Origin of the sequence: Jonesia quinghaiensis DSM 15701 (assembly GCF_000423205.1) — a bacterium.
Classification (GTDB): domain Bacteria; phylum Actinomycetota; class Actinomycetes; order Actinomycetales; family Cellulomonadaceae; genus Jonesia; species Jonesia quinghaiensis.
In genome coordinates this window covers 1230-231915 of record NZ_KE383990.1, presented here as the reverse complement: position 1 = coordinate 231915, position 230686 = coordinate 1230, and the positions used below count along the sequence as shown (strand labels likewise).

Below are 230686 nucleotides of genomic sequence, written 5' to 3'. Positions count from 1 at the left end.
CGGTAGTGTTGTTTGTACAACGCAGTCCTTTAAGTGCCGTCCAGAGAGGCGGAGAAGGAGGTGCTGGATGACTTCCAGTTCCAGCGCGCACGGTGTGCCAGATTCAACACCGCATGGTGTTGAGGTTCTTGGTGAAGCCGATATTGCGCGTGCCATGACCCGAATTTCTTATGAGATCGTCGAGCGGAACAAAGGCGTTTCCGATCTTGTGGTGTTAGGTATACCTACTCGAGGGGTCTTTTTAGCTCGACGGCTTGCCGCGAGGCTTGCTGCTATTGACCCGTCCTGTGACCCTGATGCCATTCTTGGTGTTCTTGATGTGACGATGTACCGCGATGATTTGCGGCATCAACCCCCTCGAACTATCGGCTACACTCAACCGCCAGCTGTCGGCATTGATGGTAAGACAGTTGTGTTGGTTGATGATGTGTTGTTCTCGGGCCGTACTATTCGTGCGGCTCTTGACGCGGTCAAGGATTTAGGCCGCCCCCAAGCAGTCCAATTAGCGACGCTTGTTGACCGGGGGCATCGGCAGTTACCGATTCGCCCTGATTATGTGGGGAAAAACCTGCCAACCTCGCTTGCTGAGCGAGTCAGTGTCCGGCTCGTAGAGCATGACAGCCTTGATGGTGTTTATATCAGTGGTGGTGCACAGTGAAACATCTTTTGAGCACCCGGGACCTCAGTCTTGAACAGGCTGTCACTATCCTCGACACCACTGCAAGGATGGCAGCCACCCAAGAGCGGGAGATGAAGAAGCTGCCCACGTTGCGTGGACGCACCGTTGTGAATCTTTTTTTTGAGGATTCAACACGGACGCGTATCTCCTTTGAAACCGCAGCTAAACGCCTGTCAGCGGATGTCATCAATTTCTCCGCTAAGGGCTCTTCAGTGTCTAAAGGTGAGTCGTTGAAAGACACCGCCTTGACGTTGAAAGCCATGGGCGCAGATGCGGTAGTTGTTCGACACCATGCCTCTGGTGCTGCGAACTTTCTTGCCCAACCAGGGTTGGTGGACGTTCCAGTGATTAATGCTGGTGACGGTACCCATCAACATCCCACTCAAGCGTTGCTTGATGCGTTCACGATCCGTAGGCACCTTGCTGATCCGCTGAATCCAGCGTGCGGTGGGCCTCTGCCTCCTTTTGATAGCGGATTGGGAACGGATTTGGCGGGGCGGCGCATCGCCATCGTTGGTGATGTCCTCCACTCGCGAGTTGCCCGGTCAAATGTTGCCCTTTTGGCGACTCTTGGTGCCCAGGTGACACTTGTAGCCCCTCCAACACTTGTGCCGGTTGGGGTTGAAACCTGGCCCTGCGAGGTGAGTTACGACTTCACTCGGACTCTGCGCACGTGGCAACCCGACGCTGTCATGATGCTGCGCGTTCAACGGGAACGCATGAGCGCATCGGGAGGCGGTTTTTTCCCCAGCCCTGCAGAGTATTCGCGACAGTATGGGCTTGATGCACAACGGTTGGGGTTGTTACCAGACCACGCGATTGTGCTGCACCCTGGTCCCATGAATCGTGGTTTGGAAATTTCTGCTCAAGCTGCTGATAGTGACCGGTCGGTCATTGTTGAGCAGGTGGGTAATGGTGTGGCTGTACGGATGGCTGTGCTGTATTTGTTGCTTGCTTCGGACCAGGTTGCTGGTTCCTCGTCGACGTTGTCTTGAGAAAGCTGGTGTGCTGTGACTCATTACGTCATTCGTAATGTTGCCCCGTATGGCGAGGAGCGTTGTGACCTGCTCCTGCGTGATGGACTGATTGCTGAAATAGGTAAGCCCTTTTCGCTCGATGGTGAGCAGGCGGTAGAGATTGATGCGAGCACATTGCTTGCGTTGCCTGGGTTGGTTGATTTGCATACGCATTTGCGTGAGCCGGGGCGTGAAGATGCTGAGACTATTCGTTCAGGGACGCGCGCTGCTGCACTAGGTGGGTTTACGTCGGTGTTTGCGATGGCGAATACCACTCCTGTTCAGGACACTGCTGGTGTGGTGGAGCAGGTGGCGCGTATTGGTCAGGAGGCGGGATGGGTTGATGTTCATCCCGTTGGTGCTGTGTCGGTGGGGCTTGAGGGGAAGCAACTCGCTGAGTTGGGTGCGATGGCGCAGTCAGCGGCTCAGGTGCGCGTGTTCTCTGATGATGGGAAATGCGTAGATGACCCGGTGTTGATGCGCCGGGCGTTGGAGTATGTGAAAGCGTTTGATGGTGTTGTTGCCCAGCACGCTCAAGAACCGCGGTTAACGCAGGAATCCCAGATGAATGAGGGGGTTGTTTCTGCGGAGATCGGTTTGGCTGGGTGGCCTGCTGTCGCTGAAGAGTCGATTATTGCTCGCGATGTGTTGCTTGCTGAGCATGTCGGTTCGCGGGTTCATGTGCTGCATGTTTCTACTGCTGGTTCGGTGGAAATTGTGCGGTGGGCGAAGTCCCGAGGTATCGCCGTGACAGCTGAGGTGACGCCGCATCATTTGTCTTTGACTGACGAAGAAGCACGTTCATATAACCCAATTTTTAAAGTGAACCCGCCGTTGCGGACACAAGCCGATGTTGATGCCGTACGCGCAGGGTTGGCGGACGGGACGATTGACGTAGTGGGTACTGATCACGCTCCTCATCCGGTGGAAGACAAGGAATGTGAGTGGGCTGCGGCTGCTTTCGGTATGACGGGGTTGGAAACGGCCCTACCGATTGTGCATTCCACGATGGTGTTGTCGGGTTTAATGTCTTGGCGTGATGTTGCTCGAGTGATGTCACAGGTTCCGGCACACATTGCGCGGATTGATTCTGGCCCTTATGCGCAGGGGCGCCCGTTGGCGGTTGGTGAACCAGCAAATGTTGTGTTGTATGACCCACACGGCACTGTGACAGTTGATGCGAAGACGCAAGCAACGATGTCTGCGAATAGTCCATTTGACGGTCACGTGTTGCCGGGGCGTGTTGTGGCAACGTTTTTGCGAGGGCGGGCCACAGTGCTTGATGGTGTTCCGCAAGATCGACAAGTGAGTGGAACGACGGCTGTTGCGGGGGGTGTGTCATGACTCAACCACAGGCTGCAGGTGTGATGGTTGTTGTTGGTCTTGGTGTGTTGGTGCTGATGTGGCTTGGGTGGCGTGGGCGTCAACGCCGCACGGCTCCGTTGGTGGCTGCGTTGCCCAACGTGCCTGATGAGGTTGGTCCAGCAATTTTTGGTCCCATTGAGGGTGTTTATGTGTCCTCAACAACCCATGGTGACTGGCTAGATCGGGTTAATGCTGCAGATTTAGGGACCAGATCCCGTGTCGCGGTAAGCGTCCACCAGTCGGGCATCTTCTTGGACCGGTCTGGTGCAGCAAGTATCTTCATCCCCAGGAGTAGCGTGCTGTCCGCGCAGCTGGCTCCTGGTATCGCCGGGAAATTCACAGGCAAAGACGGAATCGTTGTTATCTCGTGGGGTATTGAGGCGAAATACGGTGAGATGACTGCGCTGGACACTGGTCTTCGTACTGATCACAAAAACGATCGCACTGCCTTAGTTGAGGCGATCACCGCATTGCAGGGTCAAGCAAAGGAGTCCTTATGACCTCCAAGGTTATTGATGCACCAACGTTTGAGGGTGCAGCATTGCTCGTGCTGGAAGATGGGCGCACGTTTTCTGGGCGTGCCTACGGTGCCCGTGGGACGACGCTGGGCGAGGTCGTGTTTAACACCGGTATGACGGGATATCAGGAAACGTTGACTGACCCCTCGTATTACCAGCAGATCGTGGTGATGACTGCACCGCACATTGGTAATACTGGGGTTAACGATGAGGACCCAGAGTCGTTGCGCATGTGGGTGTCTGGTTTTGTGGTGCGAGACCCTGCACGTAAACCGTCCAACTGGCGTGCTGAACGCTCACTGGATGATGAACTTGTAGCGCAAGGAATTGTTGGAATTAGTGACATTGACACCCGTGCATTAACCCGACACCTGCGTGAGCGCGGCACCATGCGAGCGGGGATTTTCTCTGGCGATGCGCTGAGCGCTAATGGATATCCGCGTCGAGTGGGGGAGCTGGTAGAGCAGGTAAAAGCTGCCCCATCAATGAAGGGGGCGAACCTCGCTCACCTCGTGTCGACGCCGCACGCTTATGTCATTGAACCATGCGGTAAGTTCGCTGGCCATGAGCCACTCAAGACTGTCGTGGCAGTTGATTTAGGAATTAAATCAATGACACCACAACGCCTCGCTGAACGAGGCATCCGGGTGCATGTGGTGCCTGCGAGCGCAACGATTGATGATGTTGTTGCGTTGAATCCTGACGGGGTGTTTTTCTCGAATGGTCCTGGTGATCCGCAGGCGTCTACTCATGAGGTGGCGTTGTTGCGTGAGGTGTTGGACCGGGGGATTCCTTATTTTGGTATTTGTTTTGGGAATCAGATTTTGGGTCGTGCGTTGGGGTTTGGGACGTACAAGTTGCGGTATGGGCATCGGGGTATCAACCAGCCTGTGAAGGACATGATGACGGGCAAGGTGGAGATTACGTCGCAGAATCATGGGTTTGCTGTTGATGCTCCGATTGGTCAGGAGTCTGTTGCTCCTCATGATGGTGGTCGTTACGGCAAAGTTGTGGTTTCTCATGTGGGGTTGAACGATAACGTTGTTGAGGGGCTGGAGTGTCGTGATATTCCGGCTTTTTCTGTGCAGTACCACCCTGAGGCGGCTGCTGGACCGCATGATGCTGCGTATCTTTTTGATCGATTTTTGACGTTGATGGCCTCTGGTGCGCCGTCAGCTGCTGGCCTGTCCCGCGCGGAACGCGTCGCTACGAAGGAGAACTGACCTCTTATGCCACGCAGAACAGACATCTCTTCTGTCCTTGTGATCGGTTCTGGTCCGATTGTTATCGGCCAAGCTTGTGAGTTTGATTATTCGGGTACTCAGGCGTGCCGGGTCTTGCGCGATGAGGGGTTGCGCGTGATTTTGGTGAACTCTAATCCGGCAACGATTATGACTGATCCTGAGTTCGCTGATGCCACGTACATTGAGCCGATTACTACTGATGTTCTTACGTCGATTATTGCGAAGGAACGTCCTGATGCGTTGCTCCCCACGTTGGGTGGGCAAACTGCGTTGAATGCTGCGATTGCTTTGGATGAGGCTGGTGTCCTTGAGCAGTATGGTGTTGAACTGATTGGTGCCAATATTGAGGCCATTCAGCGTGGTGAGGACCGCGAGCAGTTTAAGAAAGTTGTTGAAGTGTGTGGGGGGGAGTCTGCACGGTCGGCGATTGTGCATTCCCTTGATGAGGCGAAACAAGCTGCGGTGGATCTTGGCTATCCCGTTGTTGTGCGCCCGTCGTTCACTATGGGTGGGCTTGGTTCTGGTATTGCTTATACTCCAGCTGACCTTGAGCGTATTGCTGGGGCGGGTTTGCACTATTCGCCCACTACTGAGGTGCTCCTTGAGGAGTCGATCTTGGGGTGGAAAGAGTACGAACTTGAGTTGATGCGTGACAAGAACGATAACGTCGCGGTGATTTGTTCGATTGAGAATGTGGACCCTGTTGGTGTGCATACTGGTGATTCGGTCACTGTTGCGCCAGCGTTGACGTTGACGGACCGCGAGTATCAGCGTTTGCGTGATATCAGCATTGCTGTGATCCGTGAGGTTGGTGTTGATACTGGTGGGTGCAACATCCAGTTTGCTGTTGATCCAGAAACTGGTCGTGTCATTGTTATTGAGATGAATCCGCGGGTTTCGCGGTCTTCGGCGTTGGCGTCGAAGGCGACGGGGTACCCCATTGCCAAGATCGCAGCGAAGGTTGCTATCGGGTACACCTTGGATGAGATTACGAACGACATTACCGGCACAACCTCGGCGGCTTTTGAGCCGACGATTGATTATGTTGTGGTGAAGGTTCCTCGGTTTGCGTTTGAGAAGTTTCCAGCTGCTGATGACACGTTGACAACGACGATGAAGTCTGTGGGTGAGGCTATGGCGTTGGGTCGTAACTTCACTGAAGCTCTTGGTAAGGCGCTTCGTTCTCTTGACAAGGCTGGGGCTTCGTTTCACTGGGATGGTGTTCCGGCCTCGGGGGATGAGCTTGATCAGCTGTTGACGGAGATTAAACGTCCAACTGATCGGCGTCTGGTTCAAGTGCAGCAGGCGCTTCGCGGTGGGGCGAGCATCGAGCAGGTTTTTGATGCTACGAAAATTGATCCGTGGTTCCTCGACCAAATTCAGTTGATGAATGAGGTTGCGCAGCGGGTGGCGCAGGCGCCTGCTCTTACGCGTGAGTTGTTGCTTGAGGCTAAGCGCAATGGTTTGTCTGACCAGCACATCGCAACGCTTCAAGACATTAAGGGGTCGCGGATCGCTGCGGAGACTGCGGTTCGTGAGGTGCGTCGTGCTTTGGGTGTGCGCCCTGTTTTCAAAACTGTTGATACTTGTGCGGCGGAGTTTGATGCTAAGACTCCTTACCATTACTCCACCTATGAACAGGAAACAGAAGTTGCACCCCGAGAACGCGAAGCGATTCTGATTCTTGGTTCAGGGCCTAACCGTATTGGGCAGGGCATTGAGTTCGATTACTCGTGTGTTCACGCAGCGTTGGCGTTGAAGGACACGTATGAGACGGTCATGGTGAACTGCAACCCTGAGACAGTGTCAACGGACTATGACACGGCGGATCGGTTGTATTTTGAGCCTCTGACCTTTGAAGATGTGTTGGAAGTGTATGAGGCGGAGCTTGCTGCTGGGCCGGTCAAGGGCGTGATTGTGCAGTTGGGTGGGCAAACGCCGTTGTCGTTGGCTGACCGTTTGGATGAGGCTGGTATCCCTATTTTGGGGACAACTCCTGCGGCTATTGATGCTGCTGAGGACCGTGCCCAGTTTGGTCGGGTCCTTACCGAGGCGGGTTTGCCTGCGCCTGCGTATGGCACGGCTACAACGTTGGGTGAAGCAAAGACGATTGCTGAGCGTATTGGTTACCCTGTGCTTGTGCGCCCATCGTATGTGTTGGGTGGGCGAGGCATGGAAATTGTGTACTCCCCAGAACAACTGAGCGATTACGTTCAGCGCGCATTGGGTGAGGCTGCTCTGTCCGGTGGGCCGTTGGCACCGATTCTCATTGACCGGTTCCTTGATGATGCGATGGAAATCGACGTTGATGTTTTGTTTGATGGAACAGACATGTATGTCGGCGGAATCATGGAACACATTGAAGAGGCTGGTATTCACTCAGGTGACTCCGCATGCGTGTTGCCTCCGGTGTCGTTGTCTGATGCTGAAATTGAGCGGATTGTTCGTTCCACTCGTGCCTTGGCGCAGGGGATCGGGGTGCACGGTCTGATGAACGTCCAGTACGCGTTGGCTTCTGATGTGTTGTATGTGTTGGAAGCGAACCCACGCGCCTCACGTACAGTCCCGTTTGTTGCTAAAGCAACCGGTGTTCCTTTGGCGAAGGCCGCAGCATTGGTGATGGCAGGGCAAACGATCGCGCAATTGCGCGAAAATGGTGTGCTTCCAGCTACGGGTGATGGCGCGATGCTGGGGATCGATGCACCGATTGCTGTGAAGGAAGCGGTTTTGCCCTTTAAACGGTTCCGCACGGAAGCTGGATTGGCTGTAGATACGGTTTTGGGCCCAGAAATGCGCTCCACCGGTGAGGTCATGGGGTTTGATGTGGACTTCCCGACAGCATTCGCTAAATCTCAAGCGGCAGCTTTTGGCGGTTTACCGACCACAGGGCGCATGTTTGTCTCTGTTGCTGACCGTGACAAGCGTCAGATCGTGTTTCCCATTAAACGCATGGCAGAACTAGGGTTTGAGATCCTTGCTACCTCCGGTACAGCCAAGGTTCTGCGGCGTGCAGGGATCACCGCGTCTGAGGTGCGTAAGCACTCACAAGGGCCGGGGGAGAACGGAGAACCAACCGTTGTCGATCTCATTACTCGCGGGGACATTGACATCGTGTTCAACAGTCCTTCCGGTCAAGGGGCCCGTGCTGATGGGTATGAGATCCGTGCGGCAGTGACCGCGGCGGACAAACCTATCATCACTACTGTTCAGCAACTTTCGGCTGCAGTTCAGGCAATTGAAGCGGTGATTGCTGGGCCATTCACGGTGACATCTATCCAGGAGCATGCAGCTTCAACCATTGGTGGGGTGCGATGAGCGGGACAACCGCACCCGTGACACGTTCGCAAGCCGCTCCTTTCGGGGAGCGGCTTCGCGCCGCAATGACCAGTTTCGGCCCGTTGTGTGTGGGACTGGACCCACACCCAGGGTTGTTACAGGCGTGGGGCCTTCCTGACACAGCCACAGGGGTACGACAGTTTTGCGACATCGTGTTGGACGCTGTAGGTGGGCGAGTAGCTGCGATTAAACCGCAGGCAGCGTTATTCGAACGTCATGGCAGTGCAGGGTTCGCTGCACTTGAACATGTCATCGAACGCGCTTACCGGGTTGACACGTTATGCATTGTTGACGCTAAGCGCGGTGACATAGGATCAACGATGGCCGGCTACGCTGACGCATTCCTGGCTGAGGGGTCTTCGCTTGCCGGTGACGCTGTGACACTCTCCCCATACTTAGGTTTTGGGTCGTTGCGTCCAGCACTTGAGAAGGCAGCTGAAAACCGGCGTGGCGTTTTCGTGTTGTGTCTCACGTCAAATCCTGAAGGCAGTGCAGTTCAACATGCTGTGTCTACCTCTGGTGTCAGTGTCGCAGCGCAGATTGCACGTGATGCCGCGGCAGTGAACGCCGAAGCGCTGGGTGGGGATTCCTCCCCGCAGTCTTTAGGGCCAGTGGGATTGGTCATTGGAGCCACTATCGGTGACGCTATAGCCTTGACGGGAACCGATCTTTCTGCAGTTCATGGAGCCTTTTTAGCTCCTGGTGTTGGCGCACAAGGCGCGGGCGGCCCGGAACTGCACACCGTTTTTGGTGACGTACGTAACAACGTTTTGGCGTCATCGTCGCGCGGCGTGTTGGCTGCTGGCCCCGACGTCATAGCGCTGCGCCATGCAGCTGAAACTGCCGCACAAGAGGTAACTCACGCGCTAGCGTGATGATGCTTTGGCGGGCCGACGTGGGAAAACGAGTGGCTGATTTTTTCGTGTTTCGGTTGCTTGATCCGACGAAACGTCGTGTTGTCGCGCTACGGTTGGCACTAAGGGGAGCACGCACGGCACCTGTTGCCGAGCGTTTCCTTCACCAGTAGGTTCGCTAATACACGCGCAATCGTTTGAGGAAGGTGACCGAAGTTGCCACTACCAGAACTCACGCCGGAGCAACGGCAAGCTGCATTGGAGAAGGCTGCTGAAGCGCGCCGTGTGCGCGCTGAAGTGAAGTCTCGTTTGAAGTCGTCGCAGTCACGACTTTCTGACGTCATCAAGCAAGGCGACAGTGATGATGCCATTGGCAAACTCAAGGTGGTCTCGTTGCTTGAGGCACTGCCAGGAGTAGGTAAAGTTAAGGCTCGTGCGATCATGGAAGAAGTAGGTATCGCTGAGTCTCGTCGTGTCCGGGGTCTAGGCCCGCACCAGACGACAGCGCTGGTTGAAAGGTTCGGATAACAATTTCCACTGTATCTTCCCCCCAACATTTGTCTGTTCCTCGTCGCCTGACCGTGATGGCCGGGCCCACTGCTGTGGGGAAGGGAACGGTGTCAGCCGACATCCGCCAACGGTACCCGGAGGTGTGGCTCTCAGTGTCAGTGACGACGCGAGATCCACGCCCCGGGGAAGTTGACGGAGTGAACTACCACTTCGTCGGCCCCGACCGTTTTGCTGAGATGATCACCAACGGTGAACTTCTTGAATGGGCCGTGGTCCACGGGCGTAACAGTTACGGCACGCCACGCGCCGAGGTAGAAAAAATGCTCGACCAAGGAATTCCTGCTCTGCTTGAAATTGACCTGCAGGGCGCCCGCCAGGTCAAAGCAACAATGCCCGACGCCCAGTTCATCTTTCTTGCCCCACCTAGTTGGGATGAACTCGTACGCCGCCTCACCGGGCGAGGGACAGAGTCAGCTGAAGAACAACAACGCCGCTTGGCAACAGCAACCGTGGAACTCGCATCACAAAGCGAATTTGACCATGTTGTTATCAATGACGACGTCCACCGAGCAACTGATGAGATCGCCCAACTGATGGGCATCGAACCGCGGCCCGTCAGCGGGGCATAACAACACCGCCCCACGCCACATATAAGACAACCACGGTCGTCAGTGTGACCCGCCTCGTTGCCGCTGTCTATGGGGAAACAACGGCTACCCGTATACAATACGTGTGAAGGTACCTCAGATCCCCAGTCCACGGAGATTATTTTGTCTGGAACAGTTGCACAGCCCATTGGTATCACCGATCCTCCGATCGATGACCTCCTGGGAAAAGTTGACTCGAAGTACGCATTGGTCATTTACTCATCCAAGCGTGCTCGTCAGATCAACGCCTACTACTCGCAGCTCAGCGAGGGCCTGCTGGAATTCGTTGGTCCACTAGTGGAGACCAAAAACCAGGAAAAGCCCCTGTCTATCGCGATGCGCGAGATCAACCAAGGGCTTTTGACGCACGAGGCACTCGAAGAACCTCAAGCCTGACCCATAGCGTGGTGTGAACTCCGCTCCACCTTGTGGAGCGGAGTTTTTGCCGTTCACCCAACAACCAGTTGCCCTGCCGAAATGAACTGGGCCACTGCCCCGGCGAGAGGAACTGACAATGCGTGTTGTTCTAGGCGTTGGCGGCGGAATAGCTGCCTACAAATCCGCCCACCTCCTTCGGCTCTTCACCGAAAGCGGCTCACACGTTCGAGTCATTCCCACCACATCAGCCCTGTCCTTTGTGGGTGCAGCCACATGGGAAGCGCTCTCCGGGCAACCTGTCACCACAGATATTTTCGACAACGTTCACCAAGTCGACCATGTGCGCCTCGGACAAGAGGCCGACCTCATCGTTATCGCCCCCGCCACTGCTGATTTAATCTCACGGATCGCCACAGGACGAGCAGACGACCTCCTCACAGCCTCCCTGCTTGTCGCAACCTGCCCCGTGGTAGTTGTCCCGGCAATGCACACCGAAATGTGGAACAACCCGGCAACCGTTGACAACATTGCGGTCCTCCGCAGCCGGGGCCTTCACGTCATGGAACCAGCCGTCGGGCGCCTCACCGGTTCAGATAGTGGCCCAGGGCGCATGCCCGAACCAGCAGACATCATGCAGTACATCGCAGAACAACACCTCACTGCACCTGACGTCACACGCGACCTCACAGATAAACACGTGATCATCACTGCAGGTGGCACCCGTGAACCCATTGATCCGGTCCGCTACATCGGAAATCGCAGTTCAGGCCGCCAAGGTATCGCCCTCGCCCAAGCAGCCCACAAACGCGGTGCGAAAGTGACTCTCATTGCTGCCCACACAGAAGTTCCCCTGCCACAAGAAGTCACCGTTCACCAGGTCAATACAGCCCTAGACATGCGTGCCGCCGTCAAGGAGCTCGCCGCAGACGCTGACATCGTGATCATGGCCGCAGCAGTCGCAGACTATCGCCCCACCACCGTGGCCGCACACAAAATGAAAAAAACATCAGATGGCCCCCCCACCATTGATTTGGTCGAAAACCCAGATATCCTCGCTGACATCGCCCACAACCGCACTCACAACGGGCAAATTATTGTTGGATTCGCTGCTGAAACAGGCGACACCACCGCATCAGTGCACGAACACGGAGTCGCTAAAGCCCAACGCAAAGGCGCAGACCTCCTCGTCATTAACGAAGTCAGCGACACAAAAGGCTTCGGAACCCCTGACAACACCATCGTCGTTGTTCGCCCAGATGGTGGTCAGGTTGAGCAATTCACTGGAACAAAACGTCAAGTTGCCGATGTCATCCTTGACCACATTGTGAAACTCACTGCCCCGTAGCTTCCCCCAACACTCGCGACCAGCCGTGATGTGATTCATGCAGCGAAATCGTGATCAGTGACCTGCTGTATGCCCACAAGAAAGTACCCTGAAAACATGACAACCTCTTTGCGCCTCTTCACCTCAGAGTCGGTGACTGAAGGTCACCCCGACAAAGTGTGTGACCAAATCTCAGACTCCATTCTTGATGCGATCCTCACCGACGATGTCGCAGCACGAGTAGCGGTTGAAACACTGGTCACAACTGGCCTCGTCCACGTCGCAGGAGAAGTGGAAACGGAAGCCTACGTCGAAATTCCACGCCTCGTGCGCGACGTCGTCAAAAAAATCGGATACACCTCCTCAGCCGTCGGATTCGACGGAGATTCCTGTGGTGTATCGATTTCCATCGGTCAACAGTCACCAGACATCGCACAAGGCGTCGACCAAGCGCTAGAAGTTCGCGCAGGACAAACCACAGAACACGACCGGTTCGACAGCCAAGGCGCCGGGGACCAAGGCATCATGTTTGGATACGCAACAGACGAAACTGACGTTCTGATGCCTCTACCAATTCACGCATCACACCGCCTAGCGGAACGCCTTGCCCAGGTGCGCCACGACAGCATCATCCCCGCACTGCGCCCAGACGGAAAAACACAAGTCACCGTTGCATACGACGGCGACCGCCCCGTCAAAATCGACACCGTTGTCCTATCCACCCAACACTCACCCGACATCAGCCAAGACGACCTGCGAGCGCAGGTCAGTGAACACGTCATTGAACCGGTGATGGCGACGTTAGGGGTGGACCTTGAGGGTTACCGCCTTATTGTGAACCCAACGGGTAAGTTTATTGTTGGTGGGCCGATGGGTGATGCTGGTCTTACGGGGCGCAAAATCATCGTCGATACCTATGGTGGGATGGCCCGGCATGGTGGTGGCGCTTTTTCGGGGAAGGATCCTTCAAAGGTGGACCGGTCCGCAGCGTACGCGACACGTTGGGTTGCGAAGAACGTTGTTGCTGCTGGGTTGGCTCGCCGGTGTGAGATTCAGGTTGCTTATGCCATTGGCAAGGCTCACCCGGTGGGGTTGTATGTGGAGACCTTTGGGACGAACACTGTTGCTGAGGACAAGATCTATCAGGCGATCACGAAGGTGTTCGATTTGAGGCCTGCAGCGATCATTGAAGAACTTGATTTGTTGCGTCCGATTTACGCTCAGACTGCTGCCTACGGTCACTTTGGTCGTGAGGTTCAGGCGTTTACGTGGGAGCGGACTAACCGTGTGGAGCAGTTGCTGGCTGCGTTGTAGTTTGGTGGTTGGGTTTTTGCCTGACAGGTGAGGTGACTGGTGGCGCAGGATGATGATGCTGGTCAAGGCCAGTTGGAGTTGCCTGGGGTGACCCAGAAAACTGGGCGTCGTCGCCGGTTGGGTCAGACTGCTGTTGCTCCGGAGAATCCGGTTGCCCGTGTGGTGGTTGAACGTGTTCCTTTGCATGTTGACCAATTGTTTGACTATTTGATTCCTGCGCGGATGCATGAGGCTGTTGGGCCTGGGGTGCGTGTGCGGGTTCCTTTTGGTGGGCAAGTTGTTGACGGGTTTGTTGTTGACCGGGTGCCAGACAGTAACCATGAGGGTGCGTTGGCGCATTTGAAGGGTGTGTATGGTGTGGCGGTTGTTCCGCCGCAGCTTTTTGAGCTCGCTGGGTTGGTCGCTGACTATTATGGTGGCGCGTTGGCCGATGTCTTGCGTCTTGCTGTTCCTTCTCGTCATGCGCGTTCTGAGTCGCCGGTTGTTGCCCCACGTCCGGTTGTAGCCGCGGGGTGGGGGCAGGACCGTTGGCAGCGCTATGTGGGTGGTTCAGCGTTTGTGCGTCGGGTTGCTGCTGGGGAGCCAGTACGTGGGGTGTGGACCGCGCTACCTGGGGTTCAGGGCAACGATGGGGTGGGTGATTCGGCTGTCCCTTGGTGGGTTTGTGATGTTGTTCAGGCCGTTGGCGGCGCTCTCGATGGTGGTCGCCGTGGCTTAGTGATTGTTCCTGATTCGCGGGACGTTGATGTGGTGGTGCAGGGGTTTCTTGCGGCTGGCGCTCAACTTTTTGACAGTAGTGAACCTGTTGCGTCTGATGACGATGCTGACACCGTTGATGGTGCTTCAGAGGGCGCTGGGGGTGTGGACGGTGGACCTGGGCTTCCTGATGCTCCGGTGTTGACGTTCCTTACGCATGATCTGAGTCAGGGTGAAAGGTATCGCCGGTATTTGGCTGCGTGTTCTGGTCGGGTAGATATTGTTGTTGGGACTCGTTCGGCGGCTTTTGTTCCGTTGCCTGATGTGGGTTTAACGGTGTTGTGGCACGATGCTGATGAGTCGTTTCAAGACAGGCATGCTCCTTACCCTCATGCACGTGAGGTGGTTGCGTTGCGTAGTGATGCTCAGGGTTGCGCATTGCTTGTCGGAGGGTTTGGCCGGTCGTTGCAGGGCCAATCACTTGTGTCTTCAGGGTGGGCTGCCCCCATAGTTGCTGCGCGTGAGGTGGTGCGGGCGACTGCGCCGCGGATGGTGCATTTTGGGGATCAAGATTATGCCGCGGATGGTCCAAGTGCAGGACGTTTGCCTCCTCGGGTGTGGCGAGCTATTCATCACGCATCGATGGTTGGGCCGGTTTTGGTGCATGTTCCACGGGCAGGGTATGTGCCGTCATTAGCGTGTGCTGCGTGTCGGGAGAGCGCTCACTGTCCGACGTGTCGTGGCCCTTTGTCGCTGGGTGGATCTGGGAGTGTGCCGCAGTGTGGGTGGTGTGGTCGTCTTGCTGGTGATTGGCGTTGTGGTCAGTGTGGGGCTGGGCGTGTGCGAGCGGTGCGTATTGGGAGTGACCGCACCGCTGAGGAGCTTGGGCGTGCTTTTCCTGGGGTGACTGTGCGTGTTTCTGGGGGGCGTGCAGTCGGTGGGGTGTTGGCGCGAGTGCCGGCGCGGCCTAGCATCGTTGTTGCGACCCCTGGGGCAGAACCGGTCGTCGCTGGTGGTTATGTGTTGACTGTTGTCCTTGATGCTCATGTGGCTCGTGGAAGTGGTGGTTTGTACGCTTCGGTGCAGGTTTTTGATCGATGGATGGCAGCAGCTGCTTTAACGCGTTCCCGTGATGACCAGGGCGTGGTGTATGTCGTGGGGGAAGGGCCTGCGTTACCGACAGCGGCGTTGGTTCGCTGGGATGGTGGGTGGTTAGCTGAACGTGAGTTTGATGAGCGTGTTGAGTTGTCCTTACCACCAGCGGTGCGGGTGGCTGCTTTGACGGGTGATCAGCGCATCGTGTCAGCGATGGTTGAGAAGTTGCGGCACCTTGATGAGCTGACTGTGTTGGGGCCTGTGGAGATTGACCCGGATCACCCCGATATCCCTGAGCGGTTGCGCGACACATTAGAACCTGTTGTGCGGGTGATTGTGCGGGTGCCTGTGCGGCGTGGGCGGGTTCTGGCAAGTGAGTTGCGTGCGTTGTTGCGTATTGCGAGCGCCCAACGTGAGTTGTCTTTGGTGCATGTGGTGTTGGACCCCAAAGAATTGTTGTGAGCCGTTGGTCACGGTAGGAGTACTGTGCCCGGTGGCGTGGGTGCCAGCACCGTAGAATGGTGTTTATGCGTCTTGTGTTTGCCGGAACCCCGGAAGTTGCCCTGCCCTCTTTGGAAGCGTTGGTTGCTAGCGACCACGAGGTGGTGGGGGTTATCACCCGGGCTGATGCTCGTGCTGGGCGCGGGCGCACACTTGTCCCTTCACCGGTGCGTGCGCGGGCAGATGAGCTTGGTGTGGATGTATTGACAGCTACCCCACGTGACCCTGAGTTTGCACAGTGGTTTGAACAGCGAGATGTTGATTGCGTTGCTGTTGTTGCCTATGGCCACATCTTGCCGGCCAGTGTTCTGCAGATTCCTCGTCATGGGTGGATCAACCTGCACTTTTCTTTGCTGCCTGCTTGGCGTGGGGCGGCCCCTGTGCAACGGTCGATCATTGCGGGGGACCAGATCACGGGTGCTTCGACCTTCCGGATTGAACAAGGTTTAGATAGCGGGCCGGTATATGGGATGACAACCGAAACCATTAAACCCAGGGACACCAGCGGTGATGTTTTGGTGAGGCTCGGGCAATCGGGGGCGAAGCTTCTTGTCGGGACGATGGACGCCATCGCTGACGGTTCCATACGACCCATTCCACAAGAGGCTGAAGGGGTGAGCGTTGCCCCAAAACTCACCCCACAGGATGCGCACATCCCATGGACTCTTCCCGCTCATATTATTGATCGCCTCATTCGTGGCTGTACCCCACAACCAGGTGCGTGGACCCAACTTGATGGCCAAGAGTCACGGCTAGGCATTGGCCCCAGCACGGTAGAGAAAGACAGCGAGCTGTCCTTGGCGCCTGGAGAAATTCACGCAACGAAGCGTGACGTTTTTGTGGGAACAGCAGCCGGGGTGCTTCGCCTGGGTGACGTCACCCCCAGTGGGAAAAAGTCAATGCCCGCCGCAGATTGGGCACGGGGCGCACGGTTGGAATCAGGGGCACGTTTTGTGTCACAACAGGAAGGCAAGTAAATGGCTGACGGCCAGCAGCGACGCGATGCACAGGGACGCCAGCGTTCGGGTGCGCGTTTTGAACGACAAGGTCACCGCAGCGACACTGCACCCAGTGAGCGCAGGCGGCAGGGCACAACAGCACGCCAAGTTGCCTTTGAAGTTCTCCAATCCGTGTCAGAATCTGATGCTTACGCCAACCTGGTGTTGCCCTCGGCGCTCCAGCGGGCACGTTTAACGCCGCGGGATGCAGCATTCGCCACTGAAATGACCTACGGGACACTGCGAATGTCTGGCTTATATGACGCGGTCATCGCCACGAAAACATCACGCCCCTTAGATCAGATTGACCCTGCGGTCCTTGACCTGCTGCGCTTAGGGACCCACCAGTTGCTATCAATGCGTGTCCCTTCGCACGCGGCAGTCTCGGAAACAGTGGGAGTTGCCCGGTCACACGTAGGAGTTGGCCCCGCACAGTTCATCAATGCCGTCTTGCGGTCCATCAGTGAAGACACACCTGAGGACCTCATCAACCAGGTCACAGCTGACCGAGACGACGTTGAAGCCCTTGCCATCCGTTACTCCCACCCCACATGGATCGTCCGGGCACTGCGTGACTCGCTGGTGGCACACGGACGGGACAAAACAGAAATCGCTGCTCTCCTCGAGGCAGACAATGCAAGCCCTCAGGTCACCCTGGTAGCGCGCCCCGGCCTCAGTGACGCTGACGAACTTCTCGCACTGATCGATGAATCAGTTCCCGGATCGTGGGCACCAACCGCCGTGATCATGCCCGGCTCAGACCCTGCCCACATCGAAGCGGTACGCAGAGGCGAAGCAGGCGTCCAGGACGAAGGTTCACAACTGGTGACCCTTGCACTGCTTGACACACCCATCGAAGGTGACGACTCCCGGTGGTTAGACATGTGCGCTGGACCAGGTGGGAAGGCCGCCCTCATGGGCGCTTTCGCTGCATTACGCGGAGCTACCCTTGTCGCCAATGAATCGCAACAACACCGCGCTGAACTCGTCGACAAATCCCTGCGTGCAGTCCCTGACGAAGCGATTGAACGCATCCAAGTATGGGATGGTCGAGAAATCGGTGATCTCGAACCACAGTCCTATGACCGTGTCCTTCTTGATGCGCCATGCACGGGGCTTGGCGCACTACGACGCCGCCCAGAGTCACGGTGGCGACGCACCACCTCTGACGTTGGGCAACTGAGTAAACTCCAAGAAGAACTCCTCATGTCAGCGCTCAAAGCTGTGCGCATCGGGGGAGTAGTCGGATATGTCACCTGCTCACCGCACATTGGAGAAACACGAGTAGTCGTCGACACTGTCCTGCGCAAACTTGGCGGTGACACGGTGGAAAAGATTAACGCAGCACACCGAGTACAAGCCATCGCAGGGGACACCATCGATGTAGGAGAAGGGCCAGATGTGCAACTATGGCCACACATCCATTCAACCGACGCCATGCACCTTACCCTCCTGCGTCGCATCTCCTAACACCACATAGACACTCCCGACCACGCCCGACATAACAATGAGTTGTGCAACCGGAAGGACCCCATGACCGTCCAGATTTCGCCGTCAATTCTCTCGGCCGACTTTACCAACCTCAGCCACGAACTGGGTCGGATTTCCGACGCCGATTGGGCGCATGTTGACGTCATGGACAACCATTTTGTGCCCAATCTGACCCTCGGGCTGCCAGTCGTGGAACGCATCGTGCAGGTCTCTCCGATCCCCATCGACGCGCACCTCATGATCGCTGACGCAGACCGTTGGGCACCCCAATACGCAGAAGTTGGCGCCCAATCAGTTACGTTCCATGCGGAGGCCGCCACCGCACCCATTCGACTTGCACGTGAAATTCGGCGCCTCGGCGCCCGAGCTGGTATGGCTCTGCGCCCAGCCACAAGCATCGACCCATACTTAGACCTCCTCCCAGAACTAGACATGCTCCTCATCATGACCGTGGAACCAGGTTTCGGTGGACAATCCTTCCTCGACTCGATGCTGACAAAAATCGCACGCACCCGCGCCGCGATCTCCGAACAAAACCTTGACGTGTGGCTCCAAGTCGACGGGGGGATCTCACGATCCACCATCGAACGGGCAGCTGATGCAGGGGCCAACGTTTTTGTTGCCGGGTCAGCTGTTTACGGTGCACAAGACATCCCCGCAGAGATCGCGACCCTGCGCGACCTTGCCGCACAACACACCCACTAACCAGGCCACAGCGGGGCAGCGTCCACTCGCTGGTCCGCCGCCTACACCCACCCTGCCACTACACGTAGACTGGACAACGTGAAATCGTTCGAAGAGCTGTATGAAGAGCTCCACAATAAAGCTGTCACGCGCCCCCAAGGGTCAGGAACCGTTGAGGAACTTGACCGAGGCGTCCATTTCATCGGCAAAAAAATCGTCGAAGAAGCAGCTGAAGTGTGGATGGCCAGCGAGTACCAGAGCACCGAAGAGGCAGCCGAGGAGATCTCACAGCTTCTGTACCATACGCAGGTCATGATGATCGCCAAAGGCATCAGCCTGAACGACGTGTACAAATACCTGTAGACCCCCACCCGAAAGACTTCACCATGTTCCGTATCGCCGTCCCCAACAAGGGATCCCTGTCCGAACCTGCCGTAGCTATGCTGCGTGAAGCCGGATACAAACAACGCCGTGACTCGCGCGAACTTGTTCTGTCTGACCCAGACAACGACGTCGAATTTTTCTTCCTCCGCCCACGAGATGTCGCCGTCTACGTAGGGGCTGGCACAGTTGACGCCGGAATCACCGGCCGCGACTTACTCCTCGATTCTGGGGCAGACGCTGAAGAACACCTACCCCTTGGGTTTGCGCGCTCAACATTCCGGTTCGCGTCACCAGCAGGTTCCATTAGCTCGATCGAACAGATCGACGGCTTGCGAGTCGCCACGTCATACAACGTGCTCGTTGCTCAACACCTTGCCGACAAAGGTATCTACCCACAAGAAGTTGTTCACCTCGATGGGGCAGTAGAAAGCTCCGTCAAACTTGGGGTCGCCGACCTCATCGCTGATGTCGTTGAAACAGGCACAACATTGCGCGCAGCAGGGCTCGAAGTTTTCGGCGAACCAATCTTGCGCTCAGAGGCCGTCCTCATTAAAGGCCGCGGCGCACAAGTAACCGATGGCCTCGCCACCCTCACCCGCCGACTGCAGGGCGTAATGACCGCCCACGAATATGTCCTCATGGACTACGACGTTTCCGTTGACCTCGTTGAACAAGCAGTCGCAGTGACCCCAGGGCTGGAATCACCAACAGTTTCGCCACTACACGACTCTCAATGGGTTGCCGTACGCGCAATGGTCCCCAAAGCGCAAACCAACAAAGTCATGGACGAACTCTACGGCCTAGGAGCGCGAGCAATACTCGTCACCGCGATTGTTGCTTGCCGCCTGTAAATAACCACAGGACTGCAAGGCTCAAATCCCTCACCGAGCGAACCCACCTGTTATCAGGTTGACTGGGTTGCTATGGGACAGAACCCAGCACACGGATCACCGCACACACAAGGAGCACACGTGGTACGCCCACGTGTGCTCCTTGCTGTCTGTGGTTCGCTGGCTGTGGTCTGCACCTTAGGTTTAGGTGTCTTGATGTGGCAAGCACCAGGCGTACCCAACGGCTACTCAACCCGTGACACCATCGCGTGGATCATTCTCGGCACGCTCATCATCGGGTTACTCCTTCGCGTCATGCGGATCGCATTGATCATCACAGACACCGGAATCATTATCCGAAACTACGGGCGCACCACCATATACGGGTGGTCAGCAATCATTCGTGTCAACTACACCACCGACTCCGATTGGGTCGCGGTAGAAACCACTGACGGGCGTCGAACACTCATTCAAGCTCTCGCCACCTCAGAGGGGAAACAAACCCGGCAGGTGCATGCAGAACTGGTACAACGTGTGAACAGCAAAGGAGGCGAACCCACTTAGTGTGGGTTCGCCTCCTTCACAGGCTATCTACGTTAATGCTCAGTAAGCACGTTCGCGGCGTGGAGCACCGCGGCCTTCGTGGCGAGGGCCACGATCGGATGACTGCCCGAAGCGACCTGCTGGTCGACCACGGCCGCCACCTGGGTGACCATCGTTGCGGTCTGAACGAGCACCACCACGTGGGCCACCGTCATCAAGGCGAATCCGCAGTGATTTGGTTCCCAAACGAGCTTTAGAGATGCGAGCCATGGTGGGCTCATCAAGTGGTTCAACGATGTCAACCAAAGAGAAGGTTGCAAACATGTTGATACGGCCGACGTCCTTGCCGCGCAAGCCACCTTCGTTGGTCAAAGCACCAACAATGCCGCGTGGTTCTGCACCATCGTTGTACCCCACAGCGATACGGTACGTGGTACCTGAACTGTCGCGTGATCGTGCAGGACGGCCACCACGTTCACGAGCGCCGCGGTCTGAAGAATCACGAGAATCGCGTCCACGCTGGGAAGTTTCTGCCCGACGGCGAGAGTTTTCCTCTTCGGCCATTTGGCGTTCGTATTCTTCTTGATCAGCGCGTGCACGTGGCCCAGCATCGCCTACAGCCAATGCTGCGAGTGCAGCAGCAACGGTTACAGGGTTGAGTTCGCTGTTTTCCTGCAACAGCGATTCGATCTGCGTCTCGTACATGCTGAGGCGGCCAGCTTCGATGCGGTTCGTCAGTGACTCCAACATTTTGCGTGTCTTGTGTTCAGAGACATCAGCAGGTGAAGGAATCGCGATCTCTTTGATCGGAGTGCGAGTCGTGCGTTCAATGAGACGCAACTTTCCGCGCTCAGCAGGAGTGATGAAGGACAAGGCGCGGCCTTGGCGTCCGGCGCGTCCCGTACGGCCGATGCGGTGTACGTATGCTTCTGGTTCGCCGGGGATGTCGAAGTTGACGACGAGGCCGAGGCGCTCCACGTCAAGGCCACGAGCTGCGACGTCTGTTGCGACAAGAACGTCAAGTTGGCCGGCACGCAAGCGCTCGACAATCTTTTCACGTTCTTTCTGGGGGACGTCACCAGAGATGGTGGCTGCTGACATGCCGCGTTCAATCAACGCTGCACCGACTTCTTCAGCTGCACCACGGGTACGGCAGAAGACGATTGCAGCTTCAACGTCTGATGTTGCAAGGACGCGGAACAGTGAACCTGTCTTGTGACGGTATGGAACGACCGCGTATTCCTGGTCGATCGCGGTCACGGTTGTGGATTGGCGTGCAACGGCGATCTCGACTGGGTTGTTGAGGTGGCGTTGCGCAACCTTACGAATTGCCGGAGGCATCGTGGCGGAGAAGAGCGCTACTTGACGCTTGGCAGGTGCTTCGCTGAATACGCGCTCGACATCGTCAGCGAATCCCATGCGGAGCATTTCGTCTGCTTCATCAAGGACGAGGAAACGGACGTTGGAGAGGTCAAGTGTGCCGCGGTCAAGGTGATCAATGACGCGCCCTGGGGTACCCACAACAACGTGCACACCAGTTTTTAGGGCGCGGATTTGTGGGGGGTATGGGGATCCGCCGTAGACGGCAAGAGTGTTGAGGCCAGGCATGAACTGTGCGAAGGACTCAATGGCTTCGGATACCTGCATGGCAAGTTCACGAGTTGGTGCAAGCACAATTGCTTGAACTGACTTGTCGCTGACGTCGATGCTAGCTAGCAGGGGGATACCGAAGGCTGCGGTTTTACCTGTACCTGTTTGCGCGATTCCCGTGATGTCGTTTCCGGCAAAGAGGACTGGAAGGGCCTCTTGCTGGATGGAAGACGGGGTAGTGAAGCCAAGTGCGTCCACTGCACGCTGCAGTTGTTCAGGAAGGTTGAGGTCTTGGAAGGTCGCAGTGTTTACCGGTGGAGTGTTGACTGTTTCAGTCACGATGGTGTGTGCCATTCTGTTGGAGAAAAAGGTCGTTGCACACGTTTCAGCGCGCTCACAGCGGTTGCTGAGCGGACTGATTTCTCTCTGCGCGGCCCGTGTCCTTCAAGCGTGGACGGGGCTAACCCAAAACGTGCGACATGCAGAACCGATTGCGCTGTACGGCAATCGTCACGTCGCGTCGTCCGAAAACACACTGGAGGCGCCATCTGGGCCAAGAACACACGCACTGGCGGAAGCAGCGACGTACTGCTTGTTGACCAGTCTACGGTGTGGGCGAAAGTGTGTGCAGTCCCTACGGTGGTGAAATCAAACACAGGGCCTTGCCCATAGTATGGAGACAAGTGGTAGGTCACCACGACAGCGGCGAGAGGGCAGGTGAGTGACATCAATCAGGCACGCGCAACGGTGTGGACGATTCCCAACGTCATTTCCTTTATCCGCCTTGGACTTATCCCTGTTTTTGCGGTCCTTATGCTCTCCGGGCAGCATGTGTGGGCGTTGGTCGTGGTCGTTGTCTCGTCCTTCTCTGACTGGGCGGACGGTTACATTGCCCGTCGTTTCCACCAAGTCAGCGAGTTGGGTAAGACGCTGGATCCCATCGCAGATCGCTGCTTCATCTTCGTGACATTGCTTGTGTTTGTCATCAGAGACATCATTCCGTGGGAACTCTTCGCCGTCATCGCGGTGCGCGACATCATGATGCTTGTGTTGGTATCAGCTATCGCCCGTCGAGGGCATGAACCCATGGCAGTGACCTTTATTGGTAAAGCTGCCACACTATTTCTCTTGTTAGCCTTCCCGATCTACATCGTCTCGGTTATTACTGCCTTTCCAGATGGCGTACGGGAAGTGGCTATCGCGATGGCATGGTTGTTCGCTATTCTCGGTGCAGTACTCTACTGGCTGTCAGCGCTGCAGTATCTTCAGCGTGGACAAAAACTGTTGAAACAAGGTCCAGCCGCACTATGACCCACCAGGACCCGCACTCGCCGCAGCGTGAAGTACCACCCGATGCGTCGATGTCCCTTCTCAACGAGATCATGCGAAACCCGCTGGATCTCGGTTACAGTGCTGCCGCAAGGCGTCGCGCTAGGGAAGATGTTGCAGGCGTCCCTAAAAGGTCCCACGTTGTAGAGAAGATCCTCATACTCCTCTTAGCAATAGCTATCGGTGTGGGTGGCGTGACAGCAGTACGAGAACTTCGTGAGCGTGCCGCAGTCACTTCCAGTGCTAGAACTCTCCTCATCGATCAAATCGATGACCGCCAAACGACTCTACGAGAGTTGGAATCAGAGGTAGGTGCCAAACAAAGCACCGTTGACACACTGCGAGCGCAACTGCTTGAAGAGCAGGATCCCGAGCTCATGGAGTTGTTGCATGAGGATCAACTTCATTCAGGAGTTACCGCGGTTCAAGGATCTGGTGTCACGGTGACGTTGCGTGATGGGACGGGAAGTGAGTTGGACCCGAACAAACGGGTTCACGATGTTGATGTTCGTGTCGTGGTAAATGGGCTGTGGGCTGCTGGTGCTGAGGCTATTGCGATCAATGGGCAACGGTTGACGCCAACTAGTGCGATACGTTCTGCTGGCCCGGCAATTCTTGTTGATTTGACTGGTTTGACGTCGCCATATCGGATTGATGCTGTGGGTGACGCGGAAGATATGACGAGGAAGTTTTCGGAGTCTCCAGCGGCTCAGCAGCTCACGGGTTTGTCAGATTCGTACGGGATTAGTTGGAGTATTGATGAGTCATCGTCTCTTGCGCTACCCGGCGGCACAGCACGTGGTCTTGTCCATGCGAGTGTTCGCGGAAATGAGTGACGTTTCCGATTGGTCGCCCTGATCAACCCTCCAGCACTAAGGTAGAGCAGTGATTCCTTTTATTGGTTTGGCCATCGGTGTTATCGCCGGACTCATCCTTGAGCCGACAGTCCCTAGTTACCTCCAACCTTACTTACCCATCGCGGTGGTGGCGGCGCTCGATGCGCTTTTTGGTGGTTTTCGGGCGTTGCTTGACGGCTTATTTGACGACCGCGTGTTCCTCATTTCGTTTTTGTCGAATGTTGTCGTCGCCGCTTTCATCGTCTTCTTGGGAGACCAAATTGGAGTCGGGTCGCAACTAGCCACGGGCGTGGTGGTGGTGTTGGGCATCCGCATCTTCTCGAACGTCGCGGCAATCCGCCGTCATATATTCAAGGCGTGATGGTCTGTCATGAGTAACGAACCTTCCCACGCTTCTTCCGCGACAAGCCCGGACCACGCGGTGGACGACGAAGCTATTGCAGAGCAAGAGTCGGCAGAACCTTCCGCGCCTTCTACTCGGTCCTCGCTGAGCTCTGATGAAACGGGCAATGAAACGCCTGAAGATAATATGCGGACCTCGGATGATCAACCGGTAACGCCACCAGTACGCTCTATGGTTGGGTTGTTGAAACCGCGTGTGACGCGAGCGCAAATCCTTTCAGCGGTGCTGCTGGGGCTTTTAGGGTTCGCGTTAGTTGTTCAATTGCAAATCTCCCAGCAAGACGAGTTTGCATCTTTGCGCCAAACAGACCTCGTGAATCTGCTCGATGATGTTACCCGGCGCAATAGCGACCTTGAAGATGAGATTGTTCGGTTGCGCGCTCTGGAGAATGAGTTGCAGTCAGGCTCTTCGTCTCAACGCGCAGCCCTTGACGCCGCGCGTCAAGACGTCGAAACGCAAGGCATTTTGTCTGGCCGTTTGCCGGCAGAAGGGTCAGGGGTAACAATTCTTCTCACTGAAGGATCAAATCCGTTGCCAGCGGCAAGTTTGTTCAATGTCCTTGAGGAACTGCGTAATGCTGGTGCAGAAACCGTTGAGGTCAATGGCATTCGGATCGTGACGTCAAGTTACTTCGTCGATAACAGCCAAGGGGTTGTGATCGATGGGCAAGTTACTACTGCGCCGTATGTGTGGAAGGCGATTGGGGACCCGAAGACTTTGGTTCCCGCGCTTGAAATCCCTGGCGGGGCGATGGCTACAGTGCGGTCTAGAGGGGGAGATGCGTCTATCACTGAATCTGAGATCGTCGCGATTGAATCGGTTGTAGAACTTGAAGGTCTAGAGTTCGCCACCCCACAAGAAACCCAAGACTGAGTCCTACTCCCCGTCAAAACTACTGATCAACGCGGCCAAGATGATGGCAGGTCCTTGAAAAACTCAGTATGCTTGACAGACGATACGTCCTTCGCATAGACCGCCTACGTGAAGGACGATGAGAACAGGCCGGCAGGGGACCTGAACAGCTGGTACAGCTCACCAAACCGTGGAGGACATCATGAACCGTCAGACGCCCGACAACCCACATGCCGACGCGCACCACGACATGTCTGACAGCACGATGACCTTTGCGTCGATTAACTCCCTCGAAGAGGCCTTTAATGTTGCTTCTGCGAGTCCTGAAGTTCGCGAATCAGTCAGTGGTTTACCACGTGGGTCAGCTCTGCTTGTTGTGCAAGCCGGACGTTCTCAAGGGGAGCGCTTCCTTCTTGATGCAGACCGGATTGTTGCTGGCCGCACTGAAGAGGCTGACATCTTCCTCAATGATGTCACCGTCTCCCGTGTGCATGCAGAGTTTTTGCGTCAAGGCGCTGAGTTCGAAGTACGCGATGCCGGGTCACTCAATGGCACGTACATCAACAGAGACAGGATCGACCGGTACACCTTGAAGAACGGTGATGAGATTCAAATCGGTAAATACCGGATGATCTTCTATATCAGCCCGCAATCTCAGGGTGCCCCCTCTCCTCAGCAAGGCCAGTGAGGCGCATGGTCGGAGCAGCAGACGAAACCCCAGTAACACAGTCTTCACCGCTTGAGCCCTTGCGGGTCATGGAAACATGGCCGCAGGGGCTCTCCCACCGAGCCTCATTGCGGATATCTGATGTGCTGTCATCGCTTCGAGTCGAATTCCCAACTGTTAGTCACTCGAAACTGCGCTTTCTTGAAGAGCAAGGATTAGTGACCCCGTCCCGTACCTCATCGGGCTACCGCCAATACAGTCCTGCAGATGTAGAACGTTTGCGGTTTGTTCTTACCCAGCAACGCGACCGGTATCTTCCGCTCAAGGTCATCAAGGAACGACTTGCTGACTTGGACGCTGGGGGAGAGTCCCCCGATCACGTTGTTGGGCCACGTTTAGCGACCGCAGATGGGCACACCACAGCACAGCACGCAGTGACCCACCTCGGGTCACTTGCAGATGTCACCGGTGCATCACACGCCTTCATTGAAGAGTTGGCGAGTGCAAATCTGTTAGAAACTGGCGCTCAAGGGTCCCCAAGCGCGACTGACCACAATCGTTTGATTGTTCAGCTAGCTGGTCAACTCCAGCAGTATGGGATTGATTGGCGACACCTGCGTTCGATCAAATCTGCCGCATCCCGGCACGTCGCACTCGTCGAACAAGTTGCAGCAGGGGTGCGAGCCCGGCCTGCTTCGTCAGCGCCCGCTGAAGCAGCTGTGCTAGCGGGGGAATTGGGTGAGGTCATTGCCTCGTTGCACACTGCTTGGCTGAGGGCAGAACTGCGCAAGAACCACTAGGCCCATTCATTACCGAAAGATTGTGTGATCCGCAAGACTCCGCCTGCGACACGCCGTGTAGTTCACCGCGTATGTCGTTGACCAAGGGCACTATGGGACCTAGCGTTGGTTATATCGACCACCCCCATCGTCCACACATCACGAGCTCACACCGAGCTAGTTCACTCCATGCGGAGGTCATTGTGAAAGATCGCACCGATCAGAGCGCACTACCCGTGCAGCCGGTAAGCCTGCGATCCCAAGGGACCCTCTTTGGTGACTCGCTCGAAGATCGTGACCCACAGTCCGGCTACCGCGGCCCAACCGCATGTCGCGTGGCAGGGATAACGTACCGGCAACTCGATTACTGGGCTCGCACGGGGCTGGTGTCACCCACCATCAAACCGGCAACTGGGTCAGGGACTCATCGTTTGTATAGTTTCCGCGACATTCTTGTTCTCAAAGTCGTTAAACGCTTACTGGACACAGGTGTGTCCCTCCAGCAGATCCGCGTCGCGGTGGAACAGCTACGCGAACGCGGAATCGGGGATCTGGCACAAATCACGTTGATGAGTGACGGAGCCTCAGTCTACGAGTGCACATCCTCGGATGAAGTTATCGACCTCGTGCAAGGCGGCCAAGGAGTCTTTGGTATTGCGGTCGGCCGAGTGTGGCGTGAAGTAGAAGGATCGCTCTCGATGCTTCCTGCCGAACGTTTTGATGATGACATGCCGCTCATTGATGACGAACTCGCGATGCGTCGTTCACGGAGAAACGCTGGCTGAGGCTGTCGTAGTATCACAACTTCAAAAACATTCGTGTGGTGCACCTTCAGGTGCACCACACGAATGTTTTACACCGTTTCTTGGTGCTCAGGAACTTCGGTCTGAGCAACAGCCTGAGGGTCAACAGTCAACGCGGTAGTGAAAGCCTCTGCCAAACTTTCTTGAGAGGAATCATCCGAGCCGCCAGCAGATTCCTGCAGCGAGGGTGGAATGGGCGCCTTCATCGAACGCAGAGCCCGATACAACACACGATCGAACCTGTTCGCGAGGTCACGTGCCGCACGGCTCGGCCAAGCGTGGACTGGGGAACCTGCCCCTTGTGCTTGCTGCAGAGCGGACCGCTCTGGGATGAAAGTTGTCAAAATGAGTGGGCCAAACATCGACAAAAGCTCTTCATGGCGGAAGGCCTGCTCAGAGGACCGAGCCCGGACTCTGTTTACTAACACACCCATAGGGGAGAGCTGAGGCGCCGATGTGGTCCGAATGTCATCGATCGCTTGGAAGGCACGAGCCGCAGCGGAAACCGAAAAGAGTCCAAGTTCAGTAACAACCAGGGCACTGTCACAAGCGGTGAGGCCCTGCCGAGTGAGCCCGCCTAAAGAGGGTGGGCAGTCGATGAGGATCAGATCGTAGTCATCTTTAACATGTGCGAGCGCTGTAGCGAGTCGCGAGAGCCGGTGAGTGTACGACGGTCCATCATGGCGAGCAGACTCTTGGGACCCGACAAGCACATGCAGCAACTGGGGGTTCCAGGGTGATTGGGCGATAGCTGAGCGCAGCACAAACTGCGAAGGGTTATCGAGAACCTGAGCCACCGAATTGGCAGCTCCGCCCATTACTCCTAACGATAAAGTGGTGTCGCCTTGCGGATCTAAGTCAACAACAAGCGTACGCAAGTGGGAGAAAATCGCCGCAGAGGCGAGCCCGAGCGTCACGGATGTCTTACCGACTCCGCCTTTCAGACTGCATATTCCAAGGACTGCCACAAGCCAACCTTAACGTGTTCTCTGTTATTTCTCGTGGTACTTATCGGCTGGGGTAGTACGTTTCATGACGTCTTTGAATGAATCTATGCGTGATGATTACTCTTTGTTGTACCGACAGGCGGATACCACGGAGAGATTGCGGGGCTACCGTGGGAAGATATGTTGGGGAAAGGCCTTTGCCTGCCCACATGACCGAATGACAGTTCGTGCCAGCCAAGTGTGTGCAGAGAGTTCTGCGCGCCTATCTGGTCTCGACGAATGATGAGGTGTTGAGTGTTCGAGAAAGTACTCGTCGCGAACCGAGCAGAGATCGCCGTCCGAGCCTTCCGTGCAGCCTACGAAATGGGCTCCCGCACTGTCGCGGTGTTCCCTCAAGAGGATCGAAATTCTGAGCACCGTCTCAAAGCTGATGAAGCGTACCCCATAGGTGACCCAGGACAACCTGTTCGGGCTTACCTCAACATTGAAGAAATCATCCGCGTTGCGGAACTTTCCGGGGCAGATGCGGTCTATCCGGGGTACGGATTCCTGTCCGAAAATCCTGATTTTGCTCGCGCATGTCGCGACCATGGGTTGACGTTCATTGGCCCGCCAGCTGAAGTTCTTGAGCTTGCCGGTAACAAAGTTGCAGCTTTGAACGCTGCACGAGAAGCGGGCATCCCTGTCCTGGCGTCAAGTAAACCGTCAGCTGATCTTGACTACCTCATCAATGCCGCGCACGAGATCGGTTTCCCCGTTTTCTGTAAGGCTGTTGCTGGTGGTGGTGGGCGTGGTATGCGACGCGTGGACCGTGCCGAAGATCTTCGGGAATCCCTGGAGTCTGCGATGCGTGAAGCAGAGGGCGCTTTCGGAGACCCCACGATGTTTGTGGAACAGGCAGTCCTGCGCCCACGTCACATCGAGGTGCAAATCCTTGCAGACGGCCAGGGCAATGTTGTCCATCTCTTCGAACGTGACTGCTCGCTGCAACGTCGCCACCAAAAGGTGATTGAAATTGCGCCAGCACCGAACCTTGACCCTGACATTCGTGATGCCCTGTGCCGCGATGCGGTGAAATTTGCTGAATCCATCGGGTACCAGAACGCTGGAACGGTTGAGTTCCTTGTGGACACCGTCGGCGAGCGCGCAGGCAAGCACGTTTTCATCGAAATGAACCCTCGTATCCAGGTTGAACACACGGTGACTGAAGAAGTCACTGACGTTGACTTGGTGTCAGCGCAAATGCGGATTGCTGGGGGAGAGAGCCTAGCGGATCTGGGTATTTCTCAAGACACCATCCGGGTTAATGGGTTTGCGCTGCAATCTCGTATTACCACCGAGGACCCGGCGAATGGGTTTAGGCCAGACACCGGGCGAATCGTGGCTTACCGGTCACCAGGTGGTGCAGGGGTGCGCCTAGATGGCGCGACAGCTACAGCTGGTTCCCAGATCACGGGGCACTTCGATTCGATGCTGGTGAAACTCACCTGCCGTGGTCGTGATTTCGATACTGCAGTGCGTCGTGCTCGACGGGCGTTAGCCGAGTTCCGAATTCGTGGCATTAGAACGAACATTCCATTCCTTCAGGCTGTTCTTGCTGATGAGCAGTTCGCTGCTGGACAGATCGCTACCTCATTCATTGATGAGCGACCTGAGTTGTTGTCGGCACGCGCATCAGCTGACCGTGGAACGAAGTTGCTTCAGTTCTTGGGCGATGTCACGGTAAACCGTCCTCACGGTGACCCTTTTGCTGTTGTCCTGCCAACGGCGAAGCTTCCTGAGGTGGATCTTGAGCAGGCACCACCGGCCGGTTCACGGGACCGACTCCTCGAACTTGGTCCAGAAGGATTTGCCAAGGCGCTGCGGGAACAGACGGCTCTTGCTGTTACTGATACGACTTTCCGTGACGCACACCAGTCGCTCTTGGCAACTCGAGTGCGGACAAAAGACTTGCTGAATGTTGCGCCTCATGTTGCCCGCCTCACTCCACAGCTTTTGTCTGTGGAAGCGTGGGGGGGAGCAACCTATGACGTGGCCTTGCGGTTCTTGGGTGAAGACCCATGGCGGCGGTTGGAGCAACTGCGTGAGGCAATGCCGAACATTCCCATCCAAATGCTGCTTCGTGGGCGCAACACAGTGGGGTACACCCCTTACCCAACCGAAGTGACCGATGCGTTTGTTCGGGAAGCCGCCGAAACAGGCGTCGATATTTTCCGGATTTTCGATGCGCTGAATGACGTCGAACAAATGCGACCTGCTATCGAGGCCGTGCGTCGGACAGGAACAGCGGTTGCCGAAGTTGCCCTGTGCTACACCGGCGACCTGCTTAACCCACAGGAAAAGCTCTACACCCTTGACTACTACCTTGAACTCGCGCAACGCATCGTGGATGCTGGCGCGCACATCATCGGTATCAAGGACATGGCTGGGCTTCTACGCCCTGCCGCAGCTGTGCAACTCGTTACTGCTTTGCGTGAACGTTTTGACCTACCTGTTCACTTGCACACGCATGACACCACTGGTGGTCAAATGGCGACTCTGCTTGCTGCGGCTCAAGCTGGTGTTGACGCTGTTGATGTTGCCAACGCAGCCATGGCTGGGACCACGTCACAGCCTCCGCTGTCTGCTCTTGTCGCTGCCTTTGAGCACACGGAACGTGACACTGGGTTGTCGCTGACCGCGGTGTGCGACCTAGAGCCATACTGGGAAGCTGTTCGTGTCTTGTACCGTCCCTTTGAGTCGGGACTCACTGGTCCAACCGGGCGTGTGTACACTCACGAAATTCCTGGTGGTCAACTATCGAACCTGCGCCAACAAGCATCTGCGTTGGGGCTAGCTGGTCACTTTGAAGAGATCGAAGCAATGTATGCAGCTGCGGACAGGATTCTTGGCCGTTTGGTGAAGGTCACGCCGTCGTCCAAAGTTGTGGGGGACTTGGCGTTGCAGTTGGTTGCACAAGGTGCTGAGCCGCAGGAATTCGCGGAGAACCCACAAAGTTTTGACATTCCGGATTCAGTTATTGGGTTCCTTGGTGGAGAGTTGGGCGATCCTCCGGGTGGGTGGCCTGAGCCATTCCGTTCGAAGGCTTTAGCGGGGCGGGCTGCGCGTCGAGGGGTCACGCCGTTGTCTGAAGAAGACCACCGTGAACTCAATGGCACGTCCGCTGAACGGCGAAACCGTTTGAATCACTTGCTCTTCCCTGCGCCGACGAAGGAATACGAGCAGGTGCAAGACAAGTATGGCGATGTGGCAGTCCTATCAACCAGCGAGTACCTCTATGGTTTGGAAACAGACCAAGAGATCGACATTCCTCTGGAGAAGGGCGTCCGTTTGCTGGTTGGGTTGGAAGCAGTTGGTGAGCCTGACCCGCAAGGAATGCGGACGGTGATGTTCTCCTTGAATGGGCAGCTGCGGCCAATCCAGATTCGTGACAACGCTGTGGAAGTTGTGTCAGCCACGGTGGAAAAGGCGGAGGCTCATGTTCCAGGGCAGATCGGTGCTCCATACGCAGGTTCGGTGACCCTTGCTGTGGAGGAAGGGCAGAAGGTAGAACCTGGTCAAACTGTTGCGACGATTGAAGCCATGAAAATGGAAGCATCAATCACTACACCAGTGGGTGGCACAGTCCGCAGGCTTGCTATTGGTCAGGTGCAACAGCTTGATGGTGGCGACTTGATTGTTGTGATCGATTAGAGAGCGATGATCTCCTGATCGCTGTTCCTTACACAGCGTACTGTGGCCCCTCACCGAAATTTGGTGAGGGGCCACAGTTGTTCTGCAGGTGCTGGGAACTACAACAGAGGACGCAAAGGTGCCAGCAGCGCCTCACCAATACGGTTGATGAGCGGGCGCGACTCCCACTCGTCTAGGTCGAGGCGGCGGCAATTACCGAGGTCCATAGAGAAAACCTTCTCCATAGTTTGTGCGAGATCACGGTCATAGATCGACATATTGATCTCGTAGTTACCTTGTAAACTGAGGCGGTCAATATTTGCCGTTCCAATGGTGGTCCATATCCCGTCTACCGTGGCAGTTTTCGCGTGAACCATTGCGTTTCTAAATAGCCAGATTGTCACGCCGCCACGCATAAGGGTGGAGTACAAGCCGCGAGATAGCCAATCAGCAATAACATGGTTAGATGCTTCGGGGACCACAATGCGAACGTCTACTCCGCGTGCCGCAGCATCGAGGAGATCTTGCACAAACACTTTATCTGGGATGAAATATGCTTGTGTCAAATAGATGTGGTGTGTAGCTCTCCGAATGGCAGAAAGATATATGTTTCGCACAGGATACACCTGGCGAATCGGAGCATTTTCGGCGGTTTGGATGCGGGGGAGCCAGTCGGGAGTTGCTTGAGGTTCAATGATGGGGAGCTGTTCGGGCCTATTGTGGTTCCAAAATGTGACAAAGGCGCTTGTTAATTCCCAAACACCAGGCCCCGTTAATTTGAGGTGTGTATCCCGCCATTGGGTGGCATAGGTTGTTCCGATATTAAATCCGCCAACGAAGCCGATTTCCTCATCGACAACGAGGATCTTTCGGTGGTCTCGCCCAGTATATTTTATGTCAAGAAACAGTACCTGAGGTCGAATCATTGGGTATGCAAAAACATGAATATTCTTTGGGAACGCAAAGAATGAGCGGGGGACTACTAGGTTCGCGAAAGAGTCGAATATGAGATAAACCTCGACGCCTCGCTGAGCTGCATCGATGACGGCGTCTTTGAACTCCACGCCCACAACATCATTTTTCCAGATATAGCTTTCGAGGTACACCGATGTTTTGGCTGAACGAATAGCGTCAAGCATGTCACGGTAAACATCCGCGCCGTAGGTGTAGACCGTCGCGCTGGTGCCGTGAACATCGACGTGCTGCGGGGGGAGATGCGGAAAGCGCGCAGTACGTTGGCGATGCCGCCGTGTCACTTGATCCGCAACAATCACGGTTGCTGCCGCAGATAATGTTGAGGCGGTGGCAAGCATCATTCCACGGGTGATGAGCTTGCGAGCCAGGGAACTGTATTTTCGGGAGGGGGACGCCACCCTTCAAGGGTAGTGAAGAAGTTGCTGGTCGGCCTGTTGATTTGCGGCGTGGTGTTGGTCGCATCCAGGGTGAAGAATTCATGTGGACGCTGCCCGGTCGAACAACAAGTCAAAAGATGGCAAAGAACTGCGGAAATGCTGGCTTCTCCTCTGCGTATGCGCCGTGCATAACTATGCGAAGTTGCTGAGCCTTGGAAAACTGCAGTTCCAGAGGTGAACTGGCGCAAATGCTGCGCCATGGCGTTTTGTGAGATCAGTACTGATTCAATATCGGGCATGTGAAGCAATGGGCTGAACTGACCGAACGAGGAGCAGATAATTCTTCGAAATGTCATAACGTACATTATCGGAGAACTAGGTGGATGGCGGAAGAAGCGCTGAGAGCTCTGTGACACCCGGCAACAATGCGTGAAATTCCGCGTGGAACAAACAAGCGGCGCATGCCGTTATGTACAATGGTGAGTTGGTTCGCCCTGGGTTTAGTCAGATCTTTGCACCAGGCCCACAACAGGAAGGTAGCAGCCAGTCATGGCAGATCGTTCATTGCGTGGCATGAGTATCGGCTCCAAAAGCATGGAGACCGATGAAAACGTCGAGTTCGCACCCAGACAGGAAGCTCGCTACGAGTGCCCCAACGGACACCTCATCATCCTTCCGTTCTCCACTGAAGCAGAAATCCCTGTTGTGTGGGAATGCCGATGCGGTGAGGAAGCTCTGCTGAACGACGCCGTGAAGCCAGAAGAAGCTCCTTCCAAGGCCGTACGTACCCACTGGGACATGCTCCTTGAGCGTCGCACAGAAAAGGAACTCGACGAGTTACTCACTGAGCGCCTCGACCTACTGCGTGCCGGGAAACTGCGCCGCGGAGGTTTCGCAAAGTAAGTCGTATACACACATGACTGTGCCCGCTAACTCGCAACGACGAGTTAGCGGGCACAGTCATGTCCCAGAGATTCTCTGTCAGGGTTTGTTGCGCTGTGCACGCAGCGACGTCACCCATTGAGAAACGCGCGATTTGCGGCGGTCAATCCCCCACTGTGTGACCCGCAGCAACGCTTCACGCACAATTGCCCCGCTCATCTTGGATTCCCCTGATTCTCGCTCGATGAACGTAATGGGCACTTCAGCTATTGCGCCTCCTTGCGAGATCACTCGCCGCGTCATATCCACTTGGAAGCAGTAACCATGTGACTCAATGTCTTGCAAATTCAGGTGCTCCAGCGTGTTGGCGCGGTAGACGCGAAAACCCGCGGTTGCATCGTGAAGTGGTAATCCGAGCATGAACTTGACGTATAAATTACCGCCGCGAGACAAAACCTGCCGATGCCACGGCCACCTAGCAACTGCACCGCCAGCAACCCAACGAGAGCCGATAACTCCACTAAGCGATGCATCAGCTTCAGCTTGCGCAAGGAGCCGAGGAAGGTCATGTGGCTGATGAGAACCATCCGCGTCCATCTCGCACACCAAGTCGTAGTGACGTTCTAAGGCCCACTGAAAACCAGCGATATACGCAGCTCCAAGGCCATCTTTGGCCTGTCGGTGCATGACGTGAATCGTGGTGTGATTCTGGGCGAGCTCATCAGCGATAGCACCCGTGCCATCTGGACTGTTGTCATCGACAATCAACACGTCACACCTGACATGTTCCATCAGGTGTGCGAGCGTCACGGGGAGACTATCGCGTTCGTTGTACGTGGGCATCACCACGAGTGTGCGCAAGGCGGGTTGGTAGAGCACACTAAGCCTTTCGTGGGCGGGATGCGCGAGGCGCAGATGGTCTGACTCCCCTGGGTTTAACCTGCCGATTCATTATTCCTGCAGCAATCAGAATGGCGCTGACGCCCACCGCAACCCATGTGGGGTAAACACCGAGCCACACTGCTGGAGTGAGAGAATCACGCAGAGCGATCTGCTGGGTGAATTGTTCAGCTGTAAAGTGGCCCGTGCGTTCGCGTTCCACCCCGTTGGGGGTATACACCGCGCTGACACCCACGGTCGAAATGTGAACGACTGCTCGACCTGTTTCGATGGCTCGAATGCGTGACATGGCCAGTTGTTGTGTGGACTCGTTTGTTGGTCCGAAGGAGGCATTATTTGTTTGCACAACGAGTGCCTCTCCCCCATTTTTCACTGCATCGTAGATAAGGTCGTCATACCCCACCTCAAAACAGATTATTGGTGACAACGTAACATCGCGCTCAAGACGAGATATGGGAATGTCAACAACCGCTGACTTGTTCCCCGGCAACATGTCAGTGCTAATCATGTCGACAGCGGGTGACAAGGAACGGAAGAATTCCCGGTAAGGGATGTACTCACCGAACGGAACGGGATGTTGCTTAGCATAGCGGTCGGTAACACCCTGTCCGGCCTCCCACACAAGTGACACGTTGTATCGACCACCCGAGTCTGGGTATTCCTGAGCACCAAGCAACAACGGGGCCTTCACAGCTTGCGCAGCATCATCAATGAGCCGAGCCGCCCCAGCATCAACCTGCGGATCGATGTCCGTCCCATTCTCCGGCCACACAACAACATCGACACCTGAATCTTCAAGCGCGAGGGTGCCATTGACATGGTTATTGAGAACCTCTTGCCGGTTTGCAAATGCACCAAGTCCGGGTTCAGAAACATTGCCCTGAACTGCCCCAACAAGAAGGTTTCCCTGTTGAGCTTGTGTGTCCAGCGGAACGAGCCAACCCACAACAACAAGCAGCGAACACGCTAAAGCTGAGGCTCCCATAGCAACAAGGTTCATCCGCAACATAGCTCGAATAAATACTGCAAGAAGGGCGCCTGCCAGTGCCACTGTGAATGACAGGAGTGGCACTCCCCCTAGCCACGCGAGCCGAGCGAGTGGAGAGTCAGATTGAGAGAAACCAAGGCGTCCCCACGGGAACCCCCCAAACGGAAAAACCATGCGAACATACTCAACAGCGATCCACAAGGCAGCGAAAGCGAGGACTTGCCCCAGAGGTCGACGTGCAAGAACTCGGCTCCGGCGTGCCATGCTCCACGCCCATGCAAAGAGGCCGATGTACAAGCCCTCAAAAATGCTCAAAGCGATCCAGGGCAGGTTTCCCCCAACGGCGTATTGTGCCCATTGCACGTGAGGGAGAAAAAACGCGATCCCCCATGCGGAACCGACCAGCACGTTCCAGCCTGGAGCATCCCGTGACGTGGCGATCCACAACCCTGCAATGCCGACAAAGGCAAGCGCCCACATATTGCGATCGGGGAAAGCCCAGTCAGTGAGGAAACCAGAAACCACGGCGATGATCAGGGTCAATGGGCGGGGTATGTGCGCAAGGTTCACGAGGAGAACCATATGCGAGAAACCTGAATGATCCGTGGATGAACATGCCCCAAGACGTGTTTTGGTCCCCGAGTCCTTCGTACCGTGACATGTCACGTTTTCTACTGAACTCGGGGACCAGTGATCGCTTGCGCGTCGGCACACACCCACGGTTATCACCGCATCAGGTGCGGGCACTACTCACCTTGGCCCTGTGCGACGCTGATGTCAACTTCTGTTCACGGGTTACCAGCCCTAGAGCCGTGTCATCCGCGATACATGGCGAAAAAACAACGGGTGAAAAACACTCCGTGAGGAATACTGCCGGAAGCCGCACTAAATGTTCATTGCATTGTGGATGATATGACCGGCACGCCACGTGATAAGTGCCCGTGGAGATTCACCTTGTTCAGCCAGGTACGGAAGGAGAGGCGTTCCACTGCGAGCATCTGTGCTCCAAGCAGACCGCCCGTCATTTTCTGCCTGAACGCCCAACTCATCGGCTTCCCACAAAACAAGGTGAGCGGGAGCCCCCACCCGGATTTCTCCCGTAGCCATGTCACCAGCAACACGGTGACCTCCACGGCTATGAGCGCGGAAGGCAGCACGAGCAGAAACTCTCTCTTCGGTGTTGTGGTGCCAGATCGCTGCACGCACACCATCCCAAGGGCTGATGGGAGTCACAGGTGAGTCCGAACCGAAGGCCACTGGAATCCCTGCGCTCATGAGCGTACGCAGTGGCGTCGTTCGTTGTGCTCTACGCTGCCCCAGTCGTGTAGCGTACATGCCTTGCTGTCCGCCCCACCACGCGTCAAAGGCTGGTTGGGCGCTGACGGCGATTCCCAAGTCAGTGAATACAGTCAGAGCATCATCGTCGACGAGTTCGACGTGTTCAAGGCGGTGCCCGGTGCGGCGAATGGCTCGACGAATGTCATCGGACTGCGCTGCTGCATTGTGGTAGCCGGTGAGAACAACGTCGAGAGCAGCATCGCCAATGACGTGGAAGCCACCCTGCAGGCCAGCCAGGCTGGTTGCCGTGACGTGCGCAGCTACTTGCTCGGTTGACAGATAGAGGGAACCTTTGTTTCCTGGGGCATCTGCGTATTCTTCTCGCAGCCACGCTGAGCGTGAACCAAAGGAACCATCTACTGATAGGTCGCCGGCCAATCCAGCTAGTCCAGGTATTGCTTCGCTGATCGCGTGGGCTTCTTCGAGAGTCGAGACAAGCTCCCCGCGGTATCCCACAATCCGCGGAAACCCACTAACAGGGTCTTGCGTCATGTTGATGAGACGTGCCAACCCTTCGCGGGTGTCTATTCCCGGTGCGGAATTTTCGTGCAGCTCCACGACACCGCGTTTGGCGCTGTAGTCAAGGACCATGCGGTACAACTGATCACGGGTTGCATCACTCACGTCATGCATTGCACGGCGGACTGCCACGTGGCGGTCTCCGCGCAGTGGACTGCCGTCGTGATTATCGTTTAGGCCAGCCCAGGACAGCAGAGCAGAAGAACCTAACGCTGAATGGAGGTCAGCCCGTGGAACGTAAACAGGCACCCCACCAGCTACAGCGTCTATATCAGCCCAGGAAAGTTGGCTTGCCGCAGGCCAAGCAGAATCATCCCAACCGATGCTGGTGACAGGTAAATCTCCTGGTTTCCACGTCTTCGTTGCCGCTGACAGTGCGCTGAGCGCTGCCTCTCGTGTGGCGATGCCGTCACGTGGGGACAAACTTGTTGCTGATAGTGCAAAGGCGGTTTCTAAGACGTGAACGTGCGCGTCGACGAATCCTGGAGTGAGTAGCGCTCCTTGGGCATCGATAATCTGTGTTGCTGTGCGTTGATATGAGGCTGCTGCGTCCATGTCGCCGCACCAGGCTATGACACCGTTTTCGATGAGGAGAGCTTGTGCAAACGGGTGTTGGCCAGAGTGGATAACCGCATTGATCACCAATGTTGAGCTCACGGTGTGTGCCTTTCTACATGCTGGAGTAGTCGACGACGCCACGGCGGATGGCATCAATAGCGCTTCGGGCGGTGCTTTGGACAGCAGGTTGTGGAGCGACATTAGCGATGTGGTCCAGTGCATCAAGTATTTGCTTTGCCCAACGCACGAAATCACCAGCCGTCAAATCTGCTTGAGAAAGCACTGCGTCCAAGTTGCGTCCTCGAGTCCAGGCGTGGATGGCCCAGACGAGCCCAGCATCAAGGTCACCGGTTTCCTCTAGCTGATGCGCTTCTTCAGTGTCGGTGAGGTCTCCCCAAATGCGAACCATGGATTCGATGCTGCGGGCTAACTTCCCTTCCGGACCGCCCGGGATGTGCGGTTCGGCATGTTCCTCTCCCCTGGATTGGTAGACAGCAGCAGAGACTGCAGCTGCTAGTTGCGGTGCATCAAGCTTGTCCCAGATGCCTTGGTTCAAGCACTGCGCTATGAGGAGGTCGTTTTCTGCGTAGATTCGCTGCAGTGTGAGTCCTGCTGAGGTCACTGTGTACTGGTCGTTGTCAGTGTTGAGGTAACCGTAGTGGTTCAGGACCGCGCATATCCTGTCAAACGTCTTCGCGATTGACCCGGTGCGTCCTTCGATGCGGCGCAACAGACCAGTGTGCTCACGAGTAAGTTTCGCCCAACGCTCGCCCCATCTGGCGTGGTGGTCTCGGTCAGGGCATTTGTGGCAGGGGTGGTAGCGCAGTTCGTCTTTCAACGCGGAAAGAACGCTGTCCGATGTTGCGTTGCTTTTGCGTTTGGGGCCACCGTAACGCCGTGTTGGTGCTGGTGTGAGGTCACCGTGGCGTAGTGCATGCTGGAATTCTCGGGTGAGATCACGCCGGTCACTGGGTTTGCGGGCATTGAGGCGTGGACTAATTCTGATGGATCCGACGTGTTCAACGCCGTTGGGGACATCGGCGAGGGTGAGGACCCGGGTTTTGCCTTGTTCAGTCAGGACAAGAGGCCGGCGTCCCTCAAAACCGGTGTCCTTTCCGCGGTCAAGGACAAGTACACGACCTGATGATCGCCCTGATGGTATCTCGGCAATGTCACCTACTCGTAGCGCGGATAATGTGGCGATAGCGTCGTTGCGTTTGCTCTGCGTGGATACCCGTGAGAGTTCCTTTTCTCGTTCTGATATGCGAGAACGCAGGCGCATGTACTCACTGAAGTCACCACGGTCGCATTGCATTGCTTCGGTGTAACCTTCGAGGGCCTCTGAGTTTGCTTGTGCTTGTCGTGCGAGGTCAACGACGCCTCGGTCGGCCTGGAACTGGGCGAAGGAGGTTTCGAGGATTTCGCGTGCTTGAGAGTACCCGAAGCGGTCAACAAGGTTGACCGCCATGTTGTAGGTGGGGGTAAAGCTTGATCGCAGAGGGTAAAGGCGGCGTGAGGCAAGTCGGACAAGCGCCATAGGGTCGAGGCCAACGTGGTCAACAACGACGGCGTGTCCTTCGACGTCGATACCACGGCGCCCTGCCCGCCCAGTGAGTTGAGTGTACTCACCTGGGGTGAGGTCAACGTGCGCGGTCCCGTTCCACTTAACAAGTTTTTCAAGCACCACGGTACGTGCCGGCATGTTGATGCCGAGTGCAAGAGTTTCAGTCGCGAAGACCACTTTGATGAGACCACGGGAAAAGAGTTCTTCGACCACTTCTTTAAAGAGCGGGAGCATCCCTGCGTGGTGAGCGGCAATCCCGCGCATTAACCCATCTAACCAGCCGAAGTAACCAAGAACCTGGAGGTCTTCTGTGGGCAGAGTTGCGATTCTGGTTTCCACGATGATTTGGATCTCTTGTGCCTGCGCTTCAGTCGTCAAACTGATGCCTGTGGCAAGACACTGCTCAACGGCAGCATCGCAGCCTGCCCGCGAGAAAAGGAAGTAGATTGCGGGCAATAAATTCGCGTCTTCTAGTGCATTGATGACAGCGAACCGTGGTGGCCCGCGGCGCCCAGAGTGTTGTGGGCGGCCTCGGCGGTCCCGCCCCGGTCCCCCACTATCTTTGCCGCGCCGCATGTAGTTAAGAAGTTCGGGGTTGATGGGTGGCGTTGGGCCCGGGTCAGTGGGATCAACGCTGTGAGCGTACAGGTCGATGATGCCACCAGGTGCGTCTCCCCTGCCCTGGGTGATGACGTGTTGCCATAGCGGTACGGGACGGCGTTCGGAGACGATCACTGCGGTTGAACCACGGACAGCTGCCAACCAGTCGCCGAATTCTTCGGCGTTCGACACCGTTGCTGACAGTGAGACAAGTTGGACGTCGCGTTCCAGGTGGATAATGACTTCTTCCCACACTGCACCGCGGAATCTGTCGGCAAGGTAGTGAACCTCATCCATGATGACGTAACCCAAATTGTTCAGGGTTGAGGACTCCGCGTAAATCATGTTTCGGAGTACTTCTGTGGTCATCACTACGATGGGAGCTTCACCGTTGATCGTTGTGTCTCCGGTGAGGAGACCGACGTTTGCTGCTCCGTAGACTCGCTGGAAATCTTGGTATTTCTGATTTGATAGAGCTTTGATGGGGGTGGTGTAGAAAGCTTTTCGATGCTGTTTCAGGGCGAGATACACCGCGAACTCGCCGACAATGGTTTTTCCCGCACCAGTGGGGGCTGCAACGAGCACTCCGTCGCCTGCTTCTAGGCGTTGGCAGGCATCAACCTGGAAGTCATCGAGGGGGAAAGACAGGGTCTGTGTAAAGTCGCGAACGTGCCGGAGCGTACTGGCTTCTTTGAAGCGTTGGTAGCGTTGCGCTGGGCTGGCTTCAACAGCAGCAGAGTTCGCAGTGGGATCCTCGATGCTCATCTTGCGCTGTTCACGAGCGCGCGAGCGTTTGGGTGACATGTCTTCAGGCTATCGGTGGATCCTGACAATGTCAGTTTTGGCAGGTGGCGGCGAGAAGAGTTCACTCAACGCTTAGTAGTCAGCAAGTTCCGCATCCAGGCGTTCCATCGTTTGGGCCGCCTTGCGGTCGTGGAGCCAGGCCACTCCCAGTGCCACAAAGTAGAGCGCACAGATGGGCAGGGCTACCAGAATCATGGTTAGTGCGTCTGGGGTGGGTGTCATCATGGCGGAGAAAGTGAATGCGACAACAATCGCCCACCGCCATCCTCGCAACATCGTTGCTGCTGAGAGCAACCCCATGAAGTTCAGGCCCACGAGGAGCACTGGCATGGCGAATGCCAGCCCAAAGGCAAGTAACAGACGCATGACGAAACTGAGGTAGGTTTGCGCGTCTAAGAGGTTAGCGGAGTCTTCTGGCACAAAAGCTGTGAGGATACCGATCGCGTGTGGGAGGACAAGCCACGCTAAAAGTCCACCGCCGAGGAAGAGTGGCACGGTGGCGCCGACAAACCCGTAAGCGTAGATTTTTTCCTTGCGTGCGAGCCCTGGGGTGATGAATGCCCACAGTTGGTAGAGCCACCATGGGCTGGAAATGACTAAACCGACAAATAGTGAGACTTTAATGCGCATGTCCAGTGCGGTAGCCACGCCGGTGAAGTTCACAGAAATCAGTTGTCCTGCCGCCTCAGCAGAATCAATAACTGGTTGCTGTAGTGAATTAAAGACCATGTCAAACAGGAACCAGCCCCCAATAGAAGCAAGGACGATACCTAACGCAGCTTTGAAGAGTCGACTTTTTAGTTCGCGAAAATGGTCCATGAGGGCCATATCTGAACGTGCTTGACGCCGTTCCTCTTTGCGTTGGGCGCGTTTACGGCGCCGAATGTCCCGTGCTGAGGGGCTGGTTCCACCTGGTGTTGCCACGGTCAGGCTGCGCCTCCGCTGTGGCCAGTGCCTGGCGTGGTGGGTGAGGACTGTGTTGGGGTGCTATGAGGATCAACAACCCCAGGAACCTGCGGGCTGACAGGCGGTTGCTGGGTGTATGCCTGCTGCTGTGGGGCCGCGGGCGGTGTTGTGTCGTCCTCAGAGAGGTCCTTGATCTCCTTTTTGAAGATCTTCATGGATTGTCCGATGCTGCGTGCGAGGTCAGGCAACTTCTTTGCACCGAAAAGCAGTAGCAGGACGAGAATCAGGATGAGCCAGTGCGATGGCTTGGTCATACCCGGCATCGTTGTCTCCAAAGTTGTTGGGGGCGTGTATCTATCTTAGACTCCCCGGACACTACCTCAGCGACATTGCCGAAGAGTGAACGAACGTCATCATCGAAGCGCTTCGAGGAATCTTGTGTTCACCTTACCGTTTAACTGTCCTCAGCGACATACCCATCACCAACTGACTACTAGCCCCGCAAACGCCCACTCAACCAGCGGTCGTAAGCGATGTGACGCCGAGCGTCGCGTCGTTCAATACGATGCGCAGCGTTCACCCGCCGTACCTCACGCAACTGGGCACGCACTAACGGGCTCGCTTCCAGGTCAACTGGACGAGGCATCGTGCGCTCCACCTGTGAGGCCTTCTCTTTCGCATCATGAAACTCATCACCTGCACCGGCAACAACGTCACCAAGACGGCGTACGTGAGCTTTCACCGACCGAGCAAAAATCACAGCAATACTGGCTAGCATTACTAGCCCTGTCAACGAGATGACAGTCCAGATCACAAACCAATTCATGGAGCGCCTTCCTCATCCCTCACCTGTTCTGCGGCCCTCATAATGTCATCTGAGGTGTAAAGCTGCAACGCTGTACGCGCTTGCGCTGCTGCAATATCGGCAGCAGAAGAAGGGGAAACACGTTGAATAACATCACCATGCTGCAGCAACAAACGATTCAGCCAGTGATCATTGACGACATCCAGACGTACTAAAACACCTTGCGCAACATCAACTACTTCTCGGGCAGGTAGTTCCTCAACAAGCCAACGTCCCTGTTCGGTGACAAGGACATCGACGCTATGCCCCTCGCCCCGTGGAACCGCGGACAACGACGGGCGGTAATCTACCTGCGTTGCGAGTGAAGCAAGAACCTCAACGTGCGCCATCCGGTCAACACGAAAAACCCGACCAGAACCGGACGTAAGACACCAAGCATCCAGGTAGAACGACTCTCCATCATTAAACAACGCTGCGGGCTCAACCGTGCGCACCGTGACCCGATCAGCGACATCAACATACTCCAACACCACTTGTCTGCGCTCGACAATAGCCTCCTGCAGTGCCTGCAATGTCAACGGAGAAACTTCAGGGCGCACCTCGATATCAATCGCTCGAGCAACCGGGCCTAACGACAACGCAACTTTTTGTTCCAATTGCTCAACCGCCGCCACAACAGAAGACTGAGCAGACCCCGCAGCAAGAATCCCCCGCAATGCATGCAACGCAGCCAACACACTCAACCCTTCCTGCGGGCCAAGACGTAACGGCTCACGTAACCCGCGGTCCTGCGTGACACGCACAATGCCTCGCTCCAGCGCATCGGCATCAAAATCAATGAGGTCTTGCGGCAAGTAACCGGGAGTCCCTGTGACCCACAATAAATTAATGTCACGCCGTATCTGCTCACTCGATGTGCCATATAACCGCGCCAACTCGGAAAGTGGAGTTGGACCTGATTGGGAGACATGAGCCACCAACGCCAATAAACGCGCCAGCCTGTCCGGAGTTCGTTCAGCCACGGCGTTCTCCCTCCTGCGAGCCCACTACACGAGTGACCCCAACCAATTTGGCAATAACAGCATCACGCAACACCGGCGGTGACAGCACAACAACGCCATCACCATAGGCAGCAAGCTCCTCAACCAGTTGAGCTTCACCATGCCACAGACACTCGAAGGTTAAAAAGCCATCCACAACGGGCTGATCTACTCGTGTCGAACGTGCAACTAAACGTGGTGCAGAACCTGGACGCACACCAACGACCGCGACACTACTGGGCCCACGCGCTGCCCCCATCAGAGCATCAACATCGCAAACCTCAGGTATATCAACCGACCCCGGTGGCCCAAGCACCTGAACTCGGCCTGCAATACGGGACAGCTTAAACACCCTCGGCTGATCCACATCGACGTCGCGCCCCACGAGATACCAATTCCCATCACGCAACACCAACCGCCACGGATCTACAGTGCGCAACCGCAAACTGCCTGAATGCGCAGAACGATACGTGAAACGCAGAGACCTACCACCAGCCAAAGCCGTAACCACAGGTTCATACGCACCTGACACATCACGCAACGAAGGGACAACACCAGTAAGTAACTGCAGATCCTCCTGCCCGTGATACCCGGTACGCAACTTAGTAAGCGCACGATGCGACAACGACTCAACCGACGTTTCACGCCACAAACTCGTGGCAATCGTCACCAAAGAAAACTCTTCCGGCGTCAACCGAACATCACCAAGCGAATACGATGCGTGATCGATGCGGTACCCAACATCTTCAGGATGCGCAGCATCTTCCGTTATCAACGGAATACCAAGATCCCGCAGCATCTCTTTGTCGCGTTCAAACATGCGCTCAAAAGCAGATGGGCGAGCATCACGCGGATACCCAGCCACTTTCTCCTGGATTTCGCGTCGCGTCATACGCCCCGTTGTATTGCGCAGCGCGATCACGAGATTCAACAATCTCTCCGCTGCAGGAAGTGAACCATTCATCACCACCCACGCTAGTCCAGTACGGTTAGTTCTGTGATCACATGGCGAACAGGAAAAGTCGTGTCGCTGGGGCGACACTGGAACGGCGCGCAAGAACTGCAGGTCCACGACTCACAGGGCAACACCATCAGAGCGTTGGCCTACCCACACCTCATTGGGCCACTTGAGCAAGGCGACCACGTAGCGCTGAACTCCACCGCACTCGATCGCGGTCTTGGCACAGGTGGCTACGCACTGGTCGCAGCAGTTCTGACAGACCGTGGGGCAGCAGAACGCCCACCACACACAGCAGGACACTTGGTGAAAGCGCGCTACACACCAACGCAAGCAATGGTGCTCGGTGTAGACGAACAAGAATCACCCCACCATGACACAATGCGCGAAGCGACAGACCTCAACGGGCTCCCCGTGGTCACCGCTGACCTCCACTCTGCGCTCCCCGCGATTATCACTGGCATCGAACACGCGACGCCCACCCCACTCAACATCGTCTACATCATGACCGACGGCGGGGCATTACCAGCATGGTTCTCCCGCACCATTGATGCCCTGCGATCATCAGGGCGCATTAGCGCAACAATCACCACAGGCCAGGCCTACGGCGGGGACTACGAGGCAGCCACCATCCACACGGGGCTCCTCGCCGCAGAACACGTTCTGCATGCTGACATCGCCCTCGTGATTCAAGGCCCCGGAAACCTTGGCACAGGAACCCCCTGGGGATTCTCTGGAATACACGTCGGAGAAGTACTCAACGCAACACACATTCTTGGCGGGCAACCCATTGCATCGCTGCGTGTCTCAGGCGCCGATGCGCGCCCCCGCCACCAAGGCATCTCCCACCATTCACTGACAGCAATCGGGCGAGCGACACTAGCCCCCGCCACCGTCATCTGCCCCGAAACAACATCTGCGGCGTGGCTCGAAGAAGTAATCAGGAACAGTGATGCCCTGCCAGCACCAACAATTCTGGAACTCATCAGCCAACAAATCAGCGACTTGAGTGCTCAAGCACCACATCACATATACCACCATGAACCGCTGGAAGAAGAACTACACCAGGCTCTTACCCAATCCCCCATCCCACTGTCCACCATGGGACGGCGCTACTCTGCAGATCCCCTCGCGTTCCTCACCGCAGCACTGAGCGGAGTTTACGCCGCACAATCAGCCCAAGCCCGCCGCACCAATAACTCATAGAGAACCCCGCGACTCATGACACGCCAACAACATGCACTCCTTATCCTGTGTGGAGTAATCACAGTCGTTGGATTAACGCTTATGTCCCCGGTGAGCATCACCTTCCCATCAAGCCCCGCACAGCCCCCAACCTTCACCGAGGAGTTCACCACCCCACCACCGGTCACCCCGCCACCTCTCGAAGAAACCCCGGCAGACTCAGAACTCGGTAACAAACTCTCCACCGTCGTCATCGCGATTTTTGGCCTAGCGATCGCTGTCCTGATTGCTTTTCTCATCAGGCGAATCCTCGCAGCACGCGGACAGAGAACCACCACCGATACATCTGACGAACGCACCCTCACACACGACGGCAACGACGCCGAAAGTGGTGCGATCAACGCCCTGAACGAACACTTCGACGAGGCAATCCGGGCATCGCAACTCATCATGAGATCTGCCACCAGCCCACACGACGCCATTATTTCAGCGTGGGTAGCACTCGAAGAAGCCGCTGCATCTGCCGGGATCCGGAAAAAACCATGGCAAACACCCACTGAATTCACAGTCGCACTCCTGTCACTCACCAATGCGCCATCCGCCCAGATCGAAGCACTACAAAGGGCGTATCATCAGGCCCGCTATGCCAGAACACCACTGTCCCGCGAACAAGCGGAACGAGCCCTGGCTGCACTCGACGCGATCGCTGACTCTCTTGCGATCCAGCAACTCTCACCTGGTGACGCGACATGACGAAAAAAACCACACTTCTTTTGGCCAGCCTGATCGCTCTTGCCCTGTGTGCACTCAGCGTCTTTTCCTTCATGCACCCCGTCCATGCGTTGGCCCTGGGAACTGGTGCAATCGCTGCCCTCGTTGGGGTAATTCATCGTGGCTCGGTGGAACATCTCCCAGAGCGACCACGAACTTTCCTTGATCGTTCCGGAGCTCGGAACGACATTGCCGAACTTTCCTGGACCATCGCTACTCGAGACAACGCCACATCCTACTCAGGGCATCATCGCCTGCTGACGATTACAACGACGGTTCTTGCCCACCACAACGTAGACGTCACAACACAAAAGGGCGCCGAACAGGCTCGCCACATCCTTGGGCCCACAATCTATGACGAACTCATGCATCGAACATCCGGCATGACGACTCGCCACGTTCATGACCTTCTGGCGGCCCTTGAGTCGCTGTCCACTCCGCTCTCGCCGACACGAAGGAAAAACTGATGACTCCACACGACGTCTCACAACATGCGCAACGAATCCTCGATGAGATTTCCACCGCAGTCGTTGGAATGCACTCATCAACTCCCATAGCGCTCGCTGCGATCCTTGCTAAAGGGCATGTTCTTTTCGAAGACGTACCCGGGCTGGGAAAAACACTGCTCGCTCGCACACTGGCCACAACACTAGGGTTAGATTTCACCAGGCTTCAATGCACCCCGGATCTACTTCCCTCAGACATCACCGGTGCAGCACTGTTCAACCCAGCTACACGTGAATTTGAAACCCGCAAGGGCCCCATTTTTACTGGTCTTTTTCTCGCTGACGAAATCAACCGGACAGCCCCCAAAACACAGTCCGCCCTGCTCGAAGCTATGGCCGAGCAGCAAGTCAGCATCGACGGAACAACCTACGCACTCCCTGCCCCGTTCCACGTTGTTGCCACCTCAAACCCGGTTGAATTTGAAGGAACATACTCACTACCAGAAGCCCAACTCGACCGATTTATGGTGCGATTACGAGTGGGTTACCTCTCACCACACGACGAAGCAACGATGGTGACTCGCCGCCTTGATCGACACCAAGAAACTGCCCAGGTCACCCCTGTCATCACCGCAGAACAACTGATCGCCATGCAAGAAACTCTTGAACGGGTTCACATTGACGCTGACATCGTTGACTATTGCGTGAACATTACCCACGCCACCAGATCACATCAGTCCGCTGAGGTGGGAGCATCACCGCGAGGAACCCAAGCACTCGCACTCCTTGGGCGGGCCTATGCCGTTATACAGGGACGTGACTTTGTCATACCTGAAGACATTAAAACGATCGCACCATCCGTTTTGGCCCACCGCATAACGCTCACTCCCACCGCATGGGCAACGGGGGTCACGCAAGAAGATATCGTCAACAGTGTTCTCGCATCTGTACCCACACCCTCCACGACCTCATCTGAGCTGCCCGAACCCTCTGAAAGCACAACCCAACCCGCCGATTCCGCAGGGAACTAAGCATCCATGCAAGGGGGTACCTGGTACAGAACGTCAACCCGTGAGGTCCTTGTTGTTCTCGCGGCAATCAGTGCTGTTTTGGCAGTCCTTTCCGCTCGCCCGCTGCTTATGGTTGTCACTGTGGGTCTGTTACTACTCGTTCACGAACGGACTGGCTCACGCCCACAAGACCCCGTTGATGTCAGTGTAGAGACTGCACCGATTGCCGAGAATGAGCCCGAAAATGGGAAACTCACGATGCGTCTGACCCTCAAAGCACCAATATCTAGCCTAGCTGCTGTGACAGTAAGATACCCAGGCGCTGACGACACATCAGTAGTGACAGCAGTTCAACAGGATTGCAGTGTGTCAATTACTGTTCCAATGGCGCGGACTGGAATAAGGGATCTCGGGGAGATTGCCGTTACCACGGTGAGTGACGACGGCCTGTTCATGACAGAACCTATGGTTCACCGTCCCGATCGCGTGATGGTGCTACCTCAACCTGAACATCTGCCTCACGTTCCAACGAGTTCTTCCGTCCGAGGACTCACGGGACCACACCGTTCCTCCAAGCGCGGGAGTGGAACTGAGTTTCATGACGTTGACGTTATGCAGCGAGGAGATCGAACATCAACAATCAATTGGCGGGCAACTGCACGCCGTTCCCCTGACCTCGATCAACTATATGTACGGCGAACAGACGCACAAGCAGAGTCAGACATTATTCTCATGATCGATTCGCGTGACGATGTCGGCAGAGAAATTGATCTGTGGGGATCAGGAAGTGCCCCGCGTCCAGATCAACGCACCTCTCTAGACATAGCACGTATTGCCGGAAGTTCACTCGCGAAAGCGCACCTCGATTTAGGTGACCGCGTAGGCTGTGATGACCTTGGTCGGCCGCGTCCCCCTGTTCCACCATCCGCAGGTCGACGCCATATGGTGAGGATTCTTTACGCACTTGCTATGGCATCTCCTTACGGTGCGCCACAACATCGCGTGCGCCCGCCGGCCCTTCCCACAGGTGCGCGGGTTTACCTGTTGACCACTTGCCTCGATGATGTTGCACCACACATGACCGCGCAACTTGTCTCCCATGGGCACGATGTCATTGTCATTGATACGTTGCCCAAGCTCTCCACGTGGGGGTTAACGCAACGCACACAACTTGGGTGGCGCATTGTCAACATTGAACGGGAAGCTCGGCTGCACACCATACGCTCATTGGGTGTGGACATCATCGCGTGGGATCAGGAAGTCCCTAACGAGCGACTTGCTGCCATCGCCCACGCCACACGCCGTACCAGGAGATGACATCTGTGCTTTTTCGCAATCTATCTAGTCATCGCGCACAACGACATAACAGCCGCGACATTACGCCCCATATTGAAGGTGGGCCACACATCGCTGGTGCGCTGGTCTACTTACCATTGTGGGTCATCATCATTGCAACCACCGCCATTGCAACATGGTGGATGACTCCAACCATGCGAACCGTACTTGTTATCAGCGCTGCACTCATTGGAGTGGTGGGGTATTTACGCGCCCCATTGCTCCCTGTGATATTCACTTGGTTGTTGACTGTCGCCAACCTGATTGGAAGCTCCGAGGAACTGGTGAACCTCACAACTGCCAGCAATGTTGTACTCCTTGTGGCGTTAACTGCCACAAGCCGCGGCTTTGTCGGCATGAGTGCGCGCCACCCATGGGACATGAGCGCTATTCGGACTGTGTATCTCCGCGGTTGGAAAACGATTGCCACAACGTGTGGGCTGGTCAGTGTGGTGTGGCTCGTCTCGACTACTTCCCCAGAACGATCAGTGATGGGGGGCCTGATTGTCCCAGCGGGAATCATGGGGTTCGTTGCAGTGTTGTTGTGGAACCGTTCACAGGAGGTGAGCAGCCATGACACGCAGCAAGCCGACTCTGCCCTCCACCATTGATGGCGTCCATCGTGAAGAACTGGTCATCAAAAAATCTCGCTTCATTGCTAGCGCGGCTCATGTCACAACAGTTGATGAGGCGCAGCAATTCATTGCCGCAGTCCGCAGCGAATTTTGGGATGCCCGCCACCATTGTCTTGCTCTTAGCGTAGGCAAAGAAACCCCATCGCAACGCTCCTCTGATGATGGAGAACCATCCGGCACCGCAGGCATTCCCATGCTAGAAGTTCTGAGAGCGCGGAACTTAACCGATGTTGTTGTCGTGGTTTCTCGATATTTTGGTGGAACTCTCCTTGGAGCTGGCGGACTCGTCCGCGCGTATTCCTCCGCAACGTCAGGTGTATTGGATGGTGCTCCACTGGTTGAACGCCGCTGGCTTTCTGCTGGACGGATCTCAACAGATCATGCCCACGCAGGAAGAGTTGAGTACTTTCTCCGTGACTGGCTTCCTCAGCATGGCGGACACCTTGACGATGTGATCTACGGTTCGGAAGTCGAATTTTCCTTCGCTGTTCCCGAATCGGATCTAATGGACAAAGCGCTTAGCCAATCATTTTCAGGTTCTATCAGCGCAGAGTACCTAGAAGAAGTTATACGATAACTCTACGCGTTTCACATTAGACACTTAGAGCGTTCTCCTAGTGGCAATATGTAGGTTAAATCTTTAGATACGCATCTGTAGACTCCAGGTAATAGTACGTTTCTCAAACGTAGCGCCTAAGAGTCTCTAATACCATTTCACTCTGGTAGTAACTCATGCACTCCTATCATGGATATTAAACTGTGCGCTCATAAAGTATTTAACAGATCATTAAGATCTAGACCCATTTAGCCTTCAATAAGATTTTCTCCGCGTAACCGCTCTGTTTGATTGGTTTGAATAACCTTCGATTATTCCAACCAACCAGAATCACGCTCAACCCGGGTGATACATGGGGTTAGGTCTTTAATGTCTGTTAAACGATATCTGAGGTCACTACTCTGCTCACGATGTATACGTTTTATAAGTGGTTACAGGCATCTATGTTGTGCGCGGATACTACGATGTTCTACTGAATTAAAAGGTAGAGAACATCAAAGAAGAGTGTTACCTAACATGGTAGGTAACACTCTTCTAACGAAAACGTAGTTGAATCGGTATCTGTGCTAGCGAGATAACGTCTCTTCTAACCAGTATGATGCTGTTGAGCGTTTATCAAATAATGACTCGTCATCTACCCTACGGTAAGAACGTTGCACACTAAGAGACTTCCATCGTCCTGTGATAGCTATAGCCGATTCATCAATACCTGCGGCATAGGCGTTTGTTGCGAAGGTGACTCGTGCACTGTGAGCGGTCAGGCGCTCTCCGTTGATGCCAGTGTCATCCGCAAGGCGGCGGATCGCCTTATTAAGTCCAGTGTTCGTCAAAGAGCGACCAGACCAGCGGTTGGATTTCAAAACACTTTGGAATACTGGGGTGTGCGGGTCCTCAGGCAAAGCCTTCAGCAGATCAGTGAGTGCCATGACTGGATCGACGTGTGCAAAACGAGCTCGTGCGAGGGCGAGATCTGTCCCCCGCGCAAACTGGTCAGTTTTAGAGAATCGCAGTGTGACTACTGCACCTTTCTCCTCGACGAACCTGATATCGCGGCGTTCTAAAATCGCCGCATCGCTATATCGCAAGCCTAATGACGTGCAGAGTAACCACCACGCTGTGTCACGTGTGCCGCGCAATGTGCCGGACATCCTGCTTTGCCCAACAAGCATCATCAGTTCGGTGGGCGACAGTGCCCGTGCTTTGCGGGCATCTCGTTCTCTATTGAGTCGTTGAATTCCTTGCATCACTCGCCGCAAACCTTCAATGTCGTTCAGAGCCGACGAACCACGCTCTCGATGGTGATCGCGCAGAGATTGCAGGTATGTCTTGGCAGTGGCGGTTGATTTTCCTTCGTCAAACAGGGCGGACAGCCACAGTGCCACCTCAGCTGGGTCAGCGGGGAATGCCTGGTAGGAATAGGTCGAGGCAAACCGAGCCCACGATCGCACACCAACATCGTAAGTGCGGTGTGTGTTGTCAGAGCGCGAGTGGTCAACAAGTCGAAGAACGTCGTGTTCACTCGGAAAAGCAAGTGGGCCGGTATGTGTGCTGGTCAGGTGCGATTCCATGGGGTTAACCATGCATCATACCTCTGACATTCCGTCACCATTGTTGGTACGCAACCCGGTGAGCGGCAATGGCACCGGGCGTCCACGATGCAGGGCAACGAGAGCCAAGTCGCTGACTTCAACAAGTTCCTCAAGCTCAGGTGCAACTGATCGTGCGACGCGGCGCGCTTGCTCGGCATCGTCAGCGGTGAATCGAATAATCATCTGCGGCTTTCCCCGCGATATGGCAACATCTCGGTGTTCAACCGTGGCGTAAGTTCCTACAAGATTTGCCACGGTGGGTAGCACGTCAGGGGCAGGAATAGGAGCGCGGATCACGCCGACGGTCAGGATGAGTCGAAACGAAGCCATGGTGTGACTTTACCGTGCAACGGTGGTGTGAGAGTGCAGAACGGAATATAGTTGAACCTTCAATCGTTACTCTGAGTGACAGCACATACTTTCAGGAGGACCCATGATGCACTTTGGAATTTTCACCGTTGGTGACATCACCGCCGACCCAACAAATGGCTCAGCCCCCACAGAACACGAACGCATCAAGGCAACAGTGGCAATCGCACAAAAAGCCGAAGAGGTAGGCCTCGATGTTTTCGCGACTGGCGAGCACCACAACCCGCCATTCGTACCCTCCTCCCCCACCACGACTCTGGCCTATATCGGCGCACAGACGAAAAACATCCTGCTCTCAACAGCAACAACACTCATCACAACAAACGACCCAGTGAAAATCGCGGAAGACTACGCAACTCTCCAACATCTCGTAGACGGCCGAGTCGACCTCATGATGGGGCGCGGAAATACTGGACCTGTTTATCCCTGGTTCGGTCAGGACAATCGTAAAGGTGTGGAACTAGCGATTGAGAATTACGCACTGTTGCGCAAACTGTGGGATAACGATGTGGTGAACTGGGAAGGGCAGTTCCGCACCCCGCTTCAAGGATTCACGGCAACACCACGCCCACTTGATGGGGTCTCTCCCTTCGTGTGGCATGGCTCGATCCGCACTCCAGAAATCGCGGAGCAAGCCGCCTACTATGGTGATGGTTTCTTCCACAACAACATCTTTTGGCCAATGTCTCACACAAAACAGATGGTCCAGTTGTATCGTCAGCGTTTCGAACACTACGGCCATGGCGCAGCACACCAAGCAATTGTTGGTCTAGGCGGTCAAGTGTTCATGCACAAGAACTCTCAAGAAGCCGTGCGGCAGTTCCGCCCGTATTTCGATAACGCACCGGTATATGGACATGGCCCTTCCTTGGAAGACTTTTCTGCCCAAACGCCGTTAACTGTTGGGAGCCCGCAACAGGTGATCGACCGCTACGCGGCGATGCGTGACCATGTGGGCGACTACCAACGCCAACTGTTCCTCATCGATCACGCAGGCCTTCCGCTAGGAACAGTACTCGACCAAATTGAGATTCTCGGCAGTGAGGTTGTTCCTGTGCTCCGGCGCGAAATGGCTGTCGGCCGCCCTGCTGACGTACCTGATGCACCAACACATGACGCCCGAACTCGCGCAGCTGGCGGGGCGCGAGATGCAACTGTTTACGCCGCCGGAGATGCTGTTACGGGAAGGGTTTAACTCCATGACACATGTGCTTTTGCTATCAGGTGGTCTTTCAACACCATCATCAACGCGACTCCTGGCGGAACGTATAGCGGAAAATGTCGCCTCCCTCGGAGAAACCGAGGCAGTCCACTATGAAATCCATGAGCTACGCGACAGCGCTCACGCTGTGGTCGATCATCTACTCACTGGGTTTGCGCCAAGCGCACTGGCTGAGGTGCACGAAAAAATTCGTTCAGCAGATGCCTTGGTTTTTGTTACACCTGTGTACTCCCAATCCATTGCTGGTCTGGCAAAGAGTTTCCTTGACACGATCGATCCGCAGTGGCTTGAAGGTAAACCCGTACTTTTGGCCGCAACTGGCGGCACCGAACGGCATCAACTAGCGCTAGATTACGCGGTTCGTCCAATTTTCACCTACGCCAAGGCCGCGGTGGTTGCGACAGGCATCTACGCGGCAACAAATGATTGGGGAGACCCTCGTAGCGCTGCAGCATTAACTGCACGAATTGGCCGAGCTACAAGGGAGCTGGCTGGTTCTATGCTGGAAAGCGGGGGAAACGGTAGCGGTGAATCGTCACGCACCACCCCCACGACTAAGGCGGGAGAAGGTGGAGATTTCTCTAGTCCAGATTTCGCGTCGTTGTTGCGGGCTCAGGGTATAGAACCTTAAGCAGCATTCACCAACGAGTACGGGTGAAATACCTGATAGCGGGACGTTTATCCCAGAGCCTTCGACGTGTTCGCTGTCACAATTAATGTATTGTTCTCACACCCCGAGAACGAAACCAGCCGTGGACAAGGGTGTTCAAGGCGAGCACCCTGCAGCGGATGAGTGACACGATTACTCAGAGTAGAAAGCAGGTGACGCACATGGCCAGATGGTTGAAGCGCGACGAGACGACTCGGCGCTGGTGGGCGGATAGAGCTCGTCGGCGTGAAGCGTACCGTTATGAGATCCGCCAACCCTATATTTTGCGCTAGCGATCCTGCTGGAATAATCCAGACTGCCTGATTCTCGCTATTTCTTCATCCACTGATTGACCCGGCTTCCATTGTGATCGGAGGCCGGGTTTTGTGCTGACTCGGCGTGGAAGTGTCGACCGATCCCATAGATCTTGGGGGCGCCCACGGTTGCCACCACGTGTATCTGTGGTTTCCGCCGCTCGGTGATCGCCTGGAGTAGATGTCCCTGCAGACGCCACGGCCCCAGTTGGAGAAATCACTGGTATTTGTGATGTCATCACCGATGAACCGGACACGCTTTCTAACGCGTCGCGTTCCCGCAGGCGAGCAAAACGGTTTGTTTTTGTTTCTGGTGAGGGCGCCGGTACTGTGCCTGTTGCGCTCGTGGGAGGTTGGGAACGCCGGTCCCGGTCGGTTGCGAGGGACTTTTCGCTCGATAACGGCACATGAAGTTCGAGGTTGAGCGCGGAAAGAACGGCTAGTGCGTGAGCTAACGACACATCGTTCGATGCTTGCTCAAAGCGGGATAGCCACTGGCGGGTCGACCCAATTTTCGCCGACAACTCAGTTTGGCTCATGCCTAGTTCGATGCGCCGCGCTCTGACAAGACGACCGAGCCCTTCAGCGTCGAGAACTCGCATGGCACTCCTTGAGTTGTAGTTGACGGAACATACTGAGTGTAATGCTGGTGTTCCATAGCGTCGGATGAGCCACGCCGACAACACAAAAAAGGCCCACCCGAAGGTGGACCTTTCATTGTCGGGCTAGCGGGATTTGAACCCACGACCTTCCGCCCCCCAGACGGACGCGCTACCAAGCTGCGCCATAGCCCGATGCAAGTCAGCGTCCCCATCAAAGGGGTACCTGCTGATTTGCAACCATTGAATCGTACCCCAGAAGGGCAGCGAATGTGAAAACGAGATGAATCTCAGGGCAGGTCACACGGTGTGGAACCCGTCACTGTCGATGACAGCACCGTCAGGCACTGTGATGGCGTCGCCATCGTTCGTCAGGCGCCCTTCCCCTTCTACACGAACGTTCGCACCGAAGGAATGTGGCCCGGAAACGGTCAATGACGTTGCACCGTTGAGGCTCGGAACTCCCTCACTAAACGCAGCTTCGAAGTCCCCCACAAACTTGTAGTGCTGTGGGTCCAGGGTGATCAATGGTTCGGGACCACGAGCCCGGAGCCGGAACATCTCATCGAGTTCGTAAACATCTGATCGCACAAGGAGAAGATCGTCAGTTGTTTTCACAGGCAAGAAGCGGCTGCGGTCTACGTGTAGTGCTGTTGCGCCAGGGAACACTTGGACAGCAGCGCCCATCGCAACCTCAATCTGGATTACCTCAGGTGAGGTTGAGTCGGTAGGGTCAACAGTTTTGAGGTTTTTGATCAGCGGAAGCTCAAGAACACCCTGAGTTGCACCTAGTGCTTCACGGAGGGCTGAGACCCGTAGCCATAGGGTGTTGGTGTTGAAATAGCGGTGTCGCGAAATATCAGCGGCCGCCTCGACGTCCTGCGGCGCAGTTTGTGCTGTCTCACGCAGAACTAATTGACCATCGCGGACAACAACGTGTCCACCTTTGCGGTCTGCCGGAGTACGTTCAGCTACCTCAACGGCAAATGGGGCATCGGACTGTGCAAACCATTGTGCAACGTCAGCGCTTGGGTAAGCGCCAAGGTTATCTGCGTTGGCGATGTTGATGTATTCGATGCCGTGCGCTTCAAGTGCATCAAGTACCCCCGATGTTTGGAGCACTGTGTACACATCGCCGTGGCCTGGTGGGCACCATTCAAGTGAAGGATCTTGCGGCCATTGCACTGGAGTGAGGTCATCTGCGCGGAGTTTTGGTTCTTGATTCTGCAGCATTGACAGTGGGAAACCTGGCACCGCTAGTTCAGGGTAGGCAGCCAGCGCACGGAGTGTGTCTTCTTCGGTGCGGAATGAGTTCATGAAAATCAGCGGGAGCTCGATGCCATAGCGTGTTCGGGCATCAAGAACCTGGTTCACGATGGTGTCCAGGAATGTCTTGTCCCCGCGAACTGGCAACAGCGACTTGGCTTGGGTCATCCCCATGGAGGTGCCTAATCCCCCGTTGAGTCGCACGAGTGCCGTACGCCCTAGCGCGCTGCCATCAGAAGCTTTGGGAAGATCCCCTAATGATGGAACATCCACGAGCGGAGTAACCTCCGACTCGTGGATGTAGCCGTCTTCGTTGCTCTCTACTAGGGCATAGAGACGGGTGAACACTGCGATCGCGGTGTCGTGGACCCCAGCGGAACGCATCTTTTCGACTGCTTGTTCAAGACCATAAGACATGGTCACAGCCTAGGCGATTAGCGCTTGCGCTTCTCGCGCACACGTATCGATATCTCTATTGGCGTACCTTCGAAACCGAATTCTTCTCGGAGACGACGCTCGATGAATCGGCGGTAACCTGCTTCAATGAAGCCTGTGGTGAATAGGACAAACCGTGGTGGACGGGTCGATGCCTGGGTTGCGAAGAGGATACGAGGCTGTTTACCACCGCGTACCGGGTGTGGGTTACCTGAGACAAGTTCACCCAAGAACGAGTTGAGGCGCCCAGTTGAAATGCGGGTGTCCCACGATTCCAATGATCGTTCCAATGCAGGAACAAGTTTTTCGAGGTGCCAGCCGGTACGTGCTGAGACGTTGACCCGTGGGGCCCAACTAATTTGAGCGAGGTCTTTCTCAATTTCTCGCTCAAGGTAGCGCCGGCGATCGTCATCCATGAGGTCCCACTTGTTAAATGCCACAACAACTGCGCGGCCAGAATCAACAACTGAAGACACGATACGTTGGTCCTGCTCAGAGAGCGTTTCCGAGGAATCGAGGAGGATGACCGCAACTTCGGCTTTGTCGATGGCAGCTGTGGTCCGCAATGACGCGTAAAAGTCAGCGCCTTGTGACATGTGGACACGACGGCGAATACCGGCAGTGTCCACAAAGATCCACTGCTTACCTTTGAGCTCAATGAGTTCGTCCACCGGGTCACGCGTGGTTCCCGCTGTTGAATCGACGACAACGCGATCTTCTTGCGCGACCTTGTTGAGGAGAGATGACTTACCAACATTCGGGCGTCCAACAAGGGCGACCCGGCGGGGACCATCAGGGCGGGCGACACCATGCTCGGACACGCGAGGTAGAGCTTTCATCGCGGCGTCAAGAAGATCACCGGTACCGCGACCGTGAAGTGCGGAAACGGGGAATGGTTCCCCTAGCCCTAGGCTCCACAGCGCTGTGGCGTCTGCTTCAGCTTTCGATGAGTCAACTTTGTTGGCACACAACACAACGGGCTTGCCGGATTTACGCAGAAGGCGGACGACTTGCTCGTCAGTTGCTGTGGCACCCACTGTGGAGTCCACAACAAAAATAACTGCATCGGCGAGGGAGACGGCGACTTCTGCTTGCTCAGCAACTCGGGCGTCGATGCCCAGCACGTCAGTTTCCCAACCACCAGTATCAACGAGCATGAACTCGCGCCCAGCCCAATCCGATGGGTAGCTGACACGGTCACGTGTCACACCGGGCTTGTCTTCAACTACTGCCTCACGGCGGCCGATGATGCGGTTGACGAGAGTTGACTTTCCAACGTTTGGGCGTCCAACAATAGCCAAAACGGGTAGTGCCTTTGGCGCTGGTGCTGGGCGGCCTTCGTCGTTATCGCCCTGGAGCAGTTCCAGGTCATCGTCACCAAGTTCGTAGTCATTAAGTCCGGCGCGCAGCGCCTGCTCGCGATTCAGGTCATCATCGATGAAGCTCTCATCAGGGGTACTCATATATCTATTCTTTCAGGAAAAGCCCTCGGCCACACGGGCGAACGCGTCACATGCCCGTGTGGCCGAGGTACTGGTGGTTTTAGTGAGATTGTGTGGACTGGTTGATGGCGTGGAGAACCGCATCAATAGTTTGGTCAAACGTCAACTCTGAGGAATCAATGGTGATGACACCATCAGCTGCTTGCATGAACTGAGACACGGTCGAATCGTCGCGATCACGGCGGACAACTTCGTCACGGGTTGCTTCAACTGCTGTGGCATCTGCGGCGCCGTGAACGTCTTGGGCGCGCCGTGCGAGGCGAGCTTCTTCAGATGCTGTCAGCAGAATGCGGGCATCGGCGTCTGGGGCGATGACGGTTGTGATGTCACGCCCTTCTGCCACGATCCCACGCCCACCAGAGAATCCCCCGTGGCGTTCTGCTGCAATACGTGCTCGCTGCTCGCGCTTCATGATTGCCCGTACATCGAGGTTTGTTGCGACCTGTGAGACCTTCGCTGAAATCGCGGAATCGCGGATAGCTTCCGTGATATCCACGTCATCTACCCGAACGGTCTGCGCTGCTGGGTCCAACGAAATAGACAGCGGCATGGTGTCAACGACAGCTGTCACAGCGTCAGCGTTTGTGAGGTCAACACCCTCACGAAGGCACCACCAGGCAGCAGCCCGGTACATTGCTCCCGTGTCTAGGTAGGCCAAGCCGAGGCGCGTTGCCACAGCTCGTGACACGCTTGACTTCCCTGACCCTGAGGGCCCATCAATTGCAACCGTCAGTGGAGCAGATGTTGTCATGTTTTTCCTTCGCAGATGTTCGAGGTTCGCAGTGGTGGTTGTGTGGTTTACAAGTCGACGAGATTCATCAGCGTTGCGACCTCAGTTGTGCTCATGATGCGAGTACGACCCTGTTTGAGGTCACCAAGGCGAATAGGGCCGATTGCGGTGCGCACCAACCGGGTGACGGGGTGGCCGACGGAGTCGAAAATCCTTCGTACGATCCGGTTTTTCCCGCTGTGTAGTTCAACTTCGATCATGGTTTCTTGGTCACTGAAATCCACGATGCGGTAGCGGTCGAGTGCAATCTCACCGTCGTCGAGCGTGATGCCCTTCAAGAGTTGGGAACCGAGCCCGTTGGGCACGCGGCCCTGAACTGTGACCAGGTAGGTTTTGCGAACACCGAAGCGTGGGTGCGACAGGCGGTTTGCCAACTCACCGTCGTTGGTGAGGAGCAGCAGGCCTTCAGATTCAAAGTCAAGACGTCCGACATGGAAGAGACGCTCTGAACGATTCTTCACCAAGTCCGCGACGGTTGGGCGCCCCTCAGGGTCATGCATGGTGGCAACCATTTTGCGCGGTTTATTGACAGCGATGGTGATCTTTGATGAATCAACCACGATCTTCAAGCCGTCAACAAGAATGTTGTTCTTGACGGGGTCAACACGAACACCGAGTTCCATGACGATTTGTCCATCAATCTCAACGCGTCCTTGAGCGATGAGGTTCTCACATTCACGGCGTGACCCTACGCCCGCTTCAGCAAGGACCTTTTGCAAGCGCACGCCATCTGCGACGTGAACGTCATGGTCTGGTTGGGTGGGTTGTGGCATTGCGCGTTTGCGGCCGCCTCGTGTGTTTCCCATATGTGTTGTACTCCTTCAGTGAACGGTCAGTCCGTTGTTGTGGCTATCGTGCCGTGCTCGCTGGACTCCACTCGCTGAGCGAGTTCTTCCATCTCTGCTATGTCGGGCAGCGCGGGTGCGAGGTGCGGCAAGTCATTCATGCTCTGCAGCCCCATGCGCTCGAGGAACTGTGACGTGGTGGTGTAGAGCGTCGCTCCGGTGCCAGGCTCCACCCCAGCTTCACAGATCAACTCGCGACTCACTAGTGTACGCACCACACCATCGACACTCACACCACGGATAGATTGAATAGCTGAACGGGTCACCGGTTGCCGGTAAGCGATCACGGCAAGAGTTTCCAACGCAGCCCCAGAGAGTTTAGCGGTCTTACCAGCTCTCACAAAATGGCTGACTACCTCGTAGTACTCAGATGCTGAGTAAATTCGCCAGCCTGCCCCTGTTTCGCGTAGATCGAACCCTCGGCGCCTTCCGTCATGAAATCCGGCGTATTCGTCTCGCAAGTAGGTGAGGTACTCAACGATCTCGTCAGCTTCCAGCCCGATGCTTTCGGCAAGGTCCCGTGCGAGCACGGGGGCGTCCACGACCATTAATACAGCTTCGCAGGCTGACAGAATGCTTGGGTCCAGATCACTACGCACCATAAGTGTCCATCTCAATACTGGTTTCGGACACATCCTGTGTGCCCGGTGCAAGGAGGGTAACGACAACACTATGCGCTGCGGACTCTTGGGACACGCTGATCAGTCCGTTTCGGAAAAGTTCCAACAGCACCAAGAAACGGACCACCACAGTGAGTCGATCAGCAACACCGGCAATGAGTTCGGTGAACTGTGCTGTTCCTGTTTTACGCAGAATCGCCAAGACCAGTGGCGTTTCAGTGTCCAGAGTCACCGCAGATGTATGCAGGTGATCGACAGAAACAACTGGACGTTCCACAATTTTTGTGGCTGGGTCCAGGGCTCGCAAGGCAATTGTTCGTAGCGCATCGGCGGAGGTCGTCCACACAAGTTCGGGTAAGAGCGCCGCGAAGTGGGGCTCTAGTGAAACTGAGCGCGGCACGTGTTGTTGCTGAAGATCGAGGCGTTCATCAAAAACATTCGCAAGTTGCTTGTATGCGCGGTATTGCAAGAGCTTCGCGAAGAGTAGGTCGCGCGCTTCCAGTAGCGCGATGGCGTCTTCGTCATCATCAGCGTGAGTGGGAAGTAAACGTGCTGCTTTTAAGTCAAGGAGCGTTGCCGCCACGACGAGGAATTCGCTCGCTAAACCTAAGTTTTTTCGAGCGTCTCCCCCAATGAGTTCGTCACCTTCTCCTGTTGCACGGGCAGCCCGCAAATATCCGATGAACTCATCGGTGACCGTGGCTAACGCCACTTCGGTGAGGTCAAGTTTGTGCTTAGCGATAAGAGATAACAACAGATCAAAAGGCCCAGAAAAGTTCTCGAGGTGTACGTGGAACTCACCCATCGCAGGGGGCGAAGTTGCCTCCTCCCCTGCATCTATGTCACGCAGCGTCGCCACGTGTAATGAGTTCCCGGGCGAGCTGCCGGTAGGCCTGAGCACCGGAGTGGGTCGGGGCGTAACTTGTGATGGGTTCCGCTGCGACAGACGCGTCAGGGAACTTCACGGTTCGTCCAATCACGGTGTGCATGAGGGTGTCACCAAAAGCCTCGTAAACACGAGCGATGACTTCGCGTGCGTGCAGCGTTCGGGCATCAAACATTGTGGCGACGATGCCATCAACTTCGAGACGGGGGTTGAGGCGGTCACGCACTTTTTCAATCGTCTCAACCAGAAGCGCAACCCCACGTAGAGCAAAGAACTCGCACTCCAAGGGGATGAGAACACCATGCGCTGCAGTGAGCGCATTGACGGTAAGGAGACCCAATGATGGTTGGCAGTCGATGAGAATGACGTCGTAGTCGTCCATGATGGGGCGCAAAACCCGGGTGAGAACAGATTCTCGGGCGACTTCACCGACGAGCTGTACCTCTGCTGCTGATAGGTCAATATTGGCAGGAAGGATGTCCAAGCCAGGTACGTCAGTTGGGACGATGACTTCATCAACGGGCCAGGATCGGTCGACAAGTAGGTTGTAGATGGTGGCATCTAGTTCATGGGTGGCAACCCCTAACCCAACTGAGGCAGCACCTTGTGGATCGAAGTCCACGATCAGAACACGCCGCCCAAGCTCAGCAAGACCCGCTGCGAGGTTGATCGTGGTGGTTGTTTTCCCTACGCCACCCTTTTGGTTGCACATCGCAATGATCCGCGCGGGGCCATGCGATGTCAGCGGTGCGGGCACGGGAAACTCAGGGATGGGACGACCTACCGGGTCGTAGTCCGGGGTGTCCTGGCTGGCTGCGAACAGTGGCTCACTTGTCACACGTTCACGTTACAACAGTGTTCCACCAATGCGCGGGAGTAAAACACCTTCATGGTGCGTCGTATCCGCCACATTGCCAAGTAGCTGTGTCTCACGATGATTATGCAGTGGCGTTTGGGGCGAAAGCTCGCGGGTGTGAGGTCATGTATACCTGTCGCAAAGCATCTGGTGTGACATGTGTGTATATCTGGGTGGTCGTGACCGATGAGTGGCCAAGGAGTTCTTGGACCACACGAATATCAGCCCCGCCGGCCAGCAGGTGTGTTGCGAAGCAGTGACGCAGTGTGTGAGGAGAAATAGAGAGATCAGCAGGTAATTGCGCGCGCTGCGCTGCAGCAGTGACTACACCAAAGGCGCTTTGACGCGACAAGCGCCGCCCACGTGTGTTTACAAAGAGTGCAGGTGTCCCTTGGCCAGCTGAAGAAAGTTGAGGGCGCGCTTGCACGAGGTAGGCTCCCAGCGCTTTCCACGCGAAACTTCCCACCGGCACGATCCGTTGTTTATTTCCTTTTCCTGTTACCCGGGCCAGCATCATGCCATCATCTTCGAACACGTCGTCGCGGTCTAAGGTGATTGCTTCGCTGATGCGCGCGCCCGTGGCGTAGAGAAATTCCAAGAGTGCACGATCCCGTATTCCGGTGACGGTAGTGGCATCGGGAGCGTTGAGGAGGAGCGCAACATCATGGGGGTTCAACACAGAGGGTAGCCGTTGAGGTTGTTTAGGTGGGGTGAGGCGATGCGCGGGGTCGCCTGTGGTCATACCTTCTAGATCAGCGTATTTATGGAGTCCTCGCAGTGATGCGAGGTGGCGAGCGACTGATGAGGCACTCAGAGCAGGCCGCTCAGCCGTGCCTTCGCGAAGGGATACTAAAAAGTCGTCAATGTGCTGTGGAGTGACGGCATCGAGTGTGAGGTGTTGTTCCTCAAGGTACGTGCAGTATCGCTCAAGATCACGCCGGTAGGCGGCGCGAGTATTCGCTGACAGCCCTCGCTCAACAGCGAGGTGCTGCAGGTACTTTTCGACGCACTGCGTTGTGCTGACTGAGAGGGGCTGACTCATGTCACCCTCACAGAGGGAGGAAAACGTCCACGGCAACAGCGAGGAAGAGCAATGTGAGATACGTGATGGAGGCGTGGAATACCTTCATCTCCCCCACCTTTTTCGTGGTTCCGCTACGGGCTTTGCGGTACATGTCAATGCACATCCACAAGAACCACAAGCCCAGCACAAGGGCAACAATGGGGTACACCCATGTCATCTTGTCCCGTTCAAAGAACCACACACCCAGCGAAGCAGCGATCATCGCCACGGTGTAGGCGATCATCTCCATAGCGACACGCTTGGTATCTGCCACAACGGGGAGCATAGGTACCCCGGCATTGGCGTAGTCCCGTTTGAACTTCATGGACAGCGGCCAGTAGTGCGGTGGTGTCCAGAAGAAAATGACGAGGAAGAGCATCACGGCGCCCCAGGAAAGCGTCCCGGTGACTGCTGACCACCCAATGAATACGGGCATACAACCAGCGAGTCCGCCCCACACAATGTTTTGCGCTGTGCGGCGTTTCAAAATGATGGTGTAGCCCACGACATATATGGCGATCGCGCCGGCCGTAAGAAGAGCAGCTTGCACATGAACGAGGAGAACAAACCACACGAGTGACAAGACGGTGAGAACCCACCCGAAGATCAGAGCTTCGCGGGGACTTACTTCACCAGTCACCAAAGGACGCCGCTTTGTGCGGTTCATGACTTCGTCGATGTCACGGTCGATGTAGCAGTTGAGAACTCCTGCGGCACCTGCCGCGAGGGCCCCACCCACCATGGTGTTAAGGACCAGCACGAGGTCGGGTAAACCGCCTTGAGCCAGAATCATCGAGGGGAACGTGGTGACTAAAAGCAGCTCGATCACTCTGGGTTTAGTTAACGCAAGATAAGCGCCTGCTTTGGCGCGAAGCGCCGACATCCGTGAGTGTGATGATGGCTTGATCACTGTGCCCGGCGCCGGGGGTGATAGAGCCTCGGTCTTGCCCTGGTGAGTGTTATGCACGCGTCTCGGAGTTCCGTTCTGGTCTCAAGCAGGTTCTGAAGCGCTTCTCCTCCATAGTAGTGCTGAGGTGTTCCTTAGCGAATGATGTGGCGTGTGACGTTGGTCGAAAGTCCTATCTCATCGCACATATTCGCCAATGTTAGCGTTCACATTCACGATTCCAGCCCGGTAGAATGGCAGTGCGCGCGTCTCATACGTTCCAACGTTCCGCAGAGCCGTGGAACACGGAGTCCAAAAATCAGATTTGTTACTCTGGTCCAGAGACCGCTTCGGCAACGATCACGTGACAGTTTCACACAGACAAATTCCGGCGGACCCTGCCGGAAGGAATGAGGATTGGTGAACGCCTTCACCCCTGCAGCTCAAGATCTCCAGTGGTCAGAACTGGATGACCGCGCCGTCAAAACCATCAAGGCACTCGCTGCCGACGCCGTGGAGAAAGTCGGTAACGGGCACCCCGGAACCGCAATCTCCCTCGCACCAGCCGCCTATTTGCTCTTCCAAAAAGTTATGCGGCACAACCCCGCAGACCCCAACTGGGTTGGACGCGACCGCTTTGTCCTGTCCGCTGGGCACTCCTCACTCACCATCTACCTACAGCTCTTCCTCGCTGGGTACGGTCTTGAGATGGACGACATCGCATCGCTGCGAACCTGGAACTCCAAAACACCTGGACACCCCGAATACGGGCACACCGAAGGCGTGGAAATCACCACAGGCCCACTGGGCCAAGGACTCGCATCAGCCGTAGGTATGGCATTTGGGGCTCGCCGGGAACGTGGACTCTTCGACCCAGAAACGGCTGACGGAGAATCCGCATTTGACCACAACGTGTACGTTATCGCTGGTGACGGCGACCTCCAGGAGGGCGTGACGTCCGAAGCGTCTTCTCTTGCTGGCCACCAAGAACTAGGCAACCTTGTTGTCATCTACGACCAGAACCACATTTCCATTGAAGATGACACTGACGTGTCATTCTCCGAAGATGTACTGGCTCGCTATGAGGCATACGGTTGGCACGTACAACGTGTGGACTGGACCCAGGGTGGGACCGAATACGCTGAAGACGTCAACGGCCTCTACAACGCTATTCGCGAAGCAAACAAGGTCACGAACAAGCCTTCCATCATCGCACTGCGCACCATCATTGGTTGGCCCTCCCCCACGAAGCAAAACACCGGTGGTATCCACGGTTCAGCGTTGGGTGGCTCCGAAGTATCCGGACTGAAGGAAGCACTCGGACTTGACCCAGAAGTAACATTCCACATCGACGCCGATGTTCTGGAATACACTCGCTCGGTAGCCAGCCGTCAAGAAGAAACACACACCGCCTGGACCGCCGCGTATGAGGCGTGGCGTGCAAACGGTGGCGAAGGTGTTGAACTCTTCGATCGACTGGCAGCACGTGAACTTCCAGCAAACTGGACCGACGCACTGCCTGTCTTCGAAGCTGGAAAAGCATTGGCAACCCGTGCCGCCTCCGGTAAGATCCTGTCGGCTCTTGCTCCAGTACTGCCTGAACTGTGGGGTGGCTCCGCGGACCTCGCCGGGTCAAACAACACCACAATGGCAGGCGAGCCGTCCTTCCTTCCTGAGCACCGTTCAACACGTTCATTCAGCGGAAACCCTTACGGACGCACGCTGCACTTTGGAATCCGTGAACACGGTATGGGTGCCATCCTCAACGGAATTGTTCTGCATGGTGCAACCCGCGCCTACGGTGGCACATTCTTGGTGTTCTCCGACTACATGCGCCCCGCCGTGCGCCTCGCAGCGATCATGGAGATCCCTTCCATCTTCGTATGGACGCACGACTCCATTGGCGTTGGTGAAGACGGTCCAACACACCAGCCCATCGAACACCTATCAGCGCTTCGTGCCATTCCAGGGTTGGACGTCGTCCGCCCCGGTGATGCAAACGAGGTTTCATGGGCGTGGAAGACCATCATCGAGAAGACAGACCGCCCAGCGGGCATCATTCTCACACGCCAAAACATTCCCACCTATGATCGCAGCGAAGGTGCCGCAACAGGTACCGACTTTGCGTCAGCACAAGGTGTTGAGCGTGGAGCCTACACCTTGATCGATGCGCAGGGTGACGTTGATGTTCTGCTTCTCGCAACAGGCTCAGAAGTACAGCTCGCAGTTGCAGCACGCGAAGCACTCCAAGAACAGGGTATCGGTGCACGTGTTGTGTCTATTCCTTGCGTCGAGTGGTTTGCTGAGCAAGATGAGGACTACCGCGAGTCGGTGCTTCCTTCCTCTGTGAAAGCGCGCGTTTCCGTGGAAGCTGGTTTGGGATTGGGGTGGCGTGAGTTTGTTGGAGACGCCGGTCGAATCGTGTCCATCGAGCACTATGGTGCCTCAGCGGACGCCACCACATTGTTCCGTGAGTTTGGTTTCACACCAGAAGCTGTTGTCGCTGCGGCACAAGAGTCCATCGCAGCAGCACGCTAATCGCCTCGTTTCATCAGGAAAGGAACCTCACATAGTTTCCTGATGTAGCAGGTCATGATGGGTGGGCGGGGAATATTCCCCGCCCACCCATCGTTGTCTCACCGGTAGATGCGCCGCTGAGAGGTATGCAACGGCACGTTACGGCACATGGCCGCATCGTGACCGCGCCATGTGGAGCAGTGCACCTGCCGTATAAGATCAATCCAGTTCTCATCAACTGCTCTCTACGACTTTGCCCGGCGCAGCCCGCAATGACGCGCCGGGACGACAGAACGGTGTAAAACACGTGCAGCCAGTTGCTCTTTCCTCCGGAAACAATCCCCTCAGAGATCCTCGTGATCAGCGTCTCCCGCGCATCGCTGGTCCGTGTGGCATCGTCATTTTTGGTGTCACTGGTGATCTCGCTCGTAAAAAGCTCATCCCCGCTGTCTACGACTTGGCCAATCGTGGCCTTCTCCCGCCAGGTTTCGCGCTGACCGGGTTCGGTCGGCGCGACTGGAGCGACAGCGACTTCGCGGAGTACGCCGAGAAGGCTGTGCGTGAACATGCGCGGACACCGTTCCGTGAATCAGTGTGGCTGGAACTTGTGGGTGGTATTCGCTTTGTCACCGGTACTTTCGATGACCCTGAGGCGTTCCGTCGCTTAAGTCAAACAGTGCGTGAGCTTGATGAGAAACGTGGCACAGGCGGAAACCACGCGTTTTACCTCTCTGTTCCTCCGTCAGCGTTCCCGTTGGTGTGTCGCCAACTCGCGGAGTCTGGGCTGTCGGAATCAGCTGAAGATGCCTGGCGCCGTGTTGTTATTGAGAAACCTTTTGGTCATGACCTCGCGTCAGCTCAAGCACTCAACGATGTTGTCTCAGAGGTATTTCCTCCAGAAGCTGTTTTCCGGATTGACCACTACCTGGGTAAGGAAACAGTTCAGAACATTCTGGCGCTCCGTTTTGCCAACCAAATGTACGAGCCCATCTGGAACTCCCACTACGTGGATCACGTCCAAATTACAATGGCTGAGGACATCGGTATTGGGTCGCGTGCCGGCTACTACGATGGCATCGGCGCAGCGCGGGACGTTATCCAAAACCACTTGCTGCAGCTGCTCGCTTTGACCGCGATGGAGGAGCCTGCATCATTTTCGGCTCATGACCTCATTGCCGAAAAAATCAAGGTCCTCGCGGCGACCAGGGTGCCTGGGGATATTGAAGCGCACACCGCACGCGGTCAGTACACAGCTGGCTGGCAAGGCGGAGAAAAGGTCAAAGGTTTCTTCGACGAAGATGGGATTTCACCGTCTTCGGTCACGGAAACGTTCGCTGCGATTCGCGTTGACGTCGAGAACCGCCGGTGGGCTGGCGTGCCGTTCTACTTGAGAGCAGGCAAACGGCTTGGTCGTCGTGTCACCGAGATTGCGATTGTCTTCAAGAAGGCACCACACCTGCCGTTTGAAAGCACAGCTACCACCAAACTTGGCGAAAACGCACTAGTCATCAGAGTGCAGCCAGATGAAGGTGTCACCATGCGCATCGGCGCTAAAGTTCCTGGCACCCAAATGGAAATTCGTGACGTCACCATGGACTTTGGCTATGGTCACGCGTTCACCCAGTCCTCACCAGAAGCGTATGAACGCCTCATCCTTGACGTTCTGTTGGGAGATCCCCCGCTCTTCCCCCGCCACGAAGAAGTTGAATTGTCGTGGCAGATCCTGGATCCCATCACCGAATACTGGGCAACCCATGGAACCCCAGATGCCTACCGTGCCGGCACGTGGGGCCCACAAAGCGCTGAACAGATGCTAAGCCGTGACGGCCGTACCTGGCGTCGTCCCTAGGGTGAGGAGAGTTCCCCATGATTATTGATCTTCCAGATACCACAACCAGTAAAGTAGCTCGCAAGCTTGTCAAGATCCGTGAAGAAGGCGGGCAAATCGCGCTTGGTCGCGTGCTGAACCTGGTGATTCTTGGCAATGTTGATGAGTTAGATGATGCAATCGCTGCTGCGAACATCGCATCCAATGAACACCCCTGCCGCATTATTGCTGTGGCAGCATCCTCAGATGGTACTTCCACTCTGGATGCTCAGATCCGTGTGGGCGGCGACGCAGGGGCATCTGAGGTGATTGTGTTGACGGGTAACAGCGACCAAGTGGCCCACACAGATACCCTCATCATGCCGCTTCTGCTTCCCGATGCGCCCATCGTTGCGTGGTGGCCAGGGCAAGCCCCTATTGCTCCCGCTCAAGAGCCCTTGGGCGCTATGGCACAAACCCGCCTCACCGATTCATTGCAGTCATCGAATCCTTGTGGAGATCTTGATGCTCTGCGCAAGAACCACCAGCCTGGGGACGTAGACCTCGCCTGGACTCGTGCAACGGTGTGGCGTGGTCTCATTGCCTCTGTTCTTGACCAACCTCCTTACGTGGGTATTGAGCGCATCGATATTGAAGGTCAACGTAACCACCCGTCGGTGAACCTCCTTGCGGGGTGGCTTGGGTTGAAACTTTCCGCTGAGGTCACCACCCAGTTCATTGATGAAGCTCTTGGTCTCACCCGTGTTGCACTGCACCGAGCAGACGGGTCGACGATTGAGTTCACACGCGCTGACGGGAAGCGTGCACTCCTGCGGCAGCCGGGAATGCCTGAACAAGGCATTAACCTGCCTATCCGTTCCTTGGAAGACTGTATTGCTGAAGAACTGCGTCGTTTGCACCCTGATGAGGTGTACACCGATGTGTTACTCAACGGATTGCCCCTCATCACTGAGAAAACCCCTGCAAATACGGAGGTCTGATCATGACCCGTTCAGTCATATTGCATCAAGACGCCACATTCCTCGCCCAAGCAACAGCCGCTCGGCTGTTGATGAGGCTTCACGAGTTGGCCCAAACCCAAAACCGGGTAGATATTGTCCTTACCGGCGGAACCGTGGGTATCGCCACTCTTGCCGAGATGAGCTCCTCCCCGTTGCGGATGGGTGTCGACTGGACAGTGGTCCATGTGTGGTGGGGCGACGAACGGTTTGTCGCAAGTGACTCCCCTGACCGCAATGAAGGACAAGCGACTGAAGCGTTGCTGTCGCAGTTGCCTATTCCACCAGGAAACATTCACCGGATGGCTTCGGCGAAAGGCGATACGACGGCCGAAACTGGGGCGGTCGCATACGCCAATGAGTTGTCTCAGGCGGTGCCTGGTGAGGTAACACCTTTCTTTGATGTATTGCTCCTGGGGATGGGGCCAGACGGTCACGTAGCATCGCTGTTCCCTGAGCACCCCACAGCGTTGACGAGCGGGGTGGTTGTTGCTGTACATGACTCCCCCAAACCTCCACCAACCCGCATCTCGTTGACGTTTGACACCATTAACCGTGCACGGCAGGTATGGGTTGTTGCGGCCGGCGAGGAAAAGGCGCCAGCTGTTGCTCGCGCACTTGCACGTGTTGACCCAGTTGCAACCCCAGCTTCAGCTGTGCGAGGCACAGAGAAAACTCTATGGCTCGTTGATGCTTCTGCTGCGGCAGACATCGTTGTTCCCCCAACTGGTCAGCTCACATAAGGCAAACCACCTGAGAAGCATTGTGGGACCCAATCCGTTAAGGATTGGGTCCCACAATGCTTTGTCATGCACAGAAACGTGAGGGCCGGTTAACCAACACGACATGTTGGTTAACCGGCCCTCACAGGCGTTCTTGCGCGATCTGTTGTCTCAGACAAGGATCTTCTGGAAAAGCCCCAGAAGAACGATGGAGGCAAACCAGATGAGTGCGAAGGTGACAGTCAGACGGTTGAGGTTGGTTTGCGCATTACCAGCGTTACCGATTGAGGTAGATACTCCACCACCGAACATGTCAGACAAGCCACCACCCTTGCCTTTGTGCGTGAGCACAAGCAGGATGAGGAGCACTGAGGTGGCAACGAGAATCACTTCAAGGGTGATGCGCAGAATATCCACGAATTACTGTCCTTTGTCTTGAGGCTTGGTGGCGACACCAAGCAAAGTTGCGGTCCTTGCGGCACCGGTGACAAGACTAGTCCACTTTGAACCAGAAATGCTAGGTGGCCCACCCAGCAGATGCAGGTGGGCCACCAAACACTGAGTGTGTCAGCCGATGAAGTTGACGATCTTGGCGAACTCTTCTGGGTCGAGGCTTGCTCCACCGACGAGTGCACCGTCAACGTCTGCCTCATTCATCAATTCTTTGATGGAGGAGGACTTCACTGAACCGCCGTACAGTACGCGCACAGCGTCAGCAACGTCTTGTGAGTACAACTCAGCTAGACGTGCACGGATAGCTGCAGCAACCTCTTGTGCGTCGGCTGGCGTAGCAACTTCACCGGTGCCGATAGCCCATACAGGCTCGTACGCGACAACTACCTTGGCTGCGTCTTCGGCGGAGATTCCGTCGAAAGCGCCGTCGACCTGTGCGAGGGTGAAAGGAACCTGCTCTGCGGCCTTACGGACCTCAAGTGGCTCACCAACACACACGATGGGGACGATGCCGTGTGACAGGGCGTTCTTTGTCTTGGCGTTGACCAGTGCGTCATCTTCACCGTGGTACTGGCGACGCTCTGAGTGTCCAACGGCCACGTACTTCACAGAGAGACGGGCGAGGAACACTGGTGAGATTTCACCGGTGTATGCGCCAGAAACCTGAGCTGACAGGTCCTGTGCACCGAAACTGATGGACAGTTTGTCTGCGTCAACGAGGGTTTGCACGGACCGGATGTCGGTGAAAGGAACAAGGACGGTTGCTTCAACAGCGTCGAAGTCGTGCTTGGCGTCCTTGAGTGCCCATGCGAGTTTCTGAACTGTGTGAACTGCCTCGTGGTGGTCGAGGTTCATTTTCCAGTTGCCGGCAATGAGCGGGGTGCGAGTGTTCGTCACGTGTATAGCCTTCCTAAAATGAGATTATGCGTCGAGGACGGCGATGCCTGGGAGGACCTTGCCTTCAAGGAACTCGAGGCTTGCGCCACCACCGGTGGAGATGTGGCTGAAGCCAGCTTCGTCGAATCCGAGAATACGGACGGCTGCGGCGGAGTCGCCACCACCTACGACGGAGAAAGCGCCGGTTGCTGTCGCGTCCACGATACCTTGAGCGACGGCGCGGGTGCCGCCAGCGAATGCTTCGAACTCAAAGACACCAGCTGGGCCGTTCCAGACAATGGTCCGGGAATCAGCGAGCTTTGCCGCGAAAAGTTTCTGCGACTCTGGGCCGATGTCCAAGCCCAATTGGCCGTCAGGGATAGCATCTGCAGCAACGACTGTCGCTGGTGCGTCTGCCTTGAATTCTGGTGCAACGATGATGTCGACAGGAAGGACGATTTCGACGCCGTTCTTCTCTGCAGTCTCGAGGTAACCCTTTACTGCGTCGATCTGGTCTTCTTCAAGCAGGGAGTTACCTACGGAGTGACCCTTTGCTGCGAGGAAAGTGAAGAGCATTCCACCACCAATGAGGAGGCGGTCTGCTTTGCCTAGTAGGTTACCGATGACACCGAGCTTGTCTGACACCTTTGATCCGCCAAGGACCACGGTGTAGGGGCGTGCTGGGCTGTCGGTTGCCTTACGTAGTGATTCAACTTCTTTTTGAACAAGGTCACCCACGGCTGATGGGATAACCCGTGCCACGTCGTACACGGAGGCTTGCTTGCGGTGCACAACACCGAAGCCGTCTGAGACGAAGAAGTCGGCGAGTGAGCCGAGTTCACGTGCTAGTTCTTCGCGCTCTGCGTCGACCTTGGAGGTTTCGCGGGCGTCGAAGCGGATGTTTTCGAGGAGAACAACGTTGCCGTCTGCTAGTTCTGCGACTGCTGCTTTTGCTGAGTCACCGACAACGTCCTGGGCGAGGGTTACTTGTGTGCCAAGGAGTTCGCTGAGGCGTGCAGCCACAGGGGCTAGGGAGTATTTGGCGTCTGGCTCACCTTTGGGGCGGCCGAGGTGCGCGGTGATGATGATTTTTGCACCAGCGTCAACGAGCTTCTTGAGTGTGGGAAGCGCGGCGCGGATACGGCCATCGTCTGTGATGGTTGTGCCGTCGAGTGGCACGTTGAAGTCTGAGCGGACGAGGACGCGCTTTCCGCGCAAGTCACCGAGGTCTGCAATGGTCTTCATGGGTTCTCCAAAGGGTCGTGCGTGAGGGGTTGGACGCGAAACGCCCGCGTGGTGACCGGTGCCTTACGGCTTGTCACACACGCGGGCGCCTCGTCAACAGGATGTGGTGCTATCCCGGCGGGTAATGCTTACCGATCGCAGGATCAGAGCTTCTCACCAACGAGAACGGTGAGGTCAACCAGACGGTTGGAGTAGCCCCACTCGTTGTCGTACCAGGAAACAACCTTGACCTGGTTGCCGATCACCTTGGTCAGACCAGCGTCAAAGATTGACGAGGCTGGGTCGGTGACGATGTCTGAGGAGACGATTGGGTCTTCGGTGTAAACCAGAACACCCTTGAGTGGTCCCTCAGCAGCAGCCTTGATCGCGGCGTTGACCTCTGCCACTGTGACCTCGCGGCCAGCGGTGAAGGTCAGGTCGGTTGCAGAGCCAGTTGGTGTTGGTACGCGAAGTGCGTATCCGTCAAGCTTGCCCTTGAGCTGTGGCAGAACCAGAGCAACAGCCTTAGCAGCACCAGTTGAGGTTGGAACAATGTTGATCGCTGCGGCGCGTGCGCGGCGCAGGTCACGGTGTGGTCCGTCCTGGAGGTTCTGGTCACCTGTGTAGGCGTGAACGGTGGTCATGAGGCCACGCTCGATGCCGAATGCCTCATCAAGAACCTTGGCCATTGGCGCGAGGCAGTTGGTGGTGCATGAAGCGTTTGAGATGATGTTGTGCTTCTCTGGGTCGTACTGGTCAGCGTTGACACCAACAACGAAGGTTGCGTCTTCGTTGCTTGCTGGTGCGGAGATGATGACCTTTTTTGCACCGGCTTCGATGTGAGCCTTAGCCTTCTCAGCATCGGTGAAGAATCCAGTGGATTCGATCACGATGTCGGCGCCGAGCTCACCCCATGGGAGCTTGGCTGGCTCGCGCTCAGCAAGTGCGCGGATCTTCTTACCGTCAACTGTGATTGACTCGTCGTCAAAGGAAACTTCCTGTGACAGGCGGCCCAGAACAGAGTCGTACTTGAGCAAGTGCGCAAGAGTCTTGTTGTCGGTGAGGTCGTTGACTCCGACGATCTCGATGTCAGCACCCGACGCAAGGATTGCGCGGAAGAAGTTACGGCCGATGCGGCCGAAGCCGTTGATTCCGACGCGGATGGTCAAAATACCCTCCTCTGAGCACGCCGGGTTTTCCGACGCACATTGATGTGTATACGAACGAATAACGCACAAAGTGCGTTGCGACTTGTCAGGTGAGGCTCAGCGATTACTTACGTGCTGTGTCGTTAACTAGTGCACCGCCAGTCTCGCGCAGCGGGCAGCTTACCTGACAGGTAAAACTCTATAACGTTTTTGCATATTTCGTGGGGACGATGGTCCCCCGCGACGCACTTTTTTACGTGATGTGTCAGATAACGTCGAGAGTTTGCTGCGATTTTACGCAGATTTTGCTCGATGAAAACACGCTTACAGGTCGAGCAAATCCTGAGACAAACCCGCTTCAGTGTCCGGTATGTCGAGTTCGTGGGCGCGTTTGTCGGCGGTAGCTAGGAGCCTTCTGATGCGCCCGGCAACAGCGTCTTTTGTCAAAGGAGGGTCAGCAAGTTGCCCCAATTCTTCCAGCGAGGCTTGCTTGTGTTGCAGACGAAGCTCCCCTGCCTGGCGTAAATGATCGGGCAGGTCAGAGCCAAGAATGTCAAAAGCGCGTTCCACGCGGGCACCAGCTGCAACCGCGGCTCTGGCGGAGCGTCGAAGGTTCGCATCATCAAAATTCGCCAGCCTGTTAGCATTTCCGCGCACCTCGCGGCGTTTGCGGCGCTCTTCCCACACCTGCACAGCCTCACGCGCACCTAGGCGGGTCAGGAGTTCGCTGATAGCTTCACCGTCACGAACCACAACGCGGTCAACGCCGCGCACCTCACGGGCTTTTGCGGTAATTCCTAAGCGCCGTGCGGCACCAACAAGCGCAAGGGCGGCTTCTGGGCCGGGGCAGGTCACTTCTAACGCTGAAGAGCGCCCTGGTTCAGTCAGTGAGCCGTGCGCCAGAAACGCACCACGCCAAGCGGCTTCTGCTTCAGCGATACCTGCTGACACAATCTGGGGTGGGAGCCCACGTACGGGGCGTCCACGGTTGTCTAGCAGCCCTGTTTGCCGCGCAAGGGACTCCCCTTCGCGAACAACACGAACCACATACCGGCTCCCACGCCGCAGCCCGCCCCCTGCAACAGTGATGAGTTCACTGGAGTGCCCGTACACGTCAGCGATGGTCTGCCGGAGCCGGTTCGCAGCGATCGCGGTGTCCAGTTCAGCCTCGATGACGATCCGCCCCGAGATAATGTGCAACCCGCCAGCAAATCGTAGGGTCGCTGATACCTCGGCCTTCCTGCAAGAGGTCTTATCCACCTTGAGTCGAGCGAGTTCGTCTTTCACCTGAGCCGTTAATGCCATGAAGCAATAGTGCCACTTCTCGTGAAGGCGCGTGGGCGCCTAGGACGAGATTGTTCCCACATCGCCCAAAAAATTGTCAAAGACATCCTGGTAGGCGGCAGCAAGTCGCAAGGGATCATGGCGTGCAGTGCCATCCCCACGCCGTAGTTGCCGGAAGATCACCGATGCACCCAATGCTTTGGCAGCAAGCAGCAACTCATCTGTGTCATCAACAGACGAAGGATCCGCCAATATCGCGTCAACCCGAAGGTCAGGGGCATGGCGAACAAGTGCTCTGACATGGTCCGCTGTCGACATCCCATACGTTTCGGTCCCCGAGTTACTGAGGTTAAGGGTGACACACCGGCGCGCTTGGGTCGTCAACAGTGCTTTACGGAGATCCGGAACAAGCAGATGCGGCATTACGGAGCTGAACCACGACCCTGGTCCTAAGACCACCCAGTCAGCGTCGTACACTGCTTGAACAGCTTCCACGCAAGCAGGAGGAGATTGGGGAATGAGCCGCAAGTTCTCAACATGACCTGCTGTTGCGGCCACCAATGACTGCCCTTGGACGGTAAAGGTGCGTCCACCAACTGCCATGTCAGCCTCGATGGATAAAGGTACCGATGCCATGGGCAATACCCGGCCTCGGGCGCCTAACAGTTTGCCAACCCAATCCAGCCCGGCAACGTTGTCATCAAGTAGTTCCCAAAGGGCAACGATGAGCAGGTTCCCTACGGCGTGATTGTTCAAGTCCCCTTCAGAGGTGAATCGATGTTGTAGGAGATCCCGCCACAATCTACCCCACTCAGAGTCGTCACATAACGCAGAGAGCGCCATCCGCAAATCCCCTGGTGGGAGTACATCGAGTTCATTCCGTAAGCGACCTGAGGACCCTCCATCGTCAGCAACTGTGACAATTGCTGTGATCTCTTGGGTCATCAAACGCAACGCAGAAAGGCTCGCCGATAAACCGTGGCCGCCCCCCAACGCGGCTACTGCTAAGGACAACGGTCACTCCTTGCCCAGGTCACGGGCCGTCACCACAACACGGTGGCCAGCTTGCTTTAACCGCCGCCCAATCTCTTCGCTGACAGCTACTGACCGGTGTTTCCCACCGGTGCACCCCACTGCGAGAGTGACATACCGCTTTTCCTCATTCGTGTAGCCCGCCAACACGGGCTCAAGAGCATCGACGTATCTCTCAATGAACACTTTCGCGCCGGGCAGCCCCAACACGTAGTCAGAAACTGGCTCATCGCGCCCTGTCAGATGCCGCAACTCATCGATCCAGTACGGGTTCTTCAAAAAACGCATATCAACAACGTGGTCTGCATCTAGGGGAATCCCATACTTGAAACCAAACGACACCACATTAATGCGGATCTGGTCGTGAGAGTCTTCAGCAACGGCCCCCCGAACTTGACGCGCTAGATCATGGACATTCAATTCTGAGGTATCAATGACATAGTCAGAACGATTACGCATCCCTGCGAGTAGCGAACGTTCAATGGTGATCCCATCAAGGATACGCCCATCACCTTGCAACGGGTGGGGGCGTCGCACCTGCTCAAACCGGCGCACAAGCGCCTCATCGCTAGCATCAAGGAACATGATGCGGAACGTAATGTTGTAGCTTTTGAACCGTTGTAGTACCTCATAGAGGTCGTTGAAGAACTCACGCCCCCGCACATCGACAACTGCAGCAAGGCGATTAATAGTCGAGTTTGAGTGGGTCATCATATCCACCAACGGAAGCAACATCTTCGGGGGTAAGTTGTCGATGACATACCACCCAAGATCCTCTAAAACCTCCGCGGCTTTAGACCGCCCGGCACCAGACATACCGGTGACAATAAGTACTTCAGAGACATTCCCAGACGGATTATGCGCTGTAGCCTCCACGATAGGAATACCTTGAGGAACGGTGAGCGGATTCGGTTCGCTGGTCATGCCACTAGCATGCCAAACAAAAACCATGCATGCGCACCTGCCACACCGCAACCACCTAGGTGCAGTCACTCAATGACAACGAAACCTCAAGGTTCGTCCGTCGATGACGGGTGTAAAGCAGCAACCACATTCTCAGCGATCTTGGGGCCAAACCCCTCCACCTGCGCGATAGCCTCAACAGAAGCTTCCCGTAAACGCTTCACCGACCCAAAGTGCTTCAACAGCGCCTTCTGACGTGACGGGCCAACCCCAGCAACACCATCCAGCTCAGAAACAACCATCCCCTGAGAACGCCGACGCCGATGCGCAGTAATTGCAAACCGATGTGCCTCATCACGAAGTCGCTGCAACAAATACAAGCCTTCAGAGTGGCGCTCCAAAATCACCGGGAAATCATCATCAGGAACCCACAGCTCCTCCAGCCGCTTCGCCAACCCACACACCGCAATATCCGAAATACCCAGATCACGTAAAGCCCGCACCGCAGCAGCAACCTGCGGCGCACCACCATCAACAACAACAAGAGAAGGATCATAAGCAAACCGTTGCGGTTCCTTCTCTGCCGCCGCGCTTACCTCGCCGTGATCCACAGCTGGCGGGGAAGCAGCATCACCGGGAACATAATTCTTAAACCGCCGAGTGATGACCTCATACATCGCCGCCGTATCATCAACAGCGCCATCCCCCGACTCACCGCGGATATTAAACAACCGATAGCCCGACTTCTTCGCCAAACCATCCTCAAAAACCACCATCGACGCCGACTGATACGTCCCCTGATTATGGGAAATATCAAAACACTCAATCCGCAAAGGAGCTTCATCGAGATCCAACGCCTCATGAATCTGCCGCAACGCCTCCGAGCGACTCGTCAAATCCCCAGCCCGGCGCGACTTATGCAACCGCAAAGACTGCTCAGCATTAACCAACACCGTCTGCGCCAAAGCAGCCTTCTCCCCCCGCTGCGGCACACGAAGGTCGACTTTCGCCCCCCGCAACCCACTCAGCCAACTGGCCACAGTGCCCGCATCATGCGGCAACACCGGCACCAGAACTTCACGAGGCACCGCATCACGCTGCGCAGTCACATCAAGCACCTGCGGCTCAGCACTTTCCCCATACACCTGCTGCAGCAAGTGCTCCACAAAATCACGCTCATCGAGAGCTTCAACCTTCTCCGCAACCCACCCACGTTGGCCACGGATCCGACCGCCACGAACATGGAATACCTGCACCGCCGCCTCAAGCTCATCATGGGCAACAGCAAAAACATCAGCATCCGTGGCATCAGACAACACAACAGCGTTCTTCTCCAACGCCCTCTCTAACGCACCAATATCATCACGCAACCGTGCAGCCTGCTCAAAATCTAAATCCCCCGCAGCCTGCTGCATCTTGCGCCGAAGCTCACGAATAAACCGCCCTGTGTCCCCCGCCAAAAAATCGCACAGGTCCTCAGCAAGATCACGGTGGTCCTCTTCACTGATTTTGCCCGTGCACGGAGCAGAACACTTATCGATGTATCCCAGCAAACACGGCCGCCCAGAACTCTTCGCCCGGTTATAAACACCCTGCGTACACGTCCGCACAGGAAACACCCGCAACAACTGATCCAACGTCTCCCGGATCGCCCACGCATGACCAAAAGGACCAAAATACCGGTCACCAGGCTTCTTCTTCCCGCGCATCACAAACGCACGCGGAACAGACTGCGACATACTTACCGACAAATACGGGTACGACTTATCATCGCGATACTTCACGTTGAAGCGTGGATCAAACTCCTTAATCCACGTGTACTCCAACGCCAAAGCCTCAACTTCAGTGCCAACAATGGTCCACTCAACCCCAGCAGCAGTTGTCACCATCGTTTGCGTACGCGGATGCAACGCAGAGACATCCTGAAAATACGACGACAGACGCGACCGCAGATTTTTTGCCTTGCCAACATAGATCACCCGATTTTGGGCATCGCGAAAACGATACACACCCGGATTCGTGGGGATCTCCCCCGGCGCAGGACGATATGTTGCGGGATCAGCCATCGGAATCTTCTCAGTGGAGGGTTAGGTTACGCGCTCGCGGTCTTTTTCTTGCGTCCTCGAATGACGGGAGGTGCTGGGTCAGGGACCATTTCGCCAAGCGGTACTGGTGAGTGCTGGTCCAAGAGTTCTTTGAGGAAGAATCCGGTGTGTGATCCCGGCGCTCCGGCAACCTCTTCTGGGGTTCCTTCTGCCACCACAAGTCCACCACCTGAGCCACCTTCTGGCCCCATGTCAATCACCCAGTCAGAGTTTTTGATGACATCAAGGTTGTGCTCGATCACGATGACGGAGTTGCCTTTATCTACCAGTCCTTGAAGGACGGTGAGGAGTTTTTGGATGTCCTCAAAGTGCAACCCGGTGGTCGGTTCATCAAGTACATAGATGGTGCGGCCAGTGGAACGTTTTTGGAGTTCCGCTGCGAGTTTGACACGCTGCGCCTCTCCACCCGACAGGGTGGGGGCGGATTGTCCGAGGCGGACGTATCCCAAACCAACATCGACCAGGGTACGCAAGTGCCGTGCGATAGCTGGTACCGCCGAGAAGAACTCGGCTGCTTCTTCGATGGGCATTTCGAGGACGTCTTGTACTGATTTGCCTTTGAAGGTGACGTCCAGTGTTTCCCGGTTGTAGCGCGCCCCATGGCACACTTCGCAAGGAACGTAAACATCGGGCAGGAAGTTCATTTCGATTTTGAGTGTGCCGTCACCAGAGCACGCTTCGCAGCGTCCGCCTTTGACGTTGAAGGAGAACCGGCCTGGCCCATAGCCGCGAACTTTGGCTTCTGTGGTTTCTGCAAAGAGTCGCCGCACGTGGTCCCACACCCCGGTGTACGTTGCAGGGTTGGACCGAGGGGTACGCCCGATAGGTCCTTGGTCTACGTGGACAACTTTGTCGAGATGTTCTAGTCCATCGACGCGGCGGTGACGCCCAGCGACCATGCGGGCCCCGTTGAGCTGGTTCGCTAAAACGGTGTACAAGATCGAGTTCACGAGGGTTGATTTCCCGGAACCAGATACTCCAGTAACTGCGGTCAGCACGCCAAGGGGGAAGGTGACATCAATGCCGTTGAGGTTGTTTTCTTTCGCCCCAATGACCTTTAGTGCCCGTTTGGGGTTGGTGGCCCGACGAGTGGCTGGCAGTGCGATCTCGCGGCGCCCGGAAAGGTAGGCGCCGGTTACTGACTCTTCGTTGGTGAGGAGATCTTCGTAGCTTCCTGAGTGGACAACGTGCCCTCCGTGTTCACCGGCACCAGGTCCGATGTCCACGACCCAATCCGAGGCGCGGATGGTGTCTTCGTCGTGTTCTACCACGATCAGTGTGTTGCCAAGATCGCGGAGCCTCGTGAGGGTATCGATGAGGCGCCGGTTGTCGCGTTGGTGTAGCCCGATGCTGGGCTCGTCAAGAACGTAAAGTACGCCAACAAGACCTGCGCCTATTTGTGTTGCGAGACGGATGCGTTGCGCTTCGCCGCCCGATAGGGTTCCTGCGGGGCGGGCTAGGGTGAGGTAGTCCAACCCAACGTCGAGGAGGAACCCTAGGCGGTCGAGGATTTCCTTGAGGACTGCAGCGGCGATCTGTTTTTCGCGCACCCCAAGTTCGATGGTATCGAGGAACTCTTTTGCCGCCGCCATGGACAAGTCACACACCTCAGCGATGGATAGTCCTCCGATTTTTACGGCGAGGACTTCAGGTTTGAGGCGGGCTCCGTCGCATACTGGGCACGCGATTTCTCGCATGTATGCTTCGTATTTTTCTTTGGACCATTCAGATTCGGTTTCTGAGTGGCGGCGTTCGATGGTTGCTATAACGCCTTCGAACCCTGTGGTGTAGGCACGTTCGCGACCCCAACGGTTGCGGTATTTGACGTGTACTTTGTGGTCTTTGCCGTACAGAATCGCGGTGCGGATCCCCTTGGGAAGTTCCTTCCACGGGGTGTCGAGGGAGAAGTCGAGCTCTTCCGCTAAGGCAGTCAGGACGCGATCGTAGTACTCGGAGGATGTTTGCGACCACGGGGCGATGGCTCCGTCGTTGATGGAGCGTTCGTCATCGGGTATGACGAGGTCTGGGTCCACTTCGAGGCGCACTCCGATGCCTGTGCATTCGGGGCATGCGCCGTAGGGCGCGTTGAAGGAGAAGGTGCGTGGTTCGATTTCGTCGAGTGTGAGTTGGTGGTCGTTAGGGCAGGCACGTTTTTCTGAGAATCGTCGTTCGCGTTCTGGGTCTTGGGCGTCAAGGTCAACAAAGTCAACGATGACGCGACCTTCTGCGGTGTTCAGGGCAGTTTCAACGGAGTCGGTGAGGCGTTGTTTGATGCCCTCTTTGATGGCGAGACGGTCAACAACGACGTCGATGCTGTGTTTGAGGTTCTTTTCCAACTGTGGTGGGTTGGAGAGTTGGTGGTTTTCTCCGTCGATTCGCACCCGTGAGAAGCCTTTGGCTTGGAGGTCTGCGAGGAGTTCGTGGTATTCGCCTTTGCGTCCACGAATGACAGGGGCAAGAACTTGGAATCGTGTTTTGTCTGGTAGTTCAAGGAGGCGGTCGACGATTTGTTGCGGCGTTTGTGCAGTGATTTTTTCGCCGCACTCGGGGCAGTATTGTGTGCCTGCTCGCGCAAAGAGCAACCTGAGGTAGTCGTAGACCTCGGTGATCGTCCCGACGGTGGATCGAGGGTTGCGGTTGGTTGACTTTTGGTCAATGGAAACAGCCGGCGAAAGACCTTCAATGAAGTCAACGTCTGGTTTGTCCATTTGGCCGAGGAACTGCCGGGCATAGGCTGAGAGGGACTCGACGTAGCGTCGTTGCCCTTCGGCGAAAATGGTGTCGAATGCGAGTGAGGACTTTCCTGATCCTGAGAGCCCGGTGAAGACAATGAGCTGGTCTCTGGGGAGGGAGATGTCCACACTGCGGAGGTTGTGTTCGCGGGCGCCTTTGACGATAAGTCGATCAGTCACCCGTTTATCTTAAGTCCCCTTCGATGTTTTCGCACAGGTGTTCGAAACACTGTGGGTTGAGACACACTAGGTGTGGTGGTGGGTATACCGGATCGTAACGTTGCGGACCGTTGCTCCTCTCGTGTCGCGTGGTTGAATGTGGGCATGCAAACTTTTGCGATTACCTATGTGTATTCGGAAGATACCGCTGGGCTTGATGCGCATCGCCCAGCTCACCGCGCTTATCTTCGTGCTCTCGCTGCTTCTGGGTCGTTGCTGGCCTCAGGGCCGGTGCGCCAGGAAGATATGACTGGTGCGTTGATTATTGTCCAGGCTGATAATGCAGGCGCAGCTGTTGCGCTGCTTGAGGAAGATCCTTTTTGGCAGGAGGGTTTGGTGTTAGACAGAGCTGTGGTGGAGTGGAACATCCTTATTGGCGCTTGGGCTGAGACTGACTGATCGGTTGTCATCGAACATAGTGGAACGCATAACGATGCCCGCCTCGTGATTCACGGGGCGGGCATCGTTATGGTGTGGGCAGGGCGCCTTAGGCAGGTGGAGTGATTCCGCGGCGTTCGTCGTAGCGTGTTTTGAGGATGGAAGCGATGGTCGTGATGATCAGGGTTCCGATGATGACGGTCATTGATTGGCCGATGGTGACCTCGGGGGCTGCCAGGATTGGTTCTCCGCCGTTAATGAACGGCAACTCGTTGACGTGCAGTGCGTGCAGGACAAGTTTTATACCAATGAACCCAAGGATTACTGCTAGCCCGTAGTTGAGGTAGACGAGCTTCTCGAGGAGCCCGTCAACGAGGAAGAACAGTTGGCGCAGGCCTAGAAGCGAAAAGGCGTTTGCGGCAAAGACGAGGAACGGTTCTTGGGTGAGGCCGAAGATCGCGGGGATGGAGTCCACGGCGAAGAGTAGATCTGCAGAACCGATAGCGACCATGACAATCAGCATGGGTGTGACCATGCGGCGCCCGTCGATTTTCACGAAGACGCGGTCACCGACGTAGGAGTCTGTGATGGGGAGGATTCCGCGGAGTTTTCGGATGAGGAAGTTCTCGTGGTATTCCTCTTCTTCTTTTGCTGGAATCGCTTGGTGTATAGCGGTCCAGATGAGGAATGCTCCAAAGAGGTAGAAAACCCACGAGAAGTTTTCGATGAGTGCTGCGCCAAGGAAGATGAAGACGGTGCGGAAGATCAGTGCAACGACGATTCCGAAGAGTAGTACTTTTTGTTGGTCTTCACGCGGAACTTTGAACGCTGCAATGATCAAAATGAAGACAAAGAGGTTGTCGAGTGACAGGCTCTTTTCGGTGAGGTATCCAGCGAAGTATTCGGTGCCGTAGGTGGAACCGTACAGCTGCCAGATGACGATACCGAACACGATAGCGATCGCTATGTAGAACGCTGACCAGATTCCGGCTTCTTTGAGGGTTGGGGCGTGTGGGGTGCGCACGTGGCCCACGAAGTCGATGGTGAGCATGGCAATGATGATGCCGATCGTGATGATCCATAGGGATGCATGCACGTCCATTGATGTACCTCCGGTACGGTTCATGGAGTACCGAAGGTCTCTCCCGCGTGGCGTGGTGCCAAGCAACTGCCCCCGGGCTCGTCATCGGGACGGCCGTGATGACGAGGGCAGTGTTTGTGGGATACTCCCCTTCAACTGGAGTTAATTATGGGGTAGGTTCAGTGGTTTTTCTTCTGTTGTCCACACATTGTGTGCGGGAGGTTGATCACACCGGGAGGGTCGCTATCCATTGGCGGGGCCCGATGCTGCTGACACGGTGGGCCGCTGTGGTTGCCGCGGCTGTGATGGCACGTTCAATGTTCGACGGTGGTGTGGGGTTTGCCGCCAAGTAGTGGGCGTATGCGCCGTGGAAGACGTCTCCTGCACCGAGGGTGTCCTGTGCGGTAACGCGGGGTGGTTGTACTGTTCCGTGATGCTCGCCATTCCACCACATGACGGGTTGTGCACCGTGTGTGCGAACCACTGTTGGCCCGCCTGGCAGTGTTGATGGGGCTGAGAGGTTGGCAGGCACCCATCCGTGTGGGTCGTGGAAGTCAGCTGAGGCAATGACGTGGTTGCCGCGCGGTATGAGTGTTGTGAATTGTGGTTTCCACCGCCCGGCATCGATGACGACTGGGATGTCTAAGGCGCGTTGAGAAAGTACATCAAGCACGGTGTGCGCAAGTTCCGGGTGGTGACCATCGATCAGGACCACGTCTAGGGGTGCGATCGTCTCGAGGTTTTGTCGTAAAGCTGCGGCAGTATCGGAACTCACTGTGAGAGGTCGGGCGTCGGTGGACACTACGGAGCGGTCCCCCGTTGATTCGGTGACGGTAACAGCGGACACGGATAGTTGATAGGTCGGTGGTGCACAGTCGATGACGGTCACGTTGTGCGCTTCAAGGTCAGCGCGGGCAAGCCCAGCCACGGGAGCTTCCCCTAACGCGGTGACCAGTATCGCGTGACCGCCTAGGGCAGCGAACGTTACCGCAGCATTTGCGGCTGGTCCGCCGGCAGCAATGGCTTGTTGTGTTGCTGTGACTTTTTTGTTTGTTCCTGGTGGGGCTTCGACCCGGTTGATGATGTCAAGCACACTGAGCCCAACAAACAGCCCTGTGGGGGCGTGTGTTGTCATGAGGTTGCGCTCTTCATCTGGCGGAGTTCCTTTTTTAGGTCTGAGAGTTCGTCTCGCAGGCGCGCCGCGAGTTCAAACTGGAGTTCAGCAGCTGCCTGGTGCATTTGTTCGGTGAGTTGGTTGATGAGTTCAGTGAGGTCACCTGTCGCTGACACCGCGAACGCCCCTTCAACGGCAGATTCACGTTTTCCAGGTTCTGGTGCATGGCGGTAACCCCCTTTGAGGAGGTCAGCGGTGTCGATATCTTCACGGGCGAGCATGTCGGTGACATCAGCGATTTTTTTGCGCAGTGGTTGTGGGTCAATACCGCGCTCAGTGTTGTAAGCGATTTGTTTTGCCCGGCGGCGTTCTGTTTCTTCAATCGCTTGGGTCATTGCTGGGGTCATGGTGTCTGCATACATGTGCACTTCACCAGAGACGTTTCGGGCTGCTCGACCAATCGTTTGGATCAAAGAGCGTGGAGAACGCAAGAAGCCTTGTTTATCCGCGTCAAGAATCGCAACGAGGGAGACTTCTGGCAGGTCCAGCCCCTCACGGAGCAAGTTGATACCGATGAGTACGTCAAACTCTCCAAGGCGCAGCCCACGCAACAGTTCTACGCGCTTCAACGTGTCAATGTCCGAGTGGAGGTAGCGCACTGCCACCCCTTTATCCAGAAGATAATCCGTGAGGTCTTCGGACATTTTCTTCGTCAGCGTTGTGATGAGCACTCGCTCGTTCTTCGCCGTGCGTTCAGAGATTTCGTGCAACAGATCATCAATCTGACCTTTGGTGGGTTTCACTGTCACACGTGGGTCAACAAGCCCAGTAGGGCGGATTATTTGTTCAACAGCGCCGTCAGAGAGCGCCATTTCATAGTTGCCAGGTGTTGCTGACAAGTACACGGTTTGCCCAATGCGTTGGGTGAACTCTTCCCAGGTGAGGGGCCTATTATCCATTGCTGACGGCAACCGGAACCCATGTTCAACCAAGGCACGTTTACGCGACATGTCCCCTTCAAACATGGCCCCAATTTGAGGAACCGTCACGTGCGACTCGTCAATGATCAACAAGAAGTCATCGGGGAAGTAATCCAACAACGTGTGCGGTGCGGTTCCCGCTTCACGCCCATCAATGTGGCGAGAGTAGTTCTCAATACCGGAACAAGACCCAATCTGCCGCATCATTTCAATGTCATACGTCGTCCGCATACGAAGGCGTTGAGCTTCAAGGACCTTATTCTGACGTTCCAACTCAGCGAGACGTCCCTCAAGCTCGGACTCAATGGAACCAATCGCCCGTTCCATACGCTCAGGCCCAGCAACATAGTGCGACGCAGGGAAAATATGAATGGAATCCACCTGCGTGATTTCTTCCCCCGTGAGCGGGTGCAACGTATAGATCGCTTCGATTTCATCACCGAAGAACTCCAAACGAATGGCTAGTTCTTCATATACCGGGATGATCTCAACTGTGTCGCCACGCACCCGGAAAGTACCGCGAGTAAACGCAACATCATTACGGGAATACTGCATCGACACAAAGTGACGGAGCAACCCATCACGGTCAACTTCATCACCCACATCGATACGTACCATACGGTCAACATATTCCTGAGGCGTACCAAGCCCATAGATGCACGACACCGAGGCAACGACCACAACATCGCGCCTCGTCAACAGAGAGTTTGTTGCGGAGTGGCGAAGGCGCTCTACCTCCTCATTGATAGAAGAGTCCTTCTCAATGTAGGTATCAGTTTGCGCAATATAAGCCTCAGGCTGGTAGTAGTCGTAATACGACACAAAATACTCAACAGCGTTGTTTGGAAGCAGCTCACGAAACTCCGTCGCCAACTGCGCCGCCAACGTTTTATTCGGAGCCATGATGAGAGTAGGACGCTGAAGCTCCTCAATCAGCCAGGCACTGGTCGCCGATTTACCAGTACCCGTGGCCCCCAACAACACAACATCCTTTTCACCAGCTCTAATCCGGCGCGCCAACTCGGCAATAGCAGCAGGTTGATCACCCGCAGGCTGGTACTCCGAAACAACCTCAATGGTGTTATTAGCTCGCTGAAGGTCTGTGTCTGGACGCATGAGTCCAACATACTGCGACCCTACGACGTTACGCCTCACCAGAAGTTGTCACACCCGTCACGCCACCAACGCAAAACTTCTAGGACCTTAAACACAACAATCATCGTTTCTAACTGCAATACTGGCTCAAGAGGCCCCCTCAGCACACGAGACAAGGCAAAAGTATGCCCCACCCACATACACCAGCCACAACACCCCCAGCCCTGACCCCCCAGGAACACACCCACTACGCCCGACAACTCCTCCTCCCAGGATTCGGGCTACCCGGGCAACACCACCTACGCAACGCACGCGTCCTCGTCGTAGGAGCAGGAGGCCTCGGCTCACCCGTCCTCAGCCACCTCGCCGCCGCAGGCGTCGGCACCCTCACCATCTACGACAACGACACAGTCGACGCCACCAACATGCACCGACAACTCATACACAACTACGGACGCCTCGGCATGCTCAAAGTCGACTCAGCCGCGCTCACCCTCACCCAACTAAACCCCACCATAAACATCGAAAAACACCCCACACGCATCGACGCAACCAACGTCATCAACGCCGTCACACACGCCGACATCGTCATCGACGGAACAGACAACTTCGCATCCCGCTACCTCCTCAACGACACCTGCGTCGCCCTCAACACCCCCTACATCTGGGCAGCCGTCTACCAATACGACGCCCAACTCAGCGTCTTCGCCACCCCACACGGCCCCTGCTACCGCTGCCTACACCCCACCCCGCCACCACCAGGATCCGTCCCATCCTGCGCCGAAGGCGGGGTCCTCGGCGTCCTCCCCGGACACGTCGGCACAGCCCAAGCAACCGAAGCCATCAAACTCCTCACCGGAATCGGCCGCCCTCTCACCAACCGCATCGGCATCTACGACGCACTCGACGGCACCTGGAACTACCTCCCCCTCACCAAAAACCCCACCTGCCCCACCTGCGCAACACCACCACAACCACACGCGATGGTCACACGCTGGACCAAAGAATTCGCCAACGACCCCACCTGCGCACTCCCCACAACCACCACAACACCCCCCACCATCACCGCCACCCAACTCCACCAAGCACACACCACCAACCCACCCATCCTCATCGACGTCAGAACCCCCACAGAACACGCCACCGCAACAATCCCCGGCTCACACAACATCCCCCTCAACACCATCCTCACCCACCCCACAACAGCCCTGGACAACCTCCCCCACAACACCAAACACGCACCACTAGTTCTCTACTGCACATCAGGCACCCGATCACACCTCGCCGCAGCCACCCTCAACGACGCCGGCTACCCCAACGCGCACACCCTCACCGGCGGAATCACCGCCTGGTGGCAAGAAACAACCCCATGAACACACCAACACGCCACCGCAACCTCACCCTGCTCACCATCACCTGCCTGCTGCTCACCAGTTGCTCCACCACCACGGCACCCGCAACCCAACACTCAGCAACCATCTTCGCCGCAGCATCACTACGCGGCGCCTTCACCGACATCGCCGCACTACACGACCAACACCACAACACCCACACCGCCCTAAGCTTCGGCAATTCTCACGCTCTGGCGCTCGCGGTGTCACAGGGGACAGAGGTTGACGTGTTGGCGACAGCTGACACTGAAGCGATGACGGTTGCGCAGGTTTCCGATTGGGTACCCCTAGCATCAAATTCGCTTACCGTGGCTGTGGCGGAAGGGAATCCTGCGGGCATCGGTGAGGTGGGTGATCTGGAGGAAGTGAGTGTGGCTCAATGCGTGGAGACTGCGCCGTGTGGGGTCCTTGCTCGTGAGTTTGCCGAAACTGCCGGGGTGACGCCTCAGGTGGTGACTCAGGGAACTGATGTGTCCCATGCGTTGTCTGCGCTGACTACGGGGCAGGTTGATGTTGCGTTGGTGTACGCCACTGATGTTCGTGCCACGAAGGAGGTTGATGCGGTGGTGTTGTCCGGTGTCTCACTGCCGTCGACAACGTATGCGATTGCTGGTTTGGGTGGCTCGGACGTGGGGGCAGCGTTTGTGGACACTGTGTTGTCTGATGCTGGGCAAGAGATTCTTGCACAGCATGGTTTCGATTCGCCTGGAGTATCTGAATGATGCCCACCCCCGTGTCGTCTCGGATTGGGGCTACCGCGGCAGTCGTGTTTCTGGTTGTTCCGTTGGTGGCGCTGTTGATGCGTGTGCCGTGGCTGCGGGTCCCGGAGATTCTGGTGGACCCGGCGGTCAGTGGGGCGTTAGGACTTTCGCTGCGCACGGCGGTGGTTTCCACGATGATTGCCGCGTTATTGGGTGTTCCCTGTGCGTGGTGGCTTGCCGCGCGCACAGGGCCTTTACGTGAGGCTGTGCGTGTTGTTGTGTCCGTCCCGTTGGTGTTACCGCCGGTGGTTGCTGGTGTTGCCTTGTTGTATGCGTTGGGGCGAGGGTCCTTTTTAGGTGATGTACTCAGTCACGCTGGGGTCAGTATTGCTTACACGACAAGTGCCGTTGTTCTTGCGCAGACCTTTGTTGCGTTGCCTTTCATCATTACTACTGTTGATGCTGCGTTAACTGCTCATGGGCATCGCGGGGAAGAAGTCGCCGCAACGCTTGGTTTTACCCCTCGGCGGGCGTTTTTTCTCATTACTCTTCCCACAATTCGCCCAGCGCTACTGACGGCTCTTGCCTTGGGTTTCGCAAGGGCGCTTGGGGAATTTGGTGCGACGCTGACGGTTGCTGGGGCGATTGCTGGGCGCACACAAACGTTGCCGGTCGCCATTAATGCTCTGTTGGGGTACGACATTGATGCTGCGTTGACGGCCGCCGCGCTCATGCTGGTTATTGCCTGCCTTATTCTTGGCCTGTTGCGCACCCCAGCGTTGACCGGAGGCGTGCGATGACAGCGTTGGGTGCGCACATGACGGGCTCAGCGAGTCGTGGAATTGCGTTGGATGTGCAATTCACGGTCAACCCGAGTGACAGGTTAGCTCTCATTGGGCCCAATGGTGCAGGAAAAACTAGTGTGTTGCGGTTGATCGCCGGGTTGGACACTCCACGCCCTGGGTCAAATATCTCGGTAGGAGGGGCTCCTCTCACCCAATTGCCTGCGTGGAAGCGGCGAATACCCCTGGTTTTCCCGGAGCCACATTTACCGCCCACCCAGAGGGTGGGCACCGTGCTCAACCACATTGCACGCACCCACCATGGGCGAACAGCGGCAACGCAGCACGTAGCGGCGATCCTGGACCGTACGGGTTTGACAAGTTTGGTGGACCGGCGCACCTCAACGCTGTCGTCTGGTCAAGCAACCCGGGTAGCTATTGCTTGCGCTCTCACTGCACCGCATGATGCGCTCTTGCTTGATGAACCGTTCTCTGCATTAGACACTGCCACGGCAGCAGAAATCCGGGCCGCTGTTAGATCGCTCATGGCAGCGCAAAACACGCCTTTGGTGTTCACCACGCACCACCCACTTGATGTGTTGACGCTAGCCACCCATGTTGCGGTTATTGAGGAGGGAACACTCATCCAATACGGCACAGTCGAGGACGTTTCACGGACACCTCGGTCTGCTTTTGCCGCCCGGTTTCTTGGTGTCAATATTGTGGCTGCTCAACGTGATCACACGGCACCTGACCAGCTCGTATTGTCTTCGGGCCACATCTTGGCTTCCGTCGCTGAGGGCCGTGATGCATCAACAGAACCATCACATGTGTGGGTGTCTTTTCGCCCAAGTGACATCACGGTGTCTCGAGGATCTACCGCAACATCACAACGTAACCAGTGGGCGGCACAGGTTGACCACATCGAAATTTTAGGGTCACTGGCTCGCCTCCACCTCACCGGTCCGTTACCGGTGTGGGCAGACATTACCGTTGATGCTTTGCTTGACCTGCGCATCACTGAAGGTGACACTGTCACTGCGGGTCTCAAAGCAACAAGTCTCAGTATCTACGCACGTGGGGACGCTCATGACTGATACAGCTGCGGCCATTTTGTTGGCTGGCGGGCGTGGTACGCGTCTCGGCGGAGCGGATAAGGCTGCGCTGACCCTGGGGGAATCAACGTTCCTTGACCTCTTGGTGACCTCATTGGCGTCAACCTGCGCACCGTTGATTGTGGTCGGGCCAACCCCCACAATGCCCCTCTCCCACCCTGTTTTGACCACTCAAGAACAGCCACCTGGTGGTGGCCCGCTTGCCGGGATAGCTGCTGGAATTGATCTTGTCCCCTCACACACCACCTGGTGCGCTGTCGTTGCATGTGACACCCCATTTGGGGCTCGCGCTTTTCCTGATCTTTTCGCAGCCACGCATCACAACGATGCTGATGCTTTCCTCGCCACCGATTCCACTGGGCGCCCACAACCCCTCGTAGCGTTGTACAGGGTGGCACCACTGCGCCGCGCTTTAACCGCGCTCAACGCCGACAACGCTGTCGTCAATCAACCCGTGCGCAGGCTCTTCACTGCCTTAAGCGCGCATCACGTTGCAGTTCATGATGTGTGGACGCGTGACGTGGACACCCCCGATGACTTGATCCAACTACGACACGACACCACTAACACACCACCCCAGGAGAAACCATGACTAACTACACCGTTGAGCAATGGGCCACCCATTTGGCAACCACGTTAAACCTTGATGACAATGCAGCGACAACCCCACCGCTCACAGAACTATTGGACCTCACCCGAGAGGTTGCCCATAACGTTGCCCGCCCAGCTGGCCCCATCACGACGTACTACATTGGGTTAGCGGTCGCCCGCGCCGGCGGGGACGTGGACGAAGCGCGCCGTCTCATCGCTGAGATCAGCAATACTGTCCCTCACACCGACCACGTCACTGAAAGTTAATGTCATGCCTGAGATCACTTTGACGTACTACGCCGGGGCTCGTGCTGCAGCGCACGGAACATCGCAAGAAACGTACAGTGCATCAACAATTTCCGAGGCAACACATGCTGCGATCTCCCGGCATGGCGCGGAACTACAACGCGTCATGGGGTTGAGCTCTTACTTAGTCAATGGGCAAAGCATGAGCGCCGAAAACCTCGGAGCCCCAGTGGCAGGTGATGTAGCTGTCGATGTTCTTCCACCATTCGCGGGCGGGTGAACGTCCACCTGTTGGCGATTGGTGGGACACTACCCGCCAATCGCTGACATACCGCGTTCGGGTTGAATAAAACCTGGATCATTGACCCCGTGTCCGGGAAGTTTCTGCTCTATAGACACACCCAGTGCGTGGGCGATGTCTTGATCACTGCCCCCTGCCCGCACCAGCGCCCGTAAATCTGACTCTCCGCGTTGGAACAAACAGTTACGCAGTTGCCCGTCAGAGGTCAACCGGATCCGGTCACAGGCCCCACAAAATGGGCGAGTCACGGAGGCAATAATGCCCACCATCGCTGATGTCCCATCGACGTACCAGCGTTGTGCTGGCGCTGCACCACGGTGCGGCACTGGGGTCAACGTGTGTTGGTCGGTGAGCGCAGCGAATATCTCATCTGCGGTGACCATGGTGTCCCGGCTCCAGGTGTGACCAGCATCGAGTGGCATCTGCTCAATAAATCGCGGTTCATAACCGCGGCCATGCGCAAACTCCATCAGCGCTGGTGCCTCATCATCATTGACGCCACGTAAAAGCACAGAGTTGAGTTTTGTCCCTGTGAACCCCGCTTCATCAGCAGCATCCAACCCTTGTAGGACAGCATCAAACTGGTCCCTGCGCGTCAACTGACGGAACCGGTCCCGATCAACGGTATCCAATGAAATATTGAGCCTCGTTAACCCAGCATCCCGTAGTGGGCCAGCTAACTTCACCAGGTGCACGCCGTTCGTTGTCATCGACACCTCCGGGGCGCCAGGTAAAGACGCAAGGCGACGTGTTATGTCCACAACATCGCGGTGAAGCAACGGCTCACCACCAGTCAACCGAATCTCTGTGACCCCGTGCGCTACAGCAATACCCGCAATCCGCGCCATCTCCTCAACGCTGAGCTGTTTATCGCGAGCAATCCAAGGCATCCCCTGCTCAGGCATGCAATACGTACACCGCAAATTACATTTGTCCGTCAAAGAGATCCGCAAATCCCGGTGCACCCGACCAAACCTGTCTGTCAGCAACCCTGGGCCAAGAGCAGCACTCTCCCCCAGCCCCACCTCAACAGGCGCCAGAACCCGCGGCATCCCCAATGACACACTCACAGCGACCCCACCCACTCACTCGTGCCGTCAGAGAAAAACTGTTCTTTCCAGATTGGCAACCGCGCCTTCACGTCCTCCACAAGCTCAGCACACGCGGAGAAAGCCTGCGCACGATGCGCTGAAGCAACAGCCGCCACCAACGCAACATCACCCACCACCAAATCACCAATACGGTGACTAATCGCCACCCGCACAGCCGGGTAACGGGCAGCAACATCAGAGGCAATACTTTTCAATATTTGCTCAGCATGCGGGTGCCCTTCATAGAACAAACGTTCCACAGACGCCCCACCATCATGGTCACGAACCACACCACAAAACGAGACCACCGCACCCATATGAGCATGAGCAACACCATCCTCATGCTCAGCAACAGACAACGCCTCCTTGCACACCCGAGCAACAACAACCACAGACTCAGGAACATCCATCACGAATCACTCCCCTGCACCACAACACCCTGAGAAGCATCATCATGGTTAGCATTGCGCAACTGCTCCCGCACATGCTCAACGATGCCATCTAGCACGGCAATCCCGTCACGAACCGCACCCACTGAACCCGGTAACGTCACCACGAGTGTGCGGCGACTAATCCCCGCAACGGAACGTGACAGTAACGCACCAGGCGCCTTCCCCACACCACTGATCTGTAACTGATGCGCCAACGCAGGAAGAGACCGATCAAAAAGTGGCTCCACCGCTTGGGGTGTCACATCACGGGTTGTTATCCCCGTGCCACCCGTTGTGACCACAAGCCACGCACCACCCAAGACATGCTCTCGAACAACCTCAGCGATCCGCTCCTCATCATCAGGAACAGTGACCGCAACAGCCGGTGATGTCCACCTGTGTGCAGCTGCCATCAACAAAGGACCCGTTTCATCAGCACGCTCCCCCGCCGCGGCACGGTCTGACACCGTGATGACAGCGATATAAGGGTCGCTCACTGGTGTTGGGTGTTCTTCGTTGTCCACGTGTGGGGAAACAGCCTCAGCTTCGCCTGTTTCGTCGACTGACGTCATGGTTCCAGCGCCATCACGCACCCAACCACCAGAAGCCCCGCCTTCCTTACGGTCAATACGCGCAAACCCAATATGCGCACCACGATCCACAGCCTTCACCATGTCAATAATGTTCAATGCCCCCACCGTGACAGCTGTGAGCGCCTCCATCTCAATACCCGTACGATCCGCTGTGCGCACACTCGCTTCCAGATCAACACCACCCTCAACAACTTTGACCACCACATCCACCCCAGTCACCGCCAACGGGTGACACAACGGAATAAGATCAGGAGTTTTTTTCACTGACGCAATCGCCGCAATCCGAGCAACAGCCAACGCGTCACCCTTCGCCAATTCACCAGTACGCAGCAGATGCACCACCCGCTCACTACACACCACAAAAGCCCGCGCCACAGCACCCCGCTGTGACACAGGCTTCCCCCCCACATCAACCATCCGCACATCACCTTCAGCATTAACATGGGTCAAACTTTGCGAAACATTCTTCACTTTACGAACCTCCATCAACCTTGACACAATGGGCACCGTGACCAACACCCAAACCCTCATCGAACCCCACTGGACCGATGCACACCGCGCCGCGCACAACATCGCACAACCAGTAAGCACCGTGACTATCTCTGTGGCACACGCTACCGGAGAGGCCCTGGCCCACCCGATCACCTCCCACACCAACCTGCCCAGAGACAACACCTCCGCCATGGATGGCTGGGCCGTCGCCCACCCGCAAGGACCATGGCGCATCATTGATCAACCTGCGCTCGCTGGCCATGTTTCGCAGGTGGAATTGGGGGCCGGTGAAGCGGTGTTGATCGCGACTGGTGGGGTGGTTCCTTCTGGAACGTTCGGGGTGGTTCGCCGTGAGTTTGCGCGTGTCGTGGACCGTGATGGGGCGCAGTGGGTCGAGGCCCTTGATGCTCGGGAACCTTTTGACCAGTCTCATGTTCGCCCGGCGGGCGCTGAGGCGCAGTTGGGTGAAACGCTTGTTGATGCTGGTGTTCGTTTGTCGCCTGCTCATGTTGGATTGGCTGCGATGGCGGGTGTGGACACTGTTGTGGTTCGGCGCCCGGTGAGTGTGGACATTCTGATTTTGGGTGATGAGGTAATCCACTTCGGTGTTCCTGGTGTTGGGGAGGTTCGTGATGCTTTCGCTCCGCAGTTCCCTGCGTACGCGCGGGCGTTGGGGTTGCAGGTAGGGAACGTGCGGTGTGTCCCGGACACGTTGGAGGCGACGGTTGCTGCTATTAGCGGTAGTGAAGCTGATGTTGTGATCACCACGGGTGGTACTGCTGCTGGTCCTCGTGATCATGTGCATACTGCGTTGGCGCAGGTGGGCGCGGAGTTGGTTGTTGATTCTATTGCGATGCGTCCAGGCCATCCGAATCTCCTTGCTCGCCGCGGTGAACAGTTTATTGTTGGGCTGCCGGGGAACCCGTTGTCTGCTTCATTGGGTGGGATGTTGACGTTGGTGCGCCCGCTGGTGTGTGGTTTGTTGGGTTTGCCTCTGCCCGTGTTAGGTGAGGTTGTTGCGCTGGCTGATGTTCACGCTCCTGCGCGTGACACGCGCCTCGTGCCGTGTTCTCTTGCTTGGGTTGATGCGCGCCGGGTTGGGCGGGAGATGCAGTGGCTTGGTTCGGGCATGATGCGTGGGCTTGCTGGTGCTGATGGTGTGATGGTTGTTCCCCCTGGTGGGGTGAAGGCTGGTTCGGTTGTTCCGCTTCTCGATTTTCCGTGGTGATGTGATTGTTTCGGTGGTGCACACAACTTTGCAGAGTTGTGTGCACCACCAATGCGGTGTTGTTAGCGGCGCATCCGTGTGGTGACTGGTGCGATATCTGGTGCGTGTTTCCTGCGGTAGACCACGTAGGGGCGGGCGAGGTAGGCCACGGGAATTGACCACACGTGGACGAGGCGTGTGAAGGGCCAGATCGCCATGATGAGGCAGGCTAGTACTGCGTGCCAGGCGTACCAGATGGGTGCGTCGAGGATCATTGCGGGATCTGGTTGGAGGATGAAGAGTTGGCGGAACCACACGGATATTGTTCCGCGGTACTCGTATCCTTCACCGAAGATGTTGATCGCGATGGTTTGCCACATGCCTACGAATATTTCTGCTGTGAGCAGTGCGTACATGAGGTAGTCCCACCCGTTGGTGACGACGCGGATGCGTTGTGAGTAGGCGAATCGGCGGATCAATAAAATGATGAGCCCGGCGCACAGGACGAGTCCGGCTACTGCCCCGCCCCATACGGCAACCAGGTGGTAGGTGTGGTCATCAATGCCGATGGCTCGGGTCCAGCTTGGTGGGATCAGAAGCCCCCCAATGTGTCCCACGATGACGAAGAGGGCCCCAAAGTGGAAGAGCGGTGAACCTAGGCGTAGCCACCGTGATTCGAGGACTTGGCTTGTTCGGGTGGTCCACCCGAACTGGTCGTGGCGGTATCGCCAGATGTGTCCCACCACGAATATGGCGAAGCAGACGTAGGGAAAGACGACGAACCAGAAGTTAGCCCACATGGGTCAGTTTCCTTTCGGTGAACAGGTAAATTCCGGTGGGCCGAATGGTTGATCTGGTCCTCCCGAGAGTGTTGAGTATGGGGCGAGTGGCGACTCGAGTCCGATGGTTTCTGCTGGTGGGCCAGCGGCGACCAGGGTGCTGATTTCCTCTTGTTGGCGCTCTGTGATGGGGCCGAGGATCTCTGCGACCGCGTCGAGCACCATGGCGTACATTGATGTGCGGTCGTGTAGTGCGGTGCGGATCACCTCGAACCCGTTGCGGTGCAGTCGCAGCAGTCCTTCCCCAACTCCACTACCTGTTACTGCGGCAAATTCCAAGACCATGGGTAAGTAGTCGGGCAGTTCGTTTTCTGGTGGTGAGAAACCGTAGGCTCGGTAGCGCTGTTTAAACATCAGCAACGACATGCCTCGCTGTCGGGTGTCACCGTGCAGGTAGTAGGTGAGGAACAGGGAGGATTTGCGGCGCATGTCGAAGGTTTCGACGTAGTGCCGTTGTGCCTGCATTGATGTTTGTGCACTGAAGGCAACCCAAAATTCTTGAAGTAGGCGGGCTGCTGGTGATTGTGGCAGATCCCCTATCGCCGTTGTCAGGTCGGAGCGCAACACGTCGAACTGTTCATCGGGGTACCCCAGCAGGACGGCGCTGAGCGCTAACACTTCGGCGCGCCCAGGGATGTCTGTGAGGTTGCGACGTTGTGAGCGCCGAAACAGTGGTATCCCAATAGGTTTACGGGCTTTAGCTGAGGTGCTCATCGAGGCCTCCTGCGAGCAAGTGTGAGTGACACTTTCCCACCCTTTGTGGCCACGGCGCTCATGCCTGGCCCTCCTGGGCCGTCCAAAGAACACCCGGACTGCCACGACGCCAGTTCGGCGGCGCGTTCGGTGTGTGCTTTAGGGATCACATAGCGGTCAGCCATTTTGGCGATGGCAAGCAACCGGTACATGTCTTCAACGTCCTGAGCAGACATACCGATGCGCTCAAGAACCTCGTGGGCAACATCACCGTTGATTGTGCGGTTGCGCATGTAGGTTCGCATTCCAGCGAGTTTCATCAGCACCCCGGAGATGGTGTCAACATCCCCGGCCGTGAAAATAGATGCCAAGTACTCCATGGGGATACGCAACGAGGAGATCGTGTGGAACACGTCATCGGCATCTGTGTTGTCGTAACCCAACTCAGTGGTGACATCAAGGACCGGGGACAACGGCGGCACGTACCACACCATCGGCAGGGTGCGGTACTCCGGGTGCAGGGGCAACGCAATTTTGTAGGTGTGAATCAGTTTGTAAATTGGGGACTCTTGGGCCGCAGTAATCCAGTCTTCAGGGATCCCTTCGGCACGTGCCGCCGCAAGAACCTCTGGATCAAATGGATCCAAAATAATGTTGCGTTGGGAGTCAAGAAGTTCACTCTCATCCGTAACTGACGCTGCTTCCGCGACCTTGTCAGCATCATAAAAAACGATCCCAATGTACCGCAGACGCCCCACACAGGTTTCCGCGCACACGGTAGGAAGGCCCTCTTCAATGCGAGGGAAACAGAACGTACACTTTTCAGCTTTCCCCGTTTGGTGGTTGATGTACACCTTCTTGTACGGGCACGCTGAGACACACATCCGCCAACCACGGCACGCATCTTGATCAACAAGAACAATGCCATCTTCAACCCGCTTGTACATGGCTGAGGATGGGCACGCTGACACACACGCCGGGTTCAGACAGTGCTCACAAATACGCGGCAAGTGGAACATGAATGTCTGTTCAAAAGACATTTGCACTTGCTCAGTCATGTTCTTTAAGTTCGGGTCAAGGTGAGCGATCTCCGGTGAACCACCTAAGTCATCATCCCAGTTAGCACCCCACTCAATGTTCATGTTCTTACCGGTAATCACCGAACGTGGGCGCGCAGTAGGTACGTCGTCTTGAGCTGGCGCATTGACTAGCTGATCAAAGTCGTACGTCGCCGGTTCGTAGTAGTCATCCAAAGTCGGCAAATAGGGGTTAGCGAAGATCGACGCAAGCCGCTTCAACCGGCCGCCCGACTTCAGTTGCAGACGCCCCTTACGATCCAGCGTCCACCCACCCTTCCACCGCTCTTGATCTTCATACCCGCGCGGGTAACCAATTCCCGGTTTCGTTTCCACGTTGTTGAACCACACGTACTCAACACCGTCACGGTTGGTCCAGGTCTGCTTGCACGTCACCGAACAGGTGTGACACCCGATGCACTTATCGAGGTTCATCACCATGGCAACTTGAGACATGACTCGCATCAGTAAATAACCTCCTGTGTGCGGCGGCGAATCACCGTGAACTCATCACGCTGATTACCTGTAGGGCCGTAATAGTTAAATGCATAGGTGAACTGGCCATACCCACCCAGGAAGTGCGACGGCTTCATCATGATCATGGTCAGCGCATTGTGGATCCCACCGCGTTTCCCGGACGTTTCAGTTTTCGGAACGTCAATGTTCCGATCCTTTGAGTGATACATGTACACCGTGCCAGCAGGCATCCGGTGTGACACAACAGCCCGGCATGCAACAACACCATTACGGTTGACCGCCTCAATCCAGTCGTTGTCACGGATACCCGCCTTCTGCGCATCCTCAACAGACATCCAGATCACTGGGCCACCACGAGACAACCCCAACATGTATGGATTGTCCTGATACTGCGAGTGGATCGACCACTTCGAGTGCGGCGTCAAATAACGCACCGTCACACCAGCGCTACCCTCATCAGTGAACCCCTGATCACCAAAGTGACGCCCCATATCCAATGGCGGGCGATACACCGGCAACTGCTCACCAAGAGCCTGCATCCAGTCATGGTCAACAAAGAAATGTTGACGCCCAGTCAACGTGTGCCACGGCTTATCCCGCTCCACATTGATCGTGAACGGCGAATACCGCCGCCCACCCTTCTCAGACCCAGACCACTCATAACTGGTGAACACCGGTTGCGGACCAGAAAGAGCCTGCGGGAACGTAATGATCCGCTCTTCATTCTCTTCCGCAAGATCATGCAACTTCCTGCCAGTACGCTTCTCCAGCTCCTTAAAACCAGCAACCGACACCGCGCCATTCGTAGTCCCAGACAACGCCAGAATCGCTTCACAAAAATGCGCAGCAGTATTCAACCGAGGGCGCCCCTGCCCAACCCCCTCACGCTGAACCCCATTCGCCTTCTCCAAATGAGTAATCGCCGAATCCGGAACAATCGTCACACCCTTAATGGTTGTCCCCGCAGAAGAAATCAACGGCCCAACCGAGCGCATCTTCTCGCCAATCTTGGTGTAATCACGCTCAATCGTGACAAGACGCGGCATAGTCAACCCCGGAATCGGATCACACTCACCATCCTTCCAATCCCGAACCACACCATGAGGCTGCGCCATCTCATCAGGAGTGTCATGCGTCAACGGCGCAGCAATCACATCCGTACGAGTACCCAAATGCACCTTGGCATACTCAGAAACCTTGTCCGCCAACCCCAAAAACGCATCGTAATCAGTACGAGACTCCCACGCAGGCGTGATAGCAGCATTCAACGCATGAACAAAAGGGTGCATATCCGTGGTAGACAAATCTTGTTTCTCGTACCACGTCGCCGCAGGCAACACGATGTCCGAGAACAACGACGTACCCGTCATCCGAAAATCAATGTTCGTCAGAAGGTCAAGTTTCCCTTCCGCCGCTTTATCACGCCACACAATATCCTTCGGACGATTCTCAGGCGCCGTCTCCTGCGCACGCAACGCATCAGTAGTCCCCAACAAATGCTTCAGGAAATACTCATTACCCTTCGCAGAGTTACCAATGAGATTCGAACGCCACAACGTCAAAACACGAGGGAAATTGACCGGATTATCCGGATCCTCCATCGCAAAACGCAGCCGCCCCTCCTTCAACTCATCCACAACAAAATCAGGAACCGACTTACCCGCCTCACCCGCCTCATCACAAATATCAAGCGGATTACGATCAAAACCAGGATGAGCCGGAGTCCACCCCAACCGCTGAGCCTGCGCAAGACAATCAGCAATAGAACTCCGCGAAAAACCAGAAGAACTCGCAGGCGACGCAAGCTCCGCAGCATCAAACCCCTCATACCGCCACTGATCAGTAGCCGTATACCAAAAAGCCGTCCCAGCCATATGACGAGTAGGCCGCTGCCAATCCAAACCAAACGACATATGCTGCTGACCCGTCACAGGACGAGCCTTCTCCTGACCAACATAGTGAGCCCAACCCCCACCGTTCACACCCTGACAACCCGTCATCGTCAACAACGAAATAAACGTGCGATAAATCGTGTCAGAGTGATACCAGTGATTCGTCCCAGCCCCCATAATGATCATCGAACGCCCCTGAGTCACCTCCGCATTACGCGCAAACTCACGAGCAATACGAGCACACTGCTCCCCAGTCACACCCGACAACGACTCCTGCCACCCAGGCGTACCCGGCACCTCAACATCGTCATAACCAGTCGGCCACACCCCCGGCAACCCATCACGACCCACACCATAATTCGCAAGCAACAAATCAAACACCGTCGTCACAGTGATGCCATCAATCGTAAGCGTCGGAACACCACGAGTAATCGTTGTCCCACCCTCACTTGGCCCCTCATCAAAACGCGGCATCACAACACTCACACCACGCGCAACCTGCCCCTGGTGCGTCACCCCATACAGCGACAAATGCGGCTCCTGACCCTCAAGATCAAGATTCCACCGCCCCTTCCCCTCCTCAGTCCACCGATCCGCAAGCGTCCCATTCGGAACAGTGACAGCATCAGCCACAGCATCAAGAAACACCGGACGAAACTCACCGCGCTCGCCGGTTGCCCCAGACACAGTGCTGTGTTCGAGATCAGCTGCGGTGAGGAACTTTCCGACCTTAAAGTGTCCGCCACCGGTGTCAGGGTCAGGCTCGAGAGACACAAGGAAAGGAGAGTCAGTGAATTTCTTGGAGTACTGCGTGAAGTAGTCCACTTGCCGGTCGCGGTAAAACTCGGAGAGGATCACGTGCCCCATCGCTAAGGCGAGGGCACCGTCTGTTCCTGGGGCAGGGGCTAACCAGTCATCGGCGAACTTGACGTTATCTGCGTAATCCGGTGAAACAGCGACAACTTTGGTGCCCTTGTAACGAACTTCAGCGAGGAAGTGAGCGTCTGGGGTGCGGGTCACAGGGATATTTGATCCCCACATCATGATGTAACCAGCGTTCCACCAGTCCCCCGATTCAGGAACGTCGGTTTGATCCCCCCACACCTGCGGTGATGCCGGCGGCAAGTCGGCGTACCAGTCGTAGAAACTGAGCAGTGTGCCACCAATCATGGACAAAAATCTGGTGCCCACGCCAAAAGACGCCATGGACATTGCGGGGATCGGGGTGAAGCCTACGCAACGATCTGGCCCGTAGTTCTTAATGGTGTACACATGGGCGGCAGCCATGATTTCTGTTGCCAAGTCCCAGTTCGCTCGAACCAGTCCGCCTTTGCCTCGGGCAGATTTATACATTGTTGCCTTCAGAGGGGCAGTAACTATCGATTCCCATGCGTCAACAGGGTCTGGGTGCTCTTCTTTAGCTTGGAGGTATAGCTCAAGCAGAACGCCGCGAATGTAGGGATACTTCACCCGCCCAGGTGAATAGGTGTACCAGGAGAACGATGCGCCACGTGGGCATCCTCGCGGTTCGTATTCGGGGCTGTCTGGACCGGTCGTTGGATAGTTCGTTCCTTGGTGTTCCCACGTAATCAAACCGTCTTTCACGTAGACATCCCAAGCGCACGATCCAGTGCAGTTCACACCATGTGTCGAACGGACAATTTTGTCGTGTGACCACCTATTACGGTAGAACTCATCCCACTGTGAAGGGTTCGTTTCGACGTAGGCATGCGAATTGTCGAACACCTCGGTTTCCGGAAGAAGGCCACGGGTGGAGAGTAATTTCTTCACGAGGGGCGACATCGCCTCGGGTGTTGGTGCTGTCATGGGGTGCACTCCTTCGATGTTCGCGAGATCACGATCTGGCAAAAACCTTTCTGCGGCGTGGGCCCTTTGGCCCGCCCCGCGACCTGCTTCTCAAGTAAGTTGAGATTTGAAACGAGAATTATTGAAAATAACTACTTGGCACCGCTGATCACCTCGCAAAGGACACACACCATGCCCGCATCGACAGGACACTTTGGATTCGACGGAACGACAGGTCGCAGTGACTATGGCGGGCGTCGCACGCACATCATTCAACTGTTGCGAGACACCAAAGAACCCTTCACGGTGGCGGACGTTGCGGACCGGGTTGGAATTCACGTCAACACTGCGCGATTCCACCTGGAATCCCTTGTTGACTCTGGGCTCGCACAGCGGATGCAACAGCCTCGAAACACCCCTGGACGCCCGCGCATCCTGTACACGGGAACGCTGCCAAACCAGACTCACGAACGCGCGCAGGCGTTCCGTGTCCTTGCGGACACGTTGACGGTGACCCTTGCCGCATCGATTCCACATGCGTCGACCGTGCTGTACAACGTGGGTAAACAGTGGGGTGAAGTTGTCACAGACGCACCTCTTCCCGATGAAAATCTGTCCGAGGATGAGATCACGCAACGTGTGTTGACGAAGATGGATGCTCTGTGGTTTGCGCCGGAAATCACTGACAATATCGCCCAAGCGACTAGGGAAGCTGATGCTACCGAGGCGCACACACGCAATGTTGGAAAACCGGGCAAAGACCTCGCACATCGCGGCTTCATGTTCCATAACTGCCCGTTCGCGGAAGCTGCGCGAACCGCCCCTGAGGCGGTATGCGCATTGCACGCTGGGTTGCTTAATGGTTCGTTGAGAGAACTTGGTTCGCAGCAACGTGTGGACAGCATCGTTCCCCTGGTTGGACATCACCACTGTGCTGCCCCACTGACGGCGGCGCCCACTGGAGCGTGGGAGGACACTGAAGGAGTAACTGTTGATACCCGGTTTGTTGTTGTGCAACATGATGCTCCTTCCAGTGGATTGTGATCGAGGTGAAGGCGCCGGGCCGGGAAAACCCGGCGCTTTCAATTAGCTTTTGGCTTCTGCACCAGGTCGCGCGTAGAAGTGCCATGACATCGCCGCGCATGCCAGCGCGTACACGATGATGAAAGCGAACACGGTGGTGCGGGAGAAGAAGTTAAATACCATCGAGAATATGAACGGCCCAAACGCCGCAATGGCTGCGGTCCATCCGATGACCCCACCTGCTTGACGCGCCGGGAATATCATGGGCATTTGCTTGAATGTGGAGGCGTTCCCGATCCCTGCGAAAAAGAAGATCAACAACATTCCCGTCATGAAAATCGCTAACGATGGGCCTTCGTCTCCTGCTGTCAGTTGCCCGTACAGAACAACACCAGCTGACGCCGCCATACCGATCCCCGCGACGAAGGTCCAGATGCCTCCACCAAACCGGTCACACAGCGGCCCCCATGTCATGCGCACCAATGAGCCGACAAAAGCCCCGAGGAATACCCATGTCAAGTACTCCGGCCCGAACTGAACCTTCAGCAACATGCCGAAGGTTCCGGCTAAGCCTGAGAAAATCCCGAACGTCAACACGTATTGCATGGTCATGAACCAGGTGTGCTTGTTACTGAAGATGTCGAACTGTTGACGCAGGTTGACCTTCATGGGAACGGACTTCAGCATCGTCCAGGCGAGAATGACTCCAACAATGGCGAATGGGATGAAGATAATGCCCGGGTTGTGGAGCCACACAGTCTTTTCGACGTTGTCAGACACTGATACCTGCCCGGCGATACCAAACAGTGAAAAACCGATTGCCCACGGCACAATGAACTGGACGACCGAAACCCCGAAGTTCCCGATGCCGGCTTGCAGCCCCAACGCGGTGCCTTGTTTAGCTTTGGGGAAAAAGTACGAGGTTGAGGGCATGTACCCAGAGAACACTCCGCCACCAAGTCCCGCAGCCAACGCAAGAGCGATGAGTAGCCCATACGCAGGTTGCTCTGGGAGCGTGACAACCCATGTCCACCCAACAAATGGGATAAGCATGAGGAGCGATGACAGCGTCAACATTTTTCGGGTGCCGATGATCGGAGGCAGCGTCATCCACACCAACCGGAGCGCTCCCCCGGTTAAGCCAGGCATGGCAAGCAACCAGTAGGACTGGCTATCGGTGAGAGTCCAGCCCGTCAGCGTGCCCAATGTAGGGACAAGCGCGCCAGGAAGGTACCAAATAATAAAAGCAAGAACGAGATTGAATGTTGTGACCCACAGAGTCCGCCACGCGATGCGCGGATCCCACACGGTGTCGTCATTTGGGTCCCAGCCCACAAGGTCGCGGCGAGCGTCTTTGCTCACCGTGAGCGAGTTGGCCGAGGGTTGGGGCGTCGTGACCATCAGAACTCCGGTTGTCTGAATGAACCTGTACTGTCGTCCTCCACGATATGAATGCTCTTGTTAAAACTACGGGGTCCTTGGTCCTGTCCGCTAGATCATGCGGTTTCGGCGAGCCGCAGCGATAGTTTTTATTCCTCAGCGCACCGGACGAATTGTTGTAAATTTTCCGAGTGCCATTCGTTGCCCGTCCTGACAGACGCGCCGCACCGCTAGGGCGCAACCAAGAGGTGACACGATGCAATTTCTCTTTAATCCAAAAGTACGAAAGCTGCTCTCCTCATGTGAGAGCATGCAAAAGCGTCACAACAACACCCATGTGTCATTGTGACGCTCGTCACATACATGTCTAGAGTTAGGGTCTCACGCTGATGTGGCGCGCAGAATGCGCTCCCACACCTCATCAATAGATCGCATCAACTCTGCACGTGAACCATCATTTACCAACAAAAAGTCAGCCGCATCTCTGCGCCGCTCATCAGAAGCTTGAGCCGAAATGCGTGCAATCGCTTCCTCCCGAGACATACCGCGGTTACTGACCATGCGACCAATACGCACCTCGCGTGGAGCCTCAACAACGATTACTCCATCAAAGTTTTTCTCTTGCCCTGTCTCCACCAGCAAGGGAATATCGTGAATCACGATGCGGTTATCCTCAAGGGCAACCCGCTCAGCCACGTCCGCCAACGCGTGAACTGCAGGGTGCACAATTGCGTTCAGTCGAGCACGAGCATCGTTGTCCGCGAAAACCAAGGCGCCCAGTGCAGATCGATCCAACGAGCCATCTGCAGAAACAACACCCGAACCAAACTCCTGAACAATCCGAGCCAAACCCTCACTACCCGGTTCAACAGCACGACGCGCAAGAACATCATGGTCGATCACCACCGCCCCATGCTCACCAAGTCGTTGTGCGACCTCTGACTTCCCTGCTGCAATTCCACCTGTTAGACCATAACGACTCATAGACTCAATAGTGCACGCCACTGGCACATACGCACAGGGCACACGCGGAAGGACACGATCGTGACTATGCACCGGCCAGGCGGCGGACCAGGTGGATCCCTGAGGACCTTCCAACAGGACACCTCGGTGACACGCCATCGCCTACGGGGCGACACAATGCAAAGAATCCTCCAGTTCGCCCGACCGTACCGTGCGCAACTGATACTTTTCCTCATACTTATTGCAATCGCTGCTGCTGCTGGCGCCGTGCAGCCCTTACTCTTCCAACGCATTATTGACCAAGGCATCACCGCTGGTGACCGCACCCTGGTGATGACCTACGCGGGCATCATTGCGGGACTGGCACTACTCACTGCAGTACTCACCATTGCCGAACGCATGATCTCGGCGCGCATAGGTGAAGGCGTCATCTACGACCTACGCACAGCGGTATTCGACCACGTCCAAAAAATGCCTATCGCGTTCTTCGCAAGAACTAAAACGGGTGCGCTCGTACAACGCCTCAACGGTGACGTACTTGGAGCTCAACAAGCTTTCACGACCACACTGTCCCAAGTTGTGTCCAACACGCTGACGGTCGTTTTCGTTCTTGCAGCAATGTTCACCATGTCTTGGCAGCTGACTCTTCTCGCGCTTATTCTCCTACCCGCCTTTATTTTCCCGGCACGGTGGATCGGGCCCCGCCTTGCACGAATCACCCGCCGTAGCTACGACCTCAACGCCGAGGCCGCTCAAACAATGAACGAACGTTTCAACGTTTCAGGCGCGTACCTCGCCAAAACATACGGGCGCCCCGACGACGAACTCGCACACTTCTCACAGCAGGCAGCCCAAGTTCGCGATATCGGTATCACAACCGCGTTCTACCAGGTAATTTTCCGAGTTGCTCTCACCACCGTCTCAGCACTCGCCATCGCGGCCGTGTACGGACTGGGTGGTTTGCAAGCGATCAGCGGGCAGCTGAGCGTCGGTATTGTTGTGGCCTTGGCTGCCTATCTAGGCCAGCTTTACGCCCCATTAACGGCGTTGTCCAACGTGCATGTCACCATCATGACAGCACTCGTTTCTTTCGAGAGAGTACTTGAGGTCCTTGACCTTACTCCGATGATTCGAGAAATCGATTCACCCATCAACCTCAACGAAGGACTGCGTACAGCAGGAGCTCGAATCGACCTGTCAGATGTTTCCTTCACTTACCCCAGCGCTGGTGAAGTTTCTCTTGCATCACTGGAAAGTGTCACCCACCTCAACACAGATCTCTCCCAACCCACGCTGCACAACGTAAGTTTTAGCGTTGAGCCAGGTCAAACAGTTGCGATAGTTGGCCCGTCAGGAGCAGGAAAAACAACCCTCACCCACCTGATTACTCGCATGTATGACCCCACCGTGGGACAGGTAGCGATAGCTGGAACTGACCTCACCAAAGCTTCTACTGCGTCGCTGCGAGAAACAGTGGGCGTTGTTATGCAGGATGCTCACATGTTCCATGACACAATCGCCAACAATCTGCGCTACGCAAACCCTTCCGCTACCGCTTCACAGATGCAAGAAGCCTTGCAACGGGCACACATATGGCCACTTATCGCCACGCTGCACGATGGCATGGAAACCGTCATTGGCGACCGCGGTTACCGGATGTCTGGTGGTGAACGTCAACGCATTGCGATAGCTCGCCTTCTCCTCAAAGCGCCAGACATTGTTGTCCTCGACGAAGCCACAGCGCACCTCGACTCAGAATCGGAAGCAGCAGTGTCTTCCGCACTCAATGAGGCCCTCAGAGGACGAACTGCGGTTGTTATTGCTCACCGCCTGTCCACCGTACGCACTGCTGATTCCATTATCGTTCTTGATGAGGGGAAAATCGTTGAGCAAGGCACACACAATGAGCTATTAGAACGAGGCGGCTTATACGCCGAACTGTACAACACGCAGTTCGCTGACCAGCAACAAAGTTAAGACAAGTCGCCCTCAGCGCAAGACTTCCTCACTAGTACTCTCGCCCAGCAGATATCTTGAGGTCGGGCGCCGCGTCCAACCCAACGCGAACTATTTCAATGACGCCACGGGCCCACTTCTGACAATCAGTGTCCCACTCGCTTTCAGTGGGCATAGGCACGTGTACGAATGTTGTTCGCGTGTCAGTTCCGGCCGTAGCGTGAGCAGCGACGTACATGACCTGGTTGCACACATAGGTACCTGCTGAATAGGAGACCTGACAGGCAGTACCGTTTTCCTGCGCAGCCTGCACTGCACGTTTAACAGGGTAGCGGGAAATGTATGCTGCTGGTGCTCCAAGCACAACTGGTTCGTCAATAGGCTGGGCGCCGTCGTTGTCAGGTATCCGCGCATCTATGAGGTTGACTGCCACCCGTTCAACTGTGAGTTCCTTGCGCCCAGCTGCAACACCAAGGGATACCACTAGTTGAGGTGTGTGGGTGTCAATAAGTTTCCGCAACGATGCTTCAGCAGGTTGAAAGGCGCATGGAAGCACCTCGTAAATGACCTCTTGTCCTCCGTCACGCAGCGCACGAACTACTGCGCTGCCTATGTCTTGTGATGGGTTTCGTGGGTCCCCGCCAAAGGGTTCAAATGCGGTGAGAAGAATTGTCATGTGTCAACCAACTTCCTTATGTGCAACACAGTACGAAACGCACTGCTGAACTGCGATCTCTGTTGCTTTCATCCTCGATCATTATCCGATAAACACGTGTGGCCCCCATCCACAAAGGATGGGGGCCACACGTCACTGCTTATGCGATGACCGTTAGGTCAGGTCGCATCAGTTACCAGTGAGCTTCTCACGCAGTGCTGCGAGGGCTTCGTCGGAAGCAAGGGTGCCTTCGCCAGATTCCTCAACGGGTGCGTTGGAGGAGTAGGAAGCCTGAGCGTCCTCTCCTGGCTCTTCGCTAGCTGAAGCAGCTGCTTCTGCGTCTGCCTTGATGGCAGCTGCAACCTGCTTGCGGTGAGCTTCCCAGCGAGTGTGAGCAGATGCGTACTCTGCTTCCCATGATTCGCGCTGAGCCTCGTAGCCTGGCAGCCACTCTTCAGTGGTTGGGTCGAAGCCTTCAGGGTACTTGTAGTTGCCCTGCTCGTCGTACTCGGCAGCCATACCGTAGAGCGCTGGGTCGAACTCTTCAGACTCTGGGTCGACACCCTCGTTTGCCTGCTTGAGTGACAGTGAGATACGGCGACGCTCAAGGTCGATGTCGATGACCTTAACGAAGGCGTCATCTCCAACGTTGACAACCTGCTCAGGGAGGTCAACGTGGCGAACAGCCAACTCGGAGATGTGTACAAGGCCCTCGATGCCGTCTTCGACGCGCACAAACGCACCGAATGGAACAAGCTTGGTGACCTTACCTGGCACGACCTGACCAATGGCGTGGGTGCGTGCGAAGGTCTGCCATGGGTCTTCCTGGGTGGCCTTCAACGACAGCGAGACACGCTCACGGTCGAAGTCAACGTCGAGAACCTCAACGGTAACTTCCTGACCAACCTCAACAACCTCGCTGGGGTGGTCAATGTGCTTCCAAGAAAGTTCGGAGACGTGCACGAGGCCGTCTACTCCACCAAGGTCAACGAATGCACCGAAGTTTACGATGGACGACACAACACCGGGGCGCACTTGGCCCTTCTGCAGGGTCTGCAGGAAGGTTGAACGAACCTCAGACTGTGTCTGCTCAAGCCAAGCACGGCGGGACAGAACCACGTTGTTGCGGTTCTTGTCGAGCTCGATGATCTTAGCTTCGATCTCCTTGCCCACGTAAGGCTGGAGGTCACGCACACGACGCATCTCAACAAGTGACGCAGGGAGGAAGCCGCGAAGTCCGATGTCGAGGATGAGTCCACCCTTGACGACCTCGATGACGGTTCCAGTAACGACGCCGTCTTCTTCCTTGATCTTCTCGATTGTGCCCCAGGCGCGCTCGTACTGTGCGCGCTTCTTGGAGAGGATCAGACGACCCTCTTTGTCTTCCTTCTGGAGGACAAGCGCTTCTACCGAGTCACCAACGTTGACAACCTCACCAGGGTCAACATCGTGCTTGATAGAAAGCTCACGGGAAGGGATAACACCTTCGGTCTTGTAACCGATGTCAAGGAGAACCTCGTCGCGGTCAACCTTAACGATGGTGCCCTCAACGATGTCGCCGTCGTTGAAGTACTTGATGGTGGCGTCAACTGCGGCGAGGAAGTCTTCCTCGGTACCAATGTCGTTGACGGCAACCTGTGGGGTAGAGATGGTCATTGAGTCTGAAGCTCCGATGCGGACAGGAAGTAGGTCGAATAGGGAAAAACTAGTGTTCTTTCAGCACGTCCAGCCATCTGGACTGTCGCACAAGATCTTCGCGTAAAAACCCGCAAGAATAATCTAAAACACCGCGTTTAAGCCTACCTGCCGTGGGTAAACCGGTCAAACAGTCAGGTTACTTTTCGCCTCAAGAATCCTGTGAGTCGCACCACGTCAAGCGCAGAACTTCCCGAGGACCATGTTAGGCGAGCACTCGGGCAACGCGAAGCAGATCATCAGGAACAGGCTTCACTTTCCCAGCGATATCTGCAAGTGGAACAAGAACAATTTCCTCATTCTGCAAAGCAGTCATGACATTAGTTTTTCCAGCTGTCACAGCGTCTACAGCAGCTACACCAAAACGTGAACCAAGAATACGGTCCGTTGGAGTTGGAGTACCGCCGCGTTGTACGTGACCAAGAACTGTTAGCCGTGTATCAAAGCCTGTTCGTTCTGAAATCTCATGCGCCACTCGCTCCCCCACAGCTCCGGCGATGATCTCTCCGAATTGGCCAAGTTGAACCTCGTAGTCCATGGCAGATCCCTTAGCAGGGCTCGCACCCTCAGCGACAACGACAATGGAGAAGTTTGCGTGGGCACGGTGACGGTGCCGCAAAAACTTCACGATCCGATCGATGTCGAAAGGCTCTTCTGGGGCAAGGACAATTTCCGCTCCACCAGCAATTCCAGCGGCCACAGAAATCCATCCTGCGTGACGCCCCATGACCTCAACGACCATGACACGGTTGTGGGACTCTGCCGTGGTGTGAATACGGTCGATCGCTTCCGTCGCAATGTTTACTGCCGTGTGGTAACCAATTGATAAATCAGTGCCCCACACATCGTTATCAATGGTTTTTGGGATCGCGATGACATTGATGCCCTCGTCTGCCACCTTACTTGCCGCATTAAGTGTTCCATCGCCCCCAATGCAGATGACAGCGTCGATACGCTCAGCTTCGAACGTGGCCATTACCTGTTCCATCGCCCCTGCTGAGTGAGGGTGGAACCGCGCGGTACCCAGCATAGTCCCGCCCTGAGGAAGGATATTGCGGATGTTCGATCGATCAAGCTGGATGACGTCGCCATCAACGACACCCTTCCAACCATTACGGAACCCGATGACTTGGTGCCCGTACTCGCCGAGCGCCTGCTTAACAACCGCACGGATGGCAGCGTTCAGGCCGGGGCAGTCGCCTCCGCCAGTGAGCAGACCGATACGCATAGATACTCCCTGTCATGACACAAAGGTGAATAGATGAGATCACCCATCCCACGGTGCGGGCCGGATGGCGTGTCTCTGTAACTATCACCACCTTACCTGCCTCACCCGCCGTTTAGGTGAAACTTTGGTCCCCCGCCACGGTGAACAAAACCCCAACTCAACACCGTATTCGCAGCTCCCCCTCCAGCGCCCCGTACGATACCCCTATGAGCAACGACAACTCTGATGAACTGCACTTTGGCTACACCACGATCAAGGACGACCAAGCAACACACGCAGCAAAAAGTTGGTGGGACGCCAATGCGAATGAGTATCACGACGAACACGATGTTTTTCTTCGTGGCTTAGGGTTCGTGTGGGGGCCAGAGGGCCTGACAGAGGAGACAGCTCAACTTCTCGGTCAGCCAGAAACGTTGCGAGGAAAAAGAGTTTTAGAGATTGGTGCCGGAGGAGCACAGTGCAGCTCATGGTTACAACAACATGGCGCGTTGACCTGTGCAACAGATATTTCACCTGGCATGCTCAGCCATGCTGAAAAATCGGTGATGCCACTGGCCGCTGATGCACGGGCTTTACCGTTTGCTTCTGACAGTTTCGATATCGTCTTCACAAGTTTCGGAGCGTTGCAGTTTGTCCCCGACGCGCAACGCATCCACCAAGAAGTCGCGCGAGTCTTGCGGCCAGGCGGACAGTGGACTTTTTCCGTGACTCACCCATCACGTTGGATGTTTCCAGACGACCCGACCCACCAGGGTATGACGATTGTTCGCCCATACTTTGACCGAGCCCCGTACGTGGAGTTCGCTGACAACGGTGACGTGGAGTACGCCGAGTACCACCGCACTATCGGCGACTATGTCAACGACGTTGTCACCGCAGGCTTTTCTCTCACAGCCCTGATCGAGCCCGCTTGGCAAGAAGAAAACTCAGCTGTGTGGGGAGGGTGGGGGCCAGAACGCGGGGCATATCTGCCTGGCACGCTCATAGTGAGCGCCAAGACCGCATAATCTGGCCCCCGCACACACAAACTAGTGGCCCGCCTCATGCCAGTTAGCACCTGCACCAACTGAAACACTCAGGGGAACATCAAGGGTCATAGCCCCCGACATGTGTGTCCGTAAAATCTCTTCCGCAGCGTCCCGCTCCCCCGGTGCAACTTCGACAATGAGTTCGTCGTGAATTTGTAGCAGAAGACGGGATGACAATCCCTGCTCACGCAGTGCCCGATCAACGCCAAGCATGGCTTGTTTGATGATGTCCGCAGCGCTGCCCTGAATCGGAGCGTTCAAGGCGACTCTTTCTGCGATCTCCCTGCGCTGACGGTTGTCGCTTGTGAGGTCCGGCAAGTACCGCCTGCGTCCCATGATGGTTTGTGTGTAACCATCGAGGCGCGCTTGCTCGACAACTCCGGTGAGATACTTTCGCACTCCCCCAAAACGTTGGAAATATTCATCCATGAGTTCTGACGCTTCACCGACAGAGATTTTTAGTTGTTTCGAAAGGCCGAATGCGGATAGTCCGTAAGCCAACCCGTAACTCATGGCTTTAACCTTGGAGCGCATTGCCGGAGTCACCTCATCGATTGAGACGCCAAAGACTCTGGCTCCAACAAAGTTGTGGAGGTCTTCACCGGCTTGGAAAGCAGTAATGAGGCCCTCATCGTGGGACAAGTGAGCCATGATTCGCATCTCGATCTGCGAGTAGTCAGCGGTGAGTAGCGTCTCGTAACCGTCGCCCACCACAAACGCCTGCCTGATTCGACGACCGGTTTCTGTGCGGATAGGGATGTTCTGCAAATTGGGATCAACAGAACTCAACCGCCCCGTAGCAGCCACTGTTTGCTGGAATGTGGTGTGGATACGTCCATCATCAGTAATAGCCTTCAGGAGGCCTTCTACCGTTTGCCGTAACTTCGTGGAATCACGGTAGTCCAACAAATGCCTGAGAAACGGGTGCTCCGTTTTTGCGTAGAGATCAGCCAACGCTGATGCGTCAGTTGTGTAACCCGTCTTAATCTTCTTCGTCTTGGGCATCTCTAACTGCTCAAAGAGAACCTCTTGAAGTTGTTTAGGTGAACCAAGGTTCACCTCGCGTCCGATGGCCTCATACGCACCAGCTTTTGATCCTTCGCCTTGCTCAGCGAAAAAGCTGTCCAACGAACGGAGGTGCTCATGATCCATAGCGACGCCAGCGCTCTCCATGTCCACAAGGACTCGAGCGAGAGGAAGTTCCATCGTGGTGTAGAGCTCAAGCACTTGGCGTGAGGTGAGCTCTTCACGGAGCTTGTGCGCAACATCAGACAGCACGGAGGCCCGGTACCCCAGACCTCTAGCCGCATCATCAAGATCGAGCCCAAGGTCCAACGACCCTTGTTCCTGTACAGGACTTGGGTTGACATCGCGGTTTGCATAACGGATTGCAAGATCTTCCAACGCGTACGAGCGTTGGTCAGGGAATGCAAGATACGCAGCCAGCTCTGTGTCGAAAACTACGCCATGCACACCAGCGGAAAAAGGGACGAGTGAGTGCCACGTGTGTTTGAAACCGTGAACGATTTTTGGCCGCGAAGCGTCCTGCAGCCAGTCACGGAGCGCAACTGTGTCTTCATCGCTGAGTTCATCGAGACGTAGCACCACGGCTTGCGAAGCCGTGGCTGACAGCGCGATGCTCCAGGCAGAGCCTTGTGCAGGCAATCCTTTACCTTGCACTTCAAGCCCGATCGGCTCAGTGTTTTTGCTCAGCCACTCGTGGAGCCCTTCGGTAACGGAGGTGAGGACGTCAACATCTGCCTGACTGTGGTGGTCAGGGGCTTGCGTTTCCCCCGATGGCATCAGCGCAAACAGTCGTTCTCTTAGCGTCCGAAACTCCAGCACATCGAAAATCTCGTGCATCGCAGCCCTGTCCCATGGTTGGGCAGCCAGTTCCTTGGGCATGATGTCTAATTCAACGTCTGTGAGCAGTCGGTTGATGTCACGGTTTTTCCGAACTTGCTCAACATGCGCCCTCAGAGACTCCCCCACTTTGCCCTTAATCCCCTCTGCGCCATCAAGGATCTGAGCGAGGCTGCCAAATTGGTTGATCCACTTCGCAGCTGTTTTCGGTCCCACACCAGGGACACCCGGGATGTTGTCAGAGGTTTCGCCAACAAGCGCAGCAAGATCTGGGTACTGCTCAGGGCGCACACCATATTTTTCTTCCACTGCATCCGGTGTGTACCGCTTAAGTTCCGATACGCCTTTGACGGGGTACAACACTGTGACGTCTTCATTGACAAGTTGTAGCGAATCGCGGTCCCCAGAGCACAGCAGCACCTCCATGCCTTGGCTTCGCGCATCGGTAGACCATGTAGCGAGAATGTCATCAGCCTCGAACATGTCCTTCTCGAGGAACCGAATGTTCATCGCTGTCAGCACTTCTTTAATGAGCGAGACTTGCCCCTTGAAAGGTTCTGGCGTGGCGTCTCGCGTGCCTTTATATTCAGGGAAAACATCAGTTCGGAAGGTGTGAGACCCAGCATCAAATGCCACTCCGACGTGCGTGGGTTTCTCGTTCGTGATGAGCGTGGCCAACATCGAAATGAAGCCATGCACAGCATTGGTATAGGCACCACTTGTAGTAATGAATTTGTCCGCTGGCAGAGCGAAAAATGCTCGGTATGCCATGGAGTGTCCGTCGATGATCAAGAGTCTGGGTCGCACAATGTCGTTCACACCTGCCAATCTATACGGTATGGATGACAAGCACACACCAATGGTGACAGCCGACCAGATCAACAACTCACTTCTGGGGCGCATGGGCATCACACTTACCCATGTCGATCAAGAATCTGCGACAGGTACGATGCCTGTGGCTGGCAACACTCAGCCCTACGGATTACTTCACGGCGGGGCAAGCGCGGTACTCGCCGAAACACTGGGATCTTTTGCGGCGGGGATGCACGCAGGCCCCGGCAGAACAGCCGTTGGGCTAGAACTCAACATCACCCACCACCGCTCTGCACGCGACGGAATTGTTACCGGCTTGGCACAGGCCGTGCACCGTGGCCGTTCAACGGCAACCTACGAGATCATCATCTCTCAAGAGGACAGAAGAATCAGCACAGCACGTTTAACGTGCATGCTTCTCGACAGATGACTCACCGTTGGGTGGGATTGACGGCGGATTCTCTTGTGCATACGCGGCTTGAAAGGCCCGCATATCTAACGGACCAGAATTCGTTTCGATCCGGGCGCGGCGTCTACGAGCGATGATGTCTTCCAGCGGTGTAGTCCCGCGCCTGGTTCGCTTGGTCTCTGCAGCTAAGTGACGCAAAAGTGCCTGAGTGGTAACCACCCGGTGGGACGCAGCAGGGGCAAAACCCAAGCGGGAATAGAATCTTTGCATCCCACGGGAACCGGGAAGTGGTAGCGCGTATATTTCCTGCGCATTGGCGGTGACGGCGACGTCCGTCACCGCACTCATGAGTGCGTGACCAATACCGCGCCGCCGCGCCCCTTCAGCAACGTACATCACTTCGAGGTAGAGCATGGGTGTTGTAAGAAACACCCCGGGAAGTACGTTACGCAGTAGCGCGAAGCCGACGAGAGAATCCTCGTGGTGCGCAACGAGAACGTGTGTGCCCTCAAGTTCAGCATATGTCGCGAGTTGTTGACGCAGAGCGTCATGGTCTCCAACACAGACTTGAGCCCCTAGTGCCGCTTCTCCCCGTGCAGTGAGACACAGGGAAGCTAGCGAGGAGAGGTCGTGCGGTTGCAGTTCACTGACGGTAACTCCTGGTATCACGTTCTACTCCCTCCCTTCGGCGGTGAAGCGCACGGCGGCTGACTCAGTGGCGGTACGTGACAGCGCTGGCACGACGAACATTGCTTCTGTTATCGATTTGTGATCCTGAGGATCATCCAACTACCTTCTGATGCATGACGCAAGAGCGTGGGCAGTTAAAAAAGTGAAGACCTTGAAAAGCATGATGCCTTGCTACCTCTCCATTAAGAGGTAGCAAGGCATCACTGCTTGTTACTTGTCGCCGACCTGTTCGATCACTGCATCTGCGACTTCACGCATCGTCAAACGACGGTCCATTGATGTCTTCTGGATCCAGCGGAAAGAGTCAGGTTCACTCAAGCCCATCTTTGACATGAGAAGCCCTTTTGCTCGATCCACACGTTTGCGCGTTTCGAAACGCTCTGACAAGTCAGCGATCTCAGACTCGAGAGCTGTGATCTGCTTAAACCGGGAGATCGCGATCTCAACAGCAGGGAGAAGGTCAGCAGGGCTAAAAGGCTTGACCACATAGGCCATTGCGCCTGCATCACGCGCTCGCTCAACGAGTTCTGTCTGAGAAAAAGCAGTCAGAAGAACCACGGGAGCAACATGTGCTTTGCCAATACGCTCAGCTGCGGAAATGCCATCAAGTTCTGGCATCTTGACATCCATGACCACGACATCAGGCTTTAGTTCAAGGGCAAGCCGAACAGCGGTCTCACCGTCACCAGCCTCGCCAACCACCTCATATCCAGCCTCTGTCAGTGTTTCGACAACATCCATCCGGATGAGGGCTTCATCTTCAGCAACGACGGCGCGCCGCTGAGGCCCACGTACCGACACCTCTTCTTGGTCCTGGCTTCCAGGGGTAATGTCATCAAAGCTGATGATGTTGTCTGCCGCGTCTGCCGCACTAGCGCTGAGTTCGTCGTCTTTCTTGGTCACGCATACATCTTAATCTCATCGTGGGCAGTAATGGTTGATTGCTGGAGTGTTGACTGGAGAATGCAATCAAGGTCACGCCCGAGAGGCGACACCCGATTTCAATCAACAGCGCCAACCGTGTACAGTTGTGACCTGACGGAACATCTCCTGAACACGATGTTTCCATCTATATTGCAGTTGCCCCGGTAGCCCAACCGGCAGAGGCGTTCGGCTCAAACCCGATCCAGTGTGGGTTCGAATCCCACCCGGGGCACAGAGAGAAAAGAATCGCCTACCGTTTTTACGGTAGGCGATTCTTTTGCGTTTACCACAGCCCTCCCCCAATTCAGGAGCCTCGAGGCTACAACCCCTCCAAGGACGTCGGGGCCCTCACGCAGCGCGAATAGCAGCCGAATCGGTACCAAAAATACCTGCTCAACGAAGAGCCTAAAAAATTTTCGTACCATCGGCGTTTAATATCTCACTTAAATTGTAATCTAACGGACATGCCACACATTTTTCACCCCCACATCGTCACTGTTGTTTTATATTGTAAGGTACCCATTGTCCGTTTTAACCTGATTTGTTACGCATGTCTTGTTTGCGACCTGGGCTAATTTCGATCATGAAAAAGCCGCTGGTAACTCCTCAAGAGGAGTTACCAGCGGCTGAAAGAGCCTTGAAAAGGCTCTTAGATGTCGTCACCAATGCGGTGGACGAGAATCGAGTTTGTTGTTCCCGAAACACCAACAGGTGCACCGGAGACTACAACAACGAGGTCGCCGATTTCAGCGGTGCCGCTTTCTTGCAGCTTTGCATCTACCTGGCGAACCATTGCGTCAGTTGAATCTACGTGCTCAACCAACTGAGATGTAACACCCCATGACAGCGCAAGAACGGAACGCACGTCAGAACGTGGAGTGAAAGCAAGGTGCTGCAATGGGGAACGCAGGCGTGCAAAGCGACGTGCTGAGTCACCTGACTGGGTGAAGGTAACGATGTACTTCACACCAAGCGTTTCGCCGATTTCAGCGGCTGCGCGTGTGATCGCTCCACCACGTGTGTGAGGAGTTGAGCCCAATGGAGCAATACGCTCACGGCCCATTTCCTCGGTAACTTCAATGATCTTCGCCATGGTTTCGACAGCTTCAATGGGGAAGTCACCCACTGAGGTCTCACCGGAGAGCATGACTGCATCTGCACCATCGAGGATAGCGTTTGCACAGTCTGATGCTTCAGCGCGGGTTGGGCGAGGTGAAGTGATCATGGACTCAAGGACCTGAGTTGCCACGATGACTGGCTTCGCTGCACGACGAGCAAGCTCGACAGCACGCTTCTGAACAAGAGGAACCTGCTCAAGAGGAAGTTCAACACCAAGGTCACCACGAGCAACCATGATCGCGTCGAAAGCGTCAACGATCTCAGCGAGGTTGTCTACGGCCTGTGGCTTTTCGACCTTCGCAACTACTGGAAGGATACGGCCTTCTTCTTCCATGACGGCGCGTACGTCGTCATAGTCACGAGCGGTACGAACGAAGGACAGAGCAATGATGTCAGCACCTAGGCGAATCGCCCAACGCAGATCTTCTTCGTCCTTGTCTGACATTGCTGGAACTGACACAGCAACACCAGGAAGGTTCAGGCCCTTGTTGTTTGAGACAGGACCAGGTACTTCACACTTGGTGACAACCTTGTTGCCGTCAACCTCAACAACGCGAACGGTTACCTTGCCGTCATCGATGAGAATGGGGTCACCAACGCGGGCATCCTGAGGAAGTCCCTTGTGAGTGGTGGAGCAAATCTCCTGGTTACCGAGAATGTCGTCGGTGGTGATAGTGAAGATGTCACCAACTGCGAGGTGGTACTTGCGGTCTTCTTCGAATTTTCCGAGACGAATCTTCGGACCCTGAAGGTCCACGAGGACGGCGACGTTGCGACCGGCTTCCTCGGCTGCGGCACGAATGTTGCGGTACACCGCCTCGTGCTCTTCGAAGCCACCGTGGCTCCGGTTGATGCGTGCAACGTCCATACCTGCATTAACAAGCTTCAGCATGTTCTCAGGTGAGGAAGTTGCGGGTCCGATGGTGCAAACGATCTTTGCTTTGCGCATAGCTCCAGCCTATTGTGTGTAAATCTCAGCTGTGGGGGACAAAATTATCTTCCCGTGTCAGTCTATTGTAGTCATGCCTGTCCGGGACTTGCGTGGGACTTCAGGGAAGCAACGCTGTGGTAGATGCTGATACTGGCCGTGGGAGCTCAGTTTTTCCTTGAAGGTATTCATCAACGCTAGCCGCAGCTGCTCGGCCTTCTGCTATCGCCCACACGATGAGTGATTGGCCTCGCCCTGCATCCCCAGCAACAAAGATGCCCCGTCGTGATGACGTGTAATCGTCGTCACGGACAAGCCTTCCCCGGCCATCAAGGTCAAGATCGGCTTGGGGAACAAAGGTGTCAGTCTCAGGGCCAGTGAAGCCCATTGCGATTAATACGAGATCAGCTGGGAGGTCTCGCTCTGTGCCTGCGGTTGGCACACGTCGACCATCTGGCAGGTACTCAGTTGTCGCAACGCGCAAGGCAGTCACATGGCCCTCTTCGTTGCCAACAAATTCAACTGTTGAGGCAAGGAACTCGCGGGTTCCACCTTCTTCGTGAGAACTCGACACCTCGAAAAGACGTGGAGTTGTCGGCCACGGTTCGTTTTCCGGGCGTGTCTTCGGTGGCTCTTTACCAATGGCAAGGTTCGTGACACTCGCTGCCTGCTGGCGAAGCGCAGTCCCGATGCAGTCAGAACCAGTGTCTCCACCACCAATAACAATGACATGCTTACCACGCGCATCGAACTGTGCTGTTTGGCCTTCTAGGCCCGCAACAACACGGTTTGAGGGGACCAAGTAATCCATGGCGTAGTGAATGCCATTAAGCTCACGACCGGGGATAGGAAGATCACGTGGGCGTGTTGCACCAGTGGCCACCACTACTGCATCGAACGTTTCATGAAGTTCTTGCCATGTCAGGTCCACCCCCACCTCGACTCCGGTGCGGAACCGTGTACCTTCAGCACGCATTTGGTCCAGACGGCGTTCGATGTGGAATTTCTCTAACTTGAAATCAGGGATTCCATACCGTAGAAGACCACCGATAGCATCATCTCGCTCAAACACAACAACCGTGTGACCAGCCCGAGTTAACTGCTGTGCAGCAGCTAAACCTGCCGGCCCTGACCCAATGACAGCGACCGTATGACCGGACAAGCGATCAGGGATGATGGGTTGCACAAAACCACGAGTGAAAGCCTCATCAATGATCGAGACTTCAATGTTCTTGATCGTGACAGCGGGTTGGCTAATACCAAGGACACAACTGTCTTCACACGGCGCAGGGCACACTCGCCCCGTGAACTCTGGGAAGTTGTTGGTTGCGTGTAGTCGCTCAATCGCTTCAAACCACTGCCCACGGTGGACCAGATCATTCCAGTCAGGAATGAGGTTTCCTAATGGGCAGCCTTGGTTACAAAACGGAATTCCGCAATCCATGCATCGTGAGGCCTGCTGTTTCAAATATGGAGACGTCGGCTCGCGCTTCTCGATGACGTCTTTGTAGTCAAGCAGTCGTAACTCGACGGGGCGGTACCCGGGAAGTTCACGATTGCGGACACTCAAGAATCCACGTGGATCAGCCACGGGTCACCTCCAAAAGGTTGTCCCAAACTCCTGGTTGGGAGAAGTCGAGTCCTTGTTGTTCAGCAACAGCAATTGCAGCGCGCATACGCTCGTATTCGGCCGGGATGACCTTGGTGAATCGAGCCAACGCTGCTGGGATGTCCGCCAACAATGCAGCGGCGATGTGTGAGTGTGTTGCTTCGTTGTGCAGTGTAAGGAGCGCTGTCACACGTTCTTGGTCTTCGTCGCTCAATCCGTACAGCTTGATATCTCCTGCTGCATAGGAGTCAGGGTTCAGACGGCTTGGGTCAAGGTCAAGAACGTAAGCCACTCCCCCGGACATTCCTGCACCCAGGTTTCGGCCTGTTGGTCCAAGGACGAGAACCTCTCCGCCAGTCATGTACTCCAAACCGTGATCGCCGATACCTTCAACGACAAAAGTAGCCCCGGAGTTTCTGACGGCAAAGCGTTCACCGGTAACACCGTTCAACAGAACTGTCCCGGATGTTGCACCATAACCGATGACATTTCCAGCGATAACATTCGCGCCCGCTTCGAACTGTGCTTGTGGTGAGCGGCTGACGATAATCTTTCCACCAGAAAGGCCCTTAGCCACATAGTCATTGGCATCGCCAGTGATCTTCAAGGTAATTCCTCGTGGTAGGAACGCACCAAAGGACTGTCCAGCCGTGCCCGTGAAATTCACCGAGATTGTGTCATCAGGAAGGCCCGCGCCACGGTACCGGCGTGTCACCTCATAGCCCAACATTGTTCCAACAGTTCGGTTGACGTTACGAATCTCGGACGTGATCGTGACCGGTTCACCGGTTTCCAGCGCATGGGCTGCCTCAGCAATGAGTGCATTGTCCAAGGCCTTGTCGAGGCTGTGGTCTTGGTCAATACGCTTCTTGATGTCAGACCCTGTCCGCGGGATTGCGGGAGCAAGAACTGGGCCAAGGTCAAGACCGTCAGCTTTCCAGTGCTCAACAGCGTCGTTTACCCGCAGCGCTTCGATGTGTCCGATGGCTTCGTCAATGCTTCGGAATCCCAACTGCGCAAGGTATTCACGTACCTCTTCAGCAATGAACTCAAAGAAGTTCACCACGAACTCTGGTTTACCGGTGAACCGTGATCGCAGCTCTGGGTTTTGTGTCGCTACACCCACTGGACAGGTATCGAGGTGGCAAACACGCATCATGATGCACCCGGAAACCACCATGGGAGCTGTTGCGAAACCAAACTCTTCTGCTCCAAGGAGCGCAGCGATAACAACATCGCGCCCGGTTTTCAGCTGTCCATCTACTTGCACAGTGATGCGGTCACGCAAGTCATTCAATACCAAGGTCTGGTGTGTTTCAGCCAGGCCGATTTCCCACGGTGTCCCTGCGTGTTTCAGGGAGGTGAGTGGGCTTGCACCGGTTCCGCCGTCGTGTCCTGAAATGAGTACGACGTCGGCGTGTGCTTTAGATACACCTGCCGCAACTGTTCCAACACCAAACTCCGAGACAAGTTTGACGTGCACACGAGCCCTCGGGTTTGCATTCTTCGCATCGTGGATGAGTTGGGCGAGGTCTTCAATGGAGTAAATGTCGTGGTGAGGCGGTGGTGAAATAAGCCCTACCCCAGGAGTGGAGTGCCGTGTTTCTGCAATCCATGGGTACACCTTGTTCCCCGGAAGTTGCCCACCTTCACCTGGCTTCGCGCCTTGTGCAAGCTTGATCTGGATGTCATCAGCATTAACCAAGTACTCCGAGGTCACACCAAAGCGTCCAGACGCAATCTGCTTCACTCGTGAACGACGAGCAGGGTCATACAGTCGCTCTGGCCGCTCACCACCCTCACCAGTGTTTGACCGCCCACCAAGTTGGTTCATGGCAATTGCGAGTGTCTCGTGGGTTTCTTCTGAGATTGACCCGTACGACATCGCTCCTGTGTTGAACCGTTTGACGATCTCACTCACTGGTTCGACCTCATCAATGGAAATCGCTGAGCGGTGCGGAGCGAACTCCAACATCCCCCGGAGTGTCATGAGGCGTTTTGTTTGTTCGTCAACCTTCGATGTGTACTGACGGAAGACGTCGTATCGCTTAGCTCGGGTTGCGTGTTGCAAACGGAACACAGTTTCCGGGTCAAAGAGGTGCTCTTCACCGTCGCGGCGCCATTGGTACTCCCCACCGACTCGCAGTGAACGGTGAGGTTGGATCTGCCCAGAAAGTGGATATGCGTCGTGGTGACGTTCGCTGACCTCTTGGGCTATAACGTCTAGACCGATCCCGCCAAGCCGCGAAGTGGTTCCCGTGAAGTACTCGTCAACAAGTTCACGATCCAGCCCAAGCGCTTCGAAAACTTGCGCACCTCGGTAGGAAGAAAGCGTTGAGATCCCCATCTTTGACATAACTTTCAAGACACCTTTTCCTAGCGCCTTGATGAGGTTCTTCACTGCTGTTTCGCCGTCAACGCCGATCATTGACTTGCGGGAGAGCTCTTCCACCGTCTCCATGGCCAGATAAGGGTTCACAGCCGCTGCCCCATAGCCAATGAGCAGTGCGACATGGTGAACTTCGCGCACATCCCCAGCTTCGACGATCAACGACACTTGAGTTCGTGTCTCTTGACGCAACAAGTGCTGATGGACGGCGGACAGCAAGAGCAGCGATGGGATCGGAGCGTACTCGGAGTAGCTATTGCGGTCCGAAAGCACAATGAAACTGACGCCATCTGCGACCGCTTCATCAACCTCACGGAAGATCTCTTCTAAACGGTTACGTAGTCCCTCTCCACCTTCGGTGACCTTGTACAGGCCACGGACCGTCATTGAGGAGAACGTGGACCGTTTGTCTGAGGCCTTATCAATGTGAATGATTTTTGCCAGCTCGTCATTAGACAACACTGGGAAATCAAGGACTAGCTTGCGTGCGTGGTCTGGTGTGGTAGCGAGAAGGTTCGGTTCTGGACCAATAGCACCGCCAATAGATGTCACCAACTGTTCACGAATTGAGTCAAGAGGTGGGTTCGTGACCTGGGCAAACATCTGCGTGAAATAGTCGAAAAGCAGCCGCGGCCGTGAAGAAAGAACCGCAATGGGGGTATCAGAGCCCATCGCCCCCAGTGGTTCGGCTCCACTTTCAGACATCGGCGTTAAGAGGATTTTGAGTTCCTCATGGGTGTAGCCGAAAGCTCGTTGCCGGCGTTCAACCGATGCGCTGGAGTGTGTCACGTGTTCACGCTGCGGCAGTTCAGCCAACCGAATGGAGTTCTCTTCAACCCACTGCGCATACGGGTGGCTTGCCGCGAACTGGGATTTCACTTCATCATCGGAGATGATGCGGCCTTCTTCGGTGTCTACCAAGAACATACGGCCTGGTTCTAGGCGTCCTTTGCTCTCGATACGTGATTCATCGATATCCAGAACACCCGCCTCGGATGCCATCACCACGAGACCATCACGAGTTGTCCAGTACCGACCAGGGCGCAGGCCGTTGCGGTCAAGAACGGCACCAATGAGGGTGCCATCGGTGAAATTCAAACAGGCTGGGCCGTCCCATGGCTCAATGAGGTTAGCGTGGTACTCATAAAACGCACGGCGTTCAGGATCCATGTGGCCGTGATTTTCCCACGCTTCAGGGATCATCATCATTACCGCATGTGGCAAGGACCGTCCACCAAGGTGGAGGAGTTCAAGAACCTCGTCGAATGAGGCTGAATCCGATGCGCCCGGTGTACATACTGGAAGCAGATCAGCCATATTGCCTAGCAGCGGAGAACGAAGCTTGCCCTGACGGGCGGCCATCCAGTTCCGGTTTCCTCGTACCGTGTTGATCTCACCGTTGTGTGCAAGAAGGCGGAACGGCTGCGCAAGGGGCCATGAGGGGAAGGTGTTTGTTGAGAAACGTGAGTGAACAAGCGCAAGCCGCGACGCATACAGTGGGTCGCTGAGATCTGGAAAGAACGGTTTAAGCTGCTCAACAGTGAGCATACCTTTGTAGGTGATTGTGCGGCTCGATAGCGACGCGAAGAAAACACCCAGTTCGTGCTCACACCGCTTACGCAACCGGTAGGCGCGGCGTTCAAGTTCTAGTCCACTGACATTGCCAGTAATGGATTCGACAAAAACTTGTGCAAAGAACGGCATCGTCTCACGAGCCATGTTTCCTACGATGTCTGCGGCCACAGGAACATCACGCCACGAGATGATGTGGAGTTCTTCATCGTTGGCGATCGAGGCAATATTCTTCATCTGCGCTGCGCGTTGTACTGGATCTTCACTGAGGAAACCCGTTCCAGCCGCATACTCACCGTGGGCTGGGAGCCCTTCGATGATCGATTGGAAGAATTCATCCGGGATCTGCGTGAGGATTCCTGCACCATCACCGGTATCTACCTCAGCACCAACAGCGCCCCGGTGGTCGAGGTTGATCAACGCGGTCAGTCCCTGTTGAACAATCTCATGGGTAGCTTGTTTGGTGAGGGTGGCAACGAACGCTACGCCGCAAGCATCGTGCTCGGCGCGCGGGTCGTATAGTGCGTGGCCCTGGGTTGGGGTGTCCCACAGGGAGCGTGGCGAGGGGAGATCACCTCGTGTTGATGCAGTCGTCATGATGCGGTTCCTCACATGCCAGTTCTACCTCTTGGCTCGCGCGCAGGAGACAGTTTGCGAAATCATCACGACAGTACTGAGTCAGTATGTCGTTGCTGTTACGGCCCTGAGGCTTGCGTTTCACACATGTGTTGCTTTTGTTTCTGTGGTTTTTCGCTACGTTACAAGCATGTTAAGGATAGCGCGCTGTGCCGTGCAGAAAAAGCGAAGAACCCGCGATATTTCGCGGGTTCTTCGCTGTCAAGTCGAGTTCGATCTACGGCTGGTTCGTGGACTGTTCCGTGTCCGATTCTGAGGATTCGTTAACGAGAATGTTACGTCTGCCGGCGATGACGAACCCGATTACCCCCAGCGACAACACCGCAAGTGACGTCCATACGTTTACTCGCATCCCCCACACAATCTCCGCGGTATCGATGCGAAGTAGCTCGATCCACAACCGGCCAGCTGTGTACCACACAACGTACAGCCAGAGGACTTGGAAAGGTCGGAATTTCACCTTCTTATCCAAGTACAACAGAACCATCGCGCCGAGAACACACCACAGCAGTTCGTAGAGGAATGTGGGGTGGAATAAAGTTCCACTTTCGTACCCTGCTGGCAGGTGGGCATCGTCGATTTCCAGACCCCACGGAAGATCTGTTGGGCCGCCAAATAGCTCTTGATTAAACCAGTTACCAAGGCGTCCGATCGCCTGCGCAAGCAATAGTCCAGGCGCCAAAGCGTCAGCGTACGAAGAGAAAGACAATCCAGCGCGGCGACAACCAATCCACGCCCCAACTGCACCGAGAGCAACTGCCCCCCAGATACCCAATCCGCCTTCCCAAATGTACAAGGCACGGATCGGTTCGCCTCCCTCACCGAAATAGGCGCGAGGAGAGGAAATAACGTGGTACAGCCGCCCGCCGACAATTCCAAACGGGACCGCCCACATCGTTACGTCATACACCTGCTCTGCAGTACCACCGCGAGGCCCAATACGACGTACCGTCAGCCACAATGCGACAAAAATTCCCGCAAGAATTGCGAGAGCATACGCACGAAGAGGTAGGGGACCCAAGTACCAGACACTCTCGCTTGGACTGGGAATAGACATCAAGACGGTATTCACAGGTTGTCCTTGCTTCGTGATCCGGCAATAGAATTCGCCATAGCTGAGGCCACAGTCCGCAACGCGGCTAATCGTTCACTCAGCGGCTCAGTTCCAACAAGAGGGCGGACAAAAGCCGATCCGACAATCACACCGTCCGCATAGGTACCAACGGCAGCCGCTTGCTCAGGGGTAGACACGCCGAGGCCAACACACACGTGCTGAGCCCCCCGTTCCCGCGTTCTGTGCACAAGTTCACGTGCTGCGTCACTGACAGTTACCCGTTCCCCTGTAACCCCCATCGTGGATGCAGCGTACACAAAACCACGCGACGCTTTGGCCGTCATTTCGACCCGCTGATCCGTTGAACTCGGTGCAACAAGGAAGACCTTGTCCAAACCGTGACGGTCAGCCGCTTCGATCCATTCGTGTGCTGAATCTGGTGTGAGATCGGGAGTGATCAAACCGGCGCCGCCAGCAGCAGCAAGATCAGCTGCGAAACGTTCAACCCCATAGTGGAAAACCGGGTTGTAGTAGGTCATGACAAGGATAGGCACCCCGCGACCACTGACTTGTTTGACAACATCAAAAACATCAGTGAGTCGGGCACCTGATTCCAATGCGCTCTGCACAGCGGCAGCGATCATTGGACCATCCATCACAGGGTCCGAATACGGGACACCCAACTCAATAATGTCCACGCCCGCATCAATAAGAGTGTTTACAGCGTCAACGCTGGTAGCAACATCCGGAAAGCCAACAGGCAGATACCCAATCAGGGCTGCTCGCCCATCAGCTGACAGCTCATCAAGTCGTTTTTCAACGGAGCTCACCATCATGCACCACCCTCTGTGAGATCAGCGTCAGCGTCAACAAGATCAAACCACCGAGCGGCAGTCGCTACGTCCTTGTCGCCGCGCCCAGAAAGATTGACCAAAATGATCTCATCAGGTCGACCAGCTTCAGCAGCTTCGCGCCCCAAGTGCAGAGCACCAGCTAACGCATGCGCTGACTCGATAGCAGGGATAATCCCCTCAGTTCTCGACAACAACCGAAGTGCATCCATGGCCTGAGCATCGGTGATAGAGCGATATTCAGCACGGCCAATCGAGTGCAGGAAAGCGTGTTGCGGTCCTACACCTGGGTAATCTAGCCCTGCTGAAATCGAGTGGCTTTCAACAGTTTGGCCGTCCTCGTCTTGGAGGAGATAGGACTTCGCGCCGTGTAGCACACCAGGTTCGCCACCTGAGATCGTTGAAGCGTGACGACCTGTCTCAATACCGTCACCACCTGCCTCAAAACCTACGAGGCGTGTAGAAGTGTCATCAACAAACGCATCGAAAATTCCAATGGCATTTGATCCACCACCGACACAGGCAGCCACTACGTCAGGCAACCGCCCCACCGAATCCAACATTTGCTGACGTGCTTCAACGCCAATAATTCGTTGGAAATCTCGGACCATAGCAGGGAACGGGTGAGGCCCCGCTGCGGTGCCAAACACATAGTTGGTGGTATCAACGTTTGTCACCCAGTCGCGCAGTGCCTCATTGATAGCATCTTTCAGGGTTCGTGACCCGGTGGTCACTAGAATAACCTCCGCGCCCAGCAAACGCATACGAGCGACGTTCAGTGCCTGGCGCTTGGTGTCTTCCTCCCCCATGTAGACCACACAGTCGAGGTCAAAGAGCGCTGCTGCTGTTGCAGTGGCAACACCATGTTGCCCAGCTCCTGTCTCAGCGATTACTCGCTTTTTTCCGACCAGTTTTGTCAGCAGTGCTTGGCCCAGCACATTGTTGATTTTGTGCGAGCCTGTGTGGTTGAGGTCTTCACGCTTAAGGAAAACCCTCACTCCCCCAGCGTGGCGAGCAAACCGCGGAACTTCAGTAATGATGCTGGGGCGCCCCGAGTAGTCGCGGTGGAGTGCCTGCAACTCAGCAATAAAAGCCGGGTCATTCTTCGCGGTGTTATAGGCCGCGTCAAGTTCATCAAGCGCTGCAATGAGCGCTTCGGGCATAAACCTGCCACCAAAGTCCCCAAAATACGGACCGGGCATATTCTGTAGCGACGGGGCCACAGTATCTCCTTCTGTGCGCGGGTATAAAACGTGGTTCATCGCGTTGTCATGGCACGATGCGTCACACTATGGGTGGCGTAATGCGCGCAGTGACGGATGCGAGCCAGCGGCAACAAGATCTGCGACGGAACTTCTCGGGGTGCCTCCTGTTACTAAGGCCTCGCCCACGAGCACAGCGTCTGCGCCAGACCGTACGTATTCCACGACATCATGTGGGCCACGGACACCGGATTCTGCAACGGTAACAACGTGCGGCGGGATCGAGGGAGCGACAGCAGCGAACGTGCCGCGATCCACCTCAAGAGTCTTGAGATTACGAGTATTGACACCAATAAGTCGAGCGCCGGCTTCAACAGCACGCGCTACTTCCTCAACAGTGTGGACCTCGACAAGCGCAGTCATTCCTAAGGAATGAACACGTTCAATGAGTGACTCCAACACCGTTTGCTCCAACGCGGCCACAATGAGCAAAACCAAGTCAGCGCCATACGCGCGAGCTTCCCACACTTGGTAGGGGGTGACGATGAAATCTTTCCGCAGAACTGGAACGTCAACCGCGGCTCGTACGGCTTGGAGGTCAGCAAGGGAACCGGAGAAACGTCGTTCTTCGGTCAGGACGGAAATGACCGACGCCCCACCTTTTTCATACTCAGCTGCTAAGGCTGCCGGGTCATCAATGGGAGCGAGAGCACCTTTGCTCGGGCTTGACCGCTTCACCTCAGCAATAACTGCAACAGCTTCGGGGTCTTTCAAACGGCCAAGGCATTCCTTCGCCGATGGTTGCCGGGCTGCCAGAGCCTTCAAATCGTCGAGGCTCGTCACAGCTTCTCGGCGGGCTAGATCCTCGCGCACTCCAGCGATGATGTCATCCAGAACGGTCATAGTGCACTTTTCCTTCCGGCGCACGCATTCGCTGTGAATACGATCCCCTGTCAAGAGCCCAACGGTTGCTTGGTCCATGGTAGGCATAAAAACTCGGTGGTTTTGACCACGGCTACGTCCATGAGACATGCCACCCCACCACACAGGCACGAACCACGTCATGACAAAGGGGGAAGACCGCTGTCATGGTCTTCCCCCTTTGTCATGGAACCGTTGACAAGCACACGATGATTCTCACCAGTGCAGCACCAGTAAAAGCACGTTCTAACGCGACGAAGAGTTCTTAGCTGGGCGCGCCTGACCCTTGCCAGCGAGGGAGAGTACCACTCCCCCTACAAGTCCAACAATCACCACAACAACGCCAGCACCAATCATCACCATGCTGTTCAACGGCATCCCTAGCCCAACGATCAGCGAACCCAATGCAACAACAATGGTCAAAAACCACGCTGCGGGGGTGTGTCCGTGATTCTTTGGCGGAACGGTGGAAGGCAATTCCATGCCATGTGGGTGGAGAATGTTCTGAGAGTAGTCAACATCTTTGACTGACATGTCACGCCTTTCGAGAAACGATGTGTCCTAAGCCTACCGAACACTCTAGGACTTTTGGCCTTCTAATCGCTAATTTTCTTCAGTGTCACCGAGCGTGCGACCCGCAGACGGATCTTCTCCCCGACTCAAAGCATCCCAAGTATCACGTGCATCAAGGTCTTGAGAGACCTGTTGTGTCATGTCAGCAACGGGACGCTGATACTGCTGCCCTGTCCTATTCCACCGATGCGCGCGCGCGATTGTCACAAACCCGCACCACAGGAGAAGACCCCCACACACGCCAGCTATCAATGGCATCACGCTGCCGTGCTCTGCAACAGGACCACTTGCCACACCAACGGACGACACAACCTCTTGTGCCAGGCGTCCGGGCGCTGCAGACGGAGCCAGGACAGAAGCAGCACCTGCTCCGATCCCGCACAGCACAACCACTGCACCGGCAATATACAAACCGATTCGGTGAGCGATGGCGATGAAGAGCGATGCTGCAATACCAACAAAAGCAGCCGCTGACAGTAACGGCATAATGTCTTGACCGCTGACGGATATTCGTTCATCAACGTCCAGCACTGTTGTTGCCGTTGTCGCATACCATTCAATGTTCGCCACAATAAGCAGCACAATACTCACCACGAGGGCTGTTAGCACTGTGGTGCGACGGCTTGTCAGTGTCGAGATCGTCATGGTTGCCGGGTTGCTAGTTGACTAGCACGCTGGATCGCATTGATCACTGCAGCGGCTTTGTTCCGGGTTTCCCAAAATTCGGTGTCCTCTTGCGAATCAGCGACAATCCCGCCCCCAGCCTGGACGTACGCGCGCCCTTGGGTGATGTGCGCTGTTCTGATAGCAATTGCCATGTCCATATTGCCATCGAAGGAGAAATACCCCACTGTCCCGCCGTAAATCCCTCGAGCTGTTTGTTCGTAGGCGTCAATAAGTTCAATGGCGCGGTTCTTTGGAGCACCTGACAACGTACCGGCGGGGAAGGTCGCAGTGAAAACGTCAAGTGCTGTGACACCAGGGCGGAGCTTGCCGATCACAGTCGAACACATGTGCATGATGTGGCTGAATCGTTTGATATGCATGAACTCGGCGACATCAACGGTCCCAGGTGTACAGACTTTGACGAGGTCGTTGCGTGACAAATCAACCAGCATGATGTGTTCAGCGACCTCTTTGGGATCCTCTTGAACATCTTTAGCGTTGAGTTGGTCTTCCTCGTACGTTCCACCCCGTGGCCGTGAACCAGCAATAGGGTACGTCGTGACAGTACCGTCGTTAAGTTTGACGAGTGTTTCTGGACTAGATCCCACAATGGCGAATGGAACTCCATTGTGATCTTCTAATTCGAACAGATACATGTACGGGCTGGGATTAACAGTCCTCAGTACCCGGTAAACGTCCAATGGGTGAGCTGAACACTCAACGTCAAAACGTTGGGACAACACAATTTGGAATACTTCTCCATCACGGATGGCTTCTTTACCGCGAGAAATCATCTGGGTGTAGCGTTCGCGGCTCGTGCGGAACTCGATGTCTGGCACTGGACGGTCAGGGTCAGTGACGCGTGGGACATCGGGGAAGCCGGTAGCTAAACCGTGGACTAAGTCTCGTTCCATCGCATCAAGCCGTGACACCGCATCGTTGTACGCATCATCCACGCGATCTGGTGTGTTGTTGTAGTTAATTGCGTTGGCAATCAACCATACCGTTCCGTTGGTGTGATCAATCGCCGCGATGTCAGAGGCAAGGAGGAGCGTCATATCGGGAACGTCGAGTTCACGAGTAGCTTGTGGGCGGATTGTGGGTTCCCACTGCCGGATAATTTCCCACCCCATAGCACCGACTAACCCGCCTGTGAAGGGAGGGAGCCCCGGTATTGGCTCGGTGTGTAGTTCTTGCAATGTCGCACGCAACGTATCTAAGGGCTTGCCATCACTCGGGATGCCTACTGGGACATCGCCATTCCACACAGCCTTGTCATTCTGCATAGTCAGTGTTGCCCGTGAATGGACGCCGACAAAGGAGTAGCGCGACCAGGTTCCATCGATTTCTGCGGATTCCATGAGGAACGTTCCGCGACGACTTTGCGCAAGAATGCGGTATAACCCCACGGGGGTGATGTCGTCAGCAAGTATTTTCCTCACGACAGGGATGACACGCCGGTCAGTGGCCAACTCAGTGAACGTCTCTGCCGTTGGCCACGTCTCACCCCATGGCAGGGCGTCTACGGACTGACGTGGTGCTTGGTGCGTCATGCTGTTCCCTCGGACGTTTAGGGGCTGCGGGTTGGGGTTTAGGATACCGGCTCAGGGTCTACCTGTGCGCCAAGGTCTCCCCCGGCGATGAAGCAGGTACGTTCCCCAGTGTGGCAGGCTGCACCAACTTGGTGCACTTGAATGAGTAGTGCATCCCCGTCACAATCAAGGGCGACGGACTTCACGTGTTGGGTGTGACCTGAAGTGTCACCTTTACGCCAATACTCTTGGCGCGACCTGGAGTAGAACGTCACGCGTCCTTGGGTCAGTGTTCTCCGAAGAGCCTCATCATCCATCCACCCAAGCATGAGAACTTCACGGGTGTCATGTTGCTGAATGATGGCGGCGATCAGACCAGCGGCGTCGCGTTTTAGTCGTCCAGCAAGATCCGGATCAAGTTCGGAAGTAGTCATCATCGAGGTCCTGTCGTGGTTACTTAGTGCTGCTGAGAAGTTGTTTGGCTGATCCACGCGTTATACATCGCACTGTAGCGACCTTGGAGTGCAAGGAGTTGTTCATGTGTTCCCTGCTCCACAACGCGCCCCGAATCCATCACCACAACGTGGTCACTGGCGGCCGCAGTGGACAGACGGTGTGCAATGGTCAGTGTTGATTTGCCATCCATGAGCTTCTCCAGCGCACGGGAGATCGTCACTTCTGTTGCAGGGTCAACTGCGGAGGTCACTTCGTCCATGACAATCAGGTCCGCACCTGAAATGTATGCCCGGGCGAGGGCGATGAGTTGGCGCTCTCCGGCGGACAGACGTTCACCACGTTGTCCAACCTCTGTGTTTTCACCATTCGGGAGTGTAGAGAGCCACGGGGTTAAGCCAAGTTCATGGATCGCTTGATGAACGGTCTGTGTGATGTTTTCTTGGGTTATACCTGGGTGGCGTTGGGAAATCCCGTACGCGATATTTTCCGCAATGGTGGCGTTGAACAAGAATCCTTCTTGTGGGATGAGGAGGATTCGGGTGCGCAGGTCTTCTTGGGAGTGGTCTTTGAGATCAATTCCGTCGAATGCGATGTGCCCGTGAGTGGGGTCTGCGAACCGAGTAACGAGTTTAGCCAGTGTGGTTTTCCCTGACCCTGTTTCCCCAACGACTGCAACGCGTTTACCAGCTTGAACATGGAGGTTCACGTCATTGAGGACGAGGTCTCCGCCTGGGTAGCGGTACGCAACGTCGGTGATAGTGAGCGCCCCTGGGCCACGAGGAGGTTGTGTGACGGAGTTTTCCGGCGAGGTGACGTCAATCGGTGTTTCGATAACCGCGATAACCCGGCGCCAGCCTGCGACGGCGTTTTGAAGTTCATTGAGCACTTCGGTAGCTAGCTGAACCGGGCCGGTGAATAGCTGGGTAAGGAACAGGAAGGCAACGAGTTGCCCAGCAGTGATATTTCCAGCTACTCCGAGGTAGGCGCCAGCGATAACGACAACAACTAGCACCAGGTTCGCAGCGAACACACCTGCAGCGAAAGAGTAGGCGACGTGGGTCATCGCTTGGACACCTGCTGATCGGTGCTCGTTCACGCGGGTGGTGATTTTTTCCCGGGTTTTGTCCGCGATGCCGTAGGAGTAGACCGTGGACGATCCAACGATGGCCTCAGAAACTGCCCCGAGCAAATCGCCCATACGTGATCGCACGCGAGTGAAGCTGACGTTAACTCGGCGCTGCGCAGGGCGCAGAAGGAACATGAACGGGATGAAGGTAACCCATACCAGGATCGTCAACTGCCATGAGTAGAACAGCATGACAGCTGTTGCAGCGACTAGCTGCAGCACTGATGTCAGCAGCATGATGCCTCCCCATTGAACAAACAGGGAGATGGTGTCGACATCCGACGTGACACGAGACACCAGGGCCCCACGTCGCTCAGTGTTTTGGGTGAGCACAGACAGGCGGTGAATGTGGCGGAATGCTTGCTGACGTAGCCGGGCAAGTCCGCGTTCTGCGTTCCGAACAAGCCGGATATTCACTGCTGTTGTGGAGAGCGCTGCGACAGCAATAGCAATGAGCGCTATCGTCCCGACAGTTGTTATTTCACCAAGAAGATTCTCGGCACCTGACGTTGTGGCATCAACGGCTTGTTGCACCGTAATGGGGATAACAACTTTTCCTGCTGCAGCAAGAACCGCAAGGGCGAGTGTGAGCCAGATTCCGTTAATGAGTTCTGGGGTGAGTTGGATGCCGCGTCGTACTGTGGCGATGGCTCCGAGGTTCGAAGCGGAGGCGATGTGGCTTCCGTTGTTAGAGTCCGGCATTGGAGTCCTCTCGTCGTTGCTCTGCGTCGCGTTCGTAGGCCATGACGAGTTCTTGGTAGTAGTTGTTTGTGGTGACAAGTTGGTCGTGGGTGCCACGGGCGACAATATTTCCGTGCGCAAGGACGCATACTTCGTCGGCGAGGCGGGCACTCGCTGCACGGTAGGCGACCATGATGACGGTTGTGGCGTAGTTCTGCCGGACTGTTGCGAGGATTGCTTGTTCGACTTGTGGGTCAAGGGCTGAGGTTGCGTCGTCGAGGATGAGGACGGATGGGCGGCGTACTAGTGCACGCGCTATGGCGAGGCGTTGTCGTTGACCTCCGGAGAGGTTTGATCCGCGTTCACCGAGGTTTGTGTTGATGCCTTTGGGGAGTGTACGGACGAAGTCTGCAATGTGGGCGGCTTCAAGGGCTTCCCATACTTGTTCGTCGGTGTAGGCGCTGTCGCTGAGGGTGACGTTGGTGCGAACGGTGTCTTCGAAGATGAAGGTTGATTGGGCGACGAACACGACGGAGTTACTGAGGGCGGTGCGGGTGAGTTCGGCGACGTTGTGGTCGGCGATGGTTATGGTCCCTTGGTCAGGATCTGCAAGTCGTGGGATGAGGGAGACGAGGGTGGATTTTCCTGCACCGGTTCGTCCCATGAGGACCATTGTGGTGCCTGCGGTGATGGTGAGTGTGACGTTTTGGAGGACGTGTTGTGTTCCGTGTTCATCGGTGAATGACACTCCTATGTCGGCGAGTTTCACTTCTGCTGGTTCGCCGGGGGTGAGTGTCATGTTGTGTGTGCCTGGGGTGACAGTGTTGGTTGTGTCGACTACTTGGGCGACTCGTTGGTATCCAACAACGCTTCGTGGGAGTTCTGCGAGAACCCATCCGAATGAGCGGACTGGTACTGCTAGCAGGCTCATGAGATATGCGGCGGAAACGATGTCTCCTGCGGTGGCTGCGCCGGCTGAGACTCGTTGTAGGCCCACGATAAGGACGAGGAGCGCTCCGATGTTTGGGAGGGCATCGATGATGGGGTCGAAGACTGCTCTGATTGTGCCGGCGCGTACGTTTGCTTTTTCGAGGTCGTCGGTGACGGTGTCGAAGCGTTTGGCTTCGGTGTCTTCTGTTCCCATCGCTTTAACGAGTGTTGCCGCTTCGAAGCTTTCGTGGGCGACTTCGGAGACTTCTCCACGTAGTTCTTGGGCATGGGTCACCGCTGGTGTCATCTTTTGTTGGAAGAAGAGGTTAGCGATGATCATGATGGGAATGATGGAGAACGCTGATAGTGCGAGCCAACTATCGATGGAGAAGAGCATAACTGCTGCGGCGATGAGCATGACGACGACTCCGAGCATGAAGGGCAGCGGGTTGAAGACGCTGGTGGCTGCTTCGGAGTCTGAGGAGACGTTTGACAGTAGTTTCCCTGGGGAGGTTTGACGGTGCCAGGCTGGTGGCAGTTCGACAAACTTATTTCCCAGGGCTCTGCGGTGTCTCGCTTGTAGGTGGAAGGTGCCTTGGGCGGCAAAGATCCGTCGGAAGACGATGGAGATGACAAGGGCGACGATGACGGCGAACAGGATGCCCGCTCCGGCCCATATGGTTGCTACTGATCGGTTGCCGTCGAGGATGGGAATGATGTAGCTGCTGGTGAGGTGACCAACTACCCTCGATGTTGCCACGGTGATCAGACCGAAGACCCCGGATGCTGCGATGGCGATCGCGTAGATTCGCCATTCGTTGCGTATCCCGCGGGTCATGAGTGTGATGGACTGCCGGGTTTGGCTTCCTGGAAGGGCGTAGGGAGTGTTCTGGGATGTCATACGCGTGAGGCGGCTGTTCGCCGCACCTCGATTCCGTGTTGTTCCATGTGGTCTTTGACGTCGTTGATGGTGAGTTTGCCGAAGTGGAACACACTTGCGGCAAGCACTGCGTCAGCTCCTGCTTGGGCGGCGGATGTGAAGTCTGCGGGTTCGTGGGCGCCGCCTGAGGCGATGAGTGGGATTGTTACTTCGCGGCGGATTGCTTGGAACATTGGGAGGTCGTAGCCGTTGTAGGTGCCGTCGGCGTCCATGGAGTTGAGGAGTATTTCTCCTGCGCCGCGTGAGGCTGCTTCGATTGCCCAAGCAACTGCGTCGATTCCGGTGCCGCGCTTGCCGCCGTGAGTTGTGACTTCGTAACCGGATTGGGTTGTTACGCCGTCACGGACACGGCGGGCGTCTACGGACAGGACAAGCACTTGGGAGCCGAATCGGTCAGCAATTGCTGAGATGAGTTGAGGGTCTGCGATCGCTGCGGTGTTGACAGCTACTTTGTCGGCGCCGGCGCGTAGTAGCCGGTCGACATCGTCCGGGTGGCGCACTCCCCCGCCTACTGTCAGGGGGATGAACACTTCTTCAGCGGTGCGTCGGACGACATCGTAGGTGGTTTCGCGGTTTGTTGAGGAGGCGGTGACGTCGAGGAAGGTGAGTTCGTCTGCTCCTTGTTGTCCGTAGCGTCGGGCGAGTTCTACTGGGTCGCCTGCGTCGCGGAGGTTTTCGAAGTTCACTCCTTTGACGACTCGGCCGGCATCAACGTCGAGGCAGGGAATGACGCGCACAGAGGTAGTCATAGTCTTCTTTCTTCTGATTACTCGCGTGCATCTGATGCGGCGAGAACGTCGATGACGTACACGAGGGTTTCCTCGGCTAGTTCGTTTCCTTCCATCGCACCGAACCCTAGGACGGGGGGCACGACGATGAGCAGTTGTGATCCTACGGGGACTCCTACCAGTGTTTGGTCGAGCCCTTCGATGAGTTCGTCTGTGCCAACAGTGACGGTTGTTGGTTTCTTCCCATCACCCCAGGTGGTTTCAAATACTTCACCTGTTGACCAGGCCACTGCATGAACTTGGAGTACTACTTGGGCGTTTGCTTGTACTTGTTTGCGTCGGCCGGTGCGTAGTTGTTGGACGTGTAGTTCTGTTGGTGCTGTGGTGTCTTTGGGGATGGTGATGGTGGGGGCGCCGTGGTCACCATATGTGACTTGGGGTTGGCCTTCTTCGGCTTCTCGTGCTTCGCCTGCGGCGGTGACACTGACGATGTCAACAACAGTGATCAGGGTTTGTTTGTCTTTGTGTGAGACAAGACGTACTCGACTACCCGTGTTTTGTCCCACGAGGGCTTCGTAAAGTTGGCCGCCGATCTCTTCTTCGGTGACCATGTACGCTGCGGGCACTGAGACGTGGTCGTCACGGACAACCTCGCCGGTGTCACCGTCTTCTGCATATACCTGAAGAAGGATGGGCTGATCTGCTTCGACGGGGGTGCCTTCACCTTTCCAGATCACCTCTGTTGTTGGCTCACTGTAGGGGTAGGGCTTCTCGTAGGTCAGGGTTGGGGCTTCGTCTGCTGTGCCCTGGACTGTGATGGTGTCATCAACTGTTTGGGTACTGGCTTCCGGCTCTGGTTCAGCTTCCTGCGAGCATGCCCCTGCGGTGAGCAAGAGGGCACTTGTAAGGACGAGCGCTACCAGGTGGCGTGGCGTGTGCCGGAAGGTGTGCATGACTCAATATCGTAGCGACTTCTGCGAGCGCGTTGAGGTGTTGTGTCGCTGCGGGGGGTGGTTTATGTGGGATGTCACATCGAGTCGATGAGGGCGTCGACTCGTGGGTCTTGTGCTGCGAAGGGGTCTTTGCAGAGGACTGTGCGTTGGGCTTGGTCGTTGAGTTTGAGGTGTACCCAGTCGACGGTGTAGTCCTTTTTCTTGTCTTGTGCTGCGCGTACGAAACGTCCGCGTAGGCTTGCTCGGGTTGTTGTTGGTGGGTGTTCGCTGGCGTGGGTGATGTCGTTGTTGGTGACTAGTGTGCGCATGAGGCCGCGGTTTTCGAGGCGGTGGACGAGTCCGGTGGTGGGGGAAATGTCGTGGTAGGCCAGGTCGAGTCGGGCTAGGCGGGGGTCGTCTAGTGTGCAGCCCAGTTTGTTTTGGTAGCGGTCGAGGAGTTTCTTTTTGATGGCCCAGTCGAGTTCTGTGTCGATGCTGGCAGGGTTTTGGGTTTCGATGGCGTGGATTCCGCGTTCCCATAGGTCGAATACTTGGGTGTCTATGGTGGTTTCTTCGCCGGTTGCTGCGGTGAATTGGCGGACTTTGTCGAGGTAGATTTCTTGGAGTTGCCAGGCGGTGAGGACTCGACCGTTTGCGAGGGTGACGGTTGCGCGGCCGGTGATGTCGTGGCTGACGTCTCGGATGGCGCGCATGGGGTTGTCGAGGGCGAGGTCGCGCATGGGGATGCCGGCTTCGATGAGTCGCAGGACCATGTCTGTTGCTCCGACTTTGAGCAGTGTTGTTGCTTGGGACATGGATGAGTCGCCGACTATGACGTGGAGGCGCCGGTAGTATTCTGCGTCGGCGTGGGGTTCGTCGCGGGTGTTGATGATGGGGCGTGAGCGTGTTGTTGCGCTTGATACGGCTTCCCACATGTGGTCGGCTCGTTGTGAGAAGCAGTAGGCGGGGCCGTTGGGTGTTGCGAGTATTTTTCCTGCTCCCACGAGGACTTGGCGGGTGATGAGGAAGGGGATGAGGATGTCGGCGAGGCGTCCGAAGTCTCCTTGGCGGCGCACGAGGTAGTTTTCGTGGCATCCGTAGGAGTTTCCTGCTGAGTCTGTGTTGTTTTTAAACAGGTGGATGGTGCCGTTGTAGCCTTCTTGGGCGATGCGTTGTTGGGCATCGAGGACGAGGTCGTTGAGGATGAGTTCTCCGCCGCGGTCGTGGGCGATGAGTTGTTCAACGTTGTCGCATTCTGCTGTGGCGTATTCAGGGTGTGAGCCGACGTCGAGGTAGAGGCGTGAGCCGTTGCGGAGGAAGACGTTTGAGGAGCGTCCCCAGGCGACGACTTTTTTGAAGAGTTGGCGGGCTACTTCGTCGGCGGACATGTGGTGGTCGTCGGTGGGGTGTGAGTAGGTGATGCCGTACTCAGTTTCTAGCCCGAAGATGCGGCGGGTGGCCATGGGTGGTTTTCCTTAGTGTGCTGCGTCAGCGGGTAGGTGGAGTCGGCGGAATGTGCGGCGTGGGCGGGACCTGTCTAGTAGCGCGGCTTCGAGGTGTTCTGGGGCTACTGGGGTGGGTGGTGTTTCTGGTTCTTGGTCGTGTGGGCGTGCGAGTACTTTGCACAGGAGGGAGATGATGTCGGCGACGGGGAGGTCTGGGTTCCAGGTGTGTGCTAGTTCTTTGCGGATCTCTTCGCTGTGGCCACCGACAACAACGTAGCCGTGTTCTTGGGCGACTGACCCGTCGTAGGACAGGTGGTAGAGCTCGTCGTCTTGGGCGGTGGCGCCGAGTTCGGCGATGATCACTTCAACTTCGAGTGGTTTGGAGTCGGTTGTGAATGCTGTGCCGAGGGTTTGTGCGTAGGTGTTAGCTAACGATCGTGCGATCACGTCTGACCTGTCATAGGAGTAGCCTTTGAGGTCCGCGTACCGGATTCCTGCTACGCGCAGTGCTTCGAACTCGTTGTATTTTCCTACGGCTGCGAATCCGATGCGGTCGTATATTTCGGAGATTTTGTGGAGCGCTTGGGAGTGGTTTTCGGTGGCGAAGATGATCCCTGCGGCGCATTGTGCCACGATGACTGCTCTACCTCGGTTGATGCCTTGGCGGGCGTAGTCGGCCCGGTCTCGCATGAGTTGTTCTGGTGAGATGTAGAACGGCATGGTCATGGCTGGTTCTCCCCTGTGGGTGGGTGAGAGAGGTCTTGTGGTGTGGGGAGTCTGTTGCCTGGGCCATCACGGCCTGGTTCTAGGATGCGTACTCCGCGGTGGGATTCTACGCGTTGTGCGGCGATGAGAGCGCATATGTCGGCGACAACTGGTTCTGTGACGTAGCGGAAACCTGTTGCGTCTACGACGGCGATGATGGGCCAGATTTTTCGGATGGCGTCTGGTCCGGCTGTCGCTGAATCGTCGTCTGCTGCGTCCCATAGCGCTTCGATGGCGATGGACACTGCTGTGTGTTCATCCATCCCTGGGCGCCATAGTTTCTTGAGTGCACCTCGTGCGAATACTGATCCTGAGCCGACGGAGGTGAAGCTGGGTTCTTCGTAGCGGCCTCCAGCGACATCGTAGGAGTAGATGCGTCCGCGTGCGCGTGTGTGGTCCCATCCTGCAAAGACGGGGATGACTGCTAGTCCGCGTAGTGCCATGGTGAGGTGGGATCGCAGCATCGTGGAGAGCCGGTTGGCTTTTCCGTCGAGGGAGAGTTGGGCGCCTTCGATTTTTTCGTAGTGTTCGAGTTCTAGTTGGAAGAGGCGGACGAGTTCAATGGCGATGCCCGCTGTTCCTGCGATGCCGATGGTGGAGTGTTCATCTGCGGCGAATACTTTTTCTATTTCGCGGTGAGCAATCATTGACCCCATGGTTGCTCGGCGGTCTCCTGCAAGGATGACTCCCCCGTTGTATTCCAGGGACACAATGGTTGTGCCGTGGGGTGTGGCGTCGTGGGGCACATCGTGGGTGAGGTGGTGTGCGTCAGGTAGTGTCGCGGGGGCGTGGGCGCGCACAAAGTCAACGAATGAGGAGCCCGGCGTGAGGTATTCCTGGGGGAAGCCTGTGCTGGGGTGTTCCATCACTGCCCGCCTTTTTGCACGAACCCTTTGACGAATGTTTCGGCGTTAATTTCAAGAACATCGTCAATTTCGTCGAGGAAGGAGTCGATGTCTGCGTCGTTGGTTTGTGCTGCTGCTTGTGTGGGTGTGGGGGGTTGTTCTGGTTCGGGGGTGTCCTCGTCGCGCCGTGATCGTTGCGGTTGTTGGTGTTCGCGGGCGGCCATGGTGACTCCTTGGTGGGTGGGTCGTTCTGTTTCCATCTAACCGTATGCGGGAATGATACGTGTGCTGAGGCAGATGGGGTTAGGGCGTTTCACCCGAGGTGGGGTGGGGTTCGCGGGGCTGGTTGAGCAGTGCGGCGAGGAAGTCTGCGGGGTCTGGGTTTTCTTGGAGGAGGTCACCTACGTGTGCGCGGGTTCCTCGCCATGGGTCCAGCATGGGGATGCGGTGCAATGTTGGGGATTGGGGTAGGTCGAAGATGACGGAATCCCAACTCGCGCCAGTGATCACTTGGGGGTAGCGGTCCATCACTTCACCGCGAAAGTATGCGCGGGTGTCTTGGGGTGGGTGGGCTATTGCGTTGGTGATGGCCTCTTCATTGGTGATCGTGTCTAGGCGCCCAGCATCAAGGAGTTTCGTGGCTAGGCTCCGCTCGGGGCGCACATCTGACCATTGGAAGTCCATCATGGCGAGTTTGGGGTGATCCCAGGTGAGGTTCCCTCGGCGACGCATCGCATCAAGGAGGGTGTACTTTGCCACCCATTCCACGGTTCTGTGGCACTGTAATGGATCATGCGTCAACTGATCTAAGGTCTCGCCCCAGGCGTCGAGAATTTCTTGGGTGTCGTGATCAACGTGCGGGGTGATTCGGTGCACAAGACGGATAACTATTTCTCGGTAGCGCCGTTGGATGTCGATAGCGCTAGCAGTGCTGCCATCGCCAAGTGTCAATGGCAGGGAGCACGTGAGGTCCCGAGAGACGCGCTGAACGTCAGCGACTGGGTCAGCTAACTGGAGAGCCTCAAGTTCACGACGAACGTCGTCATGGTCTTCGAGATGCTCTAACACCCATAGAACGATGCTTGTGGTCCCTAACTTGAGCCAGGTCGCAGTTTGGAGAAGGTTCGCGTCACCAATAATGATGTGTAATCGCCGCCATCGGGCTCGATCAGCGTGGGGCTCATCGCGGGTATTGATGATGGGGCGGCGCAGTGTGGTCTCTAAACCCACTTCAGCTTCCATAAAATCTGCACGTTGGGAGATCTGGAACCCGGAGTGTTGACCGTGCGTGCCAAGACCAACTCGCCCCGACCCGGTGTACACCTGACGGGTCACTAAGTGGGTGGTGAGGAAATGTGTGATGTCACTAAATGGGACGTCACGGTTCACCAAGTAGTTTTCGTGGGTGCCGTAGCTAGCGCCTTTACCGTCGGTGTTGTTTTTATACAGTTGCAGGTCAATCCCCATGGAGGTGTGCAATTCGCGTGCGGCTCGTAGCATGACACGTTCACCTGCCACATCCCAGGTCACTGCGTCTCGTGGTGTGGTGACCTCAGGTGAGGAGTATTCCGGGTGCGCGTGGTCGACGTAGAGGCGCGCACCATTGGTCAAGATGGCGTTTGCTGCTGAGGGGTCGTCATACGTTTCGGTGGTAGGACGCGCCATACTTTGGGCATGCAGTGATGTGTCTTCGCCCGATGGTGCCGGCCGCGAAGGGTCATCGGTCAGGAGCGAAGGGTGCGCTGAAGCACGCTGAAGACGGAATCCGCGGGCATCAGATAAAGGATCCTCATCCACATAGTCCCAGCGGGCGCGGGTGCGTGCGGTCGAGGAAATCGCCCGGTAAGCGGTGACGATCTGGCTGGACATGAGCATCGGATTTGCCCGCGGGTTCCCGTGCTGAGTGACCCCATATTCAGTTTCGATGCCCATAATTCTGCGTACAGTCACGTGTGTTGCCTCGCTGCTGGTGTGGGTTACAGGTAAGGACCTGTGTTGTGGGTGGTGTCAAGGGCCTTCGCCGGGATGGGTTGCCCGTTGTCGTTTTTTCGCTGAACGATCGTGCGAATAAACACGATACGCTCCCCCTTCTTCCCCGAAATGCGCGCCCAATCATCAGGGTTAGTGGTGTTTGGCAGGTCTTCGTTTTCTTTGAACTCGTCATTGCACGCACCAAGGAGGTGATCAACCCGAAGCCCGCGAGCGCCGGTGGTGAGGAACTCTTTGATGGCTGACTTTTTGGCTCGGTCCACGATGTTTTGAATCATGGCCCCTGAGTTGAAGTCTTTGAAGTACAAGATTTCTTTGTCGCCCGATGCGTAGGTGACTTCCAGGAATTGGTTGTCTGGGGTTGTGGTGTACATGTGTTCCACGACGCGCTGTGTCATGGCGGTGACTGTGGCTTGGGGGTCGTGGTCGTGTTCTGCTAGGTCTTCGCTGTGGATGGGGAGGTTTGGGGTGAGGTATTTGGAGAAGATGTCTTTTGCGGCTTCAGCGTCTGGGCGTTCGATTTTGATTTTTACGTCGAGGCGTCCTGGGCGCAGAATCGCTGGGTCGATCATGTCTTCGCGGTTTGATGCCCCGATGACGATGACGTTGTCCAGGGTTTCAACTCCGTCGATTTCTGCGAGGAGTTGGGGGACGATCGTGGTTTCTACGTCAGATGATAGGCCTGTTCCTCGAGTGCGGAACAGGGATTCCATTTCGTCGAAGAACACGACAACGGGGTGTCCCTGTGATGCTTTTTCTCGTGCTCGGGCGAAGATCAACCTGATGTGTCGTTCGGTTTCGCCGACGTATTTGTTGAGGAGTTCGGGGCCTTTGATGTTCAGGAAGTAGCTGCGGGTTTCGCGTGCTGAACTGGTTGCTGCCACTGTTTTTGCCAGGGAGTTTGCGACCGCTTTGGCGATGAGTGTTTTACCGCAGCCTGGTGGCCCGTAGAGCAGGATTCCTTTTGGTGCTTTGAGTCCGTGTTCGCGGTATAGCTCTGGGTGGAGGAAGGGCAGTTCGACGGCGTCTTTGATGTGATCGATTTGTTGGGCTAGGCCACCGATGTCTTCGTAGTCGACGTCGGGGACTTCTTCTAAGACGAGTTCTTCAACTTCTGATTTTTCGACCTTTTCGTAGGCGTATCCAGATTTCAGGTCGATCAGTACCGAATCTCCGACGCGTACGGCGGGTAGCCCGCGGTCAAGGAGTGCACCGGCGAGACGTATCACTCGTTCATCGTCGCCTCGTCCCACGATCAGTGCCCGGTCGGTGCCAATGAGTTCTTTGATGGAGGCAAGTTCACCTATTGCCTCGTACCCTCGGACTTCGACGATGGCCATTGCTTCGTTGAGTCGCAGTTCTTGGCCGGGTTTTGCGGTGGACACCATGGCGCCTGGTAGAGACGTCAACCGCATTTTGCGTCCCTGGACCATCACGTCAGCTGTGCCGTCAGAGTAGGCGCGAACAAATGAGGCGTAGGTGCTGGGTGGTTTGGCGAGATCGTCTAGTTGTTGTTGAAGGTCAACGATTTTTCCGCGTGCTTCAACAAGTATTTGTGCTAACCGCTCGTTTTGGGCGGACAGTGAGGAAACCCGGCGGGCGAGTTCTTGGGTGTCGTCGTGGGGCTGGTTGGGTTCGCTGGTCATGGTGATCCCCTCTCCTGCAACGGGTGGCGTGACGGGTGAGTGTGGTGCCTCACTGTCCCTCCACGTTACTCTGCGTCGTTGGTGTCTGCCTCGATCATGCGGCGGTTTTCGGCTAGGTCTCGTGAGGTGCGGCGAAGGCGCTTTTCGGACGGTTCGCGTTCGCCGAGTTCTTCGCCGTCCCACTGTTGGGTTTCGTCGTAGGCTCCTTTGGCGGGGCGTCGTTTACGCAGCAATGGGGATACCCCGTCTGCTAGGCGGCGTGCGGTGATGAGGAAACCGGTGTGACCAACCATGCGGTGTTGGGGGCGTACAGCTAGTCCCTCTAGGTGCCATCCGCGCACCATGGATTCCCATGCTTCTGGTTCAGTGAATCTGCCGTCTGCTCTGAGGTCTTCGGCGACACGTGACAACTGTGTAGCGGTGGCGACGTAGCAGATGAGTACGCCACCTGCGATCAGTGCGTCCCCGGCGACACCGATGTTCTCCCATGGTGCAAGCATGTCAAGGACGACTCGGTCTACGGTGCCGTTGTCCCAGTGTTGTGGCATGACGTCGGCAAGGTCACCGATGCTCAAGGTCCAGGCGGGGTGGTCAGTTCCGAAGAACACGCCAACGTTGTCGCGGGCAATTTGAGCGAAGTCTGCGCGCCGTTCGATGGAGTGCACTTGCCCGTGGTCGCCCACTGCACGCAGGAGGAACATCGTCAGTGCCCCTGATCCCACGCCTGCTTCAACAACGCGGGCGCCTGGGAAAATGTCTGCTTGCGCAACGATTTGTGCCGCATCTTTGGGGTAGACCACTGCTGCTCCGCGCGGCATAGACAGCACGTAGTCGCTCAGTAGTGGCCGGAGCACCTGGTATTCAATCCCTGAGGTGGTGGTCACGATGCTGCCTTCGGGGAGCCCCACCAAGTCGTCGTGGTTGAAATACCCACGGTGGGTGTGGAACTGCGACCCGGGCGTCAGCGTAATGGTGTGCAGTTTTCCTTTGTAGTCGGTGATCTGTACACGATCACCTGGACGGAAAGGGCCTCGTCGTCGCTGTGCGCCAGTTGGTTGTGTCATGGGTGGTTAGTCAACATCCTCATCGTGGTTGTGCGGGTCGTGTTGTGCGGGCTTTAGTCTACGTGGTCAGCGTGCGAGCAGGGCGGCCAGGTCCGAGGCGACCACAACTCGAGTGGGGTGTGTTGCCTCGGACAGGACAACGAGCGGGCGCGACCCATCTGGGTCGAAAAGTGTGGCAGCGATGACGGTGGTGTGCGCTGGGGCGCGCAGATGTGATCCGGGGAGCAGTGTGATGGCGATGGACTGGGCGGTGAGGTGTTCACGGTGTGTGGGAGGTACTGAGTTGAGAACTGACCGATCCACCCAGCCAGTGATGTCACCGTTTGGGGAGGTCAGTAACACCACGGCGTGCGGTAGGTGCACAGAGTCACGGTGCAGCTCCTGCACTGAAGCGTGGGCTGGGAGCACAATGGCGGGGCGTGCGATGTCATGGACATTAATCTTTTCGATGCGCGCAAGGTAGGCGGCATATCGCAATGATTGGGCGGTTCCGGACCACAACACTGCGGCAAGGATAATTCCCCACACGATCACAACATAGTTGGGATAGTCCCCGCGAAGGAACGGAACCGCAGTAACCGCGAATAGCGTGATCACTGCCAGGGCACGCCCTGCGTAGGCGGCGATGCGTGTGCCGGTGCTGTGTTTTCCACTGAACGCCCACATGAGGGCAGCGAGGGCATGGCCGCCGTCGAGCGGGAGGCCTGGGATGGCGTTGAAGAGCGCGAGGAGGAGGTTGAGGTAGATGAGGATGTCGAGCGTGTGCGCGGGGACGCCGGTAGGTGGCACCACTGTAAGGACCATACTGAGGAGCCCGGCAAGGAGGAGGTTCGCGGCAGGGCCAGCTAGTGAGGTGGTCGCAGAGTGCCATGGGGTGGTGAAAGGTGTTGAAAATTGGGCGTGCCCGCCCAAGATGGTCAGTTCTATGCGGGGGGCGTGAACGGCGAAACGCCGGGCGACGAGAACGTGGGCGATTTCGTGGAAGAGGATGGAACCGAGGAGCCCTAAAGCGGTGAGGACCGCGGTGATGAGTGCACTGGTAACAGGCAGGGTGGTGAGGATGTAGGGGTAATAGAGGGCGCAGATGATGGCCACAGTGAACAGTGCTTGTGGGTGGATGACGATCTCAGTGTGCCCTAGTGTGCCCAGGCGCCATTTTTTGTGTGTGCTCACAGTAGTTAAGGGTAGGCGGTGTTGGCCGTAGGCTTGATGGCATGTCTGCTTCTGTACCGGTTGCTTTGTCTCCGTCGCGTGCCAATGATTTTGTGCAGTGTCCGTTGTTGTTTCGGTTGCGCACTGTTGATCGGTTACCTGAGCCGCCTAGCGCAGCAGCGGTGCGGGGCACGTTAGTGCATGCAGTGTTGGAGTCGTTATTTGATGTGCCGAGCAGCGAGCGTTCCCGTGGTGCGGCTGATGAGTTGGTAGAGCCCTCGTGGGAGGCGCTGTTGGATTCTCGCCCAGAGGTTGCTGTGGAGTTTGAGGCCGATGTTCGCGCGGACATTGTGGGACAGGCCCGGCTGCTGGTGGAGCGGTATTTTGATCTTGAGGACCCAACGATGTTGCATCCTGCTGCCAGGGAGGTGACATTGCGTGCGAACCTTGGTGGTGACTACCCGATTAAGGGGGTTATTGATCGGGTTGATGTTGCTGGTGATGGTGCTATTCGCCTGGTGGATTACAAAACAGGTAAGGCACCTAGGCCGCAGTATGGTGCCAGTGCTGCATTTCAGATGCGGTTTTATGCGCTACTTGTGCGCGATGTCAAGGGAGTCGTCCCCTCGATGCTGCGGCTGGTGTATCTAGGCGATGGCCAAATTCGTGAGAACTCTCCTACCAGCGGTGACCTTGATGCGGCACAAGCGAAGGTGCAGGCGCTGTGGGATGACATTCGTGATGCGGCACAGTCAGGTGTTTTTTCGCAGCGCCGCTCGCGGCTTTGTGACTGGTGTTCTTTTCAACCCATGTGTCCCGCTTTTGGGGGCACGCTGCCGGACAGTGACCCGCAGGCCGCGGCACGCGTGTGGTTAGGCATGCCGGGACCTGCGGTGTCGTAGTGGCTGGGGTGTGCGTGCAGGCGTTAATCGGTGAGGTAGTCCACGGTGCCACCGTTCATGACAACATCCAGTAGCGCTGGGGTGAGTTGGTCCAACTCTGCGATGCGGCTGAGCCTATCGCGGCGTTTAACTGGCAGAATCGCTTGAATAGCGATGGTGTGCGCACCTGATGCCATCGCTGAGGTGATACCGGGCGGTGAATCTTCAACGGCGATGCACTGGTTGATGTCGACTCCTAGTTGTTGTGCTGCGTGCAGGTAGGGGTCTGGGTGTGGTTTACCGCGTGGCGCGGTGTCACCCGTGACGACAGCCGCGAAAGTGCCTGGTGGTGCAGAGTCCACGAAGGTGTGTGCCACTGGTGAGTGGGACATCGTCACTAAAGCGCAGGGGATATTGAGTTCTTTGATCCAGGCGAGAGTTGCTGCTGCGTGTTCGCGCCACGGTACGTGGTGGCGGATTCTGTTTGACACACTGGTCAACAGGAAATCCACGATGTCATTGACAGGTAGCTCCACGCCGTGGTGTTGGAGAACTCGGGCTGCGTCGTGGAGGTCGAATCCGACAAGTTTGAGGGCGTCTTCGTGGCTCCACACTCCCCCGTGTGCTTTGACTATGTCATGTTCTGCCTGTTGCCAGTACGGTTCTGAGTCGATGAGGGTGCCGTCCATATCCCACAGGATTGCTTGGGGTGTTCGCACGTATGCTCCTAGGTTGACTGCGCGGATGCCGAACCAGAATATCGCGCACTAGGGTAGAGGTATGGCAGGCGATGATGAACCACAGGCAACTTCCCCTGATGAGGAGGAGTCCGCACAAGACAAAGCACTTCACGGGTTAACCCATGACACCGTGATGATTGCCGCGTTTTCGGGGTGGAATGACGCTGGGGGCGCGGCTACTGGTGCAGTGCAACACCTTGGTGAAGTCTTTGGGTGTGAACTCATCCAAGAGATCGACCCTGATGAGTTTGTTGATTTTCAGGTGAACAGGCCGGTTTTCGATGGTTTCGGGGAAGATCGGGACTTGCAGTGGCCCGCCACTCACGTTGCAATGTCATATTCGTGGAACTCACAGCGCCGCCTTGTCATTGCTCACGGAGTGGAGCCCTCTTTCAGGTGGCGCTCATTCACCGCAGAGTTACTGACCGTTGCTGAGACCCTTGGAGTAAAAACCATTATTTTGGTGGGGTCATTACTCGGCGACACACCGCATTCGCGTCCCGTTCCAGTTCAGGTCACCACTGATGATGAGGATCTACGGAGCGAACTAGGGGTGGGGGTGTCCCGGTATGAGGGTCCCACTGGGATCGTTGGGGTCATCAGTCATATTGCCCCGCGTGCCGGGTTCACGGTTGTCAGCGTGTGGGGGGCGGTCCCCCACTATGTTCCCAGTTCCCCCTCACCGAAGGTGACAGCAGCGTTAGTGACGCGGCTTGAGGAACTACTCGGGGAACCTATATCTCGTTTTGAACTTGATGAAGAAGCCCAAGCGTGGGAACACGGGGTGGCTGCTTTAGCGGACAGCGCCCCCGAAGTGGCAGGGTATGTGCGTGAACTTGAAGAAGCCCGTGACACGTCAGAACTACCCGAGGCTTCTGGGGAGTCCATCGCCCGAGAATTTGAGCAATACCTTAAACGTCGCGGTACAAACGGGCGTGAAGACCCGTCATAGTGGTGGGGGCGCCCCACCACTATGACCACTAGAGGCGAACCCCTAAGAGTGCGTTAACGGCGCGAGAAAGAACCCCTGGTGCGCCTTCTTCGCTTTCATCGCCAGCCAGGGAACGATCCGCCCACGCATCCACAGCAGCAAGCGCTCTCGGTGCGTCAAGGTCATTGGCAAGAGCTGCCCGGATCTCAGTCAGAGTCTCTTCAACTGGCGGCCCACCATTGGCAGAAAGCGACCGCACCCATCGTTGATGACGAGCAATTGCCTCATCAAGAACATCAGTGGTCCACTCCCACCCTGTGCGGTAGTGGTGCGCCAAGATTGCCAAACGAATAGCCATCGGGTCCACGCCGTCTTGGCGCAGTTGAGACACAAAAACCAAGTTTCCTTTGGATTTGCTCATTTTCTCACCCTGGTAAGCGACAAGACCAGCATGAACATGGATAGCTGCCCCGGAGTCGTCTCCGAAAAGTGAGCGGGCATGTGCACTAGACATCTCGTGATGCGGGAAGATCAGGTCCTCTCCCCCACCTTGAACGGTGCAGGACCGCCCAATACCGCAGTGAGCGATCGTGGTGCATTCGATGTGCCACCCCGGGCGCCCGTAGCCTAGCGTTCCCCCATCCCAACCAGGTTCACCGGCCCGTTGAGCGCGCCAAATGATGGGGTCCACAGGGTGACGTTTCCCAGCCCGTTCAGGATCGCCGCCACGCTCAGCAAACAACTCCAGTTGGGTGGTCTCGTCGTAGCCCGAAACACTACCGAAAGCTGGGTCTGCGGTGACATCAGCGTAGATATCGACTGCGCCAGAGTGGACCGGGTGCTCTGATGCTGGAACAGGAACCGCGTAGGCACGCCCCTCATCAACGAGGTGCTGCGCCGCGGAGATCACCATGGGAATTGATTCCACCGCTGACAAGTATGTTGCAGGAGGGATCACCCCTAACGCGGTCATATCATCGAAATAGAGTTGGATTTGGCTGAGCGCTAACTCTTCCCAAGGAACACCTGTTGCAGTGGCACGTTTTAACAGTGGATCGTCAACATCGGTGACGTTCGACGTAAACGTGACGCGCTGTCCTGCGTCAAGCCATGCTCGGTGAAGCAGATCAAAAGCAACATAGGTCGCTGCATGACCAATATGCGTTGCATCGTAGGGGGTTATCCCACAAACATACATTGACGACTCATCACGCCCCGGCACGATGGAGTCAACTAAGGATTGCGTTGAGGTGTCAAAAAGCCTGACTTGGTCAAGCGCACCAGGGATTTCTGGTATTTGCGGGGCAGGCCATGCGATCACGAGAATTCTCCAAGGGGTTGAAGCACACCAGCTAGCAGCAACACAACAACTGCAGCTGCCAGCACAAGACGGTAAATAACGAATGGTTTATAGGAGAACGTTGACACAATACGCAAGAACGCAATGATCACTAAATAGCCTACAAAGAAGGACACCAGTGTCGCGACCAGTGTCGCACCGAAGCCCGGCGCTCCAGCAACTGGCTCAGCACCCACAGCTTTAAAGAGTTTATAGAAACCAGATCCGACAACAGCAGGGATAGCTAAGAGGAATGAGTAGCGGGCTGCCGCCTCACGGGTGTAGCCCATCAACAGACCTGCGGTAATAGTCCCCCCAGAACGAGAGACTCCCGGAATCAGCGCCATCGCCTGGGCGAGCCCAAAGAACAACGCGTGACGTGGTGTGAGTTCTTTGACCGTACGCTCGTGTTTACCGTACTTGTCTGCGATCCCCAAAAAAATACCGAACACAGCAAGCATCAACGCAGTGAGGTAGAGATTCCTAAAAGTTGAATCAATGAAGTCTTCAAGAAGCAGCCCCAAAACAACGATGGGGATCGATCCCAACCCGATGTACCAGCCCATCGCAGCGTCATGATCGTGGGCTCCCATACGGGAGCGCCAATCTGTACCGTTGTCACCGCGAAGACTCTGCCACCACTTCACGCAGATGTTCTTGATGTCGCGGCGAAAATACAAAAGCACTGCTGCTTCGGTCCCAATTTGGGTGATCGCTGTGAAGGCGGCCCCGGGGTCTGATTCTCCAATGAGTTCCCCGAAAATTCGGAGGTGAGCGGAAGACGAGACGGGGAGGAATTCGGTAAGGGCTTGAACCAACCCCATGAAGACCGCTTCGAAGAAATTCACGAACGCTACCTTACCGCGAAGTCGAAGAGGCATGAAAAAAGCCCCACGACGTGGGGCTTTGATTCACAAACTCTACTCATCTTCCTCATCAAAGTCGACGTCTTCGTCGTCCTCATCATCTTCGTCGAAGTCGTCGTCCTCATCAACAGTAGAGAACGGAAGGAGTTCGCCGTAGCTCACAGCGAGAGCTTCGTCGTACATATCAAAAGCATCTTCAAGGACATCGTATGCGTCGTCAACAAGCTGGTCGTTGCTACCACGACGGGCAGCGACAGCTTCATAATGGGTTTCCAATGCGGCGACGAAACGATCAAGTGCTGCGCGCGGATCTACGGTCATGCCCATAACGTTATCGCTGTTAACAGGGAAATGCACTTGTTTGGTCAGTGTGATCTTCACGAGGTTGTGCGCGTTCATGCAGCCAGCTCCGATGCAGTGGCGTATTTTTATCTCTACCTCACCTCAGCAACATCAAACAGTCCGCCGGGGTGAGCATGATCGTCACTGCTTTGGAGGAATGATGACCCGCTATGACTCCCCCCTTCGCACCCCACAAACTCGCTCACTACGCGGGCGGCAACGCACCGAAACAGTGTTTGAGTACCGCACCGTTGTGGTGGGACCACAAGAACCAGTGGGAGCTGTGCGCGCCTATCTCGTTTCTGAAGCTGAGCAAAACCGGTGGGAACTAGCGAAAACGATCCTGTACCAAGGTGGTGCACGCAAATTTTGGCTCCGCCGAAAAGTGGTACCTGTTAGCAGTCTTGTAGCAGGTGGGTCAGTACGTTAACTCCAAACGTCAACGCACTGATGGGGACACGCTCGTCAACGCCATGGAACATCGCAGGGAAATCGAGTTCTTCTGGTAATTGCAACGGAGCGAACCCGTACCCCATGATGCCTAAGTCTGCGAGGGATTTGTTGTCTGTCCCCCCAGACAGCATGTAGGGCAGCACCGTGGCGTCCGGGTCAAAGTGTTTGATTGATGCTGTCATGGAGTCCACCAGGTTGCCGGTCAGCGGCGATTCTACGGCACGGGAAAGAAGCATAGGGTCAATACTGACGTTTGGCCCAGCGAGTTCCTTGAGGATTCTCATTCCTTCTTCTTCGAACCCAGGCAAGAACCTTGCGTCAACAACACCGGTGGCAGTGCGCGGAATAACATTGGCTTTGTAGCCGGCAGTGAGCTGAGTGGGGTTAGCTGTGTTGTGCACGGTGGGTTTGACGAAACGTGCTGTTGACCCCAGGGAGTCAAGGAGTGCATCAATAGCGAGCGGGTCATGCGGGTCATAAGGCAGCCCGGTGAGTTCTGACACCCCTGTGAGTAGCGCATGCAAGGTGGGAGTGATGTGATACTCCCAAGGGTGCTGCCCGATGCGTGCGAGCGCTGCCGACAGGTGCGTCACGGCGTTGTCTGTGATGGTTTGGGATCCGTGCCCGGCGGTGCCGTGAGCGATGAGTTGCAGCCAGCCAAGGGACTTCTCAGCGGTTTGCAAGAGGTAGGCGCGTTGTCCGTTGATGTAGGTAGAGTATCCGCCTACTTCAGAGATCGCTTCGCTGGCGCCTTCAAAAAGTTCTGGTTTGTTCTGCACGGTCCAGTGAGCACCATATTCTCCGCCTGCTTCTTCGTCGGCGAAGAACGCGAAGATCAGATCCCGTGGTGGCACGATTCCTTGACGCTTGATGTCGCACAGGACAGCGAGCATCATCGCGACCATGTCTTTCATGTCGACCGCGCCGCGTCCCCAGAGCATGTCATCAATAATTTCTCCACCGAATGGGTCAACGCTCCATTCGTCGGCTTGTGCGGGCACAACGTCAAGGTGCCCGTGAACAACCAGGGCGGGGCGTGTTGGATCTGAACCGCTGATCCGGGTCACAACGTTTGCGCGCCCTGGGGAAGATTCGAAAATTTCGGCATCCAGCCCCACCTGGCCGAGGAGTTCCATTACGTATTCTGCTGCTTGACGTTCACCGCGCGATTGGTTGTGGCCAAAGTTCGACGTGTCAATCCGCAGGAGATCACGGCAGATGGTCACGACGTCACGGAGTGCTTGGGGGCTGGCTGACTTCATGTCAGGTATTCTCTCACGTCACAGCCGGGCGCACCCCGGTGAGGAGTGTGCCCGGCTGTAGGGTGTTGCTGCTTGTCTTACCGTGGTGTTATTGAGCGGCTTCAAGTCCGCGGCGGGTGAGCAGCGGTTGGATGTGGGCGTCACGCCCACGGAATGTGCGGTAGGTCTCTAGGCAGTCTTGGGACCCTCCTGGTGCGAGCAATGTCGCCCGGAAGTGGTCGCCCGCTTGCCGGGACAACCCACCATTGTGAGAGAACCATTCAACGGTGTCAGCATCTAACACTTCTGACCAAATGTAGGAGTAGTAGCCAGCACTGTACCCCCCACCGAAGACGTGGTTGTAGTACGTGGAGCGGTAGCGCGGTGGTACCAGTGGTTCTGCGATACCGTGCGCTGTTAGTGCCTCTTTCTCAAAGGCTTCAACCTGCTCGGGGTCGGAGGGCACGTCACGTGGGTCCAATTGGTGCCATGCCTGGTCAAGGATCGCGGCAGCGAGGTACTCAGTGGTGGCGAACCCTTCATTAAATTGGCGAGTGGCCAATAACGTATCAATCCACTGGGTGGGCATCGGCTCGCCGGTTGCGTGGTGGCGCGCGTAGTGGCGCAGAATTTCTGGTTCCCAGGCCCACATTTCATTAACTTGGGAGGGGAATTCGACGAAGTCGCGTGGCACCTCGGTACCCGAGTAGGACGGGTAGTGGGTGTTTGCGAACAGCCCGTGCAAGGCATGACCAAACTCGTGGAAGAGGGTGATGACTTCATCCCAAGCGAGCAGAGTTGGTTGACCGGCGGGTGGCTTGGGGATGTTGAGGTTGTTGACCACCACGGGGCGCTGCCCAGTGAGGTGGGATTGGTCCACAAGATTGTTCATCCAGGCGCCGCCCCGTTTCGACTCACGGGTGTACCAGTCTGCGAGGAAGAGTCCAAGTTCGCTGCCATCGGCGTCGAATACCTCAAAGACAGCGACATCGGGGTGGTAGCCCGTGAGATCAGGGCGGTCGGTAAAAGTGATGCCATACAGTTCGGTTGCTGCCCGAAACACCCCGTCGCGGACAACACGATCAAGTTCAAGGTAGGGGCGCAGCACTGAATCGTCGAGGTCGTAGTCGCGTGCCCGGACTTTCTCCGCGTAGTACGCCCAATCCCACGGTTCCAGTACTGCCTGTGGGTCGTTGAGGTCCTCCCGCAAGGCTTGGGCGAGGACTTGCGCCTCAGCATGTGCGTTCCGCACCGCTGAAGGGGCCAAAGAGTTGAGCATCTCCATGACCGCTGGTGTGGTGCGCGCGGTGGCGTCTTCGGCGATGTACGCAGCATGGTGCTCAAAGCCCAAGAGTTGCGCTGCTTGAGCACGCAACGTTGCCAATTCCACAATGATGGTGCGTGTGTCATGCTCTCCAGCGAGACCGCGTGTCACTGATGCGTGGAAGAGTTTTTCTCGCACGTCACGGCGGGACAATTGGGCAAGCGAAGCTTGCTGGCTGGGCAGTTGCAACTCAATGAGGTAGCCCGTGTCATGGCCGCGTTGGGTAGCGGCGGAGCGCGCAGCGTCAATCGCATCTGGGGCTAAACCTGCCAGGTCAGCTGCGTCTTGCACAAACAGAGCGCCGTCGTTGGCACCAGCAAGAAGTTTGCGCCCAAAAGCTGATTCAAGGGCCGTGATCTTTTCGTTCAGTCCGCGCAGTGTGGCTTTGTCGTCATCACTGAGGGTAATTCCTGACCGCACAAAATCCTTCAGAACTTCCTGCAATGCGTAGCGCACCTCAGCGGACACGCTGTCGTCTGCCTGGATGTTCTGTTCGAGATCAGTGAACCGCTGGTACAGCGCGGTGTTCATGTAAATCTCGTCGTGGTGACGCGCCAACTCAGGAGCGAGGCGTTCGTCAATGTCTTCTAAGGTGGGACGAGCATCAGAGGACAATGTGTTGTAGAACACTGTTAGCGCACGTGATAGCACTTGTCCGCTCAGCTCGAAGGCATCCAAGGTGTTCTGCACGGTTGCTGGTTCACTGTTGGTGGCGATTGCGTCAATCTCTGCGAGCTCTTGTGCCATTCCCGCACGGATAGCTGGCTCGTAGTGCTCGTCAGCGATCTGGGTGAAGTCTGGCAGTGAGTAAGGCAGCGTTGAGGGCAGGGCGAACGGATTGCTCGGGTCAAGGTGTTCAATGGTCATTGTTCCATTGTGGGTCATATCCCTGCAGTTCCTCACCCTGAATAAGCTCATGTGTGACATGCGGCTGAACATTCACGCCCTGTTGGCCAGTGTTTCCTACAGCACACTCAATGGATTCACAGTTGTCGTGTTTTTCGTGTTAGATTTTTAACCGCGCTGCGATCAGTGATTGCAGGTCACCTGTCCGGGTGGCGGAATGGTAGACGCGCTAGCTTGAGGTGCTAGTGCCCGTATTAGGGCGTGGGGGTTCAAGTCCCCCTCCGGACACAAGATGATCACAGGCATCGGAAACACTACCTGGGAAAAGCAACAAACACCCGTCCGGGTGGCGGAATGGTAGACGCGCTAGCTTGAGGTGCTAGTGCCCGTATTAGGGCGTGGGGGTTCAAGTCCCCCTCCGGACACCGCAGTACACGACGAAGGCCGGATCTCCACAAGGAGATCCGGCCTTCGTCGTATGCGCTCGTCAGCGCTCTTTACCCACCTCACTGCTTACCTGTATGAACCACTATCACAAGCAGCCCGGTACGGGTTAGCACGTTTCTTCCCCGTAACGCTTTGACCTCGTTTCGTCGCGACTACTGCATAAGAAGACCTTCGTCCTTTACGCTGTGGGTGGCGTGCACCTGTGTGTCCCCGGAACGAACGGTTAATCAACGATGATCGATACTGCTTATTCACGGCCCTCACGGTGGGACTCTGCACTATCCCTCTTACGGTACCTACGCACCCATGAGGCCGAGACCACCCGCACCGACATCATGTCCGAACTTGGCCTGTCATCATCAACAATGACTGACATCTGTGCCCGCTTGCGGGACTTGGCAATGATCACTGAAGAGTCCATCCATAGCCCACGGCGCGGCCGCCCCTCGCTCATGGTGCGACCACACCCCCACGGTCCAGTAGTTGGGGTCATTGACGTCAGCCACACCCACTGGCGCTTCGCATTAGCCCAGGTTGACGGAACAACACACATCCAACAGGTTGAGCACATCCCCGACCGTCGAAGCGATTTCATACAGCGCCTCATCGATACCTTGCATCACACTGGGGAGCGTTATGGGGATCGCTTAATTTCCGTTGTTGTATCAGTGCGATCCACCGTCAGCGCCAACTACCGGGCCCACCCTGTTTTTCTTGGGTGGGAAGACCTCGATTTCTCAGCCCTCGCTGACCACATGCCACACATCAAGATCAGGGTTGAAAACAACGCATCGTTGTCGGCACTAGCCGAATGCCATCATGTACGCGGCGCTGGCTATGGCGGAGCCGGTGTCCTACTGATCGAACTCACAACATCGCTTGGCGGCGCTTTTGTCAGTCGTGGAACAGTCCTTGACGGAGCAACTGGGTCAGGCAGCGAATTTGGGCACATGCCTTTCGGGCGTCCTGGAGCAGCGTGCCGCTGCGGTGCAGTGTCATGCTGGGCAACAGTGGCAGATGGTTACGCCTTAGCTCGCCTCTTAGGCGATGACGACCCTACAGACCCAGAATCATACATTCATGACGTGTTCGATGAGTGCCTGACTGACCCCGGCAAACTTCACAGCCTCGTGCATGACCACGATGCCCACGTCACCGCATTCACCGCCCCAGCAGGGCACTACGCACCACGCGAGGGAACATATGCCTCTGCGAGTGGGCAACGCCAAGGGTTGGGAGATGCCGTGCAAAGCATCGCACGCGGGCTAGGTCAAGGAGTCGCGGGTTTAGCCAATGCATTGGCCCCCGATGTCATAGTCCTCGGTGGGCAGGCCATCACAGCACGACGCATTGCCTCAACAACATTCCATGACACGCTAACCACTGGCCTTATGCAAATACGCCGTGAGAGCCCTCCACGGATTGTTAACGCGCAGTTTGGCGCTGAAGGCTACCTACGTGGTGGAGCACTGCTCGCCTTTGACGATGCACTCACTCCCCGCCTGATGGATCGGTGGTGTCACCGTTACGAGCAGTCGCGCCAACCTGCGTTTACTGCTCGGGGCGTGCCTCACGGATCACGGCATCACTGAACTGAGGCCACACATCAGCTGCCCACGCTCCAAAATCACGATCTGTCAACGCAACACAAGCAAGGTGACGTTCAGGGTCAACCCACAAGAATGTGCCCGATTGACCAAAATGGCCAAACGTTCGTGGCGAGTTCAATGCACCTGTCCAGTGCGGAGATTTCCCATTTTTGATTTCAAAACCGAGCCCCCAATCATTGGGGGTTTGACGCCCAAAACCAGGGAGCAAACCTGCGATACCTGGGAACTGTGTTGTTGTTGCCGCTCGTAGAGTCTCCTGGTGAACTAACTGCGGTTTCATCAATTCACGGGCAAACACGGCAAGATCTTGTGCCGTCGATACCCCTCCCGCAGCCGGTGAACCCGATAAGTCTGTCGCGGTCATCGCTAGTGGCTCCAAGACGGCTTGCTGAGCGTACTCGGCAAAGGCAATTCCGCTGTGTTCAGTTAATGTCTGCGCTAACACCTCGAACCCTGTGTTGGAGTACATACGACGCTCCCCCACTGAGCCGCGCGTGTTGTGGGTATCAAATTCGTACCCTGCAGCATGCGCCAAAAGGTGACGCACTGTTGATCCTGGCGGGCCAGCAGGCATAGTCAGCTCTAGGGCGCCTTCTTCCAACGCGACCAAAGAGGTGTACGCAGTCAGTAGTTTCGTTACTGATGCCAACGGAAACCGGTGATCTTGTGGGCCGTGAGACGTGGAGATTTCGCCGTGGTCGACAACAGCAGTAGCAGCTGTTGTCACGGGCCACGTTGAGATGAGTTGCACAGCAGACATAGCGTCTCCTCTATCAGATCAGTTCAGTGATTCACACACCGCTGCAGCAACTATGGGCGCGCGCGACGTGGAACGTATTCGTTGCCTTGGTCATCGGATTGTGGTTGTGCTGCGCGTTGCGAGGATCGGGTCGGGTTCCCTTGGGTCGGTGCACTACGTTGGCGTTGCGCTGGTGGTTGCTCGACAGCTTGGTGCTGTTCGCGCCCGCGGAGGCGACCCGCGGTTGAGTTTGTCGATGCAGTTGATGGCGCAGAAGGAGCGTCCCGGCGCCCGCCTGCAGGACTATTAACCCCACCGGCTCGACGGCCTGGTGTTGCGGCCACCGCTTCATGCTCCGCAGTTTGCGCTTGTATAAGTAACGACTGGTGGGTGCGTTCCAGTGAACGCAACGCCAAACGGAGTAGGCCCTGGGCGGCATCAGGCATCGGACCCAAGGGGGCAGGGAGCGAGCCTAAATCAATGCCGCGTTCCTGGGCAATCGTGTGCACTGCACGGATCCCGCCGTATTGACCAAAGATCACTGTGAGCGGGGTTAATGCGCGCTGCAAGTTTGAGGCGTATTCCTTGGCAGCTTCATCGGTGCGACCGGCTAATGCTGCGTTGGCGATCTCTGTGGCGATCTCGGGCATGATGCCCGCGAGCGCGCTGTGCCAGGTGTCTGCTCCGGCGAGGAGGATGTTGGCGCCTTTGTCTTCTCCGGAGAACCCGAAGTCGAGGGTGAGGCTGGTGGAGTGGTTTTTGATGGTGTTGATGCGGTGTGTGATGTCGCTGGGGTTTGCGGCGCGGTCTTTGAATCCGTGGATGTTGGGTAGTGCTGAGAGGTCAGCGAGTTCGAGGGCGCTGAAGCTGTGTTGTGTGGTTTTGGGGTTGTTGTAGATCCAGACCGGGATGGGGGTGATGGCGGTGACTGCGCGGTAGAGGTTGTGTATCTCGGTGGGCAGTAGGGGGTGGTAGCTCATGGGTTGCAGGAGGACGGCGTTGGCCCCTGCGTGGTAGGCGTCTTCGAGGTTCGCGAGGACTTCTGCGGTGTTGATAGCGCCGATTCCGGCGAGTAGTGGCAGATGATGGCTGGCGGTGATGTCTGCGACGGTTTGGATCGTTTTTTTGCGCATGGCGCGGGGCATGTAGGGCGCCCCGCCGACGGAGCCGAGTACTGCGATGGAGTTCGCGCCGTGGCGGATGGCGCGCTCAGTGAGGCGTTCAAGGACGTCGGTGTTGAGGCGTCCGTTGTCGTTGCGTGGGGTGGGTAGGTAGGCCACCACGGGTCCAAGCACTGGCATCTGTCCAGACTGTTGTTCGTCTTGTGCGGGGTTTAGCGGAAGTCTCGTGAGTGGCTTGCCACGCCGAGGGTGAGTGGCGTGACGTGCTCGGCTACGAGGTTTGTTGCCCCATCTGCGTGCTCCACTCTACCGCGAACGATGATGGCTTGGGCAGTGCGTAGGGTGCGGCGGTGGCGGTTCCAGATGGGCACGGGGCAGATGACGTTGATGATTCCGGTTTCGTCTTCGAGGGAAAGGAAGGTGATTCCTGCCGCTGTTGGGGGGCGTTGGCGGTGGGTGATGATGCCTGCTGCGGTGATGCGGCGTTCGGGTTCGTGGGTGTTGACCTGGTGGGCGGTGAGGATGTTGTTGGCGGTGAGGTGGGGGCGGATGAGTTGGGTTGGGTAAGTGTGGGGTGTGATGCGTGTGGTGCGTTGGTCGGCTTGGGCTTGTTCGAGGTCGGTCATGTTGGGGAGGTCAGGGGCGTGGTGTGGGGTGAGCCCTGGGAGGGTGTCGGGAGTTTCGTGGGTGACTATTCCTGCTGACCAGATGCCTTGTCGTGGTGTTATTCCTAGGGTGTGGAGGGCGCCTGCTGCGGCGAGTGCTTCGAGTGTGGGGGTGGTGAGTTTGGTGCGGCGGGCGAGGTCTGCGAGGTCGGTGAATGGCGCTTTGGTGCGTTCGGTGATGATGGTGGTGGCGTCGTGGGTGGTGAGGGCTGTGATGTCGGTGAGGCCGAGGTGGATGTCGTAGTGGGTGGGGACGGGTACGGCTGCCGTCTCGATGGGTGTGGGGGTTTTGTGGGGGTTTTGTTGTGGTGGGTGGGTGGGGACGGGTGTGGCGGTGAGGTGGGAGGTGGCGATGCATGGGCGGTGGATGGTGAGGCCGTGGCGCCGGGCGTCGTTCATGAGTGATTGGGGGCTGTAGAACCCCATGGGTTGTGCTGCGAGGAGGGCTGAGTAGAACGCGGCGGGGTGGTGTCGTTTGAGGTAGGCGCTGGCGTAAACGAGGTGGGCGAAGGAGAAGGCGTGGGATTCGGGGAAGCCGAAGTCGGCGAATGCTTTGAGTTTTTTGTAGATCTGGTCGCTGACGTGTGGTGGTATGCCGCGTTGGGCCATGCCGTCAAGGAGGCGGGTGCGCAGCGCTTCCATGCGTTCGGTGGAACGTTTTGAGCCCATGGCGCGGCGGAGTTGGTCGGATTCTGCAGGGGTGAAGCCGGCGGCGTCGATGGCGATGTGCATGAGTTGTTCTTGGAACAGTGGTACGCCGAGGGTTTTTTTCAAGGCTTTTTCGAGGAGTGGGTGGGGGTAGGTGACGGCTTCACGGCCGCGTCGGCGTCTGATGTAGGGGTGGACTGATCCTCCTTGGATGGGGCCGGGGCGGATCAGTGCTACTTCGATGACGATGTCGTAGAAGCATTCTGGGCGTAGCCGGGGAAGGGTGCCGATTTGGGCTCGTGATTCAACTTGGAACACTCCGACGGTGTCAGCCGCTTGAAGGATCTGGTAGACCCCGGGGTCTTCGATGGGCAGGGTGTGCAGGGTGAGGTTTATGCCTTCGAGGTCATGTACGTGGTCAAAGGCGATGCGTAGGGCGGTGAGCATCCCTAATCCGAGGAGGTCGAATTTCACGAGTCCAGCGTCGGCGCAGTCTTCTTTGTCCCATTGCACAACGGTGCGTCCCGGCATGCGTCCCCATTCCACGGGGCAGACGTGGGTGACAGGGCGGTCACACAGCACCATCCCGCCGGAGTGGATGCCCAGGTGGCGTGGGAGGTTGTGCAGGGTGTTGGCGATCTGCGATACGTCGGTGGGGATGTCTGTGCGGGAGTCTTGGGGCGCAGGTGGCGTTGGTTGCAGTGTGTCTGGGGGTGGAGTGGGGCGTGGGTAGCGGTCTATTCCTTTGCTCCACGCGTTGATGCGGCCGATGTCGTATCCCAGGATGCGTGCGGCGTCGCGCACTGCGGAGCGGGAACGGTAGGTGATGACGTTGGCGACTTGTGCGGCGTGGTGGCGTCCATAACGTGAGTAGACGTATTGGATGACTTCTTCGCGGCGGCCTGATTCGATGTCGATGTCGATGTCGGGTGGGCCGTCTCGTTCTGGTGCGAGAAAGCGTTCAAAGAGGAGTTGGTGGCGTACCGCGTCGACGGCGGTAATACCTAGTGCGTAGCACACCGCGGAGTTGGCTGCTGATCCACGTCCTTGCGCCAGGATGCGGTTGTCGGTACAGAACCGCATGATGTCGTCCACGATGAGGAAGTATCCGGGGAATCCTAGGGACACGATGATGTCTAGTTCGTGGTGGATTTGGCGCCATGCGGTGGGGTTGTCGTGGGCGGAGCCATACACCCGGCTGGCTCCCTGCATGGTGAGGTGGCGCAGCCAGGTGGCTTCGCTGTGCCCTTCTGGTACGGGGTAGGGCGGCAAGTTGGGGGCCACAAGGTTGAGGTTGAAGGTGAGGTCGGCGGCGAGTTCAGCGGCAGCGGAGACGATGTGTGGGCGGGTGCGGTGTAGGTGCGCCATGTCGCGGGCAGAGCGTAGGTGTGCGCTGGGAAATGCTGCCCGCCACGGGTCAAGGTCGGCGAGCGGAACTCCTGCCCGGATTGCCGCTAGTGCCTCTGCGCGGCGGTGTTGATCGGCGGTGGCATAGTGTGCGCTGGTGCTGGCGATGAGTGGTAGTCCCGCTGTGGTGGCGATGTCAGCGAGCGCGTCGTGGAGGGCATCTTCCCCTGGTATGCCCCGCCAGATAAGGTCCAGCGCAACGTTGCTGGCACCAAATCGATCCCTGAGTTCGTGTGCTGCCCTGATGGCGCCTTGCCTGTCGCCTTGGCTGGCAGCCCGAACGATGGGGCTTTTGCGGCAACCAGCTAAGACCATCCACTGGTTGTTGGCCTGTTCGCTGAGACCGTCGTAGGTGTAGTGGGGTGTCCCTTTGTGCCCGCCAGCAAGGTGGCCAAGGGCAAGGGCGTGGCTGAGGTTTTGGTAGCCGGCGGGGCCCCGCGCGAGGAGCACTAGGTGTTCACCGTTGGGGTCACGGTGTTGGGTGGCTGATTCTCCGGGGCGCTGCTGGGTGGACACGGTGACTTCTGCACCAAAGATGGTGGGCATCCCGATGTCTCGGGCGGCATTGGCTAGTTGTACTGCACCGTAGAGACCATTGTGATCGGTCAGTGCGAGAGCTTCTAACCCTAAGTTGTGGGCTTGCGCCACGAGGTCTGCTGGGGTGGCAGCCCCGTCCAGGAAACTGTAGGTGGAATGGGCGTGTAGTTCCGCGTAGCGTCCCTGCGCTGCGGGGCGTTTAGTCATAGGTTCCCTCCCAGTGCCAGGCATCTGCGCGGTGCACCAGAAGAACAGGCGGGTGGGTGTCAAACATCAGCTGTAGGTACGTGAGTGTTGAGTCGGTGGGTGCCGGGCGAGTCCACCACGAGGTGGTTATGGTCCACGGCCCAGCCCAGTTGGTCACCGTGTGCGTTGCGGTATTGAGGGCATCGACGTCGGCTCCCCCGATGAGGGAGGTCAGCGCAGGAAGCCGGGTGGGAGTCCACATGTAGGGCGGGCTCTCTAAAGTTCCGCGAGCGCTGAGGGCGACTGGAAGGCCAGCTGGGTCGCTCAACGTGGTGGGAGTAGGTGGAAAGAGTGTCGCTGGGCTGGGGGTTGGTAGTTGTCCTGGCCAGGGGTGGTGTTCTTGGGTTGTTGCTACCTGCTGGTGGGAGGAGGCGTTTTTCTTGTGGTGTTGCGTGCTGTGAGAGGGGCGTTGGTCCCACGGGATGTGGCGTATGCGGTCGGTGGGAGTTCGCCCCCCTGTGATATCGACGGCGAGAACATTGTCTGGGCCGATCAGTGCGCTGAGGCGTTGCACCAGGTGGTGTAGAGCTTGTTGGGTGTTGTGTTGTCCGCCCCAGAGGTCTTCTTGGTGGGTGGTTGCAGGAATGAGATCGGTTGCGGCGAGGTCAAGGCGGACTAGGGGCGCAGGGGTGTTGTGGTGGGGGTTGAGGGCGGAGTGGGTGAGCCAGCCTTCTAGTTGCCACCGTACGCGTTGGGTAATGGCTCGGGCGGGCATCGCGCCAAGGAGTGCGGTATCAGCACGCCAGGTGCGGGTGTGTGTCCCGTTGTCGGTGTGTGCGGTGATGGTGAGGTGGTGGGCTGCTGCCCCACGGTGGGTGAGTTCAGTGTGGAGTTGTTCGGCAAGGATTTTGGCGTGGAACGCTGCGGTGTCGATGCGTTCAATGGGGTGCTCTGGTGTGTGGGTGATGGTGATGTCTGGCTCGGTGCGCACTGTAGGTGGGGGGATGTCATCGCGTCCTGTTGCGAGGTGATGCACCCACGCACCTAACACACCAAAGCGGGTGCGAACGTCACTGTGACGCAGGGCGGCGAGGTCTGCGTACGTGTGGATTCCTAGGGTGGACCACATGGTCAGGAGGTTGTTGAGTGCACTGGTGTGGCTCGGGTCGTTCAGGGCGTAACGCACCGTTGTCAGTGGTTGGGCGCGGAGAAAGGGGGTGGTTTGTTCTGCGGTCAGGGTGGTGTGGGTACGTGCTGCCAGGATCGCGGGTAGTGTGCCGTTGGCGATCCCCACGTAGAGTGCCACCCCGGTGGCGTCCGTGACTCCTTCGCTCAGAGTAGTGACGAGTTGCGTTTCCCCACCGTGGTAGCGTGCGGGACCCGCGGCGGGGGCGAGAAGGAGTCCTGGGCGAACCACGGTGATGTGTGTGATGTGTTCTTCGACAGCTTGTGCGACGTGTTCAAATTCTCGGGCAAGAAGGTCATCGCTGGGGCTGTCAAGCACGGTGAGGTGTGGCATGAGTTCTAGGGCGTGACGGGGTGCCATGGTGGTGGTTATTCCGGCACGCCTGGCGAACGCTGAGGCGCACGTGATGGTTTGTCCCCGGGTGGTGATGGCCGGGGTGTGTAGTGGGTGACCTGATCGGGCTAACGCAATGGTCACGGGCCAGTCCGGGACCCACAGGGCCAGTGTGCGTGGGGGGTGGGGTGGGGGTGTCATGGTGTGTTGGTGGGGGCGTTAGTTAAGGCACCACAGTGAGGTGGCGGCGAGGTTCGTGAAGGTCTGGCGGCATGGTGAGGGTCGCGTTGTGGGTGTGTAGCGCTCCTCGGCGGGCGGGGCCTCGGGTGTGGGCAGTAGCGCGCCACGTTGCTGTGTTCAGGTGGTAGCGCCCAATGTCTGGGCCCTGCCAGGTGGGGTTGTCCAGCGTCAACGCCGTGTGGGCCCCCGGCCATGGTGAGGTGGCCAGGATTGTGTGCCCCCTCTCGCGGGCTCGGGCGTGGAGGTTACGGCGGTCTGTTTCCGTGAGGGCAGCATGTGAGCCAATAACTGTGATGTGGGCGCTGTCAAGACAGGTCGCGGCGAGAGTTGGGGCTTGATCACCGGGGTCAGTAACCAGAACAAGGGCACTGGTGTTGACGCCTATTTCGTGCGCGGCAAGCATGTTGAGGTGAGGGGCACCCAGAATTGCGATAATCGCTCCTCGCTGACTGGGCGCAATCAGTGCCGCGCAGAGTGCAGTGGCTGACCCGGTGATGACATACACCCCGCCAGGTGCAAGGTGTGTTCCCATCAGTGTGTGCAGAGGTGGCGCTAGTGCGTAGCGGTCATCGGGTGGGGTGGAGGCGTGGTGGGTGACCCCGTGGTGTTGTTCTACTTGGCGCAGTAAAGACTGTGCTGCAGCAAGACGGTGTGCGGTTCCACGGGCTTGGGCACTGCGGGCTGGTGGTAGTGCTGGTAGTGCCGTGGACATCGGACCGCTCCTCTCAACATCAAACAGTTCGAACATGTGTTCGAATATTCTTGAGGATACATCCGATGGTGGGGTGTGTGCACACGCGCTGATCACGGCCTGTTCAGCAGGCTCGGGGCAAGTAGACAGGTGTATTCTGTGCTCGTGATCGTCTCACCTGCCCAGCCCAGTGATGCACCCGCTCTGGCTCAACTCGCTGCCCTCACTTTCCCGTTAGCCTGCCCACCAGGCACCCCCGCACAGGACGTCGCGGCATTTATCACGCAGCACCTATCGATCGAACGTTTCCATGAATATCTCACTTCACCGCACGCCAAGATACTCGTCGCAAGGTCGGGGCAACGCTTGTTGGGGTATTCGTTAATCCTTACCGGTGACAGCGCCCAACCAGCCCCCGAGTATGGAGTGCACGGAAACCCCACGGTGTATGTCAGCAAGTTCTACATCGACCCCACATTCCATGGCAGTGGGGTCGCTCACCGGCTGATGACCGGGGTACTCGCAGCCACCTATGACCTTGGCGCGCAAAGCGCCTGGCTGTCAGTCAATAAGCAAAACACCCGCGCATCAGCGTTTTACGCTAAGCACGGGTTCACCACCGTGGGTGGGGCCACCCAACAGGTAGGTGAAGGGGTGCATTGTGATGTTGTCATGGAACGCCCGTGCATAGCTCCCCCTGCGGGCTGAGCACGGGCATTCCACACTGGCTTAGTCCGTGCCCCTGCTCCCCTGCTCCCCTGTGTTTGCGGGGCGAGACGCGATAGGTGCGGCGAAGAAGTCATGCTCCCACTGCGAGGACACCACAAATGCTTGGCGCATGCGATCTTGGGTCACCAGATCAGCGCTGGCTGCTGTGCGAGTCACAATCTCGATGGCACGCGCTGTGGCCTGGGCAAAAGCCTCGTCATGGTAGGTCGCCAACCACTGGCCGTAGGGGTGCTCGGGGTGCCAGTGATTCTGGTACAGGCGCATCCCGATGTCCTGGTAGAGCCAATAGCACGGCAGCAGCGCCGCAATAAGGCCGGCGTAGTCTCCACGCGCCCCAGCCGCTAGAAGGTGACTGACATACCCTGCCGTCACCTGCGAGGGAACAATGTCACCGGTCACTCCCGCGTCAGCCAGCCACGTATGGTGCATTCCCGCTTCCACATGGATAGCTGTGTGGGCACCCCTGGCCCAAAATTCCTGCTCGTCAGTGGTCGGCGCGTAGGCGCTGGCCAAGGCAAGCGCCCGAGAATATTCGCGCAAATACGCGGAATCTTGTTGCAGGTACCAGGCGAACGCGTCGGCTGATAGGGTCCCTCGCCCAAGGTCACGGACAAACTCTCCATCATCGATGCGGTGGCGGATGGAGGCGATGTCTTCCCACCACGTTGCAGCGATGTTTGCACTCTGCTGGGCGAGGTGATCATCTGGGTTAAGCCCGGCACGGGCAAAGATAGGCGCTGCGTCCCCTAGGTGGTTTACCGGTCCGTTTCCGTGCCCAATATTGAGGGTGTCCCCGGTTCGGATCGCTTGGGTCAACCAGGTTTTCGCTCGTTGAACAGACTCTGACAAGCCCAGGCCACGAGCCAGGAACGTGGCGATCGCGGACGACAGTGAGCACCCTGTGCCGTGGGTTGCGGTGGTGTCGATGCGCGGCGCGGTGAACCACACAGGCCCTTCTTCTTCCTGCGGCGACCCTGGTGCGGGAACCAGCACATCTGTGGCATTCGCCCCGGGGCGGTGCCCGCCTTTAGCAAGCACCGCGACACTGTATTTTTGAGCAACAAGAACACCTTGATCCAGCAGGTCGTGGTCGGTGACAGCGGGGGTAAGCCCGGACAACACCGCCAACTCTGGGATATTTGGGGTGATCACCGTTGCGTGGGGTAGCAGGTCCCACAGGGCATCTCTGGCGTGGCCGGTTACCAGTTCATCACCGGAAGTCGCCACCATGACTGGGTCTACCACGAGAGGCACGTTGTGGCGCACAACCCACTGGCGTACCACTGCGGTGACCTGCGGGTCAGCGAGCATCCCAATTTTGATGGCGTGTGGTGGGGTGTCTGCGGCAATGGCATCAAGTTGAGCGGTGACCATAGCTGGTGGCATGGACTCCACCGCGGTGACTCCTTGGGTGTTCTGTGCCACCACTGCGGTGATGGCTGACAGTGCGTACCCACCGCAGGCCGTGATGGCTTTAATGTCAGCTTGGATACCTGCCCCACCAACGGGGTCGGTTCCGGCAACGGTTAATACTGTGGCACTCATGCGCGCCCCTCCCCTAGGTTATTTTCCGCTGTGACAATGCCGGTGTCCCACGCTGCCCGTAAAGCGCGTGCCGCCGTGGTGACATCTGGTGCACCACAAATAGCCGAAGCCACCGCAGCCCCTGCTACCCCCATGCCCCGGAGCGCTGGGAGATCAGAGGTGTTAATGCCGCCAATAGCCACCACGGGGACAGCGGAAAACCCAACCCGTTCTTGCAGGCCAGATAGCCCCAAAGCGGGTGGCGCATCGTGCTTTGTGGAGGTGGGGTGCAGTGCGCCTACACCCACATAATCCACGCCTGCTGCGTCTGCGCAGGCGCAGGCAATGTGCTGCTCAGTGGAGGCGCTAAGACCAAGAATGGCTTGCGGGCCCACCATACGACGCACAACCGAGACGGGAAGGTCACGTTGCCCCACATGCACACCAGCAACGGGCATACCTTCAGTGCGGGCAGCGAGGTAAAGGTCAACCCTGTCATTGATGATGACAGGCACCGTGTCTCCCACTACTGAGCACACCTGTGCGATCAGGGAGAAAAACGAGCGCGCATCGGCCTGCTTCGCTCGCACTTGGATGCAAGAAACCCCACCTGCAACCGCTTGCGCAACAGTGTCTGTGACTGTGCGCCCCTGGGTGTGGCACAGGCCTTCATCCACAATGAGATACACCGACAGGTCAGGCAGTTCCCTGAGCCCACCGGGGGTGGGTAGTTGAGCGATCAATGTCATACGATCACCGCCTGCGCTGCGATCGTCTCAGGAGCGATGTCCGCAAGTTCGTCCATAAAGGCCACCTGAAAAGAGCCTGGACCCGATGCGCGTGTTGCGGCACGCTGGGCCGCAACCGTGTACACCAACGTCGCTGCGGCAGTGGCATGCAGCGGTGTGGCCCGCCCCACCGCGAGGAACGCGGCTGTCATAGCACCTAGTGCACACCCACCACCAGTAATTTTGGTGAGCAGCGGGGTGCCATTAGCAAGGAGGAGATCTGTTCCACCATCAGTGATGAGGTCACGTGGCCCAGAAACGGCGATGATAGCGCCCGTAGCATCACAAAGAGTGTGGGCTGCGTGAGTTGCTTCATCGACGCCATGGGCGCTGTCTGTGCCGCGCCCACCGCTGCCTGCGCCAGCGAGAGCGATGATCTCTGACGGGTTTCCGCGAATCGCTGTGGGGCGGTTGTTGAGGAGTTGGCGGGCAAGAGCTGTGCGCACACTGAGCACCCCAACAGCCACGGGGTCTAACACCCACGGCGTGTCATGAGTGGCAGCAGCAGTGGCTGCTTCCATGATGGCAGCCCGCTGCTCCTCGTGAGGGGTGCCCAGATTGATGAGTAGCCCGTCAGCAGCAGCCGTAAATTGGGCCGCTTCAATGGGGATGTCAACCATGGCTGGGGTGGCACCAACTGCCAAAAGAGCATTGGCAGTCATATTCGTCACCACAGAATTGGTGACGCACTGCACAAGCGGTGTGGTGCTGCGAACCTTCTCAAGGAGGTCTGCGCAAGCATAGATAACTGTAGATGGATGTAACTGAGTGCGTGAAAGCGCGCTTGACATACGCGACATTCCCTTCGCTAGTACGAACTAGATCAGGTTCAACGGGTTTGTTCTCAGCCCCTGTGAGGGGCACCCCGTGTCCGTATGAGCCACTGTACTGCGATGTGGCGATTTGTGCGACTATCTGGTCGCGTAGAACACTAAAGCACTGGTAGCTGCAACATTCAGTGAGTCCACCTCACCAGCCATCGGGATACGCACCACCCGGTCAACATCACGCAACGCCTGCGCAGGCAGCCCATGTCCTTCGTTGCCGAAGAGGAAAGCCAGGTGATCGTGGTTTTCCGCAATCAGGTCATCCAAGGTGATGGAGTTGTCATTCAACGCCAACGCAGCGGTGGTGTACCCCGCCTCCCCCAGTAAACGCATTGTGGTGTCCAACCGTTGCGAACGGGTCCACGGCACCTGAAATACTGTCCCCATCGACACCCGAATAGCACGCCGATAAAGCGGGTCAGCAGAGGCATCCGTCACGATGATGGCATCGACCCCAAGTGCCGCACAGGAACGAATAATCGCACCAATATTTGTGTGGTCGATGATTCCGTCAAGTACCGCAATACGAGACCGTGCCCGTGTCCCTTGTGGCCCAAGCCCCTCACCCAAGTTGCTGTGAGCACGGCGATGAGCAACCTGATCGAGGAGTTCTGCCACTGACAGTAACTGCGGGCGGTGCATTGCCGCGAGCGCCCCGCGGTGCACATTAAACCCGGTGATAGTTTCCAACGTTGCGGGTTCCCCAACAAATGTTGGGACATCAGGAAACTGAGATGTTATGGGCTCCATCTGCTCCACCCACCGGGCAGACATAAAAAACGACCGGGGCCGGTGCCCGGCGTTTAACGCACGCTCAATGACTGTGGCGCTCTCCGCAATGTACAACCCCTTCTCGGGTTCATAACGGGAGCGCAACTTGAGGTCGGTGAGGTTGGTGTATTCCTCAAGGCGGGGGTCAGCAAGGTCAATGATCGGTTCATGCACGTGGTCCATTGTCTCTCACCATCAGAAAGCACAGGACCACACCTGCTAGCAGAGGTGTGGTCCTGTGATGATCCGCCCATTATTCATGGGCTAGATACTGACGAATCAGTTATGTGGAGCAGGTGGCGCTGGTGGCTCTTCGTTACCGGGGGCCTGGAATGCATCAGCTGAGCGTGGAGCAGGTGGGGCAAAGTTCTGCGCCTGCTGTGGAGCAGCTGGTGAGTTGGGGTCCTGTCCCACAGTTACCCGTGGGCTAGTTGGACGCCCGGAACGGGTTCCCGCAGTGTTAGCGTCAGCACGTGCAGCTTCAGCTTGGCGGCGGGCTTCTTCGAGAGCTTGGGTTGGGTCAGTCAAACCAGCACCCTTTTCGAGGCGTTCGCGGCGTGCGCGGCGGCCGTCAGCGTCTTTGTTGCTGGCAAATGCTGAGGTGTCTGCGGGGTCTTGTGTGCCACCGAAACCTGAGGCGATGCCGTTGAGAGCTGAGGTGAACTCGGCAGGGACAATCCACATCTTCGACGAGGATCCATTGGCGATCTCTGGGAGCATCTGCAAGTACTGGTAGGCAAGAAGCTTGGGGTCTGCGTCACCTTCGTGGATAGCGTCGAAGACCTGGAGAATCGCTCGGGCTTCACCCTCAGCACGCAGAATCGCGGACTGGGCTTCACCCTCAGCACGCAAAATGGAGGCTTGCTTTTCACCTTCAGCAGTCAGGATCGCAGACTGCTTAACACCTTCAGCGGTCAGGATCGCTGCACGACGGTCACGCTCAGCGCGCATCTGTTGCTCCATGGAGCCCTGGATGGTCTGTGGTGGGTCAATTGACTTGAGTTCCACGCGGTTCACGCGGACTCCCCAGCGCCCTGTTGCCTCGTCGAGGACACCACGAAGCTGACCGTTGATCTGGTCACGAGAAGTCAGGGTTTGCTCAAGGTCCATCGAACCAACAACGTTACGCAAGGTGGTAACAGTGAGTTGCTCAATACCTTGAATGTAGTTAGCGATCTCGTAGACCGCTGACTTGGGGTCGGTCACCTGGAAGTAGATCACCGTGTCAATGGAGACAACCAAGTTATCTGAGGTGATGACTGGCTGTGGTGGGAAAGAGACCACCTGTTCACGCAGGTCAACTCCAGCACGAACACGGTCAACGAAAGGAACCAGGAAGTGCAGACCCGCATCCATGGTGCGGTGGTAACGCCCGAGGCGCTCCACGATCAGTGACACTGTTTGTGGCACGATCCGTACTGCTTTGAAAAGGGTGGTGATCACGAGGATGGCAAGTGCCACCACAGCGATCACAACAAAGATTGTTGGGTCGAATTCACCGTTCATGTATTCAGCTTTCCGTGTGTAGTGCGTGGTTAAGCAAGTGGTTCGATCACTGCCGTTGCACCATCAATGGCGACAACGGTGACAGGTTGGTCAGGTGACACAGCACCTTGAGTAGTTCGGGCAGTCCATACCTCGCCGTGGAACTTCACGCGACCACTGGTCATCGTGACTTCGGTGAGGGTGTGTGCCGGTTTCCCGACAAAACCCTGAACGTTTGTTTCTGGAAGCGCACCTTTGGCGCGCAGTCTGTCGAGCATCCACCTGCGCAATGTCACCAGTAAGAGCAACGAGGTAATAGCCCAAATTAAGGCCTGCACGAGGAAGTTATCTACCGCGAGCCCGGAAGCAAGTGCTGCAGCGAGGGCGCCACCAGCGATCATCAATAACACGAGGTCCAGCGTGAGCATCTCGATAATCACCAAGACGACCGCCAGGATGACCCAAATCCACCAGTCCATGACTACCTCCGTTTTTTGATGTTTCTTTACGATCAATCTACCGCAAGTTTGCCGAGTGAGGCATCATCTTTTTGGCTCCGTAGGGTGGGTAGTTCTTGTCATCACGCGCCTGAGGCGCGTTTAGCGTGCATGTCCACCAACAAAACGGTTGAGACGTTCACTGGCAATTGCCTGGTATCGACCTTGCGTGTTTGTCACAGCAAGTGGAACACCAAAAGCGGAGGAAAGGTTCTCGTCGGTCAGGACCTCACTAATAGGTCCAGCAGCGTGGACGCCGCCATCTTTCAGCAGGAGAAGGTGAGTGAACCCTGGCGGAATCTCTTCAACGTGGTGGGTGACAAGCACAAGCACCGGCGCAGCTTCAAAACCAGCGAGTTCACTTAATGCTGCAACCAGTTCTTCACGCCCACCTAAATCCAGGCCAGCGGCTGGTTCATCAAGCAGCAAAACCTCAGGGTCAGCCATTAACGCTCGAGCAATCAGCGTACGCTTACGCTCTCCTTCCGAGAGCGTCCCGTAGTGGCGTTCCTCCAAGTGTTCCACGCCAAAAGCGCGCATAAGGTCTCGGGCACGATCACGGTCAAAGTCGTCGTATTCTTCACGCCACCGACCAGTAATTCCATATGCGGCGGTAAGAACGACATCGAGCACTCTTTCGTCTGAGGGGATTCGTTCCGCGAGTGCGGCGCTTGCCAAGCCCACCCGAGGGCGTAGTTCAAAGACGTCGACGCGGCCTAAGCGTTCGCCGAGGATGTCAACGGTTCCGCTGGTGGGGTGCATTCGGGTGGAGGCCAATTGCATGAGGGTGGTTTTGCCTGCTCCGTTGTGCCCCAGGATGACCCAGCGTTCGTTGTCGTTCACCTGCCAAGTGACATCGTCAATGATGTTTTTCGTTCCGCGGCGGACAGTAACGTTGTGAAAATCCAGAACGGTGGTCATGACAAAACTCTATCTGTCTTTTCTGACGCGTGGCATGCCTAGCCCTCGGGGTTATACGGTGTCAGTTGTGAGTTCTTCCACAGGTATGACTGGTTTTGGTTGGCGTTCCCCTTCTCCTGGGGCGATCTTGCCGCGCTCGGTAAGTTTGGCGTTGTGGTTACCGCGCGCTTCAGCACGCACGGGGACCACTGCCCAAGCGTTGCGTAGTGTGACCCAAGATGATGAGCCTCATGGCGTGTCGGGGCTTATGGAGGGCACATTGGTGGGCTTGATTGAGGCGTGGCATGGTCGCGTTTTGGCGTGTGTAGCGTTGTGTCCTACCCCTGGCGATGTGTCGTCGGTGCCGCATGAAGTTGCTGATGTGGGTGCTGACGCTGGCGAGGTGGTGTTGGTTCGTTTGGGCGGCGGTGTTCCGGTCAATGTTGCGTTGATCCCGCAGGTTGAGCAGTTTGGTTCTCACTTGGAGCCGGGGTGGCATGTGCGGTGGGAGGTCCGTGAGGTTTCTGCGTGGGAGTTGCAGGTCTTGGGTGCCACTGGGTCGTTGCGTGATGCCGATCAGGAGTTACGGCGCGCAATGGGGGAAGTTACTGAAGCGTTGCTGACTCTTGATATTGCAAAATCGTCGCCGCAGTTCGCGGATATTGTTGATATTTTGCGTGACCCTGTTGACCTCACTGGGTTTGTTCCGGCCGATGTATCCCCACGTTCGTTACGCGTGTTGGAGTTGGCTGCCCGGTTGCGGGCTGTGGTTGATATTGCCAGCCACGATGACGGTGGGGCGTTAACTGCTGCCGCTGCAACTCAGCGGCAGCAGGCTTTGCGTTCTCTTGATGCTCGTGCACGGCGAGCTATGGAAGCAGCTACGCTGCTTAGTCCTTTGGTGCCTTCGCCTCTGTAGGGCTTTGCCGGGTGACTGCGGGAGTGTCTTCCTGTGGGTGGCCGACAAATTTTAGTCCAACAGTGCATCCGACGATTCCCACAAGGAACAAGACTTTCAGCACGCTGATAGGTTCTTCGCCGGTGAGCATGGCGAAGGTAACGGTCAGGACCGCGCCAATTCCGACCCACACCGCGTAGGCGGTACCAATCGCGATGTGGTGCATGGCGATTGATAGCCCCACCATTGAGACCGCCAGCGCGAAGCCAAAAGTGAGTGTGGGGATCACGTTGGTAAGCCCATCGGACTGGCCTAATGCTGTCGCCCAGATGGCTTCGAACATTGCACTGATCAGCAATATCCGCCATGCGCCTTGGCGGGAGATCGTGTGTTTTCGCCTATCGCGCATCAGGCCACCACTTTGAGGCCGACGACGCAAAGCACTATCCCTGCAAGGAGACACAGTCTGAGTCTGGTTGCTTGGTCGTGTCCGCGGGCAATCGATAAGGTGACGGTGAGTACGGCCCCGATTCCCACCCAGATGGCGTATGCCGTCCCGGTGGGAATCGCTGTCATCGCGTATGCCAGCCCTGCCATTGAGCCGGTTAAGGCGATCACAAAGATGGTGGTTGGTTTCGGGCGCGTGAGTTTTTCACTCTCACCCAGCGCTGTTGCCCAGAGCGCTTCCAACATGCCTGACGCAATGAGAACTACCCAGTGCATCGTTAGTGGACGAGGCTCCGGTAGAGGTCCATTGTTTGGTCTGCGATAGCTTCCCAGGAGAAGTGGTCTTCAACGCGTTGGCGGGCCGCTGCCCCCATGCGTTGGGCGTCTTCAGGGGCGTCAAGAACACGCATAAGGCTTGCTGTCAGATCCGTGACAAACTGTGCGGGATCAAGTGGAGTCCCTGTTCCGTCTTCCATTTGGTCAAGTGGAACAAGGTACCCAGTTTCACCATCCACGATGACTTCGGGGATGCCTCCGGTTGCGGAGCCGACAACTGGTAGCCCCACAGCCATGGCTTCGAGATTCACGATGCCCAGTGGTTCGTACACGCTTGGGCACACAAACACCGTTGATGCGTCGAGGACTGCGACGAGTTCACGGCGTGGGAGCATCTCTTCAATCCAGACCACACCTGTTCGTTGACGTGACAGACGCGAAACAGCTCCGGTCACTTCGGCAGCGATTTCTGGGGTGTCGGGTGCGCCAGCACACAGGATAATTTGAACGTCAGTTGGCAGGTTTTTCACGGCTTCCAGCAGGTACGGAAGGCCTTTTTGGCGGGTTATCCGCCCCACAAACACGACTGCGCGGCGGGTTGGGTCGATCCCGAGTCGCTGTAGCACTGCATCGGCTTCATCACGCCCATCAGCGCCTGGTGCCTGCCACGATTCGACGTCAATGCCGTTGTGAATGACTTGGACTCGTTGTGGGTCAACGTGCGGGTAAGAACGCAGGATGTCCCGGCGCATGCCACCAGACACTGCAATGATGGCGTCGGCCGACTCGTAGGCTGTTTTTTCGATCCAACTGGACAGGGCGTATCCCCCACCAAGCTGTTCAGCTTTCCAGGGGCGCAGCGGTTCAAGTGAGTGGGCGGAGACCACGTGAGGGACACCGTGCAGGAGGGATGCAACGTGACCCGCAAAGTTGGCGTACCACGTGTGGGAGTGCACAATATCTGCACCGGCAGTCCCAGCCGCCATCTGGAGGTCGAGGCCCATCGTCGCTAGGGCTGGGTTCGCTCCACGGAGTTCACCCGGGGGAAAGTAGCCGGTAACGCCGTCAAAACCATCGGCAGTTCGCGGCCCATCAAAGCAGTGGACACGAACCTCGGCGTGTTGGCGTAAAACACGCGATAACTCTGCGACGTGCACTCCTGCGCCGCCATAGATGTTGGGAGGGAACTCTCTGGTTAACAAGTCAATTCGCACACCAACACGCTACAGCTTTTCGTGCGGATTTGGTCACAACAACATAAGGTCTAACCATGGCATCTCCTAAAGTTCTTGCGATTGTCCTGGCCGGTGGCGAGGGTAAACGACTCATGCCACTCACCAAACACCGGGCAAAGCCGGCCGTGCCGTTTGGTGGCATCTATCGTCTCGTTGACTTCGCACTGTCCAACCTCGTGAACTCCCGTTATCTGCACATTGTTGTGCTCACCCAATACAAATCCCACTCCTTGGACCGCCATATTTCGAAGACGTGGCGGATGTCTCCCCTGTTGGGGAACTTCGTGTCCTCGGTGCCGGCTCAGCAGCGGGTTGGTAAACGCTGGTATCTCGGCTCGGCAGACGCAATCTATCAGTGCCTCAATATCATCGATGATGAGCGCCCTGACATCGTTGTTGTTGTCGGTGCCGACCACGTCTACCGTATGGATTTCTCCCAGATGGTTGATGAACACATCGCCTCTGGTGCGGACATGACAGTCGCTGGAATTCGCCAACCTATCTCGATGGCTTCAGAGTTCGGTGTTATTGATATTGACCCCGACAACCCTGACCGCATCAGGGATTTCTTAGAAAAGCCCACGGACCCTGTTGGGCTTCCCGATTCCCCGCACGAGATCCTCGCATCCATGGGTAACTATGTGATCAACGCGGATGCACTCGTTGAAGCTGTTACGTTCGATGCGGATAACGAGGACTCCAAGCACGACATGGGTGGGGACCTCGTTCCGTACTTTGTTCGTAAGGGCACAGCTGGTTTCTACGATTTCATCCGCAACGACGTGCCAGGGTCTGCTGACCGCGACCGCGACTACTGGCGTGACGTAGGAACCATTGATTCCTACTTTGACGCCAACATGGACTTGATCTCGGTGAACCCGGTGTTCAACATGTACAACGATGAGTGGCCGTTATACACCGGTTACACCGGACTGCCGCCCGCTAAGTTTGTGCACGCAGGGCCGGGCCGCCTTGGGCACGCAGCAGACTCCATTGTTTCCCCTGGTGTGGTGATCTCCGGGGCAACTGTTGTCGGGTCTGTTCTCTCACCTGGTGTGCGCCTGCACTCATGGGCGTCTGTCTCAGATTCAGTACTCATGGACGATGTCATCGTTCACCGCCACGCCCAAGTTCACCGGGCGATCCTCGACAAAAATGTGACCGTCAAAGAACGCGCCAGGATCGGTCTCGACGCTGAAGAAGACCGCCGCCGCGGCTTCACCGTCACTGAGTCTGGCATCACTGTTGTCCCCAAAAACACCGTGGTGGACTGAACATAGACATACATGATGGCCGATGCCCCCAAAGCTGGGGCATCGGCCATCATTGTGTTCAATGCAGCGACACACTAGGCGAGAAGACGCTGCCCTAGGTACCCAGCAGGGTCTAGCACCCCCGGAGGGATGTAGTACACCGCTGACCCGATGGGAGTTGTCCACTCGTTCAAAGCATCCAACTCAGCAAGCCCCGCCTGCAACGGCATGTACTGGTCAGCAATTGAGCGTTGAAACGCCCCAAAAAGCAAACCAGCATTGTGTGTACTTTCCCCCACAGGTGGGTCATCGTAGTTGTATCCGCGGCGCAAAATTCGCACGGACGGGTCCTGTGGTCTGGCTCTGCGAATATGCGCATACGATGCAATGACCGGGAACCCACGTTCAGAGCGGGCATCAAAGTCCGGCTCGTCACCCTCATGGCTACCGGTGAGTGGCGCTCCTGTGGCGAGGCGACGGCCCATGACATCTTCGCGGGCTACCCTATCCACCTCATCCCAGGTATCGAGGTTCATAGCGATCCTGCGCAACACAAACGTTGTCGCCCCCTCATGCACTGGGTCACCAGAACACCACACCAAATCATCTGATGCCTGCGTGGTGGCTGTGTGCGTGCCGTCTACTTGGCCCATGAGGTTGCGCATCGTTGTGCCTGTTGGGTGAGTGCCCCGCGCATAGGTAAACCCCTGCTGTGTCCACCGGCGGCCAAGGTACCTCCGTGTTTGGCGGGTTAGCACTCGGCTGGCATGGGATATTGACGTCGGGTTATCACCTTGCACCATGATGAGGATGTCTGTTTGCCCCCACTGCTTGTCCAAGCGGTCGATGCGGTATGGCGGAAGTTCACGTAAACCTGCCGGCTTCTGATCCGCCATTCCTACCCGTTCAAACAACGATGGCCCCCAACCCACTGTGATCGTTAACCTCGCAGGCGCCTCAGCAAGTTCAGGTTCAGGGTCAGCTAGTGGCGGCTTTCCTTGGGTGAGTCGCGCAGCATCTTGGGTAATGATGCGCATTAAGCGAACAACATCGTCTCGTGTTGCTGAGGAAACAAGGTCATACCCTAGGAGGCAAGCATGCGCTTGCGTTCCCGTGACGACTCCTGCTTGGTGCTCACCGTAAAAAGGTTCGGTAGCCTGCCCAAACCCTTCACAATCACCATGTTCGCTGGTGTTTTCCTCCGCCCCATCAACGCCAGGGCGGCGAAACGCGCGCTGGGTGAGCCCTCCAACTGCACCACCCGCTAAGACGCTACCTCCTAGAATCGCAGAACCACGAAGTAGTTGACGCCGTGTCACTGCCCCACGCGGGGCAGTGTGTGCGGCTGGAATCGGTGAATCTTCGCGGTCGCCCTCAGGGTGGTTAGTCTCAGCGCTTTTGCTCTCAGTGGTCATGGCCGTGGTGCGCATCATCGTGTGAGTTTGCGTCAGAGACTGTGGCGTCATCCTCTGTGTGGTCACTCATCGTGTCCATGTCAGTTTCTTCGTGCTCGTAGCTCTCCTGAGCACCATCAAAATCACGAATTTCTGCGGTGATTGTTGTGGTGGATGTGTCAGAGAAAACCAAGGTGATGTCCACTGTGTCACCGGCAATGAGATCCTGCGTCAGCCCCATCGGCATAAGGTGGTTTCCGCCTGGTTCCAAGGTCAGCGAGTTGTGCGCCGGGATCGTCAGCCCGTGAGGGACTTCTTGCATGGTGGTGGAACCATCCGTAGCAGTGACCGTTTCATGCAGTTCCACATTGCTAGCAACTGAGGTTGATGCTTCTGTGAGAACAACAGGTTGATCTGAGTCATTCACCAGAGTTCCGAACCCTGCCGTCATGTGGCTGTCCATGTCAGCTGCTTTCACCCACGGGTCAGTCATGGTGATCGCTTGCGCGTTGGTGTGGGTTGTGACGGTGGCTTGCGGTGCAGGGTCTACAGAACGTGATGATGGCGATGCGCAACCGGCGAAGGTAAGGACGGTTGCCGCTAGTGCGGCGGTGACAACGTAGTGAGGGGTCGACAAAGAGCGTGCGGGCATGACAAATCCTTCAGGTCAGTGGGTGTGTTCGTTAAACGCAGTGAAGGATCTGCAGTGGTGGCCCACGCCGTTGTTGGGATGCGGCAAGAATCGCATCGAGAACGGCCCACTGAGCGGTGTACACGCGCTGTGGCGGCCGGGTTGGAGGAACACCTTGGGCGATAACGGTGACGCGGGCGTACACCGCAGCAACGACGCTTCGCAAAGTTGCTAGGCACCGCTCAGCATCGGTTAAGACCCACGCAATAAGGATCGCAGCGAGAAAGTGAGCTGCAAGCATCACTGGGCTCGCACTGTGATGCTCTGTGGTGAAGCTACCGGTGAACGCAGCATCAATCGACGGGGCGCCAAGCATGTGGTGGCTATGGTCAACCATCGAGGAGGTGCCATGCCCTGCGCTTTCGGCAGATCCTCTGTGATCTGTCACAGCAGAGAACGCAGCGACTCGTTCACTGGCGGTCAATATTGTGTGTGTTGCCCATTGGGAGACCACACCAGTGATCACGCCTGTGAGTAACCGCCACGTGAAGTGGGCGGTATGCAACCGTGCGGCAATCACACTGATGAGAACGATGGCAACACCAGCGATCACCACACCAGGTAGGTTGCCGATACGCCCTCCGGCAAGGAGGTGAGAGCCAATGCCCAAAGCGCCTGTTATGACACCTAGCACCATCACTCGCAGCGCAAAAGCAGTTCGCTGCGGTGTGGACGCGGTCATCATAAAGTTATTCTTACACGCGAAGGGGTGACTATTGTCCCTTTTCCTGATGGTTGTCGATCACAGAAAGCGCCTCGTCGAGGCGCCCTGTGATTGAATATGGGGCTTGCTCTCGCACAAGTGGTTTGGCGTTGTAAGCAATACCGATACCAGCGGCAGCGATCATATCCAGGTCATTGGCGCCATCACCGATCGCTACGGTGTGTTCCATATCAAGAGCACATTCAGCAGCAAGCTCACGCAGTACTCGTGCCTTGTATGCACGATCGACAACTGGGCCCGTTGTCGCACCGGTGAGGACACCGTCGCGGACCTCCAACCGATTAGCCCGGAACTTCGTGATGCCCACCTCAGCAGCAAGGCCTGCAACTATTTCTTCAAACCCACCAGAGACGAGAGCTACTTCCCACCCTCGGCGTTGGCACTCGCTAATAAACTCGCGGGCTCCAGGGCTGAAGGTTATCGCCTCACGTACCTGATGAACTTTCTCAACAGGCACACCTTGCAGTGTTTTAACACGCTGGGCAAGCGACTGCGCGAAATCTATTTCGCCTCGCATTGCCTTCTCCGTGACAGCGGCAACAAGCTCTTCAGTCCCAGCATGCGCAGCAATCAGTTCGATAACTTCCTGCTGGATCAATGTCGAATCAACGTCCATGACAACAAGGCGGGAAATGGTCATGTGTGTGGTGTCTCCATCAGGTGCGGCGATCGAGTAGGTCGTCCTCGCTGATCCGTGGTCCTCGAGCGTCAAAGATCGACATGATGAGCGTGGCCACCAGCAGGGCGACTCCGATGATACCGAGCGGGTTCGCGAAGCCGATAACCAGTCCACGCCCTGGTTCCTGAGAACCCGTGAGGATGGTTGTGAGGTGTCCATTTACTCGGTCAGGGATGAACAGCCCCACGAGTATCAGGCACAGCCAAGCACCGCACAACGTCACCGTTGATGCTTTTCTCACAGAGAACCCCACCCGGCGTGCGCGGCGCTGGTAAAGCGCAATCAGCAGGTGCAAGGCAAGGATCGGGCCACTAAGCGCCCACAGATACGTTGTCGCATAGTCACCATTGAGCCCCCACAGGTAACGAGCGCCACCCAACCACCCAGCAACGGCAAACCCACCAAGGAGAATGATTGCAGGAGGCATAGTTTCAGGCGTCGTCTTCGGGGCGCAGAACATGCGTCAGCGCGACGCTACGAGCAGTCCACTGTGCGAACGGGAGATCAGACTCCATCACGCACAGCGTTGCCGTACCTACGCCAAGCCGAACCTGGTTGTAAGCATCGCTATCAGAACCTTCACCAGCCAATTGCTCTGCAACAGCAGACATGGTTGGTTCGTGCCCCACCACAAGAATGGTGCGCGAGTCCTGTTCTGCCACAAGCTGCAAAACATCCTGAACACCAGCAACATACAACTCTTCGTGGAAACTCACCGTGGTGGGCTCAGAATCGAGCCCACCGGCGAGTAATTCCCACGTTTGCTTTGTGCGCACGGCGGCAGAAACCAGCACCCTGTCTGGCACAATATTGTGCTCGATGAGCAAGTCAGCCACTGACCGTGCCTGCTTGCGCCCTCTCAAAGCCAGAGGGCGCATCTGGTCTGTTACTGCTCCAGCGGGCTCTGCTTTCGCATGCCGAAGAAGGAGCAATCGCCGTGTTTCGTGCGTCAAAGTCAAACTACTGTCCCATCGCGTGGACTCCACCGTCTACATGCACGATCTCACCTGTGGTGGCCGGGAACCAATCTGACAGCAATGCTGCTACCGCACGGGCGGTGGGTTCCGGGTTGCTCTGGTCCCAACCGAGCGGTGCTCGCTGGGGCCAGTTCCCTTCCATCTGCTCAAAGCCCGGAATGGACTTCGCGGCAGTGGTGCGGATCGGACCTGCTGATACGAGGTTAACCCGGATTCCTTGCGGACCGAGGTCTCGAGCAAGGTAGCGTGCCGTGGACTCGAAGGCTGCTTTCGCTACGCCCATCCAGTCGTAGACAGGCCAAGCGAACTTCGCATCGAAGGTCAAGCCAACAACAGAACCACCATTTGACATGAGTGGTTGGGCTGCTACGGCCAATGATTTCAACGAAAATGCGGAAACTTCCATCGCCGTTGCCACGTCAGCCCACTCCCCTGATAGGAAGTTCCCACCCATGACCGTTTGGGGGGCAAAGCCGATGGAGTGAACCACACCATCAAGGGAATCAACGTGTTCAAGAACACGATCTTTCAGCGCGGCGAGGTCATCATTATCTGTCACATCGAGTTGCAATACCGGGGCTGGTTGCGGAAGCCGCTTCGCAATAGCCTGGGTGAGCTTCATCTGACGCCCAAAGGACGTGAGGATGACATTCGCTCCTTCAAGTTGTGCGAGACGCGCAACATGGAACGCGATGGAGTGGTTGGTGAGAACACCGGTGACAAGAATGTTCTTGCCGTCAAGCAGAGCCATAGTTTCTCTTTCGTGTAAAAGGGTATCGAGAGGAAGGCAAAGAGGTTAGTGCCCCATGCCCAGGCCGCCATCCACGGGAATGACAGCTCCTGAAATGTAGGATGCCTCATCGGAGGCAAGGAACCGCACGGCCGCCGCAACCTCGTGAGACTGAGCAAAACGACCTGCGGGAATGGTCGCCTTGTATTTTTTCTGAGTTTCTTCCGGGAGCGCATCGGTCATTGCCGTTTCAATGAATCCTGGAGCCACAACGTTCGCGGTAATGCCGCGTCCACCCAACTCGCGGGTGATGGAACGGGCCATTCCCACCAAACCAGCCTTAGAGGCGGCATAGTTGACCTGACCGGGCCCTCCGTAGAGGCCTACCACTGAGGAAATCATAATGATTCGCCCGCCGCGCGCTTTGATCATTGCCTTAGAGGCACGCCGCACGCAGCGGAAGGTCCCCGTGAGGTTCACATCGATGACTTGTTCGAACTCATCATCAGTCATGCGCATGAGTAGTTGGTCGCGAGTGATTCCAGCATTTGCTACCAGAACATTCACTGGGCCAAGTTCTTTTTCAATGGTCGTAAAAGCCTCATCAACGGCTTCAGATGATGTGACATCACCTACGACACCAAAAACGCCCTCTGGTAGGTCTCCACTGCGGTAGATCGTTGCGACCCGATCCCCAGCAGCAACAAACGATTCAGCGATCGCTCGCCCGATTCCCCGGTTTGCTCCGGTCACAAGTACGACTCGGCCAGCCTGGGTTTCCGTCACATTGCCCTCCACGATTGTCTGATGTCCACTGTGTAATCTATAGAAGTTTTTCGCCCATCACCGCACACGAAACGCCTGCCACACCCCAAGGATGTTTGGAGATAACCTACAAATCAGGTTCAGAGCGTAGAATCTAGGCGTGCCCAAGACTCCCCCAGCGGCCTCCATTACCTCAGCCCCGGAATCGCTCCGCGCGGACCAGGGGCGACGCATGCGCGTGTACACCCTTCAGATGCTTATTCGGTTGGGTTGCTTTCTCGCGGCATACTTTGTGTCTGGGCCAGTGCAGTGGGCCTTAATCGCTGCCGCGATATTTCTTCCCTATTTTGCTGTCGTAAGCAGTAACTCTGGGCGCAGGACCGGTCAGCGTCAAGAGGCTCCCATGGAGTACCGTGCGTTGCCTGCCGCTGACACCACCATTTCCCTCGATCAGAAGGACCAGTAACTGTGGTTGATCTACTCGGCATTGCCGATCCCGTGCAGGAACTCATCTGCTCAGGCAAAGGGTGTAAAGCACCTGCCGTCTGGGGACTGTTGTGGAACAACCCCAAAATTCACACTCCTGAACGCCGTAAGGTGTGGTTGTCTTGCGAGGACCACCGTGATCACCTTGACAGGTTTTTATCTCTGCGTGGTTTCCTCAAAGACACTGTTCCAGTCAGCGAGCTCGAGCAAGTTGATCCACCTCAGTAGTTTTCACACTGAGAGTTTCCACCGCTTATGAGACCAATGGACCCCACCTTGGAGACCAGCCCTGTGAGCACCACCCCCACAACCGCACCTTCTTCCCCAGCGCCTGAGCGCAGTCTCCTGCAGTGGTTAGGGATTGCTGTTGCTGTCGCTGTCATCGTTGTGTTGTGTATTACTGCTGGAAGGTGGCAATGGAGCCGCTACCAAAACAAGGATGCGGTCATCACAACCATTGACAATAACTACTCAGCTGATCCGGTGCCGCTGAACGACATCGTCTCTTCACCTCAACAAACCCTTGATGACTCTGCGGTGTGGACACCTGTGACGGTGACTGGACACTACGTCCCTGAAGCAACCGCACTGTTAAGAAACCGCCCCATTAATTCCACACCCTCAGTACATGTGCTGGTTCCCTTTGAAACAGCTGACGGCAACATCCTTCTGATTAACCGGGGTTGGGTGCCGTATGACGTCGATGCGGTCCGCCCCTCAAGCATTCCCTCTCCCCCGCCAGGAGATATCACCGTGACCGTTCACCTGCGGCAAAGTGAAGCGCCTAGCACACGCGATGCCCCAGTCGGGCAGGTCCAGGCGATTACCGTGTCAGATGCCTTGGACGCTGGAGCAGCCTACGGCGGGCTCAATGACTGGCCCAACTCGCCTGCTTTCGCCAATATCTACGGTGCGCTCACTGACGAAACTCCGGCGCCTAGTGAGCCAATCAATGCGTTACCAGCTCCAGATACGGCCCCTGGCTCGCATTTGAGTTACGCACTGCAATGGTGGGTTTTTGCTATCGGTGCTGGCGCAGGTTTTTTTGTGCTCATCGTGAAGGAACGCCGCCGAAAACGACGCGAAGCGCACGGCGAGGTTCACAACCCTTTCGCCGCGCTCAACGAAGATTCACACGAGAAGGCCTCTGCCTCAGCGCAGTCGTCATCGCGGCGTAAAACGAGACAGGTCGATAACGACTACGAGGACTCACTCTTTGAGTGAGTCCTCGTAGGACAGTGCACCAGTTCGCTTTGCGTTGTTGTTCTTTCGACGCGGTGTTTAAGCGAGTGACACCAGTTCTCGGTAGTCCTCGCCCCAGAGGTCCTCGTCGCCATCTGGTAATAAAAGCACCCGGTCTGGGTTGAGTGCGTCCACTGCACCTTCGTCGTGGGTGACCATAACAACGGCACCTTCGTAAGTTGCCAAGGCACCTAAGATTTCGGCTCGCGAGGCTGGGTCGAGGTTGTTGGTTGGTTCGTCAAGAAGTAACACATTCGCGGATGAGACCACGAGAGTTGCGAGCGCAAGCCTGGTTTTTTCCCCACCGGACAACACCTTTGCAGGCTTGTCTGCATCGTCACCGGAGAAGAGGAAAGAACCCAACACGGAACGTACTTGGGTGTCTGCCATGTCTGGTGCAGCGTGACGCAGGTTCTCTAAAACGGTCATCGACAGGTCGAGTGTGTCATGCTCCTGGGCATAGTAGCCAAGCTTCAATCCATGGCCAGCATCGACGGTTCCGGTAGTTGGTTTTTCAACGCCAGCAAGAATCCGCAGCAGTGTCGTTTTACCTGCACCATTGAATCCAAGGATTACTACGCGTGACCCTCGGTCAATCGCGAGGTCCACACCTATGAACACTTCTTGAGAGCCGTAGGATTTGGACAGGTTAGACGCGGTCAGAGGCACCTTGCCGCATGGTGCCGGTGTGGGGAATCGCAGTTTCGCTACCTTATCGGAAACGCGCTGCTCATCAAGGCCGTCCATCAGGCGCTCCGCGCGCTTCAACATGTTTTGCGAAGCAACAGCTTTGCTGGCTTTCGCTTTCATTTTCAGCGCTTGCGCAGTGAGCGCTCCAGCTTTTTTCTCAGCGTTTGCTCGCTCGCGGCGGCGGCGGCGTTCGTCGTCTTCGCGTTGCTTGAGGTAGGCGTCCCACCCCATGTTGTATTGGTCGATGACGCCGCGTGTTGCGTCGAGGTAGAACACTTTGTTCACAATGGCGCGCATAAACTCGTTGTCGTGGGAGATGACAATGAGCCCGCCTTCATAGGAACGCAGGTACTCGCGAAGCCACACAATTGAGTCAGCATCTAGGTGGTTGGTCGGCTCGTCGAGGAGCAGGGTTTCGCCGCCGGAGAACAAAATGCGGGCAAGTTCCACCCGGCGACGTTGACCACCAGATAGTTCCCCCAACCCGTGGGACAACATCTCGTTGTCCAGCCCAAGGTTCGAGGCGATGCGCATCGCTTCGCTTTCTGCGCCGTAGCCGCCAACGGCTTGAAAACGAGCTTCTAACTTTGGGTACCGGTCTAGTGCTTTCTCCATGACTTTGAGGTCTGTCGAAGCCATGTCTGCTTCGGTTTTCTGCATGAGGGCTAGGAGTTTGTGCACGTCTCGGATCGAGAGAATGTGATCACGGGCGCTTGTAGCGGGGTCTGACGGGCGGGGGTCTTGTGGCAAGTAGCCAATAATCCCGCTCCGCGATACTGATCCTGCTGTCGCTTGACCTTCACCGGAAAGTACCCGAGTGAGAGTGGTTTTACCTGCACCATTGCGCCCAACTAGGCCAATTCGATCACCCCCGGCGACCCGAAAGCTCGTTGGATGCAGCAGCGTCCTCGCGCCGATCCGCAGTTCCACACCGGTGGCTGTGATCACAGTTGTCCTTACGTCATTTATAGGGTTCCTCTAAAGCGTCCCACTATTCCTCATAGCAGACACAAACGCGCTCAATTCTACCGGTCCGATACTGTCAGGTCAGTTGAATATCTCCATGTCACACTGACTGGTCACTCACACCGTAGGGGGAACAATGAGTTCACAGCAGTCCGCATCACCACACACTGAGCAGGACACCTCCCAAAGAATCCAACGCTCTGGGCAACGCAACCTCAGCAGAGATGTTGCCCTTGTTGCAACCTTCGCGGCGATTATCGTGGCATGCGCGTTGACCCCTGCGATTGCTGTTGCCGGAGTTCCTGCACCGATAACTCTCCAGACCTTTGGTGTCATGCTTGCCGGGTTGGTCCTTGGTGCTCGTCGCGGGGGCCTCGCTGTGTTGTTATATCTCGCTATTGGGGCAGCAGGGCTTCCCGTGTTCTCTGGCGGTAACTCAGGTTTAGCTCCATTTGTTGGGGCGACAGCCGGTTATCTTATTGCCTTCCCCGTTGCTGCTTTTGCTATCGGGTGGGCTACCCGCAAACTGCTCGCAACGCGCGCGATTGTTGAACAGGCACAGCCAGAAACTGCGCGCCGCCTGGCACCATTCCACACCGCAACAACAATTGCCGTGTGCCTCCTCATCTCACTGCTCACTATTCATGCGCTGGGGATCGTTGGCATGCACCTGCGCGTGCCTATGCCCCTTCAAGATGCCCTTGTCGCAGACCTCATCTTCATTCCAGGTGACATCATCAAAACCACCACCGCTGTCCTCGTTTCTCTCGCAGTCTTGCGCGCATTCCCTGTCCTGCGGACGCTACGTTAACCCGCGTTCAGATGGGAATCATTACGTGCCGTGATGTGAGTGTTGAGGTTGATGGGAGGTGCATCCTTCAGCCTTTCAGCCTCGACCTCACTGAACAGCGGGTGGTGGTGCTGGGGGCAAACGGCAGCGGTAAATCGACGTTCCTCAAGCTCCTTAACGGGCTTGTCGGCCCAACCTATGGCCACGTAACCGTTGAAGGCTTTGACACGATCGACGCGTGGCGGGATGTGCGGGCACGTGTTGCGTTTACCTTCCCCGACCCAGAATCTCAACTACTCCTCCCCACAGTTGGTGAGGACATCGACTTGTCACGACGCACCGCTCAACGCCGCGGCGCACGCAAGAAGGGCGCTACAGCCCAACAGTTTCTCGACAACATTGGGCTCAATGTCCCCCTCAACCAGGCGGTTGCAACACTGTCCGGGGGGCAAAAACAGATCGTTGCTCTGCTGAGCGTGCTCGCCGCTGAACCGGACATCCTCGTGTGTGACGAACCAACAACTCGCCTTGACCTGCGGTGGCGCAACCGAATAATTGACGTTTTGGCGTCCCTTCCCCAGCGTATTATTTACGCAACACACGACCTTGAGCATGCCACCACAGCGGATCGTGCGTTGGTCATCCATGACGGTGCAGTAATTTTTGATGGCGCACCACACGCTGCTGTTCGCGCATACCGCAGGCTCATGGCGGACCTATGACACAAACGTCCACGGCACCGGTCCGTATAGCCCGGCGTATGCCAGCCGCGCAACGGTTAGGGGCTACACCCTCAATCATTGGTTCCTACCAACCTGGCACAAGCATCGTGCATCGCAGCCCGGTGTGGTTAAAGATCCTTCTTGTACTCGGGGCAGGTTTGTGCGTGGGGTTTTTTCGATCGCCACTTGTGTCAACAGTGACCTTCATCGCCGCGGTGGGGTGGTTCACGATGTCTGGCAGCAGCTGGCGCACAATAGCGAAAATGTGGCCGTTGCTCATTGCACTGACGCCAATCACGGCATACCACCTGATCACAGGGAACTCTTCCCTTGCCTATGCTGTACCGCTCGGAATCGCTGCGTGTGTTCTTTTCGCCACAACTACCACCGCAACCACCCCACTCACCACCATCATCACGCTTCTCACCCAGTCAACACGTCGACTCATCGGTGAACACGCAGCCCTTGTCGTTGGGCTGACCATCGCATTGACGTTACGAACCATTCCCTTACTGCTCGAACTATTCGCCGCCACCCGTCAGGCGCTCCATGCGCGGCATGTGCGAGCAACGCCCCTTCGACTTATCTTGCCTGTCGTCCTCAGAGCGACTGGCCACGCCCTATCAACCGGGGACGCTTTAGAAGCACGGGGAGTGTTACACGACCGTCCCACACGGGGAGAGTAACCCTCGGTCTCTCTGCGTCACACGTGACGCTGCGCTGTATTCTCCGGGTATGACCTTTCAGGACGGCAATTTTGATTCATCTCGCGTTAAGCGGCGCAGCAGCGGCAAAGCCGTAGCAGGAGGTGGCATCGGGCTCGGTGTGATCGCATTGGTGTTGCTCAGCCAACTGTTCAATGTTGACCTCACTCAGTTCGCCTCACTGTTGGGTAGCGGCACTGGAAACGGCACCTATGAGGACAGTGATCTCACTGGTTGCGACACCGCAGATCTCGCCAACACTGACGATGAGTGCAGGTACGGATGGACCATCGCGTCACTTGACGCGTATTGGGAAACCCAGTTACCTGAGCAAACAGGGGTGGAATACACGCGGCCTGGCGCGGTGAGTTTCAGTGATGCAGTCAGTACTGGTTGTGGTAGTGCCACGTCAGCGACTGGTCCGTTTTACTGCCCTGCCGACGAAACGGTCTACATTGATGTTTCGTTTTACGAGGTTCTACGGTCCGGGCTTGGCGCATCAGGGGGATCTCTTGCGCAAATGTACATTGTTGCGCACGAAGTGGGGCACCACATTGAACACATCACCGGTGTTCTCGGGGACGCTGACAACGACAAAGGCGCAGAGTCCGACTCAGTGCGTGTTGAGCTCATGGCTGACTGTCTTGCAGGAATGTGGGCAGGAAACGCAGCAACCACCGTCAACCCGGAAACTGGGCGCCCCTACCTCAACCCCATCACCAGTGACCAACTAACTGACGCCTTAGATGCTGCCGCTGCCGTAGGTGACGACAGGATCCAAGAAGCTCACTCCGGGTCAGCAGACCCTCACACCTTTACTCATGGCACCTCGCAACAACGTCAGCAATGGTTTATGACTGGTTACGAGCAAGGATCTTTCGATGCTTGCAACACCTTTACAGCAGACCAACTCTGACCTCGAGTTAGGCAAACGTCCCTTTGCCGAGACGTCAACATCCCCTGGGCGGTGCTAGCGGGCTCGGTTAGTCCTTAAACCGTGAGGTTTGGTTCCGTCCACGTGACGAACCGCATCGGCTCTTGTGAGTGTGACCGTGGTGTTTGTGGTGCTCGCTATCGCCATGTGAGTTATGCCCGTGTGCAGTACTGAGTACGCCAAGCCCCAAAATGATGCACAGGGGACGGTACAGATACGTGTCCGCTTCGAGGAATTCTTGGCTTGGTGTTGGTAGCCCGAGCCATTCGGTGGCTTTGCGCCCGCCGGCTATGCCTCTGGTCAGGAGAACGGCAGCTACTGACTTTTTCGCGAATCGAATAAAGCCGTTCCGCGGTTTGGCCGCCGCGATGACGGCCCCAGCCGCGGCGAGACCTGCCACGGTGTGGCAGGCATCAGCGTCAGGCATGTCCGAACTACCAACAACAGTAGTGGCGAGTTCCTCACGGGTCTCGAAAGGATAAGCGGAGCCTTTGGCCCAGATGACGTGGATGGCAGCGACTTTGAGGAGTCCACTGACAGTGACAAGTTTGACAAATTTACCCATGAGTTCAGCCTACGCACCTGCGACCTGCACGGCACGCCAGAACATACGCGTTACAGAGCAATAATTTCTCCAACTGGTTGCCCGTGTCCCAACACGGTGGGGAGATGACGGGTTGTGAGGGCGTCGTTGTCGTGGCCCATGCCTTTGAGGAGGTGCAACGCTAGGGACACTCGGCCGCGGTTTGTGCCATCGGAGATTTTCAGTGCAAATGTGCTGCCATCTGCGAACACTCCAGCGTGGACGGCTTCTGCACCGTCTTTGGTCATGAGGCCAGGGAATGTTTGCATCATGTCGGTGACATCGCGACCAGTTCCACCCAGGAGTTCTGGGTGGCGAGTAATCGCCTTGTACACCTGGGCGTGAGGTGAGGTTGGCTCGTCGTGCGCGGTGCGGGCTATCGTGTGGAAGCCTTGGGCAAGCCCGTGAAGGGTGAACAAAAATAGTGGCGCACCGCAACCGTCTGTTGTGACTGCGGCTGCTTGTTCCCCACACAGTGTTTCTAGGGTTGCGCGGATGTGTTGTTGCAGGGGGTGGTCAGCGTTGAGGTATGTTTCTGTGTCCCACCCGTTGGCTACGCATGTTGCCAGCATTGCTGCGTGTTTTCCTGAGCAGTTTTGCATTAGTGATGTGGGCTCTACACCTGCTGCCCGCGCCGCGTTGCGGCTTTCCTCCCCCATCGGCAAGTCTGGGGTGTTGCGCAGGGCATCAATGGTGAGCCCGGCATCATGCAGGGTTGTTGTTGTGACGTCTAGGTGTTGTTGTTCACCGGAGTGGCTGGCTGATGCCAGTGTGATCTGTTGTGGTGTTCCTGCCCACCCTGCGGTGAGGAGTGCAATGGTTTGCAGTGGTTTCAGCGAGGATCGGGCATACACTAAGGCGCTTGGGTCCCCGCCTTGAGATGCAGTGGTGCCATCTGGGGATAACACGAGGTAGCTGCCGTAGTGGACGGATTCGATGTGGCCACCACGGGTGAGAGCAATAACGGGAGCATGCGCGGGAATGGGAAGCTGAGTCACTGTTCCAGTATCTCAACTGATCATGGTTTGAACGCCTAGAATGAACGTCATCTCAACCACATGTGGAGGCATCATGGCTCGGAATATTGCGACAAATACTCGCGTTGAGTTTCCGGAACTCACAAACTTTCTCCGAGGCAACCGTCATGCCGTGTTCTTAACGTATCGCCGTAGCGGTGAACCACAGATGAGTCCGGTGGTTTTTGCGGTGGACAGTCAGGGCAGGATCTTGGTTTCTACGTACCCTGACCGTGCCAAAGCAGTGAATGTTCGCCGTGATGCTCGGGCTGCAGCGTGCATCCTTGGCGCAGATTTCGACGATGCATGGGTACAGGTGAGCGGAAGGGCTGAGGTTATCGATTTACCCGAATCGGTGGATGTTTTGGTCGACTACTATCGAGCAGCTGCTGGCGAACATCCTGACTGGGATGAGTACCGCTCAGCGATGCTCACTCAAGGGAAGTCAGTAATTCGGTTAACCATTGAAACGTGGGGGCCTGTTGCAACCGGTGGGTTCCCTGCGCATCTAGTGTCATCATCAACACCAGACGCGCAGGGTAAGTGACGTTTACAGTACCGTCGAGCGCCCTGGGGCTGCAGTGGTCGCGGGGGGCGTGACCCGCGGGCGCAGGTTGGCGAGGCGCTCCGGGCTGAGCACCAATGCGAGTTCTTCAGCAGTCATCAGTTCGCGTTCCAGCACAATTTCGGCCACTCCTCGACCGGTACTTAACGCTTCGGCAGCTATGGATGTTGCGACGGCGTAACCCAAATGTGGGTTCAGTGCTGTGGCAAGCCCAATGGAGTGTTCCACCATCTCACGAAGCCGTTCCGTGTTCGCAGTGATGCCGGTGACGCATCGGTCCGCGAGGGTGTAGCAGGCTTGAGAAAGGTGGCGAATACCTGAGTCAAGTTTGTGGAAAATGAGGGGTTCAAAAGCATTCAGTTGAAGTTGACCTGCTTCAGCGGCCATCGAGATGGCCATGTCATTCCCAATGACCTCAAATGCCACTTGATTAACAACTTCTGGGATGACGGGGTTCACCTTGCCCGGCATGATGGATGACCCCGCTTGCACGGCTGGGAGGTGAATCTCAGCGAATCCAGCACGTGGCCCTGAAGACAACAGACGAAGGTCATTGCAGATTTTGGAGAGTTTCACAGCAACCCGCTTAAGGGTCCCTGACACTTGGACAAATGATCCAACGTCTTGGGTTGCTTCAACAAGATCATCGGCCGTGACCACTGGGAACCCGGTGACATCCCGTAGATGCTCAGCAACAAGTGGCGCATACCCTTCGGGGGCGTTGATGCCTGTCCCAATAGCTGTGGCACCAAGGTTCACCTCCGTGAGGAGCAGGGCTGCTTCTCCGAGGCGGGCGCGGTCCTCACCCAGCATGATGGCGAAGGTACCAAACTCTTGTCCCAACGTCATGGGAACGGCATCTTGAAGTTGCGTACGCCCCATTTTCAGAACGTCATGGAACTCGTCAGCTTTCGCCCGGAACGCTTCTTCAAGGTGATGCATTGCGTCAGTAAGTTCAGCAATTGAGTACAGCAATGCGACCTTCAGCGATGTGGGGTACACATCGTTTGTGGACTGAGACAGGTTCACATGATCGTTGGGATTAACTACTGTGTACTCCCCACGTTCTGCTCCTAACTCTTCCAGGGCAACGTTGGTGATGACTTCATTGGCATTCATGTTGCTGGAGGTCCCTGCCCCGCCTTGGATGACGTCAACAATGAACTGGTCGCGAAACTCACCTGCCATGACGCGATCGCAGGCTCGCCCTATACCTTCTGCGAGGCGGGCATCGAGAATCCCCAACTCGGCGTTGGTGAGCGCACAGGCCCGTTTCACCGCTGCGAGCGCCCGAATGAGGTTGGGATGGGTTTCGATAGTGATGCCGGTAATGGGAAAGTTCTCGACTGCTCGCAGTGTTTGGACTCCCCAATAGGCGTCTTGAGGGATGTCGCGGTAGCCGATGAGGTCTTTCTCGAGCCGTGTATTTGTCACGGTGTCTTGCCCCTTTGTCTGACTATGGTGGTGCGCTGGGTATGCGCGTGCGGGTGGGTATCGGTGGTGGTGATACCGCCATCAGGATACCGGTGTGTGGTGTTGGTTACCTTACGGCGCGCGTGACAGTGACACACGCTGGAGCGCACATGTTGGCGTTGACGTGCGGATTTCCCATTTTATGCAGCGACTGCATTGTAGTTATCCACAGGTGCGCGGGAGGTTTCTGCAGCCGATGTGCGGCGGCGCGTAGTGTGCAGCTTACTGCGATGCCCCGTTTGTGCAGGGTCGTTTGTGTATCCGTCTTGGTTTCAACTGTGGAGGTTTTTTCATGTCTGTTCCTTCAATACCGCTCCCCCCTCCAAAGCCGGAAGAACAATACGGTCATGTGCCGCCATCACAAGACGTTGGTGGAATTGAGGAAACTGTTCCCACCACGCGAACGCCAGTCGCTTATGCGTGGGGGCAGGTTGTGGGGAATGCCCTGCGATTCCGAGTGTCGGGGGTTGTCGATGCCCTTGATCTACGGCACAGCGGGCGGGGAAACCCTTGGTTGTGGCTGCTTACCACAGGCATAGCAATTGTTGTCTTAACGACGCTTAATATATTGACAATCATCCAAATGGTTAGTTGGTATTCTCCTGGACTACTTCCCTTCAACCCGGCGCAAATGACAGGTTACCTCGTTACCACAACGGTGATCTCACTGTCTACAGCACTGTTTTTCCGAGCGGTTACACTCCGTGTCTACTTTGCAATAAGTGGTGCCAGTGAAAAAGTAACTTTCCTCCAGTGTCTGAATATCGCTTCAACCTGGTTCGCTATTGTCACTACTCTTTTTGTTCTTCCTTCACTTTTCTTTACGATGTTCATCGCTGGACTTGGCAGTCCCTTGGAAATTTATTTCCTCGTCCTACCGGTTCTCATCATCGTGCTCTTCGCTGAGTGCATTCTCTTTGCAGTCTCACGCAATTTTGCACCAAAGAAAGTATCTAACATTGTGAAGTACATTCTTTTGACGCTGCTTTATTTAGTGTTGGCGCTGTTCTTTGCCTCAGTGAACCCCTGACGGACTGCTTTGTTTGCTTGTCGCCTACGTTGTTGGCGCACAATAGCGGTGATGAGCGCTGCTGCACTAACTAGTGCAGCAGCGCTCATCACACCCCACCCGATGCGCACAAACACCTCGCGGCGGTTAACTGTTCTGAGAGCATCTTCGACAAGTTGCTGCTCCTGCATCCTTGACGCTGGTGTGTGCCCAAAGAGTGGCCCTAGGGCACCGACAAGATCCGGGTGCGCTTGGACTTGGATGTTTCCTACAGCGAGCTGGCGACCATACTCACGTTGCGCATCGGGAACCGCTGCTGTTGACGTCCCGAGCACAACATCACGCGCGTGGTCGTCGAGAGGAAGAAGAGTTGGCGTTCCCTCATCCGCATTTGTCACAGTGAAATAGCCTTGAGCAATCGTGACAATGTTCGTTACTTCGTGGGGAGGCGGAAACGCTGGATTAGTCACTGCACTGTCAATAAAATCCACAGCCCCATGATTGATTGGGGTGCTGTCAATGTCCGTGACATTCCACATACACAGAAGCATCCCCGCGACGGCAGGGTCACCATCAAGAACAGCACAGTAGTGACCTGTGGGCTGGTACGCAGGTTCTGGTGGAGGGCCGTACTTGCCAGTAGCGAGGTCAAAACTGCTCGGAGCAAGCGAATACACCGGAAGCGGCGGGCGGACTTCCACGCGGGCCACTCCACGCAGTGGGTCGTCGCTGTATGCCGCTGCTCTACGCATGAGAGCGTCATATCCATGCGCTGCGAACCATTCAGTGACCTGCGAGGGGACTGTTGGCGCCGGCACCTGAGAGGTCACTCCCAGCCATTGAGGGGGAGTTCTCATAGACACCGCGGCTTGTAATGGAGGCAAGGCGAGAACCGTGTCGCTAGGCCCGCTCATCGCAACAACCGGCCCAGCCGCTCCCCCAACCACCATGCACATCCAGGCAACAAACGCGGCAGCTTTCATCGTGTGGCTTTCGCGGCAGGGCCGTTACCGATCTATGTTGCTGGTCAGGGCATATTTACATCCCACAAACATCACCGAGGAATCGTGCACAGTTTCTTCACGCTTCCGTTTGGCAGCCCCACACCACCCGCATAGGATCAAAAGATGAGTAACCAGAGTGCGATATTTGTTGATGCTGGGTTTTTGCACTCCGTCGGGGCTCAACGCACAGCATCCACCAGTTACCGGCAAGCCGTTAAACTGCAATACTCCACGCTGGTCCGGGGCATCACCAACGCTGCCCGAGCGCACAGCGGTGTCAGCAACTTGCGCACCTACTGGTATGACGCATCCAAAGATGGGTTGCTCACCGATGAGCATAAAAAAGTCGCCATGATCCCTGGGGTGAAAGTGCGACTTGGACGGTTGAACTTCTTCGGTGAACAAAAAGGTGTTGACCTACGTCTAGCCCTCGATCTTGTTGGGCTTGCCCGTACTGGATCGGCTTCTGTGGCTTACCTGATCTCAGGCGATGACGACCTGACTGAAGCTGTCGAAGAAGCCCAGAGTTTGGGCATGCGCGTTGTCCTGCTGGGGATCGCTGATGAGTCCACCCGCATCGGTGTCACTGCTGTCGCCGAGAATCTCGCCTTCACCGTGGACGCCATTGAGCTGTTGTCTGATGACCTTCTTGAGGCGTCCTTCACTCGAACTGTTGTGCAAGGGGACGACAACCACAGCGCGGGAATCGTGGCAGCCGGAAAGATCAATGCTGCTACCGCGTCAGCTGAGCATGTCACCACTGAAGGTGGCATAACCGTTTCTACTCCAACAAACACACCGCGCATCCCCACTCCCGCTGCTCTTGCGTCAAGGCCGCCACTGTCCACACAGGTCAGCGCGCCACGCCCCGCTCCTAGTGCTGCGCGATCACATCGCCCCGGAACATCTCCCGACGAGGCAGCCACAACCATCGTGTACTCCAGCATCACTGGAAGTGCCGCATCTGTTGCAGGCCCCTCTCACAACGATGCGTCACTCATCGAAATCGCTGAAGAGGTCGGCGCAAAAGTTGCCCGAAACTGGTACGCCAACACGACCCAAGCCGAACTTTCTGAAGTGTTTGCGGACCGCCCACAGTTACCGCCTTTCATTGACCGCGTCCTTATTAAAGATTGCGCGGCAGCCATCGGTGAGACAGACACCTACCTCCAGTCGGTACGGCGAGCGCTACGCGGTTCCTTCTGGGACGAGATCGACACCATCCACTAAACTTTGTGAGCGAAGCCGCCCTGCATTTACTACTGTGACTGTTCCTGTCACAACCGCGGGTAGCGCAGCGGCAAGTGCCCACAGAGCGATGTGTCCCGCATTAGTGCCTGTCTGCGGCCCATAGAGTAGCCACAACACTGCGACAACAATCGCCACAAAAAAGCTCACGCCTTGGGCAGGGAGTAACCATGCTGGCCACAGGTATCTCGTAGCGTAACGGCGGCCAGAAAATAGGATCACTGGGAGTGCAACCATTGCGGCAAGTATCCACAGATAGTACGTCGGTAGTCCAAGCCCAATACTGCTAAGCATCGTTCCGATAACCACCCCTTGCAGTATTAACAGCGCACCTTCCCACCTGAGCACACTGGGCCTAATGTCTGTTTCTGCGGTCTGATTCATTATTGTTCCCCTACTTTCCATGATCCAGATCATACACAAACACGACTACCTAGACTGAAGGCATGGAACGAGCCATCAGCCTTGTCATATCATCAGCCGTCGGCGACGCGCTGGGAGCACCCTACGAGTTTCTACCGCCACTGCCACACGCAACCCCCATCACCGTGCAAGCCACCCACCTGTGGGAACGTGGCGAATGGACTGACGACACATCCATGGCTATTCCCATCTTGGAGCAACTTGCTGCTGGGGCTAGCCTGCACCCCACCAACGCAGCAACTCAAGACACCTTAGGGCGCATCGTCTCGCAGTGGCTTGAATGGGCGCAGAACGCAAAAGACATCGGCACCCAAACCCGTGCGGTATTCGCACATATTCCTGAGAGCGCCGTGACCGCACAGGCAGCGCGAGACGCAGCGAGAATGGTGCATGAACAAACAGGGCGTTCAGCAGGTAACGGGTCACTCATGCGCACCGGCCCGGTTGTTCTCGCGGCACTCACCCCAGAGTTCCTCACCCACTACCCCAACATTTCCCAGCACCGGAGGTTCGAGGATTTTCCCAGCGAATACCTGACGACGGTTTCTGGAGCGGTGCGTAGTGTCTCCGAACTCACTCACTACGAACATGATGCTAGTGATGCATGCGTGATGTGGGTGCTCACTGCACTACATTCACTCCTGACTGGGGAATTAGACATTCGCAGCGCGGTCGATGCGTTGCCCAGTGAACGCGCCACACGGTGGCATGGGTTCCTCGACGAAGCACAAACACACAAACCGTGGGAGATCAGCAACAGCAACTACTGGGTGGTGGGCGCACTCCAATGCGCTTGGTCGGCAATGTGGCATGGACATGACCTCACCAGCACACTGGAACTGGCGGTTCGATGCGGCGAAGACACTGACACCGTCGCCGCCATCACAGGAACGTTAGCTGGGGCTCTCTACGGTCATCAAGCTCTTCCCGGTGAATGGCACGAGCACCTCCACGGGTGGCCTAGCTACACCGCCGATGACCTTACAAACCTCGTGATGCGTGCCATCAACCGTTGAAGTCAGTAGGCAGCTCCTCGTCATCATCAGCAGATGACATCGTAACAAAACAAACAAACGACATGTTACGCAACGCGATGGATTGTGTGGTTTTCCACAGGGGAGGGTTCCCTATGGTGGGTTGGGTGGGTGGAGTTGTTGGATTGTGCTCATGTCTTTGTTGCGCAGTCGCCCTCTTGCGGCCTCCACCCTCAGTCCAGTTGAATACGCTGATACCCGAGGGAGATTGCCTCGACGTCTTGGGGTAGCTGCTGTGGCGTGCTTGTTAATGATTCAGCTCACGGGGTGTGCCCCTGGTGAGGAAGAACCCCAGCAACTTGCTTCAGGAGAGTCAACAACGACCGCACCTGAACCCACCCCAGAACCCGAAACCCCAGAAACACCACAAGACCCGCCCCAAGAACCAGCAGCAATGGCCAACAACAACGACGAAGGCGCCATCGCAGCAACCAAATACTTCCTCACACTCATCGAGTATCACACGAAAAACAACAGCCTCGAGGAAATTGACAATTATTTCTATAGTGATTGTAAATACTGCCGAGAAATGCTCGACGCCGAAACGGAAAGAAATCTACTGAAATGGGAGTTCACCTCATTTTCAATGACTCCAACTAGCGATTTCGAAATAATCCAACACGAAGGTGTAGTCTGGTCTGTAACTTCAAAAGTTGATATGACAGCTAAATTACAGCAGCACGCTTCTGGCGAAGAAGAAGACAGATCCTCGCTACTTCAATGGACCTTTCACCTAGGTAAAATTGATTCTGAGTGGAAAATTTTCGAAATTGAAGGGAAGGCCTAGTGAGTTTCACGAAAAAAGCCCTCACCTTGACATCCCATTTCACAATTATTGTGAACTCATTCTTTCTGCCGAATCTCGAAATTGTTGCCCAACCTGGAGAAAACAGCTTTGACGCAAATGCGTTCACGCAGGCTCTAAATGAACAAAACGAAACGACAGAACCTTCAAACAGAGATAAAACTCAGACTGCAACGGGTGATAGTGCCAGTGGGAGCAACACATCGCAGGAGACTTCGGCACCGCCTCGATGTTCCGGAGGCGAGGAATCAATCGAAACTACAGTTGCCGGTTCTTCAGCCGGATTAGCCACTCTCCCCCGTGCCGAAGCGCAAGGAACAAGCGTGGCACCGGTGCTAGAATGCACACTCCCCGACGGGTCAGTAGCCCAAACAACACCTGCCACGGGGCGGCAACCAGTAGTCGTCACGGTCCGAGAATTCCGAGAACTCCCCCTGAAGGGATCTGGAATCACCATTGAACCTGACAGGGAAGACTACGTCATCAATCTCCCGGTCATCATGCTGACAGACCCAGCGCCGCAAATCCTGCAAACAAACCTTCTAGGAACTAACGTACAGGTCAAAGCAACCCCAACGTCCTACACCTGGAACTGGGGAGATGGCACCCAACCACTCACCACCTCGGATCCAGGGCGCCCCTACCCTGATCACACCGTGCACCACACATACACCTCGCTTGACACCTTCACCATTACGCTCGAAACCACCTGGTCAGGCCAGTTCTCCATAGACAACGGCTCAACGTGGACCTCAATCGATGGAACGGTCACCACAACAAACACAAGCTCACCCGTGACAGTTCTCGAATACGTACCACTTCTCGTTCCTGACAGTTAATAACCCCCACCACACCTGATTCATCCCATGTTTGTGGCATGATGGGTGGGTTGTGTTTCCCTACTAACGGACAACACACCCCCCACCCGCTCCCCTGTCACCTGCATCGGACCATGAAGCCTTACCCGCATCACCTCTACATTGAGGCCCAGCAACACTACGCGACCGCCTCCGATGGCACGCGCATCGCCTACTGGATTTCTGGAAGCGGACCAGGGGTTCTCCTGATTTCAGGGCAGGCAGTCACTCACACGTCCTGGCAGCGTGTTGCCGCTAACCTGCCTGGGCGCACAGTGATCGCGTTTGATCACCGTGGAACCGGACAAAGCGACAAAGGCGATTGGCGTCAATACTCCACACAACTCTTCGCAGATGATGCAACAACAGTCATCGCTGCTGCCGGGTTTACCCAGGTTGATGTCATGGGACATTCCATGGGTGGCAGGGTCGCCCAGTGGTTAGCCCTGAATCACCCTGACCGTGTGCGCCGCCTCGTTTTGGCGGCAACCACGCTGAATGACGCTTCCGGTGAAGCGCGCAGCCAAAACGCCGACGAGGCACTCCGTAGCGGCAAACTTTCCCGGCTACGGTCAGTGTTTTTCCTTCCAGAAGACTCAGAATCCATTGACCTGTTTCACATCACCGAAGATAAAGACGCACGTGTAGGGCATTTCCGAGCATCCAAACGACACGACACTCGCGACGCAGCCACTCACATCACCCAACCAACGCTTGTTATCCACGGTGCGCTTGATGAGTTGACTCACCCCAGCCACGGCGAAGCACTCGCACATGCCATACCGCGAGCGCGTAAAGCGATCATCAAACATGATTTGCACGGCACACTTGTTGACGGTGGAGTTGGTTTAGATATTGCTCGGCAGTTCATCAACGCCGGCTACTAAGGCACCTCCGGTTTCTTGGGCCGAGGTTGACGGGCTTAACGCCAGACTGACATAAACAGCCGGTCAGTATCGTGACGGTACTGACCGGCTGTTTATGTGCGTGCGGCTTAGCCGCCGTGGGGGCGAGACATAACTGTGGGTTTAGCCTTCGGTGACGGAAACCTTCACGTCGATGTTTCCGCGAGTGGCGTTGGAGTATGGGCACACTTGGTGGGCTGCATCAACGATTTCTTGGGCAGCTTCGCGCTCTACGCCTGGCAAGGTAACCTCAAGTTCAACAGCCAGCCCGAAACCGCCGTCCTCTGTTTGACCAATGCTGACGCGGCCACCAACTGATGAGCCGGTGACTGTGACTTTGCGTTGGCGCGCAACGAGTTGAACAGCGGAGTGGAAGCAAGCGGCGAAACCTGCGGCGAAGAGTTGCTCTGGGTTTGCGCCATTGCCTGAGCCCCCCATTGCTTGAGGAACAGCGAGGTCAAAAGCAAGGTCGGAGCCAGCAACTTCGACGCGTCCATCGCGTCCGCCGCCGGTTGCAAGTGCCTCAGTGGTGTACAGAGCGTTCATGGGTGGTGTCCTTCCGAGGTGGTTTGTCCCAGCGCGCTGGGCTGTGTGGCTGGCGTTTGAACGGCGGTGCGCAGTGCGTGCAGCGCAGTTACTAGTTCAGTGGCGTCATGTTCGCTGAGGTTCATTGCTTGCCCTACGCACACGAAAATATCTGCGAGTTCTGCGCGAAGTTCCTCGCCGCGTTCGGTGAGGTCTACGTGCACTGCACGCTGATTGTCGATGTCCCGGTTACGCGTGATCAGACCGTCACGTTCCATTCTTTTGAGCAGCCCTGAAATAGTGCTGCGGTCAAGGTGAAGCGATTGAGCGAGGTCACTGGGTGTGACGCTCCCCTGCTCCCATAGGACGACGAGCACCAAGAGTTGCTGATAGGTCAGCCCCCATGGGGCGAGAAGGTCGCGGTAGAGCTGCAAGGTAGCTTGCAGTGAGGAGTACAGGGAGAAACACACCGCAGAATCCAACGGTGACAGGGAGCCTTCATCACCAGCCATGTACCTATCTTTGCACGCCAATGATTGGCATGCAAATCTTATCGGACCGCGAGTTCACGGCCTGTTAAACAAAAAACGTCAGCCCACACCCGGAGCTCTCCCGGGTGTGGGCTGACGTTGTATGGGGTGCGTATTAGACGTTGAAACCCAAAGCGCGGAGTTGTTCACGCCCATCTGGGGTGATGCATTCTGGACCCCATGGTGGCATCCATACCCAGTTGATGCGGAAACCGTCAACAAGCCCTTCAAGGGACTGGGCTGCTTGGTCTTCGATGACGTCAGTCAGCGGGCAGGCTGCAGAGGTCAGAGTCATGTCGATCACGGTGGTGCCGTCGGGTTCAATGGCGATCCCATAGATGAGGCCAAGGTCCACGATGTTGATGCCCAACTCAGGGTCGATCACGTCGCGGAGGGCTTCTTCAATGTCTGCCACACTGACTGGTGCACTGGTGTCACTGGTCATGGCGTCTCCTTGTCGTTAGTGGGCCTGCAGTGTCCACGTTATCAGCAGGCAGTGAAAGCGTCGCCGGTTAGTTTCAGCGATGACAGTGATGTGTTGGTGCTAGCAGTGTTTAATGCCTTGGGCGTGTGCGTCAGCGCTTGCTCCTGTGGAAGCTAAGGTGTCTCGCAGTGCTGACCATCCGAGGAGTGCACATTTGATACGTGCGGGGAACTTTGATACCCCGGTGAAAGCGTTGGCGTCGTCAAGGAGGTCTTCTTTGCTTTCGGTGGCCTCGTCGTCGGCAGGGAATCCTTTTCCGCGGGTGTCCATAAGTTGCCGGAAAACATCAGCGACATGTTCAACGTCGCCGACGCTTTGACCTTCAACGAGTTGCACCAACACTGAGATCGACGCCTGAGAGATAGAACATCCTTGGCCGTCCCACGTTACGCTGCTGATGGTGCGTTGCGTCCCGTCTCCGGTGAATTGGACGCGCATCGTGACTTCGTCACCGCAGGTGGGGTTGACCTGGTGGGACTCTCCCCCCAACTGGTTAGCGTCGAGTTCAGCTAGTCCTTTGCCGTGCGGGTTTTTGTAGTGGTCAAGGATGACCTGCTGGTACAGCTGCTCCATGGAGTTACTCAACGCGCTTGCCCTTCCGTGCTGTGCTGGTCGTGTCTGTGGGACGGTGCGGTTAGTTCACCTGGAAGAACGTCTGCACCTGCTGCAAAGATTCCACAAAGGTGTCGATGTCTTGTTCTGTGGTGTAAACAGATGCCGATGCCCGTGTCGTTGAGGCGATACCGAATCGCCGGTGCAGTGGTTGCGCGCAGTGGTGCCCGACCCTGACAGCTACGCCGTAGTCGTCAAGTACTTGCCCTACGTCGTGTGCGTGGACACCGTCAACGGTAAAGGAGACAACGGCGAGGCGGTCAACTGCGTCGAGAGGGCCAATGACGTTGATCCCTGGGAGATCGGCGATGCGTAAGAGACGCTCAGTGAGATCGCGTTCGTGGGCAAAAACGGCGTCCATGCCGATTTCCCCCAGATATTGTGCAGCAGCACCAAAAGCCACCGCTTGGGCGACGGGCTGGGTGCCGGCTTCAAAACGTTGTGGTGGTGACATAAATGTGGTGTCAGTCATGGTGACTACTTCCACCATGGATCCACCGAGGAGTACGGGTGGGAGCGCCTCAAGGAGTTCAGTGCGCCCATAAAGGACCCCTACCCCGGTGGGGCCAAGCATTTTGTGCCCGGAGAATACAGCGAAGTCCACACCCAGTTCAGTGAGGTTGACTGGCAGGTGCGGAACTGATTGGCATGCATCAAGCACTGTCAGCGCACCTACTTCTTTGGCGCGGCGTACAAAAGCTGCGACATCCGTGATGGCACCTGTCACGTTGGAGGCGTGGGTGAACGCCAAGACTTTCGTTCGCTGTGTCACGACGGTGTCGAGTTCTTCGGTGCGTAGGCGCCCAGAATCGTCAACACTAATCCAGCGCAACGTGGCACCGGTGCGGTGCGCAAGCTCCTGCCAAGGAACAAGGTTTGCGTGATGCTCCATTTCTGTCACCACGATTTCATCGCCTGGTGCTAGAGCAAAGCGCTTTGCTGCGTCGCCCCCACGACCCAGCGTGGCATTTTGCATCCCATACGCGATGATATTGAGTGCGGTCGTCGCCCCCGACGTCCACACGATGTCGTGGGGTTGAGCACCAACAAACCGTGCCACATGGTGACGCGCCTCCTCAAACGCGTCTGTGGCTTCCTCTGCTAGGTGATGCGCACCGCGGTGCACCGCAGCGTTGCGCTGCAGGTAAAAGTCCTGTTCGGCATCTAACACCGGGTCGGGCTTTTGGGAGGTTGCTCCTGAGTCGAGGTACACCAAGGGTTTCCCATCTCGCACAGTGCGCGAAAGGATGGGAAAGTCCGCTCTGATCGCCGCAAGTTCGTTGGCGCTGAGGGTGTGTGGTGCAGTGCTGTTCACAGGGTTCCTCCACGTCCGGGCCTTGACGGCCCGGGTTTGCTGTCTTGCCGATGCTCACTCACGCTGACAGGTCATAGTGAGTGAGCATCGGCAGATGCTGGGTGTTGTGACCGTTTAGGCGGTCGCGGTGGTGAGGTAGCGGTCGTAGCCTTCTGCCTCAAGACGCTCGGCGAGTTCAGGGCCGCCTTCTTCTGCGACACGGCCGGCAACGAACACGTGAACGTGGTCGGGCTTGATGTATCGCAAAATTCGGGTGTAGTGGGTGATGAGAAGGACACCAGCACCGGTGGTTTCCTTGGCGCGGTTCACGCCTTCAGAGACAACACGCAGCGCGTCAACGTCCAGGCCGGAGTCGGTTTCGTCGAGGATTGCGATTTTTGGCTTGAGGAGTTCCAGTTGGAGGATTTCGTGGCGCTTCTTTTCACCACCGGAGAATCCTTCGTTGACCGAACGCTCGGAGAAGGCTTTGTCCATGCGCAGGTTGTCCATTGCGGCGTTGACTTCTTTAACCCAGTGACGCAGAGCTGGAGCTTCACCGTCGATGGCGGTTTTGGCTGTCCGCAGGAAGTTTGCGACGGACACGCCTGGCACCTCGACCGGGTACTGCATGGCGAGGAAGAGACCTGCGCGTGCACGCTCATCAACTGTCATCTCGAGGACATTTTCGCCATCGAGGGTGACTTCACCCTGGGTGATGTTGTACTTGGGGTGACCGGCAATGGAGTAAGCCAGAGTGGACTTACCGGAACCGTTTGGCCCCATGATTGCGTGGGTTTCACCAGAGTTAATGGTGAGGTCCACGCCGCGAAGAATTGGCTTTGGGCCTTCTTTGGTTTCGACACTGACGTGCAAGTCTTTGATAACAAGTGTTGACATAGTGGATTTCTCCTATTTCACAGTTTTTGGCGAGTCGACATCGACGAGGACGTCTTCACCGTTAATGCTGACGGGGTAGACAGGAACAGGGCGTGAGGCGGGCAATTGGCACGGCATACCACTGGTCAGATCAAACTGTGACCCGTGGAGCCAGCATTCAATAAAGCAGCCCTCAACTTCGCCATCTGACAGTGGGACCGCGCCGTGAGAGCACTCGTCAAAGATGGCGTGGATGGTGCCTTCTTCGTCGTGAACTACTGCAACGGCAACTTCGCGACCGTCTGCGGTGTCGAGTTCGACCCGCAGGGCTGTGCCCTGCGGGACGTCTGACACCTTGCAGGCGAGTTGTGCGCTCATGCCTGTGTGCCGGTGATGACGCTCATGGATTTCTCCAGCTCTTCATCGATCTTGTCGATGAGGCGCTCTTCAACCTCCTTCACGCCGATCTCTTGGATGAGTTCAGCGAAGAAGCCACGCACCACAAGGCGGCGCGCGTCTGTTTCAGGGATACCGCGAGCTTGAAGGTAGAACAGTTGCTCGTCATCGAACCGACCTGTGGCACTGGCGTGACCAGCACCTTCAATCTCACCAGTCTCGATTTCGAGGTTTGGCACAGAGTCGGCACGTCCACCGTTAGTCAGTACAAGGTTGCGGTTGAGTTCATACGTGTCGGTGCCTTCAGCAGCGGCACGAATAAGTACATCGCCCACCCATACAGTGTGCGCACCCTCGCCTTGGAGGGCACCTTTGTATGTCACGCGTGATTTACAGCGTGGGACGGCGTGGTCAACAAACAACCGATGTTCTTGGTGTTGGTTGGCGTCAGCAAAGTAGAGGCCAACCATTTCCACGTCTCCGCCTTCAGCAAGGAACTCTGCGTCAGGTGTGATGCGGACTAGGTCGCCACCGAAGGTAACCACAACGTGCTTTACGCGGGCGTTGCGTCCAAGGGTGATGCGCTGTGAGGATGCGTGAACGGCACCTTCGTTCCAGTCTTGAACGGAAACGACGGTGACGTGTGAGTCATCCTCGGCAACGATTTCTACGGTTTCGTTCAGCAAAGCGTCACCAGTGTGGTCAAGCACGATCACCGATTGTGACAGTGGCTTGGCGTTGATGAGAATGTGCGCTGCACTGGCTTGCTGTGCGTCACCTGTCACAGAGACGTAGGTGGCGTCAGTTGCTACTGCTTCACGGGGAATGGTGACCACTGTTGCTTCGGTGATGCTGTTCCACGCGGTAACTGCTGTGCGGTCACCGGGGGTCCCTGCTTTTCCGAGTCGCGCATCGTTCCGCCCCACAACCTCAACCTGTACTTCAGGTGCTGCAGTGACAGACACTGCGCCTGCTGGTGAAACAAGGTTGTCGGCGAACAACGGGGTAAGCCGTGAAACCGGGGAGAAACGCCATTCTTCTTCGCGCCCACTGGGCACGGGAATGTCACTGAGGTTGAAGGACGTCAGGCGGTCAGCACGTGACCCCTGCACCCCGCCACCGGTGCCGTGAGTGTGCGCGGCGTCGGCGGTGGCCTGCGAGTGGTCGGTCGTCAGGCCCTCGGTGTTGTCAACTGTGCTGGTCATCAGCCAACGGATCCTTCCATTTGAAGTTCAATGAGGCGGTTCAGCTCGAGTGCGTATTCCATGGGCAGTTCACGCGCGATAGGTTCAACGAACCCACGCACGATCATTGCCATTGCCTCGGTTTCTTCCATGCCTCGTGACATGAGGTAGAACAGTTGGTCCTCACTGACGCGGGAGACTGTTGCCTCGTGTCCCATAGTGACGTCGTCTTCACGAACGTCTACATACGGGTAGGTGTCTGACCGGGAAATTTGGTCAACGAGGAGAGCGTCACACAGCACGTTTGATGCCGAGCGTGTTGCTCCTTCGAGCACCTGGACCAGTCCACGGTAGGACGTGCGACCGCCACCACGTGCGACAGACTTCGACACAATCGATGATGACGTGTTGGGTGCCGCGTGCACCATCTTTGCCCCGGCGTCTTGGTGTTGACCTTCACCGGCGAAAGCAATGGACAATGTTTCACCGCGAGCGTGCTCACCAAGCAAGTAGATTGCTGGGTATTTCATGGTCACTTTGGACCCGATGTTCCCGTCAACCCATTCCATGGTGGCGCCTTCAGCGGCAGTTGCTCGCTTGGTAACAAGGTTGTACACGTTGTTTGACCAGTTTTGGATGGTCGTGTAGCGAACGCGGGCGTTCTTCTTCACGATGATTTCCACAACGGCAGAGTGCAACGAGTCAGTTTTGTAGATCGGTGCAGTACACCCTTCAACGTAGTGCACGTATGAGCCTTCATCAGCAATGATGAGGGTGCGCTCAAACTGCCCCATGTTTTCGGTGTTGATACGGAAGTATGCCTGCAGTGGGATTTCTACGTGGACCCCTGGTGGGACGTAGACAAATGATCCGCCTGACCACGTTGCCGTGTTCAGTGCAGCAAATTTGTTGTCTCCCGCGGGGATGACTGACCCAAAGTATTGCTCAAAAATTTCTGGGTATTCGCGCAGCCCTGTGTCGGTGTCAACAAAGATGACACCTTGCTCTTCGAGGTCTTCGCGGATCTGGTGGTAGACCACTTCGGATTCGTACTGAGCTGCAACACCTGATACGAGGCGCTGCTTTTCAGCTTCGGGGATGCCTAGGCGGTCGTATGTGTTTTTGATGTCGTCTGGGAGGTCGTCCCAGCTTGTGGCTTGCTTCTCCGTGGAACGCACGAAGTACTTGATGTTGTCGAAGTCGATCCCGGAGAGGTCTGAACCCCAGTTGGGCATCGGCTTCTTTCCAAAGAGGCGCAGAGCCTTGAGACGTTGGTTCAGCATCCACTCTGGTTCGTCTTTCATCGCCGAGATTCGGCGAACGACCTCTTCGTTGATTCCGCGTTGCGCGTTCATGCCGGCTGCGTCTTCATCGTGCCAGCCGTACTCATATGAGCCGATGGACGCGATGATCGCGTCGTCGCTCATGGGCGCAGCAGCGTTGGGTTCCTGCGTGGGGGCGCTCATAGTTTTCCTTCCACGTTCCGTGTCACGGACGTTCTGGTTCCCCGCGGACGGGTGACATTATGCGTGCGGGCTGTCACTGGTTCCGTTGCGGGATGGCTACCGGGACGTTTGTGGTGCACACGTGACCTCCCCCGGCGAGGGTCACGAGACGCTGCGTGTGGACGCCAAGAAGCCGCGAGAACGCTTTGGCTTCTGCCTCACACAGCTGGGGAAACTGCTCTGCTACATGCTGGACTGGGCAGTGGCCCTGACACAGTTGGAGCATCGGTATGCCGTTAACAGGCCGGACACTGGCGGCAAAGCCGTCTTGTGTCAGTGCCTTGGCGAGTTGTTCCACCCGTTCACGTGGATCGGGTGAGGTGAGCACTTGGGCATATCGTTCTTCGAGATGCGCTAGGCGGTTGGCAGCAAATTGTTCTACCGCATCGGGCCCGGCAACTTCTTCTAAGAATTTCAATGCATCGGTGGCAATTCCTGAGTAGCCGCCACCCATTTTGACGTGGGCTTTGTCTGTTGCGACGTAGCGTCGTGAGGGGCGTCCCCGGGTTCTTCCGGTTGGCGCATCGGAGTGCACGGCAATGTCACCGTCGTCTTCTAGTTGCGCTAGGTGCCTACGCACTCCGGCCGCGGTTAGCCCAAGGAGTCGAGCTAGTGCTGCGGCGTTGATTGGCCCATCTGAGACAATCAGCTGCAACACACGTTCGCGGGTGGATTCTTCATCAACTGCCGCGGTAGTGGTTGGCGTGTCCTTCACGATGCCTGTGGTCGCCTCGTTGGGCATGTCACCACGCAGCGAGATATTCGTCATGCGTGTGCGTCACCTCTTCTCTCCACTGGCTGTTGCAGTTGTGGTGGGATGCACAAGTGCGAGGAGACCCACCAACTTAACAACAACATTAAGAAACATCTTTGTTCCCTAATTGGCGTTTGGCAAGGAAGGCAAACCTCACCTGACCGCTTACAACACGGTGATTCTCACCACGCATGGCCTCCCAGGCTGCCAGATCACAGACATTCCCAGTAAAGCGCAATACACTCAAGGGCGTGCCAGGACAACACACCGACACCGCGCCAGCGCTCCAAATCACCGGTTTGACCAAGTCATACTCCGGGCGGCGCGTTGTTGACGACCTCACGCTCACCGCAGAACGTGGCCACATTACGTCAGTCCTTGGCCCGAATGGTGCAGGAAAAACCACCACCATCGAAAGTTGTGAAGGCCTGCGCGTCCCAGATAGTGGAACCATTCGTGTTCTCGGGCTCGACCCCCACACCGACAGTGCAGCGCTTCGCTCACAAGTTGGCGTCATGCTTCAAGACGGCGGGCTCCCAACCGGTGTCAACGGTAAAACCATGCTCACTCATGTGGCACGCCTCTACTCCAACCCGTGGCCCATTAATGACCTCATTGAACGCTTAGGACTTTCCGCGTTTCTGACCACATCGGTTCGGCGGTTGTCTGGTGGGCAACGCCAACGAATCGCCTTGGCTGCCGCACTCATCGGACGTCCCCGCCTTGTATTCCTCGACGAACCTAGTGCTGGCATGGACCCCCAATCACGACACGCCGTATGGGACCTCATCCGCGCGCTTCGAGAACAAGGCACGTCCATTGTGTTAACCACACACCTGATGGACGAAGCAGAAGCTCTCTCAGACCGAGTCATCATTATCGACCACGGGACTGTCATCGCCCACGGCTCCCCCGCTGAACTCACAGCGCACGACACCTCAATCTTGACCGTCACCACAGACCGCGCCATCGACCATAAGGCCGCAACCGCAGCCACTGGGCTCAACATCACGCCCTCCACACACCAATCAGAGACATTTACGGTGACCGGTGACATCACCCCCGCCACCCTCATAACCCTGACCCAGTGGGCTGGAACCTCAAACACTCTGATCACCCACGTAAGCATTGGTACACGAACCTTGGAAGACGTCTTCCTCGACATCACGGGACGTAACCTCAGATGACCACGCCACTCCCCCAGGGAACGTCAACCGCAGCCACCCAATCTGCCCGAATCTGGGCGCAAGCCAAATTTGAAATCGCTGCAATCCTCCGCAACGGCGAACAGTTGATGGTCACTATCCTGCTTCCCTTGGGCGTTCTCCTTCTCCTCACCACAACAGATGTGGTTGACCTCGACACCGGCAGCCACACCACCTTGGACTTTCTGACTCCCGGGGTCATGGCGCTGGCCATTATGAGTTCAGCCTTCACGTCTCAAGCCATCGCCACCGCATTTGACCGCCGCAATGGAGTATTGCGTTACCTCGCCACTACACCGCTCGGTAAAAGTGGTCTACTCGCCGGGAAAATCATTGGCGTAACGCTCATTGTGCTCATCCAGTTGGTTCTTATCGGCATCACCGCAGCCATTCTTGGGTGGCGCCCAGATACTGCAGGGCTCCTCCTGCTCATTCCAGCCACTGTGCTCGGAACAGCATCATTTACTGCTCTTGCTCAACTTCTTGCCGGCACGATGCGCGCTGAAGCAGTCCTAGCACTAGCCAACATTATTCTTGTGGCACTTCTTGTTGGTGGCGGCATCCTTGCCCCCGCCAGCCAACTCCCTGGCCCCCTCGAACAACTTGCACTCTTACTCCCCTCTGGGGCGCTCGGTGAAGCATTGCGAGGAGCATTCATGGAAGGGTATATCCCTCCCTGGTCTATTGTTGTCCTCATCGGCTGGAGTGCGGCCTTGGGATGGGGCGCCCGAAAATTGTTCACTTGGAGCTAACACCACATGCAACGCACCCGCCCCACCCTGCCCTCGCGTAGGCGCCTTATCGCCATGATGCTTGGCGTTTTCCTTATTGGGATAGCTGTCGGATTTTTTCGGCTCGCAGAACTTGGCACCGACCCCTTCACTGCAATGAACCTAGGGGTCTCCCAGTTTCTCGGGTTGGACTTCGCTACTTATCAGGTGGGCTTCAACATCATGCTGCTCGCTGTCGTCTTTTTTACCGGTCGCCACTACATTGGCATCGGTTCGTTGTTCAATATGGTGCTCGTTGGTTATATCTCCACGGGAGTTATCGCGGTCATCGATGCCCTAGCTCAAACAACACTGTTTGCTCACCCTGAGTCACTGCCTGCGCGTATCTCCCTGCTCATCGCGGCAGTTCTGCTCGCTTGCTTGGGTGTTGCCCTGTACATGACTGCACGGCTCGGTGTGGGTCCATACGATGCGTTAGCACGCATCGTATCCACAGCAACAGGGAACCGTGTGAGCTTCCGGATCTGCCGTATTGCAACTGACACACTCGCCGTGGTGATCGGTGGAGTTGCATACTTTGCGGCGGGAGAAAACGTCGCCGCGATTGTCGGGGTTGGGACCTTGATCATGGCGTTAGGCACGGGCCCACTCGTGCAACTCTTCATTGACCGTATCGCCATGCCGTGGCTCGGCGCTGACCTCGCCGCAGCTGACTCACTTGCTGCTGCTCCAATCCCCCCTTCGGATGAGGAACACAGTACCTTTCGCCCCTTATCTGACCCACCAGCCGCCGCTACCGTTGAGGAGTGACAACGATGCCCCAGTCTCCTAACGCCCCCGCCAACCCGATAGCCCGTCAACGCACTCAATGGTTTCACCGATACGCAAACGGTTTCGCCATTGCCAACGTCATTGTGCAGGTGGGCATTGTGCTTACCGGTGGACTGGTCCGTCTCACCGGTTCAGGTCTAGGCTGCTCAACATGGCCAATGTGTGAGCCCGGTGAGTTCACGCCACGCTTCCATGAGGCGACAAGTTTCCACCCGTTCATTGAGTTTGGAAACCGCACGCTCACTGGCGTTCTTGTGGTTGTGGCTATTTTGCTTGTCCTGTCTGTCACGTTCGACAGAACACGCCCGGTGTGGGTTCGTCGCCTTGCGGCGCTACCGCTAGTGGGCACAGCCATTCAGGCGGTGCTCGGTGGCATCACCGTGCTCGTTGACCTACACCCAGCGGTGGTTGGCTCACACTTCTTCATTTCGATTGTCATCATCGCGATATCAGCGATGGTGCAGTACTACGTCAGTGATCAGCCTCGACCAGGCGCTGCCAAGATTCCCGGATGGCTCATAAAAACTGTTTGGGCTGTCCAAATCGTTCTGATTCCTGTGGTTATTCTTGGTGTCATCACCACTGGTTCAGGTCCGCATTCTGGTGACGCTGAGGTCGGCTACCGTTTCGCTTTTGATCCTATGGCGATTGCCCGATTCCACGCCCTCAGTGTCTGGGTGTATGTTGCGCTACTCGCACTCATTGGTTATGGGATTGCACGCCACAGACACGTCATGGCACCCCAACAGACTCACGCATGGTTGATCGTCGTGGCCATCACTCTTATCCAGGGTGGAATAGGGTACTTCCAAACCTTCTATGGTTTACCCGTTGCCGCCGTTGCCGCACACATGCTACTCGCTGGAGTGCTGACAGTGGTCTCTGTTCGTTTGGGGTTGTTCTTCACCACCCCCAAGCCCATTCGTATACCAGGCGCAGCACCAGCAACCGCTGCATAACCTGAAGCACGTAATGATGCCGGTCCTCCAATTGTGGAGGACCGGCATCATTGCGTTAACAATTGGTGTGTGAGAACACGCACCAACGATGCACTCCTAGGCTAGGAGGCGCAGTCGGAGCCATTCAGCTCAAATGCTGCTGGCGCTGGGTTGTTCCCAGAATGGGAACCGTTGAACCCGAACTCTACGGTGGCACCTGGCGCGATGCTGCCATTCCATCCCGCGTTACTGATTCGGATGTTTGAGCCGGAGGATTCGTTGGTGGCTGACCACAGGTTCGTGATTGCTTGCCCTGCTGGGAAAGCGAACTCCAATGCCCACCCGTTGATAGGTTGGTCAGAGGTGTTCTTAATTTTCACGGTCGCGGTGAAACCGCTGTTCCAATCGTTGGTGGAGTACGTTACCTCGCACGTTGATGGTCCAGGATCAGTTCCATCACCAGGATCAGTCCCGTCACCAGGATCAGTTCCATCACCAGGATCAGTCCCGTCACCAGGATCAGTTCCATCACCAGGATCAGTCCCGTCAGTGTTGAACAAGAGCTCGTAGTCTGCGAGCGCTGTTGCAATTGCGGTTTGAGCCCAGAACCGGTGATACGTGAATTCTGGCGCTTCGCCACCGTCAAGGTATGCCTGGACTTTCGGCCAATCTGGGTCGTCTAGGTAGAACGATCGAATATCAAGGAAGGAGACGCCGGGTTCGATCTTGTCCCCGTTAGGCATGGTGCCACTCCACCCTTGCGGAATGTAGATGCCGTCGCCGCCTGGTGTGTAGACATCGTCGAAGCGTTTGTAGTCTTCTCGGATTTCTGGGGTAGCAATTCCGAGGTCGTCTCGGTGGTATTCCCACATGTAGTCGAGGAGTTTTTTAGCTCCTTCTTGTGCCGCTTCGTCACCTGTTGCAGCTGCGTAGTACATGAGGGTTCGAGCATATGCCGCGGCGACACCAACGTCTTGGCCATGACCTGAAACCTCAACCGTGAGATTTTCGTTGGAGCCAGGGTTACTTGGATTCCAAGTGTCTGGCTGTCCCGTCCACGTGAGACTGGAGGGGATTGACCAATTCTCGTCATCGGTGAAGTTGGTGTTTTCTAGAGCCCAAGGTACCCACTTGTCGAGTACTTTCTTGGCCCGTGCATCGTCGCTTTCGTGGAGCAACTGCGCAACACGTTCCAGGGACCACACCTGCATACCAAACCATTCGTTCGATGGCGGGTCATGGTAGACAGGTGCTTCGGTGTAACCCATCCCGTAGAACGTTGACACGTTCGCTGGTTTGGCGTCATAGGCTCCGTTCCAGGAGTTCGTTGCGCCTCCTGCAATTCCGCCGTCTGAGGACTGCAACCACTGGTAGAACTCAAGTTGGCGGTCAAGTGACTGTGACCAGTCATTTTGCGCAGAGGGGGACGATGGAATGAGGTCTTCATCAGTGGAGAGCACCCAGGCTGCCATGGGGTTTTGGTAGCCGAAGTGTGCGTGACTGGAACCTATTCTCCATGCCCATCCAGCGTTCGCGTCTGTTGCCCCACCCCAGGCGTAGTACCAGGACAGGAGGTAGTGCGCGCCTTCACGGTTATTGTTTGTTGCACAATTTGTTGAGTTACACCCAACAGTTTTGAAGTACTTGTCGAACATCGCGTAGCGCAGGTAGTCCCCCATTTTCGAGGCGTTGTCTACGGTCGCAGCGATTTCGTCGCCTTTACCTTGCTCTTCAGCCCATTTTTTTGCCCAGTAGATACCATCAATGGCACGAGCGTCGGCGTCAGGGGCGTTGGTGTACTTCCATTGCTTGGCGTAGCTGGAGTCTCCGGTGAAGAGGTCGAGGAATCCGTTGGGACCGCCAAACTTAAACTCTTCGCAACTGGGTTGTGGGACGGTTTCCCACACTGATTCTTGTGGCCCTCGTTGGAAGGTGTTGATCAGAGAGACACCTTCATGATCTGGCCCTAGTGTGCAACCTGGCCCTGGGGCAGCCCCGAAGCCGTAAATGTTGTCGACGTCAGCGAGCCAGTGCATCCCGTAGATGTCTGAGGTTCCGTAGGTTTGGCGTAGTTCTGCGCCGATGGGGTCGCGGCCTACAGATACTCCGGGGTTAAGTGGTGACGGGTAGTTCGAGGGGTGGTTGTACTCGGCTGCGTAGGTTGCGGGCGAGTTGGGGTTGTAGAAGGAGTTTGTGGGCTGGTCCTCCTGCTGGGGGATCATGTAGGTTTCCATGGTTTCCCACGCGTGGTTGAGGGGTTCCCAGTCCCCGGTAACCCGCCCGTAAACAGCTTCCATCCAGATCCAGAAGCTGTACGCTTCTGATGTTGTTTCGTGCCCATAGTCGGGCGCTTCTACCATGAGGGTTTCGACAGCGTGGTATGGGATTCCTTGTGGGCTAAAGTAGCCGTTTTCCGGGTCATGGATTTGTTCATACAGTTCCAGGAAGCGTTGGTCGTATTCGCTGGTTGCTTCGTCTGTTTGTACGATGTCCATGGCCGGTTGCACAGAGGTGGCTGCTGTGGCAGTTGGTACGGCGAACCCTGCGATGAGGGATGTCGCACCGATCGCCGCGAACCACGCCCATGGCGCTTTGCGCCTGGTCGATCTGTCCATCAGTGAACCTTCCTGTCGGTGTTCCGCATCGTTGCGGTGATGCCACCATGCCAGTGAGGTTCTTGTGCGCTCGATTACTTAACCGTTTAGGTCACTGATCGTTGCTGGGTGATTCCTGATGCGCGTAGGTTTTTGGTGTCATTGAGGACCGTGAACCGCTCCTAAGTTAGCGGCGCCGAGCGTCGTTCAGGCCATGGCGTCGTAGCGGGACGCAGTGTGCTCCATTGTGCGGACCGTGCAGCATGAGCGGCGAGTATCCCAACGACAGCCGAGGGGTTGTGCAGCTTCCCGGTCAGTGCAAGATTCACGGCATCGTCGAGAGGAACCCAGAGGTTTTCCATGCCAACTTCTTCATCGACACGTGCGTGACGTTCGTCGTCAGGGACATCACGGAGGCCACGTGCAAGGAACACTCTAATTGCTTCGTTGTTCCCACCAGGGGTCGTGTAGTAGTCGGTGAGAACAGACCAGTGGTCTGCTATGAGGTCCGCTTCCTCGTGGAGTTCGCGGGCAGCAGCGACTTGTGCGTCTTCTCCCGCTATATCAAGCAATCCTGCCGGTGGCTCCCAGAGAAATGAGCGAACGGGGTGCCTGTACTGGCGCAAGAGGAGCACCTCGTCCGCGTCATTCAACGCAATAATGGCTACGGCCCCGGGGTGGTCAATGTAGTCACGAGTGACAACACCCGCTTCACCAAGGTCCACGTCCTCGCGAATGAGGTCAAAGATCTTTCCCTTTTTCAGTTGCTCACGGCGTTGTACTGGACGTGGATCAATGCTGTCAGCAATCACAAGAACCTCACTGTGTGGTGAAAGGGTTGGGGCGGCACACGATGTGCCGCCCCAGGGAAGAAGTGTCGAACTAAGCCCGCTGGCACTCCAACGCCGCAGCTATGAGACCGGCGAACAAGGGGTGAGCGGCGGTGGGCCGTGACTTGAATTCAGGGTGGGCTTGGGTGGACACGTAGTACGGGTGAACCTCTCGCGGTAACTCGACAAATTCAACGAGTTGTCCGTCTGGCGACGTTCCCGACATCAGGAGGCCTGCCTCCTCGAGTTGATCGCGGTAGGCGTTGTTCACCTCGTAACGGTGACGGTGACGTTCAGATACGTCGGTGGTGCCGTAGGTTTCAGCAACCACTGAACCGTCACGCAAACGTGCGGGGTATGCGCCAAGGCGCATCGTGCCGCCAAGGTCCCCAGCCCCCTCAACAAACGCTTCTTGTTCTTTGATCGTTGCAATCACCGGGTATTGGGTATCTGGGTCGAACTCTGAAGAAGAGGCACCATCCAACCCAAGCACGTTACGGGCGTATTCCATCACCATGGACTGCATGCCCAAGCAAATCCCTAGCGTTGGGACCTTGTATTCACGGGCCCACTGCAACGCCCCAAGTTTGCCCTCAATGCCTCGCACCCCAAAGCCTCCAGGAACCAAGACAGCGTCAACACCTGACAGAGCGTCATGCGCGCCTTCTGGAGTTGAGCACAGATCGGAGGCAACCCACCGGATCGCAACCTTCGCATCGTGAGCAAAACCACCTGCACGCAGAGCTTCAGTGACAGATAAGTAAGCGTCAGGCAGGTCAATGTACTTACCGACCAAGGCGATCTCTACCTGGTGTGCTGGCTCATGGACTCGACGTAGCAACGCATCCCACTGGGTCCAATCAACCTCACCAGCATTTAGGCCCAAGCGGCGGACAACATATGAATCAAGACCCTCAGCGTGGATCACCCGGGGAATGTCATAAATCGACGGTGCATCTTTGCAGGTGATCACTGCATTATTTTCAACATCGCACATCAACGCGATCTTTGACTTAATGGCTTCAGGAACATCCCGGTCACTGCGCAAAACGATAGCGTCAGGTTGAATACCTATTGAGCGCAATGCCGCAACTGAGTGTTGCGTTGGTTTGGTTTTCAGTTCCCCTGAAGGGCCGATGTACGGCAACAGCGACACATGCACAAAGAAGCAATTATCGCGGCCAAGTTCGTGGCGGACCTGACGAGCGGATTCCAAGAACGGTTGGGATTCAATGTCTCCCACTGTTCCACCGATTTCGGTGATGATGACATCAACGTCGTCAGATGCCTGAGCTCGCATGCGTTCTCGAATGGCGTTAGTGATGTGGGGAATCACTTGGACGGTGTCACCCAAGTATTCACCACGGCGCTCTTTAGCGATCACCGATGAGTAGATTTGACCAGTCGTAACGTTGGCAACCGCACCAAGGTTCACATCGAGGAAACGCTCGTAGTGCCCGATGTCCAAGTCTGTTTCCGCACCATCATCAGTGACAAAAACTTCGCCATGTTGAAACGGGTTCATAGTCCCCGGGTCAACGTTGAGATATGGGTCAAGTTTCTGCATCGTGACGCGAAGACCGCGTGACCGTAAAACCCGACCGAGGCTGGAAGCAGTCAATCCCTTACCGAGGGATGAGGCCACACCTCCGGTCACAAAAATATGCCGGGTAACCGAGCCCGGAGTTGAAGAAACATCGACAGGGACTGTGTTCGCGTCATCTACCACGGAATTCAACTCTATCAGCCAGCCCTGCCCACGAGAATGGTCTTGTCAGGTGATGTTCACGACGGTGGTTCCAGTCCCCACCTCAGACTGTCCGACGAATCAACAAGTCAAGCGCAGTACACGGCGAGAAGTTGGTCTGTGACATCACACAAAGTAGGCAACTGTGCAGAACGCTCTCGTGCCCGCTGCCTCAATTCTTCCACCGCCTGAGGATCCCCCAAGAGGCGCGCCACCTCAGATGCCACCGCAGCACCATCTCCTACAGGGACTAGCGCGGCAGCATCGTCGGTGACTTCTGCGGTACCGCCAGCGTTGGTCGACACAATAGCTGCACCAAGCCGCAATGCCTCTTGGATAGCAATCGGTTGGCCTTCCCACACGGGAGTTTGCACCACGACATCGGCACCTAAAAAGAACGTCGAGACATCGCTGCGTCGCCCCACCATCGTCACCGGCACTTCCGCGGCAGTCACGCTATCTTGTGTACTCCTGTGTAATGGCCCATCTCCTACAACCAACCAACGCACATGCGCGCCTTGAGCAACGAGGTGCTCAGCTGCACTGACCAGGGTGTCGAGCCCTTTTTGTGGTGCGAGCCGGGCCACGGTGACCAGCACTGGGCAATCATCAGCAATAGAGAACTCGGCGCGCAACTGCGCTGCAGCCTCGATGTGATGTGTTGAGGCGGCACCTGCCATAGGTGGCGCTGGAACAAGAGCACGTTGTGGGTCTCGTGCACCACGCTCAGCCATCCTTGCAACGATATCTAAGGACACCCCCAACACGGCATCGGCTCTCCGCGCAACAATGCTTTCCAAGACCCGAGAGACCCCACGCACAGCGCGAGACCCCACTGGCAGATTATGGAGTGTCACCACGAGCCGGACTCGCCGGTTCATGCACAATGCCAACGCTGCGAGCGCCCCAGCACGCAACCCATGTGCGTGAATGATGTCTGTCCCGTCAGCGAGGCGTCTTATGTGAGAGATCGCTACAAGGTCAGCGCCTCGTGGGCGATCAGTGATCTCTACCGGGGTGTGACGGTACTCAGAGAACTGGCTTTCTAGCCCACTTGGGCAAGCAACCAGGACGTCATTGCCCTGTGCCACCAACCCACCTGTGATCTGATGTACGTGGCGTGCTACTCCCCCAGCACTAGAACCCAGTAACTGAACAATTCTCACGTGACCTTACCCCTTCCACGCACGAGCCTTTGCACATCATGACGATCAATGATCGCCACGGCAAGGCCAACTGTTACTAGGGCTATGAAACCTGCTAGAAGTCCAACCAAAACACTCACCATTGTTGAGGCCCCAGGGTCTAACAAGGCAAAACTCACAGCTAGTCCAGCCCCTCCACCAACGGTTGCACCAATAAGGCCAGTGACCAGTGCCCTGACAACCCCAGCAAGTGACCTTTTGCCACACTCCCGCGCCACTGCAATGGCGAGAAGCACAGCCGCAACGCTGAGACCGACGCTGTGGGAAAAGCCGATAATTGCCAGAACATTATTTGGCGAATGATCGACGCCCGGCCACATAACCCCAGCAACCATCACCAGTGTCACAATAGCCCAGCCTGTTGCGGTGGCTGCAACAGCCGCACGCCCGTTATCCCTGGCGTACAAAACGCGTGATAGGTGGAATATTGCAGCCAGGCCAAGCAAACTGGGTGCAATTGTTACCAGAAGGTATGCCATTCCCGGCACCCCTCCTTTGGTGAACGAGTCGAAAAATCGCTCAACCGCTAAACTCCCCGCAGCCAATGCTGCGATTCCCGCGCAAGAAATGACAACCACCATACGCGAGGTCGATGACACCAATGACCTCAGCCCAACGTCATCTCCTGATTGCGCCAGCCCTGTGATCCGAGGGAAAGCACTTGTTGCAAGGGGAACCACAAGGACTGCGTAAGGGAGGAAGTAGACGGCTTGACCGTACTGAAACACGTTCAGTGTAGTGGAATCACCGACAGTTGTTGCTACCTTCATCACCACAACTGTTGTGAGTTGCTGTGCTACGAGAGCCCCAACGCCAGCAAATGCCAAGGCTCGCGCTCGGCGCGCAACCCCAGGAGGGAAACTCATTCGCGGTCGCAATGACATGCGCAGAGACAGCATTGGGCCAACCATGGCACTAGCCATCGCCGCTACCCCAGCGGTAGTCCCCCAAGCAAGCACCCCTAACGCATGCGCTGACAACGCGTTCGGATCAGCGTGCTGTCCAGCTGAAAAACGATCGAACAAGAAGTAAGCAACCATCACAACGAGAGAGGAAACCATCGGTGCGAATGCTGGCCAGAAGAACCGTTTATGAGCTTGAAGGACACCACCAGCAACGATACCCACCCCATAGAGAGGGATTTGGATGGCGAACACTCTGAGAAAGAAGACAGCTGTGTCTTCAAAAGGTGAACCGGCAAGATCTGACGTGAGCGCCAAAAGAGGACGGGCAGCAACAACGACCACTACAGCGAGAGGGACGAGTGCAACCAGCGTCCATGTCAATAACGCAGAGGTAAGTTCTTGCACCCGTTTCTTGTCAGCTGTGTCGATAGCACCAGTGAGCAGAGGGATAACCACGCTGGCAAGGGCCCCGCCAGCCACTACCTCAAAAAGGACATTGGGAAGCAAGTTAGCTGCCGCATACGGTTCAGCAACCCCTCCTGTACCCACCCAGGACGCTTGAGCAATCCACCGGCCAAACCCCAAAAGCCGTGAGGCAAGAGTGATAACCGAGATAAGGATCGCCGCTCCCGCTAGGGTGTGGAGGCGATCTCGGAGGCTAGAGCTCACGACTCTGGGCGGTATCCGATGCAGACTGGTCAGGCGCTCCCTGCGTTGTGGAATCTAACGGGCGGCGACCAAACATGTCGATACGATGCAGCCATGGGGTCTGCTCGATCACGCGAGAGAAACTGACTTTTTCACTTGCGAGGGTTAGCGCCACAATGCCAGCAACAGCGACAACACGGGTCGTTCGGGTGCCATGAGCTGCAACTGTAACCCCTGCAAGAGCGCCTAATGCGTTAGCCCCTGAGTCGCCAAGCATTTCACGTTCATCGAGGTCAGCTGGTACCGCTGCAGTCACAGCACCGAGGGTCGCCGCGCTTCGTGGATCTTGCCACCGCAGCAATGCAATGAGCGCCGCCGCTCCTGTTGCTTTAGCCGCCCGACCTGGCCGAAGGTCCAGGAGATTAACGAGGTTCGCTGCGCCGGCGATCAACGCAGTGTTCACAACCACATCCACGGCTGTTCGCTTGTTACTTGGGAGAGCTAGCGAAGCTGCAAACGCGCTGGCCCCAATACCGAGGACTTTCAAACCACCAGTGGTGACGTGGCCACGGGCTAAGGCGCCCAAATGACCTTTCAACCCTTTAGAACGCGTGGTGGTGTCCTCAAACAGATCATCGATGAGACCGAATCCTGTAGCACCAGCGGTCGCGATCACGGTTGCGCATTGATTGCGCTGCCCGCCCGAAGCGCACAGCCCACCGACCACAAGACCGGCACCAACGGCTGGGCCCTCGACCATACTGATGATTTCTCCGCGGTGGTTGAGCCTCTCCCATCGCGTACGCCCACCGGGGTGGGTTGCATGGAGAACCCGACGAACGAGGGTGGTCGTGGTCGCTGCAGCGAAGGCAGCGAGCAACACCTGAGAACTTCTCCTCATTAGTTGCCGTCCTCTTGCTCATTCTCTGCGTTGTCAGGATCAGCTGTTTCATCGCTGCTGACACTGCGGTCCGGCGCATCGAGGTCAACGGCCGCTGGAACGAGTGCAGTTGCACTAGCTTCGAATCCAAAGTGGCCGACCTTGTTTCCGAGAGCCGCCGCAAGAGCTAGTGGTGTGTTGAGCTGCCCCAGTGACAAGTCTGACTCAGACACAGTTGCGACGAGCTTAACGAGGGAAGAGTTCTCACGAATCGTTGAAACGAGGTCATTCTCTACCACGTTCGCCCCTGCGACAACGACTCCTTCAGTTTGATGCGCTGCTGCTTCAGCAATGTTTGCGTACAACACAGATTGCGCTGACTGATCCGGGATTTCCCCCTCGTATGAGCGAGCATCGAGGATCACCACGGCGTCTGCTGGCGTTGAGGTGTAGGACACCAACTGAACGAGGTCCGCGCCTTCCAGCACTTCGAGAGCCAGAGCTCCGTTGTCCGACACCGTGTTTGGGTCGGTGTTGCTCTTTTCAGTTAGAGCAACAATCAGTGCAGAAGCAATTGCTTTGTCTGATGCCACGTCACGCTTGTCCTCAGGTAAAAACTCAGTCAGGGACGATGCGTAGGATTGCCGAGAATCGGCCAAGTCCGGGGAAACCCAGCTATCTGACACTTGGATTCGTGAGGTGATTTGAGCCCCAGAATTCTCGAGTTGACCTTCAATACTTTCGTACAAACCATCGGAAACGTCTGAGACTTGGATGATCGCCACTCGGCGGTCTGCTAGGACGTCATGGCCTGTCCGGTTGGACACCGCAGCAATATATTCCTGCAACCGGTCATTACTTTGGCCCAGCGTGTCTGCCTCAGTACGCAGATCATCTTTCTCTTGACGCAGCTGTTCCACCTGCCCCGTAAGTTGGTCGGAGATTGACTCCTTAAGAGGGCCTGCACCCAAAATAATCCCAACAGCCAGCGCAAGAAACACGGAGATGAGCGAGACAAGGTGGTATCTAAAGTCGATCACGGAGAGGAACTTTCTGAGGGACGGCTAACGGAAGATCATGAAGATGAGTGGAGAATCGCTACTGGGTGCTGCTCCACCAGGCGAGGGACTGCATCCATGACCACAAGTCATCGAATCGTGCCCCAGTGATACCGAAGAGTGTTTGTCCAACATTCGTTGATGCAAGTGCAGCTGCTACTGCGATCAACCCTGCTGCTGCAAGAAGCACCATTTGCATGGTGGAAATACGCTGGCGGTACAGACGTGACACACCCTTAGCATCGACAAGTTTGCTTCCGACTCTCAGGCGAGTCAAAAACGTTGAGGCCATGCCAGCTCGACCTTTATCCAAGAACTCCACCAGTGTTGCGTGGGTGCCCACAGCAACGATCAGTTCGGCTCCTAGGTCGTCGGCGAGGAGCATAGCAATGTCCTCAGATGTCCCTGTTGCGGGGAACACGATGTGCTCTACACCAAGGTCTTTGAGCCTTTCAGTACCCGGCGCCCGGCCATCACGGTATGCGTGAACAACGATCTCGGCTCCAGAGCGCAAAGACTTGTCGGAAACCGAGTCCATGTCGCCGACAATAAGGTCTGGGTGCCACCCTGCTTCGATGATGGCATCTGCGCCACCGTCAACTCCGATGAGAATTGGGCGGTATTCTTTGATATAGGGACGGAGCATGTGCAGGTCTTCTTTGTAGTGGTATCCCCGCACTACGATGAGGACTTGCCGACCCTCGATGGATGTTTTGATGTCGGGAACACCCACACCATCAAGCAGGAGTTCCCGCTCTTTACGCAAATAGTCCATCGTATTGGCCGCGAAAGACTCCATCTGCACAGAGAGACCTTCGCGTGCCTCTTCAAGGCTTGACGCAATAGTTTGGGGGTCTTGTTCCACACCCTCAGCAATGAGAGTGTCACCGAGATACACGTTTGCACCATCGATGGTGATTGCTTTGCCCTCTTTGATAGTCATGATGTCAGGACCGAGATCATCGATCAGCAGAACACCCGCTTCAACGAGGATGCCAGGACCAAGGTTCGGGTACCGCCCAGAGATCGACTTGGATGCGTTGAGCACAGCACGAGGCTTCGCCGAAACCAGCGAGTCAGCAGCTACACGATCAATATCCGTGTGGTCGATGACGGCGATATCACCAGGCTCTATCCTTTTAGTGAGGTCCTTGGTGCGCCGGTCAACCTTAGCGGTACCGTGAATTTTCCCATCAGATGCGGGAAGATCAGCTTTCCTTTTGAGAAGTTTCATCGCCTTCATGATCTCACAGTCGCTAGCTCCAACAGTTCTTTGGCATGGTCGAGGGCAGCAGCCGATTCATCCTGCCCCGAGAGCATTCTCGCCAGTTCCGCGATACGCGCTTCACCGGTGACTTCCCGCAGGTTGGACTGGGTAAAGCCCTCATCAGGGTCTTGCTCCGTGGTCTTTGTAACAACGACATGTTGGTCAGCAAATGCTGCGACCTGAGCGAGGTGCGTGACCACAATCACTTGGAATGTTTGTGCCAAACGTGACAAACGGTGCCCAATTTCGATGGCTGCTTTGCCGCCGACACCAGCGTCGACCTCGTCGAAGATCATCGTTGGTACGCCTTTCGCTCCTGAAGTAGAAGCAGTTGCAAGCGCCACTTCAAGGGCAAGCATGACTCGTGATAGTTCTCCCCCGGATGCGCCTTTCCCCAAAGGTCGAGGTGGAGCACCATGGTGGGGCATAAGGAGCATGGTGACGTCGTCGCATCCGTATGGCCCCAACTCAGGAGACACAGCAACCTCAACGGTGAATGTTGCCCCGCCCATCGCTAACCCCGCGAGTTCTTCCGTCACAGCAGTTGACAGATGATGTGCAGCTGCTCGCCGCAGTTGTGTCATCTGCTGGGCAAGTGATGAAAGCGTCCCGTCAAGCTCCTCAACTCGGGCACGATACTTGTGGATCCGCTCGGAATCATCTTCCAGTTCCATCAAACGCAAGCCTGCCTGCGACGCCCAGGAAAGCACATCGTCAAGGGTATTTCCGTATGTGCGGGTGAGGTGGGTTAGTTCGCTACGCCGATGCTCAACCCATTCCAAGCGTGCCGGGTCAGCTTCGAGAGTTGATGCGTAACCCGAAATTTCCGCCGCAATGTCATCCACTGCGAAGCGCACCTCATCCAACCGGGCAGCTAGGTCCTGTAGCGCCAAGTCGTGTGGTGCAACACCATGAAGCGCGCGTGAAGCCTGTTCTAGCAGATGAGCGGCGGGTGAAACATCATCACCAGTAACATCGGCAATATCAGCTCCAGCAAGCTTGGTATACGCGTCCGCGGTAGCGTCTCGAAGAACCTGCACATTATTGAGGCGGTCAGCCTCTTGAGCGAGCTGAGCGTCCTCCCCCGTCAGCGGCTCAACTCGTTCAATCTCATGCAAACCGATACGGAGCAAGTCCGCTTCACGTTGGCGCTCCTCTTGCTGAGTAACGATCTGCTCTAGTTCAGCCCGAACCGTTGCACGCTCGTTCCACGCCTGACGGTAACGACCAAGCACCGCAAGAAACTCTTCCCCCGCAAACTCATCAAGTGCTGCACGTTGACGCGCAGGAGACTTTAGCCTGATTTGGTCAGATTGGCCATGAATCGTCACGAGTTCTTGGGCGGTCTGCGACAGTACCTGCTGCGGCACAGAGCGGCCAGCCAAGTGAGTACGTGAGCGACCAACTGCCGCAACGGTACGGGAAATAATCAAAGCCCCATCATCGTCAAGGTAGCCCCCGGTTTCAGCAACGACGTCTGCTACTTCCTGGGAAATCTGGGTAACCCGCCCCTCGACAAGAGCATGTGATGAACCAACACGAACAGTAGCTGGGTCTGCTTTAGCACCAAGAAGAAGCGACATACCAGTGAGCACCATGGTCTTACCTGCACCCGTCTCACCAGTGATTGCAGTGAGTCCAGGTGAGAAATCAATACGAGTTCGGTTGATGACACCAAGGTTTTCAATGGTGATCTCGTCAAGCATCGTCAGTCTCTCCTCTCATGGTGTTGCCATTACCCCGCCAGCCCTCCACGGGAAGCCGAAACTTTGAAACCAGTCGATCGGCGAAGGGAGCGCTGCTGAGACGAGCAAAAACTATGGGGGTATCGCTGGTCTTTATGATGACGCGTGACCCTTGAGGAATATCTGTCTGACGGCGCCCATCTGTGACAAGCACACCCCCCACCCCCGATTCGGTGAGGACATCAATGGTGCAGTCAGCGGATGGACCAAGAACCAAAGGGCGGGCAAACAATGCGTGCGCAGCAACTGGAACAAGAACTTTTGCTGCAACGTCCGGCCATACGATGGGGCCACCTGCTGAAAAGGCGTGGGCAGTCGAGCCGGTCGCGGTCGCCAGGATGACTGCATCGCATCCGAAAGTGGACAGAGGGCGACCATCAACTGAAATAGACACTTCAAGCATTCGGGCTGGCTCGGCTTTTTCGACAGTCGCTTCATTGAGCGCCCAGTCGATCACTGGTTGAGCGAAGCCAGGGCGATGGACTGTTACTTGAAGGACTCGACGTTCTTCTGTGGCATAGTCACGGCCGGCTAGACGCGCCACAGCAAGGTCGAGGTCTTCTTTCTCACTTTCAGCGAGGAACCCCACATGTCCCAAGTTGATGCCCAGCAACGGCACGTGGGAACCAAAGATGAGTTCAGCTGCTCTGAGGATTGTTCCATCGCCTCCGAGGACCATGACAGCTTCAAAGTCGCTGATCTTCATTTGAGTGCCCTGTTGGTATGGCGCATAGAGGCGGATACCTAGTTCGCGGGCTGTTGATCCACTAAGGTCAGCGGAGTACACGTCGAAACCATGCTCAACTAGAGCTGGCACGGCATTACGGAGTGCCTGGAGTGCTTCTGGTCGCCCAGGGTGGGTTACCACTAGTACATTTCGCGTCACGTGTCACTCCTTGTCAGCGAGAACCGCTTGCTGCTGGGAATCAGCCCACCATCGGGAACGCTCGTTCCATAAACATGCAAACTTTGAGCGAAATCCACTGCTGCAGCGATTGCTTGACTGAAGTTTTTCTCAGTGGCTTCTACGTTACTTGACGACCAATCGTCACTGTGGGACGCCGGACGCAACCACACGAAATACTCACGGTTTCCCTGCGGTCCAGGCAAGACACTTGGGACGAGCGCTTGAGGGCACAGACCATGTTCTAGGGCTGAGTTCAGCACTCTACGTATCGCAGCGCAATGCGCTTCAGGGTTATGCACCACTCCTTGCCTAATTTCATTACGCGCCACTTCGAATTGGGGCTTCACCATCAGGATGATGTCAGCGTCATTCGATACAGCCGCAGTGAGCGCGGGGATGATTTTGGTTAGCGATATAAAAGAAACGTCGGCAACAACAAGGTTTGGTATGTAGGGAAGATCTTCTTGTTGTAAATGCCTTGCGTTGTACCCTTCGATCACTGTTACTCGTGGTTCAGTGCGCAGACGAGGAACCAGTTGGTCGTGTCCAACATCGAGGGCAATGACGTGGTCCACTTCCCGCGACAGGAGAACCTCGGTGAATCCTCCTGTCGAAGCACCGATATCAAGGGCTCTTTTCCCAGCGAGGGCAATATCATGACCCAGTGCGTCGAGTGTGGCAACAAGTTTCAGGGCTGCACGAGATACCCAAGTGTTGCTATTTCCCTGGATGATGATGTCATCCGTAACGTGTGTTGGCCATGACGGTTTGGATACTACTGTGCCATTTACGTGAACGTGCCCGTCATGCACGAGCCTTGCTGCTCGATTTCGGGAACTTGCTAGTCCCCTTTGCACGAGAGCAGTGTCCAATCGGACGGTATTTTTCTCTTGAGGGTTCACGGACGGTGCAGCGCCAATTGTTCTGTGAGGTCGGAGATGAGTGTACTGAACACGGCAGGGTGTTCTTCAGGTGGCAGTTGCGTCAAAGAAGCTTCGATAGCGTCAATTCCTTCAGTGTCCTGCTGATCCACTCTCTCCCCCATTCGTCTTTTGGTCCACGCTAGCTCAGGTCATGAGCTAGCGTGGGGTTTTCCACAGACTAGTGTGAAAACACCGCCTCTGGTACAGCGATCGGTGTACTTACTGTGTGTGAGTCAACATAGGACCACATCGCTACACATGCAGCGCGTGCGTTGTCTAATCCGTCTGGGCTGTGGAAACCGGAGGAGACCTCTTCTAGGTGCATCACTTCGTTGTCAATACGTGCCCGGGACTTGCCACAGACCCACCAGCCATTGTGTTCTTCAACTGGCGGTTGCTTCACGGCTAGAGCACGTAAGTCTGATGCAAGGTAATGCGGGCGTTCGATAGGTTGTGCGTGCAGTGCATCCTTGATTGTTGAGACACCAGTGAGAACGTGCAGCCCGTGGTATCCCCCTGCTCGCGCTCCCGCTAGGTCTGTATCAAGCCGGTCCCCGATAACGAGCGCGGTAGAAACACCAGCTCGCTCAATTGCCATCTGATACATAGCCGGCGATGGTTTACCAGCACTGTACGGTTCGATTCCTGTCGCAGCTTTCACTGCCCCTACGAGCGAACCATTACCTGGCGCGAAGCCACGTGCGGTAGGTAACGATAGGTCGAGGTTTGACGCGACATGAATCGCACCTCGTGACACTGCGTAAGCTGCTTCAGCGAGATCACTCCAACCAAGCGTTGGCGCGAATCCTTGCGCTACTGCTGCTGGATTATCGTCCGCTGACTCTACGATCTCGTACCCAGCCTCACGTACTGCTGTGAATAGACCGTCCCCGCCGACGACAAGCACCCGGGATCCGGGTTGTACGTGTACACCGAGAAGTCGGGCGCACGCTTGCGCTGCCGTCATGACGTCGTCTGCTGTGCTTGGAATGTCGAGACTCGTCAACTGGTTCGCCACGTCACCAGGTTCGCGTGAAGCATTATTGGTGACGAAGACAAGACGCATTCCAACTTGCCGTGCAGCATTCAACCCTTGTGAAGCGTACTGAATAGGTTCATGGCCCTTATAGGCCACACCGTCTAGATCAACAAGTGCGAGCGGGTACTGTTCGGCAAGTGGTTGTGACGAGCCAAGAAGATACTCAGTTGTCACTTCTTGTCCTCCTCAGGTGCTGTCACCTCGTCGTTTTCGTTGGACTTGTCGTCTTCTTCAGACTCGAGTACAACTGGCTCATCGTCGGAGCCTTCGTTGTCCTCATCTAAGCCATCTGCGCTGTCGGATGTTTCAACTGATTCGCCGTCAGAGTCATTTTCTTCTGTGTCCTCAGCTTCGCCCTCTTCTTCATCAAGGTCGAAAACAACGACGTCGTCGTCGTCTTCACCAAGAGGCTCTTCGATCGATTCCAACTCTGCTGGGCTGAGGTGCGATAGGAGTTCTTCAGCTTCATCATGGCGGTTAAGGACTTCCAGGATTGCAGCTTTTGCACCGATGAGTCGAACGCTCAAATCGCGACGTGACTGTGGAATGTTCAACGAGTCTAGGTGCGCGAGTGCTGCATCGTTCTCGCCGAGGTCCACGCGGGCTCCAGCTACCACAATGGCCAGTTCGACTTGGGTATCTACTGGAACAGTGGTCATGTCTTCAGATTGCGCCAGGGTAATCGCGCGTTCCGGGCGTCCCAAGCCTCGTTCGCAGTCTGCCATGATGGCCAAGTGCTGGTTGGAGCCGTTGAGACGTCGAACTGTGCGGAATTCCCTGAGGGCTTCGTCGTATCGTTCGGTGTAGTAAGCGGCTAAACCTGCTGCTTCACGAACGATGTCAACTCTGCCACCACGCTTGAGAGCTTCTTGGGCGTGCTTGTATGCGAGTTCCGGGTCTGAGTCGATGAACTGCCCAGCTGCGATCAAGTGCAAGCCAACAAACTCTGCGTTGTCTTTGCTGAGTCCACGCAGTCGGGCCCGCACTGAACGATCGAGCATGGAAGCCTCGATCCCTTCGGGTAGTGGCAGTTCCGGTTGGCGTAGACCACGCTTGTCATCACGACGCTCGAAGCCACGACCACCACGGTCATCTTCACGACGCGGACCACGGT

Annotated in this window: 212 protein-coding genes, 4 tRNA genes and 1 riboswitch; of the genes, 82 read left to right on the top strand and 134 right to left on the bottom strand. The window is 56.3% G+C overall.

From position 1 onward, the window contains the following. Positions 1-67 precede the first annotated feature (67 nt). From pyrR to G538_RS0113410, 19 genes are all read left to right on the top strand, one after another. On the top strand, positions 68-658 hold the full coding sequence (gene pyrR / locus G538_RS0113500; RefSeq protein WP_029069713.1) for a bifunctional pyr operon transcriptional regulator/uracil phosphoribosyltransferase PyrR: 591 nt from the start codon (positions 68-70) through the stop codon (positions 656-658). Beyond that, positions 655-1674 carry an aspartate carbamoyltransferase catalytic subunit gene (locus tag G538_RS0113495; RefSeq protein ID WP_029069712.1) on the top strand — a complete coding sequence of 340 codons (1020 nt, stop codon included), beginning with the start codon at positions 655-657 and terminating at the stop codon, positions 1672-1674. Before pyrR ends, G538_RS0113495 begins: the two co-directional genes overlap by 4 nt. 15 nt (positions 1675-1689) lie before the next feature. Next, complete coding sequence (locus G538_RS17005) at positions 1690-3039, top strand: dihydroorotase (RefSeq protein ID WP_051197242.1); 1350 nt, start codon at positions 1690-1692, stop codon at positions 3037-3039. After that, positions 3036-3560: a PH-like domain-containing protein gene (locus G538_RS0113485; protein WP_029069711.1), complete on the top strand. Its 525-nt coding sequence runs from the start codon at positions 3036-3038 to the stop codon at positions 3558-3560. The genes G538_RS17005 and G538_RS0113485 overlap by 4 nt, the downstream gene beginning before the upstream one ends. Beyond that, positions 3557-4801: a glutamine-hydrolyzing carbamoyl-phosphate synthase small subunit gene (gene carA, locus G538_RS0113480; protein ID WP_029069710.1), complete on the top strand. Its 1245-nt coding sequence runs from the start codon at positions 3557-3559 to the stop codon at positions 4799-4801. Before G538_RS0113485 ends, carA begins: the two co-directional genes overlap by 4 nt. 6 nt (positions 4802-4807) lie before the next feature. Then, on the top strand, positions 4808-8137 hold the full coding sequence (carB, locus tag G538_RS0113475; RefSeq protein WP_029069709.1) for a carbamoyl-phosphate synthase large subunit: 3330 nt from the start codon (positions 4808-4810) through the stop codon (positions 8135-8137). Beyond that, on the top strand, positions 8134-9033 hold the full coding sequence (gene pyrF / locus G538_RS0113470; RefSeq protein ID WP_029069708.1) for an orotidine-5'-phosphate decarboxylase: 900 nt from the start codon (positions 8134-8136) through the stop codon (positions 9031-9033). Before carB ends, pyrF begins: the two co-directional genes overlap by 4 nt. Before the next feature lie 195 nt (positions 9034-9228). Further along, positions 9229-9540 carry an integration host factor, actinobacterial type gene (gene mihF, locus G538_RS0113465; protein ID WP_029069707.1) on the top strand — a complete coding sequence of 104 codons (312 nt, stop codon included), beginning with the start codon at positions 9229-9231 and terminating at the stop codon, positions 9538-9540. Between the two features lie 29 nt (positions 9541-9569). Beyond that, entirely contained in the window at positions 9570-10151 is a 582-nt protein-coding gene (gene gmk / locus G538_RS0113460; protein ID WP_029069706.1) for a guanylate kinase, read from the top strand. A gap of 141 nt (positions 10152-10292) precedes the next feature. Then, the gene (rpoZ, locus tag G538_RS0113455; RefSeq protein WP_029069705.1) at positions 10293-10565 is read left to right on the top strand and encodes a DNA-directed RNA polymerase subunit omega; all 273 of its coding nucleotides are present in this window, start codon (positions 10293-10295) and stop codon (positions 10563-10565) included. A 118-nt stretch (positions 10566-10683) separates the two neighbouring features. Beyond that, entirely contained in the window at positions 10684-11892 is a 1209-nt protein-coding gene (gene coaBC / locus G538_RS0113450; protein ID WP_029069704.1) for a bifunctional phosphopantothenoylcysteine decarboxylase/phosphopantothenate--cysteine ligase CoaBC, read from the top strand. 96 nt (positions 11893-11988) lie between these two features. Next, on the top strand, positions 11989-13185 hold the full coding sequence (gene metK / locus G538_RS0113445; RefSeq protein ID WP_029069703.1) for a methionine adenosyltransferase: 1197 nt from the start codon (positions 11989-11991) through the stop codon (positions 13183-13185). Between the two features lie 39 nt (positions 13186-13224). Beyond that, positions 13225-15438, top strand: coding sequence for a primosomal protein N' family DNA-binding protein (locus G538_RS0113440; RefSeq protein WP_029069702.1), 2214 nt, complete (start codon positions 13225-13227; stop codon positions 15436-15438). Between the two features lie 65 nt (positions 15439-15503). Beyond that, a complete protein-coding gene (gene fmt, locus G538_RS18400; protein WP_029069701.1) occupies positions 15504-16454 on the top strand; it encodes a methionyl-tRNA formyltransferase in 951 nt (316 codons plus the stop codon). Further along, on the top strand, positions 16455-17945 hold the full coding sequence (locus G538_RS18395) for an RsmB/NOP family class I SAM-dependent RNA methyltransferase (RefSeq protein WP_029069700.1): 1491 nt from the start codon (positions 16455-16457) through the stop codon (positions 17943-17945). 63 nt (positions 17946-18008) lie between these two features. Then, positions 18009-18671: a ribulose-phosphate 3-epimerase gene (gene rpe / locus G538_RS0113425; RefSeq protein WP_029069699.1), complete on the top strand. Its 663-nt coding sequence runs from the start codon at positions 18009-18011 to the stop codon at positions 18669-18671. A 78-nt stretch (positions 18672-18749) separates the two neighbouring features. Next, a complete protein-coding gene (locus G538_RS0113420; RefSeq protein ID WP_029069698.1) occupies positions 18750-19013 on the top strand; it encodes a phosphoribosyl-ATP diphosphatase in 264 nt (87 codons plus the stop codon). A gap of 23 nt (positions 19014-19036) precedes the next feature. Beyond that, the gene (gene hisG, locus G538_RS0113415; protein ID WP_029069697.1) at positions 19037-19885 is read left to right on the top strand and encodes an ATP phosphoribosyltransferase; all 849 of its coding nucleotides are present in this window, start codon (positions 19037-19039) and stop codon (positions 19883-19885) included. 120 nt (positions 19886-20005) lie between these two features. Further along, entirely contained in the window at positions 20006-20428 is a 423-nt protein-coding gene (locus G538_RS0113410; RefSeq protein WP_029069696.1) for a PH domain-containing protein, read from the top strand. A 39-nt stretch (positions 20429-20467) separates the two neighbouring features. Here the strand turns inward: G538_RS0113410 and G538_RS17000 are convergent, their stop codons facing one another. Next, the gene (locus tag G538_RS17000; protein ID WP_035834360.1) at positions 20468-22351 is read right to left on the bottom strand and encodes a DEAD/DEAH box helicase; all 1884 of its coding nucleotides are present in this window, start codon (positions 22349-22351) and stop codon (positions 20468-20470) included. Positions 22352-22714: 363 nt separating this feature from the next. Here G538_RS17000 and G538_RS0113400 point away from each other — a divergent pair, with 363 nt between their 5' ends. The 7 genes from G538_RS0113400 to G538_RS0113370 all read left to right on the top strand — a co-directional run bounded on the left by G538_RS0113400 (position 22715) and on the right by G538_RS0113370 (position 27669). Then, positions 22715-23308, top strand: coding sequence for a CDP-alcohol phosphatidyltransferase family protein (locus G538_RS0113400; RefSeq protein ID WP_029069695.1), 594 nt, complete (start codon positions 22715-22717; stop codon positions 23306-23308). Then, complete coding sequence (locus G538_RS17600) at positions 23305-24162, top strand: DUF881 domain-containing protein (RefSeq protein ID WP_051197240.1); 858 nt, start codon at positions 23305-23307, stop codon at positions 24160-24162. Before G538_RS0113400 ends, G538_RS17600 begins: the two co-directional genes overlap by 4 nt. Positions 24163-24211: 49 nt before the next feature. Then, positions 24212-24544 (top strand): small basic family protein, encoded by a 333-nt coding sequence (locus G538_RS0113390; protein ID WP_029069694.1) that lies wholly within the window; start codon positions 24212-24214, stop codon positions 24542-24544. A 9-nt stretch (positions 24545-24553) separates the two neighbouring features. After that, positions 24554-25459, top strand: a complete 906-nt coding sequence (locus G538_RS16990) for a DUF881 domain-containing protein (RefSeq protein ID WP_051197238.1) — start codon at positions 24554-24556, stop codon at positions 25457-25459. A 181-nt stretch (positions 25460-25640) separates the two neighbouring features. After that, a complete protein-coding gene (locus G538_RS0113380) occupies positions 25641-26126 on the top strand; it encodes an FHA domain-containing protein (RefSeq protein WP_029069693.1) in 486 nt (161 codons plus the stop codon). A 5-nt stretch (positions 26127-26131) separates the two neighbouring features. Then, positions 26132-26905, top strand: coding sequence for a transcriptional regulator FtsR (gene ftsR / locus G538_RS0113375; RefSeq protein WP_051197236.1), 774 nt, complete (start codon positions 26132-26134; stop codon positions 26903-26905). 182 nt (positions 26906-27087) lie between these two features. Continuing rightward, positions 27088-27669 carry a MerR family transcriptional regulator gene (locus tag G538_RS0113370; protein ID WP_051197233.1) on the top strand — a complete coding sequence of 194 codons (582 nt, stop codon included), beginning with the start codon at positions 27088-27090 and terminating at the stop codon, positions 27667-27669. A gap of 68 nt (positions 27670-27737) precedes the next feature. Here G538_RS0113370 and G538_RS16985 read toward each other — a convergent pair whose 3' ends face one another. Next, on the bottom strand, positions 27738-28655 hold the full coding sequence (locus G538_RS16985) for an AAA family ATPase (RefSeq protein WP_051197231.1): 918 nt from the start codon (positions 28653-28655) through the stop codon (positions 27738-27740). 273 nt (positions 28656-28928) lie between these two features. Here G538_RS16985 and G538_RS0113360 point away from each other — a divergent pair, with 273 nt between their 5' ends. Next, positions 28929-32327, top strand: a complete 3399-nt coding sequence (locus G538_RS0113360; RefSeq protein ID WP_029069690.1) for a pyruvate carboxylase — start codon at positions 28929-28931, stop codon at positions 32325-32327. A 98-nt stretch (positions 32328-32425) separates the two neighbouring features. Here the strand turns inward: G538_RS0113360 and G538_RS0113355 are convergent, their stop codons facing one another. After that, positions 32426-33679 (bottom strand): phospholipase D-like domain-containing protein, encoded by a 1254-nt coding sequence (locus G538_RS0113355; protein WP_245566870.1) that lies wholly within the window; start codon positions 33677-33679, stop codon positions 32426-32428. 528 nt (positions 33680-34207) lie between these two features. On the opposite strand from G538_RS0113355, the gene G538_RS0113350 reads away from it, so the two are divergent. After that, on the top strand, positions 34208-34561 hold the full coding sequence (locus tag G538_RS0113350; RefSeq protein ID WP_029069688.1) for an RNA polymerase-binding protein RbpA: 354 nt from the start codon (positions 34208-34210) through the stop codon (positions 34559-34561). A 78-nt stretch (positions 34562-34639) separates the two neighbouring features. Here the strand turns inward: G538_RS0113350 and G538_RS0113345 are convergent, their stop codons facing one another. The 9 genes from G538_RS0113345 to G538_RS0113305 all read right to left on the bottom strand — a co-directional run bounded on the left by G538_RS0113345 (position 34640) and on the right by G538_RS0113305 (position 45454). Beyond that, a complete protein-coding gene (locus tag G538_RS0113345; protein WP_084618467.1) occupies positions 34640-35383 on the bottom strand; it encodes a polyprenol monophosphomannose synthase in 744 nt (247 codons plus the stop codon). Positions 35384-35420: 37 nt separating this feature from the next. After that, the gene (gene lnt, locus G538_RS16980) at positions 35421-36998 is read right to left on the bottom strand and encodes an apolipoprotein N-acyltransferase (protein WP_245566869.1); all 1578 of its coding nucleotides are present in this window, start codon (positions 36996-36998) and stop codon (positions 35421-35423) included. Between the two features lie 315 nt (positions 36999-37313). Further along, positions 37314-38942 (bottom strand): amidohydrolase, encoded by a 1629-nt coding sequence (locus tag G538_RS0113335; RefSeq protein ID WP_029069686.1) that lies wholly within the window; start codon positions 38940-38942, stop codon positions 37314-37316. A 13-nt stretch (positions 38943-38955) separates the two neighbouring features. Further along, the gene (locus G538_RS0113330) at positions 38956-41811 is read right to left on the bottom strand and encodes a DEAD/DEAH box helicase (RefSeq protein ID WP_029069685.1); all 2856 of its coding nucleotides are present in this window, start codon (positions 41809-41811) and stop codon (positions 38956-38958) included. 72 nt (positions 41812-41883) lie between these two features. Beyond that, on the bottom strand, positions 41884-42735 hold the full coding sequence (tatC, locus tag G538_RS0113325) for a twin-arginine translocase subunit TatC (RefSeq protein WP_342664655.1): 852 nt from the start codon (positions 42733-42735) through the stop codon (positions 41884-41886). Positions 42736-42737: 2 nt separating this feature from the next. Continuing rightward, positions 42738-43031: a Sec-independent protein translocase subunit TatA gene (gene tatA / locus G538_RS16975; RefSeq protein ID WP_051197289.1), complete on the bottom strand. Its 294-nt coding sequence runs from the start codon at positions 43029-43031 to the stop codon at positions 42738-42740. 179 nt (positions 43032-43210) lie between these two features. Continuing rightward, complete coding sequence (locus G538_RS0113315) at positions 43211-43543, bottom strand: hypothetical protein (protein WP_029069683.1); 333 nt, start codon at positions 43541-43543, stop codon at positions 43211-43213. Next, positions 43540-44544: a helix-turn-helix transcriptional regulator gene (locus G538_RS16970; protein WP_051197226.1), complete on the bottom strand. Its 1005-nt coding sequence runs from the start codon at positions 44542-44544 to the stop codon at positions 43540-43542. The genes G538_RS0113315 and G538_RS16970 overlap by 4 nt, the downstream gene beginning before the upstream one ends. Continuing rightward, complete coding sequence (locus G538_RS0113305) at positions 44537-45454, bottom strand: helix-turn-helix transcriptional regulator (RefSeq protein ID WP_169514132.1); 918 nt, start codon at positions 45452-45454, stop codon at positions 44537-44539. The genes G538_RS16970 and G538_RS0113305 overlap by 8 nt, the downstream gene beginning before the upstream one ends. 105 nt (positions 45455-45559) lie before the next feature. Between G538_RS0113305 and G538_RS0113300 the strand changes: the two genes are divergently transcribed. The 7 genes from G538_RS0113300 to G538_RS0113270 are packed head-to-tail and all read left to right on the top strand — an operon-like array spanning position 45560 to position 51479. Then, on the top strand, positions 45560-46726 hold the full coding sequence (locus G538_RS0113300) for a DUF3866 family protein (protein WP_029069681.1): 1167 nt from the start codon (positions 45560-45562) through the stop codon (positions 46724-46726). Positions 46727-46741: 15 nt separating this feature from the next. Continuing rightward, positions 46742-47458, top strand: a complete 717-nt coding sequence (locus tag G538_RS0113295) for a DUF4129 domain-containing protein (RefSeq protein WP_035834357.1) — start codon at positions 46742-46744, stop codon at positions 47456-47458. Further along, positions 47455-47943: a hypothetical protein gene (locus G538_RS0113290; protein WP_029069679.1), complete on the top strand. Its 489-nt coding sequence runs from the start codon at positions 47455-47457 to the stop codon at positions 47941-47943. Before G538_RS0113295 ends, G538_RS0113290 begins: the two co-directional genes overlap by 4 nt. Continuing rightward, positions 47943-48953 carry an AAA family ATPase gene (locus G538_RS16965; protein WP_051197222.1) on the top strand — a complete coding sequence of 337 codons (1011 nt, stop codon included), beginning with the start codon at positions 47943-47945 and terminating at the stop codon, positions 48951-48953. The genes G538_RS0113290 and G538_RS16965 overlap by 1 nt, the downstream gene beginning before the upstream one ends. 6 nt (positions 48954-48959) lie before the next feature. Beyond that, on the top strand, positions 48960-50249 hold the full coding sequence (locus tag G538_RS17595) for a DUF58 domain-containing protein (RefSeq protein WP_051197219.1): 1290 nt from the start codon (positions 48960-48962) through the stop codon (positions 50247-50249). Then, the gene (locus tag G538_RS0113275; protein WP_029069678.1) at positions 50246-50878 is read left to right on the top strand and encodes a hypothetical protein; all 633 of its coding nucleotides are present in this window, start codon (positions 50246-50248) and stop codon (positions 50876-50878) included. The genes G538_RS17595 and G538_RS0113275 overlap by 4 nt, the downstream gene beginning before the upstream one ends. Next, on the top strand, positions 50841-51479 hold the full coding sequence (locus G538_RS0113270) for an IMPACT family protein (protein WP_029069677.1): 639 nt from the start codon (positions 50841-50843) through the stop codon (positions 51477-51479). Before G538_RS0113275 ends, G538_RS0113270 begins: the two co-directional genes overlap by 38 nt. 545 nt (positions 51480-52024) lie before the next feature. Here G538_RS0113270 and G538_RS0113265 read toward each other — a convergent pair. Both G538_RS0113265 and G538_RS17590 read right to left on the bottom strand, forming a co-directional pair. Further along, complete coding sequence (locus G538_RS0113265) at positions 52025-53038, bottom strand: tyrosine-type recombinase/integrase (RefSeq protein WP_029069676.1); 1014 nt, start codon at positions 53036-53038, stop codon at positions 52025-52027. A 3-nt stretch (positions 53039-53041) separates the two neighbouring features. Continuing rightward, positions 53042-53377, bottom strand: a complete 336-nt coding sequence (locus tag G538_RS17590) for a hypothetical protein (protein ID WP_051197217.1) — start codon at positions 53375-53377, stop codon at positions 53042-53044. A gap of 106 nt (positions 53378-53483) precedes the next feature. Between G538_RS17590 and G538_RS0113255 the strand changes: the two genes are divergently transcribed. Beyond that, the gene (locus tag G538_RS0113255; RefSeq protein WP_029069675.1) at positions 53484-54611 is read left to right on the top strand and encodes an LLM class flavin-dependent oxidoreductase; all 1128 of its coding nucleotides are present in this window, start codon (positions 53484-53486) and stop codon (positions 54609-54611) included. 4 nt (positions 54612-54615) lie between these two features. Then, positions 54616-55269 carry a CE1759 family FMN reductase gene (locus tag G538_RS16950; protein ID WP_051197214.1) on the top strand — a complete coding sequence of 218 codons (654 nt, stop codon included), beginning with the start codon at positions 54616-54618 and terminating at the stop codon, positions 55267-55269. A 307-nt stretch (positions 55270-55576) separates the two neighbouring features. Here G538_RS16950 and G538_RS17585 read toward each other — a convergent pair whose 3' ends face one another. The 11 genes from G538_RS17585 to G538_RS0113190 form a co-directional block, all read right to left on the bottom strand. Further along, on the bottom strand, positions 55577-56203 hold the full coding sequence (locus G538_RS17585) for a helix-turn-helix transcriptional regulator (protein ID WP_051197212.1): 627 nt from the start codon (positions 56201-56203) through the stop codon (positions 55577-55579). A 118-nt stretch (positions 56204-56321) separates the two neighbouring features. After that, positions 56322-56395, bottom strand: a tRNA-Pro gene (locus G538_RS0113235). 105 nt (positions 56396-56500) lie between these two features. Continuing rightward, positions 56501-57883: a UTP--glucose-1-phosphate uridylyltransferase gene (locus tag G538_RS0113230; protein ID WP_035834356.1), complete on the bottom strand. Its 1383-nt coding sequence runs from the start codon at positions 57881-57883 to the stop codon at positions 56501-56503. Between the two features lie 17 nt (positions 57884-57900). Further along, positions 57901-59364 carry a ribosome biogenesis GTPase Der gene (gene der / locus G538_RS0113225; protein WP_029069672.1) on the bottom strand — a complete coding sequence of 488 codons (1464 nt, stop codon included), beginning with the start codon at positions 59362-59364 and terminating at the stop codon, positions 57901-57903. Positions 59365-59443: 79 nt separating this feature from the next. Beyond that, positions 59444-60154 (bottom strand): (d)CMP kinase, encoded by a 711-nt coding sequence (gene cmk, locus G538_RS0113220; RefSeq protein ID WP_029069671.1) that lies wholly within the window; start codon positions 60152-60154, stop codon positions 59444-59446. A gap of 47 nt (positions 60155-60201) precedes the next feature. After that, complete coding sequence (locus G538_RS0113215; protein WP_029069670.1) at positions 60202-60999, bottom strand: pseudouridine synthase; 798 nt, start codon at positions 60997-60999, stop codon at positions 60202-60204. A gap of 26 nt (positions 61000-61025) precedes the next feature. Beyond that, positions 61026-61640, bottom strand: coding sequence for an SMC-Scp complex subunit ScpB (gene scpB, locus G538_RS16940; protein WP_035834355.1), 615 nt, complete (start codon positions 61638-61640; stop codon positions 61026-61028). Further along, positions 61630-62517 carry a segregation and condensation protein A gene (locus G538_RS16935; protein WP_245566868.1) on the bottom strand — a complete coding sequence of 296 codons (888 nt, stop codon included), beginning with the start codon at positions 62515-62517 and terminating at the stop codon, positions 61630-61632. Before G538_RS16935 ends, scpB begins: the two co-directional genes overlap by 11 nt. Beyond that, entirely contained in the window at positions 62501-63382 is an 882-nt protein-coding gene (locus tag G538_RS0113200) for a ParA family protein (protein WP_029069669.1), read from the bottom strand. Before G538_RS0113200 ends, G538_RS16935 begins: the two co-directional genes overlap by 17 nt. A 100-nt stretch (positions 63383-63482) precedes the next feature. Next, positions 63483-64442 carry a site-specific tyrosine recombinase XerD gene (xerD, locus tag G538_RS0113195; RefSeq protein ID WP_051197210.1) on the bottom strand — a complete coding sequence of 320 codons (960 nt, stop codon included), beginning with the start codon at positions 64440-64442 and terminating at the stop codon, positions 63483-63485. A gap of 7 nt (positions 64443-64449) precedes the next feature. Continuing rightward, positions 64450-65346 (bottom strand): heme o synthase, encoded by an 897-nt coding sequence (locus G538_RS0113190; protein ID WP_035834467.1) that lies wholly within the window; start codon positions 65344-65346, stop codon positions 64450-64452. 423 nt (positions 65347-65769) lie between these two features. Here G538_RS0113190 and tkt point away from each other — a divergent pair, with 423 nt between their 5' ends. The 4 genes from tkt to pgl all read left to right on the top strand — a co-directional run bounded on the left by tkt (position 65770) and on the right by pgl (position 71435). After that, positions 65770-67887: a transketolase gene (gene tkt / locus G538_RS0113185; RefSeq protein ID WP_029069666.1), complete on the top strand. Its 2118-nt coding sequence runs from the start codon at positions 65770-65772 to the stop codon at positions 67885-67887. Between the two features lie 286 nt (positions 67888-68173). Next, positions 68174-69715: a glucose-6-phosphate dehydrogenase gene (gene zwf, locus G538_RS0113180; protein WP_029069665.1), complete on the top strand. Its 1542-nt coding sequence runs from the start codon at positions 68174-68176 to the stop codon at positions 69713-69715. A gap of 17 nt (positions 69716-69732) precedes the next feature. Beyond that, positions 69733-70674, top strand: coding sequence for a glucose-6-phosphate dehydrogenase assembly protein OpcA (locus G538_RS0113175; RefSeq protein WP_029069664.1), 942 nt, complete (start codon positions 69733-69735; stop codon positions 70672-70674). Positions 70675-70676: 2 nt separating this feature from the next. After that, on the top strand, positions 70677-71435 hold the full coding sequence (gene pgl / locus G538_RS0113170; RefSeq protein ID WP_029069663.1) for a 6-phosphogluconolactonase: 759 nt from the start codon (positions 70677-70679) through the stop codon (positions 71433-71435). Positions 71436-71585: 150 nt separating this feature from the next. On the opposite strand, the gene secG is transcribed toward pgl, so the two are convergent. The 9 genes from secG to uvrA form a co-directional block, all read right to left on the bottom strand. Then, positions 71586-71831 carry a preprotein translocase subunit SecG gene (gene secG / locus G538_RS0113165; protein ID WP_029069662.1) on the bottom strand — a complete coding sequence of 82 codons (246 nt, stop codon included), beginning with the start codon at positions 71829-71831 and terminating at the stop codon, positions 71586-71588. 150 nt (positions 71832-71981) lie between these two features. Then, a complete protein-coding gene (gene tpiA / locus G538_RS0113160) occupies positions 71982-72764 on the bottom strand; it encodes a triose-phosphate isomerase (RefSeq protein ID WP_029069661.1) in 783 nt (260 codons plus the stop codon). A 24-nt stretch (positions 72765-72788) separates the two neighbouring features. Further along, positions 72789-73988, bottom strand: a complete 1200-nt coding sequence (locus G538_RS0113155; RefSeq protein ID WP_029069660.1) for a phosphoglycerate kinase — start codon at positions 73986-73988, stop codon at positions 72789-72791. Positions 73989-74131: 143 nt separating this feature from the next. Continuing rightward, entirely contained in the window at positions 74132-75136 is a 1005-nt protein-coding gene (gene gap, locus G538_RS0113150) for a type I glyceraldehyde-3-phosphate dehydrogenase (protein WP_029069659.1), read from the bottom strand. 303 nt (positions 75137-75439) lie between these two features. Beyond that, positions 75440-76420: a DNA-binding protein WhiA gene (whiA, locus tag G538_RS0113145; RefSeq protein WP_029069658.1), complete on the bottom strand. Its 981-nt coding sequence runs from the start codon at positions 76418-76420 to the stop codon at positions 75440-75442. A 39-nt stretch (positions 76421-76459) separates the two neighbouring features. Beyond that, positions 76460-77413 (bottom strand): gluconeogenesis factor YvcK family protein, encoded by a 954-nt coding sequence (locus G538_RS0113140; protein WP_029069657.1) that lies wholly within the window; start codon positions 77411-77413, stop codon positions 76460-76462. 3 nt (positions 77414-77416) lie between these two features. Beyond that, positions 77417-78355 (bottom strand): RNase adapter RapZ, encoded by a 939-nt coding sequence (rapZ, locus tag G538_RS0113135; protein ID WP_029069656.1) that lies wholly within the window; start codon positions 78353-78355, stop codon positions 77417-77419. Between the two features lie 86 nt (positions 78356-78441). Next, positions 78442-80400, bottom strand: coding sequence for an excinuclease ABC subunit UvrC (gene uvrC / locus G538_RS16930; protein WP_035834353.1), 1959 nt, complete (start codon positions 80398-80400; stop codon positions 78442-78444). 26 nt (positions 80401-80426) lie between these two features. Next, positions 80427-83351, bottom strand: a complete 2925-nt coding sequence (gene uvrA / locus G538_RS16925; RefSeq protein WP_035834352.1) for an excinuclease ABC subunit UvrA — start codon at positions 83349-83351, stop codon at positions 80427-80429. A gap of 144 nt (positions 83352-83495) precedes the next feature. On the opposite strand from uvrA, the gene G538_RS0113120 reads away from it, so the two are divergent. Beyond that, positions 83496-83789, top strand: coding sequence for a YciI family protein (locus tag G538_RS0113120; RefSeq protein WP_029069655.1), 294 nt, complete (start codon positions 83496-83498; stop codon positions 83787-83789). 88 nt (positions 83790-83877) lie between these two features. On the opposite strand, the gene G538_RS0113115 is transcribed toward G538_RS0113120, so the two are convergent. The 3 genes from G538_RS0113115 to uvrB form a co-directional block, all read right to left on the bottom strand. After that, positions 83878-84870 (bottom strand): TerC family protein, encoded by a 993-nt coding sequence (locus tag G538_RS0113115; protein WP_029069654.1) that lies wholly within the window; start codon positions 84868-84870, stop codon positions 83878-83880. Positions 84871-85075: 205 nt separating this feature from the next. Then, positions 85076-85984: a PfkB family carbohydrate kinase gene (locus tag G538_RS0113110; RefSeq protein ID WP_029069653.1), complete on the bottom strand. Its 909-nt coding sequence runs from the start codon at positions 85982-85984 to the stop codon at positions 85076-85078. Continuing rightward, complete coding sequence (gene uvrB / locus G538_RS0113105) at positions 85981-88059, bottom strand: excinuclease ABC subunit UvrB (RefSeq protein WP_029069652.1); 2079 nt, start codon at positions 88057-88059, stop codon at positions 85981-85983. Before uvrB ends, G538_RS0113110 begins: the two co-directional genes overlap by 4 nt. Positions 88060-88223: 164 nt before the next feature. Between uvrB and moeB the strand changes: the two genes are divergently transcribed. From moeB to G538_RS0113070, 7 genes are read left to right on the top strand one after another with little or no spacing between them, the layout of a single operon-like run. Then, a complete protein-coding gene (gene moeB / locus G538_RS0113100) occupies positions 88224-89411 on the top strand; it encodes a molybdopterin-synthase adenylyltransferase MoeB (RefSeq protein ID WP_029069651.1) in 1188 nt (395 codons plus the stop codon). Further along, positions 89408-90151: a molybdate ABC transporter substrate-binding protein gene (modA, locus tag G538_RS16920; protein WP_051197208.1), complete on the top strand. Its 744-nt coding sequence runs from the start codon at positions 89408-89410 to the stop codon at positions 90149-90151. Before moeB ends, modA begins: the two co-directional genes overlap by 4 nt. Continuing rightward, positions 90148-90930: a molybdate ABC transporter permease subunit gene (modB, locus tag G538_RS0113090; protein ID WP_029069650.1), complete on the top strand. Its 783-nt coding sequence runs from the start codon at positions 90148-90150 to the stop codon at positions 90928-90930. The genes modA and modB overlap by 4 nt, the downstream gene beginning before the upstream one ends. Continuing rightward, positions 90927-92009 carry an ABC transporter ATP-binding protein gene (locus tag G538_RS16915; protein ID WP_051197206.1) on the top strand — a complete coding sequence of 361 codons (1083 nt, stop codon included), beginning with the start codon at positions 90927-90929 and terminating at the stop codon, positions 92007-92009. Before modB ends, G538_RS16915 begins: the two co-directional genes overlap by 4 nt. Next, the gene (gene mobA, locus G538_RS0113080) at positions 92002-92619 is read left to right on the top strand and encodes a molybdenum cofactor guanylyltransferase (protein ID WP_029069649.1); all 618 of its coding nucleotides are present in this window, start codon (positions 92002-92004) and stop codon (positions 92617-92619) included. The genes G538_RS16915 and mobA overlap by 8 nt, the downstream gene beginning before the upstream one ends. Next, on the top strand, positions 92616-92885 hold the full coding sequence (locus tag G538_RS16910; RefSeq protein ID WP_051197204.1) for a DUF6457 domain-containing protein: 270 nt from the start codon (positions 92616-92618) through the stop codon (positions 92883-92885). Before mobA ends, G538_RS16910 begins: the two co-directional genes overlap by 4 nt. 4 nt (positions 92886-92889) lie before the next feature. Then, positions 92890-93144 carry a MoaD/ThiS family protein gene (locus G538_RS0113070; protein ID WP_029069648.1) on the top strand — a complete coding sequence of 85 codons (255 nt, stop codon included), beginning with the start codon at positions 92890-92892 and terminating at the stop codon, positions 93142-93144. A 29-nt stretch (positions 93145-93173) separates the two neighbouring features. Here the strand turns inward: G538_RS0113070 and moaA are convergent, their stop codons facing one another. The 3 genes from moaA to moaCB are packed head-to-tail and all read right to left on the bottom strand — an operon-like array spanning position 93174 to position 95751. Further along, positions 93174-94217, bottom strand: coding sequence for a GTP 3',8-cyclase MoaA (gene moaA, locus G538_RS0113065; RefSeq protein WP_035834458.1), 1044 nt, complete (start codon positions 94215-94217; stop codon positions 93174-93176). A 14-nt stretch (positions 94218-94231) separates the two neighbouring features. Then, entirely contained in the window at positions 94232-94666 is a 435-nt protein-coding gene (locus G538_RS0113060) for a molybdenum cofactor biosynthesis protein MoaE (RefSeq protein WP_035834351.1), read from the bottom strand. Beyond that, on the bottom strand, positions 94666-95751 hold the full coding sequence (moaCB, locus tag G538_RS16905) for a bifunctional molybdenum cofactor biosynthesis protein MoaC/MoaB (RefSeq protein ID WP_169514131.1): 1086 nt from the start codon (positions 95749-95751) through the stop codon (positions 94666-94668). Before moaCB ends, G538_RS0113060 begins: the two co-directional genes overlap by 1 nt. 37 nt (positions 95752-95788) lie before the next feature. On the opposite strand from moaCB, the gene G538_RS16900 reads away from it, so the two are divergent. Beyond that, the gene (locus G538_RS16900) at positions 95789-97000 is read left to right on the top strand and encodes a molybdopterin molybdotransferase MoeA (RefSeq protein ID WP_169514130.1); all 1212 of its coding nucleotides are present in this window, start codon (positions 95789-95791) and stop codon (positions 96998-97000) included. Positions 97001-97062: 62 nt separating this feature from the next. Here the strand turns inward: G538_RS16900 and narI are convergent, their stop codons facing one another. From narI to G538_RS0113030, 4 genes are read right to left on the bottom strand one after another with little or no spacing between them, the layout of a single operon-like run. Continuing rightward, the gene (gene narI / locus G538_RS0113045) at positions 97063-97779 is read right to left on the bottom strand and encodes a respiratory nitrate reductase subunit gamma (protein WP_029069645.1); all 717 of its coding nucleotides are present in this window, start codon (positions 97777-97779) and stop codon (positions 97063-97065) included. A 3-nt stretch (positions 97780-97782) separates the two neighbouring features. Continuing rightward, positions 97783-98532, bottom strand: a complete 750-nt coding sequence (narJ, locus tag G538_RS0113040) for a nitrate reductase molybdenum cofactor assembly chaperone (RefSeq protein ID WP_029069644.1) — start codon at positions 98530-98532, stop codon at positions 97783-97785. Continuing rightward, a complete protein-coding gene (gene narH, locus G538_RS0113035; protein WP_029069643.1) occupies positions 98529-100052 on the bottom strand; it encodes a nitrate reductase subunit beta in 1524 nt (507 codons plus the stop codon). Before narH ends, narJ begins: the two co-directional genes overlap by 4 nt. Next, complete coding sequence (locus tag G538_RS0113030; RefSeq protein ID WP_051197198.1) at positions 100052-103783, bottom strand: nitrate reductase subunit alpha; 3732 nt, start codon at positions 103781-103783, stop codon at positions 100052-100054. The genes narH and G538_RS0113030 overlap by 1 nt, the downstream gene beginning before the upstream one ends. Positions 103784-103954: 171 nt before the next feature. Here G538_RS0113030 and G538_RS0113025 point away from each other — a divergent pair, with 171 nt between their 5' ends. Then, entirely contained in the window at positions 103955-104806 is an 852-nt protein-coding gene (locus G538_RS0113025) for a helix-turn-helix transcriptional regulator (protein ID WP_029069641.1), read from the top strand. A gap of 42 nt (positions 104807-104848) precedes the next feature. Here G538_RS0113025 and G538_RS0113020 read toward each other — a convergent pair whose 3' ends face one another. Beyond that, complete coding sequence (locus G538_RS0113020; protein WP_157544501.1) at positions 104849-106186, bottom strand: MFS transporter; 1338 nt, start codon at positions 106184-106186, stop codon at positions 104849-104851. A gap of 360 nt (positions 106187-106546) precedes the next feature. Further along, positions 106547-107149, bottom strand: a complete 603-nt coding sequence (coaE, locus tag G538_RS0113015; RefSeq protein ID WP_029069639.1) for a dephospho-CoA kinase — start codon at positions 107147-107149, stop codon at positions 106547-106549. Positions 107150-107215: 66 nt separating this feature from the next. On the opposite strand from coaE, the gene G538_RS0113010 reads away from it, so the two are divergent. Further along, positions 107216-109105 carry an ABC transporter ATP-binding protein gene (locus tag G538_RS0113010; protein ID WP_035834350.1) on the top strand — a complete coding sequence of 630 codons (1890 nt, stop codon included), beginning with the start codon at positions 107216-107218 and terminating at the stop codon, positions 109103-109105. A 31-nt stretch (positions 109106-109136) separates the two neighbouring features. Here the strand turns inward: G538_RS0113010 and G538_RS16895 are convergent, their stop codons facing one another. From G538_RS16895 to G538_RS0112995, 3 genes are all read right to left on the bottom strand, one after another. After that, the gene (locus G538_RS16895; RefSeq protein WP_051197196.1) at positions 109137-109760 is read right to left on the bottom strand and encodes a pyroglutamyl-peptidase I; all 624 of its coding nucleotides are present in this window, start codon (positions 109758-109760) and stop codon (positions 109137-109139) included. Between the two features lie 168 nt (positions 109761-109928). After that, positions 109929-111395, bottom strand: a complete 1467-nt coding sequence (rpsA, locus tag G538_RS0113000; RefSeq protein WP_029069637.1) for a 30S ribosomal protein S1 — start codon at positions 111393-111395, stop codon at positions 109929-109931. 244 nt (positions 111396-111639) lie between these two features. Next, complete coding sequence (locus G538_RS0112995) at positions 111640-112662, bottom strand: 6-phosphofructokinase (protein WP_029069636.1); 1023 nt, start codon at positions 112660-112662, stop codon at positions 111640-111642. Positions 112663-112868: 206 nt separating this feature from the next. Between G538_RS0112995 and G538_RS0112990 the strand changes: the two genes are divergently transcribed. Then, positions 112869-113669 (top strand): class I SAM-dependent methyltransferase, encoded by an 801-nt coding sequence (locus tag G538_RS0112990; RefSeq protein ID WP_029069635.1) that lies wholly within the window; start codon positions 112869-112871, stop codon positions 113667-113669. Between the two features lie 21 nt (positions 113670-113690). Here G538_RS0112990 and polA read toward each other — a convergent pair whose 3' ends face one another. Further along, positions 113691-116324, bottom strand: a complete 2634-nt coding sequence (gene polA / locus G538_RS0112985; protein ID WP_051197194.1) for a DNA polymerase I — start codon at positions 116322-116324, stop codon at positions 113691-113693. Positions 116325-116391: 67 nt separating this feature from the next. On the opposite strand from polA, the gene G538_RS0112980 reads away from it, so the two are divergent. Continuing rightward, positions 116392-116796 (top strand): PaaI family thioesterase, encoded by a 405-nt coding sequence (locus G538_RS0112980; protein WP_051197286.1) that lies wholly within the window; start codon positions 116392-116394, stop codon positions 116794-116796. On the opposite strand, the gene G538_RS16890 is transcribed toward G538_RS0112980, so the two are convergent. Further along, positions 116770-117444, bottom strand: a complete 675-nt coding sequence (locus G538_RS16890) for a GNAT family N-acetyltransferase (RefSeq protein ID WP_051197192.1) — start codon at positions 117442-117444, stop codon at positions 116770-116772. The two genes, G538_RS0112980 and G538_RS16890, sit on opposite strands and share 27 nt — an antisense overlap. 231 nt (positions 117445-117675) lie before the next feature. Further along, positions 117676-118296 carry an ANTAR domain-containing response regulator gene (locus tag G538_RS0112970; RefSeq protein WP_245566873.1) on the bottom strand — a complete coding sequence of 207 codons (621 nt, stop codon included), beginning with the start codon at positions 118294-118296 and terminating at the stop codon, positions 117676-117678. 251 nt (positions 118297-118547) lie between these two features. Between G538_RS0112970 and G538_RS0112965 the strand changes: the two genes are divergently transcribed. Next, positions 118548-118621: transfer RNA gene (locus G538_RS0112965), tRNA-Leu, on the top strand. A 417-nt stretch (positions 118622-119038) separates the two neighbouring features. Here G538_RS0112965 and pyk read toward each other — a convergent pair. From pyk to G538_RS0112850, 23 genes are all read right to left on the bottom strand, one after another. Next, a complete protein-coding gene (gene pyk, locus G538_RS0112960) occupies positions 119039-120457 on the bottom strand; it encodes a pyruvate kinase (protein ID WP_029069631.1) in 1419 nt (472 codons plus the stop codon). A 100-nt stretch (positions 120458-120557) separates the two neighbouring features. After that, complete coding sequence (locus tag G538_RS0112955; RefSeq protein WP_029069630.1) at positions 120558-122027, bottom strand: glutamate synthase subunit beta; 1470 nt, start codon at positions 122025-122027, stop codon at positions 120558-120560. Next, complete coding sequence (gene gltB, locus G538_RS0112950) at positions 122020-126603, bottom strand: glutamate synthase large subunit (protein ID WP_084618426.1); 4584 nt, start codon at positions 126601-126603, stop codon at positions 122020-122022. The genes G538_RS0112955 and gltB overlap by 8 nt, the downstream gene beginning before the upstream one ends. A 256-nt stretch (positions 126604-126859) precedes the next feature. Beyond that, on the bottom strand, positions 126860-127699 hold the full coding sequence (gene lgt / locus G538_RS0112945) for a prolipoprotein diacylglyceryl transferase (protein WP_035834447.1): 840 nt from the start codon (positions 127697-127699) through the stop codon (positions 126860-126862). Positions 127700-127710: 11 nt separating this feature from the next. Continuing rightward, positions 127711-128529, bottom strand: coding sequence for a tryptophan synthase subunit alpha (gene trpA, locus G538_RS0112940; protein ID WP_035834349.1), 819 nt, complete (start codon positions 128527-128529; stop codon positions 127711-127713). Next, positions 128529-129749, bottom strand: coding sequence for a tryptophan synthase subunit beta (trpB, locus tag G538_RS0112935; protein WP_035834348.1), 1221 nt, complete (start codon positions 129747-129749; stop codon positions 128529-128531). Before trpB ends, trpA begins: the two co-directional genes overlap by 1 nt. A gap of 87 nt (positions 129750-129836) precedes the next feature. Then, positions 129837-130652, bottom strand: a complete 816-nt coding sequence (gene trpC / locus G538_RS0112930; RefSeq protein WP_029069625.1) for an indole-3-glycerol phosphate synthase TrpC — start codon at positions 130650-130652, stop codon at positions 129837-129839. A gap of 264 nt (positions 130653-130916) precedes the next feature. Beyond that, positions 130917-131204 (bottom strand): HGxxPAAW family protein, encoded by a 288-nt coding sequence (locus G538_RS0112925; protein ID WP_051197188.1) that lies wholly within the window; start codon positions 131202-131204, stop codon positions 130917-130919. Between the two features lie 69 nt (positions 131205-131273). After that, positions 131274-131888 carry a Trp biosynthesis-associated membrane protein gene (locus G538_RS0112920; protein WP_029069623.1) on the bottom strand — a complete coding sequence of 205 codons (615 nt, stop codon included), beginning with the start codon at positions 131886-131888 and terminating at the stop codon, positions 131274-131276. Continuing rightward, positions 131885-133462 carry an anthranilate synthase component I gene (locus tag G538_RS0112915; protein ID WP_029069622.1) on the bottom strand — a complete coding sequence of 526 codons (1578 nt, stop codon included), beginning with the start codon at positions 133460-133462 and terminating at the stop codon, positions 131885-131887. The genes G538_RS0112920 and G538_RS0112915 overlap by 4 nt, the downstream gene beginning before the upstream one ends. A gap of 38 nt (positions 133463-133500) precedes the next feature. Beyond that, the gene (gene hisI / locus G538_RS0112910) at positions 133501-133878 is read right to left on the bottom strand and encodes a phosphoribosyl-AMP cyclohydrolase (protein ID WP_029069621.1); all 378 of its coding nucleotides are present in this window, start codon (positions 133876-133878) and stop codon (positions 133501-133503) included. Between the two features lie 20 nt (positions 133879-133898). Continuing rightward, positions 133899-135725, bottom strand: a complete 1827-nt coding sequence (locus G538_RS0112905) for an ABC transporter ATP-binding protein (protein ID WP_029069620.1) — start codon at positions 135723-135725, stop codon at positions 133899-133901. Next, positions 135712-137535, bottom strand: a complete 1824-nt coding sequence (locus G538_RS0112900) for an ABC transporter ATP-binding protein (RefSeq protein WP_029069619.1) — start codon at positions 137533-137535, stop codon at positions 135712-135714. Before G538_RS0112900 ends, G538_RS0112905 begins: the two co-directional genes overlap by 14 nt. Beyond that, positions 137532-138323: an imidazole glycerol phosphate synthase subunit HisF gene (hisF, locus tag G538_RS0112895; protein WP_029069618.1), complete on the bottom strand. Its 792-nt coding sequence runs from the start codon at positions 138321-138323 to the stop codon at positions 137532-137534. The genes G538_RS0112900 and hisF overlap by 4 nt, the downstream gene beginning before the upstream one ends. Positions 138324-138340: 17 nt before the next feature. Next, positions 138341-139255 carry an FKBP-type peptidyl-prolyl cis-trans isomerase gene (locus G538_RS17580; RefSeq protein ID WP_051197185.1) on the bottom strand — a complete coding sequence of 305 codons (915 nt, stop codon included), beginning with the start codon at positions 139253-139255 and terminating at the stop codon, positions 138341-138343. A 74-nt stretch (positions 139256-139329) separates the two neighbouring features. After that, entirely contained in the window at positions 139330-140697 is a 1368-nt protein-coding gene (gene pafA / locus G538_RS0112885; RefSeq protein ID WP_029069617.1) for a Pup--protein ligase, read from the bottom strand. 12 nt (positions 140698-140709) lie between these two features. Then, entirely contained in the window at positions 140710-141405 is a 696-nt protein-coding gene (gene prcA / locus G538_RS0112880) for a proteasome subunit alpha (RefSeq protein WP_029069616.1), read from the bottom strand. After that, positions 141402-142310, bottom strand: a complete 909-nt coding sequence (prcB, locus tag G538_RS16880; RefSeq protein ID WP_051197183.1) for a proteasome subunit beta — start codon at positions 142308-142310, stop codon at positions 141402-141404. Before prcB ends, prcA begins: the two co-directional genes overlap by 4 nt. Beyond that, entirely contained in the window at positions 142310-142513 is a 204-nt protein-coding gene (locus G538_RS0112870) for a ubiquitin-like protein Pup (protein WP_029069615.1), read from the bottom strand. Before G538_RS0112870 ends, prcB begins: the two co-directional genes overlap by 1 nt. Positions 142514-142592: 79 nt before the next feature. Then, on the bottom strand, positions 142593-144239 hold the full coding sequence (gene dop / locus G538_RS0112865; RefSeq protein WP_029069614.1) for a depupylase/deamidase Dop: 1647 nt from the start codon (positions 144237-144239) through the stop codon (positions 142593-142595). Positions 144240-144265: 26 nt separating this feature from the next. Continuing rightward, a complete protein-coding gene (gene arc, locus G538_RS0112860; protein WP_035834346.1) occupies positions 144266-145924 on the bottom strand; it encodes a proteasome ATPase in 1659 nt (552 codons plus the stop codon). A gap of 65 nt (positions 145925-145989) precedes the next feature. Further along, complete coding sequence (locus G538_RS16875) at positions 145990-146988, bottom strand: tRNA (adenine-N1)-methyltransferase (RefSeq protein ID WP_035834345.1); 999 nt, start codon at positions 146986-146988, stop codon at positions 145990-145992. 66 nt (positions 146989-147054) lie between these two features. Then, positions 147055-148161, bottom strand: a complete 1107-nt coding sequence (locus G538_RS0112850) for a site-2 protease family protein (RefSeq protein WP_029069612.1) — start codon at positions 148159-148161, stop codon at positions 147055-147057. 41 nt (positions 148162-148202) lie between these two features. Between G538_RS0112850 and G538_RS16870 the strand changes: the two genes are divergently transcribed. Then, entirely contained in the window at positions 148203-149042 is an 840-nt protein-coding gene (locus G538_RS16870; RefSeq protein WP_035834344.1) for a RecB family exonuclease, read from the top strand. 23 nt (positions 149043-149065) lie between these two features. On the opposite strand, the gene G538_RS16865 is transcribed toward G538_RS16870, so the two are convergent. Then, complete coding sequence (locus tag G538_RS16865) at positions 149066-149740, bottom strand: HAD family hydrolase (RefSeq protein ID WP_035834343.1); 675 nt, start codon at positions 149738-149740, stop codon at positions 149066-149068. Between the two features lie 61 nt (positions 149741-149801). Here G538_RS16865 and G538_RS16860 point away from each other — a divergent pair, with 61 nt between their 5' ends. Further along, positions 149802-150713, top strand: a complete 912-nt coding sequence (locus tag G538_RS16860) for a PAC2 family protein (protein WP_035834342.1) — start codon at positions 149802-149804, stop codon at positions 150711-150713. A 28-nt stretch (positions 150714-150741) separates the two neighbouring features. On the opposite strand, the gene mshC is transcribed toward G538_RS16860, so the two are convergent. The 3 genes from mshC to G538_RS0112820 all read right to left on the bottom strand — a co-directional run bounded on the left by mshC (position 150742) and on the right by G538_RS0112820 (position 153296). Then, positions 150742-152013, bottom strand: coding sequence for a cysteine--1-D-myo-inosityl 2-amino-2-deoxy-alpha-D-glucopyranoside ligase (gene mshC, locus G538_RS0112830; protein WP_029069611.1), 1272 nt, complete (start codon positions 152011-152013; stop codon positions 150742-150744). After that, positions 152010-152879, bottom strand: coding sequence for an undecaprenyl-diphosphatase UppP (gene uppP / locus G538_RS0112825; protein WP_029069610.1), 870 nt, complete (start codon positions 152877-152879; stop codon positions 152010-152012). Before uppP ends, mshC begins: the two co-directional genes overlap by 4 nt. A 72-nt stretch (positions 152880-152951) precedes the next feature. Beyond that, positions 152952-153296: a primosomal protein gene (locus G538_RS0112820; protein WP_342664653.1), complete on the bottom strand. Its 345-nt coding sequence runs from the start codon at positions 153294-153296 to the stop codon at positions 152952-152954. A 100-nt stretch (positions 153297-153396) separates the two neighbouring features. On the opposite strand from G538_RS0112820, the gene G538_RS16855 reads away from it, so the two are divergent. Next, positions 153397-153669, top strand: a complete 273-nt coding sequence (locus G538_RS16855) for a DUF5703 family protein (protein ID WP_157544500.1) — start codon at positions 153397-153399, stop codon at positions 153667-153669. Here G538_RS16855 and G538_RS0112810 read toward each other — a convergent pair. Beyond that, entirely contained in the window at positions 153635-154954 is a 1320-nt protein-coding gene (locus G538_RS0112810; RefSeq protein WP_029069608.1) for a M20/M25/M40 family metallo-hydrolase, read from the bottom strand. The genes G538_RS16855 and G538_RS0112810 overlap by 35 nt on opposite strands. A gap of 88 nt (positions 154955-155042) precedes the next feature. Next, the gene (locus G538_RS0112805; protein ID WP_029069607.1) at positions 155043-157124 is read right to left on the bottom strand and encodes a M3 family metallopeptidase; all 2082 of its coding nucleotides are present in this window, start codon (positions 157122-157124) and stop codon (positions 155043-155045) included. Between the two features lie 182 nt (positions 157125-157306). Between G538_RS0112805 and G538_RS0112795 the strand changes: the two genes are divergently transcribed. The 3 genes from G538_RS0112795 (at position 157307) to G538_RS0112785 (ending at position 159142) form a co-directional block, all read left to right on the top strand. Next, a tRNA-Leu gene (locus G538_RS0112795) sits at positions 157307-157391 on the top strand. 52 nt (positions 157392-157443) lie between these two features. Then, positions 157444-157528 (top strand) — tRNA-Leu (locus G538_RS0112790). A gap of 255 nt (positions 157529-157783) precedes the next feature. Next, the gene (locus tag G538_RS0112785; protein WP_029069606.1) at positions 157784-159142 is read left to right on the top strand and encodes an ROK family protein; all 1359 of its coding nucleotides are present in this window, start codon (positions 157784-157786) and stop codon (positions 159140-159142) included. On the opposite strand, the gene G538_RS0112780 is transcribed toward G538_RS0112785, so the two are convergent. The 5 genes from G538_RS0112780 to G538_RS16840 are packed head-to-tail and all read right to left on the bottom strand — an operon-like array spanning position 159102 to position 166934. Then, on the bottom strand, positions 159102-159920 hold the full coding sequence (locus G538_RS0112780) for a serine hydrolase domain-containing protein (protein WP_029069605.1): 819 nt from the start codon (positions 159918-159920) through the stop codon (positions 159102-159104). The two genes, G538_RS0112785 and G538_RS0112780, sit on opposite strands and share 41 nt — an antisense overlap. Before the next feature lie 50 nt (positions 159921-159970). Further along, positions 159971-161200, bottom strand: a complete 1230-nt coding sequence (locus G538_RS16850; protein ID WP_051197179.1) for a dihydrodipicolinate synthase family protein — start codon at positions 161198-161200, stop codon at positions 159971-159973. Positions 161201-161232: 32 nt separating this feature from the next. Next, complete coding sequence (locus G538_RS0112770; RefSeq protein ID WP_029069604.1) at positions 161233-164484, bottom strand: error-prone DNA polymerase; 3252 nt, start codon at positions 164482-164484, stop codon at positions 161233-161235. Continuing rightward, complete coding sequence (locus G538_RS16845; RefSeq protein ID WP_051197177.1) at positions 164477-166183, bottom strand: DNA polymerase Y family protein; 1707 nt, start codon at positions 166181-166183, stop codon at positions 164477-164479. The genes G538_RS0112770 and G538_RS16845 overlap by 8 nt, the downstream gene beginning before the upstream one ends. A 22-nt stretch (positions 166184-166205) precedes the next feature. Then, positions 166206-166934: a hypothetical protein gene (locus tag G538_RS16840; RefSeq protein ID WP_051197175.1), complete on the bottom strand. Its 729-nt coding sequence runs from the start codon at positions 166932-166934 to the stop codon at positions 166206-166208. A gap of 144 nt (positions 166935-167078) precedes the next feature. Between G538_RS16840 and G538_RS0112755 the strand changes: the two genes are divergently transcribed. Beyond that, the gene (locus G538_RS0112755; RefSeq protein ID WP_169514129.1) at positions 167079-167621 is read left to right on the top strand and encodes a GNAT family N-acetyltransferase; all 543 of its coding nucleotides are present in this window, start codon (positions 167079-167081) and stop codon (positions 167619-167621) included. 21 nt (positions 167622-167642) lie between these two features. Here G538_RS0112755 and G538_RS16835 read toward each other — a convergent pair whose 3' ends face one another. From G538_RS16835 to G538_RS0112720, 7 genes are all read right to left on the bottom strand, one after another. Beyond that, a complete protein-coding gene (locus tag G538_RS16835) occupies positions 167643-169187 on the bottom strand; it encodes a bifunctional hydroxymethylpyrimidine kinase/phosphomethylpyrimidine kinase (RefSeq protein ID WP_084618422.1) in 1545 nt (514 codons plus the stop codon). Further along, positions 169184-169915, bottom strand: a complete 732-nt coding sequence (gene thiE, locus G538_RS16830; protein ID WP_051197172.1) for a thiamine phosphate synthase — start codon at positions 169913-169915, stop codon at positions 169184-169186. Before thiE ends, G538_RS16835 begins: the two co-directional genes overlap by 4 nt. Next, positions 169912-170745 carry a hydroxyethylthiazole kinase gene (gene thiM / locus G538_RS0112740; RefSeq protein WP_084618420.1) on the bottom strand — a complete coding sequence of 278 codons (834 nt, stop codon included), beginning with the start codon at positions 170743-170745 and terminating at the stop codon, positions 169912-169914. Before thiM ends, thiE begins: the two co-directional genes overlap by 4 nt. Continuing rightward, positions 170737-170832: riboswitch (TPP riboswitch) on the bottom strand. It overlaps the preceding gene by 9 nt. Positions 170833-170865: 33 nt before the next feature. After that, a complete protein-coding gene (locus G538_RS0112735) occupies positions 170866-171735 on the bottom strand; it encodes a TrmH family RNA methyltransferase (protein ID WP_035834340.1) in 870 nt (289 codons plus the stop codon). 96 nt (positions 171736-171831) lie between these two features. Further along, entirely contained in the window at positions 171832-173058 is a 1227-nt protein-coding gene (locus G538_RS0112730) for an SPFH domain-containing protein (RefSeq protein ID WP_029069600.1), read from the bottom strand. A 29-nt stretch (positions 173059-173087) separates the two neighbouring features. Continuing rightward, the gene (locus tag G538_RS0112725) at positions 173088-173516 is read right to left on the bottom strand and encodes an NfeD family protein (RefSeq protein WP_029069599.1); all 429 of its coding nucleotides are present in this window, start codon (positions 173514-173516) and stop codon (positions 173088-173090) included. 120 nt (positions 173517-173636) lie between these two features. Beyond that, positions 173637-174455 (bottom strand): ABC transporter ATP-binding protein, encoded by an 819-nt coding sequence (locus G538_RS0112720; protein ID WP_029069598.1) that lies wholly within the window; start codon positions 174453-174455, stop codon positions 173637-173639. 67 nt (positions 174456-174522) lie between these two features. Between G538_RS0112720 and G538_RS0112715 the strand changes: the two genes are divergently transcribed. Continuing rightward, complete coding sequence (locus tag G538_RS0112715) at positions 174523-175353, top strand: hypothetical protein (RefSeq protein WP_157544499.1); 831 nt, start codon at positions 174523-174525, stop codon at positions 175351-175353. Here G538_RS0112715 and G538_RS16825 read toward each other — a convergent pair. The 3 genes from G538_RS16825 to glgA are packed head-to-tail and all read right to left on the bottom strand — an operon-like array spanning position 175325 to position 177269. Further along, on the bottom strand, positions 175325-175741 hold the full coding sequence (locus G538_RS16825) for a DMT family transporter (protein WP_051197169.1): 417 nt from the start codon (positions 175739-175741) through the stop codon (positions 175325-175327). The two genes, G538_RS0112715 and G538_RS16825, sit on opposite strands and share 29 nt — an antisense overlap. Further along, the gene (locus G538_RS0112705) at positions 175741-176055 is read right to left on the bottom strand and encodes a DMT family transporter (RefSeq protein WP_029069596.1); all 315 of its coding nucleotides are present in this window, start codon (positions 176053-176055) and stop codon (positions 175741-175743) included. Before G538_RS0112705 ends, G538_RS16825 begins: the two co-directional genes overlap by 1 nt. 2 nt (positions 176056-176057) lie before the next feature. Beyond that, positions 176058-177269 carry a glycogen synthase gene (glgA, locus tag G538_RS0112700; RefSeq protein WP_029069595.1) on the bottom strand — a complete coding sequence of 404 codons (1212 nt, stop codon included), beginning with the start codon at positions 177267-177269 and terminating at the stop codon, positions 176058-176060. Positions 177270-177325: 56 nt separating this feature from the next. Here glgA and glgC point away from each other — a divergent pair, with 56 nt between their 5' ends. After that, positions 177326-178564 carry a glucose-1-phosphate adenylyltransferase gene (glgC, locus tag G538_RS0112695; protein ID WP_029069594.1) on the top strand — a complete coding sequence of 413 codons (1239 nt, stop codon included), beginning with the start codon at positions 177326-177328 and terminating at the stop codon, positions 178562-178564. Between the two features lie 74 nt (positions 178565-178638). Here the strand turns inward: glgC and G538_RS0112690 are convergent, their stop codons facing one another. The 8 genes from G538_RS0112690 to fabG are packed head-to-tail and all read right to left on the bottom strand — an operon-like array spanning position 178639 to position 184524. Next, complete coding sequence (locus G538_RS0112690) at positions 178639-179976, bottom strand: Dyp-type peroxidase (RefSeq protein WP_245566867.1); 1338 nt, start codon at positions 179974-179976, stop codon at positions 178639-178641. Continuing rightward, the gene (locus tag G538_RS16820) at positions 179948-180589 is read right to left on the bottom strand and encodes a copper chaperone PCu(A)C (protein ID WP_051197168.1); all 642 of its coding nucleotides are present in this window, start codon (positions 180587-180589) and stop codon (positions 179948-179950) included. The genes G538_RS0112690 and G538_RS16820 overlap by 29 nt, the downstream gene beginning before the upstream one ends. Before the next feature lie 31 nt (positions 180590-180620). After that, the gene (locus tag G538_RS0112680) at positions 180621-181313 is read right to left on the bottom strand and encodes a hypothetical protein (RefSeq protein WP_029069592.1); all 693 of its coding nucleotides are present in this window, start codon (positions 181311-181313) and stop codon (positions 180621-180623) included. A gap of 28 nt (positions 181314-181341) precedes the next feature. Continuing rightward, positions 181342-181992 carry a phosphoserine phosphatase SerB gene (serB, locus tag G538_RS0112675; RefSeq protein WP_035834339.1) on the bottom strand — a complete coding sequence of 217 codons (651 nt, stop codon included), beginning with the start codon at positions 181990-181992 and terminating at the stop codon, positions 181342-181344. A 16-nt stretch (positions 181993-182008) separates the two neighbouring features. Next, on the bottom strand, positions 182009-182458 hold the full coding sequence (locus tag G538_RS16815) for a hypothetical protein (RefSeq protein WP_051197166.1): 450 nt from the start codon (positions 182456-182458) through the stop codon (positions 182009-182011). Positions 182459-182462: 4 nt separating this feature from the next. Further along, complete coding sequence (locus tag G538_RS0112665; RefSeq protein WP_035834420.1) at positions 182463-182984, bottom strand: SixA phosphatase family protein; 522 nt, start codon at positions 182982-182984, stop codon at positions 182463-182465. Between the two features lie 7 nt (positions 182985-182991). Then, positions 182992-183759 carry an enoyl-ACP reductase FabI gene (gene fabI, locus G538_RS0112660; RefSeq protein WP_029069589.1) on the bottom strand — a complete coding sequence of 256 codons (768 nt, stop codon included), beginning with the start codon at positions 183757-183759 and terminating at the stop codon, positions 182992-182994. 45 nt (positions 183760-183804) lie between these two features. Continuing rightward, positions 183805-184524, bottom strand: coding sequence for a 3-oxoacyl-[acyl-carrier-protein] reductase (gene fabG / locus G538_RS0112655; RefSeq protein WP_029069588.1), 720 nt, complete (start codon positions 184522-184524; stop codon positions 183805-183807). A gap of 139 nt (positions 184525-184663) precedes the next feature. Between fabG and G538_RS0112650 the strand changes: the two genes are divergently transcribed. From G538_RS0112650 to G538_RS0112640, 3 genes are all read left to right on the top strand, one after another. Beyond that, positions 184664-184969, top strand: coding sequence for a DUF3099 domain-containing protein (locus tag G538_RS0112650; RefSeq protein ID WP_029069587.1), 306 nt, complete (start codon positions 184664-184666; stop codon positions 184967-184969). 2 nt (positions 184970-184971) lie between these two features. Further along, a complete protein-coding gene (locus G538_RS0112645) occupies positions 184972-185217 on the top strand; it encodes a hypothetical protein (protein ID WP_029069586.1) in 246 nt (81 codons plus the stop codon). 63 nt (positions 185218-185280) lie between these two features. Beyond that, complete coding sequence (locus G538_RS0112640; protein ID WP_169514128.1) at positions 185281-186213, top strand: SURF1 family cytochrome oxidase biogenesis protein; 933 nt, start codon at positions 185281-185283, stop codon at positions 186211-186213. A gap of 57 nt (positions 186214-186270) precedes the next feature. Here G538_RS0112640 and G538_RS0112635 read toward each other — a convergent pair whose 3' ends face one another. Continuing rightward, positions 186271-187869 carry an ABC-F family ATP-binding cassette domain-containing protein gene (locus G538_RS0112635; RefSeq protein WP_029069584.1) on the bottom strand — a complete coding sequence of 533 codons (1599 nt, stop codon included), beginning with the start codon at positions 187867-187869 and terminating at the stop codon, positions 186271-186273. A gap of 154 nt (positions 187870-188023) precedes the next feature. Here G538_RS0112635 and G538_RS0112630 point away from each other — a divergent pair, with 154 nt between their 5' ends. From G538_RS0112630 to ypfJ, 4 genes are read left to right on the top strand one after another with little or no spacing between them, the layout of a single operon-like run. Further along, entirely contained in the window at positions 188024-188698 is a 675-nt protein-coding gene (locus G538_RS0112630; RefSeq protein ID WP_029069583.1) for a biotin transporter BioY, read from the top strand. A gap of 11 nt (positions 188699-188709) precedes the next feature. Next, positions 188710-189399 carry an energy-coupling factor ABC transporter ATP-binding protein gene (locus G538_RS0112625; RefSeq protein ID WP_029069582.1) on the top strand — a complete coding sequence of 230 codons (690 nt, stop codon included), beginning with the start codon at positions 188710-188712 and terminating at the stop codon, positions 189397-189399. Then, a complete protein-coding gene (locus G538_RS0112620; RefSeq protein WP_029069581.1) occupies positions 189396-190085 on the top strand; it encodes an energy-coupling factor transporter transmembrane component T family protein in 690 nt (229 codons plus the stop codon). Before G538_RS0112625 ends, G538_RS0112620 begins: the two co-directional genes overlap by 4 nt. A gap of 49 nt (positions 190086-190134) precedes the next feature. Beyond that, positions 190135-191019, top strand: a complete 885-nt coding sequence (gene ypfJ, locus G538_RS0112615) for a KPN_02809 family neutral zinc metallopeptidase (protein ID WP_029069580.1) — start codon at positions 190135-190137, stop codon at positions 191017-191019. Between the two features lie 67 nt (positions 191020-191086). On the opposite strand, the gene G538_RS0112610 is transcribed toward ypfJ, so the two are convergent. Then, positions 191087-191602, bottom strand: coding sequence for a DUF3995 domain-containing protein (locus tag G538_RS0112610; protein WP_029069579.1), 516 nt, complete (start codon positions 191600-191602; stop codon positions 191087-191089). A gap of 50 nt (positions 191603-191652) precedes the next feature. Next, on the bottom strand, positions 191653-192618 hold the full coding sequence (locus G538_RS0112605) for an asparaginase (protein ID WP_029069578.1): 966 nt from the start codon (positions 192616-192618) through the stop codon (positions 191653-191655). A gap of 73 nt (positions 192619-192691) precedes the next feature. Here G538_RS0112605 and G538_RS0112600 point away from each other — a divergent pair, with 73 nt between their 5' ends. Further along, complete coding sequence (locus G538_RS0112600; protein ID WP_029069577.1) at positions 192692-193183, top strand: PPOX class F420-dependent oxidoreductase; 492 nt, start codon at positions 192692-192694, stop codon at positions 193181-193183. A gap of 3 nt (positions 193184-193186) precedes the next feature. Here the strand turns inward: G538_RS0112600 and aspA are convergent, their stop codons facing one another. Next, entirely contained in the window at positions 193187-194635 is a 1449-nt protein-coding gene (gene aspA, locus G538_RS16810) for an aspartate ammonia-lyase (RefSeq protein WP_035834338.1), read from the bottom strand. 331 nt (positions 194636-194966) lie between these two features. On the opposite strand from aspA, the gene G538_RS0112590 reads away from it, so the two are divergent. Further along, positions 194967-195704, top strand: coding sequence for a hypothetical protein (locus G538_RS0112590; RefSeq protein ID WP_029069576.1), 738 nt, complete (start codon positions 194967-194969; stop codon positions 195702-195704). Here the strand turns inward: G538_RS0112590 and G538_RS0112585 are convergent. Next, positions 195662-196666, bottom strand: a complete 1005-nt coding sequence (locus tag G538_RS0112585; protein WP_029069575.1) for a hypothetical protein — start codon at positions 196664-196666, stop codon at positions 195662-195664. The genes G538_RS0112590 and G538_RS0112585 overlap by 43 nt on opposite strands. Positions 196667-196810: 144 nt before the next feature. Between G538_RS0112585 and G538_RS0112580 the strand changes: the two genes are divergently transcribed. Continuing rightward, a complete protein-coding gene (locus tag G538_RS0112580; protein WP_029069574.1) occupies positions 196811-197917 on the top strand; it encodes an NYN domain-containing protein in 1107 nt (368 codons plus the stop codon). Here the strand turns inward: G538_RS0112580 and G538_RS0112575 are convergent. Continuing rightward, positions 197876-198319 (bottom strand): hypothetical protein, encoded by a 444-nt coding sequence (locus G538_RS0112575; protein ID WP_029069573.1) that lies wholly within the window; start codon positions 198317-198319, stop codon positions 197876-197878. The two genes, G538_RS0112580 and G538_RS0112575, sit on opposite strands and share 42 nt — an antisense overlap. A gap of 62 nt (positions 198320-198381) precedes the next feature. Between G538_RS0112575 and G538_RS16805 the strand changes: the two genes are divergently transcribed. The 4 genes from G538_RS16805 (at position 198382) to G538_RS16795 (ending at position 201941) form a co-directional block, all read left to right on the top strand. Further along, the gene (locus G538_RS16805; protein ID WP_035834337.1) at positions 198382-199374 is read left to right on the top strand and encodes an ADP-ribosylglycohydrolase family protein; all 993 of its coding nucleotides are present in this window, start codon (positions 198382-198384) and stop codon (positions 199372-199374) included. 151 nt (positions 199375-199525) lie between these two features. Beyond that, positions 199526-200179 (top strand): DUF6318 family protein, encoded by a 654-nt coding sequence (locus G538_RS0112565; RefSeq protein ID WP_157544498.1) that lies wholly within the window; start codon positions 199526-199528, stop codon positions 200177-200179. A gap of 341 nt (positions 200180-200520) precedes the next feature. Further along, entirely contained in the window at positions 200521-201036 is a 516-nt protein-coding gene (locus tag G538_RS18090; protein WP_157544497.1) for a PKD domain-containing protein, read from the top strand. A 113-nt stretch (positions 201037-201149) separates the two neighbouring features. Continuing rightward, on the top strand, positions 201150-201941 hold the full coding sequence (locus G538_RS16795) for an alpha/beta fold hydrolase (protein WP_051197157.1): 792 nt from the start codon (positions 201150-201152) through the stop codon (positions 201939-201941). Between the two features lie 141 nt (positions 201942-202082). Here the strand turns inward: G538_RS16795 and G538_RS0112550 are convergent, their stop codons facing one another. From G538_RS0112550 to G538_RS0112505, 10 genes are all read right to left on the bottom strand, one after another. Next, entirely contained in the window at positions 202083-202505 is a 423-nt protein-coding gene (locus G538_RS0112550) for an organic hydroperoxide resistance protein (protein ID WP_029069571.1), read from the bottom strand. Continuing rightward, the gene (locus tag G538_RS16790; protein WP_051197155.1) at positions 202502-202996 is read right to left on the bottom strand and encodes a MarR family winged helix-turn-helix transcriptional regulator; all 495 of its coding nucleotides are present in this window, start codon (positions 202994-202996) and stop codon (positions 202502-202504) included. Before G538_RS16790 ends, G538_RS0112550 begins: the two co-directional genes overlap by 4 nt. Positions 202997-203129: 133 nt before the next feature. Next, a complete protein-coding gene (locus G538_RS0112540; protein WP_029069570.1) occupies positions 203130-203459 on the bottom strand; it encodes a metal-sulfur cluster assembly factor in 330 nt (109 codons plus the stop codon). Positions 203460-203558: 99 nt separating this feature from the next. Next, positions 203559-204071 carry a Fe-S cluster assembly sulfur transfer protein SufU gene (sufU, locus tag G538_RS0112535; RefSeq protein WP_035834336.1) on the bottom strand — a complete coding sequence of 171 codons (513 nt, stop codon included), beginning with the start codon at positions 204069-204071 and terminating at the stop codon, positions 203559-203561. Between the two features lie 61 nt (positions 204072-204132). Beyond that, positions 204133-205425 (bottom strand): SufS family cysteine desulfurase, encoded by a 1293-nt coding sequence (locus G538_RS0112530; RefSeq protein ID WP_029069568.1) that lies wholly within the window; start codon positions 205423-205425, stop codon positions 204133-204135. A gap of 114 nt (positions 205426-205539) precedes the next feature. Further along, positions 205540-206301 carry a Fe-S cluster assembly ATPase SufC gene (gene sufC, locus G538_RS0112525; protein ID WP_029069567.1) on the bottom strand — a complete coding sequence of 254 codons (762 nt, stop codon included), beginning with the start codon at positions 206299-206301 and terminating at the stop codon, positions 205540-205542. Positions 206302-206313: 12 nt separating this feature from the next. Further along, on the bottom strand, positions 206314-206658 hold the full coding sequence (locus tag G538_RS0112520) for a non-heme iron oxygenase ferredoxin subunit (protein WP_029069566.1): 345 nt from the start codon (positions 206656-206658) through the stop codon (positions 206314-206316). Continuing rightward, the gene (sufD, locus tag G538_RS0112515; RefSeq protein WP_029069565.1) at positions 206655-207881 is read right to left on the bottom strand and encodes a Fe-S cluster assembly protein SufD; all 1227 of its coding nucleotides are present in this window, start codon (positions 207879-207881) and stop codon (positions 206655-206657) included. Before sufD ends, G538_RS0112520 begins: the two co-directional genes overlap by 4 nt. Further along, positions 207881-209287, bottom strand: a complete 1407-nt coding sequence (gene sufB, locus G538_RS0112510; protein WP_035834411.1) for a Fe-S cluster assembly protein SufB — start codon at positions 209285-209287, stop codon at positions 207881-207883. Before sufB ends, sufD begins: the two co-directional genes overlap by 1 nt. A gap of 112 nt (positions 209288-209399) precedes the next feature. After that, complete coding sequence (locus tag G538_RS0112505) at positions 209400-210134, bottom strand: helix-turn-helix transcriptional regulator (RefSeq protein WP_029069563.1); 735 nt, start codon at positions 210132-210134, stop codon at positions 209400-209402. Between the two features lie 236 nt (positions 210135-210370). Between G538_RS0112505 and G538_RS0112500 the strand changes: the two genes are divergently transcribed. From G538_RS0112500 to G538_RS0112485, 4 genes are read left to right on the top strand one after another with little or no spacing between them, the layout of a single operon-like run. Then, on the top strand, positions 210371-211306 hold the full coding sequence (locus tag G538_RS0112500; protein WP_029069562.1) for an ABC transporter ATP-binding protein: 936 nt from the start codon (positions 210371-210373) through the stop codon (positions 211304-211306). Continuing rightward, positions 211303-212076: an ABC transporter permease gene (locus tag G538_RS0112495; protein ID WP_029069561.1), complete on the top strand. Its 774-nt coding sequence runs from the start codon at positions 211303-211305 to the stop codon at positions 212074-212076. The genes G538_RS0112500 and G538_RS0112495 overlap by 4 nt, the downstream gene beginning before the upstream one ends. Positions 212077-212082: 6 nt before the next feature. Further along, entirely contained in the window at positions 212083-212865 is a 783-nt protein-coding gene (locus tag G538_RS16785) for a YczE/YyaS/YitT family protein (RefSeq protein ID WP_051197153.1), read from the top strand. A 5-nt stretch (positions 212866-212870) separates the two neighbouring features. Beyond that, positions 212871-213845 carry a COX15/CtaA family protein gene (locus tag G538_RS0112485; RefSeq protein ID WP_029069560.1) on the top strand — a complete coding sequence of 325 codons (975 nt, stop codon included), beginning with the start codon at positions 212871-212873 and terminating at the stop codon, positions 213843-213845. A gap of 101 nt (positions 213846-213946) precedes the next feature. On the opposite strand, the gene G538_RS0112480 is transcribed toward G538_RS0112485, so the two are convergent. The 14 genes from G538_RS0112480 to G538_RS16750 all read right to left on the bottom strand — a co-directional run. Next, complete coding sequence (locus G538_RS0112480; protein WP_029069559.1) at positions 213947-216439, bottom strand: glycoside hydrolase family 48 protein; 2493 nt, start codon at positions 216437-216439, stop codon at positions 213947-213949. A gap of 161 nt (positions 216440-216600) precedes the next feature. Next, positions 216601-217230: an NUDIX domain-containing protein gene (locus G538_RS16780; RefSeq protein ID WP_035834335.1), complete on the bottom strand. Its 630-nt coding sequence runs from the start codon at positions 217228-217230 to the stop codon at positions 216601-216603. A gap of 70 nt (positions 217231-217300) precedes the next feature. Continuing rightward, positions 217301-218977: a CTP synthase gene (locus tag G538_RS0112470; protein ID WP_029069558.1), complete on the bottom strand. Its 1677-nt coding sequence runs from the start codon at positions 218975-218977 to the stop codon at positions 217301-217303. Positions 218978-219084: 107 nt separating this feature from the next. Then, positions 219085-220161: a glycosyltransferase family 4 protein gene (locus tag G538_RS0112465; protein WP_029069557.1), complete on the bottom strand. Its 1077-nt coding sequence runs from the start codon at positions 220159-220161 to the stop codon at positions 219085-219087. Then, positions 220158-221774, bottom strand: a complete 1617-nt coding sequence (gene murJ / locus G538_RS16775) for a murein biosynthesis integral membrane protein MurJ (RefSeq protein ID WP_035834334.1) — start codon at positions 221772-221774, stop codon at positions 220158-220160. The genes G538_RS0112465 and murJ overlap by 4 nt, the downstream gene beginning before the upstream one ends. Further along, entirely contained in the window at positions 221764-222654 is an 891-nt protein-coding gene (locus tag G538_RS16770; protein WP_051197151.1) for a hypothetical protein, read from the bottom strand. Before G538_RS16770 ends, murJ begins: the two co-directional genes overlap by 11 nt. After that, entirely contained in the window at positions 222654-223673 is a 1020-nt protein-coding gene (locus tag G538_RS16765) for a copper transporter (protein ID WP_051197148.1), read from the bottom strand. Before G538_RS16765 ends, G538_RS16770 begins: the two co-directional genes overlap by 1 nt. Before the next feature lie 58 nt (positions 223674-223731). Next, on the bottom strand, positions 223732-224925 hold the full coding sequence (gene steA / locus G538_RS0112445; RefSeq protein ID WP_035834403.1) for a putative cytokinetic ring protein SteA: 1194 nt from the start codon (positions 224923-224925) through the stop codon (positions 223732-223734). Positions 224926-224930: 5 nt separating this feature from the next. Continuing rightward, positions 224931-226664 carry a DNA repair protein RecN gene (gene recN, locus G538_RS0112440; protein WP_029069555.1) on the bottom strand — a complete coding sequence of 578 codons (1734 nt, stop codon included), beginning with the start codon at positions 226662-226664 and terminating at the stop codon, positions 224931-224933. Beyond that, entirely contained in the window at positions 226657-227589 is a 933-nt protein-coding gene (locus G538_RS16760; protein ID WP_035834333.1) for an NAD kinase, read from the bottom strand. Before G538_RS16760 ends, recN begins: the two co-directional genes overlap by 8 nt. Next, complete coding sequence (locus G538_RS16755; RefSeq protein WP_084618410.1) at positions 227586-228512, bottom strand: TlyA family RNA methyltransferase; 927 nt, start codon at positions 228510-228512, stop codon at positions 227586-227588. The genes G538_RS16760 and G538_RS16755 overlap by 4 nt, the downstream gene beginning before the upstream one ends. Next, positions 228509-228643 carry a hypothetical protein gene (locus G538_RS18460; RefSeq protein WP_281170271.1) on the bottom strand — a complete coding sequence of 45 codons (135 nt, stop codon included), beginning with the start codon at positions 228641-228643 and terminating at the stop codon, positions 228509-228511. The genes G538_RS16755 and G538_RS18460 overlap by 4 nt, the downstream gene beginning before the upstream one ends. Positions 228644-228711: 68 nt before the next feature. Further along, complete coding sequence (locus tag G538_RS0112420) at positions 228712-229746, bottom strand: HAD-IIA family hydrolase (RefSeq protein ID WP_029069554.1); 1035 nt, start codon at positions 229744-229746, stop codon at positions 228712-228714. Beyond that, the coding region (locus tag G538_RS16750) for a hypothetical protein (protein WP_211218607.1) at positions 229743-230686 on the bottom strand (944 nt) is incomplete at its 5' end. The genes G538_RS0112420 and G538_RS16750, both read right to left, overlap by 4 nt.

Excerpts from the sequence above, each read along its gene's own strand:
- G538_RS0112905 (WP_029069620.1), bottom strand. The coding sequence starts at position 135,725 with ATGCCGGACTCTAACAACGGAAGCCACATCGCCTCCGCTTCGAACCTC.
- G538_RS16870 (WP_035834344.1), top strand. The coding sequence starts at position 148,203 with ATGTCTGCTTCTGTACCGGTTGCTTTGTCTCCGTCGCGTGCCAATGAT.
- scpB (WP_035834355.1), bottom strand. The coding sequence starts at position 61,640 with ATGGTGCGTAGTGATCTGGACCCAAGCATTCTGTCAGCCTGCGAAGCT.
- G538_RS0113020 (WP_157544501.1), bottom strand. The coding sequence starts at position 106,186 with ATGGTCACGACGCCCCAACCCTCGGCCAACTCGCTCACGGTGAGCAAA.
- thiM (WP_084618420.1), bottom strand. The coding sequence starts at position 170,745 with ATGTCAAGCGCGCTTTCACGCACTCAGTTACATCCATCTACAGTTATC.
- narJ (WP_029069644.1), bottom strand. The coding sequence starts at position 98,532 with ATGAGCACCTCAGCTAAAGCCCGTAAACCTATTGGGATACCACTGTTT.
- carB (WP_029069709.1), top strand. The coding sequence starts at position 4,808 with ATGCCACGCAGAACAGACATCTCTTCTGTCCTTGTGATCGGTTCTGGT.
- G538_RS16790 (WP_051197155.1), bottom strand. The coding sequence starts at position 202,996 with ATGGCTGGTGATGAAGGCTCCCTGTCACCGTTGGATTCTGCGGTGTGT.
- G538_RS16835 (WP_084618422.1), bottom strand. The coding sequence starts at position 169,187 with ATGAGTGCCACAGTATTAACCGTTGCCGGAACCGACCCCGTTGGTGGG.
- G538_RS16855 (WP_157544500.1), top strand. The coding sequence starts at position 153,397 with ATGATGACCCGCTATGACTCCCCCCTTCGCACCCCACAAACTCGCTCA.
- trpB (WP_035834348.1), bottom strand. The coding sequence starts at position 129,749 with ATGCCCGGTCCGTATTTTGGGGACTTTGGTGGCAGGTTTATGCCCGAA.
- gltB (WP_084618426.1), bottom strand. The coding sequence starts at position 126,603 with ATGACGACTGCATCAACACGAGGTGATCTCCCCTCGCCACGCTCCCTG.
- G538_RS0113345 (WP_084618467.1), bottom strand. The coding sequence starts at position 35,383 with ATGCCCACGTACAACGAACGCGATAGTCTCCCCGTGACGCTCGCACAC.
- G538_RS0112820 (WP_342664653.1), bottom strand. The coding sequence starts at position 153,296 with ATGAACGCGCACAACCTCGTGAAGATCACACTGACCAAACAAGTGCAT.
- cmk (WP_029069671.1), bottom strand. The coding sequence starts at position 60,154 with ATGACAACATCTGCTCCACTGACGGTTGCAATTGATGGGCCCTCAGGG.
- G538_RS0112680 (WP_029069592.1), bottom strand. The coding sequence starts at position 181,313 with ATGATGACCGCGTCCACACCGCAGCGAACTGCTTTTGCGCTGCGAGTG.
- G538_RS16825 (WP_051197169.1), bottom strand. The coding sequence starts at position 175,741 with ATGCGCGATAGGCGAAAACACACGATCTCCCGCCAAGGCGCATGGCGG.
- hisG (WP_029069697.1), top strand. The coding sequence starts at position 19,037 with ATGTTCCGTATCGCCGTCCCCAACAAGGGATCCCTGTCCGAACCTGCC.
- G538_RS16840 (WP_051197175.1), bottom strand. The coding sequence starts at position 166,934 with ATGTCCACGGCACTACCAGCACTACCACCAGCCCGCAGTGCCCAAGCC.
- lgt (WP_035834447.1), bottom strand. The coding sequence starts at position 127,699 with ATGTCTATTCCCAGTCCAAGCGAGAGTGTCTGGTACTTGGGTCCCCTA.
- G538_RS16860 (WP_035834342.1), top strand. The coding sequence starts at position 149,802 with ATGGCAGGCGATGATGAACCACAGGCAACTTCCCCTGATGAGGAGGAG.
- rpsA (WP_029069637.1), bottom strand. The coding sequence starts at position 111,395 with ATGACCATCTCTACCCCACAGGTTGCCGTCAACGACATTGGTACCGAG.
- pgl (WP_029069663.1), top strand. The coding sequence starts at position 70,677 with ATGACCCGTTCAGTCATATTGCATCAAGACGCCACATTCCTCGCCCAA.
- G538_RS16850 (WP_051197179.1), bottom strand. The coding sequence starts at position 161,200 with ATGCCAGTGCTTGGACCCGTGGTGGCCTACCTACCCACCCCACGCAAC.
- ypfJ (WP_029069580.1), top strand. The coding sequence starts at position 190,135 with ATGACCTTTCAGGACGGCAATTTTGATTCATCTCGCGTTAAGCGGCGC.
- G538_RS0112505 (WP_029069563.1), bottom strand. The coding sequence starts at position 210,134 with ATGACGAATATCTCGCTGCGTGGTGACATGCCCAACGAGGCGACCACA.
- fabI (WP_029069589.1), bottom strand. The coding sequence starts at position 183,759 with ATGGCTCTGCTTGACGGCAAGAACATTCTTGTCACCGGTGTTCTCACC.
- moaA (WP_035834458.1), bottom strand. The coding sequence starts at position 94,217 with ATGCCGCGGGTTCTGGCGCCTGTTGAGGTGGGGCTGGGGGAGAGTGCT.
- G538_RS0112770 (WP_029069604.1), bottom strand. The coding sequence starts at position 164,484 with ATGACTAAACGCCCCGCAGCGCAGGGACGCTACGCGGAACTACACGCC.
- G538_RS0112540 (WP_029069570.1), bottom strand. The coding sequence starts at position 203,459 with ATGACCAGTGACACCAGTGCACCAGTCAGTGTGGCAGACATTGAAGAA.
- coaBC (WP_029069704.1), top strand. The coding sequence starts at position 10,684 with ATGCGTGTTGTTCTAGGCGTTGGCGGCGGAATAGCTGCCTACAAATCC.
- G538_RS0112495 (WP_029069561.1), top strand. The coding sequence starts at position 211,303 with ATGACCACGCCACTCCCCCAGGGAACGTCAACCGCAGCCACCCAATCT.
- G538_RS0112990 (WP_029069635.1), top strand. The coding sequence starts at position 112,869 with ATGAGCAACGACAACTCTGATGAACTGCACTTTGGCTACACCACGATC.
- pafA (WP_029069617.1), bottom strand. The coding sequence starts at position 140,697 with ATGGCCACCCGCCGCATCTTCGGGCTAGAAACTGAGTACGGCATCACC.
- G538_RS0112995 (WP_029069636.1), bottom strand. The coding sequence starts at position 112,662 with ATGCGTATCGGTCTGCTCACTGGCGGAGGCGACTGCCCCGGCCTGAAC.
- G538_RS0113190 (WP_035834467.1), bottom strand. The coding sequence starts at position 65,346 with ATGTCGGCGCTTCGCGCCAAAGCAGGCGCTTATCTTGCGTTAACTAAA.
- G538_RS0113115 (WP_029069654.1), bottom strand. The coding sequence starts at position 84,870 with ATGGACGTGCATGCATCCCTATGGATCATCACGATCGGCATCATCATT.
- sufB (WP_035834411.1), bottom strand. The coding sequence starts at position 209,287 with ATGAGCGACGACGCGATCATCGCGTCCATCGGCTCATATGAGTACGGC.
- pyk (WP_029069631.1), bottom strand. The coding sequence starts at position 120,457 with ATGCGCAAAGCAAAGATCGTTTGCACCATCGGACCCGCAACTTCCTCA.
- G538_RS0112520 (WP_029069566.1), bottom strand. The coding sequence starts at position 206,658 with ATGAGCGCACAACTCGCCTGCAAGGTGTCAGACGTCCCGCAGGGCACA.
- hisI (WP_029069621.1), bottom strand. The coding sequence starts at position 133,878 with ATGATGACTACTTCCGAACTTGATCCGGATCTTGCTGGACGACTAAAA.
- G538_RS0112730 (WP_029069600.1), bottom strand. The coding sequence starts at position 173,058 with ATGAACGGTGAATTCGACCCAACAATCTTTGTTGTGATCGCTGTGGTG.
- G538_RS0113030 (WP_051197198.1), bottom strand. The coding sequence starts at position 103,783 with ATGACAGCACCAACACCCGAGGCGATGTCGCCCCTCGTGAAGAAATTA.
- thiE (WP_051197172.1), bottom strand. The coding sequence starts at position 169,915 with ATGACATTGATCGCTCAACTACCCACCCCCGGTGGGCTCAGGGAACTG.
- mobA (WP_029069649.1), top strand. The coding sequence starts at position 92,002 with ATGACTGATACAGCTGCGGCCATTTTGTTGGCTGGCGGGCGTGGTACG.
- modB (WP_029069650.1), top strand. The coding sequence starts at position 90,148 with ATGATGCCCACCCCCGTGTCGTCTCGGATTGGGGCTACCGCGGCAGTC.
- G538_RS0113380 (WP_029069693.1), top strand. The coding sequence starts at position 25,641 with ATGAACCGTCAGACGCCCGACAACCCACATGCCGACGCGCACCACGAC.
- G538_RS0112780 (WP_029069605.1), bottom strand. The coding sequence starts at position 159,920 with ATGTCTGCTGTGCAACTCATCTCAACGTGGCCCGTGACAACAGCTGCT.
- G538_RS0113270 (WP_029069677.1), top strand. The coding sequence starts at position 50,841 with ATGACACGCAGCAAGCCGACTCTGCCCTCCACCATTGATGGCGTCCAT.
- G538_RS0112580 (WP_029069574.1), top strand. The coding sequence starts at position 196,811 with ATGAGTAACCAGAGTGCGATATTTGTTGATGCTGGGTTTTTGCACTCC.
- G538_RS17590 (WP_051197217.1), bottom strand. The coding sequence starts at position 53,377 with ATGGCTTCGTTTCGACTCATCCTGACCGTCGGCGTGATCCGCGCTCCT.
- G538_RS0112720 (WP_029069598.1), bottom strand. The coding sequence starts at position 174,455 with ATGACCACCGTTCTGGATTTTCACAACGTTACTGTCCGCCGCGGAACG.
- G538_RS0113110 (WP_029069653.1), bottom strand. The coding sequence starts at position 85,984 with ATGACAACACACGCCCCCACAGGGCTGTTTGTTGGGCTCAGTGTGCTT.
- ftsR (WP_051197236.1), top strand. The coding sequence starts at position 26,132 with ATGGTCGGAGCAGCAGACGAAACCCCAGTAACACAGTCTTCACCGCTT.
- prcA (WP_029069616.1), bottom strand. The coding sequence starts at position 141,405 with ATGACCATGCCGTTCTACATCTCACCAGAACAACTCATGCGAGACCGG.
- G538_RS0113295 (WP_035834357.1), top strand. The coding sequence starts at position 46,742 with ATGACACGCCAACAACATGCACTCCTTATCCTGTGTGGAGTAATCACA.
- G538_RS17585 (WP_051197212.1), bottom strand. The coding sequence starts at position 56,203 with ATGCGAGTTCTCGACGCTGAAGGGCTCGGTCGTCTTGTCAGAGCGCGG.
- G538_RS0113305 (WP_169514132.1), bottom strand. The coding sequence starts at position 45,454 with ATGACGCGACGCGAAATCCAGGAGAAAGTGGCTGGGTATCCGCGTGAT.
- G538_RS0112590 (WP_029069576.1), top strand. The coding sequence starts at position 194,967 with ATGTCTGTTCCTTCAATACCGCTCCCCCCTCCAAAGCCGGAAGAACAA.
- G538_RS0113070 (WP_029069648.1), top strand. The coding sequence starts at position 92,890 with ATGCCTGAGATCACTTTGACGTACTACGCCGGGGCTCGTGCTGCAGCG.
- G538_RS0112575 (WP_029069573.1), bottom strand. The coding sequence starts at position 198,319 with ATGAATCAGACCGCAGAAACAGACATTAGGCCCAGTGTGCTCAGGTGG.
- G538_RS0112610 (WP_029069579.1), bottom strand. The coding sequence starts at position 191,602 with ATGGGTAAATTTGTCAAACTTGTCACTGTCAGTGGACTCCTCAAAGTC.
- G538_RS0113485 (WP_029069711.1), top strand. The coding sequence starts at position 3,036 with ATGACTCAACCACAGGCTGCAGGTGTGATGGTTGTTGTTGGTCTTGGT.
- xerD (WP_051197210.1), bottom strand. The coding sequence starts at position 64,442 with ATGAGTCAGCCCCTCTCAGTCAGCACAACGCAGTGCGTCGAAAAGTAC.
- uvrC (WP_035834353.1), bottom strand. The coding sequence starts at position 80,400 with ATGGCTGATCCCGCAACATATCGTCCTGCGCCGGGGGAGATCCCCACG.
- G538_RS0112565 (WP_157544498.1), top strand. The coding sequence starts at position 199,526 with ATGTCTTTGTTGCGCAGTCGCCCTCTTGCGGCCTCCACCCTCAGTCCA.
- G538_RS0112725 (WP_029069599.1), bottom strand. The coding sequence starts at position 173,516 with ATGGACTGGTGGATTTGGGTCATCCTGGCGGTCGTCTTGGTGATTATC.
- G538_RS0112480 (WP_029069559.1), bottom strand. The coding sequence starts at position 216,439 with ATGGACAGATCGACCAGGCGCAAAGCGCCATGGGCGTGGTTCGCGGCG.
- G538_RS16785 (WP_051197153.1), top strand. The coding sequence starts at position 212,083 with ATGCAACGCACCCGCCCCACCCTGCCCTCGCGTAGGCGCCTTATCGCC.
- G538_RS16805 (WP_035834337.1), top strand. The coding sequence starts at position 198,382 with ATGGAACGAGCCATCAGCCTTGTCATATCATCAGCCGTCGGCGACGCG.
- G538_RS0112810 (WP_029069608.1), bottom strand. The coding sequence starts at position 154,954 with ATGAAGTCAGCCAGCCCCCAAGCACTCCGTGACGTCGTGACCATCTGC.
- G538_RS0112585 (WP_029069575.1), bottom strand. The coding sequence starts at position 196,666 with ATGAAAGCTGCCGCGTTTGTTGCCTGGATGTGCATGGTGGTTGGGGGA.
- G538_RS16895 (WP_051197196.1), bottom strand. The coding sequence starts at position 109,760 with ATGACAATTCTTCTCACCGCATTTGAACCCTTTGGCGGGGACCCACGA.
- G538_RS0112550 (WP_029069571.1), bottom strand. The coding sequence starts at position 202,505 with ATGAACGCTCTGTACACCACTGAGGCACTTGCAACCGGCGGCGGACGC.
- G538_RS0113315 (WP_029069683.1), bottom strand. The coding sequence starts at position 43,543 with ATGAATTGGTTTGTGATCTGGACTGTCATCTCGTTGACAGGGCTAGTA.
- G538_RS16990 (WP_051197238.1), top strand. The coding sequence starts at position 24,554 with ATGAGTAACGAACCTTCCCACGCTTCTTCCGCGACAAGCCCGGACCAC.
- G538_RS0113255 (WP_029069675.1), top strand. The coding sequence starts at position 53,484 with ATGCACTTTGGAATTTTCACCGTTGGTGACATCACCGCCGACCCAACA.
- G538_RS16820 (WP_051197168.1), bottom strand. The coding sequence starts at position 180,589 with ATGCCCGCACGCTCTTTGTCGACCCCTCACTACGTTGTCACCGCCGCA.
- sufC (WP_029069567.1), bottom strand. The coding sequence starts at position 206,301 with ATGTCAACACTTGTTATCAAAGACTTGCACGTCAGTGTCGAAACCAAA.
- G538_RS0112915 (WP_029069622.1), bottom strand. The coding sequence starts at position 133,462 with ATGACGCACCAAGCACCACGTCAGTCCGTAGACGCCCTGCCATGGGGT.
- modA (WP_051197208.1), top strand. The coding sequence starts at position 89,408 with ATGAACACACCAACACGCCACCGCAACCTCACCCTGCTCACCATCACC.
- G538_RS18395 (WP_029069700.1), top strand. The coding sequence starts at position 16,455 with ATGGCTGACGGCCAGCAGCGACGCGATGCACAGGGACGCCAGCGTTCG.
- sufD (WP_029069565.1), bottom strand. The coding sequence starts at position 207,881 with ATGACCAGCACAGTTGACAACACCGAGGGCCTGACGACCGACCACTCG.
- G538_RS16795 (WP_051197157.1), top strand. The coding sequence starts at position 201,150 with ATGAAGCCTTACCCGCATCACCTCTACATTGAGGCCCAGCAACACTAC.
- G538_RS16770 (WP_051197151.1), bottom strand. The coding sequence starts at position 222,654 with ATGAGGAGAAGTTCTCAGGTGTTGCTCGCTGCCTTCGCTGCAGCGACC.
- G538_RS16910 (WP_051197204.1), top strand. The coding sequence starts at position 92,616 with ATGACTAACTACACCGTTGAGCAATGGGCCACCCATTTGGCAACCACG.
- G538_RS0112785 (WP_029069606.1), top strand. The coding sequence starts at position 157,784 with ATGATCGATACTGCTTATTCACGGCCCTCACGGTGGGACTCTGCACTA.
- G538_RS0112900 (WP_029069619.1), bottom strand. The coding sequence starts at position 137,535 with ATGACATCCCAGAACACTCCCTACGCCCTTCCAGGAAGCCAAACCCGG.
- sufU (WP_035834336.1), bottom strand. The coding sequence starts at position 204,071 with ATGGAGCAGCTGTACCAGCAGGTCATCCTTGACCACTACAAAAACCCG.
- pyrR (WP_029069713.1), top strand. The coding sequence starts at position 68 with ATGACTTCCAGTTCCAGCGCGCACGGTGTGCCAGATTCAACACCGCAT.
- G538_RS0113290 (WP_029069679.1), top strand. The coding sequence starts at position 47,455 with ATGACGAAAAAAACCACACTTCTTTTGGCCAGCCTGATCGCTCTTGCC.
- recN (WP_029069555.1), bottom strand. The coding sequence starts at position 226,664 with ATGCTTGACGAGATCACCATTGAAAACCTTGGTGTCATCAACCGAACT.
- G538_RS0112920 (WP_029069623.1), bottom strand. The coding sequence starts at position 131,888 with ATGACGATCTCGACACTGACAAGCCGTCGCACCACAGTGCTAACAGCC.
- polA (WP_051197194.1), bottom strand. The coding sequence starts at position 116,324 with ATGGCATACCGAGCATTTTTCGCTCTGCCAGCGGACAAATTCATTACT.
- G538_RS0112805 (WP_029069607.1), bottom strand. The coding sequence starts at position 157,124 with ATGACCATTGAACACCTTGACCCGAGCAATCCGTTCGCCCTGCCCTCA.
- uvrB (WP_029069652.1), bottom strand. The coding sequence starts at position 88,059 with ATGCGTCCAGACACAGACCTTCAGCGAGCTAATAACACCATTGAGGTT.
- G538_RS0112870 (WP_029069615.1), bottom strand. The coding sequence starts at position 142,513 with ATGGCCGCCCGCGAACACCAACAACCGCAACGATCACGGCGCGACGAG.
- G538_RS0113175 (WP_029069664.1), top strand. The coding sequence starts at position 69,733 with ATGATTATTGATCTTCCAGATACCACAACCAGTAAAGTAGCTCGCAAG.
- serB (WP_035834339.1), bottom strand. The coding sequence starts at position 181,992 with ATGACCATTTCCCGCCTTGTTGTCATGGACGTTGATTCGACATTGATC.
- trpC (WP_029069625.1), bottom strand. The coding sequence starts at position 130,652 with ATGACCGTTCTGGATGACATCATCGCTGGAGTGCGCGAGGATCTAGCC.
- G538_RS0113215 (WP_029069670.1), bottom strand. The coding sequence starts at position 60,999 with ATGGGAAACACACGAGGCGGCCGCAAACGCGCAATGCCACAACCCACC.
- G538_RS16845 (WP_051197177.1), bottom strand. The coding sequence starts at position 166,183 with ATGACACCCCCACCCCACCCCCCACGCACACTGGCCCTGTGGGTCCCG.
- carA (WP_029069710.1), top strand. The coding sequence starts at position 3,557 with ATGACCTCCAAGGTTATTGATGCACCAACGTTTGAGGGTGCAGCATTG.
- G538_RS0113155 (WP_029069660.1), bottom strand. The coding sequence starts at position 73,988 with ATGAAGACCATTGCAGACCTCGGTGACTTGCGCGGAAAGCGCGTCCTC.
- G538_RS0113265 (WP_029069676.1), bottom strand. The coding sequence starts at position 53,038 with ATGGTTAACCCCATGGAATCGCACCTGACCAGCACACATACCGGCCCA.
- G538_RS0113350 (WP_029069688.1), top strand. The coding sequence starts at position 34,208 with ATGGCAGATCGTTCATTGCGTGGCATGAGTATCGGCTCCAAAAGCATG.
- glgC (WP_029069594.1), top strand. The coding sequence starts at position 177,326 with ATGGCATCTCCTAAAGTTCTTGCGATTGTCCTGGCCGGTGGCGAGGGT.
- G538_RS0112620 (WP_029069581.1), top strand. The coding sequence starts at position 189,396 with ATGACACAAACGTCCACGGCACCGGTCCGTATAGCCCGGCGTATGCCA.
- pyrF (WP_029069708.1), top strand. The coding sequence starts at position 8,134 with ATGAGCGGGACAACCGCACCCGTGACACGTTCGCAAGCCGCTCCTTTC.
- G538_RS0112705 (WP_029069596.1), bottom strand. The coding sequence starts at position 176,055 with ATGCACTGGGTAGTTCTCATTGCGTCAGGCATGTTGGAAGCGCTCTGG.
- arc (WP_035834346.1), bottom strand. The coding sequence starts at position 145,924 with ATGACCAGCGAACCCAACCAGCCCCACGACGACACCCAAGAACTCGCC.
- fmt (WP_029069701.1), top strand. The coding sequence starts at position 15,504 with ATGCGTCTTGTGTTTGCCGGAACCCCGGAAGTTGCCCTGCCCTCTTTG.
- hisF (WP_029069618.1), bottom strand. The coding sequence starts at position 138,323 with ATGACTACCTCTGTGCGCGTCATTCCCTGCCTCGACGTTGATGCCGGC.
- G538_RS17600 (WP_051197240.1), top strand. The coding sequence starts at position 23,305 with ATGACCCACCAGGACCCGCACTCGCCGCAGCGTGAAGTACCACCCGAT.
- moeB (WP_029069651.1), top strand. The coding sequence starts at position 88,224 with ATGCCCCACCCACATACACCAGCCACAACACCCCCAGCCCTGACCCCC.
- G538_RS0112690 (WP_245566867.1), bottom strand. The coding sequence starts at position 179,976 with ATGATGCGCACCACGGCCATGACCACTGAGAGCAAAAGCGCTGAGACT.
- G538_RS16965 (WP_051197222.1), top strand. The coding sequence starts at position 47,943 with ATGACTCCACACGACGTCTCACAACATGCGCAACGAATCCTCGATGAG.
- G538_RS0112600 (WP_029069577.1), top strand. The coding sequence starts at position 192,692 with ATGGCTCGGAATATTGCGACAAATACTCGCGTTGAGTTTCCGGAACTC.
- G538_RS0112735 (WP_035834340.1), bottom strand. The coding sequence starts at position 171,735 with ATGGACCACGTGCATGAACCGATCATTGACCTTGCTGACCCCCGCCTT.
- G538_RS16915 (WP_051197206.1), top strand. The coding sequence starts at position 90,927 with ATGACAGCGTTGGGTGCGCACATGACGGGCTCAGCGAGTCGTGGAATT.
- G538_RS0113275 (WP_029069678.1), top strand. The coding sequence starts at position 50,246 with ATGACATCTGTGCTTTTTCGCAATCTATCTAGTCATCGCGCACAACGA.
- rpe (WP_029069699.1), top strand. The coding sequence starts at position 18,009 with ATGACCGTCCAGATTTCGCCGTCAATTCTCTCGGCCGACTTTACCAAC.
- G538_RS0113025 (WP_029069641.1), top strand. The coding sequence starts at position 103,955 with ATGCCCGCATCGACAGGACACTTTGGATTCGACGGAACGACAGGTCGC.
- G538_RS0113330 (WP_029069685.1), bottom strand. The coding sequence starts at position 41,811 with ATGTCACCCAAACGCTCGCGCGCTCGTGAACAGCGCAAGATGAGCATC.
- G538_RS0113060 (WP_035834351.1), bottom strand. The coding sequence starts at position 94,666 with ATGGATGTTCCTGAGTCTGTGGTTGTTGTTGCTCGGGTGTGCAAGGAG.
- G538_RS0112980 (WP_051197286.1), top strand. The coding sequence starts at position 116,392 with ATGGATGACAAGCACACACCAATGGTGACAGCCGACCAGATCAACAAC.
- G538_RS0112925 (WP_051197188.1), bottom strand. The coding sequence starts at position 131,204 with ATGTCAGTCAAAGATGTTGACTACTCTCAGAACATTCTCCACCCACAT.
- G538_RS0113230 (WP_035834356.1), bottom strand. The coding sequence starts at position 57,883 with ATGTCTTATGGTCTTGAACAAGCAGTCGAAAAGATGCGTTCCGCTGGG.
- G538_RS0112625 (WP_029069582.1), top strand. The coding sequence starts at position 188,710 with ATGGGAATCATTACGTGCCGTGATGTGAGTGTTGAGGTTGATGGGAGG.
- G538_RS0112630 (WP_029069583.1), top strand. The coding sequence starts at position 188,024 with ATGAGTTCACAGCAGTCCGCATCACCACACACTGAGCAGGACACCTCC.
- G538_RS16950 (WP_051197214.1), top strand. The coding sequence starts at position 54,616 with ATGACACATGTGCTTTTGCTATCAGGTGGTCTTTCAACACCATCATCA.
- der (WP_029069672.1), bottom strand. The coding sequence starts at position 59,364 with ATGAGTACCCCTGATGAGAGCTTCATCGATGATGACCTGAATCGCGAG.
- G538_RS17000 (WP_035834360.1), bottom strand. The coding sequence starts at position 22,351 with ATGGCACACACCATCGTGACTGAAACAGTCAACACTCCACCGGTAAAC.
- prcB (WP_051197183.1), bottom strand. The coding sequence starts at position 142,310 with ATGGAACACCCCAGCACAGGCTTCCCCCAGGAATACCTCACGCCGGGC.
- trpA (WP_035834349.1), bottom strand. The coding sequence starts at position 128,529 with ATGGTGAGCTCCGTTGAAAAACGACTTGATGAGCTGTCAGCTGATGGG.
- metK (WP_029069703.1), top strand. The coding sequence starts at position 11,989 with ATGACAACCTCTTTGCGCCTCTTCACCTCAGAGTCGGTGACTGAAGGT.
- G538_RS16875 (WP_035834345.1), bottom strand. The coding sequence starts at position 146,988 with ATGACACAACCAACTGGCGCACAGCGACGACGAGGCCCTTTCCGTCCA.
- narH (WP_029069643.1), bottom strand. The coding sequence starts at position 100,052 with ATGCGAGTCATGTCTCAAGTTGCCATGGTGATGAACCTCGATAAGTGC.
- steA (WP_035834403.1), bottom strand. The coding sequence starts at position 224,925 with ATGAAACTTCTCAAAAGGAAAGCTGATCTTCCCGCATCTGATGGGAAA.
- G538_RS16815 (WP_051197166.1), bottom strand. The coding sequence starts at position 182,458 with ATGCCTCCTGCAATCATTCTCCTTGGTGGGTTTGCCGTTGCTGGGTGG.
- whiA (WP_029069658.1), bottom strand. The coding sequence starts at position 76,420 with ATGGCATTAACGGCTCAGGTGAAAGACGAACTCGCTCGACTCAAGGTG.
- tatA (WP_051197289.1), bottom strand. The coding sequence starts at position 43,031 with ATGACCAAGCCATCGCACTGGCTCATCCTGATTCTCGTCCTGCTACTG.
- G538_RS17595 (WP_051197219.1), top strand. The coding sequence starts at position 48,960 with ATGCAAGGGGGTACCTGGTACAGAACGTCAACCCGTGAGGTCCTTGTT.
- coaE (WP_029069639.1), bottom strand. The coding sequence starts at position 107,149 with ATGAGTCGTTATGGTCTAACAGGTGGAATTGCAGCAGGGAAGTCAGAG.
- narI (WP_029069645.1), bottom strand. The coding sequence starts at position 97,779 with ATGTGGGCTAACTTCTGGTTCGTCGTCTTTCCCTACGTCTGCTTCGCC.
- rapZ (WP_029069656.1), bottom strand. The coding sequence starts at position 78,355 with ATGACCAGCGAACCGAATCCGCTCACCGTTCCTCAAGGTATTCCTATC.
- G538_RS0112485 (WP_029069560.1), top strand. The coding sequence starts at position 212,871 with ATGCCCCAGTCTCCTAACGCCCCCGCCAACCCGATAGCCCGTCAACGC.
- G538_RS0113010 (WP_035834350.1), top strand. The coding sequence starts at position 107,216 with ATGCACCGGCCAGGCGGCGGACCAGGTGGATCCCTGAGGACCTTCCAA.
- G538_RS0113120 (WP_029069655.1), top strand. The coding sequence starts at position 83,496 with ATGCAAACTTTTGCGATTACCTATGTGTATTCGGAAGATACCGCTGGG.
- G538_RS17580 (WP_051197185.1), bottom strand. The coding sequence starts at position 139,255 with ATGCACACCTTCCGGCACACGCCACGCCACCTGGTAGCGCTCGTCCTT.